This window comes from Bifidobacterium sp. ESL0764 (assembly GCF_029395515.1).
In the GTDB taxonomy this organism is placed as follows: Bacteria; Actinomycetota; Actinomycetes; order Actinomycetales; family Bifidobacteriaceae; genus Bifidobacterium.
Genome location: NZ_CP113919.1, coordinates 922,743 through 1,153,428, shown reverse-complemented (window position 1 = coordinate 1,153,428; position 230,686 = coordinate 922,743). Strand labels below are relative to the sequence as shown.

General features: G+C 57.7%; 183 protein-coding genes, 4 tRNA genes, 2 pseudogenes and 2 riboswitches (2 of these 191 only partly in view). Of the genes and pseudogenes, 48 read left to right on the top strand and 141 right to left on the bottom strand.

The genetic code is table 11. From position 1 onward, the window contains the following. Positions 1-405, bottom strand: partial view of an SDR family oxidoreductase gene (locus OZX71_RS04240; protein ID WP_277146763.1) — the 5' portion only. Its footprint begins 387 nt before the window's first position; 405 of the gene's 792 nt are visible here — the first part of the coding sequence; the start codon lies at positions 403-405; its stop codon lies beyond the left edge, outside the window. A gap of 146 nt (positions 406-551) precedes the next feature. Then, positions 552-1,835, bottom strand: a complete 1,284-nt coding sequence (locus tag OZX71_RS04235; protein ID WP_277146764.1) for an enolase C-terminal domain-like protein — start codon at positions 1,833-1,835, stop codon at positions 552-554. 191 nt (positions 1,836-2,026) lie between these two features. Here OZX71_RS04235 and OZX71_RS04230 point away from each other — a divergent pair, with 191 nt between their 5' ends. Then, the gene (locus OZX71_RS04230) at positions 2,027-3,016 is read left to right on the top strand and encodes a LacI family DNA-binding transcriptional regulator (RefSeq protein WP_277159451.1); all 990 of its coding nucleotides are present in this window, start codon (positions 2,027-2,029) and stop codon (positions 3,014-3,016) included. 33 nt (positions 3,017-3,049) lie between these two features. Here OZX71_RS04230 and OZX71_RS04225 read toward each other — a convergent pair whose 3' ends face one another. From OZX71_RS04225 to OZX71_RS04105, 25 genes are all read right to left on the bottom strand, one after another. Continuing rightward, complete coding sequence (locus OZX71_RS04225) at positions 3,050-3,463, bottom strand: hypothetical protein (protein WP_277146766.1); 414 nt, start codon at positions 3,461-3,463, stop codon at positions 3,050-3,052. A gap of 119 nt (positions 3,464-3,582) precedes the next feature. After that, entirely contained in the window at positions 3,583-4,260 is a 678-nt protein-coding gene (locus OZX71_RS04220) for a MerR family transcriptional regulator (RefSeq protein WP_277146767.1), read from the bottom strand. Positions 4,261-4,312: 52 nt separating this feature from the next. After that, positions 4,313-4,753 carry an FHA domain-containing protein gene (locus OZX71_RS04215; RefSeq protein ID WP_277146768.1) on the bottom strand — a complete coding sequence of 147 codons (441 nt, stop codon included), beginning with the start codon at positions 4,751-4,753 and terminating at the stop codon, positions 4,313-4,315. A 4-nt stretch (positions 4,754-4,757) separates the two neighbouring features. Further along, positions 4,758-5,570: a DUF881 domain-containing protein gene (locus tag OZX71_RS04210; RefSeq protein ID WP_277159450.1), complete on the bottom strand. Its 813-nt coding sequence runs from the start codon at positions 5,568-5,570 to the stop codon at positions 4,758-4,760. A gap of 6 nt (positions 5,571-5,576) precedes the next feature. Further along, on the bottom strand, positions 5,577-5,909 hold the full coding sequence (locus OZX71_RS04205; protein WP_277144945.1) for a small basic family protein: 333 nt from the start codon (positions 5,907-5,909) through the stop codon (positions 5,577-5,579). Then, positions 5,909-6,886, bottom strand: a complete 978-nt coding sequence (locus tag OZX71_RS04200; RefSeq protein WP_277160653.1) for a DUF881 domain-containing protein — start codon at positions 6,884-6,886, stop codon at positions 5,909-5,911. Before OZX71_RS04200 ends, OZX71_RS04205 begins: the two co-directional genes overlap by 1 nt. After that, complete coding sequence (locus OZX71_RS04195; protein WP_277159449.1) at positions 6,886-7,494, bottom strand: CDP-alcohol phosphatidyltransferase family protein; 609 nt, start codon at positions 7,492-7,494, stop codon at positions 6,886-6,888. The genes OZX71_RS04200 and OZX71_RS04195 overlap by 1 nt, the downstream gene beginning before the upstream one ends. 9 nt (positions 7,495-7,503) lie before the next feature. Beyond that, the gene (gene hisG / locus OZX71_RS04190; RefSeq protein WP_277159448.1) at positions 7,504-8,355 is read right to left on the bottom strand and encodes an ATP phosphoribosyltransferase; all 852 of its coding nucleotides are present in this window, start codon (positions 8,353-8,355) and stop codon (positions 7,504-7,506) included. Positions 8,356-8,419: 64 nt separating this feature from the next. Next, positions 8,420-8,683 (bottom strand): phosphoribosyl-ATP diphosphatase, encoded by a 264-nt coding sequence (locus OZX71_RS04185; protein ID WP_277159447.1) that lies wholly within the window; start codon positions 8,681-8,683, stop codon positions 8,420-8,422. Between the two features lie 47 nt (positions 8,684-8,730). Beyond that, entirely contained in the window at positions 8,731-9,396 is a 666-nt protein-coding gene (gene rpe, locus OZX71_RS04180; RefSeq protein WP_277146773.1) for a ribulose-phosphate 3-epimerase, read from the bottom strand. Between the two features lie 135 nt (positions 9,397-9,531). Beyond that, on the bottom strand, positions 9,532-10,488 hold the full coding sequence (lgt, locus tag OZX71_RS04175; RefSeq protein ID WP_277146774.1) for a prolipoprotein diacylglyceryl transferase: 957 nt from the start codon (positions 10,486-10,488) through the stop codon (positions 9,532-9,534). Positions 10,489-10,601: 113 nt separating this feature from the next. Then, on the bottom strand, positions 10,602-11,024 hold the full coding sequence (hisI, locus tag OZX71_RS04170) for a phosphoribosyl-AMP cyclohydrolase (protein WP_277146775.1): 423 nt from the start codon (positions 11,022-11,024) through the stop codon (positions 10,602-10,604). Between the two features lie 104 nt (positions 11,025-11,128). After that, positions 11,129-11,917 carry an imidazole glycerol phosphate synthase subunit HisF gene (hisF, locus tag OZX71_RS04165; RefSeq protein ID WP_277159446.1) on the bottom strand — a complete coding sequence of 263 codons (789 nt, stop codon included), beginning with the start codon at positions 11,915-11,917 and terminating at the stop codon, positions 11,129-11,131. 200 nt (positions 11,918-12,117) lie between these two features. Beyond that, positions 12,118-13,338: a 23S rRNA (adenine(2503)-C(2))-methyltransferase RlmN gene (gene rlmN / locus OZX71_RS04160; RefSeq protein ID WP_277160652.1), complete on the bottom strand. Its 1,221-nt coding sequence runs from the start codon at positions 13,336-13,338 to the stop codon at positions 12,118-12,120. 108 nt (positions 13,339-13,446) lie between these two features. Beyond that, positions 13,447-14,433: a phosphatidate cytidylyltransferase gene (locus OZX71_RS04155; RefSeq protein WP_277146781.1), complete on the bottom strand. Its 987-nt coding sequence runs from the start codon at positions 14,431-14,433 to the stop codon at positions 13,447-13,449. An 82-nt stretch (positions 14,434-14,515) separates the two neighbouring features. Continuing rightward, positions 14,516-15,070: a ribosome recycling factor gene (frr, locus tag OZX71_RS04150; protein WP_277159445.1), complete on the bottom strand. Its 555-nt coding sequence runs from the start codon at positions 15,068-15,070 to the stop codon at positions 14,516-14,518. 107 nt (positions 15,071-15,177) lie between these two features. Then, positions 15,178-15,927 (bottom strand): UMP kinase, encoded by a 750-nt coding sequence (pyrH, locus tag OZX71_RS04145; protein WP_277159444.1) that lies wholly within the window; start codon positions 15,925-15,927, stop codon positions 15,178-15,180. Between the two features lie 278 nt (positions 15,928-16,205). Beyond that, positions 16,206-17,057, bottom strand: a complete 852-nt coding sequence (tsf, locus tag OZX71_RS04140; RefSeq protein ID WP_277160606.1) for a translation elongation factor Ts — start codon at positions 17,055-17,057, stop codon at positions 16,206-16,208. Between the two features lie 102 nt (positions 17,058-17,159). Beyond that, positions 17,160-18,020 carry a 30S ribosomal protein S2 gene (gene rpsB / locus OZX71_RS04135; protein ID WP_277146789.1) on the bottom strand — a complete coding sequence of 287 codons (861 nt, stop codon included), beginning with the start codon at positions 18,018-18,020 and terminating at the stop codon, positions 17,160-17,162. A gap of 283 nt (positions 18,021-18,303) precedes the next feature. Continuing rightward, positions 18,304-20,121, bottom strand: a complete 1,818-nt coding sequence (locus tag OZX71_RS04130; RefSeq protein WP_277160605.1) for an ABC transporter ATP-binding protein — start codon at positions 20,119-20,121, stop codon at positions 18,304-18,306. Between the two features lie 13 nt (positions 20,122-20,134). Then, on the bottom strand, positions 20,135-21,994 hold the full coding sequence (locus OZX71_RS04125; protein ID WP_277146793.1) for an ABC transporter ATP-binding protein: 1,860 nt from the start codon (positions 21,992-21,994) through the stop codon (positions 20,135-20,137). A 297-nt stretch (positions 21,995-22,291) separates the two neighbouring features. Further along, on the bottom strand, positions 22,292-22,774 hold the full coding sequence (def, locus tag OZX71_RS04120; RefSeq protein ID WP_277146796.1) for a peptide deformylase: 483 nt from the start codon (positions 22,772-22,774) through the stop codon (positions 22,292-22,294). 34 nt (positions 22,775-22,808) lie between these two features. Beyond that, positions 22,809-24,854, bottom strand: coding sequence for an AMP-dependent synthetase/ligase (locus OZX71_RS04115; RefSeq protein ID WP_277146798.1), 2,046 nt, complete (start codon positions 24,852-24,854; stop codon positions 22,809-22,811). 80 nt (positions 24,855-24,934) lie between these two features. Beyond that, positions 24,935-25,405 carry an Rv3235 family protein gene (locus tag OZX71_RS04110; RefSeq protein WP_277160651.1) on the bottom strand — a complete coding sequence of 157 codons (471 nt, stop codon included), beginning with the start codon at positions 25,403-25,405 and terminating at the stop codon, positions 24,935-24,937. Positions 25,406-25,666: 261 nt separating this feature from the next. Then, positions 25,667-26,791 carry a GuaB3 family IMP dehydrogenase-related protein gene (locus OZX71_RS04105; protein WP_277146802.1) on the bottom strand — a complete coding sequence of 375 codons (1,125 nt, stop codon included), beginning with the start codon at positions 26,789-26,791 and terminating at the stop codon, positions 25,667-25,669. A gap of 149 nt (positions 26,792-26,940) precedes the next feature. Between OZX71_RS04105 and OZX71_RS04100 the strand changes: the two genes are divergently transcribed. After that, positions 26,941-28,164 carry an NADP-dependent isocitrate dehydrogenase gene (locus tag OZX71_RS04100; protein WP_277160604.1) on the top strand — a complete coding sequence of 408 codons (1,224 nt, stop codon included), beginning with the start codon at positions 26,941-26,943 and terminating at the stop codon, positions 28,162-28,164. A gap of 121 nt (positions 28,165-28,285) precedes the next feature. Continuing rightward, the gene (locus tag OZX71_RS04095; RefSeq protein WP_277160603.1) at positions 28,286-29,920 is read left to right on the top strand and encodes a hypothetical protein; all 1,635 of its coding nucleotides are present in this window, start codon (positions 28,286-28,288) and stop codon (positions 29,918-29,920) included. Here the strand turns inward: OZX71_RS04095 and OZX71_RS04090 are convergent. Then, complete coding sequence (locus OZX71_RS04090; RefSeq protein WP_277160602.1) at positions 29,915-30,658, bottom strand: M23 family metallopeptidase; 744 nt, start codon at positions 30,656-30,658, stop codon at positions 29,915-29,917. The two genes, OZX71_RS04095 and OZX71_RS04090, sit on opposite strands and share 6 nt — an antisense overlap. A 206-nt stretch (positions 30,659-30,864) precedes the next feature. Here OZX71_RS04090 and OZX71_RS04085 point away from each other — a divergent pair, with 206 nt between their 5' ends. Next, positions 30,865-31,500 (top strand): DNA-3-methyladenine glycosylase I, encoded by a 636-nt coding sequence (locus OZX71_RS04085; RefSeq protein WP_277160601.1) that lies wholly within the window; start codon positions 30,865-30,867, stop codon positions 31,498-31,500. A gap of 39 nt (positions 31,501-31,539) precedes the next feature. On the opposite strand, the gene OZX71_RS04080 is transcribed toward OZX71_RS04085, so the two are convergent. The 16 genes from OZX71_RS04080 to OZX71_RS04005 form a co-directional block, all read right to left on the bottom strand. Beyond that, complete coding sequence (locus OZX71_RS04080) at positions 31,540-33,528, bottom strand: acyltransferase family protein (RefSeq protein WP_277160600.1); 1,989 nt, start codon at positions 33,526-33,528, stop codon at positions 31,540-31,542. 244 nt (positions 33,529-33,772) lie between these two features. Next, positions 33,773-33,845, bottom strand: a tRNA-Asn gene (locus OZX71_RS04075). A gap of 124 nt (positions 33,846-33,969) precedes the next feature. Then, on the bottom strand, positions 33,970-35,013 hold the full coding sequence (gene tsaD, locus OZX71_RS04070; RefSeq protein ID WP_277160599.1) for a tRNA (adenosine(37)-N6)-threonylcarbamoyltransferase complex transferase subunit TsaD: 1,044 nt from the start codon (positions 35,011-35,013) through the stop codon (positions 33,970-33,972). Next, on the bottom strand, positions 35,010-35,609 hold the full coding sequence (locus tag OZX71_RS04065) for a GNAT family N-acetyltransferase (protein WP_277146821.1): 600 nt from the start codon (positions 35,607-35,609) through the stop codon (positions 35,010-35,012). The genes tsaD and OZX71_RS04065 overlap by 4 nt, the downstream gene beginning before the upstream one ends. Positions 35,610-35,616: 7 nt before the next feature. Then, on the bottom strand, positions 35,617-36,549 hold the full coding sequence (gene tsaB / locus OZX71_RS04060; protein ID WP_277146823.1) for a tRNA (adenosine(37)-N6)-threonylcarbamoyltransferase complex dimerization subunit type 1 TsaB: 933 nt from the start codon (positions 36,547-36,549) through the stop codon (positions 35,617-35,619). A gap of 179 nt (positions 36,550-36,728) precedes the next feature. After that, a complete protein-coding gene (tsaE, locus tag OZX71_RS04055) occupies positions 36,729-37,325 on the bottom strand; it encodes a tRNA (adenosine(37)-N6)-threonylcarbamoyltransferase complex ATPase subunit type 1 TsaE (protein WP_277146825.1) in 597 nt (198 codons plus the stop codon). Next, complete coding sequence (gene holA, locus OZX71_RS04050) at positions 37,322-38,311, bottom strand: DNA polymerase III subunit delta (protein ID WP_277146827.1); 990 nt, start codon at positions 38,309-38,311, stop codon at positions 37,322-37,324. Before holA ends, tsaE begins: the two co-directional genes overlap by 4 nt. A 115-nt stretch (positions 38,312-38,426) precedes the next feature. Further along, entirely contained in the window at positions 38,427-40,268 is a 1,842-nt protein-coding gene (locus OZX71_RS04045) for a ComEC/Rec2 family competence protein (protein ID WP_277146829.1), read from the bottom strand. Continuing rightward, on the bottom strand, positions 40,265-41,134 hold the full coding sequence (locus OZX71_RS04040) for a helix-hairpin-helix domain-containing protein (RefSeq protein WP_277160598.1): 870 nt from the start codon (positions 41,132-41,134) through the stop codon (positions 40,265-40,267). Before OZX71_RS04040 ends, OZX71_RS04045 begins: the two co-directional genes overlap by 4 nt. Positions 41,135-41,507: 373 nt before the next feature. Next, complete coding sequence (leuS, locus tag OZX71_RS04035) at positions 41,508-44,486, bottom strand: leucine--tRNA ligase (RefSeq protein ID WP_277160597.1); 2,979 nt, start codon at positions 44,484-44,486, stop codon at positions 41,508-41,510. Between the two features lie 353 nt (positions 44,487-44,839). Next, positions 44,840-45,772 carry a transporter substrate-binding domain-containing protein gene (locus tag OZX71_RS04030; protein ID WP_277160596.1) on the bottom strand — a complete coding sequence of 311 codons (933 nt, stop codon included), beginning with the start codon at positions 45,770-45,772 and terminating at the stop codon, positions 44,840-44,842. A 7-nt stretch (positions 45,773-45,779) separates the two neighbouring features. Further along, positions 45,780-46,748 carry a magnesium transporter CorA family protein gene (locus tag OZX71_RS04025; RefSeq protein ID WP_277160595.1) on the bottom strand — a complete coding sequence of 323 codons (969 nt, stop codon included), beginning with the start codon at positions 46,746-46,748 and terminating at the stop codon, positions 45,780-45,782. A 350-nt stretch (positions 46,749-47,098) separates the two neighbouring features. Next, positions 47,099-47,938: a histidine phosphatase family protein gene (locus OZX71_RS04020; protein WP_277160594.1), complete on the bottom strand. Its 840-nt coding sequence runs from the start codon at positions 47,936-47,938 to the stop codon at positions 47,099-47,101. A 219-nt stretch (positions 47,939-48,157) separates the two neighbouring features. Beyond that, positions 48,158-49,246, bottom strand: a complete 1,089-nt coding sequence (locus OZX71_RS04015) for a YdcF family protein (RefSeq protein ID WP_277160593.1) — start codon at positions 49,244-49,246, stop codon at positions 48,158-48,160. Positions 49,247-49,485: 239 nt separating this feature from the next. Next, positions 49,486-49,558: transfer RNA gene (locus OZX71_RS04010), tRNA-Ala, on the bottom strand. A 275-nt stretch (positions 49,559-49,833) separates the two neighbouring features. Next, on the bottom strand, positions 49,834-51,075 hold the full coding sequence (locus OZX71_RS04005; RefSeq protein ID WP_277160592.1) for a hypothetical protein: 1,242 nt from the start codon (positions 51,073-51,075) through the stop codon (positions 49,834-49,836). A gap of 178 nt (positions 51,076-51,253) precedes the next feature. On the opposite strand from OZX71_RS04005, the gene OZX71_RS04000 reads away from it, so the two are divergent. After that, on the top strand, positions 51,254-52,063 hold the full coding sequence (locus tag OZX71_RS04000; protein WP_277160591.1) for a DUF1287 domain-containing protein: 810 nt from the start codon (positions 51,254-51,256) through the stop codon (positions 52,061-52,063). 159 nt (positions 52,064-52,222) lie between these two features. Here OZX71_RS04000 and OZX71_RS03995 read toward each other — a convergent pair whose 3' ends face one another. Then, the gene (locus tag OZX71_RS03995) at positions 52,223-53,122 is read right to left on the bottom strand and encodes a DMT family transporter (protein WP_348519535.1); all 900 of its coding nucleotides are present in this window, start codon (positions 53,120-53,122) and stop codon (positions 52,223-52,225) included. A gap of 602 nt (positions 53,123-53,724) precedes the next feature. On the opposite strand from OZX71_RS03995, the gene OZX71_RS03990 reads away from it, so the two are divergent. Together OZX71_RS03990 and OZX71_RS03985 are read left to right on the top strand one after the other, a co-directional pair. After that, the gene (locus tag OZX71_RS03990; RefSeq protein WP_277146849.1) at positions 53,725-54,129 is read left to right on the top strand and encodes a pyridoxamine 5'-phosphate oxidase family protein; all 405 of its coding nucleotides are present in this window, start codon (positions 53,725-53,727) and stop codon (positions 54,127-54,129) included. Between the two features lie 154 nt (positions 54,130-54,283). Continuing rightward, on the top strand, positions 54,284-54,982 hold the full coding sequence (locus tag OZX71_RS03985) for an SOS response-associated peptidase (protein ID WP_277160589.1): 699 nt from the start codon (positions 54,284-54,286) through the stop codon (positions 54,980-54,982). 328 nt (positions 54,983-55,310) lie between these two features. Here OZX71_RS03985 and OZX71_RS03980 read toward each other — a convergent pair whose 3' ends face one another. The 10 genes from OZX71_RS03980 to OZX71_RS03935 all read right to left on the bottom strand — a co-directional run bounded on the left by OZX71_RS03980 (position 55,311) and on the right by OZX71_RS03935 (position 65,204). Continuing rightward, positions 55,311-56,288, bottom strand: a complete 978-nt coding sequence (locus OZX71_RS03980) for a hypothetical protein (RefSeq protein ID WP_277160588.1) — start codon at positions 56,286-56,288, stop codon at positions 55,311-55,313. Between the two features lie 343 nt (positions 56,289-56,631). After that, entirely contained in the window at positions 56,632-57,921 is a 1,290-nt protein-coding gene (locus OZX71_RS03975; protein ID WP_277160587.1) for an alpha-amylase family protein, read from the bottom strand. Between the two features lie 65 nt (positions 57,922-57,986). After that, positions 57,987-58,712 carry a histidine phosphatase family protein gene (locus tag OZX71_RS03970; RefSeq protein ID WP_277160586.1) on the bottom strand — a complete coding sequence of 242 codons (726 nt, stop codon included), beginning with the start codon at positions 58,710-58,712 and terminating at the stop codon, positions 57,987-57,989. A gap of 83 nt (positions 58,713-58,795) precedes the next feature. Then, positions 58,796-59,212, bottom strand: a complete 417-nt coding sequence (gene rsfS / locus OZX71_RS03965; RefSeq protein WP_277160585.1) for a ribosome silencing factor — start codon at positions 59,210-59,212, stop codon at positions 58,796-58,798. Positions 59,213-59,216: 4 nt separating this feature from the next. Continuing rightward, complete coding sequence (glmU, locus tag OZX71_RS03960) at positions 59,217-60,599, bottom strand: bifunctional UDP-N-acetylglucosamine diphosphorylase/glucosamine-1-phosphate N-acetyltransferase GlmU (protein WP_277160584.1); 1,383 nt, start codon at positions 60,597-60,599, stop codon at positions 59,217-59,219. Positions 60,600-60,696: 97 nt separating this feature from the next. After that, a tRNA-Gln gene (locus tag OZX71_RS03955) sits at positions 60,697-60,767 on the bottom strand. A 133-nt stretch (positions 60,768-60,900) separates the two neighbouring features. After that, positions 60,901-61,923 (bottom strand): ribose-phosphate diphosphokinase, encoded by a 1,023-nt coding sequence (locus OZX71_RS03950; protein WP_277160583.1) that lies wholly within the window; start codon positions 61,921-61,923, stop codon positions 60,901-60,903. Between the two features lie 382 nt (positions 61,924-62,305). Beyond that, positions 62,306-63,028: a nicotinate-nucleotide adenylyltransferase gene (gene nadD / locus OZX71_RS03945; RefSeq protein WP_277160650.1), complete on the bottom strand. Its 723-nt coding sequence runs from the start codon at positions 63,026-63,028 to the stop codon at positions 62,306-62,308. A gap of 77 nt (positions 63,029-63,105) precedes the next feature. Beyond that, positions 63,106-63,657 carry a phosphoribosylglycinamide synthetase gene (locus OZX71_RS03940; protein ID WP_277160649.1) on the bottom strand — a complete coding sequence of 184 codons (552 nt, stop codon included), beginning with the start codon at positions 63,655-63,657 and terminating at the stop codon, positions 63,106-63,108. Positions 63,658-63,887: 230 nt separating this feature from the next. Then, on the bottom strand, positions 63,888-65,204 hold the full coding sequence (locus tag OZX71_RS03935; protein ID WP_277160582.1) for a glutamate-5-semialdehyde dehydrogenase: 1,317 nt from the start codon (positions 65,202-65,204) through the stop codon (positions 63,888-63,890). 229 nt (positions 65,205-65,433) lie between these two features. On the opposite strand from OZX71_RS03935, the gene thrC reads away from it, so the two are divergent. Continuing rightward, entirely contained in the window at positions 65,434-66,954 is a 1,521-nt protein-coding gene (thrC, locus tag OZX71_RS03930; protein ID WP_277160581.1) for a threonine synthase, read from the top strand. Between the two features lie 85 nt (positions 66,955-67,039). On the opposite strand, the gene OZX71_RS03925 is transcribed toward thrC, so the two are convergent. The 7 genes and pseudogenes from OZX71_RS03925 to OZX71_RS03895 all read right to left on the bottom strand — a co-directional run. Beyond that, positions 67,040-67,723 (bottom strand): ABC-2 transporter permease, encoded by a 684-nt coding sequence (locus tag OZX71_RS03925; protein WP_277146869.1) that lies wholly within the window; start codon positions 67,721-67,723, stop codon positions 67,040-67,042. A gap of 2 nt (positions 67,724-67,725) precedes the next feature. Beyond that, the gene (locus OZX71_RS03920; RefSeq protein ID WP_277160579.1) at positions 67,726-68,445 is read right to left on the bottom strand and encodes an ABC-2 transporter permease; all 720 of its coding nucleotides are present in this window, start codon (positions 68,443-68,445) and stop codon (positions 67,726-67,728) included. 8 nt (positions 68,446-68,453) lie between these two features. Further along, positions 68,454-69,392: an ABC transporter ATP-binding protein gene (locus tag OZX71_RS03915; RefSeq protein ID WP_277160648.1), complete on the bottom strand. Its 939-nt coding sequence runs from the start codon at positions 69,390-69,392 to the stop codon at positions 68,454-68,456. Between the two features lie 165 nt (positions 69,393-69,557). Continuing rightward, complete coding sequence (locus tag OZX71_RS03910) at positions 69,558-69,935, bottom strand: GntR family transcriptional regulator (RefSeq protein ID WP_277160578.1); 378 nt, start codon at positions 69,933-69,935, stop codon at positions 69,558-69,560. A 110-nt stretch (positions 69,936-70,045) separates the two neighbouring features. Then, on the bottom strand, positions 70,046-70,711 hold the full coding sequence (locus OZX71_RS03905) for an HAD family phosphatase (RefSeq protein WP_277160577.1): 666 nt from the start codon (positions 70,709-70,711) through the stop codon (positions 70,046-70,048). Between the two features lie 208 nt (positions 70,712-70,919). Then, positions 70,920-72,749: a DNA repair protein RecN gene (recN, locus tag OZX71_RS03900; protein WP_277160576.1), complete on the bottom strand. Its 1,830-nt coding sequence runs from the start codon at positions 72,747-72,749 to the stop codon at positions 70,920-70,922. Positions 72,750-73,022: 273 nt separating this feature from the next. Then, positions 73,023-73,901 (bottom strand): annotated as a pseudogene (locus OZX71_RS03895) (NAD kinase); the annotation flags it as partial. 323 nt (positions 73,902-74,224) lie between these two features. Between OZX71_RS03895 and OZX71_RS03890 the strand changes: the two are divergent. Continuing rightward, on the top strand, positions 74,225-74,914 hold the full coding sequence (locus tag OZX71_RS03890) for a hypothetical protein (protein WP_277160575.1): 690 nt from the start codon (positions 74,225-74,227) through the stop codon (positions 74,912-74,914). On the opposite strand, the gene OZX71_RS03885 is transcribed toward OZX71_RS03890, so the two are convergent. The 21 genes from OZX71_RS03885 to OZX71_RS03785 all read right to left on the bottom strand — a co-directional run bounded on the left by OZX71_RS03885 (position 74,896) and on the right by OZX71_RS03785 (position 103,415). Continuing rightward, positions 74,896-75,630 (bottom strand): TlyA family RNA methyltransferase, encoded by a 735-nt coding sequence (locus OZX71_RS03885; protein ID WP_277160574.1) that lies wholly within the window; start codon positions 75,628-75,630, stop codon positions 74,896-74,898. The genes OZX71_RS03890 and OZX71_RS03885 overlap by 19 nt on opposite strands. A gap of 8 nt (positions 75,631-75,638) precedes the next feature. After that, positions 75,639-75,842 carry a hypothetical protein gene (locus OZX71_RS03880; protein ID WP_277146884.1) on the bottom strand — a complete coding sequence of 68 codons (204 nt, stop codon included), beginning with the start codon at positions 75,840-75,842 and terminating at the stop codon, positions 75,639-75,641. 8 nt (positions 75,843-75,850) lie between these two features. Next, positions 75,851-76,879, bottom strand: coding sequence for an HAD-IIA family hydrolase (locus OZX71_RS03875; protein ID WP_277160573.1), 1,029 nt, complete (start codon positions 76,877-76,879; stop codon positions 75,851-75,853). A gap of 8 nt (positions 76,880-76,887) precedes the next feature. Then, complete coding sequence (locus OZX71_RS03870; protein ID WP_277160572.1) at positions 76,888-79,068, bottom strand: helicase; 2,181 nt, start codon at positions 79,066-79,068, stop codon at positions 76,888-76,890. 107 nt (positions 79,069-79,175) lie between these two features. After that, on the bottom strand, positions 79,176-80,498 hold the full coding sequence (tyrS, locus tag OZX71_RS03865) for a tyrosine--tRNA ligase (RefSeq protein WP_277160571.1): 1,323 nt from the start codon (positions 80,496-80,498) through the stop codon (positions 79,176-79,178). A gap of 357 nt (positions 80,499-80,855) precedes the next feature. Further along, positions 80,856-81,593: a GDSL-type esterase/lipase family protein gene (locus OZX71_RS03860; RefSeq protein ID WP_277160570.1), complete on the bottom strand. Its 738-nt coding sequence runs from the start codon at positions 81,591-81,593 to the stop codon at positions 80,856-80,858. Positions 81,594-81,672: 79 nt separating this feature from the next. Then, positions 81,673-83,154 (bottom strand): argininosuccinate lyase, encoded by a 1,482-nt coding sequence (gene argH, locus OZX71_RS03855; RefSeq protein WP_277160569.1) that lies wholly within the window; start codon positions 83,152-83,154, stop codon positions 81,673-81,675. Between the two features lie 583 nt (positions 83,155-83,737). After that, the gene (locus OZX71_RS03850; RefSeq protein ID WP_277160568.1) at positions 83,738-84,976 is read right to left on the bottom strand and encodes an argininosuccinate synthase; all 1,239 of its coding nucleotides are present in this window, start codon (positions 84,974-84,976) and stop codon (positions 83,738-83,740) included. 342 nt (positions 84,977-85,318) lie between these two features. Continuing rightward, the gene (locus OZX71_RS03845; protein WP_277160567.1) at positions 85,319-85,924 is read right to left on the bottom strand and encodes an arginine repressor; all 606 of its coding nucleotides are present in this window, start codon (positions 85,922-85,924) and stop codon (positions 85,319-85,321) included. Next, positions 85,921-86,886, bottom strand: coding sequence for an ornithine carbamoyltransferase (gene argF / locus OZX71_RS03840; protein ID WP_277160566.1), 966 nt, complete (start codon positions 86,884-86,886; stop codon positions 85,921-85,923). The genes OZX71_RS03845 and argF overlap by 4 nt, the downstream gene beginning before the upstream one ends. Before the next feature lie 217 nt (positions 86,887-87,103). Next, positions 87,104-88,441, bottom strand: a complete 1,338-nt coding sequence (locus tag OZX71_RS03835) for an acetylornithine transaminase (protein ID WP_277160565.1) — start codon at positions 88,439-88,441, stop codon at positions 87,104-87,106. Positions 88,442-88,635: 194 nt separating this feature from the next. After that, the gene (argB, locus tag OZX71_RS03830; protein ID WP_277160564.1) at positions 88,636-89,628 is read right to left on the bottom strand and encodes an acetylglutamate kinase; all 993 of its coding nucleotides are present in this window, start codon (positions 89,626-89,628) and stop codon (positions 88,636-88,638) included. A 109-nt stretch (positions 89,629-89,737) separates the two neighbouring features. Further along, positions 89,738-90,919: a bifunctional glutamate N-acetyltransferase/amino-acid acetyltransferase ArgJ gene (gene argJ / locus OZX71_RS03825; RefSeq protein ID WP_277160563.1), complete on the bottom strand. Its 1,182-nt coding sequence runs from the start codon at positions 90,917-90,919 to the stop codon at positions 89,738-89,740. Continuing rightward, positions 90,916-92,043: an N-acetyl-gamma-glutamyl-phosphate reductase gene (gene argC, locus OZX71_RS03820; RefSeq protein ID WP_277160562.1), complete on the bottom strand. Its 1,128-nt coding sequence runs from the start codon at positions 92,041-92,043 to the stop codon at positions 90,916-90,918. Before argC ends, argJ begins: the two co-directional genes overlap by 4 nt. 289 nt (positions 92,044-92,332) lie before the next feature. Next, positions 92,333-93,133: a hypothetical protein gene (locus OZX71_RS03815; protein WP_277160561.1), complete on the bottom strand. Its 801-nt coding sequence runs from the start codon at positions 93,131-93,133 to the stop codon at positions 92,333-92,335. A gap of 102 nt (positions 93,134-93,235) precedes the next feature. Then, positions 93,236-95,839, bottom strand: a complete 2,604-nt coding sequence (gene pheT, locus OZX71_RS03810) for a phenylalanine--tRNA ligase subunit beta (RefSeq protein WP_277160560.1) — start codon at positions 95,837-95,839, stop codon at positions 93,236-93,238. Between the two features lie 7 nt (positions 95,840-95,846). Then, the gene (gene pheS, locus OZX71_RS03805; protein ID WP_277160559.1) at positions 95,847-96,914 is read right to left on the bottom strand and encodes a phenylalanine--tRNA ligase subunit alpha; all 1,068 of its coding nucleotides are present in this window, start codon (positions 96,912-96,914) and stop codon (positions 95,847-95,849) included. Positions 96,915-97,076: 162 nt separating this feature from the next. After that, positions 97,077-98,306, bottom strand: coding sequence for an RNA methyltransferase (locus OZX71_RS03800; RefSeq protein ID WP_277160558.1), 1,230 nt, complete (start codon positions 98,304-98,306; stop codon positions 97,077-97,079). A gap of 107 nt (positions 98,307-98,413) precedes the next feature. Continuing rightward, on the bottom strand, positions 98,414-100,987 hold the full coding sequence (locus OZX71_RS03795) for an ATP-binding cassette domain-containing protein (RefSeq protein ID WP_277160647.1): 2,574 nt from the start codon (positions 100,985-100,987) through the stop codon (positions 98,414-98,416). Between the two features lie 59 nt (positions 100,988-101,046). Then, on the bottom strand, positions 101,047-101,685 hold the full coding sequence (locus tag OZX71_RS03790; RefSeq protein WP_277160557.1) for an ECF transporter S component: 639 nt from the start codon (positions 101,683-101,685) through the stop codon (positions 101,047-101,049). Between the two features lie 48 nt (positions 101,686-101,733). After that, positions 101,734-101,843, bottom strand: a riboswitch (TPP riboswitch). 204 nt (positions 101,844-102,047) lie between these two features. Next, entirely contained in the window at positions 102,048-103,415 is a 1,368-nt protein-coding gene (locus tag OZX71_RS03785; RefSeq protein ID WP_277160556.1) for a dipeptidase, read from the bottom strand. Positions 103,416-103,555: 140 nt separating this feature from the next. Between OZX71_RS03785 and OZX71_RS03780 the strand changes: the two genes are divergently transcribed. The 5 genes from OZX71_RS03780 (at position 103,556) to OZX71_RS03760 (ending at position 109,563) form a co-directional block, all read left to right on the top strand. Next, entirely contained in the window at positions 103,556-104,176 is a 621-nt protein-coding gene (locus OZX71_RS03780) for a DUF3043 domain-containing protein (protein ID WP_277146923.1), read from the top strand. Positions 104,177-104,330: 154 nt separating this feature from the next. Next, on the top strand, positions 104,331-105,878 hold the full coding sequence (locus OZX71_RS03775; RefSeq protein ID WP_277160555.1) for an FAD-dependent oxidoreductase: 1,548 nt from the start codon (positions 104,331-104,333) through the stop codon (positions 105,876-105,878). Between the two features lie 121 nt (positions 105,879-105,999). Further along, positions 106,000-106,794 (top strand): DUF4191 family protein, encoded by a 795-nt coding sequence (locus OZX71_RS03770; RefSeq protein ID WP_277160554.1) that lies wholly within the window; start codon positions 106,000-106,002, stop codon positions 106,792-106,794. Positions 106,795-106,970: 176 nt separating this feature from the next. After that, positions 106,971-108,407, top strand: a complete 1,437-nt coding sequence (gene glnA / locus OZX71_RS03765) for a type I glutamate--ammonia ligase (protein WP_277160553.1) — start codon at positions 106,971-106,973, stop codon at positions 108,405-108,407. A gap of 223 nt (positions 108,408-108,630) precedes the next feature. Further along, positions 108,631-109,563, top strand: coding sequence for a zinc ribbon domain-containing protein (locus OZX71_RS03760; protein WP_277160552.1), 933 nt, complete (start codon positions 108,631-108,633; stop codon positions 109,561-109,563). Between the two features lie 131 nt (positions 109,564-109,694). On the opposite strand, the gene OZX71_RS03755 is transcribed toward OZX71_RS03760, so the two are convergent. The 3 genes from OZX71_RS03755 to OZX71_RS03745 all read right to left on the bottom strand — a co-directional run bounded on the left by OZX71_RS03755 (position 109,695) and on the right by OZX71_RS03745 (position 117,665). Then, a complete protein-coding gene (locus OZX71_RS03755) occupies positions 109,695-110,819 on the bottom strand; it encodes an Mrp/NBP35 family ATP-binding protein (protein WP_277160551.1) in 1,125 nt (374 codons plus the stop codon). A gap of 136 nt (positions 110,820-110,955) precedes the next feature. Further along, positions 110,956-113,802, bottom strand: coding sequence for an NAD-dependent DNA ligase LigA (gene ligA, locus OZX71_RS03750; RefSeq protein WP_277160550.1), 2,847 nt, complete (start codon positions 113,800-113,802; stop codon positions 110,956-110,958). Positions 113,803-113,924: 122 nt separating this feature from the next. Further along, positions 113,925-117,665 (bottom strand): tetratricopeptide repeat protein, encoded by a 3,741-nt coding sequence (locus OZX71_RS03745; protein WP_277160549.1) that lies wholly within the window; start codon positions 117,663-117,665, stop codon positions 113,925-113,927. Positions 117,666-117,715: 50 nt separating this feature from the next. On the opposite strand from OZX71_RS03745, the gene OZX71_RS03740 reads away from it, so the two are divergent. Next, entirely contained in the window at positions 117,716-120,103 is a 2,388-nt protein-coding gene (locus OZX71_RS03740; protein ID WP_277160548.1) for a hypothetical protein, read from the top strand. A 53-nt stretch (positions 120,104-120,156) separates the two neighbouring features. Here the strand turns inward: OZX71_RS03740 and OZX71_RS03735 are convergent, their stop codons facing one another. From OZX71_RS03735 to OZX71_RS03725, 3 genes are all read right to left on the bottom strand, one after another. Continuing rightward, positions 120,157-121,359, bottom strand: a complete 1,203-nt coding sequence (locus OZX71_RS03735) for a pyridoxal phosphate-dependent aminotransferase (RefSeq protein ID WP_277160547.1) — start codon at positions 121,357-121,359, stop codon at positions 120,157-120,159. A 182-nt stretch (positions 121,360-121,541) separates the two neighbouring features. Beyond that, positions 121,542-122,309: a polyphosphate--glucose phosphotransferase gene (gene ppgK, locus OZX71_RS03730; protein ID WP_277146947.1), complete on the bottom strand. Its 768-nt coding sequence runs from the start codon at positions 122,307-122,309 to the stop codon at positions 121,542-121,544. 122 nt (positions 122,310-122,431) lie between these two features. After that, complete coding sequence (locus OZX71_RS03725) at positions 122,432-123,499, bottom strand: glycosyltransferase family 2 protein (protein ID WP_277160646.1); 1,068 nt, start codon at positions 123,497-123,499, stop codon at positions 122,432-122,434. Positions 123,500-123,640: 141 nt separating this feature from the next. Then, a riboswitch (FMN riboswitch) is annotated at positions 123,641-123,793 on the top strand. Here OZX71_RS03725 and OZX71_RS03720 point away from each other — a divergent pair. The 3 genes from OZX71_RS03720 (at position 123,778) to OZX71_RS03710 (ending at position 128,561) form a co-directional block, all read left to right on the top strand. Then, positions 123,778-124,407 carry an ECF transporter S component gene (locus tag OZX71_RS03720; RefSeq protein ID WP_277146951.1) on the top strand — a complete coding sequence of 210 codons (630 nt, stop codon included), beginning with the start codon at positions 123,778-123,780 and terminating at the stop codon, positions 124,405-124,407. Its footprint overlaps the riboswitch before it by 16 nt. Before the next feature lie 13 nt (positions 124,408-124,420). Beyond that, a complete protein-coding gene (locus OZX71_RS03715) occupies positions 124,421-127,078 on the top strand; it encodes an energy-coupling factor transporter ATPase (RefSeq protein WP_277160546.1) in 2,658 nt (885 codons plus the stop codon). 136 nt (positions 127,079-127,214) lie between these two features. After that, positions 127,215-128,561 (top strand): amidohydrolase family protein, encoded by a 1,347-nt coding sequence (locus OZX71_RS03710; protein WP_277160545.1) that lies wholly within the window; start codon positions 127,215-127,217, stop codon positions 128,559-128,561. A 265-nt stretch (positions 128,562-128,826) separates the two neighbouring features. Here OZX71_RS03710 and OZX71_RS03705 read toward each other — a convergent pair whose 3' ends face one another. From OZX71_RS03705 to hisS, 9 genes are all read right to left on the bottom strand, one after another. After that, positions 128,827-129,819 carry a D-2-hydroxyacid dehydrogenase gene (locus OZX71_RS03705; RefSeq protein ID WP_277146956.1) on the bottom strand — a complete coding sequence of 331 codons (993 nt, stop codon included), beginning with the start codon at positions 129,817-129,819 and terminating at the stop codon, positions 128,827-128,829. A 58-nt stretch (positions 129,820-129,877) separates the two neighbouring features. Continuing rightward, the gene (locus OZX71_RS03700) at positions 129,878-131,290 is read right to left on the bottom strand and encodes a replication-associated recombination protein A (protein WP_277160544.1); all 1,413 of its coding nucleotides are present in this window, start codon (positions 131,288-131,290) and stop codon (positions 129,878-129,880) included. 229 nt (positions 131,291-131,519) lie between these two features. Continuing rightward, on the bottom strand, positions 131,520-134,087 hold the full coding sequence (locus OZX71_RS03695; protein WP_277160543.1) for a DEAD/DEAH box helicase: 2,568 nt from the start codon (positions 134,085-134,087) through the stop codon (positions 131,520-131,522). Between the two features lie 385 nt (positions 134,088-134,472). Continuing rightward, on the bottom strand, positions 134,473-135,612 hold the full coding sequence (locus OZX71_RS03690; protein ID WP_277146962.1) for an amino acid ABC transporter permease: 1,140 nt from the start codon (positions 135,610-135,612) through the stop codon (positions 134,473-134,475). A gap of 4 nt (positions 135,613-135,616) precedes the next feature. Next, positions 135,617-136,294 (bottom strand): ABC transporter permease subunit, encoded by a 678-nt coding sequence (locus OZX71_RS03685; RefSeq protein WP_277146964.1) that lies wholly within the window; start codon positions 136,292-136,294, stop codon positions 135,617-135,619. After that, positions 136,291-137,145: a glutamate ABC transporter substrate-binding protein gene (locus OZX71_RS03680; RefSeq protein WP_277146966.1), complete on the bottom strand. Its 855-nt coding sequence runs from the start codon at positions 137,143-137,145 to the stop codon at positions 136,291-136,293. The genes OZX71_RS03685 and OZX71_RS03680 overlap by 4 nt, the downstream gene beginning before the upstream one ends. A 143-nt stretch (positions 137,146-137,288) precedes the next feature. Further along, positions 137,289-138,035 (bottom strand): amino acid ABC transporter ATP-binding protein, encoded by a 747-nt coding sequence (locus tag OZX71_RS03675; protein WP_277147377.1) that lies wholly within the window; start codon positions 138,033-138,035, stop codon positions 137,289-137,291. A gap of 267 nt (positions 138,036-138,302) precedes the next feature. Further along, positions 138,303-140,102, bottom strand: coding sequence for an aspartate--tRNA ligase (gene aspS / locus OZX71_RS03670; protein ID WP_277146968.1), 1,800 nt, complete (start codon positions 140,100-140,102; stop codon positions 138,303-138,305). A 56-nt stretch (positions 140,103-140,158) separates the two neighbouring features. Continuing rightward, entirely contained in the window at positions 140,159-141,559 is a 1,401-nt protein-coding gene (gene hisS / locus OZX71_RS03665) for a histidine--tRNA ligase (protein WP_277160542.1), read from the bottom strand. A 91-nt stretch (positions 141,560-141,650) separates the two neighbouring features. Here hisS and OZX71_RS03660 point away from each other — a divergent pair, with 91 nt between their 5' ends. Further along, positions 141,651-143,228 carry a DUF349 domain-containing protein gene (locus OZX71_RS03660; RefSeq protein ID WP_277160541.1) on the top strand — a complete coding sequence of 526 codons (1,578 nt, stop codon included), beginning with the start codon at positions 141,651-141,653 and terminating at the stop codon, positions 143,226-143,228. A 218-nt stretch (positions 143,229-143,446) separates the two neighbouring features. Here OZX71_RS03660 and OZX71_RS03655 read toward each other — a convergent pair whose 3' ends face one another. The 12 genes from OZX71_RS03655 to OZX71_RS03600 form a co-directional block, all read right to left on the bottom strand. Further along, positions 143,447-143,929: a hypothetical protein gene (locus OZX71_RS03655; RefSeq protein ID WP_277160540.1), complete on the bottom strand. Its 483-nt coding sequence runs from the start codon at positions 143,927-143,929 to the stop codon at positions 143,447-143,449. A 39-nt stretch (positions 143,930-143,968) separates the two neighbouring features. Beyond that, the gene (locus OZX71_RS03650; protein ID WP_277160539.1) at positions 143,969-144,391 is read right to left on the bottom strand and encodes a hypothetical protein; all 423 of its coding nucleotides are present in this window, start codon (positions 144,389-144,391) and stop codon (positions 143,969-143,971) included. A 215-nt stretch (positions 144,392-144,606) separates the two neighbouring features. Beyond that, positions 144,607-146,034: a sucrose-6-phosphate hydrolase gene (locus OZX71_RS03645; protein WP_277160538.1), complete on the bottom strand. Its 1,428-nt coding sequence runs from the start codon at positions 146,032-146,034 to the stop codon at positions 144,607-144,609. Positions 146,035-146,350: 316 nt separating this feature from the next. Continuing rightward, entirely contained in the window at positions 146,351-149,044 is a 2,694-nt protein-coding gene (locus OZX71_RS03640) for an ATP-dependent Clp protease ATP-binding subunit (protein ID WP_277146975.1), read from the bottom strand. Between the two features lie 174 nt (positions 149,045-149,218). Continuing rightward, entirely contained in the window at positions 149,219-150,817 is a 1,599-nt protein-coding gene (locus OZX71_RS03635) for a DUF3027 domain-containing protein (RefSeq protein ID WP_277160537.1), read from the bottom strand. Positions 150,818-150,851: 34 nt separating this feature from the next. Beyond that, positions 150,852-151,241, bottom strand: a complete 390-nt coding sequence (locus OZX71_RS03630) for a cold-shock protein (RefSeq protein ID WP_277146980.1) — start codon at positions 151,239-151,241, stop codon at positions 150,852-150,854. A gap of 115 nt (positions 151,242-151,356) precedes the next feature. Beyond that, positions 151,357-153,174: a HAMP domain-containing sensor histidine kinase gene (locus OZX71_RS03625; protein ID WP_277160645.1), complete on the bottom strand. Its 1,818-nt coding sequence runs from the start codon at positions 153,172-153,174 to the stop codon at positions 151,357-151,359. 170 nt (positions 153,175-153,344) lie between these two features. Further along, entirely contained in the window at positions 153,345-154,076 is a 732-nt protein-coding gene (locus OZX71_RS03620; protein WP_277146982.1) for a response regulator transcription factor, read from the bottom strand. Between the two features lie 144 nt (positions 154,077-154,220). Next, positions 154,221-154,868: a TPM domain-containing protein gene (locus OZX71_RS03615; protein ID WP_277160536.1), complete on the bottom strand. Its 648-nt coding sequence runs from the start codon at positions 154,866-154,868 to the stop codon at positions 154,221-154,223. A gap of 455 nt (positions 154,869-155,323) precedes the next feature. Next, entirely contained in the window at positions 155,324-156,952 is a 1,629-nt protein-coding gene (gene groL, locus OZX71_RS03610) for a chaperonin GroEL (RefSeq protein WP_277160535.1), read from the bottom strand. A 234-nt stretch (positions 156,953-157,186) separates the two neighbouring features. Beyond that, positions 157,187-157,390 carry a cold-shock protein gene (locus OZX71_RS03605; protein ID WP_277146987.1) on the bottom strand — a complete coding sequence of 68 codons (204 nt, stop codon included), beginning with the start codon at positions 157,388-157,390 and terminating at the stop codon, positions 157,187-157,189. Positions 157,391-157,590: 200 nt separating this feature from the next. Further along, the gene (locus OZX71_RS03600; RefSeq protein WP_277160534.1) at positions 157,591-158,214 is read right to left on the bottom strand and encodes a LytR C-terminal domain-containing protein; all 624 of its coding nucleotides are present in this window, start codon (positions 158,212-158,214) and stop codon (positions 157,591-157,593) included. A 129-nt stretch (positions 158,215-158,343) separates the two neighbouring features. Here OZX71_RS03600 and OZX71_RS03595 point away from each other — a divergent pair, with 129 nt between their 5' ends. The 11 genes from OZX71_RS03595 to OZX71_RS03545 all read left to right on the top strand — a co-directional run bounded on the left by OZX71_RS03595 (position 158,344) and on the right by OZX71_RS03545 (position 170,010). After that, entirely contained in the window at positions 158,344-159,093 is a 750-nt protein-coding gene (locus OZX71_RS03595) for a uracil-DNA glycosylase (protein WP_277160533.1), read from the top strand. Between the two features lie 26 nt (positions 159,094-159,119). Next, positions 159,120-160,199 (top strand): MoxR family ATPase, encoded by a 1,080-nt coding sequence (locus OZX71_RS03590; protein WP_277160532.1) that lies wholly within the window; start codon positions 159,120-159,122, stop codon positions 160,197-160,199. Continuing rightward, positions 160,196-161,158 carry a DUF58 domain-containing protein gene (locus OZX71_RS03585; protein ID WP_277146995.1) on the top strand — a complete coding sequence of 321 codons (963 nt, stop codon included), beginning with the start codon at positions 160,196-160,198 and terminating at the stop codon, positions 161,156-161,158. Before OZX71_RS03590 ends, OZX71_RS03585 begins: the two co-directional genes overlap by 4 nt. A gap of 23 nt (positions 161,159-161,181) precedes the next feature. After that, the gene (locus OZX71_RS03580) at positions 161,182-161,688 is read left to right on the top strand and encodes a hypothetical protein (RefSeq protein WP_277146997.1); all 507 of its coding nucleotides are present in this window, start codon (positions 161,182-161,184) and stop codon (positions 161,686-161,688) included. Further along, positions 161,685-162,743, top strand: a complete 1,059-nt coding sequence (locus OZX71_RS03575) for a VWA domain-containing protein (RefSeq protein ID WP_277160531.1) — start codon at positions 161,685-161,687, stop codon at positions 162,741-162,743. The genes OZX71_RS03580 and OZX71_RS03575 overlap by 4 nt, the downstream gene beginning before the upstream one ends. Beyond that, on the top strand, positions 162,740-163,798 hold the full coding sequence (locus tag OZX71_RS03570; RefSeq protein WP_277160530.1) for a vWA domain-containing protein: 1,059 nt from the start codon (positions 162,740-162,742) through the stop codon (positions 163,796-163,798). Before OZX71_RS03575 ends, OZX71_RS03570 begins: the two co-directional genes overlap by 4 nt. Continuing rightward, positions 163,795-164,454, top strand: a complete 660-nt coding sequence (locus OZX71_RS03565; protein WP_277160529.1) for a DUF6466 family protein — start codon at positions 163,795-163,797, stop codon at positions 164,452-164,454. Before OZX71_RS03570 ends, OZX71_RS03565 begins: the two co-directional genes overlap by 4 nt. A 43-nt stretch (positions 164,455-164,497) precedes the next feature. After that, a complete protein-coding gene (purB, locus tag OZX71_RS03560) occupies positions 164,498-165,943 on the top strand; it encodes an adenylosuccinate lyase (RefSeq protein WP_277160528.1) in 1,446 nt (481 codons plus the stop codon). Then, positions 165,940-168,471: a lysylphosphatidylglycerol synthase transmembrane domain-containing protein gene (locus tag OZX71_RS03555; RefSeq protein WP_277160527.1), complete on the top strand. Its 2,532-nt coding sequence runs from the start codon at positions 165,940-165,942 to the stop codon at positions 168,469-168,471. The genes purB and OZX71_RS03555 overlap by 4 nt, the downstream gene beginning before the upstream one ends. A gap of 258 nt (positions 168,472-168,729) precedes the next feature. Continuing rightward, positions 168,730-169,017, top strand: coding sequence for an HU family DNA-binding protein (locus OZX71_RS03550; protein ID WP_277147010.1), 288 nt, complete (start codon positions 168,730-168,732; stop codon positions 169,015-169,017). A 135-nt stretch (positions 169,018-169,152) separates the two neighbouring features. Beyond that, a complete protein-coding gene (locus OZX71_RS03545; RefSeq protein ID WP_277160526.1) occupies positions 169,153-170,010 on the top strand; it encodes an inositol monophosphatase family protein in 858 nt (285 codons plus the stop codon). Between the two features lie 48 nt (positions 170,011-170,058). Here the strand turns inward: OZX71_RS03545 and OZX71_RS03540 are convergent, their stop codons facing one another. After that, positions 170,059-170,220 (bottom strand): hypothetical protein, encoded by a 162-nt coding sequence (locus OZX71_RS03540; protein WP_277160525.1) that lies wholly within the window; start codon positions 170,218-170,220, stop codon positions 170,059-170,061. Between the two features lie 36 nt (positions 170,221-170,256). On the opposite strand from OZX71_RS03540, the gene OZX71_RS03535 reads away from it, so the two are divergent. Both OZX71_RS03535 and OZX71_RS03530 read left to right on the top strand, forming a co-directional pair. Then, positions 170,257-170,451 (top strand): ubiquitin-like protein Pup, encoded by a 195-nt coding sequence (locus tag OZX71_RS03535; RefSeq protein ID WP_277160524.1) that lies wholly within the window; start codon positions 170,257-170,259, stop codon positions 170,449-170,451. Continuing rightward, a complete protein-coding gene (locus tag OZX71_RS03530) occupies positions 170,451-171,977 on the top strand; it encodes a proteasome accessory factor PafA2 family protein (RefSeq protein WP_277160523.1) in 1,527 nt (508 codons plus the stop codon). Before OZX71_RS03535 ends, OZX71_RS03530 begins: the two co-directional genes overlap by 1 nt. Here the strand turns inward: OZX71_RS03530 and dop are convergent. The 9 genes from dop to rpoZ all read right to left on the bottom strand — a co-directional run bounded on the left by dop (position 171,972) and on the right by rpoZ (position 184,477). Then, a complete protein-coding gene (dop, locus tag OZX71_RS03525) occupies positions 171,972-173,669 on the bottom strand; it encodes a depupylase/deamidase Dop (RefSeq protein ID WP_277160522.1) in 1,698 nt (565 codons plus the stop codon). The genes OZX71_RS03530 and dop overlap by 6 nt on opposite strands. A gap of 27 nt (positions 173,670-173,696) precedes the next feature. Continuing rightward, the gene (gene arc, locus OZX71_RS03520; RefSeq protein ID WP_277160644.1) at positions 173,697-175,259 is read right to left on the bottom strand and encodes a proteasome ATPase; all 1,563 of its coding nucleotides are present in this window, start codon (positions 175,257-175,259) and stop codon (positions 173,697-173,699) included. Between the two features lie 125 nt (positions 175,260-175,384). Further along, positions 175,385-176,236, bottom strand: a complete 852-nt coding sequence (locus OZX71_RS03515) for an aldo/keto reductase (protein WP_277160521.1) — start codon at positions 176,234-176,236, stop codon at positions 175,385-175,387. Positions 176,237-176,282: 46 nt separating this feature from the next. Next, positions 176,283-177,308: a methionyl-tRNA formyltransferase gene (fmt, locus tag OZX71_RS03510; RefSeq protein ID WP_277160520.1), complete on the bottom strand. Its 1,026-nt coding sequence runs from the start codon at positions 177,306-177,308 to the stop codon at positions 176,283-176,285. Between the two features lie 156 nt (positions 177,309-177,464). Continuing rightward, positions 177,465-178,172 carry an HAD family phosphatase gene (locus OZX71_RS03505; protein ID WP_277160519.1) on the bottom strand — a complete coding sequence of 236 codons (708 nt, stop codon included), beginning with the start codon at positions 178,170-178,172 and terminating at the stop codon, positions 177,465-177,467. Between the two features lie 86 nt (positions 178,173-178,258). Continuing rightward, positions 178,259-181,054, bottom strand: a complete 2,796-nt coding sequence (locus OZX71_RS03500) for a hypothetical protein (RefSeq protein ID WP_277160518.1) — start codon at positions 181,052-181,054, stop codon at positions 178,259-178,261. 68 nt (positions 181,055-181,122) lie between these two features. Next, on the bottom strand, positions 181,123-182,439 hold the full coding sequence (locus OZX71_RS03495; protein WP_277147030.1) for a class I SAM-dependent methyltransferase: 1,317 nt from the start codon (positions 182,437-182,439) through the stop codon (positions 181,123-181,125). A 334-nt stretch (positions 182,440-182,773) separates the two neighbouring features. Continuing rightward, positions 182,774-183,997 carry a methionine adenosyltransferase gene (metK, locus tag OZX71_RS03490; protein WP_277147385.1) on the bottom strand — a complete coding sequence of 408 codons (1,224 nt, stop codon included), beginning with the start codon at positions 183,995-183,997 and terminating at the stop codon, positions 182,774-182,776. A 186-nt stretch (positions 183,998-184,183) separates the two neighbouring features. Continuing rightward, positions 184,184-184,477: a DNA-directed RNA polymerase subunit omega gene (gene rpoZ, locus OZX71_RS03485; protein WP_277147032.1), complete on the bottom strand. Its 294-nt coding sequence runs from the start codon at positions 184,475-184,477 to the stop codon at positions 184,184-184,186. A gap of 167 nt (positions 184,478-184,644) precedes the next feature. Here rpoZ and ilvD point away from each other — a divergent pair, with 167 nt between their 5' ends. Next, a complete protein-coding gene (gene ilvD, locus OZX71_RS03480) occupies positions 184,645-186,504 on the top strand; it encodes a dihydroxy-acid dehydratase (protein WP_277147034.1) in 1,860 nt (619 codons plus the stop codon). 253 nt (positions 186,505-186,757) lie between these two features. Here the strand turns inward: ilvD and OZX71_RS03475 are convergent, their stop codons facing one another. Then, entirely contained in the window at positions 186,758-187,000 is a 243-nt protein-coding gene (locus OZX71_RS03475) for a hypothetical protein (protein ID WP_277147036.1), read from the bottom strand. 180 nt (positions 187,001-187,180) lie between these two features. After that, on the bottom strand, positions 187,181-187,801 hold the full coding sequence (gmk, locus tag OZX71_RS03470) for a guanylate kinase (protein WP_277147038.1): 621 nt from the start codon (positions 187,799-187,801) through the stop codon (positions 187,181-187,183). A 236-nt stretch (positions 187,802-188,037) separates the two neighbouring features. Here gmk and OZX71_RS03465 point away from each other — a divergent pair, with 236 nt between their 5' ends. Both OZX71_RS03465 and OZX71_RS03460 read left to right on the top strand, forming a co-directional pair. Further along, positions 188,038-188,331 (top strand): hypothetical protein, encoded by a 294-nt coding sequence (locus tag OZX71_RS03465; RefSeq protein ID WP_277147040.1) that lies wholly within the window; start codon positions 188,038-188,040, stop codon positions 188,329-188,331. Next, on the top strand, positions 188,298-188,741 hold the full coding sequence (locus tag OZX71_RS03460) for a PIN domain-containing protein (RefSeq protein ID WP_348519534.1): 444 nt from the start codon (positions 188,298-188,300) through the stop codon (positions 188,739-188,741). Before OZX71_RS03465 ends, OZX71_RS03460 begins: the two co-directional genes overlap by 34 nt. Positions 188,742-188,819: 78 nt before the next feature. On the opposite strand, the gene OZX71_RS03455 is transcribed toward OZX71_RS03460, so the two are convergent. The 11 genes and pseudogenes from OZX71_RS03455 to rpsL all read right to left on the bottom strand — a co-directional run bounded on the left by OZX71_RS03455 (position 188,820) and on the right by rpsL (position 203,411). After that, on the bottom strand, positions 188,820-189,773 hold the full coding sequence (locus OZX71_RS03455; protein ID WP_277160517.1) for a hypothetical protein: 954 nt from the start codon (positions 189,771-189,773) through the stop codon (positions 188,820-188,822). Positions 189,774-189,916: 143 nt separating this feature from the next. Continuing rightward, positions 189,917-193,288, bottom strand: coding sequence for a carbamoyl-phosphate synthase large subunit (carB, locus tag OZX71_RS03450; protein WP_277160516.1), 3,372 nt, complete (start codon positions 193,286-193,288; stop codon positions 189,917-189,919). Further along, positions 193,288-194,595, bottom strand: a complete 1,308-nt coding sequence (gene carA, locus OZX71_RS03445; RefSeq protein ID WP_277160515.1) for a glutamine-hydrolyzing carbamoyl-phosphate synthase small subunit — start codon at positions 194,593-194,595, stop codon at positions 193,288-193,290. Before carA ends, carB begins: the two co-directional genes overlap by 1 nt. Before the next feature lie 505 nt (positions 194,596-195,100). Beyond that, a pseudogene (nusB, locus tag OZX71_RS03440) lies at positions 195,101-195,592 on the bottom strand (transcription antitermination factor NusB); the annotation flags it as partial. A gap of 99 nt (positions 195,593-195,691) precedes the next feature. Next, positions 195,692-196,258: an elongation factor P gene (gene efp, locus OZX71_RS03435; protein ID WP_277160514.1), complete on the bottom strand. Its 567-nt coding sequence runs from the start codon at positions 196,256-196,258 to the stop codon at positions 195,692-195,694. Between the two features lie 97 nt (positions 196,259-196,355). After that, positions 196,356-197,195, bottom strand: coding sequence for a hypothetical protein (locus OZX71_RS03430; RefSeq protein ID WP_277160513.1), 840 nt, complete (start codon positions 197,193-197,195; stop codon positions 196,356-196,358). Between the two features lie 138 nt (positions 197,196-197,333). Beyond that, positions 197,334-198,884, bottom strand: a complete 1,551-nt coding sequence (locus OZX71_RS03425; RefSeq protein ID WP_277160512.1) for an HNH endonuclease — start codon at positions 198,882-198,884, stop codon at positions 197,334-197,336. A 149-nt stretch (positions 198,885-199,033) separates the two neighbouring features. After that, complete coding sequence (gene tuf / locus OZX71_RS03420) at positions 199,034-200,236, bottom strand: elongation factor Tu (RefSeq protein ID WP_277147052.1); 1,203 nt, start codon at positions 200,234-200,236, stop codon at positions 199,034-199,036. A gap of 167 nt (positions 200,237-200,403) precedes the next feature. Next, positions 200,404-202,533, bottom strand: coding sequence for an elongation factor G (gene fusA, locus OZX71_RS03415; protein ID WP_277147054.1), 2,130 nt, complete (start codon positions 202,531-202,533; stop codon positions 200,404-200,406). A gap of 30 nt (positions 202,534-202,563) precedes the next feature. Next, the gene (gene rpsG / locus OZX71_RS03410; protein ID WP_277147056.1) at positions 202,564-203,034 is read right to left on the bottom strand and encodes a 30S ribosomal protein S7; all 471 of its coding nucleotides are present in this window, start codon (positions 203,032-203,034) and stop codon (positions 202,564-202,566) included. Positions 203,035-203,039: 5 nt separating this feature from the next. Then, positions 203,040-203,411: a 30S ribosomal protein S12 gene (gene rpsL, locus OZX71_RS03405; RefSeq protein WP_277141808.1), complete on the bottom strand. Its 372-nt coding sequence runs from the start codon at positions 203,409-203,411 to the stop codon at positions 203,040-203,042. A gap of 376 nt (positions 203,412-203,787) precedes the next feature. Here rpsL and OZX71_RS03400 point away from each other — a divergent pair, with 376 nt between their 5' ends. Together OZX71_RS03400 and OZX71_RS03395 are read left to right on the top strand one after the other, a co-directional pair. Further along, positions 203,788-204,069 carry a hypothetical protein gene (locus tag OZX71_RS03400; RefSeq protein ID WP_277147059.1) on the top strand — a complete coding sequence of 94 codons (282 nt, stop codon included), beginning with the start codon at positions 203,788-203,790 and terminating at the stop codon, positions 204,067-204,069. Further along, on the top strand, positions 204,066-205,439 hold the full coding sequence (locus tag OZX71_RS03395; protein ID WP_277160511.1) for an aldehyde dehydrogenase family protein: 1,374 nt from the start codon (positions 204,066-204,068) through the stop codon (positions 205,437-205,439). The genes OZX71_RS03400 and OZX71_RS03395 overlap by 4 nt, the downstream gene beginning before the upstream one ends. A gap of 160 nt (positions 205,440-205,599) precedes the next feature. On the opposite strand, the gene OZX71_RS03390 is transcribed toward OZX71_RS03395, so the two are convergent. The 6 genes from OZX71_RS03390 to OZX71_RS03365 form a co-directional block, all read right to left on the bottom strand. After that, positions 205,600-205,675, bottom strand: a tRNA-His gene (locus tag OZX71_RS03390). 148 nt (positions 205,676-205,823) lie between these two features. Beyond that, on the bottom strand, positions 205,824-206,852 hold the full coding sequence (locus OZX71_RS03385; RefSeq protein WP_277160510.1) for a DUF1684 domain-containing protein: 1,029 nt from the start codon (positions 206,850-206,852) through the stop codon (positions 205,824-205,826). A 137-nt stretch (positions 206,853-206,989) separates the two neighbouring features. Beyond that, the gene (locus OZX71_RS03380) at positions 206,990-207,847 is read right to left on the bottom strand and encodes a MetQ/NlpA family ABC transporter substrate-binding protein (protein ID WP_277160509.1); all 858 of its coding nucleotides are present in this window, start codon (positions 207,845-207,847) and stop codon (positions 206,990-206,992) included. Between the two features lie 150 nt (positions 207,848-207,997). Beyond that, entirely contained in the window at positions 207,998-208,678 is a 681-nt protein-coding gene (locus tag OZX71_RS03375) for a methionine ABC transporter permease (protein ID WP_277160508.1), read from the bottom strand. Next, a complete protein-coding gene (locus OZX71_RS03370; protein WP_277160507.1) occupies positions 208,671-209,711 on the bottom strand; it encodes an ATP-binding cassette domain-containing protein in 1,041 nt (346 codons plus the stop codon). Before OZX71_RS03370 ends, OZX71_RS03375 begins: the two co-directional genes overlap by 8 nt. Before the next feature lie 56 nt (positions 209,712-209,767). Continuing rightward, positions 209,768-210,934, bottom strand: a complete 1,167-nt coding sequence (locus OZX71_RS03365; protein WP_277160506.1) for an iron-containing alcohol dehydrogenase — start codon at positions 210,932-210,934, stop codon at positions 209,768-209,770. Positions 210,935-211,376: 442 nt separating this feature from the next. Between OZX71_RS03365 and OZX71_RS03360 the strand changes: the two genes are divergently transcribed. Both OZX71_RS03360 and OZX71_RS03355 read left to right on the top strand, forming a co-directional pair. After that, positions 211,377-212,264: a formate/nitrite transporter family protein gene (locus OZX71_RS03360; protein ID WP_277160505.1), complete on the top strand. Its 888-nt coding sequence runs from the start codon at positions 211,377-211,379 to the stop codon at positions 212,262-212,264. A gap of 104 nt (positions 212,265-212,368) precedes the next feature. Beyond that, on the top strand, positions 212,369-213,394 hold the full coding sequence (locus OZX71_RS03355; protein WP_277160504.1) for an aminotransferase class I/II-fold pyridoxal phosphate-dependent enzyme: 1,026 nt from the start codon (positions 212,369-212,371) through the stop codon (positions 213,392-213,394). 199 nt (positions 213,395-213,593) lie between these two features. Here the strand turns inward: OZX71_RS03355 and OZX71_RS03350 are convergent, their stop codons facing one another. Continuing rightward, on the bottom strand, positions 213,594-214,937 hold the full coding sequence (locus tag OZX71_RS03350) for a glycosyltransferase (protein ID WP_277160503.1): 1,344 nt from the start codon (positions 214,935-214,937) through the stop codon (positions 213,594-213,596). Between the two features lie 242 nt (positions 214,938-215,179). On the opposite strand from OZX71_RS03350, the gene purT reads away from it, so the two are divergent. From purT to OZX71_RS03305, 9 genes are all read left to right on the top strand, one after another. Continuing rightward, entirely contained in the window at positions 215,180-216,454 is a 1,275-nt protein-coding gene (gene purT / locus OZX71_RS03345) for a formate-dependent phosphoribosylglycinamide formyltransferase (protein WP_277160502.1), read from the top strand. Between the two features lie 312 nt (positions 216,455-216,766). Then, positions 216,767-217,516, top strand: coding sequence for a phosphoribosylaminoimidazolesuccinocarboxamide synthase (purC, locus tag OZX71_RS03340; protein WP_277160501.1), 750 nt, complete (start codon positions 216,767-216,769; stop codon positions 217,514-217,516). Positions 217,517-217,633: 117 nt separating this feature from the next. Further along, the gene (locus tag OZX71_RS03335; RefSeq protein ID WP_277160500.1) at positions 217,634-221,494 is read left to right on the top strand and encodes a phosphoribosylformylglycinamidine synthase; all 3,861 of its coding nucleotides are present in this window, start codon (positions 217,634-217,636) and stop codon (positions 221,492-221,494) included. 1 nt (position 221,495) lies between these two features. Next, entirely contained in the window at positions 221,496-223,052 is a 1,557-nt protein-coding gene (purF, locus tag OZX71_RS03330) for an amidophosphoribosyltransferase (protein ID WP_277160499.1), read from the top strand. A 1-nt stretch (position 223,053) separates the two neighbouring features. Next, a complete protein-coding gene (purM, locus tag OZX71_RS03325) occupies positions 223,054-224,097 on the top strand; it encodes a phosphoribosylformylglycinamidine cyclo-ligase (RefSeq protein WP_277160498.1) in 1,044 nt (347 codons plus the stop codon). Between the two features lie 179 nt (positions 224,098-224,276). After that, complete coding sequence (gene purD / locus OZX71_RS03320) at positions 224,277-225,611, top strand: phosphoribosylamine--glycine ligase (RefSeq protein WP_277160497.1); 1,335 nt, start codon at positions 224,277-224,279, stop codon at positions 225,609-225,611. A 202-nt stretch (positions 225,612-225,813) separates the two neighbouring features. Beyond that, positions 225,814-226,524: an ABC transporter ATP-binding protein gene (locus OZX71_RS03315; RefSeq protein ID WP_348519533.1), complete on the top strand. Its 711-nt coding sequence runs from the start codon at positions 225,814-225,816 to the stop codon at positions 226,522-226,524. Between the two features lie 88 nt (positions 226,525-226,612). Next, positions 226,613-228,022 carry an ABC transporter permease gene (locus OZX71_RS03310; RefSeq protein ID WP_277160495.1) on the top strand — a complete coding sequence of 470 codons (1,410 nt, stop codon included), beginning with the start codon at positions 226,613-226,615 and terminating at the stop codon, positions 228,020-228,022. After that, the gene (locus OZX71_RS03305) at positions 228,019-229,485 is read left to right on the top strand and encodes an ABC transporter permease (RefSeq protein ID WP_277160494.1); all 1,467 of its coding nucleotides are present in this window, start codon (positions 228,019-228,021) and stop codon (positions 229,483-229,485) included. The genes OZX71_RS03310 and OZX71_RS03305 overlap by 4 nt, the downstream gene beginning before the upstream one ends. A gap of 172 nt (positions 229,486-229,657) precedes the next feature. On the opposite strand, the gene OZX71_RS03300 is transcribed toward OZX71_RS03305, so the two are convergent. Next, positions 229,658-230,686, bottom strand: the 3' portion of a protein-coding gene (locus OZX71_RS03300) for an LTA synthase family protein (RefSeq protein WP_277160493.1). The gene runs 1,197 nt beyond the window's last position; the window shows 1,029 of its 2,226 coding nt (coding positions 1,198-2,226); its start codon lies off the right edge, out of view; its stop codon occupies positions 229,658-229,660.

The following is a 230,686-nucleotide window of genomic DNA, read 5'->3' as shown; positions in this document are numbered from 1 at the left end:
GCCATGGCTTTCCTTAAGGTAAGCGCAGGCGGCATGGACCATCTCATAGTAATGGGTGAGGTTGCCGTGTATCGATTCCTCGAATTCGCGCCAGGATGTGGTTTCGAGCGCCTTGTTGTCGTTGACGCCGGCGTTGTTGACGATGCCGTCGATATGGCCATACTTCTTGTAGGTCTCGTCGACGATCGGGGCGATCTTGTCGGTGTCACGCAGATTGATGATATAGGTGTCGTAGTTCTTGGTGTACTGTTCCACGTCCTTGCAGAACGTCGGCTTCTCCTTCTCGTCCATATCGAGAACGACGACGGTGGCACCTTCCTGTGCGAGCTGCATAGTGATGCCCTTGCCGATGCCCTTGAAACCACCGGTGATCATAAAAACTTTGCCTTGAAGATGCAAATCCATAATAACTCCCTTGTTCTATTCCGAGTCGGGTTCGGATGCCGGCTCTGTTTTATTTTTCGATTGGCGTTTCCGAGGTTTCAGCACCGATGACGAAAACGCCAATCACAAATGTTCTCTTGAGCAACACTCAACTCAAGAATGCGAAATCAGCCGCGATACAGATACTTCTTCGCCGTTTCGACGGTCATTTCGGTTCCGTTGCCCGGAGCGGTCGGCGTGACATAATTGCCGTTCTCGATCTGGGTCGGATGGACGAAGTATTCGTGCTGGTTGTCGACATATTCGATCATGCGGCCGTCCATCGTACCGGACACGGCGCAATAGTCGAACATGGCGAAGTGGCAGACGGCCTCGCACAGGCCGACTCCCCCGGCGTGCGGGCAGACGATCTTGTTGAACTTCTTCGCCATCAGGTATTCGAGCACGATCTCCTGCGGGCCCGCCACACGGGTCGCGTCGATCTGCATGATGCCGAAGGCGTTGGCCTGCAGATACTGCTTGAACATGATGCGGTTCTGCATCTGCTCGCCGGTGGCCACCGGAATCGGGTTGATGGCACGGGCGATGGTGGCGTGGCCGATGACGTCGTCCGGGCTCGTGGGCTCTTCGACCCAGGCGAGCTTGAAGTCCTGGAACTTGTTGATCCATTCGATCGCCTGCGGAACATCCCAGACCTGATTGGCGTCGACCGCAAGCCGGACATCGGGTCCGATCGCCTCGCGGGCAAGTGCCAGACGGCGGATATCGTCGTCCACGTTGTGTCCGACCTTGAGCTTGATCTGCTTGAAGCCCTTTTCCTCGGTCTCCTCCTTGGCGATTTCGACCATCTTCTCATCGGCATAGCCGAGCCAGCCGGCGGCCGTGGAATAGCCGGGATAACCGACCTCGAGCAGATGCTGGATGCGCTCCTGCTTGCCCTTTTCGCCGTCCTTGAGGATGTCGATGGCCTCTTGCGGCGTCAGGGCATCGGTGATGTAACGGAAATCGAGTGTGGAAACCAGCTCTTCCGGTTCCATCTCGGCCAGCAACCTCCACAGCGGCTTGCCGGCGCGCTTGGCCTTGATGTCCCACAAGGCGCTCAGCACGGCGCCGATGGCCATGTGCTCGACTCCCTTTTCCGGGCCCAACCAGCGCAGCTGGGAATCATGAACGAGCAGGTCCCAGGCCAAGCGCATGTTGTCGAGCAGCTCTTCGGTGTTGCGGCCGACCAAAGTATGGGAAAGGGATTCGATGGCGCGGCAGACCACGTCATTGCCCCTGCCGATGGTGAACACGAATCCGGTGCCCTTGATGCCGTCGTCGGCGTCGGTGTGGACTTCTACATACGCCGAAGAATAATCAGGGTCGGGATTCATGGCATCCGAACCGGATAGGGTATTGGACGTAGGAAAGCGGAAATCAAATGTTTTAATGTTGGTGATACTACTCATGACCAGGCTTCCTCACCTTGGGTTTATCTGTTACATAAATCACAATAGGCAAAGATTTAGAAAATTGCAAGTTAAATTTAGAAATTTTCTAAAATACAATATGTTTGCTACACTTGATTCATTACCGATTAAAGAAATTCAGCAGCTTTACGACTGCAATCTGCTGAGGCATTGAAAAGAAGTGAATAAACATGAAAATCAATGAATTGGCGGAAATAGCAGGCGTGTCTCCATCTACTGTTTCCAAAGTCATCAACGGCAGAGAGGGAATTTCGGCCAAGACTCGGAAACACGTAGAAAAGATTCTGAAAGATAACGGCTATTTCAAGCCTTTGGCGAGTACGAAAGTTTCGCGAAGCATCGAACTGGTTCTGGACCATATTGAGTCCGATTGCACGCTTTCATTCATTCGTTCGGTCTCCTATTGGGTTCAGCAAGCGGATTATTCATTGAGCATCACTCAGCTCAACGCCGGGCTCGATATGGATCGCTGCTTCAGGGGCATCATCGACCGGAATCCGACGGGCGTCATCATCCATCAGATATCCAAGATTCCGGAAACACAGAAGAAACTGCTGGATTCCAGGAACATTCCCTATGTCGTCGTCAACCCCATCAAGCCGGTCGACGACGATGCCATGTGGATTTCCATTGATCGATGGACCGGCAGTTTTCAGGTTGTTCAATATCTCATCGAACAGGGGCACAAAAGGATCGGGCTGATCAACGGACCGGAGGATTCACAATCGGCGATTGCACTTGATGGTGGTTTTCTTGCCGCTGCTCACCATACGGATGTGGAATTCACCTCATCGCTGGAACAATATACGGATCTGACCCCCGGTGACGCGTATCGTGCGGCCTGCACATTGTTGGACCTGTCCGATCGGCCCACTGCCATATTCGTCAGCAACGAGCGTATGGCCATGAGCGTGTATCGTGCCGCCTACGAACGCGGGCTGAGCATCCCATCAGATCTTTCCGTCATCGGCTTTGAAGACGACTACCCAGCCGACGTCATGGGACCGCCATTGACCACCATCTACCAGTCATTCCACACCGAGGCCCGGAAAGCCGTGGAGATGATCATCGATGCACGACGCGACCGTGACGTAGACAAACACGTGATACTTCCCATGTTTCTCGTCAAAAGGGACAGCGTGCGAAAGCTTACGGATTAGCGTAGGAAGAATCGGAAAGATGGAAGTCTTGAATTATTGGCCGGTTGCTGTCTTCGAGGTCGAGTTCGTCGAGTTTTGGCCATGATGACGCTTTGAGAGCACTTCGTCGATGATGCTTCTCTGGGCTTGTTTGGCCTGCAGGTACATCAGCACCAGTTCGAAAGCGAAGAAGATGCCCAACACAACGGCTGATGGAATCCCCACAATGGCGTATATATGGCGGATATCGCTTCGGATCTGGGCATGCAACAGCTTGTAGACGCCGTATGGCGCGCAACACAGGAACATCGAGACGATTTGCATGATGACGACCGACCATTGCACTGTCTCGACTTTGCGATGGTCGTCTTTTTTGCGCAGTGCCCCGTTGACCAGGCAAATCGCACAAATCCCCAATGCCCACAGCAACGCGAAAACCCATAGGAACCCGGGAAGTATAGCGGCCATAGCTCTTCAACCTTTATATCGACGTATACTCATTACTATTCTACTGATTGAGTCAAGAAATCGTTACGGACACATAACAACGATGGATGAATCCGCAATTTGCCCAGACATGTTCGTTATCAATGCCGCTCGGCTCGTTCGAGACGTTGGGTTTCCAGTTTTTGACGCATGCGTTCGGCGGCGATGTCATCAACAGGCGACACGGGCAACGATGAAGCCGTCGAATCCGCCGGCGTGACATCCACGTATTTTTCCTGCTCGAGTTGCTCTTCGACCTGATGCCACAACTTCCCCACCGAAACCGCGAAAACCGCTGTGCCCTGATCGATCAGTTTCAGCACTTCGTCGCCGTTTTCGCATTCCTTGACATCCTGGCCGTCGCAGATGATGGTCATATGCTCGAGTTGCGAGGTGCGATGCCGCGAAAGGAAACCTATCGCCGCGGTGACGTTCTGCAGGTTGACGCCGGTATCCAAAAGCTTCTTGGAAACGGCCAGGATCAGGACGTCCTTGAATGAATACAGCCTCCTTGAACCGGAGCCATGCGATTGGGTGATGGAAGGCACTACAATCTGTTTGCGGGCCCAATAATCAAGTTGACGATACGTGATGCCGGCCACTTTGGAAGCCACCGTTCCTCGATAGCCCCGGGTGGCCGTCTCATCGTTGGATTCGGAGAACAACTCCCCTTGTACCAACCCTGCAGAGGTGGTATGCCCCGTTTCGGGAAACCTGCCCGGAGAGGGAAAACGAGACGATACGCCCTGAATGGATGGCGCTGTATCGTTGGCGTCCATGGCAGTCTCCTTTCCTCTTCGCAATCACTGTTCAGCGCGCGGCCTTGCCTGCTTATTGGGCAACCACCGCGGACGGCGAGAAGAACACCAGGCGGAATTTGCCTATCATGATCTCATCGCCGTTGTGCAGTATCGCGCGATCGACACGTTGACGATTGACATAGGTGCCGTTCAGACTGCCGGCGTCGGCAACCTCGAATGTGTCACCGCTGCGACGGAAAACGGCATGAGCACGGGAAACCGTGGAATCGTCCAAAAGGATATCCGCATGTGGGTCGCGTCCGACGCTCACCTCGTCCTCATCGAGAAGATAACGGGAACCCGACACCGCTCCCCTGGTGGAAATCAGCAATGCCGAACCTGGGGACAGTTTGGTGATGGTGTCCAGGTCGTCTTGGGTCAGCGGACGGTCCCCCGCCGAGGTCACAGGAATATTGACAGCAGGCAGGCCGATGATGGTCGTTTCGCCCGCACTTGGAATCGGATTAGTCATATTTTCATTCTACCGTTTTCGCGTACTGATATTGCCCGACATCGCGTGTCTCGCTGATATCTACACTTTCGCTCGGGGTCACGGTGACCTTGGCGCCGAATTTGACCTTGAACCTCGAGCCCACACCCCCGGCGATATTGACCGCGTTCTGCAGGTTCTGCGGATCCCCGATGGCTTTGAGCGTATATGGGGTCTTCAAGGTCTGCCCGTCGCATTCAAGGCTTTTTTTGGTATCGGTGATATACGTCGAGGTCACCACGCGCACGTTGTCCAATGCCATCACCTCGACGCCGGCATTGCGAAGCTCCTCGAGCAGCTGGAACATCGTGGCGGCGTCGATGCGTTCCTTGCTTCCCTGTGAGATCGTAATGATGACGCCTTTGCCCTTGGCTGGCAGGCGCCCGGAAAGGATGCCGCTGGTGTCTTCGTTTTCACGCGCGATGCGCTGCGCTTCCTGTTGTTTGTTCGCGGCGGCCTTCAAGGAATTGAGCTGGCCGGTCAGCTCGGTTTTACGTTGCTGAAGGTTCTGCACCTGTGTGCTGGTCTCGCTGATGAGTCTGGTAAGCTCCTCTTCGCTCATCGTCTCGTAGCTGGAGGTCTTGTTGTTGAGCTGGATGGCGTAGCCGAAGCCGAGCATGGCACACAAAAGCACGATCAGGAGGCTGGTCATCAGCCTGGTGACGAGTCCGCCTCCCATTTTTCGCGGCTTTTTACGAACCAGAGGAAAAGAGCCGGTATCCGTGCGGTCGTTTTCACGATCCTGGGCATGCTGGATATGCATACTGCTGAGAATATTGCGTTTCCTTTTGTCTGCCATGTTCCATCAGCCCTTGAAGATGAAGCGACGGATGGCGGAGACATTGGAGAAGATTCGTATGCCGAGCACGACGATGACTGCGGTCTGCAACTGGGACCCGACGCCGAGCTGGTTGCCGAGAAGAACGAGCAGTGTGGCTGTCAGGACATTGGAGATAAAGGATATGACGAACACTTTGTCTGAGAAGGATCGTTCGAAATACGCCCTTGCCGCACCGAGTAACGCGTCGAGGGCCGCCACCACCATGATCGGCAGGTACGGCTGGAGGACTATGGGGATGTCCGGCTTCACGAAGATGCCGATGATGACTCCGATGATCAGACCGAGCACTGCTGCCATCATTTGCTCCTTTTTGCGTGCACGACATTTGCGGTTTGCGCCGCCGCCAGCCTCAATGAGTAGGATCTTGACACCTGTGGGTTGATACCCGCGGCGTTAAGCGCGCGGTACAAGTCAGGTTGCGATTCGTTGTTCATTGCCTGCGACAGGTTTTTGTGGTTTCCTATCGCTTCTATCTTATAGGGACTGGCTACCTGATTCACCCCTATGAGAATTGTTTGTCCAGCGGTTCGCACCGAAGTGGAGACGCCAAGGCGGTAACCGTTGATGGAAATCGCTTCGGCTCCGGCTCTCCAGAGCAGATTGACGATATTCTGAAGATCCGAATCGGTGACCACCCGGATGTGATTGGTACTGTTTTCTCTTGGACCGTTGCCGTTGGCGGTTCTTGAAGCTACAGGGTCGGCGAGTGTAACAACGATGCCGGGACCTTTGACAGCCAGCGCTCCGTTTGCCATTTCATCCTGAGTAAGCGTCGAATCGGGACCGGCATTCGGCATGGAATCGGAAAGCCTGGCGACTTTGGTATGCAGGTCGGTGACTTCTGTGGTTGCTTTGTCAAGGCTGGCATTCTGCGCTTCCAGTTCCGAAATTAGGCTTGCGCGTACCTGTTTGCGGGGGTCGGTATTGAGCTGACGGACGAAAACGATGCCGAGAAAGCCCACGGCGATGCAGATGATGAAGACGATGATGCGGGTGGACCAGACAGAGAATTTCGAGCGTTGCTTTTGCTGTGTGAGCCGCGCATCGGAAAAAAGAGGGTCGAGTGGGCGATTCGTCAGATCGTCGATGAGCCGCAGACTGTCATCATCGACTTTGCGGCGTCGGCGTGAGGAAAGGGCAGTTGCCGCGTCAACGCTGACGGCATGCCATGAGCCGAGATTCTGAACGTCGCTCGAGAAGACCGCACGTCGTTTGATCGGTTGTTCGTCGACTTCCACACGAAAGGATGCGGGCGCTCGTTCCGGCTTTGTCATCATTGGTCCGCTTCGTGGCGAAGCAAGGTGACGCCTTGCCGGATGTAAATGTAACCGGCCATCCAATACAGGATGATGCCCCAGATCCCTGCGGCCAAGGCGGCCAGATGGAGGATTTGCGTGAAGGTATTGTTCCACAGATCCGCGAAAATCAGCGCGGTGATGGAAATCATCAATAATGCGGTTCCGGCTTTCCCGACGAAATGAACGGGTAAAGGTCCATAGTCGTGCTGTGCCAAGACGATGATCAATACCAACAATATGAGGTCACGCAGGCCTACCACGAAAAGCATCCACCATGGTATTATCCCTGCCCAGCCGAGTGCCAGAATACTGCAGAAAATCAGCAGTCTATCGGCCACCGGGTCAAGAATCTGGCCTATTTTGCTGACCTGATTCCATTTCCGGGCGATAATGCCGTCCAGACCATCGCTTGCCGCGGAAATAGCAAGCACGACAAGCGCCGCGATCATTTTGTGCTGTGCAGTCAACCACGAAATGACGGGTATCGAGACGATGCGCAGAACACTGATGAGGTTCGGCACGGTGATATAGATATCACGCGCGTCCGGACTGTAACGGTTGTTGGAATTGATTGGAAGTTTCATGAGCCTGATTCAGATTCTTGAAGCCTGCAAAGCGGTGACAATGATGGCTCGCGCGCCGACATCGTATAGTTGATCCATCGTCTGGTTCACCTTCTCGCGTTCTACCATGGCCCGAACCGCACACCACTGCTGGTCACGTAGCGGTGAAATGGTCGGACTCTCCAGTCCCGGTGTAAGCGCCACGGCAGCCGCGACTTTGCTGACAGGTACGTCATAGTCCATCATCACATATCGTCGGGCGGTAAGCACACCTTCGAGACGACGCTTGAAGATCAACAGGCGTTTGTCGTTATCGGCGATACGGGGGGAACGGATGAGAATGGCTTCCGAATGCAGAATCGGATCGCCGAAGATGCGCAACCCGGCATTGCGCAGGGTGGTACCGGTGGACACCACATCGGCGATGAGATCGGCGACGCCGAGCTGGACCGACGATTCCACCGCCCCGTCAAGATGGGTGATATCGGCATGCAGGCCGTGGGACGCAAGATAATCGCCGACCAGCTTGTCGAACGAGCTGGCGATTCGCTTGCCGTCGACATCCTCGAGTTGTGTGATCGGTGAATCCTTCGGGGCCGCAAAACGGAACGTCGAAGCCCCAAAGCCGAGCGGAAGGTCCTCGCTGGCTTCCGTTTCGGTGTTGCGCAGCATATCACGGCCGGTGATGCCGACATCGATCGCGCCTTGACCCACGTAAATGGCGATATCCAGAGGACGGAGATAGAAAAGCTCGACCTGGTTGTCATGGTCTTCAACCACCAATTGGCGTGGTTGGGTACGCAGTTGATATCCGGCTTCTTTCAAGAGACTCCATGCGGGCTCAGAGAGCATGCCCTTGTTGGGGACGGCTATTCTCAGCATTTTCTTCTTCCTCCTTCGCTTTTTCGTTGTATCGTTGCGTTCCGATGCTCAGAGACGTCGATTCCTAAAGGTTCTTATACAGGTCTTCCAGGCTGATGTCATGCTTGATCATCATTACCTGGATGTGGTAGATGAGCTGGCTCATTTCCTCCGCGGTGCGGTCGGCGCCTTCGTATTCTGCGGCGATCCAGGTCTCCCCCGCCTCTTCATTGATCTTCTTGCCGATGAAATGCGTGCCTTTGTCAAGCTCGTCGACAGTTTTGGAACCGATTGGTCGAGTCTGCGCCTTTTCACTCAGCTCTTTGAACAGTGATTCGAATGTCTTCATCTTATCTCTCCGTTGTTTTCGCACTTCATCTGCAACAAGCGTAAGGATCAGGCCTGATATGCGGCCTGTGCCTTGGCACGAATATCGTCGATCGCCTTCGCACGGTCATCGGCCCCATAGACCGCGGAACCGGCGACGAGCACATCGGCACCTGCCTTGGCTACGATGTCGGCCGTCTTGGGGCTGACCCCACCGTCGACCTGGATGTGGGTTTTCAGGCCGCGACGGGTGATTTCGTCACGCAGGCGACGGACTTTTGCCATTTGGTTTTGCAGGAACTTCTGGCCACCGAATCCGGGTTCGACCGTCATGATCAGAATCATGTCGAATTCCTCGAGAATGTCAAAAATCGGTTCGACCGGTTCGGCGGGACGTACGGCGAAGCAGGCCTTGCAACCCATCTCGTGCAGCTGACGGGCCAGACGCACCGGAGCATGGACGGCCCCCATATGGAAGCTCACCGAAGCGGCGCCGAGCTTGGCGTATTCGGGAGCCCAGCGATCGGGATCCTCGATCATCAGGTGCACATCAACCGGCAGATCGGTCACCTCGCAGATACGTTTGACGATGGGCTCGCCGAGCGTGAGGTTCGGCACGAAATGATGGTCCATCACATCGACGTGGACCAGATCGGCGTGGTCTATGGCCTTGAGGTCGCGTTCGAGATTGCAGAAATCCGCTGAAAGAATGCTTGGTGCGATTTGAATGGTCATAACTGTATATCCTATGCTGTGCGAACGACTTGAAAACGGCTCGTAACAAAGCCTTTGGCAATCCTAATCACTTTTTTAGACATTGATTTTTCCGATGTCGCAAAGATGTCGGGATGCTGAAGGTTCGATGTTTGGCTACTTCTTTTCCGCCGTCTCTTTTGATTGTTGGGCATCGGCTTCGGCACGTTGCTCGACCTCCGTCAAGGTGCGCAGACGCTCGGACAGGCTTATGGTAGTACTGCCAAGCCTCTGCACGACGATGAACGCCACCACGCCCAGTACGAAGACGACCATCGAAACCCATACATTGACGCGAACACCCAGGATCTCGTGTGCGAAATCGATGCGCAGTGCCTCGATCCAGGTGCGTCCTGCGGTATACCACATCACGTAAACGGTGAACAGGCTTCCGGCTTTGAGAGTGTCCATAGCCTTGTGGCCTATCCAGATGATCAGTGCCGCTCCGATGAGGTTCCAGATCATTTCGTAAAGGAATGTGGGCTGGAACAGGGTTCCGGTCGGGCAGGTCTCGCCGTCGTAGCACTGTTCGCCGTGACCTATCGCGGAGCCGGTCATATTGAGTTTCAGGCCCCACGGCAAGGTGGTGGGAGCGCCGTAAAGTTCCTGATTGAACCAGTTGCCCAATCTTCCTACCGCTTGAGCAACCAAGAGTCCCGGAGCGACCGCGTCTGCGAGCAGGGCCATCGGATAATGCTTATGTCTGCACCAGGCCCAAGCAGCCAGTGCGCCGAACAACACCCCGCCCCAAATGCCGAGGCCACCGTTCCAGATGCGCAGTATTTCCATCGGGTCGCCGTTGGGCCCGAAGAACCGTTCCGGAGTGGTCACCACATGGTACAGACGCGCGCCGATGATGCCGGCCGGTACCGCGCACAAAGCGATGTCGAGAATCTGATCGAAATTGCCGCCGAGTTTCTTCCACCGCTTTTCACAGATCCATACCGCCAGCACGATTCCGAGAAGGATGCACAACGCGTAGAAACGAATAGGGATAGGGCCGATCGACCAGTTGCCCAGCGTTATTCGCGGGATGACGATTTTCGAGATGGTCGGTGATGGAATATATGCCAAATGCCGACCTGCAAACAGATTCAATGTTAATCCTTGTGTCATGGCCCCTCAAAGCGTTGCTTACCGATATTGTCTCCGTCGGCCATCATACCCGTGGCCATAACCGCTGCTTTTCAGCGACAGATATCGTTGGCGGCGTCTTCGGGCTTACGCTCACCGACAACTACGGGAATCGGGCCGCCTTCATCGAAACAGGAGCGTGCGCCGGTGTGGCAGGCCGCCCCAACCTGGTCGACTTCGACGAGCAATGCGTCGCCGTCGCAATCGAGCGAAAGGCCTTTGACATATTGGACGTGCCCGGAGGTGTCGCCTTTGCGCCAATATTCCTTACGTGATCTCGACCAGAACGTGACCCGGCCGGTAGCCAAGGTGCGACGCAAAGCCTCGTCGTTCATGTAGCCGACCATCAGCACCTGCTTGGAGTCGTACTGCTGGATGACGGCGGCCACGAGTCCCTTGTCGTCGCGTTTCAGACGTGCCGCAATCCGCGGGTCCAGCGTTGTGCTGTTATCGTAAGTGATATCGTTCTTCTTCATGGTGTTCTTTCCCGATTTTCTCTACTTGGACAATAGGCAAGCCATCACTGGCTTTGCCGTAAACTCAAAAAAAATAGGCAACGCAATATTCGATCCGTTATGATTTATCGGCTCACTACAGGCTCGCGCACGGTAATGCCATGCTCTTTCATGGTCTCTTTGACTTGGGCGATGGTCATCTTGCCGTAATGGAACACGGAAGCCGCAAGGACTGCGTCGGCACCGGCCTCTACCGCAGGCGGAAAATCCTCGAGTTTGCCGGCACCGCCGCTGGCGATCAGAGGGATATTGACCACTTTTCGCATGGCTTTGAGCATCTCGATATCGAAACCGTCGCCGGTGCCGTCGGCATCCATCGAATTGAGCAGTATCTCGCCGACGCCAAACTCCTGGGCACGTTTCGCCCACCACAGGGCATCAATACCGGTGGAGTGACGGCCACCCATGGTGGTGACCTCAAAACCGGATTTGGTGTGCTGCTCCCCCTTTTCGCGCCGAGCGTCGACGGAAAGCACCAAGACCTGGTTGCCGAAACGCTGCGCCACTTCACTGATGAGCTCGGGATTGTTGATGGCGGCGGTGTTGACGCTGACCTTGTCCGCACCGCTGCGCAGCAATGCGTCGACGTCGCCGACAGAACGGACACCTCCCCCGACGGTCAATGGGATGAAGATCTGGCCGGCAGTACGGGTGACCACATCCATCATGGTCTGTCGATGGCTGCTTGAGGCCGTGACATCGAGGAAGGTGAGTTCGTCGGCTCCTTCCTCGTAGTAGCGTCCGGCGAGTTCGACCGGATCGCCTGCATCACGCAGATTCTCGAAATGGACGCCTTTGACCACACGTCCGTCGTCCACGTCAAGACACGGAATCACTCGTACCGCCAAAGACATAACGCAACTCCTATTTCGTCAACAGATCGATGTTCTCAGACTAGACCATAAATGCTGTGCGGATGCGATATATCTTAAGGAACGAGAAAGTCGATTCCCATCGGCATGTAACACTTCTGGTTGAGCGACAGATCTATGATTGATGTCGCTCAACCAATAAAAGGTTCACGAAGAAGAGAGACACATCAGCTGATTGCGGGTCAGGCGCGTATGTTCTTGGCCGCCAGCTGCCCGCAGGCACCGTCGATGTCGGAGCCTCTGGTATCGCGCAAGGTCGCCGTGATGCCGGCGCTGTGCAGGATGTCGAGGAAGCGTTCTTCGTCCTCCGGTTTCGAGGCCGTCCACTTGGAGCCTTCGATCGGGTTCAGGGGAATGGGGTTGACATGCACCCAGTTGTCGCCGTAGTGGTTCAGGCGATGGGCAAGTTGCCGTGCATGCTCGGCCTGGTCGTTGATGCCGCGCATCAGCGCGTATTCGATACTGACACGACGATGGCTGGCCAGGTAGTAATCGTGGGCGGCATCGAGCACCTGCTCGGAATTGAAACGCCGGTTCATCGGCACCAGCTCGTCGCGCAGCGTGTCGTTCGGTGCGTGCAGCGAGACGGCAAGACGCACAGGAATGCCTTCGGCAGTCAGCTTTTTGATGCCGGGCACCACGCCGACGGTGGAGACGGTGATGTTGCGAGCCGAAATGCCGAAACCGAGCGGCGGCATGGCGCTGATCTGACGGACGGCGGACAGCACGGACTTGTAGTTGCCCATGGGCTCGCCTTCGCCCATGAAGACGACATTGCTCAGGCGGCCGGGACCTCCGGCGACTTTTCCCGACTCCATCGCCTTGGCGGCGACGCGCACCTGCTCGAGGATTTCGGCAGTCGAAAGGTTGCGCGTCAGGCCAAGCCCACCGGTTGCGCAGAACGGGCAGCCCATGCCGCAGCCGACCTGGCTGGAGATGCACAGCGTGGCGCGGTTCGGATAGCGCATGAGCACCGATTCGATATGCGAGCCGTCGAACAGCTCCCACAACGTTTTGATGGTGGTGCCGTTGTCGGCGACCTGGTGGGTCACCTCAGTGATCAATGTCGGGAAGAACGCCTGTTGCGCCTCGTCACGTTTCGACGCGGGAAAATCGGTGAATGTGGAGACGTCGTTGTTGAAATGTTCGAAATAATGGTTGCCGAGCTGCTTGACCCGGAATTTCGGCATACCCAGCTGCTTGGCCGTCTCTATACGTTGCTCGTCGCTCATATCGGCGAAATGCAGCGGTGGCTTGCCTCTTCGTGCGTGGTTCTTGGCCAGCACATCACGAAACGCGCCCTGGTCTCCCCCGGCGGTCACTCCGGATTCGACGGATTCGGAAGCGCCAGAAACCTTTGCGTCTTCTTCGGGCTTTATTTGATCTTGTGAAACATCATTCATCATCATTCATCATCATTCATCATTCAATAGGCCGGATAGCTCAGAAGCGTCCGGCAAGGCGGAATAACCCCTTAACTGTTGTATAGAGAAAAAACAAGGACCGCTGAGTTACATGCCGGTCGCCCACAGCAGGAGGGTGAAGAAAGGCGCGCACAGAAGAATCGAATCGACGCGATCGATCACCCCGCCATGCCCTTTCAACAGATGCCCCATATCCTTCAGTCCCATATCGCGTTTGAGCATTGATGCGCACAAATCGCCGAATGTACCGACGACACCGACCATTACTCCGGTAAGTATAGGAACCCACCAGCGCGTGGACCATAGGTCGGGATACGTGATGGCGAAAATCACGAATGCTCCAACCATGGCAAAAAGAACGGAACCGCAAAGTCCCTCGACGGATTTCTTGGGTGAGATACGCGGCGAAAGCTTGTGACGCCCGAAGAACGCACCGAAGAAAAGCCCACCGGTGTCGGAGAGCGCAGGCAGGAAAATCAGCATAATGGCATGGGCCACAGGATGGCCGTTGAAAGTCTCCGGAAGGATGATGCACGAGGCCAGCACCAGAATATAAAGTACCAAAAACACGGAAACCGCAACGTTGTCGATGCTGCTTTCTTCGGTTTTCGTATTGGCCGCCGAGGATATCGAAGTCTTCTCGACATCTTTTGCCGCGCTTCGTTTGCCTTCGATGGCTCCGGCAAGACGCTTGCCGACGTTATGGCGCATGTTGGCGGCAATGGCGACCGCAACCGCCGAAACACTGATGCCTATCCCTGCCGCCAGAACGTGATTCGGCGCATAATAGACGGAAAGCAATGTGCCTGCACAACACACCCACAGCACAACCAGAGGAATATAGAGGTGAACGGTGGCGAATGAGACGTGGAGCTCGCGCAAAGCCAAGACGAGAAACACGGCGATCAGCAGGATGTACAAATCGATTTTGATCAGCAGACAGGCAACGATAAGTGCGATGAGAATCACTGCGGTGGCAACAGCCTGAGGCATGTTGCGTCCTGTCTTCTTGTTGATGTCGTTGAGCGTCGAACTCATTTCGTCGCCTGCCGCGTGCCCTTGTCTGCTGGTCATTGCCTTCTCTTTCAAGCCTGCCTGATTGGTTCTTCGCACATCCTGTTCAATCTCGGAAACGTACGGAGGTGCAAAACGCCGATCAGACCTCCATGATCTCCTTTTCCTTGGCATCAAGAAGCTGTTCGATGGTCTCGGTGGTCTCTTTGGTGACCTTGTCGAGATCCTTCTGCAAACGGTCGCCCTGGTCCTCGCCCATGTCGCCGTCTTTCACCGACTTGTCGATGCTCTCCTTGGCCTTGCGACGGATGTTGCGCACGGCGACCTTGCCGTCCTCAGCCTTGCCCTTGGCGAGCTTGACGTATTCCTTACGACGGTCCTCGGTCAGTTCCGGCATGGTCAGGTGGATGACGTTGCCGTCGCGGCGGGTGCTGCCGCCGAGGTCAGAGTCACGGATGGCCTTCTCCACGGCGTTGGCCTGCGAGCCGTCGAACGGAGTGATGGAGAGGGTGCGCGGTTCGGGCACGCCGATGGACGCGACGGCCTTGATCGGCGTCGGAGCACCGTAATAGTCGACCACGAGGCCGTTCAAAAGCGCAGGGTTGGCGCGGCCAGTGCGGATGCCGGAGAAGTTTTCTTTGGTGGCTTCCACCGACTTTTTCATCTGTTCCTTGGCTTGTTCTACAGGATTTGCCATTGTTTTCTCCTTTTCGGACCCGCGACGCGAGTCTCTGGTTTCTTACGTTTCCTATGGGTTTGACTATCTGTCAGACTGAAAACAGCGAAAGCTGATAAGTCGACGGATTATTTTACGACTTCCGATTCCAGGTTTGACACGAGGGTTCCGATCGGCTCTCCGACCAGGGCCTTGGTGACATTGCCCGGCTCTTCCAGACCGAAGACGCGGATATGCTGGTCGTTGTCACGGGCCATGGAAAGCGCCGCCGCATCCATGACCGCGAGGTTGTCGACCAAGGCGCGCTTGTAGCTCAGAGTCTTGAAACGTTTGGCGCTTGCATCCTTGCGGGGATCGGCCGTATAGATGCCATCGACGCCGTTCTTGCCCATCAGCACCGCGTCGCAATGAATCTCCAACGAACGCTGGATGGAGACGGTATCGGTGGAGAAATACGGCATGCCTGCGCCGGCACCGAAAATGACCACTCGCCCCTTTTCAAGATGGCGAATGGCCTTGAGCGGAATATAAGGCTCGGCCACTTGTCCCATGGTGATGGCGGTCTGCACGCGCGTGGCCTGGCCTTCCTGCTCGAGGAAATCCTGCAAGGCCAGGCAGTTCATGACGGTTCCGAGCATGCCCATGTAATCGCCGCGGCTGCGTTCGATGCCGGCCTGTTGGAGTTCGGCGCCGCGGAAGAAATTACCACCTCCGACAACAATTGCGACTTCAACGCCTCGTTCGACCGCCATATGGATTTCTTGGGCGATACGGCGAATAACCGCCGTATCGATGCCGATATGACCGCCGCCGAATGCTTCACCTGAAAGTTTCAGCAGCACTCTTCGCTTGGTATCGTCCTTGTCGTCTTTAGTCATCGCGGCCTCTCTATCCTTGGGTTTGGCGGCATATTACTGACTAACAGGTTATCTGTCCACAGCGACAGCAGGCCTCCAGATTGTCTCCCGTGTCACGCAACGAGGCGCCATGACAGTAGTGATTGACATGTTGAGCAGTGAAGATCGTCTTTTAGCAGAGGTCAAATGCGCAACATCGCTTTCAAGAGCACAACAGGTGTAGGGATATATAAAAGTTGGCTGATATCCGAAGATACCAGCCAACGTCAAATCAGGTCAAGACCGTGAAAAGCGACAGGTCACTTCTCGTCGCCCTTGCCGACCTCGATGCGTGCGAAAGCAATGAGCTCGCCGCCGACTTCCTTGAAGAGGTCGCCCACGCGCTTGGAGGTGTCCTTGACATACTCCTGCTCGAGCAGCACGTTCTCCTTGTAGAAGGCGTTCATGCGGCCTTCGACGATCTTGGGGATGATCTTCTCGGGCTTGCCTTCGGCCTGGGACTTCTCGGTGGCCACGCGACGCTCGGACTCGACCACATCGGCCGGCACGTCCTCGCGGGTGAGCCACTTCGCGCCCATGGCGGAAATCTGCAGCGCGGCTTCGTGGGCCACGGCTGCGCCCTTCTCGTCGGTGGCGACGATGGCGACGATGCTCGGCGGCATCTCGGCGGACTTCTTGTGCGCGTAGATCTCGACCTTCGGACCTTCGACCTTGGCCACCTGGCCGACCTTGACATGCTCGCCGAAGAGGGCTGCCGCTTCCTCGACGCTCTCCTTGACGGTGCCGTCGGCGGACTTGGCCGCGAGAACCTCGTCGGCGTTGCTGGCGCCGGCGGCGATCGCGTCGCTCAGGACCTGATCGGTGAAGGCGACGAACTTCGGGGTCTTGGCCACGAAATCGGTCTCGGAGTTGAGCTCGACGGCATAGCCTGCCTGTCCCTTGTCGGTGTCGACCACGCGGGAGGCGATGGTGCCTTCCTGAGCGGTGCGGCCCTCACGCTTGCCAGCGGCCTGGATGCCCTTGGCGCGGATGATTTCCTTGGCGCGTGCCACGTCGCCTTCGGCTTCGGTGAGCGCCTTCTTGACGTCCATCATGCCGGCGCCGGTGTCGTCGCGCACTTGCTTGATCAAAGCTGCTGTAACTGCTGCCATTGATATCTCCTTGTAAAAAATCTACTTAAATATGTATTGAATGCGCCAAAGGCGGTGCGGAGACCCGGAAGTTTCCGACACCGCCTTTGACTGCAATGTCGGTCAGGCCTTGGCCTCTTCGACCTTCGTCTCCTCGGACTTGGCTTCGGCCGGGCTGGTCTCGGCGGTGGCCGTCGCGGCTTCCGCCGGCTTTTCTTCCTTGTCCTTGAGCAAGTCCTTCTCCCAAGCGGCCATCGGCTGCTCGGACTTGTCTTCGGTCTTCTCGGCCTTGCCGCTGCGCTCGAGCAGACCATCGGCGACGGCGTCGGCCATCAGCGAAGTCAGCAGCTCGATGCCGCGGATCGCATCATCGTTGGCCGGAATCGGATAGTCCACGAGGTCGGGATCGGTGTTGGTGTCGACGATGGCGACGACCGGGATGCTCAGCTTGTGGGCTTCCTCGACGGCCAGCGCTTCCTTGTTGATGTCGACGACGAACATGGCCGAAGGCGTGCGGGTCATGTTGCGGATGCCGCCGAGCTGCTTCTCCAGCTTGTTCTTCTCGCGCTGCAGGAGCAGGAGCTCCTTCTTGGTCAGCCCGGAGCCGTGAACGTCGGTGAAGTCCATCTCTTCCAGTTCCTTCAGACGCGCGACGCGCTTGGAGACGGTCTGGAAGTTGGTGAGCATGCCGCCGAGCCAGCGCTCGGAAACGTACGGCATGTTGACGCGGGTGGCCTGGGCGGCGATGGCCTCCTGGGCCTGCTTCTTCGTGCCGACGAAGAGCACGGTGCCGTTGTGGGCCACGGTCTGCTTGATGAAGTCGTAGGCCTTGTCGATCAAGTCGAGCGACTTGAAGAGATTGATGATGTGGATGCCGTTGCGTTCCATCAGGATGTACTGCTTCATCTTGGGGTTCCAGCGACGGGTCTGATGGCCGAAGTGCAGTCCTGCCTTCAGCATTTCGCTCATAGTGATCTGAGCCATGATAATGCTACCTTTCAGTCGGTTCTTGCCTGGCCATGCGGGTCTGCGTGCAACGTCCTCGCCTTTGCAGGCGATTCGGTCGACCGACACAGTCCGTCACGTGCATGACGCGAATTTGTGTGCTTGATTAGACAATATTAAGTGGATTGCTCGGCGACGTGACTGCCTCGCGCTCCGTTGAACACACAGGTAATAAAATACCACAGCCCCGGAATAAGGGAAGAGGTTTCTTTTGACAGCGATCGTCAACGAAACCTCTTCCCGTCGAATGGAGTGAATCTGCCTAATCCGACGCTCCATCGGCGTTGCCTTCACGTACCTTGAGCATGGCGTACTGCGACTCGTAGAGGCGGTAGTAGGCGCCCTTCTTCTCCAGAAGCTCTTTGTGGGATCCGTGCTCGACGATCTGGCCGTGGTCGATGTAGTAGATCTCGTCGGAATTTTCGATGGTGGAAAGGCGGTGCGCGATCACGAAACTCGTACGGCCTTTGAGCAGATGCTGCAGACCGGCCTGCAACGCCTCCTCGGTGCGGGTGTCGATGTTGCTGGTCGCTTCGTCGAGGATGAGGATGCGCGGGTCTGCAAGGAGCACTCTGGCGAAGGAGATCAGCTGGCGCTGGCCGGCGGACATGGTCGAGCCGCGTTCCTCGACCACCGTGTCGTAGCCGTCGGGCATCTCGCGGATGAATTCGTCGGCGTGCACGGCCTTGGCGGCCTCCTCGATCTGTTCGTCGGTGGCGTCGAGCTTGCCATAGCGGATGTTCTCGCGCACGTTGCCGGAGAAGACGAACGTATCCTGCAGCATCACACCCATCTGGCGACGCAAGGATTGCAGGGTGACGTCGCGGATGTCGTAGCCGTCGATGGTGATCGAGCCTTCACTGACGTCATAGAAGCGCGACAGGAGGCTGACGATGGTGGTCTTGCCGGCGCCTGTGGGGCCGACCAGCGCAATGGTCTTGCCCGGTTCGATGTGGAAGTCGACGAGGTTGAGGATGTTGCGGCCATCGGGCTCGTAGCGGAAGACGACGTCGTTGAAATCGACCTTGCCGCGGATCTGCGGCAAGGCGGCGGCCCCCGGTTTGTTGGTGATCTCCGGGGTGATGTCGAGCGTCTCGAAGATGCGTTCCAGATAGGCCGAGCAGGTGATTAGCTGGTTGTAGAAATTGCCGAGGTCGATCACCGGGTTCCAGAAGTTGTTGGCGTAGCCGACGAAGGCGATCAGCACGCCAGTGGTGACGTTGACCCCGCCGAGGCCCATGATGCCGACATAGTAGATGAACGCCATGGTCATCGCGCTGATGGTCTGCACGCCCGGCCACATCAGGTCCTGCACGTAGATGGCCTTCATGTAGTAGTTGCGCACGGTGCCCTGTTGCTGCTGGAAGGTGTCGAACTGCTTGCGTTCGCGCGCGAAGGTCTGGGTGGTCTTGACCCCGGCGATGGACTCGTGCACGTAGGCGTTGAGGTTGCTCTGCTTGTTGGAGAGCAGCTGGTAGGCGTGCTTCTGCAGGCGTTGCAGCACCAGCACCCAGATGGTCAGCAGCGGAAAAAGAATAAGGCTCCATAGTGCAAGCCGCCAATCGACGACGAACATGACCACCAGGGTGACCACGAAGGTGAAGATGTCGGCGATCACGTTGATCAGGCCGCTGGAAAGCGTGTCGGAAAGCGTGTTGACGTAGTTGACCACGCGCACCAGGATCTTGCCGTGCGGGCGGGAGTCGAAATAGCTGAACGGCAGCGTCTGGATGTGGGTGAACAGATCGCGTCGCATATCCTTGAGCATCAACTGTCCGACGCGGGTGATCGCCACGGTCCTGTAGCGCACGCCCAGCTCGTAGAGCACGATGAGCATGGCGAACACGCCGGCGAGCAGGCCCAGCTGGCCGAAATCCTTGTGCGGGATGGCGGAGTCGATCATGATTTTGGTCAGATACGGGGCCGCCACGGTGATGCAGCTCATCGATAGCACCACGACGACGATACGCGCGACCTGGCCGAGATATGGCTTGAGATAGGCGGCGATACGGACGATGTCATGGAGGTTGATCTTTTCGTCGAGCTCTTCGTCCTCGTTATAGGTATTGCGTTTTGCCATGATTGCCTCCTTCCTACTCTTCGAATCCTTGGGAACCGCCGGATTCGACGCCCAGCTGTTTGCGGTATATCTCCCAATAACGGCCATGGGCCGCCACCAGATGCTCGTGGTCGCCCCGTTCGACGATGCGGCCGTGTTCCAGTACCAGGATCAGGTCGGCGTCCTTGACCGAGGAGATGCGATGGGCGATGGTGACCACCGTCTTTTGCGTCTCCATGTCGCGCAGATGCTGCTGGATCTGTGCTTCGGTCTCCATGTCCACCGCCGAGGTGGTGTCGTCCATGATCAGGATGGAAGGGTCATCGGCCAGCGCACGGGCCAATGAAAGACGTTGTTTCTGCCCGCCGGAGAGTCCGACTCCACGTTCGCCGACGATGGTGTCGTAGCCTTCCGGCATTGAGCGGATGAATTCGTCCGCCCCGGCTATGCCGGCCATGCGGCGTATGTAGGCAGGGTCGGAGGAACGCGCGGAACCGGCGCCGAAACCGATGTTGTCGCCGATGGTGTCGGAGAAGAGGAACGTGTCCTGCGCCACGATGCTCACCTGGTTGCGCAGGGTCTTCAATGGCCAGTCCCTGGCGTCGATGCCGTCGAGGAGGACGGTGCCGACGGTTGGATCGTAGAAGCGGGCGATGAGGTTGACCAGCGTGGATTTGCCGGCTCCGGTCTCGCCGAGGATGCCCAGTTTGGTGCCGGCGGGGACGTAGAAATTGAGGTCCTTCAACACCGGTGTCTCCGGATCGTCGGGGAAGGCGAAGCTGACGTGGTCGAAGCGGATCTCTCCGCTCATGCGGTCCGGCGTGGCGTTCTCGGGTTTGCGCACGCCCACCCGCTCCTGGATGTCGACCGCCTGTTTGACGGACTGTGCGGCGTGCGGTTTTTCGGTAATACGCGATTCGGCCGTGAGCAGGCGACGGATCTTGATGCAACTGGCGCCGAATCGCTGCCAATCGTTGATCAGCCATCCGGATTGGCGCACCGGGCCGTCGATCATCCACAGCAGGCTGTTGAAGCTGACGAGGTTGCCCAGTGTCATGTATCCCTTGATCACGAGGAATCCGCCGATGCCCAGCGTGATGAGCTGCAGCGAGAAGCCCAGTCCATCCAGCCACGGCATGAACTTGCGGTTGTTGTAGGCCGAGTCCATGTTCTTTTGCATGTAGTCGTCGTTGCGCTCGTCGAACTTGCTGGTCTCGTAATCCTCGCGGACGAAGGCCTTGACCACGCGGTTGCCCTCGATGTTCTCCTCGACCATCGAGTTGAGATCGGCCAGCGAGTTGCGGATGGCGTAGAACAGCGGCGCGGCGCGCTTGGAGAGCGCGCGGGTGAGGATGAAGATGAACGGGGTGACGCAGGTGAGCGCCAGGGCCAGCCGCCAGTCGATGGTGTACATCACGCACAGTGCGCCGAGGAACATGACCACGCAGTCGGTGGCCTGGTAGCTCACCCAGCTCAGGAAGTGGCGTATGGCCTCGGTGTCGGATGTCATACGGCTCATGATGTCGCCGTTGCGGGTGTGGTTGAAATAGGTGAAGTCCAGCTCGTGCAGCTTCTCGTATTCGTCACTCACGAGCCGGTAAATGGAGTTCTGGCCGAAACGTTCCATCAGGATCTGGTAGATATAGCGGGAAACCACGCGCACCAGCGTCACCACGATCATGGCACCGCAAATGCGGGTGAGCATGTCGAAGTGCCTGGCCCCGATGACCTGGTCGACGATCAGGCCCGCCAACAGCGGCATGGTGACCGCCATGGCGTCGTTGATAAACAGCAGCACCACCGACACCGCCACGCGTGGCAGGTCCGGTTTGCAGTACTGCAAGATCCATTTGAGATTACCTGATGTCTGGTTGCGTTCAGGATCGACGTACATTGATGAACCCTCGTATCATCTTCGATTTGTTGTTCTCTGTCTCTTACGGCTTGCCTTGCCGCCACTGCACGCGCAATCGTCTCGGTCCACAATAAACAGATCCAAATGATTGTCCGACAGATAGAACATTAGCGCGTTCCATGCCTGATGCGCTGTCTTCCGCCGCTTGTTCGGCGTGTTGCCGGATTGAGCCATCATATACGTCACCGCCTGAATCCCATACATGCTCATAGGACTCAGGCGGTGACGCTAAAAGACGTTGATTGCATTGCATCATGCGATCAACGCAATGTGTCTCTATTGTATAGAACGCATGCGGCGCATGGCTTCCCGGCGTTCTTCCTTTTCGAGACGGTCAAGATAGATGTGGCCGTCAAGGTGGTCGGTCTCATGCTGCAGCATGCGTCCCATGATGCCGGTTCCTTCGACGACGATGGTCTTGCCGTCGAGGTCGATACCGCGCACGCGTGCATAGTCGGCGCGTCTGGTCTTGTACCAGAGCTTCGGCACCGAAAGGCAGCCTTCGTCGCCGTACTGCTCTCCCCTGGTCTCTTCGATAACCGGGTTCAGGACGTAGCCGAGCTTGCCGTCGATGTTGTAGGAGAACGCACGCAAGCTGATGCCGATCTGGTTGGCGGAGAGTCCTGCACGACCAGGGTCGTCGACCGTATCCAACAGGTCCTGCACCATATTGCGCACCGCGGGTGTGATCGTTCGAATCGGCTCGCACGGGGTTCTCAACACCGGATCGGGAACCACCCTGATTTCTCGTAACGCCAATGCACTGCTCCTCTTGATATCGGTGAACGGTTATTTACTTCTGTGCCGGCGAATCGCGCTCCGGCGTTGCCGTCTTCGGCGATTGCTTCCAAGGGTCTTCACCCTCGCGTTCCATCTCGCGTTCGGCAAGGCGGGCTCCGGCTTTCTGCTTGGCCTGTTCATAGGCCTCGCGAACCTTTGGGGTCACCGCATCGGTGGCCTGCCGCACGGATTCCGCGGTCTTGTCGATGAAGCCGTTCGTGGCTGACGGCGCCGGCTTGACTCGCGCCTTCGGAGTATAGACCTTCGTATTGATGAGATCGGCGTAGTGCTTCAGGACCTCGCCGCGCACGACCTTCATGCTTGGCGTCAGCATACCGTTTTCCTGGGTGAACTGGTCCGGGACAATGGCGAACTTACGTACGGATTCCGCGCGGGAGACCGAGCTGTTGGCCTGGTCGATGTATTGCTGGATGAAGGCGCGCACCGCGTCGTTCTTGCAGATTTCAGATATCGGCATATTCTCATCCATGCCGTTGTTGGCCAGCCACGAACGAACCATCTCCATATCCAACTCGATGAGAGCGGCAATGAAGGGCCGACCGTCGCCGATGACCACGGCGTGGGAGACGATCGGGCAGGTACCGATGGTGTCTTCCATCGGAGCGGGGCTGACGTTCTTGCCGCCGGCGGTGATGATGATGTCCTTCTTGCGGCCGGTGATGTAGACGAAGCCGTCGTCGTCGATCTGGGCGATGTCGCCGGAATGGACCCAGCCGCCCGGCTCGGTGGCCTCGGCGGTGAGCTCGGGCTGCTTGTAGTAGCCGAGGAAGACGTCCTCACCGTTGATCAGCAGCTCGTCGTCGTCGGCCAGCTTGACCGCGATGCCGCAGCCGGGGCGTCCGACGGCGCCGACCTTGTTGAAGTCCTGGAAGGCGACGATGCAGGGGGCGGCGGTTTCGGTCATGCCGTAGCCCTGGATGAAGGTGATGCCGTCCATGCCGTTGAAGAAGTGCGCGAGGTCGGCGTTCATCGGCGCGCCGCCGCAGGCCAGATACTTGAGCTTCGGCCCCAGTGCGCTGCGCACCGAGGCTCCGACCGTCTTCATATAGAACTTGTGTTTGAGGCGTTCGGCCACGGTATGACCACGGCCTTCCTGACCGTCCTTCGACCACTTGACAAAATGGTCGAACGCCATGCTGAATACGCGTCCCTGAAGACCGGCTCCGGCCTTCTGCGAGGCGGCGTTGTACACCTTTTCGAACACACGCGGCACACCCAGCAAATACGTCGGTTGGAAGGTGCGCAGGTCGGTCAAGAGATGCTTGGCGCTTGAGGTATAGCCCACCACGCCGTGCGCTCCAATGGCTACATACTGGATATAACGGGCGAAGCAATGGGCCAGAGGCAGGAAGAGCAGCAGACGGCTGGGCTGGTAGAGCATGTCGTCGAGCACCGCCCAGCCGATGAAGGCCGTGGAAACGAAGTTGCGATGCGAAAGCATGACGCCCTTGGGCTTGCCGGTGGAACCGGAGGTGTAGACGATGGTCAGCATGTCGTCGGCCCGGACGCGCGAAATCGCTTCGTCAAGTGTCTCGTCGGAAACCGAAGTGCCGAAATCGGAGACCGCGTCGAGACCGCCGTCCTGAAGGTTGAACACATACTTCAGGCCGTCGCGCTCACGGCGCAGCTGCTCGAGCGTCTGGGCGTGTTCGGCGTCGCCGCCGAAAGCGACTATCGGATCGACATCCTCGACGATGCCTTGGGCCTGCTTCGGTGAGTCGGTCTCGTAGATCGGCACGCTCACCGCTCCGATGGCGGCGCAGGCGAAGTCAACTACTCCCCACTCGTAGCTGGTCGCCGCGTAAATGACGACCATGCTTCCGGCCTTGGCTCCCAGGCCGATAAGCCCTTTGGCGACCGAGCGCACGCGGCCGAGCATTTCTCCGGCCGTGACCGTATGCCACTGCTGGGTATCTTCATCCAACCATTCGGCTATATCCCCGTCGGGATCTTTCTCTGCTCGCTTGGACAGCAGGGAGTAAATGGTGTCCTTATCGGTGGTTTTGGTGACAGGATCCAAATAGAATTCTCGCAACATATGCTCAACTATACGCGCTCGTTGCCCCAAAACTACGTTAGCGTAACTTTGACTTAGCCCGAACAGCCATCAACATGCGCTCAGCCCAGGTCCGCAGTGGTGCAGATCCAGCGCGATCCGCTGCGTCTGAACACCAGCGTGACCCAGTACGTCGATTGGCCGACCGACAGGCTTACGACGGTCTCGGTGATATCTGGACTGACCAACGTCGTGTATACCAGCATGGGTATAGCCGGCAGGTAACACAACTTGGCCTTGAGCTCCGGATGGGTGCGAAGATGGTTCTCCAGCAGATACGACATTGTTTCGAGACGTTGGACACAGGCACCGCTCAGCGCTTGCTGAAGCCGTTGCGGAGGGGTTCGCCCTCTCACTACGTCCAGGCTCATGCACGCCAGTCTGCAGGATGCCAGGCTGAATTTTCTGCATTCGGCCTCGCTCAAGGTTCCGGGGTAGCAGCGTGAGATGTGAAAAGGGACGGGTCTGTTCGACAGTTCTATTCGAATCGACCCGTCGTAGGCCGGCAATACGGAACGGTGAGTGACCGTCATCTGTCGGGGTTGTGTTTGCATGGTCATCATTGAGCCTCCTTTTCGCTGTTCTCTTGTATCACCCAGAGCAACAGAAATGAAGGGCGTTGTCAAGAAAGAAGAGGATAATCCGGCAAAAATCAAGATTATTTCAAGATTTTTTCAAAACCTTGAATCGAATACGATAATATACGATATAAAATAATGGCCAATACACACACAAAGGGCTACCCGATTACTCAGGTAGCCCCCACAGCATTAAAAAGAGATTATTCCATCATTTCAGCCCAAATGCGAAAGCGTGACCGCGACGTCGCAATGCTGGAAGTTCTTCAGATCGACATAACCGGTGGAAGCCATGGCCCGGCGAAGGGCACCGATGAAGTTCACCGTTCCATCGGCGTTATGGCTGGGTCCGAAAAGAATCTGCTGCAACGGCGCGACCGTTCCGACCTTTGTCCGTTTCCCGCGGGGAAGGGACGGATGGCGAGCTTCGGCACCCCAATGTGTGCCTTTGCCCGGGGCCTCCTGCGCACGTGCCAAAGGCGCTCCGAGCATAACGGCATCCGCTCCCATCGCCAATGCCTTGACAAACGAACCGGAGGTGCCCATGCCGCCGTCGGCGATGATCTGCACATAGCGCCCGCCGGATTCATCCATATAGTCACGACGGGCCTCGGCCACATCGGCGATCGCGGTGGCCATAGGTGCATGCACCCCGATGGTTGCACGTGTGGCGGAAACGGCTCCGCCACCGAAACCGACAAGCACACCGGCGGCACCGGTACGCATGAGATGAAGGGCGGCGGTATAGCTGGCCGCACCCCCGACGATGACCGGCACATCAAGGTCATAGATGAATTTCTTCAGGTTCAAAGGCTCGTGTTTCTGCGAAACATGCTCGGCCGAAACCGCAGTGCCACGGATGACGAAGAGGTCGACCCCGGCGTCGACGACGGTCGAATAGAACTCCTGGGTGCGCTGGGGCGAAAGCGCACCGGCTACCGTCACACCGGCATCGCGAATCTCGTGGAGGCGCTTGGTGATCAGTTCCGGCTTGATCGGCTCCGCGTAGATCTCCTGCAGTCGGGCCGTTGCGCTGTCTTCGTCAAGCTGGCTGATCTCATCGAGCAACGGCTGCGGATCATCGTAACGTGTCCACAATCCCTCAAGATCAAGCACCCCGAGAGCGCCGAGCTTGCCCATGGCAATCGCCGTGGCAGGGCTGGTCACCGAATCCATCGGAGCGGAAAGCACCGGCACGTCGAACTGGTAGGCATCGATCTGCCAAGCCGTCGAAACGTCCTGCGGATCGCGGGTCCTGCGTGAGGGAACGATGGCGATATCGTCCAAGGAGTAAGCCAAACGGCCTTTTTTGCCCAAACCGATTTCAATTTCCTGAGTCATGGCTTCCAGATTACTTCCCCTACGTGACGAGCACCGACAATCGAGAATCCAACGTAAAAGAGCGTCTCGCCAGTCAGTCAAAGCAACACCTGTGACATATTTCGGCGTGATAATGGCAACATATTGCCACATTACAAGAAAGGGCGAGCATGGAAAAGATCAAGGTCGAAGGCACCATCGCCGAACTCGACGGCGACGAGATGACGAGGGTGATATGGAAGGACATCAAGAACCGCCTTATTCTACCCTATCTTGACGTCGATCTCGACTATTACGACCTCGGCATCGAAAACCGCGACGCCACCGACGATCAGGTGACCATCGATGCGGCCAACGCCATCAACAAGCACCATGTCGGCGTCAAATGCGCCACCATCACCCCCGACGAGGCACGTGTCAAGGAATTCAACCTGAAAAAGATGTGGAAGTCGCCGAACGGGACCATCCGCAACATTCTCGGCGGCACGATCTTCCGCGAGCCCATCGTCATCGCCAACATCCCGCGATTGGTCCCCGGCTGGAAGAAGCCCATCGTCGTGGCCCGCCACGCTTTCGGCGACCAATACAAGGCCACGGATTTCAAGGTCGGAAAACCGGGACGCCTGACGGTCACCTTCACGCCCGCCGACGGAAGCGAGCCGATCGAACACGTGGTCTACGACTATCCGGGTGCGGGCGTCGCCCAAGTGCAATACAATCTTGACGACTCCATCCGCGGCTTCGCGCGGGCCTGCTTCAATTACGGGCTCATGCGGCACTACCCGGTGTATCTGTCGACCAAAAACACGATTCTCAAAGCCTACGACGGCGCATTCAAGGACATTTTCGCCGCAGTCTATGAAACCGAATACAAGGACCGTTTCGAGGCTGAGGGCCTTTCTTACGAACACCGTCTGATCGACGATATGGTGGCCAGCACGATAAAATGGCACGGCGGCTATATCTGGGCCTGCAAGAACTATGACGGCGACGTGCAGTCCGATTCGGTGGCACAAGGATTCGGCTCGCTGGGATTGATGACCTCCGTGCTGATGACGCCGGACGGCAAGACCGTGGAGGCCGAGGCTGCACACGGCACCGTGACACGTCATTATCGTCGCTGGCTCAAAGGCGAAAAGACCTCAACCAACCCCATCGCCTCGATCTATGCATGGACCGGAGGGCTGAAGCAGCGTGCCAAGCTCGACGGGACACCCGAGGTGGGCCATTTCGCCGAAACCCTGGAGCAGGTCATCATCACGACCGTGGAAAGCGGGAAGATGACCAAGGACCTGGCCATGCTCATCGGCTCCGACCAGCCTTGGCTCGATACCGTCGGCTTCATGGATGCCTTGGATGAGGGGCTGAAGCGGGAACTGAGCGGGTCGCGCTGATCAACGCTCTGTTCGACGCCGTCGCATGCTTGTTTGAACAATCGGATGCGACGGCGCTTTCATATCGGCCCAAGACTACTATCGGTCTTGATTGATTCGAAGCTTTAACGAAGGATGACTCATGAGCACGCGCGGCAAGCATTCCTTGGCACGTTTCCTGGCTTTGGCCACGGCCACTGTTCTGACGATGACGTCGGCTGCCTGTGGCGAAGGGCATCAGGATGCAGGAACCACCTCGATCGACACCGACAAGGTCTCGACGAGTTCGGCTGCCGCCAAGAGCCACGTCATGATTTTCACGCCCTCCGATGGAATTTCCATATCGTCTCACACGCCGCTGAACAAATGGGCCAAATTCGTGCCCGCCATCACAAAATCGCTTACGGGTGCCGGCTTCCAATCGAAGAACATCAAAGTGAGAACGGATGGTAACCTGAGCAAGCAAAGTGACGACGTACAGGACTACGTGGTCAATCAGCTTTCCAGCGCGTCGGATGACACCAACCACCACACGATACTGATCGTTGCCCCTGCGACCTCTGCAAACAAAGGCAATGAACAGTATGGCGATTACGTCACCAATCCCACCGATGCGCCTAAGTACGATACACAAAAGCCGTCGGACGCCGCTCGTCGGACCACCGACGGTGCGCTCGACAAGCCATCTGCCTCTTCGAGCGATAAACCGACTCAGACACAGAACGAAAACGACCAGGACAATACCGACAACAATGACGAGGTCACAGCCGGAAAGCGGCTGTCCAAAACCCTGAAACTCGCAAAAAAAGCGGGAGCTCGCACCGTTGTTCTTGCCAATCCGTTGGCCGGATTCACTCCGGATATTTTTGTCAGCATGTCGACTCCACGTCAGATCGGCATGCTGCAGGCGCAGCAACTCGTCTCGAAACTTGCTCTGGAAAAAACGACCAAGATGCATCCAAAATCGATTGAGGTCATGATTCCTGTAGCTGCTGACGCCGATTCGAATCTCAATGCCACTCAGGCGTTCTCCGAAGAGGCTTTTGCGGGCATATGGGAGGTGTTGCAACCCTACTTCAAAGATGGCAGGGCCATAAGCCCGTCAAAAAAACTGAGTGCAGCCACCACGCAGGCCGATTGGGAGTCGGTTTCGTTCAAGGCCTCAAGAACAGCCGAGGTAAAGACGGAACTGAACAACAGGCTCACAGCTTCATCCAAGGACGGCAAGCCGCTGCATGTCGACGGCATTGTGTCGATGAACGATTTCGTCTCATCGGCAGCGGTAGACGAACTGACGTCACTGAAGTACACAGGCACGGCCGCCGACATCAATCCCGAGATCGAGGTCTCCGGCATAGTCGGGACTCTGACCGGCAAACACAACCTCAATAAGATCGCCCCTCCAAAGCCAAAGGACAGTAAAGAGGGCGATGCCAGCGACGAAGGGCAGGCGCAAACGGACAGTAACGGCGATATGGCCTGGCCGATCATCACGGGATACGGTGCCTACACCGATATGATGCCTGATGTGGTCAACGGCAAACAGTGGATGACAGGTATGGAGAACATCCAGAAACTCACACGCGACATCGCTGGTGCAACCGCCACAATGGAAGCCGGGAAAAAGCTGACCGAACTGCCTTACGTCAAAACGACAACCGTCGGCAATGCAACCATCAACATCATCCATGAAAAGCCGTTGGCTGTAAGCGCGAGCAATCTCAAGCATCTGCTGATCGAGCCCGGATATATCTCGTTGGCGGATGCAGGATTATAAAACAGGTTTCAGTATTATTTTCCTCTTTGCCGCAAGAAGTTGAGGATCGCGGTATTCCTTTTTGGTTTTTCGCACTCCCCAATGCACGCATATTCCCGTGCAATGGTCCGAAATTCCTTTGACGACGCCAATCGGCAATCCCTTGACAACGGGTGTGCCTATTGGCAAAAGGGTCTGCGCCGGTTCAAGGGTAAGGGTCAGGCTTTTATGACGGATGCTCACCACCGATTTTCCCGCGACAATGCCGGCAAAACTGATGAAACCGTTTGCGGGGGCCAACAGAGGAGTATCCTCTATCGCCGCGATGTCGACGCCGCGATGGCCGGGACCCCACGCCTGCTTCGGCGCCTTGAACTTTCTGATCAGCACGTGCGGCACAACGGGCCAGCTCATGTCCGCCTTGCAGCCTTTGCCGCTCGGCACCGCAGCTTCCAACGATCCGATCGGCTCGACGAACCCCAAAGGATATCGGCTTGGCGCCGAGGAATCAACGCTCTTGTCGTTTTCAGGGGAACGGCCTGATGTTGCGTCGGAAACCACATTAGTGGCGGCCATCGCTTCGTGCTGCGAGGCGCCGAAACCGATGAACAGCACGGCGAACACCACCAGTATGGTCGTCGACCCCCAAATCAGACCGATCAGCTTTTCTCTGAGCTTCTCCCTTTCCTGCTGCAGCCTCTCTCGCCTGAGCTTCCTCCTCTTCCGCTCGTCCATGATCATGGTCATGCCTCTTTTCATCGTCACTTCGTAGTCATCGTTCCTTTTCTTCCACTATGCCTCGCCTCTTTCAAATAGAGGGTCGAAAACAGGTGATGTGGTCGAATGACCCCGGTTATCCACAACGCCCGGGCGTGTCGCAAAAGTTATGCACCGGATTTGCACAACTGCCGAGGCTCAAGAGTATAAAAAGACGTAATCGACGAAAAGAAAGGGACGTTAAAGCTATGGGTGTCGAAAAGCAGGCAGCGGAAACGGGCTCCGGGGATACCAACGCCCAGACGACGATTCATCATGACGGTCTGCATCGTTGCTGGCCGGAATCCTACCTCAGTCTCAGCCATGACATGCTGGTCTATCACGACACCGAATGGGGCACGCCCTGCTATGATTCGCAGGCCCTGTTCGAACGTCTTGCGCTCGAAGCCATGCAGGCCGGGCTTTCGTGGAACACCATCATCAACAAGCGCAAAGCCATTGATGCCGCCTTCCATGATTTCGACATCAAACAGGTCGCTCAGATGGAGCCCGAGATTCCCCGACTGATGAACGACGTGGCCATCATACGCAACCGACGGAAAATAGAAGCCATCATTCATAACGCACAGGTTGCGCTGGATCTTGATATGCCGTTTTCCGAGTACATCTGGAGCTTCGCCCCTGACGGTCCGCGCGTGAACAGACCGAAGAGCCCCGAGGAGGTCCCTGCCGTAACGAAAGAATCCACTGATATGAGCAAGGCGATGAAAAAGGCCGGGTTCAAATTCGTCGGGCCGACCACCATATACGCCTACATGCAGTCGATGGGCATCGTCAACGACCATCTGCAAGGCTGCTTCAGATGCCCTGAAACAGGGAACTGATCTGGTCGCCGCCTTGCTGCACCGAAAGCTTGTGTATCATCATTGTCCGCACAGACCCTGCCGCAGCATGATGCCGTAAGCCTCGCGGCCACCGCCCTCGCCAGGTGTCAGGTGCGTGCCGTCGTCATAGAAGTACTCAGGATGGCCGTTGCTGACAGAATACCAGTCCAGCAAACCGACGTTCTTGTGTTTGGCGGCCACTGAACGCAGAATCTGGTTGTTGGAATCCTGCCAGCCGGTAGGGGCACGGACAGTGGTGAGATAGAGAGGTTCGTCACCCACCGAGGCGATCAGATTCTCCACTTGCTGCTCGTCGGCGATGCTGTCGTTGGTGCCGAGCGCCATGACAACGACGCTGCCGGCCTGGCCTTGCGCCTGATGCTGGCGGAAAAGGTCGGAGCCTGTAGAGAAATGACGGCCGACCATATTGTCCTGCACGCTCGCCGGAATGTGCTCCTGGACGAAATCATGGGCACCCATTTCCACGGAATCGCTGATAATGAGAGGGTTCGCGCTGCACAAGCCTGTCGTAACGTCATACGTCCAGCCTTTGGTATCGAGGTTTTTGGGAACTTTGGCGGCTTTTGGTACCAGACGCGGAGGAAGGTTCAGCGACGGCTTGGGCACTGCCGACCGGCGCAGCGTCAGAAGGTCGCGATTGACCGGTGTGGCAATGCCAAGGCTGCGCTCGACGGAAAGATATTCCTGATGCAAAACCGTTGAACGTTTGGCGGCAATCTGGTTGAAATCAACCGGAAGCGCCGTGCATGCCACCACCGCGACGACACCGCATGTGGCGAGAATCTTGGTGACCAGTCGCATCTCACGCAACGGCACCTTGTTCTCCGGAACCACTTTTCGAACTACTTCAGCTGCCTGATAGAAGGCCTCGCAGGCAGCCCAAAGCACCATGAACTGAATGATCCATTCCCACCAGCGCAGCGGCTGCGTACGGACGGCAGGGTTCATGAACTCCAGCAACGGGTAATGGACCAGATACATCGAAAAGGAACGTGACCCGATATAGCGCAGGACCCGCAAGCCCATGAGCGAACGGCAAAGATTGCCCGGAACCAGGACAATGGCGAGAAGCGAGGCGACGATCAGAGCCACGGCTTGGAAACCGCCGCGGTAAAGCATGGCATCGTTCCCGCTACAAACGCAATACAAGATAATCAGCGCGGCAAGGAGACAGCACCCTGCTCCGGCGAGCAGAAGATTTGCAGGAGTCGCCCAACGCGGGGCACCTGATCGTTCCGTGTCCGTTGCGTCGGCTTTTTGGCCATGCTTTGTTTGCGCTTGTTCGACCATGAACGCGAGCAAAGCTCCGATCATCAATTCCGAAAAGCGTGTGTCAAGACCGTAATAGACGCGTGACACGTCGGCACCGGGCGTATAGAGCAATACCATCTCAGCCGTAGAGGCGACGGCGAGCAGCAAGGTGATCAGGAATCGTGCGCGCAGCTTGAGATGGAGACGATGCATGAGCCAGAGCAGGGAAATCCAGACCAGATAGAACTGCATGGTGAGCGCGAGAAACCACAGGTGCGTAAGTGGCGATGGAAGTCCTGCGGCGCTGAAATAGGAAACCTTGCGGAAGATATAGACCCAATTGCTGGCGTAGAAGGCGCTGGGCAACGCGTCGATATGCAGTTTTGGTAGCATGCCCGGAGACAGCAGATAAGCGGCCGGCACGACCAGGGCAATCAGGGATAGCAACGGGAAGGTCAGACGTTTGATTTTGCGCCAAACATAGCTGGTGTAGTGAAACCCTTGTGAGCTGGACATCCGTCGTTCTACGCTGCCGGTTATCAGAAAACCTGAGATGACGAAGAAGATGGTGACACCCAGGAATCCGCCGTTGAGAAGGGAGGGACGGACATGATAGGCCACCACCCCGATAATCGCCAAAGCACGAAGGCCATCGATCGCGTTGTTGCGGGAAGGACGGGAAGCGTCCGGTACACGGGAGGAATCAGACACATTCATTTCAGCCGTTTTCGGGCCGTTCACGGTGTGTCCCAACATCAACCTCTTCTTTGTTCCCCGTCAATTTGCGACCATCACATCTCCGGTCACAAGGCAGTACAGTAACAAAAGGCATAGATGCTTTGGCAGGATTGACACGCCGTTGCCTGTGTTGGCTCGCCCGACACGTTTCGACCGGCCCAAATGGCTTCCAGACTTGTAGCGAGGTCGCCTGCATCGATGAGGCGATCGGACCATATACGAAAAATTCTCGGAACCGTTAAGATTCCGAGAATTCATTGAGCTCCCGCAGCTGGGCTTGAACCAGCGACATTCTGATTAACAGTCAGACGCTCTGCCAACTGAGCTATGCGGGAATGTCCCGTACGGAGCTTCAAGCACCGCACAAGAAATATATCTTATACAAGAATCGTCATCTCGCAACCCCGATGGCGTGTCGCTTGATTTTTGCGGGATGTCGCGATTCCGACCGACGGCACGTCACACGCTGATGACGTTCATGGGCATGGCCGAGTCGATGGGGAAATCGGGAGCGGAGGGACGCACGCCGGCCTCGACGAGGTTGACGCCCAGCATCGCGACCATCGCGCCGTTGTCGGTGCACAGTTTGATCTGCGGGATACGGACTTCGACGCCATGCTCCTTACCCACCTCGAGCAGCTTGGCACGCAGTTGGGAATTGGCGGAGAAGCCGCCTCCGACGATCAGCGTCTTGGAATCGTATTCCTCGCAGCCATGCATGGCCTTGTTGGCCAGAACTGTAGCCACGGAATCCGCCAGCGAGGCGCAGACGTCATCGACCGGAATTTGCTTGCCCGCCGCCTGCTGGGCCTCCACCCAACGAGCCACGGCCGTTTTGACGCCGGAAAAGCTGAAGTCATAGGGGTGCTCCTTGCCGGCCTTGCCCTTGGTGAGCCCCTGCGGCACCTTGATGGCGTGTGGGTCGCCCAACTGGCCGTGCCGGTCGATATGGGGGCCTCCCGGGTAGGGGAAGCCGAGCAGACGCGCAACCTTGTCGAAGCACTCCCCCGCAGCGTCGTCCAGCGTGGTGCCGACCACATCCACATGACGGGCGACGTCTTCGACGTGCAGCAACGAGGTATGGCCGCCGGAGACGATAAGCGCCAACGTGTCTTTCGGGAACGGGCCGAACTGCAGCTGGGTGACGGCGATGTGGCCGATGACGTGGTTGATGCCGTAGATCGGCTTGTTGGCGGCCCACGCCAAGGCCTTGGCCCCGGAAACGCCTACGGCAAGGCAGCCGGCCAGGCCGGGACCCGCCGAAACCGCGATGGCGTCGACATCGGAAAGCTCCATATTCGCGTCGGCCAGTGCCTTTGAGACCACGGGTACGAAGGCTTCGGCGTGCGCGCGAGAGGCGATCTCGGGAATCACGCCGCCGTATCGTGCGTGTTCCTCCATCGAGGAGGCGACGACGTTGGAGACCAGCGTGCGTCCGCGCACGATGGCCGCCGCGGTCTCGTCACAGGTCGATTCGATGCCCAGTACTGTCGGTTCGCTCATTGCATTTGCTCCATATTCTGTTTGACGCTGCCGAATCCCATGATATGCGTTTCGAGGTCCAACGCCATTTCGACGGCATCGATGTCTTCGGGCTGATAGTAATGCCGCAGCAGGCCGATATCGTTGAATCCACGGTTATGATACAGGCGTTTTGCCGGTTCGTTGTCTACCCGGACTTCCAGTTTGATTCGACGGACCTTGCAGGACCGCGCATAGTCGATCAGGCCGTCGAGCAGGTTGCCGGCTATGCCTTGTCGCTGGAAACGTTTGGCGACGCCGATGGTCATGATTTCGGCTTGGCCGTCGGCGTGCCACATGCCGGCGTACCCGCGCATAAGCGGATATGACGGAGATGGCCGTGGTGATTTTCTTCGGGCCGCGGTATCCTGCCCTGATCCTCCGGGGTCGGCGGCATCGGTGAAGTCCGTGGGATTGGCGGAATCCGTGATATCGGCAAGATAGATTCTGGAAGGGTCCGCCATCTCGCAACGCAGGGTATCCAGATTCCAAGCCTCGCTGCCGAAAAGTTCCGTCTCGAGCCTGGCCGCGGCTTCTAGCACCCGCTGCCGGTCAAGCGCACCGAATTCGACGATCATCTGCGTTTCAGGCCTTCGTGGCTCCGGCGTGGTTCAACACATGCTTCAACGGGTTGGGTACGGAGACGTCCGGACGGCGCAGATAGAGCGGTTCGACGGGCTTGATCTTGTTTACGCCATCATTGTCTGCGATGGTGTCGGCATCACGCGACCCGGCAAGATTGATGCCATTGTTCCGTGCAGCGCAATCTGCGAAAATGCGCAGGCCTGCCGCCCCGGCATCCAAAACGGAATGGTCGATGATGTGTCCAAGCAATGCACCGAATCCTTGCCATGTTTCTGCATACTTGCAGGCTCCATGGCCAACGATGTCGATACGGTATTGATCCTGAGAGCCGGCCCGTTCAACAAGATTTTCAACAGCTTGCCTGATTCGTTCGACGATATGCTGGGGGTAATCGATATCCATGTCGACAATCGGGGAAACGAACGGTTGCGGATTCCCGTTTCCCGGTTTTGCAACCGCCTTATCTGCAACAGAAGGCTCGCAACCATCACCATACAGGGCAAAGTACAGCTGCCTGCGACGGGCGTCGTTGACAGCCAAGGTCAGATGGTGAATGGCTTCAGAGCCGGTATCTTGCGTCAAATCATTGAGAAAATCGACATTGGCAAGTGCGGTATCACCTTGCCGTTTCAGCTTCGACATCCACGCCTGGGGCTCGAGGATGTCTTGACCGAGCAATGGTGCGCCGGTGGCGTATGCGATGGCCTTCGCCGCCACGACACCGGCTCGGAGCCCGGTGAACGGCGCCGGTCCAACACCGACGACTATCCGGTCAAGGTCGCTGGGCGTGAGCCCGGCCTGGCCAACTGCTTTGCCGATATTGACCTGCAGCTTTTCGACGTGGGTACGAGAATCGGTCTCCACGATGGGTTCGTGCCCCAAGACTCCGACCGTCGAACCGAATGAGGTGTCGATGACCAAGGTGTTCGCCATATTTGCCGCTCCTAGATTCCATACCATCCGGACTGCGAATGCTGACGACGGATGGCGATTCATGCCTTTGCTACTGTACAACGGCGACAAAACCGACGAAACTCGGCATGGTTATACGCTCCTCAGCCGGTGCCGATACATTTCGGTACGACCTACGAAACGGATTCGTCGGCCTTCGCCTAGTGGCGTTCATCGAGTTGCTGGTTGAAATCCTTCCAGCGTGCGCCGACGGGAACGAAGGTCACCGTACGCATGCCGTCACCGCTCAGTTCTGCATCCGTCTCATCGATGTGCGCTGCAATGGCTGAACGGTCAATCGGACGGTCGATATGCACTTCGAGACGTTCGGGCGCGAAAGCGGAGGCCATCTGCTCGCCCCACTCCATCAGAATGACTGTATGCTCGCCCGGATCTTCAAGCTCCTCGTCAAGCCCCAACGATTCCAACTCGTCAAGCAGCCTGTCAACGGTGTCTTGTCCGGGCGCGAAATCGTTGCCTCCCAGCCGGTAGGCGTCGACATGCACCAGATGGGCGTGCGTGCCGTCGACGAACCTGCCATCGAGTTCCCTGGCGATGGTGAAGGTCGGGGAAACAATGGGTTCGTCGATATTGAGCCCCGCTCCAAAGCCCTGCGCAAAAGTGGTCTTGCCGGCACCCAATGGCCCTGAAAGCAGAAGAACGTCACCTCCGTGGACGTTTGCCGCCACTTTCTCTCCGAGATCCTGCATGTCGGTTTCGGTCGGTATTTCAAGGGTATACGAAGATTCATTGCTCATACGTTCATGCGTCCTTTGTGGCTGATCAGTTCGATGGAGCGTTCCAGCGCGTACATCGGGTCTCCCCCGTTGGTCTTGTTCTGTTCGTCGGCCCAAGCGAGTGTCCGGATGCATCTGGAGAGGCCGTCCGAGGTCCATCCGCTCAGCTGCCGTGTCGCGTTGCGCAACACCCAGGGGTTGGTTTTCGCCTCGGCCTGGGAGATGGCACCGGAACGCACCGCCGAAGCCTTGGCGAGCGTGCGCAGTTTCATCGCCAGAGCGCCCACCAAGGCGATGGGATCGGTGCCTTGGGCGACGGCGGAGCGCATGTCGATGATGGCTTTGGCATTGTTGCCCGCAAGCGCGGCATCGGCCACGGCGAATCCGGTGACTTCGGCGTTGCCGGTCAGATACCGATTGACCAGATCGAGGCCGATCGGGTCATCGTCGAAATCAAAGCAAAGCTGTTCGCACATGGCCGCCAGCTCACCGGTCTTCTCCCCTAGGACGGCCACCAGCTGCTGGGCGGCTGCCGGATCGACGCGCCGTTTGCGGCGTTCGAAGCATTGGATGACGAAGTTCAGTTTGGCGTCGGCACGTTTGAGGTCGGGAATGCTTTTCTTTGCGGCCCCCGCTTTGGCGAGCCGGTCGATGACCCTTTTGCCCTTCTGGCCCCCATCATGCTGGGCGATCACCGTGGCCGTCGCTTCGGCAGGATCTTTGGCCATGGAGGCGCAATAGTCGACCATGGTGTCGGCCAGGGCGTCGTCGGCGTTCTGGATGTGACGGATGATGACGATGGAGCTTGCGCTGAGCAGGGACGGGCTCACAGCTTCGTCGAAGTCGTATTGGCCCGCCTCGCCGGCGTCGAGTTCGATGACCTCGGCTTCCGGGCCGTTCTTTGCGGCAGCGTCACGGCAATCGCGCACCTGCTGTTCGTTGAGAAACTCGTCTCCTCCGACAACCAGTACGAATCGGGTCTGTTGTGCAGTCCTTTTTCCAGCCATCACACCCTCGATTCCTTTCGGTTACCTGATATGGCCACCATCGCGGCGGAACTCCTACGACTTTCTATGATATTCGATGCGGTGTCATCGGTGGACATGCGCCGTGTCTCTCGGTTCAACTCGGCTTGCCAACCTGTTCGAACATTTGTTCGGTTTCTTTGACCCATATCGCTCCTTTGCTTTTCACTCGCATGAGCAAACCGTCATCACTGGTTACCACGCCTTTCGGATTGCGCTTTTTCGTCATAATGGACAACGCCCTGAACAGCAGTACCGTGCCGACTTCGCAGACGACTACCATCAACGCCCCTCCAACCCCACCGGCCCAAGGCATGGTGGCGGTTGGCGCACCGCCGATGGTATCCGCGCACCATTGCATCACCGAAGTTCCGCAACTCGACAGCCACACCAACACAAACGCCAAATGAGGGGCCAACGGCGAAAAGACCAAACCCGCCAGGCCCGTCAGCGTGGAGAAATCGACAAACGGAGCCACCACCAGGTTCGCGGGAACCGACAGCAACGGCAATGTCGGTGTCATCATCACCTGTATCGGCAAGGTGAACAGCTGGGCGGCTAGGGTCACCGAAATGCCGTTTGCAAGGAATTTCGGCAAGAGTGTCGAAAGATGCTCCGATATCGGGCCGGCACACAGCACAATTCCCAGCACCGACGCACACGACAAGGCGAAACCATAGCTTCTCGCCATCGCGGGATCGGCCAGCAAGGTGAAGACGACTGTCCAGCACAGCGCACTGATCGCCTGCGGCCTTCTGCCGGCAAACAAGGCCAAAGAAGCGAAGACACCCATGATCAGCGCTCGCATCACCGAGTCGGAAGGGTACATGGCGCTCGCGAGCGCCACATAGGCCATCACCGTCAGTACCGCCACCATCTGGCGTGGCAAGAGGAACCGGGCGCAACCCGAGCGTATCAGACTGCCGATCAGCGCGAAATGACCGCCGGAAACGGCCATCAGATGCATGATGCCGGAATCCTTGAAATGCATCTCAAGCAGTGTCGCGAACGTGGCGTTGACCGGTTCGCGCCCGGTAACGCCCGCACCCATGAAATCCTGGCCCAAAAGGCCTATCGTCAATCCAGGAACAAGCACCCGTCCTTGCTCGGAAAGCCCTTCGGTCACCGAGAAGAACGAACGTTGCATGGAATCGATCAGACGAGCAACCGGCGGGGCACGTTCGAGCACCCGCATCTTGGCGTCATCGTCAGCGGTCAACCAGATTGGTCGCATGCCGTATCTCGCAGCTTCCACCCTACCGGATACCGTTACGGTTTCACCATCCGACAGCCTCCCGCACAACGGTTTGTTCATGTACACAACGATACGAGAGTTGCTGGCCTGTCGAACATCATCGTGCATAAAGCCCGTCAGATGCGCGTTGGCCTGACAGTCCGCCTGCCATGAGCTTGCAGCGGTTATCGGCGAATCGAGGCGCACTCTTGCCTCGACCTCACTTTCGCCATTTCTGGCCAGGGTCATGACAGGGTCATGATATGCCTTGATATCGGCACCCATCGAGGCGATCAAAGCCGTCAAAGCCGAACAAGCGAGGACCGCCGCCCACACTCTTTTATTGCCTCGCGATTCTCGCAATATCCGCGCTATTGCGCAATGGCGTCCTAACCATCGCCGGGACAAGACAAGCAGGGCAATCAGAGCAGCCATCAACGCAAGAAGCATAACCATCGGGAGGACGATTCTCTCGTTTGATGAACCTATCAGCCAATCCGCAGCCAAGGCAAACGGCGAACCAGACGCACCTGAGCCGCCGGCAGCTTGCCCGTTGGAAGTCGAATCGCCTTGCTGCCCTGTGAGGCGGGCAAAGACCATGTGCGAAGCCAATACGACGGCCCATACGCACAACGCCACCGGAAGCATCCGCCAGTCCCTGCTGCCCTGTTCATAACCGCGAGAATCGTTCAGCCACTTGTTCATACCGTCACCTGCCCGCGTATCTTCTCCAGCGTCTTCTGCCCGATGCCCGAGACCTTGAGCAGCTGGTCGACACTGGTGAAACGGCCGATCGACGAACGGTAGTTGATGATCTTCTGGGCCATCACCGGGCCCACTCCCTTGATCTGCTGCAGCTGTGTGCTGTCGGCGGTATTGAGGTTGACGAGGTTGCTCTCATTGCCCGAGGATGCGTTCTGTCCGCTTCCGGTTTGTGCGGGCTGGCCTGCGTACGACGAGCCGGCGTCTGTACCGGAATCGCGCTCCTCTTGTTCAGAGGAAGCCGAAGAAGAACCGGAAGTCTTGCCCTTGTTCGAAGGATTTCCCCCAGGCTGGTCGGAATCTTTGGTTTTCAAACCGGCACCGGCTCGAGTGTTTACCAATGATGAAGCTTCGGCCTGTTGCTTGTTGTAATTGACGGCCTGTGTCACCAGCATCGTCAGACTGGCGCACAACGCCACCACCAACACCAATATCACCGCGACCGCTTGCATGGGTTTGAACACCAGTCTAGGGACGGTTCTGCGTGCGGCGTCCGTTTGGAAAGATGTTTGCTCTGACGGCTCCTCGACAAAAGCATCCTGATGAGAATCACGATCGCCCGTCAAATCACGGACTTCGACGTCGGTGGAAGCGGTGCCGCCCTCCTTTTGGTTTTCCTGTGCATTTCCCGGTTCGATAAGCCATTGTTCGATTGGCGGCAAAGGAGGCAGCCCGACACTCAAGAGCTCCCGGCCCTCGTGGTTGCGCCCGTTGCCAGATGATTCTTCACGGGACATCGCGACTGAGCGAAGCCGTATCGCCACGGACCGGCCTTCGTCGTGTGTACTGTCGCCGAAATGAATACCCATACCTTCAAGCATGACCGAGCGGGCATCAAAAGTCGAGTCAAAACGACCACTGTGGTCGAATGATAGCGGTTATCCACATTTGAGGCGTGTCGCACCCGAAACCGCCGAACCGTCCACATTCATCCACAACACAAGAAAGGGTGCCAAAGTGCAGAAATCACACGTACGCGAATGGAAGATTCAACGAATCATTAGCATTAATCCGTCACAAGATTCCAGAATTTCTGCATGTCGATGCATATGTGAATTCAGAAGACAATGGATGGATACGCGAAAAGGCACCGGAATTTGAATCCGATGCCCTTTCATACCGCTCACTTGATGAGGCTCGATGTCATCAGCAAGCGCTGCCGACAAAGCTAACGTTTATGCGTTATTCTGCCGGAACGATGGAGACGATCTTCGGCGCCTTGACGATGACCTTGCGCGGCTCCTTGCCGCCCAAGCGGTCAGCCACGGCCTTCAACGCCATCGCCTTGAGCTCGTCGGGGTCGATCGAGGGGCTGACCTCGAGCTTGGCGCGAACCTTGCCCTTGATCTGCACGACGGCAGTGACCGTGTCCTCTCCGACGTAACGCTCGTCGGCCTTAGGCCACGGCTCATGCGCCAAGGACTCAGTATGGCCAAGCTTCTGCCACAGTTCCTCGCAGATGTGCGGAGCAATCGGAGAAAGCATCAGAATCAGCGGTTCTATGGCGGCACGCGGCACGGCCTTGAGGCCTGTGAGCAAGTTGTTCAAGACGATGAGCTTGGCGATGGCGGTGTTGGGCCGCATGTTCTCCATCTCGACGGTCACGTCGGCGATGGTGTTGTTCAAGAGCTTCAATGTCTTGGTGTCCGGCGTCTCATCGGTGACGGTGACCTCGCCGGTGTTCTCATCGACGACGTTACGCCACAGGCGCTGCAGGAAGCGCATGCCGCCCACGACGTTGCGGTCGTTCCACGGGCGGGACTCGTCAAGCGGGCCCATGCTCATCTCATAGAGGCGGAAGGTGTCGGCGCCATAGCGCGCATACATGTCATCGGGGGTGATGATGTTCTTGAGGCTCTTGCCCATCTTGCCGAATTCGCGGTTGGCGTGCTGCCCGTGCCAGGTGAAGGTCGGTTCGCCGGACTTGTCGGCCGGCCCCTCCTCCACCTCGGCGGCGGGCACGTACTGGCCACGGTCGTCGGTGTAGGCATAGGCCTGGATCATGCCTTGGTTGAAGAGCTTGTGGAACGGTTCCGGGGAATCGACGTAGCCCAGATCGAAGAGGATCTTGTGCCAGAAACGCGAGTAGAGCAGATGCAGCACCGCGTGCTCGACTCCGCCGACGTAGAGGTCGACGCCGCCGGTCTTGCCGGATTCGACATTGTGGTTCGGGCCCATCCAGTACTCGTATTCGTCCGGATCGACCATATGCTCGGTGTCGTTCGGATCAAGGTAGCGCATGTAATACCAGCAGGAACCGGCCCAGTTGGGCATGGTGTTGGTGTCACGGTAGTAAGTCTTGGGGCCGTCGCCCAGATCGAGCGTGACCTTGACCCAGTCCTCGTTGCGGCTCAACGGCGCCTCTGGATTGCTTTCGGCATCCATCGGGTCGAAGGTCTTGGGGCTGTAGTCCGGCACGTCGGGCAGGTTGATCGGCAGCATGGAGTCCGGCAGCAGATGCGGCACGCCGTCCTCGTCGTAGACGATCGGGAACGGCTCTCCCCAGTAGCGCTGGCGGGAGAAGAGCCAGTCGCGCAGGCGGTAACTGACGGTTCCCTTACCCACGCCCGCGGATTCGAGCCATTGGTTGACCTTGTCGATGGCGTCGTTGACGCGCAGCCCGTCAAGGTTCAGCGCGTCACCCTTAGCCTTGGTGTGATCGGTCGAGGAGTTGATGACGATACCGTCGTGCGAGACGAACGGCGCTTTGCCTTCGTAGTCGCTCAGGTTCTCACCCGAATCCGGCAGCGGTTCGACGGTATAGATAACCGGCAGACCGAACTTCTGGGCGAAGTCGTAATCGCGCTGGTCGCCGCCAGGCACCGCCATGATGGCGCCGGTGCCGTAGTCCATCAGCACGTAGTCGGCGGTGAACAGCGGCAGCTTGGCCCCGGTGATGGGGTTGACGGCATAGAGCCCGGTGAACAGGCCGGTCTTCTCGCCGCCTTCGTCGACGCGGTCCTGCGCGGTCTTGGATTCGGCAGCCAGACGGTAGGCTTTGATGCCTTCCGCGGGTGTGGCATAGCCGCCTTTCCAGCTTTCCGGGGTGTCTTCCGGCCATGCCGCTGGAACGTCGGCCAGCAGATCGTGCTCGGGCGAGACCACGGCGAAGGTGGTGCCGAAGAGGGTGTCGGGGCGGGTCGTGTAGATCTCCATGTCCCGCTCGCCGTTGGAGGTGGCGACCTTGAAGTGCACGGAAGCACCGTGGGATTCCCCGATCCAGTTGCGCTGCATGAGCTTGACTTTCTGGGGCCAGTCGATGATGTCGAGGTCCTCGATCAGGCGGTGGCCATAGGCGGTGATGCGCATGGACCACTGGCGCAGCTCGCGCTGGAAGACCGGGAAGTTGCCGCGCTCGGACTTGCCCTCGGCGGTGACCTCCTCGTTGGCGAGCACTGTGCCGAGACCAGGGCACCAGTTGACCGGCGACTTGGAGATATACGCGAGACGGAAATCGTTCAGCACGTCGGCCTGTTCGGCTTCAGTGAGCTGGTCCCACGATTTTCCGGAATCCTCGAAGCCGGGAATGACACGTTCGCCGCTTTTGAACTGCTCGATCAACGTGTCGATGTGGCGGGCGGAACCCTTGCCGCCGTCGGGGCGCGTGAAGTCGGGGTCGTACCAGGCGTCGTAGATGCGCGAGAAGATCCATTGCGTCCAGCGCATGTAGCCCGGGTCGATGGTGGCGAAGGTGCGGCGGTTGTCGAAGCTCAGGCCCATGCGGTGCAGCTGGCGGCGCATGTTGGCGATGTTGGCCTCGGTGGTCACGCGCGGGTGCTGGCCGGTCTGCACGGCGTACTGCTCGGCGGGAAGGCCGAAGGCGTCGTAGCCCATGGCATGCAGCACGTTCTCGCCCTTCATGCGGTGGTAGCGGGAGACGACGTCGGTGGCCAGATAGCCCAGCGGATGGCCGACGTGCAGGCCTTTGCCGGAAGGATAGGGGAACATGTCCATCGCGAAGTACGGGGTACGTCCGTCCGCAAGTTTTCCTTTGCCGTCTCTCAGATCGCCTTTGACGTTCGCGGCCCAGAAGGTGCCCTTCTCATCCCACGTTTTCTGCCATTTTTCCTCGATGTCCTGCGCCATTTGCGCATTGTATCGATATGACGGAACACTTGCTGTATTGGCGCTCGAAGCCGCGCCCTGCTCATTGTCGCTCATAATTAGGAATTATCGCGGCTCAACTGGACACATGCCGGCAAATTTCCGAAGGATGGTCGCCGACGATGGTGAACCGGGATGAATCCGGCAGTCGGGCCAGCGATTTCACGTATCATGCTGAAGAAGGTGCAGAGATAATCACAGAAAACGACCCGATAATGTGATTACCGTCGTATTACGACCATAAATGCGGAGATAATCACAGAAAACGACCTGATTTCGTGATTATCTCTGCAAGTTGCCCCACGATACAGAGATAATCACAAAGCAGCGGGAGCCGGCTATATCGGCCGAATTCCGGCCAGCGAAACGGCAAACCGGATAAGCCTTGTTCCATTGCGATGTTGGAAAGCTCAGTGACGTGCCATTGCAGGGTTGAGAGTCGGGTCGGGTGTGTAGCCGATGTCGTGGCTCAAGGCATCGGCGGCTTTCTGCCATGAGCCGTCCTTGACCATGTCGTGCAGAATGGTGTTGATTTTTCTGGTGAGCTCGCCGTTCGAGGGACGAATCATCACGGCGTGGCGAACCGTTGCGACCCGTGCAATCGCGTTGGCCAAAGGCGCCGACGATGACGAAGCCCCCTCGTCCAAAACCGTGACATCGTGCTCGACGACGCTGGAAGCAAGCCCGTGCAGGATGGCTGAGTCTGCAGCGACGGCGTTTGCTTCGCCAGCGAGCAAAGCGGTGAGGCATTGCGGATAGGTCTCACGTTCCTGAATCTTGACCGCAGGAATAGCCGAAGCCAACTTGCCTCCGTCGGCTGTTCCTTTGACCGTACAGACATTTCGATTGCTCAATGAAGACACATCGGTGAAATCGTGCAGTAGCCTTGTCGGCACAAGCAGCCCCAGTGGATCGGTGAGATAAGGCTTTGACATCCCGAATTGCAGGCCCGAGCCGGCGGTGATAGCCGGCATCGATGAGACGATCATATCGGCCTTGGATTGATCCAGCGTCGTGACCGCAGACGAGACGTTCACCGGTTTGAAAACGATCTGCTTGTGGGCGTAACCGAGTTTCTGGGCGACGTAGTCAGCGACATCGATATCGAAACCGGAGTACTTGCCTTCGTGCTCAAGGCCCAGTCCGGGTTGGTCGTCGGAAACGGCTATGGCGATGGTCGGCCCTTCGGGAACATTGGCGGAAGGCGGTGTCTGGGTCGCCCCACAGGCGGAAGCGGAGAATAGCAGCCCGACCCCGCAAATCGTTGCAAGCGCCGCTTTGAGATGCCGGCGTAAGTCTCTTTTGCCTGATGGAGAACAGGGTTTCAATCGTGACTGTCGCATCCAGAACCTACTTGAAGAGCTTGGAGCGTGTCAGCCACCATGCCACAAGCCCGGTGATGATCAGCGAGATGGCTACAACAATGAAGAAGCCCCAACGCGAGTTCGTGAACGGCATGCCGAACATGCCGTCCTGGAAGTTCATGCCGTACATCGAGAAGATCAAGGTCGGAACCGCCAGGACAATGGAGATGATGGTGAAGATCCTCATCACGTTGTTGAGGTTGTTGGAGACGATCGAGGCGGAGGCGTCGGTCATGTTGGCCAAAACCCCGCTGTAGATGTTCGCCATCTCAATGGCCTGCTTGTTTTCGGTGATGACGTCGTCCAGGAGGTCCTCGTCCTCCGGATACTGCCTGATGTGGGTCAGGGAATTGAGCTTTTCGGTCACCCGCAGCTTCTCCATCACGATCTCGTTGGATTTGAGGCTGGTGGTGAAGTAGACCAAGGTCTTGGAAAGCTCCAAGAGCTGCAGGATCTCACGGTTCTGCATGGAATGCTGTAGCTTGAGCTCGAGGTTGTCGGAACTGCGGTCGATGATGCGCAGGTAGCGCAGGTACATTGTGGCGTTGCGGTAAAGGATTTGCAATACAAAACGTGTCTTCATATACGTGTTGAAGCCACGGATGGTGCCTTCCATGAAGGGATGGAGCACCGGCGTGTCCTGCATGCAGACGGTGATGATGGTGCGCGCGGCGACGATGATGGCCAGCGGGATGGTCTCGTAATGGTCACGCCCGTCACGCTGTTCGACGGTCGGTATGTCGACGATGATCATGGTGTAATCGTCTTCGGAATCCACACGCGAACGTTCTTCGTCATCCAGCGGGGCGCGCAGATCGGCGAGGTCGACGCCGGTATCGGAGGAAACGGTGGCGAGCTCGACGTCGGTGGGGTTCGACAGACAGATCCATGAGCCGTTTTCCAGCTTGTTGATCTGTTCGACCTGTCCGTTGATCGTATTGAACATCCTCAACATGTCTGCCACCCGCCTTTCGCGTCATTCGCTGTACGGATCTTGCAGGAGACGCTCGCTTTGTACGCCACGCGTCCTGGCCACCGGAACGCCTGTCCTGAAATCAAAGGAGTGGACACCATTCCGGATTCCTGCTATTAACCCAAAATTCAAGGATAACCCTTGACGTGGAACTTCCCCGCCATAATTTTCGCATAGCGTTATGCATCCGACAAAAAATATATGCGGCTTGTGGCTTTGCCGGATACTCCTCGTCTGATTCGGTTTGGGCTGTATTCCTACATTTACGTTCAGACGGAGACGTGCCGGCAGAAGATGTTGCGCCAAGCCAGCAACGCGCCGTTCATTAATTCTCAGACGGTATCGGTGACAGGCAGCGGTTTCATCAATTCCATACCCGGGTAGCGCAGTTCCTCGGGTCCGTTGGACCAATCGGCAATCGTAGATATCGCCGGCCCGCAATTGAATTCCGCGAGCGTCCACTTGCAGCTTCCGTCGGGTTGGATGCGAGGCTTGAGTGTCGACCAGTAGGCATTGGGGATGTTGCCGAGTTCGTCGGCCTCCGGATCCATGCCGAGCAGCGTTTCGACGGTCGCGGCGATGAACGATCCGTGGCTGACGAGCATCAGCGTGGTCGCAGCCGTGTCCTGGGCGTTCTCATTGAGCAGTTCGAGCACGGCCTTGGCTCCCCTGGCTCCGACCTCGGTGCGCGTCTCGACACCATACTTGGTCTCGCCTCCCTCGTGAGCACGCCACGAGCGGTAGGCTTCAGCGTCCATTTCTTTGATTTCGGGACGGGTTTTGCCTTCCCATTGCCCGAAACTGCGCTCCCTCAAACGCTTATCGAGCGTGACCGGCAGACCGAGGATGTCGGCAAACGCATGCGCCGTCTGAGCGGCACGGAACAGATCGCTGGAAATCACTTGCATTTTCCGCTCACCTGCGGGAACCTTTTGATATTCGCCGGTATCGCTTTGTTCGGCAGCCTGCGGCCCCGGCTGTGGCAGCAGATCCGGGTTGGCGGCTATATTGCTGACTTTCGCCCAGTAATAGCGCTTGGCAAGTTCCAGTCCGGTCTGGTCGACCTGCCACTGGCCGATGATGTCGAGCGGGACATCGATTTGGCCTTGCAAGCGGTGGACGACATTATAGGCTGTCCTTCCGTGGCGCAACAAAATGACTTCGTCGATCATATTCTCTCCGTTTCCGGGTATCCCCTATAGTATGACGTACGGTTCTGTGTCATATCACTGGTTTTATTGTGCCGCACCCCAACGATGAACGGAACGCCGAAACGTGTTGGAGCCGGATACGCCAATCCTATGGTTACGTCGGTTACGTCAGTTAACTTGGCCCTGTTGGCCGCCAACATCATAGAAAGACCGACGACGATAACCATGTCATCGCTTCCGTCACTTGGCCAGCAGCATCCACACCGCCCACAGCGCGACGATGACCACATACGGCCAGAAATGCGCCTTGCTGATGGCGATGAACTCGCGGATAAAGGCGGTCGGCCAGTAATAACCCTTGGTATGGCTGCCGATGCCGTCGGATTTGAGCCCCAGCTGCCGGGCGTATTCGCTGGCGCGGAAGACGTGATAGTCGCTGGTGACCACGGCCACGCGGTAGGGGCAGGACAGGCGGTTTTTCATACGTTCGAGGCGCTTGGACTTTGTCTCAGACGTCTGAGACACGACGGTGCCCTCGCCGGAACCGATACCGCTCACGCCATCACGCTGGTCCATGATCGCCTTGCAATTGCGCAGGTTTTCCAGGGTGGTGGTCGACCGGTCCTCCTTGAGGATCGCTGTGGCCGGCACTCCCCGCTTCTGCACAAGGTAGCGTTTCATTGCCTCGGCTTCGCTGATTTCCTCATCGGCTCCCTGACCGCCCGAAACCACAAAGAGGCCGTGCCGATTCTGTCGGTTCCACAGATCGACGGCCTTGTCGATCCGTCCGCGCAGCAATGGTGTGGGCTTCGTGCCCTGCAATCCCGCCCCGAGAATGATGATGTAATCGTATTTTCGGCGTCTCGGCAGGATCCGGTAAATCGTGGAATACAGCAGCAGCGCCGCGAACGTGAAGAAGAACCAAAGGCCTTCCAAGGCGATCAGCAGGCCGACGCCTTTGCCCCACCGAGGCGCGTTGAAATAAAAGGTCAGCGGATACACCGCGACGCACACCATCATGACGATGGCGAACAACGCAGGCAGGATGGTGGAAAGCGAAAAACCTTCATGGCCTACGACAACGATGGTGTTGACAAGGAGAAACCCGACGACGACGACCGGCGTGAAAGCGACCACCAGCACAATCGGGATCAATGCCCAATCCCGCCAGAAATCGAGCATCATTGCACTCGAAAGGCACAGCAGGAACAGGGCGAGCCAAATCGCGTTGCGGAACCGTCGAGGCTCCCTTATCACCGAGAACAGCAGCAACACGGCGAACACCACGCTGGGTCCATATAGCAGGACCGTCTGCCATGAATCGGTCATGATGACCACCTTTTCTCGTCACTTGGTTGTTGACGATTCGATTCCGCACCTAATATCACTACTCAGATATCACTACTCAGGATATGTACTCCAATGTGTACCTTAAGCATACGTTCTCTTGGCTAATTACGGGCCATACGGACAACAACCCAGAAAGAAACAAAAACAGGGAACCGCCGGATACAACGCCAAAACGATATGAAAAAGGCTTCCGAGGAAACCCTCGAAAGCCTTACCCGTGGAGCTAGGGAGATTCGAACTCCCGACCCCCTCCATGCCATGGAGATGCGCTACCAGCTGCGCCATAGCCCCGGTCTTGTTTAAGTTATTGCTCCTTGCGAAGCCTTAGATACTTTACAACAAACTCGCTCAATCGCCAAACCGGCGTGTCGTTACAAGCCAATCAACGGTATTCAAAACGAAGCGAAACAAGGCAAAGCAACGCTTTCCTCTTGATTATCTGTCTCAAACAAGACGATGAAACAAGGGCTCAAACAGAAAAGCGACGCCTGAAACAGGAAGATATCAGACAAGATAAATCCAATGCCCGTACCCGCCTCCCCACTTCAATCGCTCAGTCGAGATACTTACTTCTTTGCCCCGGAATTCGTGCCTGTTGTGCCGTTGCCCGTCTGAGAACCGGAAGTAGACCCAGAGCCATTGCCACCAGTACCGGTGCTGCCGGAAGTCGATCCGCCAGTGGAACCGGAGTCGGTAGATCCGCTGTTGTTGCCGTTGCTTGTACCGGTATTGGAAGAATCGCTGGAATTGTTGGAATCTGAATCCGCTCCGTTGCCGGAGTTACCGGAATTTCCGTTGCCTGAATTATCGCCGTTTGCGTTTCCTGAACCGCCACCTGAACCATTGGAAGTCGACCCACTTGAAGTCCCGGAATCAGGGCTGGAACCGGAATTGCTTTGATCTGTTGTGCCGTTGTTCTTTTGTGAGTTGCCGTCGGTTTTCTGGTTGCTATCGCTTTCAGTGTTGCTTGGATCGTTGCGCTGTTGACGATTCTTCGTGGCCGAGTTCGTGACGATGTTGCGAACCACATCATCGGTACCCTGCCCTTTGGTTGCCAGTGAAATGATGCCTGCGGTAATGCCTACAGCGACCAATGCGCTGACGACGGCAACGACGATCGCCAATCGCTTATAACGTTTTTGCTTCGAAGAATCGAACACACGAATATGGCCATCGTGTTGTCCGGGACCGCTTTTCAGCGTTTTGCCGGAACCGGCTCTCGACTGCTGTTGCCGGGCGACCGGCGGCATCAGCGAGGTCTTGCCGAAAGCCGATGGCGCCAAGACCTGAGTCCCTTCGACATTTCGATCGGCTTTGCCTGCAGCAGGAGTGGTTTCATCGCTTTCATGTATGCCAACTTGGGTGGTGGTCAGCGTCTCGGTCGCATCGTGCTGATCAAAGCCAGCGTCCGTCTTTCTGGTGGACGCCAAAGCCGCCAGACTCGCCGATGTTCCATCACTACGTAGCATCGGCGTGACACGTGAACCGTGAGCCGGGAGCTGCCGCAACTGACCGTGGTGCTGGACATCAGAGCCTATTACCCGTGTTTGGTCGTCGGAACCCGCACCAAGGGCGGCCTGTCTGCCGGTGTCATCGTCTTGAGGGGCGTTTTCCTGCAGTTTCCTGCTTGATTCCTTGAGCACATTCTGATAGATCTGCGAAGCCACAGCTGAAACGATGGAACCGACAGCCACACCGATCACGGAACCGGCTATGCCGATTTTCGCGGACAACAGGAACGAAGTGACCGCAGCAAGCGCACCGGCTATGATCTGCGAGACCGAAATTCCCTTGAAAAAATTCTTCATGATACCTAAGCCTATCGAACGAAATTGGAAAAAGCTGAAAATACGCAAAACCTTGCCGAACGCTTACAGGAAGCGAACGCCGGTTGCACAGCAATTTCATCGGCATTGTCAAGAAATACCAAAATATCGGCAGAGACAAGGTTTTCCTGCTAGATTAGCCTTCAACGGAAAGGTACAGATGCAACAACACGGACAGCATACCACGCAATATTCGGTGTCGGAGCTGCACAAAAGCCGCCGTCATTGGCCGGCAGCATTGGTCGCGATATTGCTCGTGGCCGCTCTGGTCACCGCAGGAAGCTTTCTCTACCTAAAGTTCCGGAAACCGAATTCGGCGGGTCTTGGCGCCAATGTCACCAGCGCGTCTAAAACTTCCCCCTCGTTGCCGGGCCGATCCGCGCAAAAACTCAAAAGTTCCGTTGATTACAACCACAACGGCATCGATGATTACAGCGACTTCGTGCAAGGCGCACGCAAGGACGCGAACGTCCATCCCACCTATGACGACAGCTACGTGCAGGGCGGCTACCCGGCGGACAATCGCGGAGCCTGCACCGATACCATCTGGCGCGCGTTCAAGAACGCCGGATACAGCCTCAAGGACATGGTTGACGCCGACATTGCCGCACATCCGGCCGATTACCGCAACGCCGCCTCCAACTTCGACACCAATATCGATTTCCGCCGAACCGCCGTGCTGGACGTGTTCTTCAAAAAATACGGACAGGCCCTCACCACCGATACAGCCCAAACCGACCAATGGCAACAGGGAGATCTCGTTTTCTTCGCCAACCAAAAGCACAATGGTCATATCGGCATGGTCTCCGACAGGCGCGATGACCAATCAATCCCCTACCTCATCCATAACATGGGGCAGAAGGATCGCGAGAACGACTACCTCAACCAGCCGAACCATATGCCCATTCTTGCACATTACCGTTTTGACGCTTCGAAAATACCGGCTGACGTGCTGAAACCCTGGCACTGAGCCTTAGTCGGCAAAGCCATTATTACGTATCGCAGATGATAGTATTACCGATTCTCGAATCAGGGGTTTTGACCGGAATCAAAATAATCGCCGCCTCGACGTTATTCGAATCGCCGATTGCAAACAGACGATGATCAAAAATCTCTTGACCCGTGACCCTTACTTTCTGCGACAATCGTGCACCCAATCCTCCACCCGTCGCAACAGATTGACGAAGACCGAGCGATGCAGGATAGACATGAGCACAGCCAGGAAGATCAGCGCGAAACCGACCAGGGTCGTCAACCTCAGCGTCGTCGACCAGAAGAATATCGAGAACAATTCGGAAAACAGGCTCTCCGTGCACATCACCACGGAGGCCGACGATGCGGAGACGTGCGCCAGGCCGATGTTCTGCATGATCTGCGCCAAGGTCGTCGCCCCGATGAACAGGTAAAGGAAACTCACGATGATTTTCGGTTCCAGCCAGGAAGCGTTCGGCGCCGGTTCGGTGAAAAGCGCGCCGATGAGGAACAGAACGCAGGCGACGGCGAATTGGACGAAGGTGACCGCGATCGCGTTGTATTTCTTGGAATAGATGCCGAGATATGTCAGATTGAACGAGAAGACGACGGCACAGGCGATGGTCATCCAATCCCCCAAGGTGAGGGCAAGCGAAAAGCCGCCCGGTTTCAGCGAGACGAAGCCGACGCCGATCAGACAGATGACTCCGGCGATGATGTTGATGTTGTGTGGCCTGTTTTTTGTGGCCAGCCAAGCGGCGAAAGGCGTCAGCACACAATAGGAAGCCGTCAGGAAAGCGCTTCTGCCGGGATCGATCGTCAGCAGTCCTTTGGTCTGCAGGACCATCGTCCCCCAGTAGGTGACCCCGACCACGAGCGCAGGAACCAGCATCGACTTGTTGAGCGCGGGAATGATATGCTTGCCGAAAATAAGCAGCATGATCAGGCACGCCCCGCCGGTGCGCATGGCCATGAGCCATTGCGGGGTAATCGCCGTCATCGCGATCTTGGAGACCAGATAGCTGCCGCCCCACAGCGCGGCGCAACACAGCAGCATGAGTCTGGCGAGATTCGGCGGGAAATTGCGGGAAAGACGGCTGCGCAGGCCTTGGAAGCCGCGGCGGTCGGTGCCCTTCGACGAAAGGTAGGTCGCAAACGTATGCGCCATGGCCTTCTCCCTCTTGTCCTTCTCCGATTTGTTCGCTTAAGACAGCAGCGAACAAATCAGGTCTTCTCTCTCAACTCTGCCGCGTCCTTCAAGGCTTCTAGCGACCCGTACGAGCTTATTGCCCTTCGTCTCCGAAATCCGCAGGTAGGGCTGTTCAAGCTGTTTCGACAGACACGCAAACCTTGTTTGCCGCTATTCAAAATAGACATATTCTTCTCGCGACACGCCTAGAAATACGGGGAAATTACGGTTATGGAAACATTTCACGCGTTGGTTACATTTTTCTGTCTCAGTTTGAGATTTCAGATATTGAAAACGGGAGTGAAGATGAGAGCCGCAACATATTTTCGCCGCATTACCGGTTTGCGACATCTGCATTTTCGGCATTGTTATGCTCGGTGAGCAATGTCACACGTTTATTCTAGTGAAAGAGTGCCTGACGACGTAGAATAAAAGCGTATGTAAAGCAGTTCGAACGAAAGGACAGCATTATGGCTACGCTTACCCCGGAAATGAAGGAATTCATCAACAACAACCTCGCGTGGATCGCGACCGTCAGCAAGGACGGACAGCTCGATCTCGGCCCGAAGATGTCGATGTACGTGCTCGACGACAACCACCTCGCCTATCACGAGCGCACCGCCGGCCAGCACTACAAGAACCTTGAGGACGGCAGCCCGCTGGTGATCTGCTTCGCCAACCTCGAAAGCAAGAAGGGCTACCGCTTCCGCGGCAACGTGACCCTGCACTCCGACGATGCGATCTACGACGAGCAGGTCAAGGTCGCCGAGGAAAAGGGCACCAAGAAGCCCGCCACCATCCCGGTGCTCGAGATCACCGAAATCCAGGATCTTTCCGCAGGCGCCAAGGCCGGCACCACCATCAGCAAGGACTGAACTTGTTGAGAACGGCTTGGGCGCTTGATTCCCGGCCGTGAACAGTGTGAGGACCTCCGTGATTCGTATGGAGGTCCTCTTTTTGTATGCCTGCCTTGCCTGGTATGCGCCAAAGGGCTAAAGCAGTCAGGGCTGAGTGGACGAAGGAGTGGGAATGTGCCGCAGATTTTCGCTTGACCTTGATTGGGCCTCCGTTGCTTCGGATTTCGGTGTCGACGATGAAGACGTCGACACTTATGCACTGCCGGCTCGAACGTTTCGCGTCGAACCGAAGCAGGCCATCGGGGTCCTCGCGGCAGGCGAGGATGGACAACGGCATCTTTCGGGCGGCTATTGGTCGCTGGTACCTTCTTACAGCGACAAGCGGGAGCTCACCTATCCGACCTATAACGCACGTATGGAAACAGCCGCGCAGAAGCCGACATTCAAAGACGCGATGCGAAGCCGCCGTGCCATCATCCCAGCTTCCGGGTATTTCGAATTCAAAGGCAGGCGTCCGTTTTATTTTCATACTCAAGGCGACGCCATGCTCGCCATGGCCGGCCTGTTTTCGTGGTGGCGTGACAACGCGGATTCCCCATGGACGCTCACCGCTACGATCCTGACCTGTGATGCCGTCGGAGAGGCGGCGAAAATCCACAACCGCATGCCGTTGCTCGTTTCGCGTGATATGACCGGACAATGGCTTAATCGCCACGTCGATGGATCTGGAATCATTGACGATATTCATACGGCGAGCCTATCTATGTCCGAAAACCTTGATTGTTATGAGGTCGCCGAACCGGCACCAGAAGAAGACGGACCTCGGTGCATCCGCCCGAAGGCAGACAGAGTGCACCTGAGTCTTTTCTGAGCCTCAACTAGGAATGCCACAACGCAAACAAACGGACTAGTTACAGAATTAATCACAGTTTTGGCCTCATTTTTGTGATTAACTCTGTAAAATCGCTCATGATGCAGAGAACATCACATTTTTAGTGCATTTTCTGTGATTAGCGTCGTACACCGAAGATGCTAATCACACTTTTACCCCATTATCATGATTATCTCTGTACGTCGAAGACACTAATCACACTTTCGATTCGAAGTTTATTCCACGATTTTCCTGAATTTATGCTGCTTTAACATCGTAAAAGTGGCCCAACAAATCAGATACCCAATGTGACCAGGTATGGCGTTGATTATCTGCTCCAAAACATCGTTCTGTCAGCGATGCGGGGAACACCAGCCTCAATCAGCTTTTTCGTCACCGTATCACGTTGCAATATATCTTTGTAATCGAAACGTACTATTTGCGAAACGCCGGAATTCAGCAAATCCTGCTCGCGTTGCTTCTCGGCATGAACAACCTGACGAATGCTCTGTCCGCCTGTCATAGTGGCGTCGGTGTATTTGTTCATACCGTCATATTCAACAACGACAGCTTTCCCTTTTGCGAGCCGGTACAATCCATCAACCCTATATCTTCGACCATCCTGCATCCGGAATTCCTGTTGCAGTTCAGGGGCCGGAAAACCTTCTTCGATGATGATTGCGCGGCACAGCGACTCTCCCCCATTTTCGCTTCTTGGGTCTGCATAGCGCAGCAGCACACCAATTCTGGCTTCAACAGCTGGCACAGCCTTCGAGGTCTGCATCAACGCTGACTTCGTTGTCAACCGTTTTCTCAATGCTGAATCGATTATCGGCAGCACCTCGTGGAATTCGAATCTTGCCGCACAATCAAGCAAAGCCTGAGTAACCGAGGTCATGGACCGGTCTTTGTCAAAGAGCGTCTCGTTCGGTGTGACGTGAACGTATCGTGTTTTGCCTGTTTTGGCAACACCAATTGCTTTTGTAGACGCCAGAAATATCGTTTGTTGCTCGTTTAGCCAGAAAGGATACTCGATTCCGTAGAGCGCAATCACGCTCAGACCTGCAAAAATCAATTCCGGACGCCAGATATGCAGTCCTCGTATTATCCATACATACTGCTGTTGCACGCTAAGATTCCGCCAAATGTCTTGCAATGCGTACAAACCACGCCTTGCCCTGATCACCTGTCCCGATCGGGTAAGCCTGTAAAGAATTTCCTGGTCAGCATGGCTTGCAACGTACAGACATCGTCCATGGCTCGCTGCCTCATGCAGTTGGTCTTCGATACGTTTGTTGATCTTCATATCACAACTCTAAAGAATTTGCTCCGATTTGCGGGGCAAAAACAGGTACTGTGGTCGAATGATAGCCAGTGCGGAAAATCTCGGGCGTTTCGTGCATAACTTTTCGGTTATACACATCGCTATCCACACGTCGATTACGAATTCCGAGATAATCTCCGCGCTTTTTGATGAGATACAAAAATAATCACAGAAAAAGGCCCAATTATGTGATTATCTCTGCAGACCAAAACAAATGCATTGACAATCACAGAAATAGAACGGATTTCGTGATTATCTCCGCAAGCCCTACTGAGATAATCACAGGATACAAGCCACATCGCCATCCGAGTCTATCGATCACGCATCATATGTGGTGTTCGACGTGCATCAATGGCGCGCCACCGCCCTCGTAGATATCCGCATGTGGGGTGGCGTCGAGATTCAAATCGACGTGAAGTTTGGCGCTGCCATCCCTGGCCGTGACATCGTAGGCGTAATGCCTGTTTTCAAGCAACGTCGGCTCTGTAGCGGCGTCGATCAGCCAGGGCCGGGCGCTTCTGATCGAGGTAAGCCGGCCAATGAGCGTATACATCCACTTGCCGTCGTCAGACAGGTCTTCCGGAGTCTCGGGGTATTCGGGACGAACCTTGTCGTCGCCGCCGACACCATCGGTTTTCTCTGCCAGCATCGCCCGTTCGTCACCGTAATAGATAGAGGGAGTGCCGCCCACGGTAAATAGAATCACAGCCGCCAAGGCAAGTTTCCTCTCGTCCTGAATCTGGCTGGCGATCCTGGTGACGTCATGGTTGCCGATGAAGGTCTGCGGTATGAAGGTCTCAAGGAAGCCGTCGTGACGTTTCAGACACCAGTCGAGCTCGAAGAAATTACCGTCTTTGAGGCTGCTCCATATCGCTTTCCACAGTTCGTACTGGGTGACGGTGTCGATGGTGGAATCACGCACGAACTGCGGGTAATCGCCTTGTATGGCCTCGCCCATGAACCAGGCGTCGGGAATCTCACGGCGCACGCGCGGCAGGACTTTCGCCCAGAACCGCGTCGGCACGGTCATGGCCGCGTCAAGACGCCAGGCGTCGACGCCGCGTCGCATCCAGTAGGTCATCACGTCGGTCACCAGATCGGCGACGCGGGGCGCATCGTGGTTGAACGCCGGCAAGATGGCATGACCTTCGAATTTTGCATAATCAAGCGTCCCGTCTTGCGTCACGGAGAAGCTGAACATGTCATCGCTGTCGTGTCCGACGGGTTTGCCTGCTTCCATCTCGTCTTGCGCTTCTTTGAGCTCGCGTTGGAACTCCGGGAAATCCCTGCCGACGTGGTTGAAAACACCGTCGAGCATCAGCGCGATACCGCGTTCGTGACAGGCGGTGACCAGCCGATCGAAAGCCGTGTCATCGCCGAGCCGAGGGTCGATCCGGTAAAAATCGATGGTGTCGTAACCATGCGTGTCGGAGTCGAAAATCGGCCCGAGCAAAAACCCGTTGCAGCCCATGCCTTTCATGTAATCAAGCCAGTTGACCAGACGGTCGAGCCTAGGCGTTATTTCACGTTCGGCATCGGACTGCGGACGCACCGGAGCACCGCAGAAGCCCAAAGGATAAACCTGCCACCAGATGCGTTTGCTGCAATCATTCATACTGGCACCTCGAATCATTACTGCGATATGAATTGTTCTTTTCTATCATACGCAATACTATCGGTTTAGAGCTGAGGATTCTCCCATTGCTCGGTATCGGCGATGGCCGGGCCGTGGTTGTAATCGGAAAGCGCCCAGCGCAGCGGCTGACCGGCGATGGCGATGGGGATGAGCCTGGCCCAGTGCGCGTTGCGCATCGAGAAGACCGCCGAATTGGCATCCGTGTCATTGTCTGCGTTTAACAAGGTACGCACCGTGTCGGCGATGCAGGCGCCATGCGAAAAGACGTAGAGATCCGTATCCGGCTCGGCCTTGCCCGCCCATTCGGCGATGGCCTGCGAGGCTCGAAGACCCACATGCTTGTCCGGTTCGACATGATGCTTGAGCTCGCCACCCTCGCCGTGAAGCCACGAGACGAAATCATCCGGATACTTTTCCATGATCTCGCGGGTCGCGTGGCCTTCCCAATCGCCATAATGGCGTTCGCGCACACGCGGGTCCGGGTGAACCTCCTCGCCGATGAGATCGGCGAAAGCGTGTGCGGTGGCCATGGCCCGGCCCAAGTCGGAGGCGACGATCAAGCGGTGACGCGCCTGATTTTCCTCGCCGTCGACATAGAGTTCCTTCAGTGCCTTTCCGGTCTGATGGACCTGCCAATCGCCTACTTCGTCAAGAGGGATGTCAATGGTGCCCTGAACGCGTCCGGTAGCATTGTAGGAGGTACGTCCGTGCCGTACCAAGGTCAATGAACGGACGTGGACATTGGGATCGAATAAAGTGCTGAAATCCATCGTTGAACTCCTAACAGGCGGACGGAGTGGTTGAAATCTTAATCCGGATCGGCAAACAAACGGCTGAAGTATTGGCCGACGTCTCAGCCGCGTTCATCGCCGGTTCGGCCGTCGGCAGTCTCGTCATCGCCTGCTTTTGGCAGCTTGAGGTCGATGGCCGGGCAGTCCTGCCAGAGCCGTTCGAGGTCGTAGTATTGACGCTCTTCCTCATGCATGATGTGAATGACGAAATCACCGTAGTCGAGCAGCACCCAGCGGGCCTCGTCAAGACCTTCGCGGTTTCGAGGCTCGAGTTTTCCGCCTTTGGTGTACAGTTCTTTTTCAACCTCTTCGGCCACGGCCAGAACCTGGCGTTCGCTGGAGGCCGTGGCGATGAGCATCGCGTCGGTGATCGCGATGGGGCCGGTGACGTCGAAGGCGACGATATCGGTGGCCTTCACCCTGTCGGCCGCCGCGGCGCCCAGACGCAGGGCATCAATCGAACTTTGCAGTGCTGCCATTAAATTAACGCTCCCATTCGGGCTTCCAGCCCTCTACTACGTGTTGTGTGTTTTCCGAATATACCATTGAATCGTCCGGCACCGCGTGGCGGATGACCGAACCTGCCCCGGTGGTGACATTGTCGCCGACCTCGACGGGTGCGACGAAAAGATTGCCTGCACCGACGTGGACGTTCGAGCCGATGTGAGTGCGGTTCTTGTGCACGCCGTCGTAATTGGCGGTGATGGAGCCGCCGCCGACGTTGGAGTTCTCCCCCAGCTCGGCGTCGCCCATGTAGCTTAAGTGCGGCACCTTGGTGCCTTTGCCGATATGCGCCTTCTTCATCTCGACGAACGCACCGGCTTTCGTGCCTTCTTCAAGCACGTTGCCCGGCCGCAGGTAGGTCCACGGGCCGATGTTGGCGTTGGCGCCGATATGCGTTTCCTGCACGCGACTGCGCTCGACGGTCGCACCCGTGTCGATCTGTGCGTCGATAAGCGTGGTGTAAGGTCCGACGACGGCATCTTCGGCGACGGTGGTGTGCCCTTTCAGGAAGGATCCCGGCAGCACGGTGACGTCACGCGCCAGCTGGACGTCATCTTCGATCCATGTGGTTTCCGGGTCGAGAATCGTGACGCCTTCGCGCATCCAAGCCTCGCAGATGCGCAGGTTGTGCTTACGGGAAAGGTGGGCCAGCTGTACGCGGTCGTTGACCCCTTCGACGCTCAGGGAGTCCGCCGCCGCGAGAGCGCCGACCTTGCCGTTCTTGCGGGCGCTTTCGAGGGCGTCGGTCAGGTAGAATTCGCCTTGCGCGTTCTTCGAGTCGAGACCCTGCACCGCTCTTGCAAGCACAGCCGCGTCGAAGACATAGACGGAGGTGTTGATCTCGTGGACCGCCAGCTCGCTGCTGTTGGCGTCCTTCTGCTCGACGATACGCAGCACGCTGCCATCGCTGTCGCGAATGATGCGGCCGTATCCCGTAGGGTCGTCAAGCTTGGCGGTGAGCACGGTGGCATCATTGCCGCTGGCCTTGTGGAACGCGAGCAGGGCATCGAGCGTTGCAGAGTCAAGCAAGGGCATATCACTGGCGGCGATGAGCACGGGGCCGGCGAGCTCGCCGTCGGCATCAAGCTGGTTCATGGCGCATTGCACGGCGCGTCCGGTGCCGGGGATGTCGTCCTGCCTGACGATTTCGACGTGCTCGTTGTAACCTTGAGCGGCCTTGGCCACGCGATCGGCCTGATAGTGCACGACCACGGCGAGCGTGGCGGGATCGAGCGCGGAAACCGAGGCCATCACCCGTTCAAGGAAGGTCTTGCCGGCGAGTTCATGCAGCACTTTCGGCTTGGTCGAACGCATGCGCGTGCCTTCACCGGCCGCGAGAATAATTGCCGCACTCAATGCCATATCCACTCCAATTCCGGTGCTTCGAAAACGAAACACTCACCTAAATATGCAAAACGGCTGGCATCCGATACACGGAAATCCAGCCGACTTGAACAAGTTCCTCCACCTGGATTCGAACCAAGACTAAGGGTTCCAAAGACCCGTGTGCTGCCTTTACACCATGGAGGAATGGAACGGCCCTAAGACCGAACCGACTTTCTATTATGCTGGTTGCCGCTGACAACCCGACACGCTCGACAGACAAGACACCGAAAACGGTCGTCGGCGACCAATCGAACTCACGGGTTCCGACGATGCCGGATCAGGCGAAGAGGAAGCCCTGGCCGTGATGCTCGGGATAGGTGTCGAAGAGCTTGGCGACCGAACCGTCCTCGAAGACGGCCTTGATGGCGCTGGCGAGCAACGGGGCGATGGAAAGGACCGTCAGCCCGTCCCAACGCTTGGATTCGTCGATCGGCACGGTGTCGGTCAGCACGACCTCACGCGCACCGCAGTTCTTCAGGCGCTCGACGGCCGGGTCGGAGAGCACGCCGTGCGTGGCCACTACGGTCACCGACTTGGCGCCGGCCTGCTTGAGGACGTCGCAGGCGCCGACGATGGTGCCGCCGGTATCGATCAGATCGTCGACCAGCACACAATCCTTGCCGACCACGTCGCCGACCACCCGGTTGGAAGTGGCGTGGTTCGGACGGTTGATATCGCGGGTTTTGTGCACAAAGGCGAGCGGGCCGCCGCCCAAGCGCTGCGCCCACTGCTCGGCCACACGGATACGGCCGGCATCCGGGGAAACGACGGCGACATTGTCGAGATTGCCTTCAAAACGGTCACGGATGTAATCGACGAGCACCGGCATGGCAATGAGATGATCGACCGGACCGTCAAAGAAGCCCTGGGACTGTGCGGCGTGCAGGTCCACGCTCATCACACGGTCGGCGCCAGCGGTACGCAGCAGATCGAAAACGAGACGGCATGAGATGGGCTCGCGGCCGAGGTGTTTCTTGTCCTGACGGGAATAGCCCAAAAGCGGGCACACGGCGGTGATGGAACGGGCCGAGGCGCGCTTCAACGCGTCGATCATGATGAGCTGTTCCATGATGGCCTTGTTGACGTCACCCGCATGACTCTGCAATACAAATACATCCGCGCCACGCACCGATTCGGTGTAACGCACATACATCTCGCCGTTGGCGAAATCGTACGCCGTGGTCTCCAAAACGTCGATGCCAAGCTGGTCGGCGACGTCCGCCGCCAGCTGGGGATGAGCCCTGCCGGTGACGAGAATGAGATTTTTACTGGGCTTTCCTTCTAGGATTGCGCTCACCATGTCTCCAAACGTTATCGTCTGTATGAACCAAAGCTATATTAGCCGCTCAACGAGACGGGGACACACTCGGTTTGTCCGCGTCTCTTCGACCGCAACCATGTGGCTGCTGAGCGGATTTGGAAACCGTCCGAAACTCATTAAGCACGACCATGACGCACAAAACGTTCAATGCGAAAAACACCGAATCGACATACCAATAACGCTGCAGCCATCCCCCGCCGAAAGACGATACCGCTTGCAGCAAGACGATTGCGGACAGACACACCTGGACGATACGAAGCCGGGTCTTTTTCATCGTTATGCCTCCATTGGCAGTGTTAGTTAAATCTCACTTATCAATACAAACGTACCATGCCAAGGCGCTAATCGACAAACAGCGCAATCAGTCCTTGGCATACAACCCATGTTTGGCAATGTATTGCACCACGCCATCAGGAACGAGATACCACACCGGTTCTCCCAGCGAGGCCCGGTGACGGACGTCGGTCGAGGAGATCGCCAGCGCCGGGATTTCCAAGGTGTCGACCTCGACCTGCGAGCGCATGTGCTCTGGGCTCTGGTAGCCGGGACGGGTGACCGCGACGAAGCGTGCCAGACCGAACATGTTCCGCGCTTCCTTCCATTTGAGGATTTCGGCGACGGCGTCGGCGCCGGTGATGAAGAAGAGTTCGGCGTCGGGGTTCAACTCGTGAATGTCGCGTAGCGTATCGATGGTGTAGGTGACACCAGGGCGGTCGATGTCGACGCGGGAGACGGTGAATTTGGGGTTGGAGGCCGTGGCGATGACGGTCATCAGATAGCGGTCTTCGGCGTTGGTCACGTCCTTGTCGAGCTTGAACGCGGGTCGGCCCGTCGGCACGAAAATCACCTCATCGAGGTCATAGACCCATGCCACCTCGCTTGCCGCCACCAAATGGCCGTTGTGGATCGGGTCGAAGGTGCCGCCCATGATGCCGATGCGTCGATGCCCGTTGCCGTGGCGATGTCCCTGTTGTCCGGTTGTTGCGGCATCGATGGAGTCGGGACCGGTTTGCTGGGAAAGACCGGACATCTTGCGTGCCGGTTCGTGATGCTGTGAAATCTTGGCGTTGGACGCTGACGGCATGGCACCCACGTGCGCAGACTTGGAAGATTCGCCGCTGCCGGCGGCTGTATACTGGCCAATCGAGGTCTCGGCGTCGCTCATGCCTTGCCGTTGCCCTTGTTCTTGGCGTTTTTCTCGTTCTGGGATTGCTCCGTTACGGTCTCTTCGCGTTTCTCGTCGGCCTGTTCCGTCTGTTCCTCGATCTTTTCGGCGGTGGCATGTTGGCTGGTGTCGATTTTGCCCATGTCCTCGTCGTATTCGTCCTGCACCACACGACGGATCTCGGCGAACGTCGGAATCGGGAAATCGGGCTGGTACAGGCGGCGCACGGAGGCGACGCACTCGCTGGCACGGATCAGCAGGTCGGTCATGGCGTCGATGCCGCCTTGCGCCTCCTGCCTGCTGAACTCGGCAATGTAGCGTTCCATGGCGGCAAGGCGTTCGGCTACGGTCTTTTGGCCGTCTTCATCAAGGTCGACGACGTCGTCCGCATCCATTTCAGGCCACCCGACAAGCGCCGCATCCGCATATTCCAAAGAGGCTCGTTGGTCGGCGGTTGCGATGCCGTCCTCCACCTGCACCAGAAAAACGTAACGCACGTTGGCAAGCCGTTCCGAAGCGATCTTCAGGCCGATACGGGGATTGCTCATATCGATTCCGCGATCTTTGGCCAACTGGTAGTCGGCCTGCCCCTTTTCCTGCGCACCTTGCTCGCCTTCCGGTATTTTCTGCCCGTCCGTTGTGGCGGTAGCGGTCGCCGGCTGGTTGTCGGGATTCTGGCTGGCGGAAATATTGCCTTCCAGATTATTGTCAGCGCCCTTGATACCGGCGTCGTCGTTGCTCTGTTCAGCGTCGTTCATATCATGTCCTTCGCTTGTCATCAGGCCCGCACCTGGCCGGTGCCGTAGCCGATCCATTTGGTCGTGGTCATTTCCGCAAGCCCCATCGGTCCGCGGGCGTGCAGCTTCTGCGTCGAAATACCCAATTCAGCTCCAAAACCGAACATACCGCCATCCGTGAACCTTGAGGAGGCGTTGGCCATGACCACCGCCGAATCGATACGCTTGGTGAAGCGTTCGATGGCGCTGTAGTCCTCGGAGATGATGCACTCGGTGTGGCCGGTGGAATGCACGTTGATATGCTCGATGGCCTCGTCAAGCGTCCCCACGACCTTGACCCCCATTTTCAACGCCAGATATTCCGTATCCCAGTCCTCGCCCGTGGCATGAAGCAGGTTCACGTTTCCGATGCCGCCTTGTTCGATGATCTCATATGCCTCATCATCTGCGTGAAGTTCCACTCCGGCATCCGCGAGCGCGCGTGCCGCCAATGGCAAAAACTCCTTGGCCACGTCACGGTGGACGATAAGCTTTTCCGCGGCGTTGCAGACGCCGACCCGCTGCGTCTTGGCGTTGAGGATGACGGGGATGGCCTTGGCAAAGTCCGCGGCTTTGTCGACATAGATGTGGACGTTGCCGGCCCCGGTTTCGATGACCGGCACCTTGGAATTGCGCACGACGGCCTGGATGAGCCCCGCTCCCCCGCGTGGCACCAGCACGTCGATATGGCCGCGCGCCTCCATCATCGCCGTGGCGCCCATACGCCCGAACCGGTCGACCGAGGCCACCAGCGCCGGATCAAAGCCTTGCTCCTGCAAGACCTTGCAGATGATGGCAAGTGTGGCTTCGTTGGTATGCCGCGCCTCATGGCCGCCGCGCAACAGGACGGCGTTGCCGGATTTGAGACACAGCGAGGCCACGTCGACGGTGACGTTGGGCCGGGCCTCGTAGATCATGCCGAACACGCCGATCGGTACACGCACCTCGTTCAGGCGCAAGCCGTTGGGCAGCGTCGAGCCGCGCACGACCTGACCAATCGGGTCGGGAAGGGTGGCCACATGGCGGACGCCGTCGGCCGCCGCCTTCACACGAGTTTCGTCGAAGTGCAGACGGTCAAGCTTTCCGGCACTCATACCTTCCTGCCTGGCGGCACGCATATCGACATCATTGGCTTGAGCGATAGTCTTGCTCGCCGCTTCAAGTTCGTCCGCCATCGCGTCCAGCAAAGCGTTCTTCATTTCGCTGTTGGCTTCGGCGAGCACCCGCTGCGCCTGCGTTGCGGCGTCGGCCATGGCGCAGACCTGACGGAACACCTCCGGATCCAAAACCGTCGAATCCTGACGACCGCTTGCAAGCATGTTGCTCTCCCTCAAATTCAAAACGTGTTTCACTGCGATCGGGCATCCGCCGTGACTTTGAAAAGCCGGCACGCGCCTTCTCTGTTGCCAACGATTGTAAGCCTTGCCGCGTCCAAAACGGAGCTGCCATGGCCGATTCGGACACCTTCGGTATTCGGGGTTGCGTTCAGTTAGACTGATGGACACAGCGAAATTACGTGACCGCCCAAAGCAAACGAGGCAAGTTGTGATGAATACCACTTTCCATAGCACCAGAAGCGCTTCCGAACACCTGACCAGCCGTCAGGCCATCCGTCAGGGTCTCGCCGGCGACGGCGGTCTGTTTGTCAGCGATGACCTCGGTAGTCGGCAAATCGACGTAGCGACGTTGGTCGGTAAGCCATACCAGGACATGGCCCGCACTGTGCTGGGGGTACTGCTGCCCGATTTCTCGGCCTCCGAACTTGACGAATGCGTGCAGGCGGCTTACGGCCCGCAATGGCTCGATGGTGCCATCACTCCGCTCAAACCGTTGGGCGACGATTACATCCTCGAACTGTTCAACGGGCCGACCAGCGCTTTCAAGGACGTGGCTCTGCAGATCCTGCCGCAGTTTATGGCACGCACCGCCTCGGGCGTATCCGACGGACACGGGGAACCCTCCGATCAGCATACCGCGGCAGAGAAGGTCATGGTGCTCACCGCCACTTCCGGCGACACCGGCAAGGCGGCGCTCGCCGGCTTTGCCGATACCCCCGGCACGGGCATCACGGTCTTCTACCCTTCAGGCAAGGTCAGCGAGATCCAGCGTTTGCAGATGACCACCCAGAGCGGTTCGAACGTCAACGTCTGCGCCGTGCGCGGCAATTTCGACGATGCGCAGACCGCGGTCAAACGCATTTTCGGCGACGAGGATCTGGCCGCAACACTGCGGAATGACAATAACGTCTCGCTCTCCTCCGCCAACTCCATCAACGTCGGCCGGCTCGTGCCGCAGGTGGTCTATTATTTCTCCGCCTACGCGCAGCTGGTCGAACGCGGGGCTATCAAGGTCGGCGACAAAGTCGAGTTCGTGGTGCCGACCGGCAATTTCGGCGACATCCTCGCCGGCTATTACGCCAAGATGCTGGGGCTTCCGGTCGGACGCCTCACCGTCGCCAGCGACCGCAACAACGTGCTCTTCGATTTCCTCACGACCGGTACCTACAACCGCGAGCGCCCGTTCTACCAAACCACTTCGCCGTCCATGGATATTCTCGTCTCCTCGAACCTCGAACGGATGCTCTACTACATGTCCGACGGCGACATGCGGCTGATTCAGTCGTGCATGACCGACTTGAGGGATTGGGGCGCCTTCGAAATCCCCACGCCGCTGCTGCGTCGCATCCGCAAGCTCTTCGCCTGCGGGTGGGCCGACGAGACGCAGGTGAGCCAGGCCATCGCCGACTGCTGGAAGCGCAACCGCTACGTCATCGACCCGCACACGGCCTGCGGCTACTACCTGCTTGAGCAGATGCCTCGCGAAAAGGACATGCCGCGCGTGCTGCTGAGCACCGCCAGCCCCTACAAGTTCCCGCGAGTGGTCGGCCGTGCGCTCGGCCTCGACACCACGGGCACCGATTTCGCGTGCATGGATCGCCTCGCGCAGGCAAGCGGTACCACGGCGCCTAGGAATCTGCGTGATCTGGAACACGCCGCCGAACGCTTTACCGACGTCATCGACATCGACGCGATGCCCGGCTACGTCCGCGACGTCTCGATGCGCCTTTAACTACCGCCGCCTCGACACCGGCGATCGAACGTTTCCGACATACGCCATCCGTGTGGATCGACCGGGTCTCGGCCGCACGCCACACTCACGGTTTCCGATGTGCGACCATCAGTTGGGAGAACCAGCAGGAAAGCGCGAACACGGCCATGGCCACCACCATGCCGATGATGGCCGGCCATGGCATCGGCAACCCCGGCAAGCTCCATCTGAAATTGACAAAGGTCTCCCACACGGATTCCGGTATGCCTATCGAAAGAGACATCGACACGGCAAACACGATGAGCAACGGCACCAACGCGACAATCTTTGCGTTGGCCGGGAAATAGTAGCACAATGGCAGCACCACGGCGTTGAAGCACAGGGAGAACATCAACAGGGCCAGACTCAGAGAAATCACACTGCCGGGGTAATCCGGCAGATACATGATGGCGCCGCAGACCGATTGGACGACGAACGTCAGGAGCATCACCGCGAGCACAAGGACGTAGCGACCGACCACTTGGCCTCCGTGTACGTGGCGCGACGTCGTCTCCGCCGCTTTGCCACGCAAACGTCGCTCATGACCGAAGACCACCACACCGGTCATCGACGAGCTGAAGAATACGAGAACGAACACGAACAGGGGCAGCAGATAGTTGCCGATCACCCGCGCAAGCGTCGCGAGCACCACCGCCAACGTCAAGAATACCGGGCATGAGACGGCTTTCTTGATTTGCGTCAGGCGCCACCAATCGAGACGAAACGCCTTGACTACCTGTCCCAGATCCATGTTCACAACTCCTTACGCTCGTAGATGTGCATCGACAACCGGCAGGACAGAATGTACATTACCACGGCCACGATCAGGCCGATGATGGCCACCCACGGGATCGGTCCAAGTTTGGCGCCGGTGACGAAGGTTATCACCTGGCTCAACACCGCATCCGGCACGGTGAGTGCGACGACCGCCATCAGCGCTCCGATGACGAACAGCAGGATGAGCGCATAGCCCATCGCCTTCGTCGCGGGGAAGCGATAGCCGATCGGCAGGTACAGACTGGCAAGGATGGGGGCCACAATCAGCACCAGCAGCGTCAGGCCAACGGCGACATTCATCCTTTGCGGCGTATACATGATCAATCCGCAGACAGCCTGCAGCACAACGGCGATGGCAACGGCAATCAGCGTTAGAACGTATCGTCCGACCACCTGATTGGCCCGCGTGGCAGGCAAAAGCCCATTGAGTTTCCCGCTTCCCGTCTGGTCCTCATAGCTGAAGACTATCATGCCGGTCATGGCCGATACAAAGACGAGCATCCCGGTGACGGCCCCGCTCATGGGATCCATCACCTCTTCGTTGCCCGTTATTCTGGCTATGATCGCGAATATCAGCGGCAAAGACACCAACAGCCACACGCTGCCGCCAACGCCGTTGACGCTTTTCCTGCTGCCCCACGCCAGGACCTTGTATATGTCGATGCGGAAGGCTTTGCCGATTTGTTTGGAATCCATGATTTCGTTCACTCCCCGTTCATGCTCGCTGACGTTGGTGCCTTGGCCGTATTGGTCAGGCGGATGATGTCGTCGATGGACACCGGTTCGCTGATGAATGCAGAGGTTTGACCGACGATGCTGTCGGCGACCCGACGATGGACCAGTGCCTCGAAACCGGTGCCGAAGCGACGCAGTCCTACGGCATTCGGCTCGATGTCTGCAATCTGGTCGAGACCGCCCTTGACGATGCGGAAGGAATCCTCGAACTCGTCCTTCGGACCGGTGTAATAGAACTGCCCCTGCGTGATATAGGTGATGAAGTCGGCGGCTCGTTCGAGGTCGGAGGTGATGTGGGTGCTGAACAACACGCTGTGTTGCCCGTCCTCCACATACCCTTGCAGGATGTCCATCAGCTCGTCCCGTGCCAGTACGTCGAGACCGCTGGTCGGCTCGTCCAGAATCAGCAGTTTCGCGTCGTGACTGAGAGCGGCCGCGATCATCAGCTTCATCTGCATGCCGCGCGAGAGATCCTTGACGATCTTCTCCATTCCGAGTCCGAAGCGATCGGCATAATAGTCGAACCTTGTCTGATCCCAGTTGTCATACATTATCGCCATGACCCGTCCGGCCATCTTCACACTCCAGTAGGCTGAGAAATAGCTGGAATCGAACACCACACCAAGCCGCTCTTTGACCTTGACCTCGTCGGCGATGCCGTCAAGCCCCAGCACGCTGATCGAGCCGGCATCGCGGCCGATCATGTTGAGGATGAGCTTGATCAGCGTGGACTTGCCGGCGCCGTTCGGTCCGATCAACCCCATGATGTAGCCCATGGGCAGATCGAAGGTCACCGGGCCGAGGGTGAAGTTGGAGCCGTAACGTTTCGTCACGTCAGTGACGCTCAGTGCCATTGACTCGGCACTGCTGACAGCGGAGACACTGCGTGTATCCGGTTTGGCCGTCATAGGTGATGACTGTGTCATCATCGTATTCCTTTCCTGTTCACCGATGAACCGATAAGAATCGTATAAGAAGTGGCGCAAATCCGTGTCATCAGATGAACGAAAAGCAGTCAACGAGCACTGCCCGAGGCTCCTGAATATCGTACGTTCACCGGTTTGACAGAAGATTCACTTGGCTTTCTTATACTCAGTCTCGAGCATATCCATCAGGTCAATGAGCGGGATATCAGCCGCTTTGGCGGCCGCTCCCACCTGACGCAAGGCGTTGCGCACCTGGCCGATGAGCTTCTTCTTCATCCGTTCATCACCCTTGTCGGCGACAAACGAACCCTTGCCCTGTACATTGACCACGATGCCCTCATCCGCCAGCTCGTTATAGGCGCGGGTGACGGTGAGCACGGAGATTCGCAGTTCACGGGCCAGCTTGCGCAGGCTCGGCAGCGCCTCTCCGCCTTTGAGCTCACCGTTCAGCACGGCCTCGCGTATCTGACGTTTGATTTGCTCGTAGATCGGTTCTCCGGACACGGATGAGATGATCAGTTTCATCTATGCCCCTTTCTGTTTGTGTTCATTAAACAGCATGCATATCTTTTAATAAGACTGTTATACTGTTCAACTACACTATATAACAGTTATGCTAACTGTGCAAGTCGTGACTATAACAGTTGTCGAGGGGCGTCATCGAAGTCATTGATGACGCCATCGGCAATCCTGGCGATCTCATCTCTGTCAATGGCTGAATACGAGTCCTCCATGGCCCAGACACCCATGCCAGCTTTCTTCGCCGTACGCACTGCCGTGAGCAGATCCTCGAAAACGGTGCAATGTTCCGGCCGCACGCCAAGACGCGACGCGGCCAGCAGATAGACCTCCGGGCTGCTCTTGCTGGCGGCTTTCGTATCCTCAACGCTGACGACCGTCTCAAAATACGAATCGATGCCGACGTGGCGCATCGCAATCTCACGGACCTTGGGCGACAGCGACGTCGCCACCGCAAGCCTGGCTCCGCTGGCTTTGAGATCATCCAGATACTCGACGGCATGAGGCTTGGCCTGCACCGTCGTGCCGTATGCCTCGAGCACCATCTCGTCCCAATGCTGGGACAACGCCTTTGGCGTATCGTGCAAACCGTATCTTACGATGGTGTAACGTGCCACCTCGTCCGGCTTCATCGCGCAGACGTCGGTCATGTAATCATCGGTCAACGTCAACCCGCGTTCTGCGAAGAAATCGACATCGACCTGATGCCACACGTCCATGGAATCGAGCAGGGTGCCGTCCAAATCAAAGATGGCCGCTTTGCCTTCGTTCGTTTTTATCATCCATCCTCTTCTTTTGACGTAAGTCGCTGGGTGTCGGGATATACAATGTTCGGGCGTAAAGACTTGGCCTGTGCAAAATCGTAGATTTTGCCTTCGCGCTCGATACATCGCGCTCACTATGCCTACAATGAGTCCACTGGACTCATTGCTTAACGGCATAGCCCAAGCATTGTATATCCCGCCACAACAACGACTGCCCTTGAACAGTTTATAATCTGCTTTCGTCCAGGAGCTCTTTGGCGTGGTCTAGAGACGTGGCGGATTCGCTGCCGGAGAGCATTCTCGCGATCTCGTGGATGCGGGCGTCGCCGGTGACCTCGTTGACGGTCGTCTCGACAGTCGCCTTCGAACCGGCATTTCTGGCTTTGACTCCGGACTTGCCCTTGCTCACTACGAATTGGGCATCGGCCCATGAGGCGACCTGCGCCAAGTGCGTGACGACGATGACCTGCGAGGTCTTGGAGAGCTTTGCCAAGCGTTTGCCCAATTCGACCGCTGCTTTGCCTCCTACTCCGGCGTCGACCTCGTCAAAGATGAAAGTCATGTCGGATTGGTCGCCGCCACGTTTTTCAGCCACGGACAGTTCCAACGCGAGCATGAGTCGGCTCAGTTCGCCTCCGGACGCGCTTTTCCCCATCGGCAGTTGCGGCGAGCCCGGGAACGGCGTGAACAGAAATTCGATGTCATCGATGCCGTTCACTTCCAATGGCCAAGTCGAGACACAGGAAGAAGCATCGTCTTTTGCGTTTTTCTTCGACGCAGAGTTGCCTTTTCCCGCTGAATCACGCCGCGTCACTCGTATCTCGAGCCCGGAACCGGCCATTGCCAAAGCGGAAAGCTCCTTGGTAACAGTACCGGCCAAAGCCGCTGCCGCGAGCTTTCTCTTTTTGCTCAAGGCCTCGGCTGCTTTCATAGCCTTTTCGAAGGCCTGTTGGCGCTCTGCCTTGAGCTCATCGACCTTTTCGGGCGACGCGTCCAGATCCTCGACTTCGAACGCAGCCTTGTCTCGCCAAGCGATGACATCCTCGAGCGTCGGCCCCCAGCGACGGGTCAGCTCGTCGAGCTCGTGAATGCGTGAATTGATGAAGTCCAATCCTTCCGCGTCCTCGTCACTGTCCACTTCGTTGGAAAGCGAGAACACGATATCGGAAAGATCGTTGTTCAGTGACTCCAGGCGGTCGGCAGCCTCACCAAACGACCCGCCGACATGGATGGTGCGCAACGCCTGAATGGCATGGGTGATGGCATCGGAAGCGCCCTGTTCGTCGCTGTCCGAATCCACTTGTGAAGCGTCCAACGCGGAAAGCGCCGATCCCACACCTTGGGCGATTTCCGCTGCATTCTCGACTCGCGAGCGCTTTTCCTTGAGTTCCTCGTCCTCACCAGGCTTGGGATCGACCTTGTTGATCTGTTCGATGGATTCTTGCAGATAATCCGCCCGTGCGCGAGCCGATGCCTCCTGATCGGTGACATTATGCAGGCGTTGATCGATGGTCTGCAGCTGTTCCCATGCTTGCCGATAGGCATCGAGCTCCGCTTTGTCGTCGGCGGCCATATCAAGAAATTCCCGTTGCCGCGCTGGCGCCGCCAGACGCATCTGATCGGCCTGCCCATGAATGGTGACCAGCTGCGCGGCGATGTTGCCAAGCACGTTTCTGGGAACACTGTGCCCGCACAATACGGCTCTGGAACGCCCGGAGGCAGGAACCGTACGCGAAAGGAAAAGCTCTTGCCGGCCGATTTCGTCGGGATCCGGATCCGTCTTCTCACTGTCTGTATCCAGCACTCCGGCGTCCTGCGCAAGACGTGTTGCTTCGCCGTTCTCGTCGACATCGAAAATTCCTTGGGCCCAAGCCGAATCCGCACCGGCGGATACGCGTGCCACGCTGGCCGTCGCCCCAGAGATGAGGCGAATCGCGCTTAACAGCATGGATTTACCCGCACCGGTTTCGCCGGTAATGGCAGTCATGCCCTTGCTCGGAGTTAGCAAGGCAGAACGAATGGGCCCGAGATTGCTCACTTCCAGTTCTTCAAGCATCGCTTTTTACCTTTCAGACACATCATTTTTCCCCGGCAGGCCTCGACCGCTGCCATCGGCGGTCACATCCCGTTTATTTCCCTCAGCGGTTTCATCGGTTTCTTCGCCGCCACGTTCGGAATGCGAAAAGCCGGTAGAAAGAGCCCCGATCTCATCATCCGTTTGTCCCGTCCGGACTCCGTTCCACTCCCCTTGTTGCCCAGCCGCCAAAGGATGACCTACCTTCGCCCTGTTTTCGCTGGCGATGATGCCCTCCCGCTTGCGCTCCTCGAGCCGCGAACGTTGGCGAAGGCTTACGCTGGGAAGATTGAACTTGGTGACGAGACGATTGGTGAACGGCACGCCTGAAAGGCTGGCGAGTCTGACGGTAAGCGCGGAAAGATGCACTGTGGTCCGTGTCCCGTATCCGAGTCTCATTTTCCTTCGTCCGTCGCAGCAGATCCAGCCCTCGGTCAGGGAATCATCGATCAGATCGACGCTGAAACGCGAATGCTCCCCGATCACCATAGGGCGCGTGAACAGCGCGTGTGCGGCCAACGGTATCAGCTGCAAGGCTTTGACGTCCGGCCAGATTATCGGCCCGCCCGCAGAGAACGCATAGGCCGTCGAACCGGTCGGCGTCGAGATGATCACGCCATCGCAGCTGAACGAGCTGGCTTCCACCCCGTCGACGCCGACGGAGAGCTCGATCATATGGTCACGATCGGCCTGTTGGATGGTGATGTCATTCAACGCCCAGTCGTTCAGGGTTTTCCTGCCATCCGGAGAAACCACGGAAACACTCGCCAGATTGCGTTCGTCAATCGAATAGTCCCGGTCGGCCACCCGGGCGATCGCCTCGCTTAATTGGAAGCTCTCGAATTCGGCAAGGAATCCGACGTGCCCCAAATTGATGCCGAGGATGGGGACCTCGGTATTATGGACCAGCTCTGCAGCCCCCAGAATCGTGCCATCCCCGCCGAGCACGACGACGATCTCCGTATCGCTGCCAACGATGGGAGACGACTCACCGAATTTCGGCGGATCGAGGCTGTCGACGATACGAACACAGAATCCGGCACGTTCCAGCTGATCAACCGCCTCACGCACGACAAGACTGGTCTCGCGAAGACGGGCATGTGTGACCACGACCGCATGTCGTTTACCGACCATCGTCCTGCCTCTTTCACACTTGAGAGTCCGGAAACGAAATCTGTTTCCACTCACATCCTAACCGAACCGTATCTACAAAAGAGCTTACTCCAAGGCAAACCGACAAGAAGCGACTTCGCCTAACCTCATGCCCGGAAACGTCGATCTGGCGTGGTTATTCGACAGAAAAATCAGCATTCCAAACAGAAATCATCAATTTGTAATATCAAGAAATCTTGAATATTGCTTGATTTCCTGTTATTGGTTTTATTTTTCCCTAAAGTTCCGGTAATACGGAGAAATAGTATCCAAACAGTATTCGAGAAGAGCCGAAAGGGACAACCATGAACCTCAATACCTTCGGCGGAACCATTCAGGACGGCGACTACGATGTCCTCATCACCCACGGCAACACCATAATGCGCGAAAACGTGACGTTCGATACGCTTGTTGTGAGAGGGATTCTGCACACATCACTGTGCCGAGGGCGCAGAATCATGATGGATGGCGGCATATTGAACTGTTCAGGCAAGATCGTTTCGGACCGCCTTTCCGGACACGGCAGTATACGCGCCAAACAGCATATCTCTTCACGCCGCATTGGTTTTATCGGCGAGATAAGCACCGATGCGAGCATCGTCGTCAAAGAAACCCTTCAAATCGACGGTTCCATCGATGCCAGATCGTTTAAAGCCACGAACGCAAGGATAGCGGGGCATACAACCATCAAGGATTTCGCCGAAACGAACAGGCTCGAGATACGACCGATACAGTCGACGATGTTCGAACGATTCGGAATGGGCAAGTATCTCGAACCCAACAGCATTCAACGTATTGTCGCCACTAGCGTGGCGCTAAGCAATACGATCTGCCGGAATATCGATGCCGGATACGTGGCATTGTCGAGCCATTCTCAGGTTGAGAAAGTCATCTATGACAACGATCTAAGGCTCGACAGGACTTCCAGAGCAACTCTCATCGAACATCGGTGGAATGAAAATGACCATGACGAGCTTCAGCGCAAGGTGGCATAAAGCAGGTATTCCCGATTGCCGTGCGTCCCCTGTATCGGCGAGGGGCAGGTGGCCACCACATCGAGCCCGTTGGCTTTGGCGCAATCACAAACGGTTTTCAGAGCCGCACGACGCAGCTCCTCGTCTTCCACCACGCCATTCTTTCCAAGATGCCCTTTGCCCACCTCGAACTGCGGCTTGACCAGGAGCACGATATCGGCTTGTCTCGCAGCGATTTTGGCAATCACCGGGATCACATAGGTCAGTGAGATGAAGGATACGTCGGAAACGATGAACGCCGGAGGGTACGGCAAGTCTTCCGGCTCGACGTCCCTGATGTTGACACCGCTCATTTCGATGATGCGCGGATCGCCGGAAATACGCGGGACCAACTGGCCATGGCCTACGTCAAGTGCAATGACCGAGGAGGCGCCATGCCGAAGCAGGACGTCACAGAACCCGCCTGTGGACGCGCCGATATCCAGGCAACGCAAGCCTGCTGGCGAAGGCAAGCCCAAATCGCCGAAGCGTTCAAAGGCTCCAAGCAATTTGTACGCCCCTCGAGAGGCGTAGTCGTCTCCGGAATCGACCGAAACCTGGGCTCCATTTTTTACCTGCACAGACGGTTTGTCGGCAAGCCGACCGTCGACTGTTACTTTTCCAGAACGGATGAGACGCTGGGCCTGGGTACGGCTATGAACCAGACCCTCAGAGGCCATATACGCGTCCAATCGCATGTTTGCCGTCATCCTTGCTGTTGGCTATTCAATTTCGTGTTCAGCGTCGCCAATACGCCACGGAATGCCTCGATTTTCTGCTCGTCATCCATCTGGGCCAAGCCGTCAAGCTCGTCGTAACGTTCACGCAAATCCTCGAAAGAGGTCTCGGACTGGAATTGTGCTTGCCCACCGTTGCCGAACGGCGAACCGTCTTCGTTTCGAACAGCCATGAATGCTCCTACAACCTGAAATCAGGAAGCCGCAATGTTGCAGCATCAATGTTTTCGTCGTCGGCCAGATTCCAAAGCAGGCTGCACGTGGCGCGCAACGCATTGATATCGTTGCAATCGCTGACTTGAACTTCATTGCCGTCAAGACTTACCGAAGCGGCTTCGCACTTCCATTCGTGCTTCGAGACCTGAACCGGCTCCGGCATGGCCTCATGCAACTCGCGCAAGTCACGGCAAATGAAGGTCGGGCGCAAATGGGGCTCGGCCAACATCAGCTGCACAGGATCGGCGACACCAGTCAATACGACCAATGAATCATATCCGCCTCGGTTGCCGGCTTCGATATCCGTATCGAGTCGGTCACCGATGGCCAGGCATTGGTTTTTGGGCACCAATGTAGCACCGTCGTGCGAAGCCAGAAGCCTCGCCTCGTCATACATTGCTGATTCGGGTTTGCCGGCCGAAGCCACGGGCTCGACACCCGTGGCGGTGATGACGGCCCTGACCATCGACCCGGAACCGGGAGCGATCCCCAGTTCGCGTGGAATCGTCAGATCACGATTGGTGACGAAATATTTCGCACCGCGTTCGACGGCGAAAGCCGCATTGGCCAGCTCGTTCCATGTAACCTCGGGATACCAACCCTGGATCACGGCGACCGGGTTGTCCTCGACACGATCGACGACAGTGAGGCCCTGCTTCTCCAATTCCTCACGCAAATGGCCGGCACCGACCATGAACACTTTGGCCCCAGCCGGCACGGCACGCGCCACCATTCTGGCAGCGACAACCGAGGAGGTGATAATCTGCCAACCCTCGACCTCGAGCCCGAAACCGCGGAGCTGCTGCGCAACGGTCTGCTGATAACGCGAGGAATTGTTGGTGGTGTACTCCACCGTCATACCTGCCTGCTGCGCTTTTGTGATCGACTCGCTGGCGTAATCCACCGGGTTCTTGCCACGGTAGACCACGCCGTCAAGATCCAGCAATGCCAGCTTATAGGCTTGTTCGATCGGTTGTTCGGTTGCTTTGAGCACGCTCGGTGTTACTCCTCTTCGTCCGATTCGTCTTTTTCGTCCGCGACTTCCTGCTCCACGGCCGGATCGTCGGAACTGTCGGCACCTTCGGTGATTTCCTCGGCGGGCAACTCGTTTTCGTCGTCGTCTGCTTCGCCTTGGGTTTCAGGATCGTCGTCCTCTCCGTCCTCACCTTGCGTCTCTTGACCGACCTCGACATCGACAGAATCGACGGGCTCGCCGGATTCGTCGACGATTTGCGTGCTGTCGGCGTTCTCCTTGGCCGTAGCCTCCGCGCTGACCTTGGCTTCCGGGGTTTCCGGATCCAGCGCGGACTGGGACTGATCGTCGAGTGCGGCATCCGTATCAAGCTGTGCACCAACGGCTTCTTCGGATTCGGAATCCTCTTCGTCTAAATCTTCATTCGAATGATCTTCATCCGAATCACCAGAATCCTCGGAATCGCGACGGTAATCCTCGTCATCCTCATACGGATCGACGGGCGCGAACTGTGCATCGTCTTCCGTGATGCCGAGTTCTTCCATCATGTCGTCCGGCAGACGCTCGAGGTCGTAATCGATGACGACTTCCTCGGCATCGATATCATCCTCGTCCATGTCGGCATACTTGTTTTCAAGCTGCTCGATGGTGGTGTCGAGATCAGCCGCCTCATCTCCACGGCCGGCTTCCTCGAGGAAGTACTGCTGAGCCTGCAGCGCACGCATACGGTAGGCACCGGGGAGTCCCTTGGTGCCGGCCAGCTTGCTGACCACGTCGACGGCCTTGTCCCACAGTCCCAAATCGCCCAACGCTCCGGCGTAGACCAAAAACATCTCGGCCTTTGACTCGCCGGTAAGCGCTTTGGCGTCATCGGACATGGCCATTTCGATGGCACGCTTCGGGTTGCCCAAGCCGCGTTCGCAATCGGCGATGAACGGCAGATAGTCGTTGTAGCCGTTCATACGATGGGCCGTGCGGAATTCCTTCAGCGCGGTCTTGTAATCGCCTTGACGATAGGCGATGAACGCCAGTGTCTCACGCGAAAAATCGATACGGGAGGCCTGATGCGCCACCCATTCGGCATGGTCGCGCGCGGCCTTCGGATCGCTCTCTTCAAGCGAGTAGGCGGCGAGGATATGCAGGCCGATGTTCTCGGCGTGCTCCTTGGAAAGCCCCCTCAGACGTTCCTTCTCATCCTTGGAGAGCATCGACCATTCCATGCCCTTGGGCATGCGCGGCTCGCCCGGACGACGGTCGGTATACGGGTTCTGCGAGGGGAACGAGGTGGTGCCGTCGGAATTGCGGCGCATGCCCTTGTGCATGTAGTCGTCGCGTCCGTCGTTATGGAACCCGCCACGCCGGTCATCGCGACGGTTGTCGTAGCCCCGATATCCATTGCGGTCGCCGCCACGCCGGTCGTCACGGTGGAAATCACGACGATCATTGCCACGGGAGTTGTAGCCACCCCTGCTCTCGTCATTGCGATGGAAGTCGCGCCGTTCGCCGTCACGATGGTCGTTGCCGCGGTATCCGCCGCGCCTATCGTCATCATGGCCACGGTAGCCGCCGCGACGGTCGTCGTTGCGGCGGAAGTCCCTGCGATCGTCTCCGCCACGATATCCTCCACGACGGTCGTCATGCCGGAATCCACCCTTGTGGAAGTCCCTGTGGTCGCCGTCTTTATGGAAATCTCGCCTGTCGTCGCGATGGAAGTCACGACGGTCGTTGCCGCCGCGGTACCCTCCATGTTCACCGTCACGATGGAAGTCGCGGTGTCCGCCGCCATTGCCGCGGTATCCGCCGCGCCTATCATCGTCGTGGCCGCGATAACCGCCGGAACGATAGCCTCCACGGTGATCGTCGTTGCGATGGAAGTCCCTGCGGTCGTCTCCACCGCGGTACCCGCCACGCCTGTCATCGTCGCGACGGAAGTCACGGCGATCTGAATCACCGTGCCCGCGGTATCCGCCGCTGCGACCGCCATCACGACGGTCGTCACGATGGAAGTCGCGGTGTCCGCCGCCATTGCCGCGGTATCCGCCGCGCCTATCGTCATCGTGACCACGGTAACCGCCGTGACCACCCTTGTGGAAGCCTCCGCCGTGGTTGTTGCCACGGAATCCGCCGTGGCCCCGATAGCCACCACCTGAACGGGACGAACCGTGACCGTATGAATTGCCGTCGCGGTTGCCGCGCTGTTCTTCTGCCATATGCTTGTACCTTTTGTTTGGGTTTAGCTTTCCCGTGTTCGTGAATGAACGAGAAATCCTAAATATTTTTTCTAATAGATTCTAATCGGCTTGATTAAAGCTTGCTGTCAGCCAAGTTCCACGGCGCCGACAGCCTTTTTGCCGCGACGAATCAGCGCAAAGTGATCGGCAAGGAAATCATTGCCGGTCAGTTCCTGATTCTGGTCTTCGACACGCACGTTGTTGATGTAGACACCACCGGATTTGATGGTCTTTCTTGCCTCGGAAATGGACTTGAACAGACCTGCGGAAACGGCGGCCTGAGCCACACGTTCACCGATGACGGCCTTGGCGAAGACCTTCTCGCCTTCCTCGTTTTCGATCTTGAGCCCGTCGATGGAGGATTCAAGCATGTCGGAGCTGATAGTCCTCAAGTCGCCGCCGCGCCCGAAAAGCGCGGAAGCAGCGTCGATCGCCTCTTGCGTGGTCTTCTCGCCATGCACGAAACTGGTGACTTCCCATGCCAATGCCTTTTGCGCCTCGCGGGCACCGGGGTTGACCTCGGCCTCGTGGGCGAGCCGCTCGATTTCGGCCTTGGGCAGGAAAGTGAACGCTTTCAGCAGCTTCTCCATCTCACCGTCGGGCTGGTTGAACCAGAACTGGTAGAACTTGTAGGGGCTCAACATCGTGGGGTCAAGCCAGACGGCGTTGCCTTCGGACTTGCCGAACTTCTTGCCCTGGCTGTCGGTGATGATGGGGCTGGTGAACACGTTGACGTTCTCGCCGCGCACCTTGCGGATCAGATCGAGACCGCTGGTGAGGTTGCCCCACTGGTCGGAGCCGCCGAGCTGCAGCGTGCAGTGGTATTCGTCGAAAAGATGCAGGAAATCGTTGCCCTGCAGAACCTGGTAACTGAACTCCGTGAACGAGATGCCCTCGTCGGACTTGAGGCGACGTGCCACCGTGTCTTTGGCGAGCATCGTGCCCATACGGAAGTTCTTGCCGACATCGCGCAGGAAATCGATAACCGACATGTTGGCGGTCCAGTCGTAGTTGGAGACGAAACGCACAGGATTGTCACCTTCGGTTACCAGAATCGTGCCGATCTGCTTCTTGAGCCTGCGGGCCCAGCCTTCGACGACGTCTTTGGGGTTGAGCGTACGTTCGCCGCTTTGACGCGGATCGCCGATCAGACCGGTGGCGCCACCGACCACCGCGATGGGATGATGGCCGGCTTCCTGGAGGTGCCGCATATTGATCAGCTGTACCAGATTGCCGATATGCAGCGAGGCCGCGGTGGGGTCGAAACCGCAATAATAGGTAATCGGCCCGCCGTTCAACGCTTTGGCGAGCTGATCGCGGTCCGTGGACTGTGAAATCAGCCCGCGCCAGTTCAATTCATCGAAGAGAGAGTCAAATCCCGCTTCCTTGAAATTGGTGACGTGAGCCATAACCGTATTCCCCTATTCTTTTGTGTCAAAACAACCAGAGCCGAACGACTCCTGAACCAATCTATTTTCGCAGGTGATGGCGACAGTATCGTTTACTGCGACGATTATTGCGCCACGCGCCTTTTCGATAACGAATCACACCATGAGGCCGTGGAACCATTTGCGCGTCATTGCCGCCCTGACCTTGCACAACATCGTGAATTACGATACGGGGAAGCATGCATCCACGGAACCGACAATCGACCAACGCGCACAAACGGTTGAGCGTGTCTTAAAGGCACAAGCCAAAACATTGTCTTCCGACCTCGATTCATCAGCATTGGAGTCGGTCGCATCATCGATTCGTCGTCTGCCGGTTCAACAATCCTTGAGAACGGTGCTGAGCTTGGCAACCACGCCTTCGGTCATGTAACGGTAGCCTTGGGCGCTTGGGTGAAAATGATCGGGTGAGAAAAAGTCGGGCGCGTCGGCGTGTACGTTCTCATGGATCATGTCGACGTAGGTGGCGTGGTGCGCGGCACAGACTTGTTTGCTTACCGCGGCCTGTTCGTCCATCTCGCGCAGAATCGCCCGGCGCAGGGCACGCCCCAGCGAAGGCTCGTGCTGCATCTGACCCGGGCTCAGCACGACGATGTGTTCGCTCAACGGTTTGGCTTCGTCTAACACGGCACCGAGATCGTCACGCCATTCGTCGAGCGTACGATTGGCCATGATGTCGTTGGAACCGGCGCAGATCAGCAGGATGTCGAACTTCTTGCCTGCCTTGAGAACTTCAGCAAGCTGTCGGTAACGGACGCGTCGCATGGTGGCACCAAGCTTGCCGTGCGCTTCCCACGCCACGTCACGCTGAAGCTCGTCGGCGAATCCTTGCGCGATATCGGGCGTGAGGCCCTCCTGCTGGTCCTGCGTGCCGCAGCCTGCGATCATCGAATCGCCTATCGCGCATATGGTCAGCGGTGTGGCATCGCCGGAAGCCTTTCGGTCCACCGTTTTGACACCGAACGGTTCGCCGCCGGGAGCCTCGGCCAGATGAATCGTATGCTTCGCCCACAATGCCTCGAGGGTCGCTATCGGAGTCCCGATACCCAATGTCATGCTGTCGGTACCTTTCTTGTATTAGGCTTTCAGCTTGTCATCGTACTCGAGGCAATGTCAAAAATACCAACGTCTATCACTATGCGCACGGTGTTACGTACGCAGGTCCGTCGCTGACAGAATCGGCGAATGTCTGGGCTTTTGCGGCGATTCGCTTGGCTTCGGCAATCTGTTCGCGCACGCGCACGGGAGCGGTGCCGCCCTTGCCGTTGCGCTGGTCGACGGAACCTTCGACCGAGAGGACGCTACGGACTTGCGGGGCAAGGCTTGCCGGCAGGAAATCCTTGAATACAGTGACGAAATCATCGTCGCTCAAATCCCACAGCTCCACGCCCCGGCCTTCGGCCAACTGGACGCAGGCTCCGGAAAGCTCATGGGCATGGCGGAACGGCACACCCTGTTTGACCAGCCATTCGGCGATGTCGGTGGCCAGGGCGAAACCGGTGGGCGCCTGGGCTTTGAGCCGCTCGAGGTCGAAGACCATCGTGCGCACCATGCCGGCGAAAGCGGGCAGCAGGGTTTCGAGCGTGTCGACCTGGTCGAACACGGCTTCCTTGTCTTCCTGCAGATCGCGGGCATAGGCCGTCGGCAGACCTTTGAGCGTGGTCATCAGGCCGGTCATATCGCCGATGAGCCGGCCGGACTTGCCGCGGGTGAGCTCGGCGATGTCCGGGTTCTTCTTCTGCGGCATGATCGAGGATCCGGTGGAATAGGCGTCATCCAGACGAACGAAAGCGAACTCCTGGGTGTTCCAGATGATGATTTCCTCGCTGAGCCTGCTCAGGTCCACCCCGATCATCGCAGCGATAAACGAGAACTCCGCCACCAGATCGCGGCTTGCGGTGCCGTCGATGGAGTTGGCGGTCACCCGCGAGAAGCCCAGCTCGTGGGCCACGGCCTCTGGGTCAAGACCAAGTGTATTACCGGCCAACGCGCCTGAACCGTACGGGCTGGCGTCCATGCGCTTGTCCCAATCGGCGAGCCTGTCGACGTCGCGCAGCAGCGGCCAGACGTGGGCCATCAGCTGATGCGCCAGCAGCACCGGCTGTGCATGCTGCATATGCGTGCGGCCCGGCATCACCGCGTCCCCGGCCTTCTCGGCCTGGCCAATCAACGCATCGACCACGCCGAGTGCCAAGCCCGCCACCGAACGTGCGTGCCGACGCAGCCACATACGGATAAGACAGGCAATCTGGTCGTTGCGCGACCGTCCGGCGCGCAGCTTGCCGCCGAGTTCGTCCCCCGCGATCTCGAGCAGCCCGCGTTCCAGCGCCGTGGCCTCATCCTCGTCGTCCTCGACAGGTGTGAACTCCCCCGAATCCACCAGCTTCTGCAACTTGTTGAGCGCATCCTCCATCTGCTTCAACTCATCGTCGCTTAAAAGTCCTGCCTTACCAAGCGCCCGTGCATGAGCCCGCGACCCGGCGATATCGTCATCGGCCAGCCGCCAATCGAACTGCGTCGACTTGGAAAGTCGAGCCAGCTCCGGCGAAGGCCCGGACTTAAACCGTCCGCCCCACAGCGCCAGATGCCCGTCCCCTTTTTTCTTCTGCTCCGTCATCCTTTGATTCCCTTCATTGTGCAACCAACAACTTTTAAATTAATTCGGACTGTGGCGGAAGGTCTGGGATATGCAATGTTCGACACGCTCCGGGCTGTGCCGCTAAATGGTAAGTCCAGTGGACTCACCATATGCACAGTGAGCGCGACATCCGAGCGCGAAGGCAAAATCTGTGATTTTGCAGGCCAAGTCTTTACGGTCGAACATTGCATATCCCATACCCTCATTTGTTCCATGCAAAACAATTAAACATAAGTCAACAGAGGCTCGGAGATATGCGATGTTCGGGCGTAACCTTGCCTGAGCAAAATCAAAGATTTTGCCTTCGCGCTCGATACATCGCGCTTACTTCGCCTAAACAGAGCCCACAGGGCTTCGTTCTTAACGGCTCAGCCCGGAGCTTCAACTCAGACCCAAGTTATATAACATAAGTCAACAGAGGTCTGGGGATATGCGATGTTCGGGCGTAAGACACGGCCGAGCGGCCAAGGAGCGTCCCGAACATTGTATATCCCCAGACCTCCCCACAGTTAGAAACCTTTAAATAAGGATTCTCCAACAGTAATTAATAGTCCATTCAATCCTATTCGACGGAGTTGTCCGGGACTTCGATGCCGTTGCCGAATTTGACGTCGCGGGCGGCGGCCACCTTGTCGGGCAGGCCGTAAATCGAGATGAATCCGTTGGAGGCGTTCTGGTCGTAAGTGTCACCGGAATCGTAGGTGGCGAGCTTGTAGTCGTAGAGCGAGGAGTCGCTGCGACGGCCCGTGACCACGGCGCGTCCGCCGTGCATGACCATGCGGATCTCGCCGGAGACGTAGCGCTGCGTATCCTCGATGAAGGCGTTGAGAGAACGCACGGCAGGCGAGAACCATTGGGCGTCGTAAACCAGTTCGGCCCAGCGCTTGTCGATGTCGCGCTTGATGCGGTGCTGCTCGCGCTCCAGGCAGCAGTTCTCGAGTTCCTCGTGCGCGGCGATGAGCGCGACGGCCCCAGGTGCCTCGTAGAGCTCACGGGACTTGATGCCGACAAGGCGGTCCTCGATCAGGTCGATGCGGCCGATGCCCTGGGCACCGGCACGGCTGTTCATCTGCTCGATGGCCTCAAGCGGGGTGACATCCTTGCCGTCGATGGCGACGGGCACGCCCTGTTCGAACTTGATGACGACCTCGTCCTCGACCGGCGGGAAGGCCGGATCGTCGGTGTAGGTATAACAGTCCTTGGTCGGGCCGTTCCACGGATCTTCAAGGAAGCCGGTCTCGATGGCGCGGCCCCAGACGTTCTGGTCGATGGAATACGGGCTCTTCTCGGTCTGCGTGATCGGCAGCTTGTGGTCCTTGGCGAATTGAATCTCGACGTCGCGGGTCAGCGAGAGGTCGCGGATCGGGCTGATGGCCTTGAGGTCCGGGTCGATCGAGGCGATGGAGACCTCGAAACGTACCTGATCGTTGCCTTTGCCGGTGCAGCCGTGCGAGATGGTGTCGGCGCCGAACTGGTGGGCGGCGCGCACGAGATGCTTGGAGATCAGCGGGCGCGAAATAGCGGAAACCAGCGGGTAGACGCCTTCATACTTGGCGTTGGCCTTCAGCGCCAGCATGCAGTATTCCTTGGCGAATTCCTCGCGGGCATCGACTACATACGCTTCTACGGCGCCGCAGGCCAGCGCGCGTTGGCGAATGGTCTCCAGGCTTTCTCCGCCCTGACCGACATCGAGGGAAACGGCGACGACATCCTTGCCGGTGCGTTCCTTCAGGTACGGAATGGCCACGGAAGTGTCAAGCCCTCCGGAGTATGCGAGTACGATGCGGTTTTTATCGCTCATGACAGCCCTTTCTTCGAAGCGTTATACGTCAATATATACACTACTTCGTATAAATATGCAATCTTGCTAATGGAATGTCCATAATTTGGACTGCCGTCATCGAACCTCCCACATAACGACGAGCATCCGGCACCCAATTTTCGTGATTAACTCTGCATTGGGCATCTTCCTGCGGAGATAATCACACTTTCCCATCAATTATCGTGATTAACTCCGCAGCCGACAGCCTCGCACAGAGATAATCACACTTTTCAGCGCTTTTCTGTGATTTACTCTGCACTCACCAGCCTCATACAGAGATAATCACAATCTTATGCAGTCCAGTCAACGCACGAAACTGAATCAGTCACGCGGACGTTGCCCGTGCGAAACGATGTCGAGAATCCATTGCTTCCGCGCCACGGCCGCATCGTCGTCACTGCAGACCAACAGCACCGTATCGTCTCCGGCAACCGTACCCAGAATCCCATCGATTGGCTGCTTGTCGATGACACTAGCCATGTATTGCGCAGCTCCCGAAGGAGTGTGAACGATGACAAGATTGCGGGCAGCAGCGGCCGAGGTGATCAATCCGGAAAGGCCGCGTGAAAGTTGCTGGTCGATTTTTTCGGCGGTGGCGTCATCGAACTCAGGCTCGACGCCCAGCGTATACGCCATTTCGCCGCTTTTGAGACGGGTTTTCACCGCCTTCATTTCATCGAGGTCACGACTCAACGTGGCTTGGGTGACGTCGATGCCCCGATCGGCGAGCAGACCCAGCAGCTGGCCTTGCGAAGAGACCACCGAATTGGAAAGAATCTCCTGGATAACACTCAGCCGGGCTGTCCTGTTTGTAGGGTGTTGGAGCCTGTTTTCCGGGTTCCGTCCATCGTATGATGCGGTTTCGACCGAACCAGCCGATTCGTCATCGACTTCGCCGGTAATATCGCTCTCTTCAGTATCGTTCATTTGAGCAGTTCCTTGTCATCTCGAAGTGTTCCGATGAGCCAAGTCAATAAGGCTTTTTGCGCATGCAGCCTGTTTTCGGCCTCGTCCCACACCACCGACTGTGGCCCGTCGATGACCGAGGCGGTGACCTCCTTGCCGCGGTAGGCGGGCAGGCAGTGCTGGAACAGTGCATCAGGCTTGGCGAGCTTCATCAATTCGTCGTTGACCTGATAGTCCCAAAACGGCTTGGAACGCACGGCGTATTCGCTTTCCTCGCCCATCGACACCCACGTGTCGGTGAAGAGGCAATCAGCGTCGGCCGCAGCCTCACGCGGATCGGTGGTCACCAATATCGAGCCACCGGTTTGCGCTGCGATACGCTGCGCATCCGCAACAATCGACGGTGCGGGAAGAAAGCCTTGCGGACCTGCCACACGCACATTCATCCCGGCGGTCGCCCCACCAAGCAGGTAGGAGTTGGCCATGTTGTTGGCCGCGTCGCCCAGGTAGGCAATGGTCTGGCCGGCAAGGGCGTCGACTCCCCCGCGATGCTGGGCGATGGTGAGGAAATCGGCGAGGATCTGGCAGGGATGGAACTGGTCGGTCAGGGCATTGACCACAGGAACGGTGGCGTACTTGGCCATCGTCTCCACACGATCCTGGCCGAACGTGCGCCAGACAATGGCACTGGTCATGCGTGTAAGCACACGTGCCGTATCGGCCACCGGCTCGCCGCGGCCCAGCTGGGAACCTGACTTGTCGATGACCAACGGATAGCCGCCAAGCTCGGCGACACCCACCGAAAAACTGGATCGCGTGCGGGTGCTGGGCTTGTCGAAAATGACCGCAACTCCCTGCGGGCCGGCGAGGGGACGGTGGTAATAGCGGTCTTTCCAGAACTTCATACCCAGTTGAAGAATTTGCTTCTGCTCGTCATGATTGACATCATCATCACGGAGCATGTGTCGAAGCTGACCTGCCATAACCATCTCCTTTTATTGATTTGACTATATAAATATACTGCATAAAACTGAAATATGACGTTTCTATCCGCATATTGGTATATATACCACAAAAATGCTGATACCCAGGAATGATTTTCGCTCAACAGGGCTCTGAGGTTGCCGTGCCACAAAATCATGAACATCCAACGCAAAAACGCAATGATGCGGCTTTCTCTCCATCAATTCCCTCGGCAAATCAGTCGTCAGGCAAATCGAATGGAATCTGGGCAAGAATCGATACGGCTTCGTTGACGTCATCGCTACTGACAATAAGAGGCGGGGCAAGACGTAACGCATCCGGAGCAACTGCGTTGACGATGAGACCGTGATCAAGCGCCCAGTTCATGGCCGCGTGCGAGCAAGGATGAACGAGTTGAATGGCATTGAGCAGCCCACGGCCACGCAGCGAAGCGAACAGCGGATTGCCGCAAGCCATGATAGCCTCGCGCAACTGCTCACCACGAGCGTCGGCATTCGCTATCAAACCGTCTTCCTCGATGATCTGCAATGTCGTCAGCCCCGCCGTTGTCGCCAACGGACCTCCGGCAAAAGTGGAACCGTGAAGCCCCGGCAAGAAAAGGGACGCCAAGGACTCGCCGAACGCAATCATGCCGCCCATCGGAAAGCCTCCCGCCACGCCTTTGGCGAAGGTGATGATATCGGGAGTAATCCCTCCGGACAGGTCTTCGCGCTGGAAGGCGAACCATTTTCCTGTTCTGCCGATGCCGGTCTGCACTTCGTCGATAATTATCAGAGCCTGGTTCTTATCGCAAAGTTCACGTACACCTTTGACATATTCCGGGTCAAGCGGACGCACGCCGGCCTCGCCTTGAATGAGTTCGAGCATCACGCCGGCCACCGGGCCGACACCGTTCTTGCCTGTTTCATCGAATGCGGCCCGCATGGCGTCAAGGTCACCTGCTTCGACGAACTGAACCGCAGGAAGCAGCGGATTATACGGTTCACGGATGGAGAGTTTCCAGGTGGCGCTCAAAGCTCCCATCGTGCGACCGTGGAACCCTTTGGTCAGCGCAAGGATCCGTGCGGGCGCACCGCCATGTTCCGGGTCCCCGCCTGGCAGCGTCTTGCCATAAAGCTTGGCCATTTTCATCGCGGCTTCGTTGCCCTCTGCTCCGGAGTTGCCGAAATAGACACGGGAACCCTCCGGAGCACCGGAGATTTCGAGTAGTTTTTCCGCAAGTTGGATTTGGGGAACGGAAGCGAAATAATTGCTGATATGCGCGACCTTGCCGGCCTGGGCACTGAGTGCACGTACCCATTTCGGATGAGCGTAGCCAAGTGAATTGACGGCGATTCCGGCAAGGAAATCAAGGTATTCATTGCCATCCACATCCCATACATGCATGCCCTCGCCGTGGTCCATCACACGCAGAGGAGTGCCGAAAGCGTGGGTATGTACTTTTCCGTATTTGCGGATCCATTGTTCGCTTTTTGTTCCGATCTTGGTCGTTTCGGCTCTGTAGTTGTTATTGGAATCTTTCGATGGCACCGTATGCTGATAATCGTTGTTCATTTTTACTACTTTCAAATTCGCGTGTTGCCAGTTTCCTTGAAGATCTTTATTTTCCTATATGGTTATCATGTGTAGACAGTCGAATCGAATGGCCGGAAGCCATATCAGGCCAGTCTCGTTTGATAGCGTCACTGCATTCGCCTTCAAACAACCGTTGGACATCCATGCTTTTGCCGCCGTTGTGAGTTCATCACTCAGCTTCGTCGCAGTTTCATGGCCTCTCCTGGCAGGACCATCGTGCCGATACCGGCACTGGTGAACACCTCGTTCAAAATCGAATGAGGCTGACGGCCGTCGATGATGTGAGCTTGCGGCACCCCTCCATCCAATGCGCGCACACAGGCACGCATTTTGGGTACCATTCCGCTTTGCAGGCCAGGCAACATCTCGCGCAGCCTGTCGACACCGATGGAGCTGATCAGCGATTTTTTATCCGGCCAATCGGCATAGAGACCATCTACATCGGTGAGGATGACAAGTTTTCGGGCGTGAAGAGCCACTGCAAGTGCTGCCGCCGCCGCGTCCGCGTTGACATTGAACACCTGGGTGGGATCGTCCGTATCCGGAGCTATCGAGGAGACCACGGGAATCCGGTTCTGAGCGATGAGGTTCTCGACGGCTGACGGATTGACTTCGGTGACTTCGCCGACCAATCCGATGTCGGTTTCCACCCCGTTGATCACCGGACGATACCGCTTCGCGCCGAAGAGCGACCCGTCCTCTCCTGAAAGCCCGACCGCGTGTGGACCGTGAGCGTTGATCAGCCCGATCAACTCACGAGAAACGGAACCGGTGAGAATCATCCGTACCACCCGCATGATTTCAGGCGTGGTGACTCGCAGACCGGCTTTGAATTGTGAATGGATACCGAGATCGTTGAGCATGCTGGAGATCTGTGGACCACCGCCGTGTACGACGATCGGGTGCATACCTACCTGGCGCAGAAAAACCATATCCTGTGCAAAGCAACGTTTCAGATGTTCGTCGACCATGGCGTTGCCGCCGTATTTGACGACGATACGTTGACCGGCGAATTGTTCAAGCCATGGCAACGCTTCGATCAGCACCTCAGCTTTCTGTTCGTCTTTCAGGTCGTTGTGGACATCGAACGTGTCCTCATCGGCTTTCGTCTCACCATCAACCTGATTGACCGACCGATATAATTGTCCGTCTTCATTTGTCGACATGTTGCCCTTCATTCACATGTTTCCCTGTATCCGATTACCGTATATTCCACTTCTGCGACCGCCGCCGTATCGATAAACGGGTCGAACGATTGCTTGCTTTTCCAAAATCTCAGGATTCATAATCGGCATTGATGTGCACATATTCGCCGGTGAGGTCATCGGTCCAAACGGTTGCGGTCTGCCGGCCTTGGTTGAGATCGATGTCGATATTCACTTCTCTGTCATCCATCTTCACTTCAGAACGATCAGCGCCTGCCCCGCCGTGTTCGCAAACCCGTACTCCGTTGATATCCACGGTGACTTCCCGCGCATCATAAGCGGCAATATCCACAGGAACCGTACCCAGAGAACTGACGATACGTCCCCAGTTCGGGTCATTGCCATAGATTGCGCATTTAAGGAGATTGGAACCGGCGACCGCACGGGCGCAGGCCAGCGCCGCGCCCTCGGTTTCGGCCCCGCTAACACTCACCTTGATGTCATGACTGGAACCCTCCCCGTCACCGATGATCTGACGGGCGAGACTGGCGCAGGCCTGATGGACCAACGCTGAGAATTCCTGAGGTTTCGGCGTGACACCAGAAGCTCCGGATGCCAGCAGCAACACCGTATCATTGGTAGACATGCACCCGTCAACATCGATGCGATCGAACGATTGCTCTGTGGCTGCGGCCAAAACTGTCTGCAATTGAGCCGCATCGACCACCGCATCGGTGGTGATGACACAGAGCATCGTGGCCAACTGCGGCGCAATCATCCCTGAGCCTTTGACCATACCGCCGATCCGATATCCGCTCCCTTCCAACTTCACGGTTTTGGGCTTGGTATCTGTGGTCATAATGGCCGTTGCCGCTTCCATTCCGGCATCCACATCATCGCTTAAGGCTTCGCATGCCTTGTCAATACCGGAAAGCACGTTATCCAATGGCAGTAATTCGCCGATCAGACCCGTCGAACACACCGCTATATCGCTGGCTTCAAGGCAATCCCCAATGCTGAGAACCTCTGCAGCGTGTACAGCAGTGGCTTCGCTCTGCTTCAGTCCCGGCTCACCGGTGCAGGCATTGGCTCCGCCGGAATTGAGGACAACAGCTTTGATGTGTCCATCGGCGACGGCTTCGCGCGACCATTGCACCGGAGCGGCACAGAAACGGTTTGAAGTAAATACTCCGGCAGCAGCGTCAAGCGGCCCCTCGTTAACGACCAGCGCCAAGTCACTTTTCGATGTGTTGGATGAGATTCCGGCATTGACGCCGGCGGCTGAAAAGCCTTCTGCAAATGTCACGCTCATGGCGCCACTCCAATCGTTGTCAATCCTTGATCTTCGGGAAGTCCAAGCGCAATGTTCAGGGATTGCACCGCCTGCCCTGCTGTGCCGCGGTTGAGATTATCAATGGCGGCAAATCCATATAGACGTTTCGCGTTCCGATCGACGGCGACCTGGACTTGTGCCTCGTTGGACCCCAGCACATTCGCCGTAGCCGGCATGTCACCGCTGTCGAGCAACTCAATGAACTTCTGGCCTTGATAGGCATCAGCGAAAGCCTCTCGAATGTTTTCGTCGTCCATCGCCTCACCCTTGCTACTCAGTTTGGCCGAAACGACCGCAAGAATGCCACGGGACATCGGTACCAGTATCGGCGTGAAACCGACGTTGATATCTCCCAAAGGCGCTTTCACGGAAGTCGGATTTGAATGAGTGCCACCGGAACAGGCGACCGCCGCATGTCGCAGGTTCTGTACGATCTCGGGAATATGACGGTGAACGCCACCAACCGAATACGGCGTCGCCGACCCGATTGCCTCCGCCGCCAGCAGATTCGCTCGCTTGAGATTTTTGCCGGCCCCGGAATATCCGACAGCGAGATCGGCCACGATGTCGTCTGCTTCGACGAGACCTGCAGCAAGAGCGGGTTGGAAGGCCAGAGTGACCGCAGTGACGTTGCAGCCGGGTCCGGCGATCAAGGATGCACCGTGTAATTGCTCACGTTGCCGTTGATATCCGCCGCTGGTCTCCTTGCCTACGATGAGTTCCGGCATTCCGTAGATCCAAGGCTGATGAAAATCACCGCCATAATACCGGCCCCATGCCTCACCGGATTCAAGCCTGTGGTCGGCACCCAGATCAACCATCACACGGTTTGCATCCAACTTTTCGGACAATGCTCCCGATACCCCATGCGGCAGAGCAAGCACGATGACGTCATGACCATTGAGCCTCTGCGGAGTCGTGGGCTCGATGACCATATCCTTCAGCGACGGGATATGCGGCATATGCTGCCCCAATTTGTCTCCGGCCGAAGAGTCGCCGGTCACCGTGGTCACCTCGAACGCCGGATGTGCCGCAAGAATACGCAACATCTCTCCTCCGGCATATCCGCTGGCGCCAGCCACGGCCACTGTGTATGTGCTCATGCGCATCACCTTTCTTGAATGATGATGTCAAGAATACATATATTCACTACTATGTATAGTTATACATCCAAATAGTGGACACTAAAGGAAACAATCCATCATGTCCTGACAACGACAGTCTGACGGATACCCATACAACCTTGTAACCAGAAGAACATACAACCTTGTAACCAGAAGAAACAGAGCAAGCTCATCACTGTGAATATCAGAAAGTCCCCGCCCATTTGCATGGACAAGGACTTTCTGATAATGCATATTGTTAACGCTGTCAGCACACTGGAGGCTGGATCTAAGCGCTGACCGAACCGCCACCGCCGGAGCCTCCGGAACCTGAACCTCCCGAACCGGAACCATACTGATTCAGCATCTGCTGGGAGAAATCGTTGAGATTGAGGCCTTTGGAAAACAGCCAAATTTCGAAAATCGTCGCGATGACACCAAGCACCATGCACACTGTGGCCACCCAGAAGCCTTTCATATGGTATTTCTTGGTGCGCCACATGGAAATCGCGCCGGTGATGGCCGGCAGGAACGTAATCGGCATGAACAACAGAATGATCGAGACAATCGCGAGCGGATCCCAGTGCCCCAGATAAGGGTTTTGGACCGGATCGTTCATATCGACGCCATTGTGCATGTCAGGCTGGTATCCAGGGGTTCCGGGACCGCCGGGCTGAACCGGGGCGTTGCTGTAAGGTTGGCCGTTGCTGTATGGCTGCCCGTATAGATTATTCGGATTGTTGGGGTAGTTCCCGGGCATCTGGCCGGACCTGTCATAAGGCGCATTGCCCTGATTGCCGGGATTGCCCTGATAGATTCCGAAACCATTGCCGTATCCCGCTCCTGCTTGACGGTTGAAGGGGCCGTCAGGAGGATTCATCTGCCCGTTTTGGTTTTTCGGTTTCTCTTCAGGCATGCCATAGACGTACGGGTTGTATTGCGCAGGGAACTGGCTGGCCATCGCACCGTATTCCGGAACTTTCATCTGACCGTATTGCGGTTGAGCCTGGCGACCGGAGGGAGCGGCATTGGTCGACGGACCGGCGCTGCCCTCGCTGTTCGCATCGAACGGATTCTGAGATTCATTCATCGTGCCACTCCAAAATCAAGTAGATAATCGCGGAGCCTGCGAACCTCATCGGCGCGCAGACTCCGTATCGCTATATTTCCCAAGATGTCTTAGGACTGAGCTTCAGGCACGCAGTTGCGCGCCGATGGTTGCTGCCTTATTGACAATAGCCTTGCGGATGGCCTCCGTGTCCTCGCTCTTGAGCGTCTTATCCGGAGAGCGGAAAGTGACGGCGTAGGCGAGCGACTTCTGATGCTCGCCCAGCTGGTCGCCAGCGAACACGTCGAAGAGCTCGATGGACTCGAGGTTGTCGCCGGCTGCCTCGACGATGGCCTGCCGCAATTGCGCGGCGGTGACCGTGTCGGGGACGGTGAAGGCGAGATCCTGCTTGACGGGCGGGAAGGTGGAGATCGGCTTGGCCTGCACCGGTTTGCCGCTCAACGTGGCGAAAAGCGCGGTGAGGTTGAGCTCGAAGGCCGCGGAATGCTCGGGGAAACCGAGGGCCGTGTTGACGTGCGGGTGCAGTTCGCCGACCATGCCGACGAACGTTTCGCCCGCCATCACTTTGGCGGCACGACCCGGATGCCATTGCATCGGCACGTCCTGCGGTTCGGGCTGGACCAAGGTGACCTTGGCGCCGAGACGTCCGGCCACGCGGTTCATCGCTTCCACCGCATCGCTGTAGTCGACATCGCGGTGTTCGCCGAGCCAGCCGGTTTCCACGGCCTTACCGGTCAGGATCGCAGCGACGTGCAGAGGCTGAACGGGCAGGCCGGCATCAAGCGCCTTCAGCTGCTCATCGGTCGGGCGCTGACCGCCGGGCAGAGCCGGAATAGCGGGGGCGTTCGGATCCCAGAGATAGACGTGGCCGATCTCGTAAAGTGCAATGTCTTCGAGACCGCGGCGGATGTTGCGCTGCACGGTCTGGGCCAGCGTCGGCAGCACGTCACGGCGCAGGTACGGGCGGTCCCCTGCCAGCGGGTTGGCGACCTCGACGCTCACCGGCTTGATTTCGTCGGCATCATAACCGAACGCCTTGAAGTCGGCGTCGCCGACGAACGGGTAACTCAGCGTTTCCACCAAGCCGTATTCGGCCAGTTCGCAGGCCACGTCGCGTTGACGCTGCTGGTCGGGGGTCAGCCCTACGGCGCCTTCGACCGGCGCCGGCGGCATCGTAACGGGAATCTCGTCGTAGCCCACCAAGCGTGCAATCTCCTCGACCAAGTCGCACGGCATGGTCAGATCCGGCCTCCAGGTCGGCGGCACTACGGAAATATGGCCTTCGGCTGAGCCCGCGCTGACCTTGCAGCCGATGTCTTCGAGAATCTCACGGATGCGCTTATCCGAGGTGTCAAGTCCGGTGAGGCGCTTGGTTTCGGTGAACTTGAAATCGATGGCCTCGCGCGGTTGCGTGCGGTCGACGTCGATCGGGGTGTCGCTGGGCGTGCCCTTGCCGTACTTGGCCATCAGCTCGGCGGCCATCTCGGCAGCGGCGGGTTGCAACGCATAGTCCACACCGCGCTCGTAGCGCTTGGAAGCCTCCGACGGGGTCTTGTGACGACGTGCGGAACGGGCGATGGTCACCTGGTCGAAGTGCGCGGATTCCAGAAGGATGTTCTTGGTCTCAGCGGTGACTTCGCCGTAAAGGCCACCCATCACGCCGGCCAGTCCGAGGATTCTCGAGCTGCGCTTGCCTTCGGGCGAATCGGTGATCAGCAGATCCTCAACGCTCAAATCGTGCTTCTTGCCGTCGAGCGTGGTCAGGGTCTCCCCCGCCTTCGCGCGGCGGACGACGATCGGGCCGCTGATCTTGTCGAGGTCGTAGGCATGCATCGGCTGGCCCAGATCCATCATCACGTAATTGGTGACGTCGACGGCCAGCGAAATGGAACGCATGCCGGCGCGAATCAGGCGACGACGCATCCAGTTCGGCGTCGGGCTCGCCGGGTCGAAGCCGCGCACCGTGCGCGCATAGTAACGGTCACAGCCGAGCACGCCGTGAATCGGGTTGTTGTCTTCGATCTCGACCTCAATATCGGCCTTGCTGGCCTCGACACCCTTGGGCGCCTTCTCATTGAGTTCGATGGCCGGGTCGGTATAAGCCGCGCCGGTGGAATGATGGTATTCACGGGCCACGCCACGGTAGGACAGCGTGTAGCCGCGATCCGGGGTGATGTTGATCTCGAGCACCGGCTGGTCCAGGTGCAGCACGTGCATCAGATCGTCACCGGGCTTCAACGCTTCGGCTTCGTCCTTGCTGAAGCCGTAGTCGTTCAGAAGGATGATGCCGCTGTGGTCGCTGCCGAGCCCCAGCTCACGCTCGGAGGCGCACATGCCGTTGGAAATATGGCCGTAGGTCTTGCGCGGTTCGATCTTGAAGTCGCCGGGAAGCACGGCACCCGGAAGCGTGACGACGACCTTCTCGCCGGCGGCCATGTTCGGCGCGCCGCAGACGATACCGCGCGGCACCTTGTTGCCGTTCTCGTCGGTGTCGTTGTACTTGTCTCCGACGTCGACATGGCACCAGTTGATGGTCTTGCCGTTCTTCTGCGGTTCCGGCGTGGCATCGATCACGTAGCCGACCACGATCGGGCCGGTGACGTTCGAGGAGTGAATCTCCTCCTCCTCGAGGCCGACATGAACCAAATCCTTGGCGAGCTGTTCATACGTCAGACCGGCCGGAACCTCGACGTGCTCCTTGAGCCAGTCAATATCTACCATTGGCATTGTTGGTTCACTCCCCCATCACAAACTGTTTGCTGAAACGCACGTCGCCTTCCACGAGGTCGTGCATGTCGTTGATATCGTGGCGCAGCAGCAGCGTGCGCTCCATGCCCACGCCGAACGCGAAGCCAGTGTAGACGTCGGGGTCGAGGCCTGCGGAACGCAACACATTCGGGTTGACCATGCCGCAGCCGCCCCATTCGATCCAGCCGGGGCCGCCCTTCTTGTCGGGGAACCAGAGGTCCAGCTCGGCGCTGGGCTCGGTGAACGGGAAGTAGCTCGGACGCAGGCGGCTCTTGGCCTCCGGGCCGAACATCGCGACGGCGAGCTTGTCGAGCACGCCCTTGAGGTCGCCCATCGTCAGGCCCTTGTCGACGGCCAGCGCCTCGCACTGGTGGAAAACTGGGGTGTGCGTGGCGTCGAGCTCATCGGTGCGGAACACGCGACCGGGAGAGGCGATGTAGAGCGGCACACCGCGTGTGAGCAGCGCGCGCACCTGATCGGAGGAGGTCTGCGTGCGCAGCACCATGTTGGAGCCTACGAATCCTGCGGCGTCCTTGGCCTGGTTGCCCTTGACATAGAAGGTGTCCTGCATCTGTCGGGCAGGATGGTCGGGGCCGAAGTTCAGCGCGTCGAAGTCGTACCATTCGGTCTCCACCTCGGGACCGGCGGAGATCTGCCAGCCCATGGAGATGAAGAGGTCCTCGACGTCCTCCATCAGTTTGGGCAGCGGATGACGGGCGCCCAACGGCTTGCGGTTGATCGGAAGGGTCATATCGACGGTTTCGGCGGCGAGCTGACGGGTCTCCTCGGCGGCCTTGACCTGCGCGGTCTTGATGCCGAACGTGCGCTCGAACTCGCTGCGCAGCTTGCCCATCAACTGGCCGGCACCCTTCTTTTCTTCCTTCGGCAGGGAGCCGATCGACCGGTTCGCCAGCATCATCGCCGATTCTGGCCCGGCATATTCCGTTCTGATGGCTTTGAGCTCCTCCATGGTGGAGGCACCCTTGATTTTCGAGATGCCCTCGGCGACCGCATCGGTCACCGCTCCTGCATCGAATGACGCACTCTGTGCCACGAGTACCCTTTCCTTCAATTTTCTGCAAACCTTGAAACGCCTGAGGATACATGCGCAAAAGTCATGAATCCCAAGCATTTACAGCCTTTTCATTGTTTCAATATGACTCGACATAGAGCACACTGCGATTGTGTCTCCCGTCACACGATAAAGAAACCTTTCCTACTGACGTTTCGCAGCGTCTCGTGCCATCGCCAACGTGAAGAGCATCACCGACGTACTGGTCGCGAGATTGAGCGATTCGGCCTTGCCGTATAGCGGAATCGAGACGATACGCTGCACGCGTTGAAGCACGTCGGCCGGCAGACCGCGGGCTTCGTTGCCGAAGAGGATCGTGTGTGAGCCTTGACCGGTTTGGTTGGAAGCATTATTCTCGCCCGAATCGTTGCGTACGTCGTTGTCTTGGTCACCATCTGAAACCAATGTTGCCTCCGCAGCACGACCTCCACCACCATTGAGGTCACCGTTGCAACGCTGCCCGAGCCCGGCCATCACGTCAATCAGCGATTCCGGCTTGACCTTTTTAGTGCCATAGACATCCGCGGCCATCACCTCGCTGCCTTGGCTCTGAGCCCACGCAAAGAACTCTTCGGTGCTCATCGTGACCACCGGCAGGTGGAACAACGATCCGGCCGTGGAGCGGATGACCTTGGGATTGAAGCGATCAACACAATCGTCCACGAAAATCACCGCACGGCATCCGGCGGCATCGGCCGAGCGAATCACCGTCCCCGCGTTACCCGGATCACGGATCTGCCAGAACGCGGCCACCGTGTCGCCAAGCGGATCCATATTTCCAGCGTGCTCAATGTCATGTGATGCGGCCACGCTATCACCGAGCGAATCCTGATTCCGACCGCTTGTGACATCGGAATGCGTATCTCTTTGTGCAGCCGTTTCCGCATTCCCGTTGACAGTACCTTTGCCGGTTTCGTCATTATCACTGACGCTGTTTCGTACCTCGGTGCGCCGGGTGGCGACGTTGTGGACCACTTCGGCGTTCGTCAAATCACCGGCTTCACCACCCGCAAAACCCTCAGCCATTCGTTTGCGAATGACGTCAAGATCGCCGACGGCGACGATACCCTGCGCGTCCGTGCTCATCCGATGCATCACATCGCCAGTCACCTGATGGAGATACAGCCCCTGTTCATCGGCTTCGCGCGCGATGTCTTCGACCACCGACGAGACCAACCCAGACTGCCGCTCGTCCATCTGCACATAGCAGTCCTCGACCACTTCCGGCATCCAACGCACGATTTCGCGCACCGATTGCGGCCCCTCGATAAGGAACTTCCCGGACTTCTTTCGTCCCCTGGTCTTCTCGAGCTCCGTCACGCGCCGCACGCGTTCGGCCTTGGGATTGTCGATGATGTGCTGATTAAAAGGCATAGCTCTACTCTACGCGACGTCGACACCATTCCTGGAATAGATCACGGCCAAATCCGGAATTGACAAGAAGGATTCCATGATCCAGTCGAGATCTTATACGATATTGCTCAGCCGCCAAAGAAGGCAAAGGTGCCGCAGAGGCCCGAAACAACCAAGGAGACGACGGGAATCAACAGGCAGACCGCCAAAAATGCCCAATCACGGGGGTGGACGCGGCTCACCCTGGCGTGTGTCCTTGGCAGGTCGCCACCGAAACCGCGCGCCTCCATCGCCGTGGCCAGCATGGTGGAACGACGGATGGAAAGCACCAGAAGCGCAAATGTCTGCGGGAAGAAGGCCTTGAACTTGTTTTCATCACCCAGCCCACGCGAACGGCGTGAGGCGGTGAGCGCCGCCCAATCGTCGCGCAGCACCGAGAACAGGCGCATGCCGGCAAGCCCGCCATAGACGAAGCGGTCGGGAAGGTGGAGAATCTGGCTGAAGGAATCGGCCAGATCGGTGGCATCGATGCCGATGACGGCGATGATGGCGGGCACGCCGATGGCCAGTACACGCAATGCCGTCGCCAGCGCAAGCATCAACGAACGGTCCGTAATCGTCATCAATCCCCAGTGCCACCAGAGGGTACCGCCCTCCTTGCCGTAGAGCACCACGGCCAGAGCCGATCCGGGAGCTCCGATGAACACGGGCCACGTGGACTTGACCACGCGCCAAGGCGATATGCCCAGGATGGCCAGCAAAAGGAATTCCACGGCCAGAGCCACACCGGCGGACACCCAATCGAGGCTGAGCAACATCGGCAGGGCCACCAGCAGACCGCCGATGAAACGGAACGAGGGGTTGAGGGTAGCCAGGAACGGCGAGGCGCTGGACTGATGCTCCAGTTCCTGTCGGTCGTTGATGGCGCTGACTTCGACGGTTTCAGGCTTGCTTTGTTGCCTGCCTTCCGATGTTTCCGCAATCTTGCTGGCAAATCGCCTGCTTTGGCTACTGGAATCTTCGCCATCGTCGCCGACAACGGATCCAAGAATTACCTCATCGCTTTTCCTGTCATTGCCATCGGCTCGGAACTCGATAACCCGGGCATCCAAAGCACGCACGAGGTCACGATCATGAGTGACAACGATGATGCAGATGCCTTGGTCACGCAATTGCGCGATAAGATCGACCATTTCAAGCCATGTAGTGCGGTCCTGACCGAAAGTGGGTTCGTCGAGGATCAGCACCTGCGGGGCCGAGGCTAACGCCGACGCGACGGTCAAGCGCCGTTTTTCCCCGCCGGAAAGCGTATAGGGATTGACCTCGGCATACCGGTCCAGCCCGAAGTGTTTGAGCAGCTCGATTGCGGCGGTTTTGGCCTCTTGCTCAGATGTGCCGGCCTGGATCGGGCCGAGCATCACCTCTTCGAGCACCGTGCCGCAGGCGAACTGGTGTTCCGGATTCTGGAACACGTAGGATATTCGGCTGGACAGCTGAGAGGATTTCCAAGCGATCGGCGCGGTTGTCTTGACACCTTTTGCCAAAGGCCCTCGGGCCACCACCTCGCCGGAAACCGGCTCAAGCAGCCCCGCCAGCGAAAGCGAAAGCGTCGATTTGCCCGCCCCGTTGCGTCCGACCAATGCCGTCACTTCGCAGCTGCTGAAATCGAGATTGATGTTTTCGGCTATGGCCTTGCCCGCTCGTCCGATAGCCAGATGTCTGGTGGAAAGAACAGGGATTTTCTTGGTATTGCGGCCATTGTGCGATGGACTGATTCCCGAATGGAAACGACTCCCCAATTCACGTTGACGGTATTTTCGGGGAATCCAAATGCCAAGTTCGTCGAAATTGATGGATTTATCGCCAAAAACCTCATCCGGAGTCCCATCCGCCTCAACCTTGGCAGCCGTGGTACCACCGCTTTTGCCGAGCAACACCACACGGTCGATCAGATCGACCCATTCGTCGACCCGGTGCTCGACCAGCACCATCGTGGAATGGTTGCTGTCAAGTACATTTTTGACTGCACCCACAATCTGGCAAACGCCTTCCGGGTCAAGATTCGCCGTAGGCTCGTCGAGCAGCAACACGCCGGGATTCATGGCGAGCGCACCCGCGAGCGCCAACCTCTGCAGCTGTCCGCCGCTCAGATGCGTGACCATACGATGCAACTGCAGTCCGCCAAGGCCGACCGCATCCAACGCGCGGCGAACGCACGGCCAGATCAGCTCCGGGGCCATGGCCATGTTCTCCGGGCCGAAAGCGACGTTATCGCCCAACCGTTCGAAGACGGCTTGGGCATCCGGATCCTGCAACACGAGCCCGACCTTGCCCCTTGCCTGGGTGACGGGGGTGCCACCGATCAGGATACGCCCGGCGCTCACGCCCCCGTCTTCGTCCTCATAGGCCGTATGGTTCTGAGCCGTATGGTTCTCATTCGGCTGAGATTGGGTTCCGTCGCTGACACCTACGCCACCGATCAGACCGGCTGTCGCCTCAAGCAAGGTCGACTTGCCGATGCCGGAAGCGCCCAGCAACAGCACACGTTGGCCGGCCTTGATATCAAGGTTCAAATCGGTAATGGTGAACTCGGCCCGGGATGCGTGACGATACCCCCAATGCTCGAAGCGTATGGACTGCGGCACGCTGTCGCCGACCTGTCCGGCTTTCACCGTGCACGGTTTGCAATCCGTGGATATCATCGTCTGCATCCGACTCCCTGCATCGCCATTACCGATAAAAAGTTCAACGTCTATACAGACTACGCCTTCCTCGTATGCCCGGAAGCGAATTTATCAAGCGCACCCGTCTTGGCAAGTGCCAGATACAGCAGCCACATCAACACGCCGGCGATAACGACGCCAGAGACCACGGTGGTGGCGAAATAGACCGGGCCATAGGCGGCGGTGGACTTCATGGCGATGAGTTTCTTGACGAAGCTATACGCCCAGCAACCCACGCCGGAAAGCGCACCGGAAAGCATGGTCACGCCGATGTTCCATTTGCGATAACGGAACGCGGCGAACACCAGCTCGGCGAGCACTCCCTGGATGAGGGCGATGAGCACGGTTTCGACGCCGCCCCATTGGTTGCCGAGCAACGCTTCGAGGATGGCCGCCACGAGTTCGGCGAACACCGCGGCACCGGGCTTGCGTACGATGATGGAGGCCAGCGGGCCGGCGAAGAGCCACAGGCCGTTGAGGATGCCTGCAAGGCCGGGGATGATGGCGTCGATCAGCGACCACGGAGCCGCGGTGAGCACGGCCGCGAGCCAATAGATCAACGAGCTGGCGACGCCGATCGCCGCCGCTACGACGATATCGACGACACGCCATTTGAGGCTGTAAGACGGAGTAACCACATTGTCGAACGACGGTGTAGGTGATGATGATGTTGACATAATTTGTGCCTTTCTGTGGTGCACACCGCCTGTCGGTGTGCATACAAGGCACGGGAAAGAGAGACGTCCGTGCGCCGGCATTGTCCGGACTCACGTTCATTCGGTCGAGGAAATCCTCATCTCAGCCAGCTTGCAGGCCAGCCCCCGTGTCAATTCGCCATCCTAGAGCAATCCCCTGTCAACTGCCAACGGGTAGTCGTGTGTGGGCGGGATATGCCATGCTTCGGAACCCTTACTGGCTGAGCCGTTAGAAACGAAGCCCGGTGGGCTCCGTTCTTAACGGCTCAGCCCGGAGCGTCCCGAACATTGTATATCCCGCTCCGCCACGACTAACCGTTGTAATGAAGCGAGCGAGCTAGCAGCTACTTGCCGAGCTTGTCTAGGATCAGGGCCTCGGTGAGGACGTTGTTTTTGAGGCTCGTCAGATCGACGGACTCGTTGGGGCTGTGGGCGTTGCCCTTGGGGTCTTCGGGGCCGGTGACCAGAACCTGGGCGTCGGGGAAGATGCGCTGCAGTTCGGGGATGAACGGAATCGAACCGCCTTCGCCCTTGTTGATCGGCTCGACGCCGAACGCCTCGCGCATCGATTCCAGTGCATCCTGGGTGGCCTCGGCGTCTGGATCCATGCTCCAGCCCATTCCGGTATCAAGAGTGGAGACGGAAACTTCGGCGCCAAACGGGGCATGGCCGGTCAGGAAATCCGTGACAGCCTTGGCCGCGTCCTCGGGACGCTGGTCAGGCGCGGTGCGGATGGAAAGGCGGAAACGGGTCTCGTTGGCGATGACGTTGAACGAGCCCTCGACCGGGTGCGCATCGAATCCGATAACCGAGATACTGGGCTTGGTCCACAGTCTCGAGGCCAACGAACCGGAGCCTGCGAGGCGATAGGAGGAGACCACCGAGGAATCGGCTCGGAAGCCGGCCTCGTCGAGGTCGCGCTGCAACCCTCCTACTGGGTCTCCGCCGGTGAGTCCGGGAATGTTCAGTGATCCGTCCTCGGCATACATCGAGGCAATGAGCATGGCCGACAAGGTATTCGTGTCGAGAATCGGACCGCCGAACTGTCCGGAATGCACCGGATGCTCCAGGGCACGCACGGTGACGTCCAGGTCGGTGTTGCCGCGCAGGCTGGTGGTGAGGCTCGGGATTTCGGCGCTCCAGTTGCCGGAGTCGGCCACGATGATGACATCCGAATCGAACGCGTCGCGGTGGGATTCGATGAAGGGGATGAAGCTCTCGGAGCCCATCTCCTCCTCCCCTTCGATGAAGACCTTGATATTGACCTTGAGATCATCGCCCAACGCGTGCAACGCGCCGGAATGGATGGCGATGCCACCGCCGTCGTCGGTCGCGCCGCGTCCGTAAAGGCGTCCGTCGATTTCGGTCGCCTTGAACGGGTCGGTGTCCCATGCCGAAGCGTCCGGGACCGGTTGGACGTCATGGTGCGCATACAGCAATATGGTCGGAGCCTTGGGGTCGACGATCTTGGAACCGACCACCTCGAAAGCACCCGGGGTGCCGTCGGGATTCTTGGACTGCACTACTTTGGCGTCCACCCCACGCGCTTTCAGCTCGTCGGCCACGAATTGCGCCGAACGCCGCATGTGTTCCCCAGTGATGCCCTGCGCCGAAACGGATTTCAGCGCGACCTTCCTGCTCAACAGATCGACTACACGCTCAAAATCGTCATCGACCCGCGAACGCAGTTCTTCCTTGCTCAATGCAGACATGTGATGCTCCTTGTCAAATTTGTTCGTTACCTCGATAATCACACAGACCCGGGAAAACGCGAGAAAATCACTGAAAATACCTTTATTCTCCGCTCTTTGCCTCGATTCGAGAGTCGAGGCTTGCCCGTAATCTCGAGAGAATGACATGGAATCCCTTCAGCAAGGACAAAGACAAGGAAACGGCACAGAAATCCGTCGATTCCGCAGTGAACGAACCTGAGGAACAGGAAAGCAAAGGTCATCCCACACCAAAGCGCAAGGTCGCCGAGAAACGCAACCTCCACCCTCTCGTTCCCAAGAACCGCAAGGCCGACCGTAAGGCCGCCAAAGAGCGTATCAGAAAAAGGGAAGACGAACAGTACGATGCGATGCGCAACGGCGATGTGGCCCATATGCCACGTCTGGAACGCGACCCGGCGCATATCTACGTGCGCGATTACGTCGATGCCCGGTTCAATCTCGCCGAATACTTCATTCCGGTGATTTTCGGCGTCATGATTTTCGGCATCATCATCGCCGTCAAGTGGCCGGAGCTTTACATGCCGATACTGATGCTGTCCTACGTCTATCTGATTGTCTCGGTCATCGACATCTTCCTGATGTGGCACAAGCTCAAGCAGAAGCTGATCGAGAAGTTCGGCGAAAAATCCGTGGCCAAAGGCACGCGCATGGGTTCCTACGCCTGGGGCCGCGCCCTTCAGCTCCGCCGTTGGCGCATCCCCAAGCCGACGTCCAAAAAACGCGGCAATTGGCCGAAGTAAGCCGGACACACTGAATCGTTGACCCAAGAAAAATGCCTTTGTACGCTTTCATAGGATTGCGTGCGAAGGCATTTTGTGTCTCTGGGCACAATCAGTACCTGCGTTTTCCTTAACTGCCGGTTAGTATTGGCGTTGATAAGATTTTGGAGCGAACATGCAGAATACACATATCGACATCGCCGTCATCGGCGGCGGCCCCGGCGGATACGCCACGGCACTGCGAGCCAGCGAACTGGGGCTTTCGGTCATCCTGATCAATCGCGAAGAACGGCTCGGCGGCACCTGTCTCAATCGCGGGTGTATCCCCTCCAAAGCACTGATCACCGCGACGCGGGCGATTCACAATGTCAGTGACGCGAAGCGTATGGGGATCGACGCGAGTATCGACAGCATCGATTTCGCGAAACTCGCAGCCTTCAAGGACAATGCCGTGAAGACGATGACCGACGGACTCGCCTCACTGCTTGCCGCCAGAAAAGTGAACGTCGTCAAAGGCGAGGCCTCAATCGTCGAGAATCATCGTGTCAGAGTAACCACTGATGTAGCGAATACCGACAATCGCAGCGCCGACGATGCTACAGTGCCGGAACGCACTTCGAAAAACGACGCTCAATCCGTCAACAACTCGAACAACCCGGATAGTCCAGACAGCTCTTCTTCCTTCGAGATCAACGCTGACAACATCGTGATAGCCACCGGCTCACGTCCAAGGCCGTTGCCGGACCATCCTTTTGCAGGCCGGATAATCGACTCGACCCAGGCGCTCGATCTGCCTCGATTCCCCAAGTCCGCTGTCATAGTCGGCGCCGGGGCCGTAGCGGTGGAATTCGCTTCGATGTGGAACGCGGCGGGTGTCGACGTGACCATGCTGATTCGTCACGAACGCGTGCTCTCCCATATGCACCGCCGCACGTCGATAGCACTGACGCGGGCACTGGCCCGAAACGGAGTGCACATCGTCACCTACAGCCACCTCACCGATGTCAAAAACGCGCCGAACGCGCCGGACGCAACGGTGAGCTACGCCTGCGACAAGGACGAAAACGGAACCGAGCACGAGGTTCAGGCCGAAGTCGTGTTGGCGGCCATCGGACGCGATCCGAATACGAATGCCGATTGGTTCAAGGACGCCGGTATCGAACTGGACGAGCATGATCTGGTGAACACCGATGCCAATGGCGCCACCAGCCAACCCGGAATCTGGGCGTTGGGAGACATCACGCAAGGCCCGGCCCTCGCCTACCGCGCCTTCGAACAGGGCATCGTCATCGCCGAATCCATCGCCGGCCTCAATCCCAAGCCCGTCGACAACGCCACGGTTCCCGTTGTCGTCTTCTCGACCCCGGAATTCGCCAGCGTGGGGCTGACGCTCGAAAAGGCAAAGGCCAACCCTGATATCCATGACCCCAAAGAGACCGTCTACCCGATGATGGGCAACGCACGCATCCTCATGAGCGGCGAGCCCGGCTCGATGTCTGTGGTCACCGGGTCGCATGACGACAGACCCGATACACCGGTAATCCTGGGAGTTCACATGCTCGCCCCGGACGCGGGCGACCTGATCGCCGAGGCCGAACAGCTCGTCGGCAACCGCGTGCCGCTCGGCGACGCCGCACGTCTCATCCACCCGCATCCCACTTTCAGCGAGGCGTTCGGCGAGGTCCTGCTCAAAGCGGATGGACGACCCTTGCACACCAGATAAATCCCCACGAATTCGCAACAGGTTTTCGCATAGATGACCTGACCGCATGTTTTGCGTCGCAACCACTCCCTAAAATCGTGATTTAGTTTGTTCGTGCCTGATAATACAAGTGAGGAAGTCGATGGCCAAAGAGAAAAAGGCGAAAAAAGACAAGAAAAAGGGCCCAAAGGTCATCAATCAGATTCGCCAGATCTATAAGTACACGCACGCGGAAGACAAGGCGCTCCCCTGGCTGCTTACCGGCGCATTCCTGCTGCCGGTGGTCGTCGGGGTCATCGTCGGTCTTTTGATGCACTGGAGCTGGCTCACCTGGATATTCATGGTCATCTTGCTGGTGATGGTAGGTGTGCTGCTCTTCACCATGACACTGACCAACCGCGCGGACAAGGTCGGCTATGCCAAGCTGGAAGGTCAGCCGGGAGCAGCCGTCAGCGTGCTCGGCAACATCAACAAGGCCGGCTATAACTTCCCTCAGACCCCGGTCTGGATCGATCCGAAGACCAAAGAGGCGATTTGGCGCGGAACGGGATACAACGGCATCTACCTGTTGGCCGAAGGCAGCGAAAGCCGCACGAAACGTCCGCTGGAACGCCAGAAGCAGTCCATCAAAGGCGTGACCGCCGGAAGCGATATCCCGGTCTTCACCATTTCGGTGGGTACCGGGGAAGGCCAGGTCCGGCTCAAGGACCTGCGTAAAACCGTCTTGAAGTGCAAGAGCTATGAGCCCGTCGAACACAAATTCGCTTTTATGAACAAGATTCATCCACGCCGTCGCTTCGTGCTTACCAAGGACGAGCTCGAAACCCTCAACGGACGCTTGCGCACCCTACAGGAAAAGCGCGGACTCGGCATTCCCAAGGGCATGGACCCCACACGCCCGCAGCATATCAGTCGTCGGGCCATGCGCGGCCGGTGACCCCATCCTCTCGTGACCAAATTGCGAGAGGATTTTTTATATTTGATTTCCCTGAAATTCAAACGAATATCAATTGAAAAACGCCTTACGAAACATATTCGTAACCGAACGCGCGACGTGACGAAACTCATTACTCTACACTTGAAACTTGTTAGTACAACGAAAGGAGCGGTCCATTGACTGCACTTGAAACGAAGGAAGACCTCGAAGCCCTCATCAATACGGAAGGTGTCGAATACATCTCCGTGCGCTTCACCGACCTCTTGGGAAGCCAGCAGCACTTCACCGTGCCGGCCAGCGAATTCCTCAAGGACGCCTTCACCGACGGCGAGCCGTTCGACGGATCGTCCATCCGCGGCTTCCAGGCCATCGAAAACTCCGATATGAAGCTCGTGCCCGACGTCTCAACGGCGTTCCTCGACCCGTTCCGCAAGCATAAGACGCTCGTTGTCTCGCACTCCGTGGTCGACCCGATCACCATGGAGCCCTATTCGCGCGATCCGCGTCAGGTCGCCGCCAAGGCCGAAGCCTACATCAAGTCCACCGGCGTGGCCGACACCGCCTGCTTCGCCCCTGAGGCCGAATTCTTCCTCTTCGATTCCGTACGCTATGAGAACACGATGCAGCGTTCCTTCTACGAAGTCGATTCCGTCGAGGCGCCGTGGAACACCGGTGCCGAAGTCGAGGCCGATGGCTCGGCGAACATCGGCTTCAAGAACCGCGTCAAGGGCGGCTACTTCCCGCCCGCTCCGCAGGACCACAACCAGGACCTGCGCGACGATATGGTCGCCAATCTGCAGAAGGTCGGCCTGATCCTCGAGCGCAGCCACCACGAGGTCGGCGGCGCCGGCCAGCAGGAGATCAACTACCGCTTCAACACGCTGCAGCACGCCGGCGATGACCTGCAGAAGTACAAGTATGTCGTGCACGAGACCGCGTTCGAGGCGGGCAAGGCCGTGACCTTCATGCCCAAGCCGATCGCCGGCGACAACGGCACCGGCATGCACTGCCACCAGTCGCTCTGGAAGGACGGCAAGCCGCTCTTCTACGATGAGAACGGCTACGGCGGCCTTTCCGACATCGCCCGCTGGTATATCGGAGGACTCATCAAGCACGCCTCTTCGGTGCTCGCGTTCACCAACCCGTCGCTCAACTCCTACAAGCGTCTGGTGCCCGGCTACGAAGCCCCGACGAACCTTGTCTACTCGGCCCGTAACCGTTCGGCGGCCATCCGCATCCCGTTCGCCGGCACCGCCCCCGCGGCCAAGCGCATCGAGTTCCGCGTCCCCGACCCCTCCTGCAACCCGTTCCTCGCCTTCTCGGCCCAGCTGATGGCCGGCATGGACGGCGTCCTGAACCACATCGAGCCCCCGGCCCCTGTCGACAAGGACATCTACGAGCTGCCGCCAGAGGAGCTGGACAACATGAAGCATGTTCCGGCCTCGCTGGGCGAAGCGATGGATGCGCTCGAGCAGGACAACGACTTCCTGACCGCGGGCGACGTCTTCACCTCCGACTTGATCGAGACCTGGATCAAGCTCAAGCGCGACGAGATCGACCAGCAGCGCCTGGCCCCGACCCCGCTCGAGTACGAGCTCTACTTCAACTGCTGAACATTCATCAAGTAGCATCACCAATCATTTGGTGATTGAGCGATTAGGTTGCCGCACCGGCCGATGTTGGTGCGGCAACCTTTTTTTACTCTTGGATTTGTTTTTTAATAAGCGATCGTATGAATAACACGGCAGATTACCGCATTACCTGTTATTTCGCCTAATTCCAGACTTACCGATATCCTTGTAATATCAACGCACCGATGCAACGAAGAAGGAAACCTTGAAATTCTGCAGCCATTGTGGAGCACCATTACCCGAAGGCGTGAAGTTCTGTTCCAATTGCGGGACCCCGACGACGCCTCAACAGCAGTTCCAACCTCAGAACCAGCCGCAACCACAGCAGTTCCAGCCTCAAGGGCAACCTCAGACGCAGCAGTTCTTCAACCCTTCCGTGCCCAATAACGCGGCTCCGCAATTCAACCAGACTCCCGGAGTGCCACCCGTACCCACACCGTACGGCAATGCGATGCCGCAGGCGGCACCTGTTGCAACATCCAACAAGAACCGCAACACCATCATCGCGATTCTCGCAGCTGTGTTGGCCGTTCTTGTGGTCATTGGTGTCGTCGTGCTCACTCGGCCTTCATCATCTTCAGGCGGTTCAGGCGTAGGAGGTTTCGGCAAGCCGGGAGCGCCTGTCGGCACTTGGTCATTCGGCGTCGAGACTCCGGGTGCGAAAATCACTGTCATCAGCATCGACGTGGACAAAGACAGCGAAGCGACGTTGTCTATGATGGGCAAGAAATCAGCCAAGGCCAAACTCGAACTCGGCGATTACGACAAAGAAAGTATCACTTACAATATCGAGAATATGAAAGTGTTGATTGACGATGATGACGGAGATGACGACTTCAGCAGCATCACCATGCCACGCACCGGAGTAGTCGGAGATTGGAGCGTGAAAATGAAAATCGACGACGAAAACTGGAAAGTGGGAATGAACGTGAAGGCCGACCACAGCATCTCATTCAGGTGGGACAGCCGTTATGCCGACGATTCCATCGATGCCACATGGAAAAAAGGTAAAAGCACCAGCAATGGAAATACCTACGAAATCGATGATTCCTGGAAACTGGCAAGGCCTTTCCTGAATGGTAACGGCAGCGACGCCGATAACGTGAAAATGGTGTTCACCGTCCCTTCCGATAGGTGAGTAAAGGCCCGCTCATTAATCAAAATCAGCAGAAGCGTGTTCTGGCAAATCCCAGTCAGAACACGCTTCTATATGTAGGACGACATGGTCAAGCGAATAAAAATATAGGCTATCAAAGTCTCACGTAACATCTACCCCATCAATTTGGTTGCCAGATTTTTAAACGCCTCCGCAACCGGAGTGGAGGCCAGTGAACCATCGGGATTGAGGACCGCGGGACGGCCGGAATCGTCGATTTCACGGATCGCGGGTTGGAAGGGCAGCTGGGTCAAGAGAGGGACGTCGTAGCCCAGCGCGTCGGTCAGTTGGTCGGAGACACGTTGGCCACCACCTTCGCCGAAGATACGCAGGCGTTCGCCTTTGTGGTCGAAATAGCTCATGTTCTCCACCACGCCACGCACTTTCATCGGCACCTGAAGGGCGACCAAACCGGAACGGACCGCGACATCCGAGGCGCTGGGCTGCGGAGTGGTGACGACAATCAGCTCGGCGTTGGGCAATGCCTGCGCCACGGAGATGGCCATGTCGCCGGTGCCGGGCGCCAGATCGAGCAACAGCACGTCAGGACTGCCCCACCACACGTCGGCGAGGAACTGCTCGAGCGAACGCTGCAGCCGCGGGCCACGCCAGAGGATCGCACGGTCGGCTCCGGCGAACATGCCGATCGAGATCATCTTGACACCCCAGGCAACCACCGGCATCAACATGCCGTTCAGGTCCGTGGGACGCGTATGCACGCCGAATAGAGCCGGCAGGGAGAACCCGTAAATATCCGCGTCGATGGCGGCAGTATCATAACCAAGCGCCGAGAAGGTGGCCGCGAGGTTGGCGGTAACCGACGACTTGCCCACACCGCCTTTGCCGGAGGCGACAGCGAAAATACGCGTCTTCGTGCCAGGCTTGTTGAACGGGTTCTGGCGGCGCTCGGCCTTGAGCTCGCCCACCAGTTTTTCTAGTTTCTCGCGACTCATCGCACCGATTTCGATATGCGGCGTCAGCGTTGCATCGGGATAGGACCGCACCGCCTGCATGATGCGTTCGCTGATGGTCTTGGAAAGCGGGCAGCCCGGCACGGTGAGCTCGACGTGGACTGTCAGGTCGTAGCAGTTTTCGCCGTCTTCGCTTTTTTCGGCCTCAAGCGCGGGGATCATACCCAAATCGGTGACGGAACGGCCCAGTTCAGGATCGATGACATGGCCGAGACGCTCATACATCCGCTGTTCGATTTGCCGTTCAATCGTGCCGCTATCCGTCATTGCGCCTTCCTTTTTCGTTCGTTTTCCACTGTATCGTTTCCGCAGACGGCTCGCCAGAGTTAATACGTATTACGTAATATCAATAGCGCGAACTCTCTGCGGCCATTGGATTACCGACGATGACGGCAGTCACTGCTCAGCTCTTGTCTCCGGGCTCTCCGGTTTCAAGCAGGGATTTGAACTGTGCCTCGTCGAGCATGGGAACACCTAGTTCCTCGGCTTTGGCTTCCTTGGAGCCGGCATTCGCGCCGACGACCACATAGTCGGTTTTCTTGCTCACCGAGCCGGCAGCCTTCCCACCACGCTCTACGATGGCTTCCTTGGCGGATTCGCGACTGTAGCCTTCCAGCGAGCCGGTGACGACGACGGTCTTGCCGGCGAGCGTCTGCTCCAACGTGTTCTCCTCGACGCTTTGACCGACACCGGCGGCCTTCCACGCTTCGAGAATCCTGCCACGCCAGTCCCCCGGTTTGCGGGCGTTGGAGAACCATGTGACCACCGATTCCGCGATCTCCTCGCCGATGCCGTCAATGGCCACCAGATCCTCCACGCTCGCGTCGGCTATGGCCTCCAGCGAGCCGAAACGGTTGGCGATCAGACGCGCGGTCGGCGGGCCTAGACGGCGGATGGAAAGCGCCACCAACACGCGCCAGAGATCGGCCTGCTTCGCCTTGCCGATTTCCTCAAGCATTTTCTTGGTGTTTTCGCCGGGACGAACATAGACCGGCTGCACACTCGTGCCGCTTCTGGTCTTGCGACGCTTCGAACCGACAACCACAGCATCAGCGGGAACGTCATAGCCCGGATATTCACGTGAAGACGACTGAGATCCTGCCAGAGTTTGTTGCGAAACTTGGCCTTCCGGCTGTGCGGCAGCGTTGTGAACATCACCAGTACGCGTCGAAGACTCCATCTGCATGGCAGCCGCTTCGGCACCTTCAGCGGAAGCCCGGCTCCCATCGGTTGCTTTTACAGATGAGGACTTCGCCTTCTTGGCGTCGATCGGCGCCGTCCAGAACGCGGGAACCCGATGCCACAACCCAGAGCCGCCACGGTTCTTGCGCCGCCTGTGCTTGCGACCTTGTTCGTCGATATGCTCGCTGACCTCGATGATGGCGGATTCACGCCAGACCTGGACATTTCTCAAATCATTGGCAGTAAGAGTAAACACCCCCGCTTCGCTGGTGAGCACCGGCTGCTGCTTGGCCGGCAACCGCAGTCCGGCAGCAGGCTCATACGGCTCCGGCTCCTCACCCGGCCCGACCTCGATATCGCGCAGATCCGGCGCGTAGGTCGCCACGCTCTCCGGCCTGTTCTCCTCGGGATTGGTCAGAGCGATGGCGCTTTGCTCGCCCAGATGTTCGATGTCCAGCGCCTTGCGGCTGGCCAGGTTCATCACCCGCTGGGTGAACTGCGCCGGGCAGCTTTCGACATTCGGGCAGCGGATGTCTTTGTCGCCCTCCTTGGCCGGGGCCAGTTTGGCTCCGCAGGACGGGCAGTATTCCGGCATGACGAACTCATGCAGTTCGTCCTCATGCCCCTTTCGCCGCTCGAGCACGGGGCCGACGATCTCGGGAATGACGTCGCCCGCCTTGCGCACCACGACGGTGTCGCCGATCATCACGTTCTTGTGATGCACCTCGGAAGGGTTGTGCAGCGTCGCTGCGGCCACGGTCGAACCGGCGACATACACCGGTTGCAGCACCGCCACTGGCGTCACGCGCCCGGTGCGCCCGACCTGAACGACGATGTCGAGCAGCTTGGTGTTGACCTCCTCGGGCGGGTATTTGTAGGCGATGGCCCAACGCGGGGCGCGCGAGGTGGCGCCAAGCCTGCGCTGCAACGCCAGATCGTCGACCTTCACCACGATGCCGTCGAGCGCATGTTCGATGTCGCCGCGATGTTCGCCGTAATAATCGATCATGTCAAGAATCTGATCGAAACTCGTGATCTCACGATTGTGCGGAGAGACCGGAATCCCCCATTTCTGATAGAGATCGTAGGCCTCTGATTGATCGTTGACGGCGTCGTGCCCAACATTGACACTACCGGGTGCCCACTGCAGCAGTCCAAGACCATGCGCGTAGAAGCTCAGGTGCCGGCTCGCGGTGATTCTCGGGTCCTTCTGGCGCAACGAGCCGGCAGCCGCGTTGCGAGGGTTCGCAAACGGCGCCTTGCCTTCGTCTTCGTTCAATTTGTTCAGATCACGAAAATCGTCCCATCGCATAAACACCTCGCCACGAATCTCCACGAAACGAGGAATATCCTGGGCGCTGCCTTTGAGGTTCTGTGGAATCGAGGCGATGGTACGCACGTTGGTGGTGATGTCTTCGCCGGTGGTGCCGTCGCCACGGGTCAGCCCCTGCTCGAGCACGCCGTCACGGTAGAGCAGGTCGAGCGCGAGACCGTCGATCTTGACCTCGCAGGTCATCGGCAGCGGCTTGCCTTCCGGCCATTCGAGGGCCTTCAGCACGCCCTCATACCATTCCTTAAGCTCGGCGATGGAGAAGACATCGTCCAGGCTGAGCATCTTCGAGGGAAGCTCGACATCAGGAAATTCGTTCGAGAAGGTGCCCCCAACGCGATGCGTCGGCGATTGCGGATTGTCCAACGCCGGAAAATCGGCTTCGAGCGCCTGCAGGCAGCGCAGAAAAGTATCGTAGGCTGCATCGGAGGAAACAGGATCGGAATCGATGTAATAGGCTATCTGGTCGCTTTCGACCCATGCGGCCACCCGCGCCCAAAGCCGTGAGGCGGCCTCGCTGGTGAGTTTGGAAACATCAAGCCTCTCAAGTCTGGCGGCATCGGCATCGGTATGCTGCAACGCGGCGATCCATGGCAACGAACCCGGTGCGTATTGCGCGGCACCGGCATTCTCGGTGACTTTGGGCTCTCCGCTTCCGAAATCCCAGGCCAGCTGGTCACCCTGCGGCGTTGCCTTCGTGTTGCCTTGTCCCGTTTCGGGTTTCGTCGACCTGGCCATCTCACCTATCCAATCCGCATACGGCAACGAAAAACATGACGATATCTGCCGCAAGCACTCACTGTCCGATTGTACGGGGAAGTCGGGAAAGGCGGGCGAAAAACACGAGGACTTGGATCGGACTATGCATTAAGCGAACGCAGGAACTGCGCCTGGGCCATGTCCATGCCGTCGTCGGCGCTGTCGTCCATCCTCGCCGCAGCCACCGAGAGGGTGCGGGCGGGTACGAACAACGCCTTGTCGACGCAGACGCGAGCCGCATCGCGGACGATGCCGCCGACTTCGGTATGCGGCCACACCGGCAGGTCGTGGGAGGCAAGCACCTGTTGCGCGGCTTCGAAGGAAACCGGCACCAGAATGCACTGCGATTGCGCGCGTGCCAGCAATTCCTGAAGCTCACCGTCGAGCGAGGCGATTTTGCCGGGTGAGATATGCTCCGACATGATGTAGCAGGCGGCGGCCACGTCGAAATCGCCGAGCATCCATTCCGCATAGGCCAGACGATAGTATGCGTACGCCGCATCGTCACGGTCGAGCGAAACGCGCAACGCGTTGAGGCAGGCGGCCCGGGCGGAATTCCAATCCTCTTCGCGCGCCAGCTGCACCGCAAGGCGCATGTGTGAAAGCGGATAGGCCGGGGCGTAGGAGACCATGGCGTTCAAGTGCGGCAGTGCGGCTTTTGCACCCTGCAGTTGGGCCAGGACGTCGGCCAGTTCCATATGGGCATAAAAAAGGTTGTCGGGAATGAGCACGGTGGTTTCATCGCTGGTGGCGAAAAGACGGTTATAGACCACGCGTTCTGCGTAGGAGTTGAAATAACGGGGGGCACCGGTTGGCGCATACAGCGCATCCACGTTCTCGACGGCCTCTTCAAGGCTTGCGACGGCCTGTTCGACCTGACCGGAGAACAGCAGATCACGTGCCTTCACGCGTTCGGCATCCAGATCTTTGGCCACACGGAAATCAAGATCCGGTGTGTCCACCCCGTCGATCAGGGCGCTGCTCACGCTTGGTGCGAGCTTTCCAAGTTCCGGGTCACCATTGGCTTGTACCACGGCCATCGCCTGTTGTGCCTTGGCAACACTGGGAAGGCCGGCATCTTCGGCGATCCTATGGAAATCGCTCACCGCACGCTGCAGCAGGTCGGCGCGTTGGATGGAAAGCCCGGTGATGTTGTCTGTGCCGAGCACACGGCTGGCCTCCCCGTCGATCTTCACATCGGCGAGTTCCGGCTCCTCCTGGCTTCCCAAAGGAGAGAACCGCTTGTCTCGCAAAGTGAATTGCGGATTGGCGTTGCGCGGGATGGCACCGTCAATATTGAGCGAGGCACCGAACCGGCGGAAAGTCTCGATAGGATGCTCTAGCCCGTCGGAAGCGATCGCACGCATGAATTCCTCACGTGTGAAGGTCACGGTTGCCATATTGTGCACGGTCGGGCCGCTGCGCAATACCGCCAACGGATCATTGCCACCGTCTCCCTCAGCACTATCGGTGTCATCTGCTATGTCATCGGCGTGCTGATCACCTTGCGGCACCGACATCGCAATGCTGTCAAGGTCGATTCCTTTCATCAGATCGGCAAATTCGGCATCAATCTGTTCGTCGCCATGTGATTCGTCGCCATGAGCTTCATCATCGTTGGCGTTACCGTCGACATGTCGAGGAGTGGAGGAATCGGAGTCCTTGGACTTGTCCCTGTCCTGTCCGGCGATATCGTGGCTCGTGCTGTCGTTCTCACTCGTCTCATTGTTGTTTCCCGGATTGTGAGCAAAATCAGAAAACTCTGTGGACTTGCTCGCGCTATCCGGGTTCGTTTCCCGACTATCGCCGTTCGAATTCGGACGTTCTTGTCCTTCGGAATCACGTTGAGAATCTGAAGACTTGTTCATACTATCGTCGTCTGTGGCTTGGGAGGATGCGGAGGCGAAGGGCATGGACTCGTGACCGGCCGCAACCGCACCGGCCTGGGACGGATCGCCGTGGATATCGCCGTCCTTGGGATCGGCCTTCGAACCACCACGTCTCACATCCCCGCTTGGCATACGTTCGAATGCACCCAAAGCCTGAGCCATGAGTTTGGAAATCGCCGAGTCCTGCTGTTCGACCGCCTCTTGCAATCCCATCGAATCGATGCGGATGGAGACATTCCGGATGCGCTCATCAACGCCGAAGCAAAGGGCGGCGATCAGCAGACCGACCCGCAGATTGTAGCGTTCGCTCATCGCTGTACGCTCGTTGTCGCTCAACGCCACCCAGGCATGACGTTGCGTGTCATACCTGCTGGCCGGCATCATGGTGCGTCCGGCCGTGGTGAAAGAAACGGCCACATTGCCGAGTTCCAGATTTGAACGGAATTCGGTGTCGAAACGATACGGCACCCTGATCTCACGCAGCAACGTGGAAAGCGCCTGGCGATAGACCCATTCGCCACGGCCGGCAGAAGCGGAAGTCCTTGCGGAGGAAACGCCGTGGCCGGCAGCGTCGGTGCTTGCGATATCGGCTGCAATACGGTCTGCGGTCTGACCTGCTATCCCGATCATTCGGGTCAACGAGGCTGAACTCGGCTCGCGCAGTTCGACACCCTGACTAGGCAAAGGCTTCAACGCCATCAGAGCGGGATTAGCGAGTAACGCATGGTCGATCTGAGCAGCCTGCGCGCGCGTGACCGTATCTTCGATGGGCGATGCCCCGGTATGCGCATTGTGTTCAAGCCAAACGCTGACCGCGGAAAAACGGTTGAGATTGCCTTCGATGTTCAGCGCCTCAAGAGCCGGCGCCAAGTTGAGCGAATCATCCCATGTAAAGAAGTAGGCGCCGGAATAGCTGGAAGTATAAAGATGCAACGGTTCGGCACCATGTACGGCCTCAAGCCCCGCAGACGGCTTCAAGGCCCCGGATTCACGCATCAGATCGGCGAAATAGTCCTCGAGGCCGGAGACGCGCAACCCATGCGTCCTGGCCTCCAGACTGTCACGCACGCTGCGGCGAATCGCGCCGAGCGGCGCTTCCCGGTTGAGCCTGCGGAAGATGTTGCCGGCGCCGAAACCGATAAGCCGGCCGTCCAACTGCGGAAGCATGTACGTGGCAAAAAAGGCAACGGCCATCGCGTCCCTGTATTCCAGATCGAGGCGCAGGCTTTCCGGAAGACGATACCGCATCTGTTCCAACGTATAGCGGTTGCCTCGCTTAAGCCAGGAGGCGAGCCAGGCCATCTGGCCGAACATATCACGGCCGACGATACCGCCCTGCACCACGTCGATGCCGTGGGCTTTGGCAGTCCGATCTACATCATTCGCCGACATCGTCTCAAAACCGGTATGGCGGACGGCTGCTCGCCTCGAGGATGGTTTGCCGCTCTGGCCGCCTCGCATCCTGCTGTCATTGGAAAGCGAAAAATCACCTTCCTTGCCGAAAACGAGCGCAGGCTCGACATCGTGGGTGTCCATTTGCGGGTCTCCACCCAAAAACACCCGGCCTTTGCCGTCGACCAAAGCGACCTGACAGAATTCATTCGAGGCAAGAAAGACTCCCAGAGCGAAAAAACGCCCGTCAAGCTGCGGCAATTGCGCCCAACCCAGCGAGAGTCCGTCAGGCACATCCGGGAAATCCTCGAAAACATGCCGCTTCACCATCGGTCCCAACGCAACGGCACGGTCGAAAAGTCCCTGCATCATGGCGTTGGTCGTGTTGCCGGCTTTCGAATGAAATGAAGAAGCCGGTGAAGCCCCGCCGACATCGTGGCGCGAAACACCGCTGCCAACCACCGTATTCACACGATGCGCAATATCTCTGGCTCCTTCTACGAGCCTACCGAAACGCGAAGAAGAGGCGAAATCATGCAAATGCTGTGTGAAATTGGACATATCGTCAATTCTTTCAATTCAGCCAGACATAAAGCTTATAGAATAAACGTGTGAACACTTCTTCGAACAGCTTTGCCAGCCACCACAAGACCGCCATATTCGCGCTTCTCGCGGCCGCGATCATACTTCTGCTCGAGTGTTTCGCATTCAACTTGCAGTTCTGGAGCACGCTGGGCGCAAGCCGCGATTCCGTTTCGGCGCTCAATGCGCTCGGCCCTGGCCTGTCCCGGCAGAAAGACGGCACGCTCCTGGTCACCGACCCGACCACGGCGTTCCTAACAACCCAGAGCGATGGAAGTTCACCGTATATCCGCGTCGATCCTGCCGAATCGACATTCCGTTTCACCACGCCATCTGAGGTTCTGGGATTTGCGGACGCCAGCCAAAACACGGAAAACGCGACGAAGGCAACATCGAAGGCTCCGTCGACGGCTTTCCGTCTTCGAGTGGACGCCGCCGGACATTCCTCCCGTGTCCGTTCCGTTTCCACACTCATCTCCAACTCTCGCTATCTTCGCGTCCCTGACTTCAAAGCCTCATCCCGAGCCACGGATATCAAGGTGTGGGTCGACGAACCTGCTGGGACCCGGGTCGATATCGCCGCCGTTCATGCCAACGTGCGCGTTCCGTTCCACGCCAGTTGGGGGCGCGTCGCGGCCATGGCCGGCATCGTCGCGCTGATTGCGTTGTGGATGCCCTCTTCGACCCTGTGGCGATGGCGTCTGGACACCTCAAGCGTGCGGCAACGACTTGCCTTCGCCGGTTTCATGTCGGTCATCGCAGCGCTTGCCGTATTTTCGATTGTGCGATCGATCTGGACGGCAAACTCAGCGAACTTCCAAGAGCCCGGCAATTACACCTATGATTTCAACCAGTATGGCCACATGGCGGATGCCTTGCTTCACGGCCGCGCATCATTGGACCTCAACGTGCCGCAAGCCTTGAAAGACATGGCAAATCCTTATGATCCACAAGCCCGTGAGGCCGTACTGCAAAAAGGAGTCTCGCCGATTTACTGGGATTACTCGTTTTATCAGGGCCGTTGGTATTCGTATTTCGGCGTGTTGCCGGCTCTGTTGATTTTTGCCCCCTACCGTCTGGCGACCTCACTCTTCGTTCCGGGCGGTTCCATGCTCCCTTCGGGCGCGGCTGTGGCGTTTCTGCTCTTTGTCTTCGTGCTCTTCGGCTCCCTGCTGGTTATCCGGCTGCTCAAATTGCTGAATCCCCGGACTTCAGTGGCCACGGTCTCGATGGCCATCACCCTTTTCCTGCTTGGTTCACAGGTCGGTTATCTGGCATTTCGCATGAATTTCTATTCGGTTCCGTTTGCCGCTTCCCTCGCCCTGAGCACGATGGGATTATGGTTCTGGTACGGTTCGACACTGCCTCACTGTCATACATTGACCATTGAGCGGGCGTCGGCCCTGTCGTGGCCACACCTGGCCGCAGGATCATTGTGCATGGCGGCCAATTTTGGCTGCCGTCCTACGTTTGCCTTGGTCGCGCTGTTGGCCTTCCCCATATTCTGGCCACAGATTCGTGCGATATGCACCAGGTCTGCGACCGCAGGAAAAGCGCGGAAACACAAAACGACGATCGGCGTACTGGTTTCGATATTGCTTCCGGCATTGGTCGTGGTGGTGCCATTGTGCATGTACAATGCGATCCGATTCGGTTCTCCCTTCAATTTCGGGGAACGTTACCAGATCACCGTCGCCGACATGACCCATTACCGCAACTCCCCCGCCAACCTGCTGCCTACGCTCGGCTATTACCTGTTCCTGCCGCTGCGTTTTACGCATGACTTCCCGTTCATTGCCGTCAACCCCACACCGGTGACGTCATGGAGCTACGCGGAACCAGTGGTGGGCGGACTTTTCACACTGTGCCCGGCACTTGCAATCATCGTCTTGCCGCTGGTGCCCAGAGTGAGGAAACGTATCCGCCACAGCGGCCTGCTCCGCCTGGTTGTTGCCGCCTTGCCGCTGGCTTTGCTGCTGCTGTTCGTCGACATCGTCAAAGGCGGTATCGGCTGGCGTTACATGGTCGATTTCGGCTGGCTGGTGGCGATGTCCGCAATCGTGGTGGTCGGAGCCATTCTCGGCGATGCAAGACCTTGCCGGAACAAGGAAAAGACCATGCCGCAGCCACATTCCAATCCAAGAGATGACGAAAAGGCCGCACCGTTACCACAACAGAATTCATATCATCGGTTGGTAAGATCAGGTCTCCGATTCCGGCAACTGACTATGTCCGAGACCCTCAGGCCGGGAATCGATTGGGGCTTAGTAGCCCTGCGCCTTGTCATGCTTCTGCTTACTCTGGCAAGCATTGCGATAGCGTTGCTCACCGTCTTCGTCCCCGGTCGTGAGGACGCCCTGACCCGTACGAATCCTGCGCTCTTCCAAGCCGTGGCTTCGTGGTTCATCGTCGCGTAAGCAACGGACTCAGAGGATTCCGCTTTCCGGAAACGTCCTGGCTTACCACAATCTCAAACGACGTCGAGCTCGAGCAGGACCGCTTGCAGAACAGCCTTGATATTGCGTTCGAAGACCTCCGGCTCAGGCAGCAGAGATACGGCCAGATAACCGTTTTCGGTCATATCGAAGTAATAGCCGGGTTGACCGGTCAGGTGAAAATCACGGATCAGACGCAGCACCAGCGCGTTCTCGTCGATGACCGAGGGGAAGCGCAGCAATACGTTCCAGCCGCCTTCCGCGCGCAGGACGGAGACCAAGCCGGATTCGTCCTCGTCCAGCATGGTGTGCAGACGCGTGAGATTGTCCCGAGTGCGCTTTTGCACACGATCAAGTTGTCCGGGAACCGCAGCAAGCAGTTCCGGCATTCGATCTGAAATGATGTCGCTGAACGGCAGGTAATCGTCGGCGATGATATCGAGCCTGCGTTGCGCCTCGGCAACCAGATCCTTTGGACCGCTGACTTGAATCCATCCGACTTTGGCGTGCGGGGCAGCCAAAAGTTTCGAAAAGCCATCCAGAGCGAACGTGAGCGCACCCTGCTCCCCCGCCAGCCGCCGGTTGCCTTCAAACGGTTCCATGTCATAGTCGAAGAACACCTCGTCGGCGATGATGGCGACATCGTGCTCGCTGCAGAGCCGGAGAAGTGCTTCACGTTCGTCCGGCTTGACGTAGGAGCCGGTCGGGTTGTTCGGATTGATCAGGACGATGGCCTGTACGTTTTTGCCTTTCGGACTTTCCAGAAGCTCGCGCAGCCAAGCCACGTCAATGAACCACGACCCGTCGAATTGCAGCTGGTATTCCAGCGTATCCACGTTTTCCAGCCCGCCGATGGATTCGATCAGCGGATAGCCCGGTTTGGGGCCGAGCACGATATCTCCCGGATCGCACATCAGCTTGAACAGCCACGTATAGGCCTCGGATGTGGAGCTCAAAAGATAGAGATCATCAGGGCTGACAGATTCGGATGAATCTTGTTCTTCTGGAGCTTCCTCGAGATTTCTCTTGGTAAGGAATTGAGCGAGTTCCTTCCGCGCCGCCAACGGCCCGCGGGACTCGGCGGTATAAACGCCTGGCACTTCCGCGGGGGCAAGACCATGCTTCGTCGGATTGGAATCGTTAACGGTATCGAGTGTGATTCCTCGGCTTCTTGCCTCGGCTTCAGCTTTGGCGATGGGATTGAGCTTGGTCGAACCGACCCTTGACGAAAAACGCATGATCTCCATTCACATCCAATAATTTCAATGTCGCAATTCCGCATCAATCCTCGACCACATCTTTGCCTGTCAATGATCGAAAGATCTGGCTGCAGCCACCAGAGACGATTCTACTTCAGGATATTCAGCCAAAACAAAAGTTCCGCCCGGCAACCACCGAACGGAACTTCCAAAACCAACGATCAGACAAGCTTGGTCGTCGCATAATACGCGGCGCCCACAATGCCCGCCTCGTTGCGCAGCTTGGCCTGCACAATCGGGGTCTTGATGTCGATATAGGGCAGGAACTTGTCGGCCATTCGGCTCACCCCGCCGCCGACCACGAAGAGGTCGGGGCTGAAGTATTTCTCAAGCAGACCGTAATACTTGGTCAGGCGCTTGGCCCACTTCTTGTAGCCGAGGCTCTTCTTGTCGCGCACAGAGGATGCCGCGTACTTCTCGGCGTCGCCCTTGCCCTTCTCCAGCTGGATATGTCCAAGCTCCGTGTTCGGCAGCAGCACGCCATTATAGATGAGCGCGGTTCCGATACCGGTGCCGAGAGTGGTGGCGATGACCAACCCGTCTTCACCCTTGGCCGCACCGTACTGCTGTTCGGCGAGTCCGGCGGCATCCGCATCGTTGACCACGGTGACCGGACGCCCACAAGCCTTGGAGAAGACTTCGGTGACGTCCAGGCCGATCCATGACTTGTCGAGATTGGCCATGAAATCAAGCGGCTTGCCGGGCTTGATCGGTGCGGGGAATGCGATGCCGACCGGAGCCCCTGCCGGAACTTCAAAATGCTCGAGTTCCTGACGAACGATGGCGGCGACAGCATCCGGGGTGGAAACCTCAGGGGTGAGGATCTTCAGGCGTGGCAGAGCGAACTCACCCTTTTCCAAATCCACCGGGGCCGCCTTGATACCAGAACCACCGATATCAACGCCAAAGGCCTGTGCTGTCTCAATCATCGCTAACCCCTCTTGTAACAGGTTGGAAAAAATAATCGTTGACATTGTACCGCACTCGATGGCCAATACGCTTGTATCAGCACCTAAATTGAATATGCAGACGCATAACCTTCCCCGTATCGTTATTTCAGCGGCGGCATCGGCTGCCAATTGGGGTCATGCAAAAGCTTGCGCGAATCGACCCAACCTTTGGCAATGGCTTTGAGGCCGGTCCTGATATGCTCGCGGTCGACGGCCACAAGACGGATGACCTCTTTGAGTGCGGTCAGCAGCGTACCCAGAGCGAACAATGCCGGTCGATAGTCGCCATGAGCCATGAAGTAGCGGGCCATGTAGCCGCGGTTGCGCATGATGTGGTAGCGGTTCATGTCGGAGGTCGAGTTGAGCTGGCGGACGCCGGCGATGTCCCAGTTGCCGATATCGCGCGTACGCTGGATGATCTTGTCGTTGACCACGATCGGATCGGTCACCTTGCTGGCCAGATAGCCGTAGATCGTGTCGTCCCAGTAGATGAAGAAGCGCGGGTCCGGCAGGCCGATCTTTTCCACGATATTGCGACGGAACAGGCCGCCTTCGAAGCACATCGTATCCATCGTGCGATAGCCGGAAGGGCCGAACGCAGCGGGCGCGATGGGATTGGGGATGCCGAGCGGGACGATGAAATCGTACTGCCAATAGAAATCGCCGCCGTCGTAATCCAGACGCGAACCCTGAATCACGTCGTGGCGAGGCGTCCACTTGGCCAGTTGCCCGATGGCGTTCGGGAGCACGGCCACGTCGTCGTCCATCACCCAGAACCATTCGGCTCCCAGCTCGTAAGCCTTTTTCACACCGTTGGAAAAGCCGCCGGACCCCCCGATATTGCCTTTCTGCGGCGCATAGACCACACGTTGGGTGTTGCCGCTTTCATCCGGCTCGGTCTTGCCCCACTGGGCATTGACCGCATCGGAAAACCGCTGCACCATCACTTTGGTATCGTCGCTGTGTTCGTTGTCGACGACGACCACACGCCAAGGGGCGGCGTTCAGCGCCTTGATGGAATCGAACAGCCGCGCCAAAAGCTTCTGCCTCTTGTATGTCACCACGACGATGGCCAGTTTCTCAATCGGAGATTGCTCTGAAGAGGCGCCTTCCCTGCCTTCGGCACCATCAATATCCACAGTGTTGTTGTTTTCAGTCATATCCCCTATTCTTGCACCCCCACACGATGGCGGCAACAAGACCGGAAAGAACCCCGGGCATTGTCACGATGCATACAGCACGCGTGTGTAATTCATCAATGTGCGCAAAAACGTTTGACTTTTGGGTATGCATACGGGTATAGATAGAAATGCAAGTTTCAGGGAAGGTGAAATTCCTTATTGGCGGTAACGGCACTGTCGATTTCAAAACGACAGCATTGCCGAAGCCCGCGAGCCGCGAAAGCGGTCGATCCGGTGAGAATCCGAGGCCAACGGTGACAGTCCGGATGAAAGAAACGAGGCTCATCATGAGCAATATTTCTGGTACCCAAAATCCGTCCGATCCTTATCAGCGGGACAAGACGCAATCATCTCATTCCACCGGTGTGGCCGACAAGGGCCGCTGGTCGACGCAACGCATCGCGATCTACGCGCTGTTCGTGGCTCTGGCGATGGCGGCCTCCTTCATCGAATTCCCCATCATGCCCGGCGTGCCGTGGCTGAAATACGACCTTTCCGGCATCATCTGCCTGGTCGCGGGCTTCGCGTTCGGTCCGATGGCGGCGTTCATCGTCAGCGTCCTGAGCTGGATCCCCCACCTGTTCATGAACCCGTGGGGCGCCATCATGTCCATCGCGGTCTCCGTGTTCCTGAGCGTTCCGGCGGCCATGGTCTACAAGCGCATGCGCACCCGTGTCGGTGCGTTGGTCGGCATCCTGGTCGGCGTGGTCTTCGGTCTGATCGCGGCCATCGGCGGCAATATCATCATCACGCCGATCTACGCACATATGACCACCGCGCAGGTGCTGGCGATGGTCGTGCCGATTCTGCTGCCGTTCAACCTGATCAAGTTCGCCATCCACGGCGTGGTCACCTTCGCCATATACAAGCCGATTTCCAACCTGTTGAACCGTTAGGGATTTCGCAGAAATGACTACGGTCGACAATACTGACGCTGATACCGAGCCCTATGTGTCTTCTGAGCGCGAGGGCTCGGTTTCGGCGTATTCTACAGCCCACGATATCGATAATAAAACCGGCAACAAGAATCAGCCTGCGAATCGCGTTCAAAGGACCGGGAAAACGAAAGCGACCCAAGCAAACGACACCAATGGCTTTGCAGCCCGGCTGAACGGCATCCGTTTCAGCTACGACGGCGGCAAGTCGTGGGCGCTGAACGGCATCGACCTTGATATCCGCACCGGCGAACGCATCTGTCTGGTCGGCCCGAACGGATCGGGCAAATCCACGCTCTCCCGCCTGATTGCAGGGCTTGCCGCGCCCGATGACGGCTGCGTGACCTTGCTCGGCTACGACGTGTTTTCTTCCGGTACCCCGCACAGCGATCTCTATCGCAAGGCACGCAAAGACATCGGCGCGGTCTTCCAGAATCCGGCCGATCAGATCATCACCACCGTCGTGGGCGACGATGTGGCGTTCGGACCGGAAAACCTGGCTCTTGAACCCGACGAGATCACGGCAAGGGTCACCGAGTCCCTCAACGCGGTCGACATGCACGATTCCCTGCTCGACGATCCCTCGCGCATGAGCGGCGGCCAGCAGCAACGCATCGCCATTGCGGGGATACTGGCAATGAACCCTAAGATGATCGTACTTGACGAACCGACGGCGATGCTTGACCTGGAAGCCCAACAGGATGTGCTGCGCGTGCTCGACAATCTCCAGAAAACCGGGACCACCATCGTCCATGTCACGCACCGACCCGAAGAGCTGAAGGCGGCGGATCGGATCCTCAGTCTCGAAAACGGGAGGCTGGTCAGGCTCTCGCAGATAGAGGCCACATTGAAGCTTTCGGTGACCAATGCAGACGACACGGGAATGCTGAAACCCGACGGTCTGATCATCGCAGCAAATTCGGAAAACCCGATCGACGCCAAAACCGGGAAAAACGAAAATGACGGAAGCGCTTCGGCCAACGCTGGCACAGACACAACCGAGGAACTCGAACACGTACGGACCGGCAACGCCGCAAACCAAAACAGAAAAAACGAAACTTCTGCGGCATTCGACGTCGAATCCAGTGCCGATGGACCCGCCATCTGCTTCGAACACGTGTCGTTCCGCTATCCGAAGGCCAGCAGCGACACGTTGCATGACTTTTCGATGTGTATCAGGCAGGGCGAGGTCGTGGCCATCATGGGCCGCAACGGCACCGGCAAAAGCACGCTGACAAGACTGATGACAGCATTATCAAAACCCGATAGCGGCTCTATCAACGTGGCGGGAATCGATTTGCGTTCGATGTCACGAAGTGATAAGAAAGCGCTGCGTTCCAGCGTGGGGCTGGTGATGCAGCAACCCGAGCACCAGCTCTTCGCCGAAACCGTAAAGCAGGATGTCGCATACGGACCCAACAATCAGGGTCTGCCGACGCAGATCGTCAATCAACGCGTGGAACGTGCCTTGGATCTGCTGGGGATCAGTGAACTGGCCGAACGATCCCCCTTCTCGCTTTCCGGCGGTCAGCAACGCCTTGCCGCCATCGCCGGCATCATCGCCTGCGGCCCGCGTATTCTGATTCTTGACGAACCGACGGCGGGACTTGACGCCACGGCCAGCGAGCGCATCTACGCGCTGGTACGCACGCTCAACGCGCATGGCGTCACAATAGTCCTGATCACCCACTCACCGCGTCAGGCGCGTCAGCTCGCCGACCGTGTCATCACTCTGGGCGAAACTGCACAAGACGGTACCGCTCAGAGCGGAACAGGCGAGGAAACCGCCCAATTGGCGAGTGCCGGCAAACCGACAACCGACAATACGCCTTCAGAAACCAGCCAACGTCCAAGTCTCATCGCGCGCCTTGACCCACGGGTCAAACTGGTCGTGTTCCTCGTGCTGATGTTCACCTCGTTCATGGTCAGCTCCCTGCCGCAGCTTGGGCTGACCGCGCTGATGGTCATCGTCCTCGCGGCGGCGGCGAAGCTCGGGCCGAAACGCCTGTTCCGTGCCATGCGCGGATTCCTGATATTGCTTCTGGTCATGGGCATCATCAATATGCTCTTCGTGCGAACGGGCAGGCCTTTGGTAACTCTCTTCAATTTCCCGATCACCGACGAGGGCGTGATGGCGGCGATACTCTACACCTGCCGTTTCGGGCTGGTCATTTTGCTGGGAATCATCCTCTTGCAGACCACGACGCCTACGGCGCTGACCGACGGATTCGGCTCTCTGCTTTCCCCATTGCGACGCCTCGGCCTGCATACCCAGGAACTGGCGTTGGTGATGAGCCTGGCATTGCGCTTCCTGCCGACGCTGGCCGACGAGGCACGCAACATCATGGACGCTCAGACGGCACGCGGCGGCAGTATCGAAACAGGAACGCCTGCCAAACGAATCAAGGCGATAGTGGCCATCATCGTCCCAATTTTCGCCGGAGCCCTGCGGCATTCCGACAACCTCTCGCTAGCGCTTGATGCGCGCAGCTACGAGGAAGGCATCCACCGCACCCACTGGCACGCCATGCGCGTAACCGGAAAAGACATGATCTTCATTATTCTGTGCGCAATGTATCTTGCCGTATTGCTGAGTCTTAAAATCGGAATTCTTTCGGTGGTGCGGTTATAGCGGGGCGCATCGCAATCTGTTTGTGATGTCTACGAAATGAAGTCATAAATTCTTTTCTTTCGCAATGTTATGTGATAAATCCTGATAGAGTGGAACAGAGCCTCAATCAAACTGTTTTGCTTATCAAGGAGACGATATGCACGCACCACGCAATACCGCTATAGAACCATTCGCCATCGAACATGCCACCATAGCCACCGGCGACGTTGACGGCCGCACGTTAAGCGACACGACCATCGTCGTGGACGGTCTCGGCAAGATCCGGGAAATCGGCCCCTCGTCGACCGTTGTGGTGCCTCCGGGCTATCACAAGCTGGACGGAAGCGGCAAGGTCGTCTCCCCCGGCATGATCAATGGCCATACCCATACCTTCTCTCAAGGGCGACCGCTCGACCCTAAGGACAGCACGCCCGAAGGCCAGCGCAAGACCGCGAAGCTTGTGCATTCGGCCCCGGGCAGACTCTTCATGTATGAGACCAGCAAGTCGAACATCATGACGTTGCTCAACTCCGGGGTCACCACCATCCGCACCGTCGGCGATGTCGGGTACGAGGTCGTCGCCATCCGCGACCGTATCAACGCCGGAAAGATGGTCGGACCGCGCATTTTGGCCGCCGGCCCGATGCTCGCGATTCCCGACGGCCATGGCGCTCCGCTGGTGGCCATGGAGAGCACCACCCCGGAAGAAGCGCGTAGCGAAGCCGAATACAGCATCGACCATGGCGTCAATGCGTTGAAGATCGCGGCCACCGGCGGCGTCACCGATTCGCAGGTGCTCGGCGAGGCCGGAGCCCCGCAGATGAGCGAAGAGCAGATGCGGGCCATCTGCGAGGCGGCCCACGCCAACGACATCATCGTCGCGGCGCACGCCCAGAGCGAGGAAGGCGTTCGCAGGGCCTTGAAGGCCGGCGTCGACACCATCGAGCACGGTTGCACGCTGGACGACGAGCTCACGGAGCTCTTCCTGAACAACCCGAACTCGCTGCGGGGCTGGAGCGCCTTGGAGCCGACGCTTTCCGCCGGTCTGCCGATGAAGTATCTCTCTCAGGAGACACTCAACATGACCGACATCCAGATGGAGAACTCCGTGCCGGTGGTCGAAGGCATGGTCAACGGTGCGAAGCAGGCGCACGAAGCCGGCATCAAGGTCGGCGTCGGCACCGACACCGCCATGCCGTTCGTGCCGCAGTACGGTACGTGGCGCGAGATGGATCTGCTCAACCGTTATGCCGGATTCAGCAAGGCCGAAGCCTTCCACGCCGGCACGCAGGTCACCGCCGAAATCCTGGGCCTGAGCGACGAGACCGGCTCGCTGGAAGTCGGCAAGTCCGCCGATCTGCTGGTGTTGGACGAGAATCCTGTCGACAATCTGCGCACACTCGAGAAGCCGCTGCTCGTGGTCGCCGCCGGACATCCGATCTTCCACCCGCAGGTCGATCGCTTCGACGACATGGAAGCCCAGCTGGACGAGGCGTATAAGTAAAGCCCATCCATTCCCGTGATCGGCTTCTGCTGAATTTGTTTTGGTTGGCATCAACCAAGAATCCGTTATTCCGAATCGTCGGAATGACGGATTCTTGTATATTTCAATACATGTTGCATCGATGGAACGGCCGGAAAATCCTCAGGGCAAACTGACCAATTCTCCTTCCCGATAGCAATTGTGGTTCGACTCCAATGGAGTCGAACCACAGCTATCAGCATGCAAACCGGTAGATAGCCACACGGCCATCCGGTATTCCTTGTATCTAGCGATGCGCGTTGTCCTGCAACGGCTCGCCGTTGACATATCGGCGCACGTTGGCGACGGCGATGTCGACGATACGGGCGTCGTTGCTGGCCAGATGGCTGCCGCCGGCGACGTGCGGGGTCATGAGGCACCGCGGTTCATCCCAAAGCGGATGGTCGCTCGGCAGCGGTTCCGTCTCGAAGACATCCAGACCGGCACCACGGATGGCACCACGACTCAAAGCCTCGGCCAAGGCATCGTCGTCGAGAGCATCTCCGCGCCCGCCGTTGATGACAATGGCATCCTTTTTCAGCAGGCCAATCCTACGTGCATCAAGCAGATGATGGGTATCGGCCGCCCTCGGCAGAGACAACGCCACAACATCGGCCTGCGGCAACAACGTATCGAGTTCATCGAAACCATGCATCTCATCGATGCCTTCAACAGGTTTGTCGGCACTGCGCCGCACACCGACCGTACGCATGCCGGCACCTTTGGCGAGACGTGCAAAATGCGAGCCGATATCGCCGGTGCCGATGACCAGAGCCGTCGCGCCGTTCGGTGTGAGTACGGTACCTTCGTCCTTCCATTGATGTTTCGTCTGATCGCACACATACCGGGTGAAGTTCTTCATCAACGCCCACATCATGGCGATCATATGTTCGCCCACAGATTGGCCATAGGCACCCGTAGCGCTGGTGATCGTCACACTTTCAGGCAGCACACCTGGCTTGATATAGGCATCGACGCCCGCACTCCATGTCTGCAACCATTCGAGGTTCGTGAATTGCTCGGCAATGGACGGGTCGAAATTACCGAGCACCGCCGTCGCTTTTCCGCGAAGCCCCTCCGGTATCTGCGCCTTCACTTTCATATCGCCATAATGCTTATAATCACCGCAGAATTCGATGGGTACGTCACCCGCTGCCTCGATGAACCGCTGCCTGTCCTTTTCACGAACCGGTATGCAGTTGACGATCAATTTCTCATTCTTGTTGGTTTCGTCTGCCATAGACACTCCTTTGATGATGGCTGTTGCCTTATCCTTTAATAATTCTAATCGTTTCCAGCTATTTGTCTCGACCGTCTGAAGCACCGCCTGATTCTTTTTGGTCGTTGGCAGCCCCGCCATGCAGAATCTGACGTATCTTTTCCAACCTCGGCCCCACCTCGCGCTCGTAGCCACGGTTGTTGGGATGATAGTATTCACGTCCCACCAGTTCATCGGGCATGTATTGCTGCGTGGCGACGGCCCCAGGGGCATCGTGCGCGTATATGTAGCCTTCCTTGTTGCCCCAGTCCTTCATCAGCTTGGTCGGGGCGTTGCGCAGCCAGAGCGGCACTTGTCCGATCATGCCGGCGTCGACGTCGGCGAGCGCCTGATTGATGGCGTTGTAGCTGGCATTGGACTTGGGAGCCGTGGCTACGGCGATGACCGCCTCAGAGAGGATGATCCGTGCCTCGGGCATGCCGACCATGGCGACGGCCTGCGCTGCGGCGACGGTGACCTGCAGGATCTGGGGCGCGGCCATGCCGACTTCTTCGGCCGAGGCGATCATGATACGACGCGCGATGAAGCGCGGGTCCTCCCCCGCACGCAGCATACGGGCCAGATAATGCAATGCAGCATCCGGGTCGCTGCCCCGCATCGATTTGATGAACGCGGAGGCGACGTCGTAATGGTCGTCGCCGTCCTTGTCGTAACGTACCGTCGCCGAATCCATGACCGAGGAAACGACGTCAGGGGTGATGATCGGCTTGCGAGCGCCTTTCTTGCGTTCCTTGTCGCCGGTGACCGCACCCGCGGCCGCTTCGAGGATCGTGAGCGTCTTGCGTCCGTCTCCTCCGGCCATACGAATGATCTCGTTTACCGCCTCATCGCTGGCCTTGACCTTGCCTTTAAGCCCATGCTCACTTTCCAGCGCACGCGTAATCAGGGTTTTCAAGTCGTCGGGTTCCAGCGACTCAAGCTTGACCACCACCGAACGACTGAGCAACGGCTTGTTGATGGAAAAACTCGGGTTCTCAGTAGTCGCTCCGATGAACGTGACATCGCGGTTTTCGACGCTGGGAAGCAGCGCGTCCTGCTGGGATTTGGAGAAACGGTGCACCTCGTCGATGAACAGCACCGTCTCACGCCCTTGCGTCACCAACCGTTCGTGTGCACGCTCCAAGACCGCGCGCACATCCTTGACTCCGGAAGTGACAGCGGAAAGCTCCTCGAAATCGCGTCCGGACTGCTGGGCCACAATATAGGCCAACGTGGTCTTGCCGACTCCCGGAGGCCCGAAGAGGATGATTGAGCTCGGCGCGGTCAAGGAACCTTTGGATGCCGGGCTGGCAAGCCGACGCAACGGCGAACCGTCGCCTAAGACCTGCTGCTGACCCACCACTTCATCAAGCGACACAGGCCGCATCCGCACGGCAAGCGGACGGGTCACGTCTTCAGGCGCATCGGCGGCACTGAACAAATCCTCGGTCATATTCTTATCCTATACCTTGCATTCGAACATTTGTTCGTTTTCTGCTATCTTGGCGTAACCAAGACATCAAAAAAACGCAAAAAGAACCCGAATTCTTCAATTGTTATGTCTCTTGGTGCACCAAGAGGCCCTAAAAACAAAGAATGCTCGCTCAATCCGCATATTTTCGGCAACTTGCTTGCACCAAGAACGTCAATAAGATGAATTTTCACACTTTTACCATACGGGCTTACATCACCAGTTCGTCGCTGACGCGATAATCGAGAAAGACCACCTCGCCGCTTTCCTGCGTGGCATCAAGGTCGACGGTACCGGTGATGGCCCAGTCGTGCTCGCCGTCGGAATCGTCGATGATCTGGCGCACCTTCCAAGTGTGTTCCTTGGCCTCGTTGCGATCGTCCAGGATGAACAGATCGCCGCTGCGTGCCTTCTGGTCGATGCCGACGTATTCGTGCTCGTCGTAATAGCGTCCGAGGGCATCGTCCCATTCGTGCACGCCGTAGCCCCAATCCTTGTCGAGTGCGCCGAGCTCCTCCGGCCGGTCCTGGTCCATCAGCTGGATACGACGGAACATGGCGTTGCGGATGAGGACGATAAGCCCTCGCCGGTCTTCCACCACGGCGGGCTTGCCACCCGGTGCGGCTGCTGAGAGCGCCACGCTTTCAGCATCGGCGGCCGAATCGCCTCCAGCGTTCTCCCATTCGTCGACGAGGCTGGAATCCACGGAACGCACGACCACGCGCAGCCAGGAGATGATGTCCTCCAGCTCGTCGTTGCGCTTCTCCACCGGCACCGTGCGCGCCAGCGATCGGTAGGCGTCGGAAAGGTAACGCAGCAGCGTACCTTCGCTTCGGGCGATGTTGTAGCGCGAGATGTAGCCGGTGAAATCGCTGGCCGTCTCCACCATGTCGCGCACCACGGATTTGGGGCTGAGCTCGTAGTCGTTGGCCCACGGCACGTCGTGGCGGTATTCGTCGAAGGCGGCGTCAAGCATTTCCTCGAGCGGCTTGGGCCAAGTAACCTCCTGCAGCTTATCGATGCGCTCGTCGTAATCGAGACCGTCGGCCTTCATCTCGGCCATCGCCTTGTCACGCGCCTGCCGTTGCTGGGCTTTCAAGACCTGTTTGGGATCCTCCAGCGTCGCCTCGACCATCGAAATGACATCAAGTGCGTAGGTGTCGGATTCAGGATCGAGCAGTTCCAGCGCCGCCAGAAGGAAGGGCGAAAGCGGCTGGTCGAGTGCGAAATTGTCCGGCACATCAACGGCCAGAAAGTAATCCTTACCACCACGGCCGTTGTCCTCGGCCTCAATGAAGGACGAATCGAACATGGTCTGGAAAATCTCGTCGGCACGCTGGTGCAGATGTTCCTTCTGCTCCGGGGTCTGCGAGGAATCGTCGATGAGCCTGTCGATACGCTCGCGTGCGTCACCGCCCTGCGCCACCTCGTTCAGGACCATGGAATGGCTGATCTTCATATGCGGCACAAGTGTTTCCGGAGCCGCCTCGATAAGCTTGTCGAACGTCCCCTCGTTCCAGGTGACGAAACCCTCTTGGGGCTTCTTGCGCTTGATCTTCTTGAGTTTCTTCGGGTCGCCGTTGGCCTTGGCGATGGCCCTGGCGTTCTCGATCTCGAACTCCGGGGCCTCCGCCACCACCAAGCCCTCCGTGTCGAATCCCATACGTCCGGCACGTCCGGCGATCTGATGGAATTCGCGGGCACGCAGTTTGCGCATCTTGAACCCGTCGAATTTGGTCAATTGCGTCAGCACGACCGAGTGAATCGGCACGTTGATGCCGACGCCGAGCGTATCGGTGCCGCAGATCACCGGCAGCAGTCCCTGCTGGGCGAGCTGCTCGACCAGGCGTCGATAGCGCGGCAGCATGCCCGCGTGGTGGATGCCGACGCCGGTGCGCAGCAGGCGCTGCAGGATCTTGCCGAACGCCGTGGTGAACCGCGTGCCCTTGATGGCCTCGCTGATCTCCTTGCGCTGCTCCTTGCTGGAGACTCCCGTGCTGGCAAGCGCCTGAGCGGTTTCCAATGCAGCGTCCTGCGAAAAATGGACCACATAAATGGGGGTATCGCCGCGGTTGAACAGCAATTCGACCGTGCCGGCCAACTGTTTGTCGGTGTATTCGTAGCTCAGTGGCACCGGACGCGGCGCGTCGTCGATCACGTCCACATCGCTGCGGGTCATGTCCTCGAGCTTGTCGGCAATGGCATCGACGTTGCCAAGCGTCGCGCTCATCAGCAGGAACTGGGTCTTGGGAAGTGTCAGCAGCGGTACCTGCCAGGCCCATCCACGCTCGGCGTCGCCGTAATAGTGAAACTCGTCCATCGCCACACAGCCGATGTCGGCGTTCACGCCCTCCCGCAACGCCTGATTGGCCAGAATCTCGGCGGTGCAGCAGATAATCGGCGCCTCGGAATTGATACTGGTGTCACCGGTGATCATGCCGACGTTGTCACGGCCGAATGCCTCGACCAGGTCGAAGAACTTTTCACTGACCAGCGCCTTGATCGGCGCGGTATAGTAGGAACGCCTTCCGGTGCACAACGCCGCGAAATGCATGCCCAGCGCCACCAACGATTTGCCGGAACCGGTCGGCGTGCTCAGGATGACATGGTCGCCGGCCAGAAGGTCCATGACGGCCTCCTCCTGGTGCGGCCACGGGTCGATGCCCTTGTTCTCGCGCACCCATTCGAAAAACCTGTCATAGATTTCGTCGGCATCGATGTTGCGTTTCTCGCCGCCGCCGTCCCAGCTCGGTGCCAGCTGCCCTAAACTCTGTGTCATAGCCCCAAGTCTATAGGTCACCGGCTACGCAGCAAATTTACCTTGAGCCGTTTTGAATGACTTTTCAAGACCGATTACAGTACGGAGAATAGAATGCCATGACATTATGTCTGTCATATTGAACGCTGCATAAGTGGGATGGAAGGATATGCGATGTTCGACCGTAAAGACTTGGCCGAACAAAATCAAAGATTTTGTCTTCACGCTCGATATATCGCGTCCACTTCGTCTAAACGCAGTCCACAGGACTACGTTTTTACGGCTCAGCCCGGAGCGTGTCGAACATCGCATATCCTCCCATCCCACGACCAACCAGCAAACGTATAATCGACAAAAATGGTGACCACCCGCAAAGTGATGGTCACCATGGCAAAAACGCTATAACCTACTCGTTCTTACCTTCGCCAGGCTTGGCCCCATGCGGACCGTGCTTCAGTCCGGGAATCGGGATGTCAGGGAACTCGATATGTTCGGGATCCTTCTCGCTCTCCGGGTGCGTGGCATCGTAGCCCTGCATATAGCGGGTCTTACGCCACTCGCGCACCGAAGCGTTGGAACCGCGGTGATGGACGTGATAGCGACGCGGAACCCCGCCGTAACGATCCTCATCCACTTCCTTGGCCACCGCGATCTGGTTGACGTTCGAGGCGTCCATGATGGCGATCGGCGCGACGGGTTCCGGCTCGGTCGGTGCGGCGGTGCGTTCCTGCATACGGCTCGGAAGCCATTCCGCGAGCTTGGAAAGCAGCGCGCAGACGATGAAATAGACCACGCCGGCGACCACCAACGTCTGCAGGATGTTGAAGTACATCGAACCGAGACGACGGGATTCCTGCAAAAGGTCCGTGTACATGATGATCGAGCCGAGCGCGGTATCCTTCAATACCACCACCAGCTGGGTCACCGCGGCCGGCAGCATGGCGTAGACGGCCTGTGGCACCTCGATCTGCATAAGCGATTGCGTGGTGGTGAGCCCTAGGGCCAACGAAGCCTCCCGCTGTCCGCCAGGCAGGTTGCCTACGCCGCTGCGCACCAGTTCGGCGACCACGGAGCCGTTATAGAGGATCAGACCGAGCACGACGGCCCAATAGGAAGCACTTTGGATGCCCATGAAGGAGAAGAGCCTCCAGAAGAAGATCATGAACATCAGCACCGGCACCGCGCGGCAGAACTCGACGATGACGCCGGAAACGGCCCTCACGATCTTGCTTGGCAGCAATCGGCCGATGCCGAAGAGCAGGCCGAAGACGACCGAACCGATGACCGCGAGCGTGGCGGCCTTGATGGTCATCCACAGCCCGGGCAGGTAGAAGTCCGTCCAGGCCTCGCCGTCAAGCGCCGGCTTCCAAAGCTCCCAGTCCAGCTGGTTTTCGCCGTCCGGCGGGTTATGCAGGCGCATGAGGATGAGGACCACGAGGATGGCGACGAGGATGCCGCCGATCCAGTTGGCGATGCGGATACGACGTTTGCCTTTGGGCCCCGGCTCGTCGAAGAGTACGGACGATTCGTTGTTGTTCTTGCTCATGCGTTCACCTCCGTACCGCGAGCTTGTTCGAAAGCACCGTTGTCAGCGCCCCGATGGGAATGATCAGAATGACGTAGCCGAACGCGAAGATCAGGAAGATCGCGACGATGGAATTCGCATGGAACTCGATCATCTCGCTCATCAGGCTCGACGTTTCGGTGGCCACCGACGCGGCCGCGGCCACCGTCGAGTTCTTCAGCAACGCGATCAATGTGTTGCCCAGAGGTGCGACGGAACCGCGGAAGGCCTGCGGCAGAATGACCTGGGTGGCGGACTGCATGAAATTCAAGCCCAGCGCACGAGCCGCCTCGGCCTGCCCCAGCGGGACGGTGTTGATGCCGGAACGCAGGGATTCACAGACGAATGCCGCCGTGTAGAGCGACAGTCCCGTGACCGCAAGCCAGAAGAAGTTGACGGCGAACGTATTGGAGAACGTCAGCTTGAGCTGGGCGAAGGCGCCAAGCACCATGAACACCATGATGATGGTCAACGGCATGTTCTTGAAGAACTCGACGTAGGCGCTCGCCACGGTTCGCAAAGAAGAGATCGGCGAGATGCGCATCATCAGGAGGATGACTCCGAGCACCAGCGAGAACAGCGCCGAGAAAAGGGTCAGCTCGATATTGACCAGAAATGCGCCGGGAACATTATATTGGCTGAACAATTGCAGGAATTCACTCATTTCGCGACTCCCGTCTGCCCGAGATCCGGCTTCGGCGGATTATATTTCATATTCGGCTTGTACTTGACCCCACGCGTATTGTCGGTGATGGCGCGTTTCCAGAAACCGTCCTTTTCCATCTGCGCGATGGCCTTGTCGATTTTCCTGGCGAATTTGAGGTTGCCCTTTTTGACGCCGACACCATAGTATTCCTGCGTGAACGGCTTGCCGATGAGTCTCAGCTTGCCGTGGGCGTTGGAGGCGAGGCCTGCCAGAATGATGTCATCGGTGGTCACCGCGTCGACGATGCCGCTGAACAACGCGGTCGCGCATTCCGCGTAACCGGGCTGCTCCATCAGCTGTACTTTCGACGAGAACTTCTGTTTGATCACTTCGGCCGATGTGGAACCGGTCACCGAGCACAGACGCTTGCCGTTGAGACTGTCGGGGCCGGTGATTTCGTGGTCGTCCTTGCGAACCATCAGGTCCTGCCCGGCCACAAAATACGGACCGGCGAACGTGACGGCTTTCTTGCGTTCATCGGTGATGGAATAACTGGCGATGACCATATCGACATCGCCGTTCTGCAACATGGCCTCACGCTGCTTGCTCGGCGCTTCCTTGAAGACGATTTCGTCATCGGAATAGCCGAGGGTGCGGGCGATGTAGCGGGCCACGTCCACATCGAATCCGACGTAGGTGCCGGATTTCTTGAAGCCGACCCCAGGTTGGTCGAATTTGATGCCGATGCGGATCTTGCCCGCCTCGTTGTCCGTGCCGCACGCGGCTACGGTAAACACGCAAGCCAGTGCGCAGAAGGCCGCGAGGACCCTGCGCCAGGTGCGCGAAAAATGGTTGAATGATGGTTTCATAGATTGTTGCTTTCCCGATACTTCCCCATTCGCTGTTTAGCGGATTAATGATCTGTTGCCTTGTTGATGTCAAGACGTGTGTCACAGCTGACGGCAATCGCGATTGACAAAACCTCCGATATCACCGACGCACGTCAAAAAGGTCAGTGCGTAAGAATCTTGGAGAGGAAGTCCTTGGCACGATCTGTCTTCGGATGGTCGAAGAACTCGTCAGGCGTTCCTTTTTCCAGAATCTTTCCGTCGGCCATGAATACGATGTGGTCGGCCGCCTTGCGAGCGAAGCCCATCTCGTGGGTCACGCAGATCATCGTCATGCCCTCGCTGGCGAGCTTGATCATGACATCAAGCACCTCATTGACCATTTCCGGATCGAGTGCGCTAGTGGGCTCGTCGAACAGCATGATCTTGGGCTGCATGGCAAGCGCACGGGCGATGGCGACGCGCTGCTGCTGGCCACCTGAAAGCTGGGACGGCATCTTGTTGGCCTGGTTTTCGACTCCTACGCGTGCCAGCAGATCCATGCCAAGGTCGTCGGCGTCCTTCTTGTCCATGTGACGGACCTTGACCGGCGCAAGCGTGACGTTCTGCAGAATCGTCTTGTTGGCGAAGAGATTGAATTGCTGGAAGACCATGCCGACTTCGGCACGTAGGTTGGCGAGGTCCTTGCCTTCCTGAGGCAACGGCTGGCCGTCAATGCGGATCGTGCCGGAATCGATGGTCTCGAGCCGGTTGATGGTACGGCACATCGTGGATTTGCCGGAACCGGAAGGTCCTACGACGACAAGCACCTCGCCCTTGTTGACCTTGAGATTGATATCCTTCAGAACATGGAGTTTGCCGAAATGCTTCTCCACATGGGACAGCTCAACCAGTGGATGGTTTTCGTCCATCAATGGTTTCGACGCGTCATTTTCGCGCGTTTCTATAGTGGTTTCTTTTGTTTCAGACATGAAAGCAGTATACCTGCACAGTGTTACCACATAGTTACCAGCGAAATTATTGAGACATATCAGCAATTATTGTTACTTGTTTATTGTTGCCTATCATTTTGAGAATATCAATGGTTTCAGCTGCCCGTGCATACAAATGTGTCCAGCTCAAAATGAACTGGACACATTCATACGTTGGTGATTTGTAATGAATATTACAAAATCAAATCAGTCTTCGTCCTCTTCCGGATCGTAATCGACGCCGGTCTCGGCACGCTGGGCGTCCGAAATCGGGGCCGGTGCGCCGGTGAGCGGATCGCGGCCGCCGCCGGCCTTCGGGAAGGCGATGACGTCGCGGATGGTGTCGCATCCGGCGAGAATCGAAACCGTTCGGTCCCAACCCAGCGCGATGCCTGCGTGAGGCGGGGCACCGTATTTGAAGGCTTCGAGCAGGAAGCCGAACTTCTCCTGCGCTTCCTCTTGCCCGATACCGAGCACGTCGAGCACGCGCTCCTGGATGTCGTTGCGGTGGATACGCACCGAACCGCCGCCCATCTCCTCGCCGTTGCAGACGATGTCGTAGGAGTCGCTCATCGCGTGCTCCGGGTCCTTGTCGAATTTGTCGATCCAGTCGGCGCTCGGCATGGTGAACGGATGATGCATGGAGGTCCACTTGGAGTTGCCCACGGCCACGTCATCGTCATCCGGGTCATCGGCGCGCTTGAACAACGGGAAGTCGACCACCCAGGTGAACGCGAACTTCTTCGGGTCGAGCAAGCCGGCACGACGCGCGATCTCGACACGAGCGGCGCCGAGCAGCAGCTGGGAGGATTCACGCGGGCCCGCGGCGAAGAACACTGCGTCGCCGTCCTTGGCGCCCACGGCTTCTTTAAGTCCATTGCGCTCTTCATCGGAAAGGTTCTTGGCCACGGGACCCTTCAAGGTGCCGTCACCGGTGAACTGCACGTAGGCGAGACCCTTGGCGCCACGCTGGCGCGCCCATTCCTGCCATGCGTCGAACTGACGGCGCGGGGTGTCCGCACCATCCGGGAAGACCACAGCGCCGACGTACGGTGCCTGGAAGACGCGGAACGGCGTGTTCTTGAAGTAATCGGTGAGCTCGACGATCGGGTTGCCGAAGCGCAGGTCGGGCTTGTCGGAACCGTACTTGTCCATGGCGTCCTGCCAGGTGATGCGATCGATCGGCAGCTTGATGTCGTAGCCCTGCGTCTTCCAGATGGCGGCGATGACCTTCTCGGCCATGGCCATCACGTCTTCCTGGTCGACGTAGCTCATCTCCATGTCGAGCTGGGTAAACTCAGGCTGACGATCGGCACGGAAGTCCTCGTCGCGATAGCAGCGGGCCAGCTGGAAGTAGCGCTCGACGCCGCCCACCATCAACAGCTGCTTTAAGAGCTGCGGGGACTGCGGCAGCGCGTACCAGGAACCGGGCACCAGACGCGCCGGCACCACGAAGTCGCGTGCGCCTTCAGGAGTGGACTTGATGAAGGTCGGGGTCTCCACCTCAGTGAAGTCCATATCCTCCAGCGCATGGCGTGCGGCACGGGTCATATCGCTGCGCAGCTTCAGGTTGCGCTGCATGGAGGGACGACGAAGATCGAGGTAACGGTACTTAAGCCTGATGTCCTCGCCGGGCAGCTTGTTCTCCGCCTCGTTTTCGAGGGCCGTGGAAACCTGGAACGGCAGGGCGTCGGACTTGGCCAACACCTTGAGGGACTCGACGACGACCTCCACTTTGCCGGTGGAAAGATGCTCGTTCTCATTGCCGTCCGGACGCTCGCGTACCTCGCCGACCACCTGGATGACGAACTCGCTGCGCAGCGGGCGGGCAATCTCCTCGTCGTAGATGACGATCTGCACCAAGCCGGTGCTGTCGCGCAGATCGATGAAGGCGACGCCGCCGTGGTCGCGCCTGCGGTCGACCCAGCCCGCAAGGGTTACTTTCTGACCGATCAAGGCCTCGGTGACTTCAGTGGCATGGTGTGTTCTATAAGCCGTCTGGCTCATGCTCCCTCTATTCCTTATCTACTAACCGCTCGAAAACCGCGAGAATCCGCGCTCTTTTATTTGTCCAAAGAGACGGTTTGCTGAGCATACAGCGTATCGGGTTGCCATGACTTGACATCGGCGGGAACCTGCTCGCCGGTGATGATGTTCTTCACCTCGTCATGGTCGCTGCCCTCACCGTCGCCGGATGCGTCCGCCGGGAACCAGACATACGGAATGCCCAGTTTGTCGGCGTACTTGATCTGCTTGCCGAGTTTCGCTGCCTTCGGGGCGACGTCGGCGGCGATGCCTCGATCGCGCAAGGCAGTGGCGATATGGTTGCAATCCAGACGGTCGTCTTCGTTCCACACGGCCACCATGACGGCTGCCGGAGACACGCGTGAAGCGTGCGCGCCCGCGGTGTGCAGCATATACGAGACCAGACGCGACAATCCAATGGAAAGGCCCACACCCGGGTATTTCCTGTTGCCTTGCGAGGCGAGATTGTCGTAACGACCACCGGAGCAGATGGAACCGAGCTGGTCGGCGCCGTCAAGGAACGTCTCGTAGACCGATCCGGTGTAGTAATCGAGGCCGCGCGCGATCTTCAGATCGGCAATGACGGAACCGGGACGGGTGATGGCCGCTTCGTCGACGATCATCGCCAACGTGTCGAGGCCTTCGCGAGCGAGCTTGTAGGCATCGGTATCCTGCGAAATATTATGACCAGCGCACAATTCATCGAACTTCTCGAGCAGTTCCTTGCCGTCCTTGGCGGTCAGTTCTGCCAGCTCAAGGCAGGCCCGTGCCTGCGCCTCGTTCGCACCGCATTCACTGACCAGAAGCTTGACCACTTCGTCGGCACCGATCTTGTCGAGCTTGTCAATCTCACGCAGCACGCCTTCGATATCGCTCAGGCCCAGACCGCGGTAGAAACCTTCGGAAAGCTTGCGGTTGTTGGCGTGCACCGTGGCCTTGGGCAGGCCGAACTGACGCAGCTGCTCAAGCGCCTGAACCATGACCAACGGCAGCTCGACCTCATAGTGGTCTTCCAGCTCGCCGTTGCCAATCACATCGATGTCGGCCTGGACGAACTCACGGAAACGGCCTTCCTGCGGACGCTCACCACGCCAGACCTTCTGAATCTGCCAGCGTTTGAACGGGAAGGTGAGCTGACCGGAATGCTCGACCACATAACGGCTGAGCGGAACGGTCAAATCGAAATGAAGCCCGAGACGATGCTCGATCGGGGTGTCGGATTCGTGTCCGACCTCTTGCAGCCGGGACAGCAGATAAATCTCCTTGCTGGTCTCGCCCTTTTTCAGCAGACTCGAGCCTTCCTCGACCGCTCTGGTCTCGATGCCGATGAATCCGTTGAGTTCGAAAACCCTGCGGACCGTGTCGATGACACGCTGTTCGACCACCCGTTCTTCGGGCAGCCATTCCGGAAATCCTGATATTGATGCGCCTTTTGCCATAACTCCCTATAATAAATGGTGTTGTGGAAAAATGAGGCATCCGTCTCGAACCCGCAACACCTGTTACACGAAGACTCTCAAGGAGCTGGCCATGGCCGACGAACAAGTCACTGAAACCGAAAACACCAATGAATCCAACGCACAGGCAGGGCAGCCTGCCGCGGACGCACAGGCCAGCGCCACGTCCCAACCAGTAGAAACGACGGCAGCGCAGACTCAGGCCGAGCCTCAGGCGCCGAAGGCTGCGGACGCAGCAGCACCGACTGCGCCGGCCGCACCGAAGCCTGACGACACGCCGAGCGCGCCTGCTCCTACGACGCCGGCAGAGCCCACCAAGCCCGCACCGAAACCGCACGTTCCCTCTCCCCTGGCCTTTGCCAAGAAACCTGCAAAGCACCCGGTCACAGCCCCTGCTCACACCTACTCCGAGGCCGACGTCAAGGCTGCCGAAGCGTTTGGACGCGTGGACGAGAAGGGCACGGTTTACGTACGTGAAGGCGAAAGCGAACGCGAAGTCGGCGAATTCCCCGGTGCCACCAATGAAGAGGCTCTGACGCTCTATGCCCGCCGTTATCTCGATCTCAAGGCCAAGCTCGATCTCTTTGCCACGCGTCTCAAGGCCGCAAACATCAAGCCCCACGAGATCGACGAATCGGTCAAGAACCTGGGCGAGGAAACCACCAATCCGGCCATCGTCGGCGATATCGCCGCGCTCAAGGCACAGTACGAGGAGCTGAAGAAGGCTGGAGAAGCCAAGAAGGCCGAGCTGGCCGAGGCGCGCAAGGCCGCTCTCGAGAAGGCGATCAAGGAGCGCACAGCCATCGTGGAGAAGGCCGAAGACCTCGCAAATTCGCTTTCAGAGAACACGAACTGGCGTTCCACCGCCGACAAGTTCCGTTCGCTTTTCGAGGCTTGGCAGCAGCATCAGCGCACTACCATCCGCATCGACAAGCCGACCGCCGATGCGCTCTGGAAGCGTTTCTCCGCCGCCCGCACCACCTTCAACCAGCACCGTCGCAAGTGGGCTCAGGCCCGCGACGCCTCCCGCGAGGAGACCAAGCGTGTCAAGGAAGAGATCATCAAGGAAGCCAATGAAATCAAGGACTCCACCGACTGGGGCGCCACCTCGCACCAATTCAACGAGCTGATGGACCGCTGGAAGGCTGCCGGACGTGCCGGGCGCAAGGAAGACGACGAGCTGTGGGCACGCTTCCGCGAGGCATGCGACGTCTTCTTCAACGCGCGTCAGGCCGACCGCGACCAGATGAGCTCCAACGAGAAGGACAACCTTGCCAAGAAGGAAGAGCTCTTGAAGAAGGCCGAGGCTCTGGTACCGGTCGCCGACGAGAAGGCCGCCAAGAAGGCTCGTCAGGCGCTGGCCGACATCCAGGACGAGTGGGATCAGATCGGCTACGTGCCTCGTGAGGACATGCACCGCATCGAAAGCCGGCTGGACGCCGTCGACAACAAGATCAAGGCCGTCGAACAGGCCGCCTGGCAGAAGAGCGACCCCGAGGCCGACGCCCGAGTCTCCAGCTTCGAGACCCAGCTCAAGGCCCAGCTCGACGAGCTCGATGCCAAGATCGCCGCCGAGTCCGACCCGGCCAAGAAGTCCAAGCTCGAGAGTGAAAAGGCCACCAAGGAACAGTGGCTCAACGCCGTGAAGTAAGCGCTAGATTTTCATAGCCTAACAAAAAGTGGTTTGCACCATCGATTTGGTGCAAACCACTTTTCATATTAAGCTTGAACCGAGCCCGCCCCGCTGGGGAAAGGGATGTGAAAGCCGGAGTGCCTGTGTCTCTCATAGGGGCCGGCTTTCGCGTTGCTCAAGGACAATGCCATTACACCTGTGTCGTTCTGCCTACTGGTTCCGCAAGGAAAACGTAATTAATCATCCTTGATGAATCCGCCTTGGACGACCGATTTACAGGTCTGATAGTCGACTTTCCACTGCCCATCTTCCTTGGCAAAACCTAAATCGACCACTGCATCGCTTGTGAGGATAGCCGAGGAATCGGAATCTCCCTTTACCACCTTGCCTTTATCAATACCTTGAGTAATGTGTTGGAGATTCTTATGCCAATTTTTATCAAGTCTCAACGAGCCGGTTAAATCGTATTTCTTGGCTAGAGATGTATCATCTGAGCAACGATTACTTGCATAACTCATAATTGATTTCGAATCGCCTTGATACATTTCTTTGAAAAAGTTTTTGCCCGTATCCTTGACCTTCGATGATTCCGAGGAAGAAACACTTTCATTACCATGTGGCAGCGAGCCGTCATTCCCACACGCTCCCAGAGATAACGGCAAAGCAAGGCAGACAACTATGCATACACACACGCGAAAAATACGTTTTTGACTGTTCATCTTTCTTCTCCTCAGTTGTATTGAAGATCCGATAATTTTCTATTTTGTAGCTTCAAACAACGCTTTTAAATTAGCAGTCCCAGACTGATTGCAGCTGAGCTTGTGGTCACCGGATTGTCCTATCTTTGCCTGCGCAAATGTGAAGAGGTTCTTGCCCTTGGAATCCGGGTAGTTGAGATCTTCGGTACTTGTTTTCATGGGATTGCCGTCAACCGTGCAGCTTTCGGCTTTCATCTTTTCCAAATCATCACGATAGGCCAGAACATAAAACGTGCCGCTTTTGGAAGTAGTAACCGTTGTTATATTTCCGTTGGGCTTGACATCATACTTTTTCATCGCAGAGAATCTGTCGGCTACTTCGCCGGCACTCGGTTCAGTGCTCTTTGCCCCGCAACCGGACAAACTGCCGACGCAAAGCAACGCCGCCACTATGCCGATAATTCCCCTTGCGTTCTTTCGCATTGCCGGTATCCTTCTTTGGACGTACAACTCTAATATGTTTATTTCCTTTAATGACAGAATATTAGCCCCCCCCCGACTCGCATGAGTCATAAGGCAGAATACCTGCGTCTTTCGTGCAGGTCGGCTTCCAATTACTTTTGGTTTAGAATATTAGGCCCAACGTATATATTACGTTGGGCCTAATCCTTAAATGTGTAGTTTGATTTCACGCCAACTCAGCCGAGAGCATATGCAGTCAAATGCAAGGGCAGCTCAGCATCGGCCTTGAGCTCGATGGTCGGCTTCTGCTCGGTGAAGTAGCGCTCGGTGAACACCGTTTCGCCGTCGTTGACGAAGAACTCGACGGAGCTGGTATCGATGAAAATCTGCAGCTTCAGCGTATCGCTCCGCTTTACGGTGCCGAAACGCTTGGCGTCATCGCCTTTGTCGGGACGATTCAGAACCAACTCCCCCGAGTCTTTGTCGTACGAAAGTGAAATCAGCAGGCCCGATTCGGTTTTCAGCATGACTTCGAAACGATGTCCCTGCCAATTTGCGAGTTCACCCTCAACCAGCAACTCGACATGCTGAGGATCAGGCAGGTTCAACCGCTCAAGACGTACTTCCGTGCTTTCGTCGAGAACGGTCGCCTGCCGAAGTTCCTTGAGCTCCCTTGCCGGATTCATATAGACATGCCCATCGCGCAACGTCAGCTCGCGAGGTATCGTCAACGCCCCGGCCCAACCGTCTTCCTGTTCAGGCATAGCCGATTCCCACATGTCCATCCAACCGATCAGGATTCTTCGGCCATCAGGCGACTGTGTTGTCTGCGTGGCGTAGAAATCATGCCCGTGGTCGATTTCGCTGAAATCGCCGTGCGTGAACCGGTTTGCTTCATAATCCATATCACCCACGAAATACCCGGTCTGGTGGAGATTGAGGTATTGCTTCTCGGTGGCTTCAATGCCTTGTGGCGAGAACAGCAGAACATCTTTGCCGTCCAGCTCAAAGAAGTCAGGGCATTCCCACATATGGCCCTGCGTCTTCTCCCCGTCGGACTTGGCGATAGGCCCACGGTATTCCCAGTGCAACAAATCGTCCGAACGATAGACCAGCACGCGACCAAGCCCGTCCTTACCACGGGAACCAAGGATGACATAATAATGGCCGTCATGTTGCCAAATCTTTGGGTCACGGAAGTCCTGCGTATTGTCTTCCGGCGGCATAGCGATAACCGGGTTGTCTTCGTATTTCGTGAAATGGACGCCATCATCGCTATAAGCGATGTTCTGCACCTCACGGTAATGGTACGGATCATCAGGCCGTAACAGATTATGCCCGGTATACATCAGGTAAAGACGTCCATCTTTGCCAATCGAACAACCGGAATAGCAGCCATTCGCATCTTCCGGGTCACCTGGCACCAAGGCGATGGGCAACTGCTCCCAATGCACCAGATCACGACTGCGGTAATGACCCCAGTGCATCGGCCCCCATTCGGCGCTGTACGGATTGTACTGATAGAAGAGATGGTAATAACCATTAAAATACGAGAAACCATTGGGATCGTTCATCCACCCAAACGGCGTCATCACATGGTATTTCAGTCGGTATCGATCATTGGTCACAGAAATCGTCTTTGATTCATCTACGGTTTTCATCATTACATCCTCCTTATTTGATAGAAATAACTCTTATATATCTAAGGATACTTTCTTTCATTTACAAGCAAAACTCAAAATACGTTTTATTTCAATTTCAAGCCGTTCACCGGAACCTTGAACTGAATCAGTGGAAAAAGCACAAAATCAGGTCAGAACAACACTTTCCTTACCGTTTTGAGCCCAGTAAGGAGAAAAACACCTGTTACGGTTTGACACGAGCGCTTTTAAAAGCGAATACGCAAAGGCCCGGCTCCTCGTTGAGGAAACCGGACCCTCGCACAGCGGACGCGTTGAATCTGCGTTCGCTTAACTACAATCACTCACTTGGAGCATCTGAGGTATCGCTACCTTGGGCATCCGAACCGGAGCCGGCCGGGAAAGCACTCGAAGCGTTTGATGGCGCATCGGAGGAATCGTCCGAATCGGTGGACGCAGCTGATTCGGCAGCAGCCGTATCAACCGGCGCACCGGCACCTACCAGTTCAGGTTGCTTGCCTTCAGCGTCAGTATCCGCTGGCTTGGCGTTCGGGTCCTCGAAAGGCACACCCTTGAAAGTGAACTCACCCAGGATGCCTTCGCCTTCGGCGTCGACCTCTACCTTTTCGCCGTTCTTGAGCTTGCCCATGAGAATCTGCTCGGAGACGGCGTCCTCGATGTCGCGCGTGATGACACGACGCAGCGGACGGGCGCCGAGCAGCGGGTCGAAGCCCTTCTGCGCCAGCAGATCCTTGGCCGCGTCCGTCAGCTCGAGCGACATGTGGCGCTCGAAGAGACGGTCGTTGAGCTGGGTCAAGTCGAGATCGACAATTTGACGCACCTGGGGCTCGGTCAGCTGACGGAAGACGATGATATCGTCCAAGCGGTTGAGGAACTCAGGACGGAACTGCTGCTTGAGCTCGCTGGTGACCTGACCCTTCATCCGCTCGTAGCTCGACTCGGTGTCGTTGCCGGAGCTGAAACCGGTATTGGCGGCCTTGGCGATATCTTTGGTGCCGAGATTGGTGGTGAGGATGATGATGGTGTTCTTGAAGTCCACCTTGCGGCCCTGACCGTCGGTCAGGTGGCCATCGTCCAGCACCTGCAAGAGCGTGTTGAAGATGTCGGGGTGAGCCTTCTCGATCTCGTCGAAGAGCACGACGGAGAACGGCTTGCGACGCACCTTCTCGGTGAGCTCGCCGCCCTCTTCGTACCCTACATATCCCGGAGGCGCACCGAAGAGGCGCGACGCGGCGTACTTCTCGGAGAACTCGGACATATCGACGCGGATCAGCGCGTCCTCGTCGTCGAAGAGGAACTGCGCCAACGCCTTGGCCAGCTCGGTCTTGCCGACGCCGGTGGGGCCTGCGAAGATGAACGAGCCTGCAGGGCGCTTCGGATCCTTCAGGCCGACACGCGTACGGCGAATCGAACGGGACAGTGCGGAAACCGCCTCGTCCTGGCCGATGATGCGCTTGTGCAGCTCGGACTCCATGTTCAGAAGCTTCTTGGATTCGGCCTGTGTGAGCTTGAAGACGGGGATGCCGGTGGTCGAGGAAACGACCTCGGCGATCACTTCTTCGTCGACGACCATCTTGACATCACTGCCGCCCTCGCGCCAGGTCTTTTCCTTCTCCTTGCGCTCGGTCTGCAGCTTGTCTTCCTGGTCGCGCAATTCCGCGGCCTTCTCGAAGTCCTGGTCCTTGATGGCCTTGTCCTTCTCGTCGGAGATCTTGGCTATCTTGCCGTCAAGCTCCTTCAACTCCGGCGGCGCGGTGAGACGCTTGATGCGCAGGCGCGCGCCCGCCTCGTCGATAAGGTCGATGGCCTTGTCGGGCAGGTTGCGATCCTGGATGTAACGCGAGGAAAGCTCGGCCGCGGCCTGGAGCGCACCGTCGGTGATGGTCACCTTGTGGTGGTTCTCGTAGCGGCTGCGCAGCCCCTTCAAAATCTCGATGGTATCCGCGATGGACGGCTCATCGACCTGAATGGGCTGGAAACGACGCTCAAGCGCCGCATCCTTCTCAATGTACTTGCGGTATTCGTCGGTGGTGGTGGCGCCGATGGTCTGGAGCTCGCCACGGGCCAACATCGGCTTAAGGATGTCGGAAGCGCCCAAAGCGCCGTCCGCCGACCCTGCGCCGACGATGGTATGAATCTCGTCGATGAAGAGCACGATGTCGCCACGGGTCTTGATTTCCTTCAGAACCTTCTTCAAGCGTTCCTCGAAATCGCCGCGATAGCGCGAACCTGCCACCATGGAGGCCAAGTCAAGCGAATAGACCTGCTTGCCTTTCAGGGTCTCAGGCACATCACCGGCGTGAATCTTCTGCGCCAGGCCTTCGACGACGGCCGTCTTGCCGACGCCGGGCTCACCGATCAGCACCGGATTGTTCTTGGTGCGACGGGAAAGCACGACCATGACGCGCTCAATCTCCTTGGCGCGTCCGATCACCGGGTCGAGTTTGCCTTCAGCGGCTTCCGCGGTAAGGTTGCGGCCGAACTGGTCGAGAATGGCGGAACCGGTCTGACGACCCTTGTTCTCCACGCCGCCTGCGTTGGCAAGATCGCCCTTGCCGTTGCCTTCCGCTCCGCCGGAGTTGCCACGAATCAAATCGATGGTGGAGCTGCGAAGCTCGCCCAGATCGACGTCCATCTTGATGAGCACCTGGGTGCCCACGCCTTCGCCCTCGCGGATAAGGCCGAGCAGGATGTGCTCGGTTCCGATATAGCTATGCCCCAGCTGCAGCGCCTCACGCAGACTCAGCTCCAACACCTGCTTGGCGTGCGGAGTGAACGGAATATGACCATTCGGCGCGGCATTGCCCTTGCCGATCATTTCCTCCACCTGCTTGCGGGTATCTTCCAAGGTGACGCCCTTGGCGGCGAGCGCCTTGGCCGCGATTCCTTCGCCTTCACGAATCAGGCCGAGCAGCAGATGTTCGGTACCGATGTAGTTGTGCTGGAGGGCCTTGGCTTCTTCCTGCGCCAGTACGATCACACGTCTGGCACGGTCAGTAAACCGTTCGAACATACTTGTCCTTCCACTTCTTGATAGTCCATTTAACTCTACCGATTTACGATGACGTTTATTTCGTGCCGCGCGATGATTGCGCTGAGAACGCAACAAATGCAATGGAAACGGCTAAAATCCACCCGTATATAGCAATTTCAGCTTACGAATACGTGCTTTCGCCACCACCGATCATCACTCGTCATCCGAACCTGGTTGTGTTTGTGCAGAAGGCATAGCGCTGCTCGCCGACTCTTGCGCTGCCAAGCCCGCTTCCGCCTCCCCTGTTTCAGACGGTTCCTCAGTATCGTTGTCGTCTGCGTCGTTCACACGCTCGCCTTGAGGCGTCTCGGTTTCAGCTTCATCGGAAGCATTGGCTTTCGAGGTTGAATCCAAGGTCTCTGCGTCCTCAACATCGTCTGCGATATACGAATCGCTGATATTGGTATCGGGCTCGTCCTCATCCGAATCGTCGTCTTCAGCGTCGCTGCCGACCGAATCACCGTCGGCATCGTCGGCATCATCAGAATCATCCGAACCGTCACCATCGTCACTCAGGTCGATGGTGGATTCAACGGCAACCTCGGCGGTCACTGCACTGCCCACCGTGCCTTTGCCGACCACGGTCGTTTCGTCCGCATCATCGTCACTCTCGTCATCATCGTCCAGCGATCCGGGAACGGCGTGCTCGGCGATGTCCGTCTCAGAAGCGACGTCGGTCTCGGTCTCATCGTCGGCCTCATCGGATTGGGCGTCGACATTGTCGTCATCCTCGTCGATCGATTCGATGAGTTCGACCTGACCGCGCTCCTCACGCGGCGCCTGGGCAATGATGTCGATATGCAAATCGTCAAATGCAGGCTTGGACTGTACCCAAAGATGCGATGGCTCTGGCTGTGCGATTTCGGAATGCTCTCCACAACCGTGGTCGAGGGACACCACCCGTCCATCATCGGGACTCCAACGATTCGCGCACACGCCGAACATGGTGTCGAGGTCACCCTTGAGCCCGATGAAAAAGGCACACGTCGAGCACAGATTGCCCTCGGCCGTCTTGGTGGAAAGCGACTTCGGACCGTGCTGCCCGTCATACCAACGTTTCGCGGTCTGCGAGCGCCCCAATTGGCTCATCACATGCCGGCGTGAAAGCCCGAATTGCTCGACAGTGTCTTCAAGTTCACGGCTCAATCCCGTTTCGGGGTCGATATTCAAGTCCGTTTGCGCGGCTTCGGCGGTTTTCGCCTCGCCATCAGCCTCGCCGTCGGCTGTTGTTTCCTCGTCGCTTTGGGCAACACCCGATACGTCCGTCACGACTTCCCCGGTTGCGTGTTCCCCGCTTCCTTCGGCCCGGCCAGTTCCCGCATCTTCAGCCGAATCCTGTTGCACGGCCTTCGTCTTGCGGAACCCGTCTTCCATACGAGGGTCGTCCGGATCGGTGCCCAAGGAATCCGTCACCGAAAGATCGGCCGCCTCAAGCCTGTCCTTCCAGGGAACCCAAGCCGGTGCCAACAGCGAATCCTCGGTGGGAACCAGCGTTGATTCGTTGACGCTCCACGAATCGAGCTCCGTATCGTGGTAGAGCGTCACCGCCCATTGCCAGCCCTCATAGCCCTTGCGTAGGCACACAAAACGAAAATCGGCGACATTGTCGCCCAAATCGATGCCCTGGACGAACTCCCCCACCTCATCGGGTTCATCGGCGACCGCCAGCACCACCGATTTAGCCAAAGCACGTGGGTCGAGCTTGGCTTCTTCATCAGAACGCTCGTCCGTATCCGCCGTTGTTTCCGCCATACTGTCTTCCGTCATTTCGCTTTCCGTTTTCTTCTCAATCCTCGACATCGAAATCATCGGCAACGGCACGCAGCAGCGTGGCCAATTTACGGCTTTCGCCGGCGTTCGGGTAACGATGGCGTCGCAAGGAATTGCCTGCGGAATCGAGCAATTTGATCAGATCCTCGACAATGGCTGCCATATCGTCAGGCTTGGGCCTGGTGGCGCGCACCACCGATGGTGCGGGCCCCAAAACATGAAGATCCATGGCCTGAGGGCCTTTGCGACCATCGACCAGCGAGAACTCGACTTTGGCCCCCTTACGCAAGGTCGAGGTCCCCGCAGGCAATGCCGCCGCAGGCAAGAACACATCGTTGCCGTCATCTGCGGTTATAAAGCCATAACCTCTCTTAGCATCGAACCAACGCACTTTCCCGCTGGGCATAACACACCTCGTTCATCCTGTAATTTCTTGACGGAATAGCGTTTTCACGTTCCGTTTTCTTGGATCTCCTACCAGTCTAGCGTAACGACTACGCAAACCGCGAAAGATCGGTTCCCTAGCTCTTATCGTGCCGGGACCATTTGCCTTGGTGGATTCCCGTCGCGTTCTGTCTTTCCTGCTTATCCTGCTTTGCCTCTTTGCCGATTTTGCCGTTTTTCCTGTTCCTCGATTTCATGGCACCGGCAGGCACCTGAGGTTCAAGAGGACCGATGGGAAGAATGACAGTAAGAGTAAGGCCGCCGCCATTGGCGGTCGTAGTCGCATCGATGAACCCATGGTGGGCTCGCACCACAGATTGAGCAATGGACATGCCCAATCCCGTACCGCCTTTTTGACGGGCGCGCGAGGGGTCGGCTGTATAGAAGCGTTCGAAAATCTGGGATTGGCGGTCCGAGGGGACGCCGGGACCGTGGTCCATGAAGCTGAACACGGCATAGTTCATCCCCATCTGCATGGATTGCCCGACTTCGACGGCCTCAAGGAAGTAGCGCAACGATTCAGGGCTTGGAGGCATGCGTTGCAACGATTCAGGACTGATGGATGCGGGAAGGACGGCCAGCCCGACCTCTACAGACGAATCCGATGGCGTGTAACGATGAATATTGCCGACGATATTGGTGATGACCTGACGCAGCCTCGAGGCATCTCCTGTCAGCGTCAGAGCGGGGAATTCGCCCTCACGGAACACCAGATGCGAGGGCTTGTTGCCGTCCTTGGCATTGAGTTCAAGGCTTCCTTTTCTGATCAGCCGATTGTTGTCCAGCGCATGCAAATCGTCGACGGCGTCCTTCAGCTGCTGGCTCAGGTCGACCTGCTGGGTCATGTCGATGCCACGTCCCTCGTCGAGGCGGGCCAGCGAAAGCAGATCCTCCACAAGCACGGTCATCCGTTGGCTTGAAGCCTCGATATGGTCTATGGATTCATCAGCACGCTCAAGAGCACCCGGCAGATCGCGCTGCATGTGATACAGCTCGGAATAGCCGTGGATCGTGGCCAAGGGGGTTCGCAATTCATGGCTCGCGTCGGAGACGAATTGCTTCATCTTGTCCGTGGTTTCCTGCTGCTCGCGGAAGCTTGATTCGATGCGTGCCAACATGGCGTTGAGCGACGCTGCAAGCGAGCCGACCTCTGTGTTTTCCGGCGCTGCCGGAACACGCTGGGTCAAGTCACCCGCGGCGATTTTGGCAGCGGTCTTCTCGATGCGTTTCAGCGGAAGCAAGGTGCGCTGAATAATCAACGTGGCCACTACCGCGCCGAGCAGAACGATGATGATACTGACGAAAATCGAATATTGGGTCAACGTGCTGATGATATCGATCTGGTCGGCCATCGAAATGCCGATATATACCGTCATTTTCACCGTGCTCGTGCCATCGGGTCCACGTTCCCTGCCCTCCAGGGCGAGCACGCGCCATGGGGCCTGGGCCACCTGCATGGTACGTTTGTCCGTTTTGACCGACGAATTCAATTCACGAACGTTGGCGGCGGCGGTGAAAGGCTTGTCATATTCGACATCGCCCATGGAGCCGTTGGGTGGCAACTCGGGCTCCGAAACGACACTATTGCGCAATACAGGAACCAACGGCGTTCTGATGATGACGTTGCTTTTGTAGTCCCGCCACTGCATGAAATATTCATTCGGCCCGACGTTCTCGTTCTCGTCTTTACGACTCAGCAGGTCAACGTTGCTATAGACCAATTGGGCCTGATCACGCAGTTGGGTATCGGTCTTCGCCACCAGATAGCTGCTGACCAATTGACGTATGGTCAACGAAATACCAAAGGTGCCGACCATCAGCAGGACAAGCGTGCAGGCTACCAGCTTGGTGGAAAGAGGTACGGCGTCCAAACGGCCGAGCCAACGTCTACGCATCCGGGCAAGAGCCGGGAATCTGCTCGGTTTGTTGCCTTTTTGGGATGTGCCGTTTTTGCCGTGTATCGCCTCCGGCTGCGACGAACCATCATTCGTTGCAGTCCCATCCGTTTCCGCGTCTCCACGCTCCTGCGGATCGCCCGATGCCTGTGCTTTCATCATCAGCGCTGCTATTCCTTCGGTTCACGAATCATATAACCGATACCACGCTTGGTCTCGATAAGCGGAACCACCTTGTGTTTGGTGCCGTCCGTATCGGTGACGACAACGCCGTCGACCTTCTTGCGCAAATAGGAAATATAGGATTCGACGATCGCCGCGTCCCCACCCCAGTCATATTGCCATACATGATCGAGGATCTGGGCTTTGGAGAGCACACGTCCGACGTTGTCCATCAGATAGCGAAGCAGCTTGTACTCGGTGGGGCTCAGATCGATGGTCTGTCCGGCCCGCGTCACGTCGTGGGAGTCCTCGTTGATTTCCAGGTCTCCGACACGCAGGATGGGATCGTCCTCCGTCTGTTCGTGGGTGCGGCGCAGAATGGCGCGAATACGGGCGACCACTTCCTCCAGGCTGAACGGTTTGGTGACGTAATCGTCTCCCCCGACCGTAAGCCCCATGACCTTGTCCTGGGTATCGTCGCGCGCGGTCAGGAACAGCACCGGCGCGTCGATGCCTTCCTGGCGAATCCGGCGTGTCACCGTAAATCCATCGATGTCAGGCAGCATCACGTCGAGGACGATCAGATCGGGCTGGGTCTTCTCGATCACTTCGATGGCTTCGGTGCCGCTTGCGGCCGTAGTCACCTCGAAGCCGGAAAAATGCAGGGATGCAACCAGCAGATCCCGAATTGACGGTTCGTCATCCACAACCACGATCGACGCTTCTATTTGTTTGCTCATAATGATAAGGATTGCTCAACTGTCTGTATGTTTCCTGAATACTTCCTGCACAAAGTGCATTATTCATCACTCAGCAAAACGGCGGGGACCGGATTCAGCGGCGGGAAATCAGCCAAACGATCACGGCATTCGGCGGATTATTCCTCACTTTTTCTTGCGATGACGCGGCCCCTTGGCCTTGGGCTTCACGAGTTTCGCTGCATCTGAACTATCCGTTTGCCCGGTCTTCGGGCCTTCGTCACTTGGATAGTCCTTGTCGCTAGGTGATTCGCCGGTTTTCTTCTTCTTTCCTCTACGCCTGAGCAACATGACAACAGCGCCGATGACGATAATGACAAGAATAACCGCGATAGACCCCGCGATGATGATTTTCGGTTTTCTCGAAGTCTCCTGCTTATGCAGAACCTTGATCTCATCCATCATGGCGCAAGCTGCGCCGGACCAATCAGGATCGTCGCCCTTCTGTATCGGGCCGAGTGCAGCCTGAGACAGTCGGGAGACATGGTCTTTGTCTTTCAGCCAGTCATCGGAATTGTGCGAGACGGCGACCACCAGTCTGCCGTCGTTGGAAGCGAGCGCGAGAAGGACAGTGTTGGCGGGAGGCTTGGTCGATTCAAGACTCTCCCCCGCCCATGTATCGGGATCTTTGGAACCAGCGAAATTGGCCAGGTACAAAAGCCTCACCGTCACACCGGTTTCCTGTTTGATGGAAGCGATTTCGTCATTGACGTGGGAGACGTTGCCACCGAGAAGATTTTGCGGGTCGGTCACCTCGGCGTTGATTTCACCCATTGACGAGCTTGCCGCCCGAGCCGGTTGCGCAAAGCCGAAAAGCAACACAACCCCTAGCAACGAAGCGGCGAAGGCGACCATCAATCCCAAAATTCGCTGATGATGACCTTTCGATGACGGTTCAGATCGGACTTCGCCGTACAAACAATCCCTTGAGCTTTCCTCGATATCCGGAAAAGACAAAATACTGGCTGACATATCAACCACTGTAGCGAATAGGTTCACCAACGAGCTTCAAGTCCGCTACGGACTCAACAATGACAGAACAACAAACAGTTGAAAAACACAGCCACAAGACAAGACTCGCTGAGCGGTCTGCTCTCGGCCTGAATCAGGTGTGGCGGCAGACCGCCAAACCGGGCAACGCGAAAGCGCCGGTACCTTGTAAAAGATACCAGCGCTTTCTCAATCCTCATGACCCTCTATCACTGCGTATTCCGAGAGTCAGCCACGGATCAGTAGCCCATGTCGGCGCCCTGGCCGGCGGCCGGAGCGGCCTTCGGCTCGGGCTTGTTGGCCACCACGGCCTCGGTGGTCAGGAACAGGCCGGCAATGGAAGCCGCGTTCTGCAGGGCGGAACGGGTGACCTTCAGCGGGTCGGCCACACCGGCCTCGAGGAGGTCCTCGTAGGTGTTGGTCGCGGCATTGAAGCCCTGGCCTTCAGGCAGTTCACGCACCTTGTTCAGCACGACATCACCGGAGACACCGGAGTTCTCGGCGATCTGCTTGATCGGGGCTTCGATGGCGCGGAAGACGATGGCGGCACCGGTGGCCTCTTCGTCGGTCAAAGCCTTGACGTCAGCGGAGTCCTCGGCCTTCTTGGCAGCCTGGACGAGCGCGACACCACCGCCGGGCAGCAGGCCCTCTTCAATGGCGGCCTTGGCGTTGCGCACAGCGTCCTCGATGCGGTGCTTGCGTTCCTTGGCCTCGACCTCGGTGGCAGCACCGACCTTGATGACGGCCACACCACCGGCGAGCTTGGCAAGACGCTCCTGCAGCTTTTCGCGATCATAATCGGAATCGGTGTTGTCGATCTCGGCGCGAATCTGGGAGACGCGAGCCTCGACGTCGTCCTTGGAGCCTGCACCGGAAACGATGGTGGTCTCGTCCTTGGAGACGATGACCTTCTTGGCCTGACCCAACACGGACATATCAATGGAGTTGAGCTTCAGCCCCAGATCATCGGAGACGACCTGAGCACCGGTCAAGATGGCGATATCCTGCAGCATGGCCTTGCGGCGGTCACCGAAGCCAGGAGCCTTGACGGCGCAGGAATTGAAGGTACCACGGATCTTGTTGAGGATCAGGGTGGGCAGCGCCTCGCCGTCGACATCCTCGGCGATAATCAGCAGCGGCTTGCCGCTCTTCATCACAAGTTCGGCAATGTGGACGACGTCCTCCTGGCTGGAGAGCTTGCCACTGGTCAGCAGAATGTACGGGTCGTCGAGCACGGCGGTCTGCTCGTCGTTGTTGGTGACGAAGTACGGGGAGATATAGCCCTTGTCGAAACGCATGCCCTCGGTGAAGTCGAGATCCAGACCGAAGCGGTTGTTGTCCTCGACGGTCACCACGCCATCCTGGCCGACCTTGTCGAGCGCTTCGGCGATCTTCTCGCCGATCTCGGGGTCGCCGGCGGAAATCGTTGCGGTGGCGGCAATCTGATCCTTGGTCTCCACGTCCTTGGCCACGGAGACGAGTTCCTTCACCACGGCGTCAGAGGCCTTTTCGATGCCACGGCGCAGAGCCACCGGGTTGGATCCGGCAACGACGTTCTTCAGGCCCTCGTGCACGAGAGACTGCGCGAGCACGGTCGCGGTGGTGGTGCCGTCGCCTGCGACGTCATCGGTTTTCTTGGCGACTTCCTTGACCAGCTCGGCACCGATACGTGCGTAAGGATCCTCAAGGTCGATTTCCTTGGCGATCGAAACGCCATCGTTGGTGATGGTCGGAGCGCCATAGCTCTTGTCGAGCACCACGTTACGACCCTTCGGGCCCAGCGTGACCTTGACGGTATTGGCGAGTTCATCAAGACCCGCAAGCATTCCTTGGCGAGCTTCCTCGTCGTATGCAATCATCTTTGCCATTGTTTCCTCCACAAGTGGCTACACAGCTTATATTGACTCACCCGAAATCCCAGGAGCCGGATAACCAACCGTCAGCTGCCGATTATCACTCTCGAGCCCCGAGTGCTAATTTCAAGATTAGCACTCCCATCGGTCGAGTGCCAACATTGATGAAATTGCGCTGTTGGCATGAAAAACGTTGGGCCCGATTCTTGCAAACCGGACCCAACGTTAAATATAGCGATGCGCTAGCAATCAGATCTTGGTGACAGTCGTCGCCTGCAGGCCCTTCGGGCCTTGCTCGAATTCATATTCCACCTTATCGCCGTCGTCGAGCTTCTTGAAGCCCTCGCTTTGAATAGCGGAATAGTGAACGAAAACATCTTCGCTCCCATCATCGGGGCTGATGAATCCGTAACCCTTGCCAGCATTGAAGAACTTCACGGTACCTTGTGCCATAATAACCATTCTCTCATCCGAGTGTCACGCGAAAACAATATGAGGTACCCGGCTGATTCCGGATACTACATCACGTAACAGTTTTTACTATAGACAGAACCCCAGTCAAAAACACGAAACACGCCGAAACTGCATCATAAACAAGGAAAAATAAGCAAATAAAGCGGTAAGCCTGTTCAATCGACAGCTAACAATACCAATCAGTTCTGCAGCAAGACGACAATCGGCTGGCCGGCGTCGCTCTTCTGCTCTACTGAAGAGATTCCCAAGGTGTTGGCCACGTCCTGCGCTGTCGCCTTATCGGCGTCATTGGCATACCAGACGACAGTCGAAGCCGGTACATCGCCGGTCGGGTTTCCGGCCGTAACGTTGGAGTACCCAGCCTGATCGAGCACCGCCTTCTTCTGCGCGGCGTAGCCGGTCGTGCCAGTGGCGTTGAGAACCTGGACCGCCGTCTGCTTATTCACCTGCTGAGCAGGCTGAGGAGCAGCTTGCTGCTGGTTGGTGGAAGCGTCGGCGTCGGACTTGGTATTCGACTTCGTGTCCGTTTTGCTTTTGGCGGGCTTCTTCTTCTCGGTCTTTTCACTGGTCGTGGTCTGGGACTGGCTTTGGTTGTGCCCGGCAAAGGTTTTTTGCAGTTCACCCGAGTAGAAGCCCCATACCAACAGTCCGGCCAGAACGGCCACTACGACCACGATAAAATAAGGAATCGAGCGGGAGAGCAATGAGGTGTTGCCACGATGCACACCTATGGGCCCCTTGGGGGGGTTGTCGAACGCGTCCTTTTGATAAGACTCATAGTTGCTACGGTCGTCACGCGCCATAAGTTCTCCTCCAATATGTTCCGCTACGCATAATCATTATCAACTATAGCGTCCTCCGCCGTCAAATCTTTTTTTGTGATAAAACCTCAGGAAAAGCAAACATACTGACCCGAACCTAGAGTAGGTGCCATGAGCGAAACCCACATCAAACCACTTTCAGAGCTCGTCGAGGCCGGCTGGGCGCGAGCTTTGGCCGACGTGGAACCGGATATTCACCGCATGGGCGACTTCCTGCGTGCCGAGCACAGGGCCGGACGCCGTTACCTGCCAGCGAGTCACAATATCCTGCGCGCCTTCACCATACCGTTCGATTCCATCAAGGTTCTGATCGTCGGGCAAGACCCCTACCCTACCCCGGGTCATCCTGTTGGATTGAGCTTCTGCGTGGCCCCCGATGTGCGCCCGGTGCCTAAAAGCCTGCAGAACATCTATAAGGAGATGCACGAGGACCTCGGGGTACCGATTGCACCAAACGGGGATCTCACGCCTTGGTGCGCCCAGGGGGTCATGCTGCTGAACCGGTGCCTGACGGTAGGCGTCGGCCGTCCCAACAGCCATCAGGGGAAAGGCTGGGAGAACATCACGGACGCCGCCATCAAGGCTTTAAACGCGCGTAAAGACGAGAACGGCAACCCGAAGCCATTGGTCGCCATTCTCTGGGGGCGCAACGCCCAAAGTCTCGAACCGCTGCTGACCAACGCCTTCATCATCAAGTCCCCTCATCCGAGCCCCCTCTCGGCTTCAAGGGGATTCTTCGGCTCGCGTCCGTTTTCGCGAGCCAACGCCGCACTGCAGCAAATGGGAACCACACCGATCAATTGGGACCTTACGGCCCACTCGGCTCTACCCTCGGCTACAATGCCTGACACAGAGCAATAAACATCCGAATCAAGAATTGAAGCGTTATGGCAATTTTCCCCCCACATCCGCGTTCTTCACAACCTGCCGAGCAGCAACGGCCCGCAGCATCCATTCCGGCCCCCGCCACCTCCAACGCGGCAGCAAGTGAAGGCATCCGCGCCAAACAGTTGGCCGATCGTATTCGCATGCGTTTCGCGCAAACGCTTGTCGGACAGGTCAACCTCCGTGAAGCCCTGATCACGACGATGATCGCCGGCGGCCATATCCTCATCGAATCCGTTCCCGGCCTGGCGAAAACCACTGCCGCGCAGACTTTGGCGACTTCGGTTTCCGGTTCCTTCCGTCGCGTGCAGTGCACGCCTGACCTGATGCCGTCCGACCTCGTCGGCACACAGATCTTCGACTTCTCCAAGCAGCGGTTCTCCACGCAGATCGGCCCGATACACGCCAATTTTGTGTTGCTTGACGAGATCAACCGTTCCAATGCAAAAACGCAGTCGGCCATGCTCGAGGCGATGGCCGAAGGCGCCACGACCATCGGCGGCAAGCGCATCGCCCTGCCCAAGCCGTTCATGGTGATCGCCACACAGAACCCGATCGAGGAAGAGGGCACCTTCACCCTTCCCGAGGCGCAAATGGACCGTTTCATGATGAAAGCCGTCATGACCTACCCAAGCGCCGCCGACGAAACGCGCATGCTTTCGATGCTTGCCAGCCGCGGGACGGACGTGGTGGACACCACAACCCCTGCACAGAACGCCTTGAGCATCGCCGACGTCGATTTTCTCCGCTCCGCCGCCCGGCGTGTCCACGTTTCCGAGGCCATCATGAATTACGTGGTCGATCTGGTCGCCACTTCACGCGGCGCCGGCAGCCACCCGATCAAGAACCTGGCAGCCAAAGTGCGTTTGGGTGCAAGCCCCCGAGCCTCGATCTCGCTGGTTCGCGTCGGACAGGCACAGGCCATCCTGAACGGGCGCGACTATGTGATTCCCGAGGACATCAAGAAGTTCCTGCATGAAATCATGCGGCATCGAATCCTTTTGACCTTTGAAGCCCAGGCCGAAGGCACAAGCCCCGACCAGATCATCGATTCCATCGTCGAAACGGTGCCTGTTCCATGAGCCACGACCTACGTCACGTCTCACCGGCATCAAGAAAAGTACGTAGGCAGATCGAAACGCTTTCCTCGACACTTACCCTGCCTACCGTACGTCGCGCCTTGGGAGTGCTCGAAGGCGAGCATTCTTCATCACGGCTCGGCGGAAACAATGACCCGATGTCGACCAGAGACTACACTTTCGAGGACGAGGCGAGGCTCATCGATTGGAAGGCGAGCGCGAAACTTGGCCATCCCATGGTCATCGACCGCGAACGCCTGGTGACCTCGCGCGTGCATCTGCTTGTCGATAACGGTCTGGAAATGGAAGGCCGAACAATCTCGGGAGAGACCGCAACGGAAGTGGCGGGCAACGCCATGTGCATGTTCGCGGCCCTGAGCGCCCGCCGCCATGACAAAATCTCGTTGGTGTTCGCGGACAGCCTGAACATCATACGCAAGCCGTTCAAGGGAGGTCTGGCCCAATTCGAAAAGGCCATCGATGACGCAGTGAGGGGCCAAAGTCGGCCTCCTCGCAATTTCGAAGCCCTGCTTTCGTACGCCCGTACGCTGAACGACAAGGGTTCGCTGGTGGTCATCGCGACCGATGGCCATGCTCTCAACGACAATCACCTGCATTCCCTACGGCTTATCGCCGCGATGCACCCGCTCATGCTCATCGATATCGAGACGCTGAATCCTTTCAGAAAAGTCCCATTCGGGCAGGTCACAGACGGAGCGGACGGGCGGCGCATTCCTGCATTCATGATAGGCGAACAGACGGCGAAGTCCGTCGACACGCATCGACGATATCTGACGGCCCAATTGCAGGAACGGCTCAAAGCCAGCGGCGCGACACTGATATGTGTCACGTCGAGCGAAGACATGTTCTCCCAATTCATTCATCTGGTCAGTGTGACGTTGAAACAGACTTCCTTCACCTCTCCTGAAGCCCTCCCCCTCGTGGCGGGAGAAATGGCATGATCCTTACCGCGAATACTATCGGCATGGCCGATTACAAACCCGAAGGCCTGATTACGATGCCGACCGGACTCATCGTTGCCTTCATCTGCTCTTTTGGTGTCGCAGTCATCCTTGTCATCGCGATATTGGTGCTTTCAAGACCCAGGAAAGAGACCCCTGCCAAGGTTCATGGCGCCCATAGCCCCCAAAACGACAAAACGGCATGGCGCAAACGAATCAACGGCATCGTCGAGCAACATGCGCAAGGCGAAAAGACAAGGGACGAAGCCTTGCAGGCCCTGGCACAGGTGGCCCGGGATTTTGCGGGTGTAAAAACCAACAAAGACATCAGTTCCTATACGCTTGCGGACCTCAACCACATTCCGGTTTCCGCTTCATCCGACCCGGGAATGAAGCTGTTGCGCCAGACCATCAGCGCGCTCTATCCCCCGGAATTCGCTGATGTCGAACGCCATGCGCAAGCCCGTGACATCAGCGTGGAACAGGCTGCCGAGTGGGTTTCCAATCTGATCGAGAGGTGGCGGAAATGAACCTCGAATGGCATTGGCCCTGGGCCTGCGTGATCGGGCTCGTGGTCGCAATCGTCCTCATCGCGGCTTGGCAACTGGTCGGCATGCGCCGGCCGGGCAAGTCGCCCCAGATTCCGGTCTTCGACCTCGATGAGGATCTCAATGCCGAACACGTAGGAGAGCTGTTCCGGCAGTGGCGGGTTTTGAATCGTGTCGCGGTGGTCGTTTTGGCGCTGGCCCTTCTGGTTTCCCTGGCCACGGTTTCCAGACCTTCTACGGTCGATGAGGCCGACGAACGGGCAAGCAATCGCGATATCGTTCTGTGTCTGGATGTCTCGCCTTCCATGTTGTCATACGACCATGAGGTCCTTGCATCCTACCAACGGCTGGTCTCGAATTTCAAGGGCGAACGCATCGGCCTGAGCCTCTTCAATTCGACTTCCCGCACCCTTTTCCCGTTGACCGACGATTATCAGTTGGTTTCAGGACAACTCAAAAACGCAAGCGACATCCTGGCAAGCATCTCCTCCCAAGACAAAATCGACAACACCGATCCACGCACCCTGCAGAAGTTCTCCGACCTCATCGAAGGCACCCAGAACCGCAAGGACAAGACCAGCCTGATAGGCGACGGTCTCGTCAGCTGCGCGGCGATGCTGCCCGGTTTCACTTTTGGTTCGACGAATCGGTCCAAAGACGATGCGGGTAAAGCCTCGATCGTGCTCGCCACCGACAATTTCTCCGGCAAATCGACCTATACGTTGGGCTCGGCCCTGGATCTGACGCACAAGGCCGGAATCGTTGTCGACGGCCTGTATGCGGGGCCGGAGAGCAGCGAAAATGACCGCACGACCATTGAGATGAAACGCGACATCACTTCGCACGGCGGTTCGTATTTCTCCGTGCATTCCGGCAAACCGATAGAAAACCTTGTACAGACGATCGAAAAACGAAAGAACAGGGACGAAAACAGAATCCGCAAGGCGGCCCTGGTCGACGCCCCGGGTTGGTGGACATTGGCATTGGCGCTGTTGGCGGCGGTTTGGATAAGCCTGGCTTGGAGGCTCAAACGATGAACCTCGAAAACCTTATGACATTGCGTTTCAATCCCGCTCTGGGGTGGCCTGCCGGCATCGCCATCGCGCTGATCATGATCGGTTTTGCGATCGCCGTGGTCGCTACTCACCGACGCAGGAAAGGCGAAAGCGACGAGACCCTGTGGGCATGCATACGCCGTTGTGCCATCTGCATCATCATCGCGCTCTTGGCATTGACCCCTTCGACCGTCGCCAGTACGACGAGCAGGGCGGTGAACACCACCGACGTGGTCATCGCCACCGACGTGACCGGTTCGATGGCCGTTGCCGATGCCCAATACGGCTCCTCCAAAACATTGACGCGGCTGGATGCTGCCAAGAAAGCCATCAATGACCTGACCGGCATCTACGACGATTCGAGCTTTGCCGCCGTGCACTTCGGCGCCAACGCCACGTTGGATGTGCCGCTCACCCCCGATATCGGAGCCATTCGCAACTGGGCAACAGGGTTGCGCACGGAGCCGACCGCCGTCTCTGCCGGATCGAATCTGGACGCTCCGATCGACCCTCTGCTGGTCACGCTCAAGCAAATGCGCGCCGCTCATCCGCACGACAAAATCGTACTCTATTACATTTCTGACGGCGAACAGACATCCGCCGGTTCACGTCGAACCTTCTCCTCGCTTCGAGCGTATCTTGACGACGCCTTTACCCTCGCCGTCGGCAGCACCCAAGGCGGGCGGATTCCGGAAGTCAAGGCAGGCCTCACCGACTCGTCAAGCGACCAGCCGGGCACCGGCGATCAGGATTGGGTGAAGGATCCCGCCACCGGCCAGCCGGGAATCTCGAAAATGGATAAGAAAAACCTGAGCGCAATAGCCGACGAAATGAGCGGGAAATGCATAGTGCTCGATCGCAGCCACAGACTTGACAAGTCTTCTGTGGCCTCGGTTTCCAAGCATTTCAGGGATGTGAACACACCCAAACGGCGTAAACGTGTGATGCCCTTGGTCTGGCCGTTGTCTATAGTCTTGGCTCTTGCGCTGACGATGGAAATGGGCAGCTGGCTGACGAATTCAAGGAGACTGCTGTGAAGAAACATAAAACCCTTTCTCCTTTGCCCCCCGCAGCACCTGCCAAAACGCCCAAGGCACACAAGAAACAAGGCAAGGCAACACTTTCAGCTCCTTTGAAAGCCAACAGCAAGAACCGGGCGGCAATGGCATCATTGCCGGTACGCATCATCATGGGGATACTCGCCGTGATGTTCCTTGCCATCGCAGGAGTGCTTTTGGCAAACATGGCGGCCATAGACACTTACAATCAGGCCACGGCCTCCCTCAATGCCAGCCTTGAATACGCCAAAAAGCCGAATGCCGATCCGCAACGGCTCAAAGCCCAACTCGACCAGGCCAACGCCCAATTCGACAGTGCCCGCCGTCTGGGTCGTATGCTTGCCCCGAACACGAAGAACCTCATCAGCGTCAACAGCGACATCTCCGGCAAGCTCACCGCTACCGTCAAGCACAAGATAGCCAGTACCAACGGCAACGGAAAGAGCGGTGGACGCGCAGCCCAAGGCAAAGGCTCGTCTTCCGATTCGGCAAAAGCCGGCAACCAAGGATTGACCGACGAGCAAAAAAAGCAGGTCGAGGAGACGCTCAAGGCCAATCAGCCCAACGGTCCGGTAAACGGCGACAAGAAAACACCGACCAAAAGCGAGGAAGGCGCCGACGTCAAGCCCTGGTGAGGATAGCCGGTTCAGACAACGGGTCGCGCTAAGGTAAGGGCTTATGCAGCTGACTCAAATTTCACCGGCAATCGCACTGACCTCACTGGACGGACGCTATCACCAGCAGACCGCCCCACTCGTTGAATATCTGAGCGAACCCGCATTGAACCGCGAACGGATAACCGTCGAGATCGAATGGATGATTCTTCTGGCCAACGGATTCGACGGTAACGGCAATGTGCCGGTTCTGGACGGCGTCAAGCCTCTCACGAACGCTGAAGTCACCTATCTGCGTGACATACCCGAAAACTTCGGGGCCGAGGGCATCGCACGCCACGCGGCTTATGAGGCCAAGACGCATCACGACGTCAAGGCCGTCGAATACTACATCGACGACGAGCTTGAAGCCGCGTCAAGCGTGCTCGGAGCCGAGACGCAACTGCCGAACCTCAAGACGCTGGTGCATTTCGCCTGCACTTCCGAGGACATCAACAATCTGGCCATCGCCCGTTGCATCAAGAAGGCCGTCACGTTGGTCTGGCTGCCCCGAGCCCGTGAGCTCAATGATTTTCTCGCGCAGAAAGCCGAGGAATTCAAGGATCTTCCGCTTCTGGCGCTGACGCATGGCCAGCCGGCCACCCCAACGACGTTGGGCAAGGAGCTTGCGGTCTTCGTCCATCGTCTGAACCGCCAGCTGAACCACGTTCAACAACAGGAATATCTCGGCAAGCTCAACGGCGCCACCGGCACGTTCGGTGCGCATACCATCGCCTGCCCGCAGGCCGATTGGCTGGCCATCTCGCGCGAATTCGTCACCAACCGCATGTCTCTTACATGGAACCCGCTGACCACCCAGATCGAAAGCCACGACTGGCAGGCGGAACTCTACGGCACCGTCAGCCATACCAACCGAATCCTTCACAATCTCGCGGTGGACATCTGGATGTACATCTCCCGTGGCGTCTTCGCCCAGGTACCCGTCAAAGGCGCGACCGGCTCGTCGACCATGCCCCACAAGGTCAATCCGATTCGTTTCGAAAACGCCGAGGCCAACCTCGAACTCTCCTGCTCGTTCCTCGATACTCTCTCGAGCACGTTGGTCGAAAGCCGCTGGCAGCGCGATCTGACCGATTCCACCACGCAGCGCAACGTCGGCGCGGCGCTCGGCTATTCCCTGCTGGCGCTCGATAACCTGCTTGGAGGCCTCAAGTCCATCCATCCCGCGTTCGAGGTCATCGCCCGTGAACTCGATGAAAACTGGGAGGTTCTGGGCGAGCCCATCCAGACGGCCATGCGCGCCCAGGAATTCGCCGGGCGAAAAGGCATGGAACGCCCATACGAAAAAGTCAAGGAGCTCATGCGAGGCAAGAGCATATCGAAGGCCGACATCGAATCATTCATCGATTCCATGGACTTCGATGAGGCCACCGCCACGCGTCTCAAGGCACTGACCCCGCAGACCTATATTGGCCTGGCGGCGCAACTGGTGGGTTTTGACGGGCAATGAGCGACAAAACCCCCTCTTCATCGGTTTCGGAGAGGCCACCGGCGGCCACGACGGATCCAGCGCCAAACCCGACGCAGAATCCCATAAAGCCGGTCGATTCAGCTCCGCCAAAGCAATCAGCGCGACATTATGAGGTCGATATCGACGATGTCGCTCCCCAGCGTGCCCACAATGCCAATGATCTGATTCACGCCGTAGGGGCGCTGATACTGGCCGTTGTCGTCATCGTTTTCGCCACGTACCTGCATGGCATCACCACCGGCGTCGAACATGACGCCAAAACCGCCGGACAGGCCTTCACCTGGCTTATGGATCTGCCGGTGTCCGTCCTTCAGCAATTCCTCAGTTTTGTCGTCATCATCAGCGTGCTGATCCATCTGCTCATCAACAGGGAATGGTTCCAGTCAGCGGTTTCGGTAGTGGCGTTGTTTTGCGGATATGCCGTCATTCTCGGGTTTTCCTTCCTTCTGGCACATATAGGCGTACCGGCGTTGATCAATGCCGTGCAATCCAGTGAAGGCGCGGGGCCGGCGATGCTCCCCGATTTCTATGCGGGCATCGGCGCGTTTCTGACCGTAGCCGGTCCGAAACGTTCTCGCTCCTCGGTCAAATGGGGCTGGAACACGCTGTTTATCGCGGCTGCGGTTTTCGTTATCGTCTCATGGCATTCGGTCGCCGGAACCATCGTCTCCTTCGCGGTCGGCCGCATCATCGGCCTGGTATTGCGCTTTGCTATGGGAACCAGGACCCAGGGGCTGTGGGGTTCAGGAATCGTTCAGGCTGTGGGCAACATCGGTCTGAGCCTCACCGAACTGCATCGACGCGAAGAAGAAACCGAAACGGGAGCCCTCAAATCAAGGCTCGACGACGATCTGATTGAAAACTCGCGTATCTATGACGCCAAAGACGAACAAGGCGAACGCTATATCATCTCCGTGCTGGACTCCCTGCCCCACGCCGCGGGGTATCTGAACCAGCTGTGGCAGGGGTTTCGGTTTACCGGCGTCGCCATACGACGGGACCGCTCGGCAAGCGATGCCGTCCATCACCATTTTTCGATGCTTCTGGGGCTTCAATCCTGCGGATTGACCACACCCAGCCCGTACGGCGTGATGGACAGCGAAGAATCCTCGGTACTGGTGCTGAACGTGGCCGACACCCCGAGCCCCACCGATCTCGGCAATATGACCAAAGAAGCCATGACCGATTATATGGGTTATCTCGCCCGCGCGAATCGCCGGGGCTATACCCACAGACGCATCACCCCCGACACCCTCGCCCAGATCCATGGCGAGCATGTCATCGTCGGCTGGCAGAACGGCGATTACGCAAGCGGCAGTACCAATATCGCCATGGACAAGGTACAGCTTTTGGTATTGCTCGCCACGCTGAGCACCCCACAACTCGCGATTGAAGCAGCACTGAAGGTCTGGGACCGGCAGACGTTGATTTCCTTGGCCCCTTTCATACAGAAAGTAGCCATCCCCTCGGCCACGCGCAATCTCCCTGGTTGGAACAAAGCGCTGCTCGGCGAAATGCGCGACGGTCTGAATGCGCTCGACCCTCACGATGAGACCGATTCGCCGGAACCGGTGACACTGGCCCGTTTCAATGTCAAATCATTCGTTTCGATCACTCTGCTTATCATCGCCGTCGCCGTCATCTTCACCCAGCTTCGCCCCAACGAGGTCATTGCAGCGGTCCGTCACGCCAATATCGTCTGGGCTCTGATCTGTCTGCTGCTCTCCATGCTCGCCTGGGTCGGGTCTGCCGTCACGCTCGGCTCGTTCATGGATCACGGCAAGCGTCACTGGTTCGATCTTTTCTGTTCCCAAGCCGCATCCGGATTCACTGCGGTCTCCATGCCCGCGGGCGTTGGTCCTGCGTTCGTCAATCTCCAATTCCTGCGCAAGAACGGATACAAGAACACCGCCGCCACCGCCATCATGTCGGTGACATGGGCAGTACAGGGCTTGACTACTATTGTATTACTTCTGGTCATGGGGCTGTTCACCGGCCGTAACATGTTTTCCGGCATGGTGCCGACCAATACACTGGTGGTGGTCATCGGCGCCATCGTACTACTGCTGTGCCTGTGCATGGCCATCACTCCGATCAGACGCATGATCGTCGACAAATACCTTCCGCTTCTGCGTTCCTACGCCCATCAATTGGTCGAGGTGCTGGCGCAGCCCCAGAAACTCGCCATCGGTATTTTCGGCGCATTGATCCTGAATATCGCGACCGGCCTTGGATTCTGGGCGGCGCTGATGGCTTTCGGCAACTCCTCGAATGCCCTGGAGACCATCTTCGTCTTCCTTCTGGCCAACACACTCGGCAGCGCGGCCCCCACGCCGGGCGGTCTGGGGGCGGTCGAGGCTGCGCTGACCTTCGCATTCACCTCCATCGGCGTGCCTCCTGCCGTCGCGTTGAGCGCCACACTGCTCTATCGCGTCGGTTTCTATTGGCTGCGTATTCCGATCGGTGCAATGGCGATGAAACGGCTCGATCACCATAATCTCTTGTGAAGATTCGCAAGGATTATTATCCGGTTTTGTAAATAACGGCCCGCCGATCCGAATTCTGCTTGGAATCCGGCCTCAGCCCTTTCAGACAGCTATTTTCATCCCAATACGGCTAAAAACACCCTTGGAAGGCCGAAATCTTTACAAATCAAGGAAAAAAGTACCGTAATCGGCGGTATTTGGCGAGACTTTGGACTAGACTATACTACTGAAACGTGGCTTTCAACAAACTAGAAAGCCCCTAATCAAGAAGGATTCTTCATGGCATACAACAAGTCTGATCTCGTTTCGAAGATTGCACAGAAGTCCAACCTGACCAAGGCTCAGGCCGAAGCGGCCGTCAACGCCTTCCAGGATGTGTTCGTCGAGGCAATGCAGTCCGGCGAAGGCCTGAAGCTCACCGGTCTCTTCTCCGCCGAGCGCGTTCGCCGCGCCGCACGTACCGGCCGCAACCCGCGCACCGGCGAAACGATCAAGATCCCGGCATCCTACGGTGTCCGCATCTCCGCCGGCAGCCTGCTCAAGAAGGCAGTCTCCGACAAGAAGTGATGTGACGATCACGATCATCTGATCTGCGAAACCTCCGATTGATCTATTCGACCGGAGGTTTTTTCATGCGTGCGCGAAGCTTATAAAGCCTACAGGATAGTATATAGACAGCAAGCAGAAAACAGGCAGGTAGATATGACGACTAATCCAAGAGCATTGGCGCTCAAAGTGGCTCAGGTGGCCCAGGACGCAGGCAAACACGCGCTTCATGATCAGATCAATCCCCAGGATTTTGCCGAACTGGAAATTCCTTCAACCACCAGACAGCTTGGCAGCACCATCGACAAGAAACTCGTCGCCTTCATCGAAAACCGTCTCAACTATCTTGAGCCGTTTGACGGCATGTGGCGCGACAGGCCCGAAAACGCAAAACCCGGGGACCGTTTCTGGTGCGTCGGCCCGATCGACGGGGCCATTAATTTCCGACGGAATATGAGCGAATGGACCATCACCGTCTCTCTTTTCGAATTCAACGAGGAAAACTCGGCACAACCGGTACTGGGTGTCGTGCATGCTCCTGCCCTGGGCCTGACCTATCTGGCCGCCAGCGGACAGGGAGCCATCCGCATTCGTCGTACGCCTATCGGGGAGAAAAGAGGCAAGGTATTTCCCTCGACCATCAGCTCGCTGAACGGTTCCGTAGTGAGTTTCGGTATGTCACATGTTCCCGCGGAATCAGAACGCGCGTTCCACGTCCTGAGCCATATAGCCGGCAAACCGGCCGACGTCAAGCGTATCGGACCGGTATCGCTCGATCTGTGCAAGGTGGCGGACGGCACTTACGACGCCTATTTCGAACCGCACCTGCACCAGTGGGATATTCCTGCCGTCTCGGCCGGCACCGTCGTCGTTCGCCAGGCACAAGGCCGGGTGAGCCGCTGGAACGGCAATCCGATACACTGGCGCGGCGAGAACGACATCGTGGCCACCAACGGCCCGATTACCGAAGACCTGAAGCCATATCTTGTCGACTTGGCGTATCCGTTCCAATGAGGAACCTTTACGATTAGGTTTTAACGCTTCCCATATCGGGATTTTCTTTCATTCATCGGGAACCGGCGCATCCGCAAAAGCGTGGAGCCGCAGGCCCTGAGTATCGATAGGCGCAGGTTTGATATCAGTCAATGAACAAGAAGCGATGCTCAATATCGCTTGAGCTAAAGTAAATACAGAAACATGCATATTGACGGCAACGTCGAGCAATGGGGTTTGCTCTGGTTGCCTGATGTAAGGAGTGACATGGCACAGCAGTTCGCCCAGCAGCAACATCGTAGCGTCGAACCTCAATCCCAGATTCAGGAAGACACGCAGAAAGCCGCCCGATCCCAAGAGCAGGAGGATGCCCTGGACGCCGTGCTTGACGACATCTCGTCGACCTTGGAAACCGATGCGGAAACCTACGTCTCCAGCTTCGTCCAAAAAGGCGGCGAGTGATGCCGCAGCTGCGTGACAGCAGCAATCAGGGGCCGGGCAACACTACGTCCCGCTCCCCCGATTACGATTCGTTCCACCGCATTTTCGGCGTCGAAACCGAATACGGCGTATCAGTGACAGGAACCGATAAACCCTGCGATCCCGGCCAGGTCGCCATGATGATGTTTGCACCGATACTTTCACGAACTCGCTCCACCAACACCTACCTGGAAAACGGCTCGCGGCTCTATCTCGACGTAGGCTCGCACCCGGAATACGCCACAGCCGAGGCACGCGATCCTGCAACAGCGCTCACACAGGACTTGGCAGGCGAATCCATCATGCGTCGCCTTGCCCTCGGAGCGCAACAGCGTCTGCGCAAAACCCACGGCGAGCATGCAGCCATTCATCTGTTCAAAGACAATGTCGATTCCGCCGGTCACGCGTTCGGATGCCACGAGAACTATCTTGTTCGGCGTTATGTCTCTTTGCCGATCATCAAGGCGCAGCTGTTGCCGTTTTTGGTGACCCGTCAGCTCTTGACCGGTGCCGGAAGAGTCACACAAAACGGCTTCGAAATCACGCAGCGCGCGGCGTTCCTCGATGAGGGGGTCTCCTCCTCCACCACACGTTTCCGGCCGATGGTCAACACGCGCGACGAGCCGCACGCCGACCCGGACGAATTCCGCAGGCTGCACGTCATCATCGGCGATTCCAACCGTTCGCAGTGGGCGACGAAGATGAAACTCGCCACCACGCATCTGGTGCTCTGTGCCATCGAGAGCGCCGCGAAACAAGGCGTTGTTGCCTCGAGTTTTGAATGCTGCGCCCTGACTGACCCAAGCCGGTCCAACAAGGCGATGAGCGCCGACCTGAGCTGCAGCAAACCGGTGATACAGCTCGAAGATATCGACGCCTTCCGCACAATGCAGCAAAAACTCGGGCTGCGGCCCACCGTTTTCGCCGATGGACAGCATTCCGACGCTGTGACGGCCTTGGAAATTCAGTACCTGTATCTCGATATCGTTTCACGGTTTATCGAATCGCATCGTGTGCAAATCGAGCAATCCTTGCCGAACACCGATTGCTCGGATATTTTGTGTGAATGGCGAACCGCTCTTGACGCATTGGACGCCAAGGATTTCAGCACGTTGTCCGACCGTGTCGACTGGGTTGCGAAATACCAGCTGCTCAGTGAAATGGCGAAGCGCAATCCTGCGCTCTCGGAGGTACAGGCGCGGCAAATCGATATGGACTACCACGACATCGTCAACGGATCCATTTATTCGTCATTGGTGGCGCATGGCCTGATGAAGACACTTGTGACTGACGACGCTGCGGAACATGCCGTTGAAAACCCACCGGAAGACACGCGGGCCGCCTTGCGGGGAACGTTCGTCCGTCAGGCGCTCGACGCTGGAGCCACGTTCACCTGCGATTGGACACATCTGAAGACAACGGCCCCGACCCGCCACACTGCTGAATTGATTGATCCGTTCGCCTTTACACCCGATTCGGAGTATCAGCAGTTGATGGAGAGCCTATAGCCTTTCCATGTTTGCGAGCCGTTGCAGAGTTTGCGCGGCGGACTCATGGTGAGTTTGCGAGTAGGCTAGCGACTGTTCGCAGGTTGTCTTGGACCAGCGGGCGGAGTCGGAGATGTCGAGCGAGAAAAGATGGGCGGACGTCCGAGCCATGCGGTTGCCTTCGGCATCCGTTGTATAGGTGACGGATTGATCGCAACCTTCGTTTGCGTCTTGCGTGACGGTGACGTGCGACCAGGATGCGGCGACGACTTGCTGCGGGAAATGTTTGATGATTTCCGCACGTAGCCAAGCGCGGGTGTTTTCAGGAGGATTTGAGGCGGCACGTTGGACTTGGGCGTCGGCCTGATCGGGATCGTCATTTTGATTCAACGTCACCCGTTGCGTCTGGGATTGCAGGCGGGCGAAAACCGAACGAGCCGGGTCAAGCGCGGCCCAACTCAGGTCGAGAGCAGCCAGTTTCGGATTGGACCAGTCGGCACCGATTTTACGGCGCAAACGCTCCAGCAACTGCCATTTGAGCAGCCATTCCAAACGCGAGGCCTCGTCAGCCATCTTCAGACGTTGGTCTTCATTGGCGTGGCGTACGGCGGCGACATCCATCAACGCCTGCCGCCACATCGCCATGATCCGTTTCGTCTCCTCGTCAGGCCATAGCGGCTCTCCCCTGTTATCACTTCCGTACGTCGACGCACCCTGGGCGCAGACGGCCGAAAACAGACGCACCTGAATCTGCCAGGCGGTCGTGCTACCTCCCTGCTCGAGCGGCAACTGGTCGGCAAGGCCCAAATCATGGGAGACGGTGTGCATTGCCTCAACCGGGTCGACCAGCTGCAAATCGACGAGCAGAGCATCCAAGTCAAGCTCCGAATTCGAATCAGCGGCGTCACTTTGCTCGAGCAGCCACAGCAGCATGCTTGTCGTGCCGAGCTTCAGCGCCTGCGGGCCGTCCATACGGTTGGCGTCGCCGACAATGACGTGCAGGCGGCGGTAGTCACCGGTGACATGGGATTCGTCGCGGGCGTTGACAATCGGCCGGTCGAAGGTGGTCTGCAAACCAACGATGGAATGAACGTAATCGGCCCGCTGACTCAGCTGATAGCCGGCTTCCTCGCTTTTCTCGCCGATGCCGACACGGCCGGAGCCTGTGTAAATCTGACGGGAGATGAAATGCAAAGTCATCAAGGCCGCGACTTCGTCGAACGGGACACGACGCAGCATCATATAGTTCTCGTGCGTACCCCAGCTGGCGCCTTTGCCGTCCACGTTGTTGCGGTGCAGAACGATATGGGAACCGTTGCGTTCATTGACCCTCCGTGCCGCTTCGAGCATGATCCGGTCACCGGCGTGGTCGTAGCAGACGGCTTCAAAAGGATCCATAGTTTCCGGAGCCGAATATTCGGGATGGGCATGGTCGACGTAGACACGGCCGCCGTTAGAGGCGATGACGTTGACGATCTGCCTTTGCGGCTCGTCGGTAAGCATGTCGGGACGCGCGGCGGCACGGGGCAGACGAGTGCCGCGAGCATCGTTCAACGGGTCTTCCTGCCGGTAATCCCAGCGGATATGCTGTGTTTGCGGATTCGCGGCACCGCTGACCACATCGAACGAGAGTCGGACCGGGTTGGCATGGTCGCTCTCAATATCCGAAACCGCATATTCCGTTTCGGTTCCCATCATCCTGCGTACGCTCATTCGCTTACATCCCCTTGCCTGCAAGAATCACTGCGCAGGACGAATACGCACCGCATGGCCTCCCGCGATGCCGTTGATTTTCGACCATTGCACGGGATCCGAGTCCATCACCGAATCACCGGTCTCCTCGAATTCGTCGTCGACCGCGCGAAGCACCGCATCAACGCCAATTTCCATCGGACGGCCCAGTGTAATCGAATCCTTGACGGCGTGGGTCTTGACGCGGTCGACGATGTTTTTGAGGCTCGCCCCGCTCATCACATCGGCAAGGGTCACCCGACTCCAGCGTCCCTGATCGTCGCATACGTCGCAGATATGGCGCTGCGGGCCTTCGGCATAGACACTATCGACCAGAACCTTGCTCAGCGTTGCCGCGCTTTGACCTGTCTCATATGGCAGGTTGCCGGTAAGATAATGCGATACGATTTGCGCCGCGGCCTTTCTGCCGGGCCGGTCGATGCGAATCTTCACGTCGAGGCGGCCAGGACGCAGCACGGCGGGATCGATCATGTCCACACGGTTCGAGGCACCGATGACCATGACATTGTCAAGGCTTTCCACCCCGTCGAGCTCAGACAGGAACTGCGGAACAATGGTGGTCTCCACGTCGCTGGACACCCCGGAGCCACGGGTGCGCAGCAGCGAATCCATCTCGTCGATGAAGACGATGACCGGTTTGCCTTCGGCCGCACGGGCGCGCGCACGCTTGAAAATCAGACGGATGAGACGCTCGGACTCCCCCACGTACTTGTTGAGCAGTTCCGGCCCCTTGACGGAAAGAAACACGCCGTTTTCGGCATCTCCACCGGAAAGCGCGTTGGCCACGGCCTTGGCAATCAGCGTTTTGCCGTTGCCGGGAGGACCATAGAGCAGCACGCCCTTGGGCGGACGCAGATCGTAGCGCTCGAACAGCTGGCGGTGCAGGAACGGCAGCTCGACGGCGTCCTTGATACGTTCGATTTGCGAGTCCAGGCCGCCGATGTCATCGAAGGTGGCGTCCGGGGTCTGCTCAAGCACCAGATCGGTGGCGTTCTCCACGGGCAGCACTTCCAACGCCATACGTGTCAAGCCATCGACCAGAACACGGGCCGACGGTTCGATGGCGACATCCGCGAGCGCACTCGCCCGTTCGATCAACGTGACGTTGCCGGACTCGTCGGCGACCATCAGCCGTCCGTCATCCAGAACCTGCTTGACAGTACGCACGGCGCCGGAAATCTCAAGTCCTCGTTGTTCGACCAAGACCATGTTCTCGTTGAGGAGCACCGTTGCACCGCCGACCAGACGCGCGGCCGACACGTTCGAGGCCACCGGTACGATAAGCCGACGGCCGCCCGAGAGCACCTCGGCCTTGGCACGCTGCACTCCCTGTTCGTCGGTGCTGCACGAGTCCACGCACACCATCGTGGCGAAGTTCAGCGGCGGCGCGGCCATCAGCGAAAGCTGCGACTTCGCTTTCTGCACTTCCTTGCCGGCGCGTGTCAGGGCGACGGCGAGCGCATGGTTCTTGGCCCGCAGGTTGTCGTTTTCGCGGGCGAGATCGTCGAAGGTTTCGTTGTTCCCGGTCTGCGAATCATGACGTTTGTTCATACCTGCGCCGTCCTCATTACCTGCGTTGGGCAAATCGCCTGCCCCGGCTTTACCGGACACTTGGCTATTGCCGCCTTGTTCGCCGTCATTCATCACCAATCCGCTTCCCTTGATGCCTCTCCGACTCAGTCCACATCGAGCGGGATACGGTGGGTCGGTGCCGGATAACGACCGTCAAGCTCGGCCAGATCCTCTTGTGTCAGCTCGATGCCGGCCGCGGCGATATTGGCCCGCATATGCTCAGCGTTCGAGGTCTGCGGGATGGCCAGGGTGTTGCCGTCGCGAACGGTCCATGCAATCAGCAGTTCGTAAGTGGAGACGCCGTGCCGTTCGGCCACCTTGCAGACCGCGGGGTCGGTCAGCATGCTGGTTTTCAGGTTGTTGGAAAGACCACCTACAGGGCTATAGGCGATCAGCGGGATATGGCGTTCGCGCTGCCAAGGAAGCAGATCGTATTCGATGCCACGTGACTCGATATGGTAAAGGTCCTCATTGGCGGCGACGTTGCCACCAGCCGGGAGCGCCACCAGCTCCTGCATATCGGGAATGTCGAAGTTCGAAACGCCCCAGGCACCGATCTTGCCGGTCTCACGCAAACGATCGAGCTCCGCGACCGTCTCCTCGAGCGGGATCGAGCCGCGCCAATGGTAGAGATACAGGTCAAGATGGTCGGTCTGCAGACGTTTCAGGCTGGCGTCGAGGTGCTCTTCCATCACCGCCTTGGACGCGTTGTCCGGCTTGATCTTCGAAATGAGGAAGATGTCGTCGCGGTTGAACGGCTGCAACGCCTCACCCACCAGTGTTTCGGATTTGCCGGTTCCGTAGACTTCTGCGGTGTCGACCGCCCTCGCCCCGGCCTCGACGCCGGCTCTGATGGCGGCGATCTCCTCGTCATGGCGTTCCGGCTCGTTGCCCATATGCCAAGTGCCGATACCGACCGCAGGCACCGATTGCCCCGCAATATTGATTTTCCTCATCCTATGCCTCCTTGCGCATACTGCTGAAATGTTGTTTCCCGTTGAACTAGTCGGCATAAGCGTCGGCAGACAAGCGGGCTCCCCGGGCCCAATCGGCGGCACGCATGGCCTTCTTGCCCTGCGCCTTGACTTCTTCAAGTTCGAGCGGAGTGGTGGCGGTGCCCACCCATACGTGCTTTTTGGTGCTGGCCAGCCTGCCCGGTCCGAGGTCATTCGGCACCTGAGGGTCGTTCATATCCGCCGGACGCGCCTTCAAGACGTGGAAGGGCTCGGCGTCGCCCATATCACGTTCAGCGTTTGAAGAAGCCTCGACTGCCTCAGGCTGGCTCGCACTGTCACCTACACCTTGCGGGTGCAGCATACACCAAGCGCCCGGCTCGGGAGTGCAGGCACGAATCTGCCGGTCGGCGGCGAACACCGGCACATCGAAGCGAATGCGCGCATCCTCATGCGTGATTTTCCTGGCCACCTCGTAGGCGCCTTGGGGTTGTTCCTGAAGCACGATCCGGCCTTCGGCCATGGCTGTCAATGCCGAGGCCAGCAGATGCGAGCCGTCTTCGGCCAGTCGTTCGAGGATATCTCCGGAAGTGTCGTGTGCACCGATCTCGCAGGTCGACTGCGCAAGAATGGGGCCGGTATCCATGCCGCGGGTGAGTTTGAAGACGGTGGCTCCAGTGATGCTGTCTCCGCTCCAGACCGAGCGCTGTACGGGAGCCGCGCCACGCCATTGCGGCAGGAGCGAAAAATGCAGGTTGTACCACCCCATCGGCAACGCGCCCAGCACGTCTTCCTTGAGAATCTTGCCATAGGCGACCACGGCCCCGGCTTCGGCTCCGGTGGCTTTGAGCTCGGCGATGAAGGTCGGCTCTTTCGGGTCGCATTCCAGAACAGGAATATCGAGGCCCAACGCCGCCTCTTTGACGGGGCTCGGCGTAAGCTTCCGACCCCGGCCTTGAGGCGCATCGGGCCTGGTGAGCACGGCGACGACCTCGAAATGCTCCCTGTCTTCGGCCAGCTGGCGTAACGCGGGAACCGCCACATCCGGTGTTCCGGCGAACAATACTTTCAACATAACGGTTCCTTTATTCCAATCCTCAAATCGTCAATCAACCTCAACCAATGATAACCGTGAAAAGTCCTCGGACAGCGAAACCGATGGACCTCTCATATCCGTCAGATGACCAGGATTACGACCGATTGAACCCGGAAAGACGAATCAGTACGCTTCTCAGCTCTGAATTCCCTGGATATCGACGCCGCTGCGCCTCAACAGCGCCCTCAATTTGCCGGAATCATTGAATCTCACGCCTCGGATACCTGCCGAGTTCGCGCCGACGATGTTCATGGCTTTGTCGTCGATGAACACTGCGGTGTCGGCGGGAATGTCAAAACGTTTCAGCGCGAATTCGAAGATATCGCGATGCGGCTTGCGCAACTTGACATAGCCGGAGACCACGGCATCGTCCAGGTCGCTTAGGATCGGATAGAATTTCTTTGCCGGCGGGAACAGTTCGGTCGCCCAATTCGACAGACCCCACACCCCGATGCCGGCAGATTTCAAGTCATTGATCAGAACGCGCATGCCCTCGACCGGTCCGACCAGCGAGTCCTCGAAATTCTTGAAGTAATAGTCAAGCATCCCGGCCCACGGCTCGCCGTACTTCTGTCGCACGGCAGCCACGGCTTCAACCGCCCTTCCCCCGACATCCATCTCGTCGCTGGCATCGTAGAAGCCGGAAACGTCATTGTCGAGGAATCTGTCGGTCAGCTCCTGGGAGTACCGGGGCAACATGACTGCCTGCGGATCCCAACGCACGAGCACATTGCCGAAATCGAAGATCACGTTCTCGATCGGTTTGCCGGCAGCGCCCTGCGCCGCATCCCCCGACTTGATCACGTTGTATTCCATTTCCGGTTCGCCCGGCCAGCCTTTCATGGCTCCTCCTTACAAAACATTCGATATCCGTTCTTTTTCCATGCTTTCATGGCACGACGACGAAACGAAAAACATGGCGCTGCCGGCTAAATAAGGTCCTTGGGGTCAAGCTGGAACCGCAATTCCCCCGGTGTACGCGTGGCCACGTGCCGAGCGACCTCGACATGCAAGCGTTTGGCCAGCTGGGCACGCCGGCGTTGCGGGACGCGGACCACGGCTTTGACGCGGTCCTGGGTAGCCTCCAGCTCGCGGGCATCCACGGTTCTGGGCTGGGCGATGGGCACGGGGCCAAGCACTGCGGGAAGTGCGCCGACCTCGGTGCTGATCCGGCTACAATCTGAAGTCAATGCCCCTATATTGTTCAGCGTTTCCATCACCGCATCCCGTCGGCCCCAGACGCAAGCCACCGCGAAAACCGGGGAGAGACCGGTCTCGGCACGTTCGTCGAGCTCTGCGGCGGCAAGGATACGACTATCCCATCGCACCAACGATTCGGCGATGACAGGGTCGGTCTCGCCAATCAGGAAGACCTGCCCACCCTCTTTACGGCAGGCACACATCGAGGCGGCCCTCATCCAGGCGGTGAGCGCATCGATACGGGCGTCAACCCCCGGGGCGTAAAGGCTCGTCCATGCGTCGAGAATGGCCACCGCCTGATAATGCCCGATACCGCCGTTCTCGGTCTTCACCCTCGGTTCAGCCTCAGGTGTCGCAATCACGATCAGCGGCCGGTTCGGCACCCAATCGACGATGCCATGGGGCTGGCTCGGGCTGGAAAGCACCATAGGAATGTCACGGAACAGATGCTGCAGCTGCGCGGCGGTGCCGGCAGCGCCGACACGCACGACGCCCATGCGCGCACTCTTGCAATTGGGACATGTCCAATCACCGGCGGGTGCCCCGCACCAGCGGCATCTCGGCGCGGCACCGCGAATCCGCTGCAACGGCCCCGTGCAACGCAGGCACCGTGCCTGACGATGGCAGCGTGCGCAGCTCAATACCTCGGCGATGCCGTCGTGCGGGATGGAGAAGAGAATCGGCCCGTTCTCCAAGGCTTGCGAGAGAGCCCGGACAGCGGTATGCGGCACGCGAGCGCCGATGGACGGGTCGGCCAGGCGGGCAAGCTCGTCGCGGTTGAGCCAGCGGACCCACGGCGCGACGTCATCGACGACAGCCGGCAACGGGTGCACCGGCGTGCTGAACCCGCTGACCGGCGTCTCGCAGACCTCGACGTGGCAGACAGGCTCTACAGAAAAGGCAGCATCATCCGCTTCTACTCGTCTGCCGGCATCGGCGTCTCCGACCGGTTGCGAGTCGTTGCTCGCGGCCAACGGGTAGGTTTCGCCGGTTTCCAATATCGGCCCATCGTCAGGAATCTTCATATCTGCCAGCGAATTCGATGCCGCAGACTCTACTTCCGCCGTACCGTTTGCATCCGTGCTTACACGTTGTATAGAATCGATTCCGGTTGCGGATTCAATGTTATTCCGCGCCATTTCAACCGTATTGGCAACCACATTACTCACCCCGTCAGCTACGGAGGATGCTGCATTCATGCCAGAACTCACTGCAGCCGCAATCTCACCTTTTACGGCATCGGCAGCATTTGCGAATGCATTGCGCGTGGCAGAAGCCGCAGAGACCACCTCTTGGGCAGATGACTGAGTAATGGTATCAATCATTGCACCAACTGAGTGAATACTGCCAGAAATCGGTGACACGGAATCATCGATGCCGTTCTTTGCGTTTGAGTCTGATGTCGGATTGATGTCAAGCGAAACTTCACCGGCTGTACCAGACCTTCCGCTCACCTCCCACTCGCTGGTTGCGCTGCGGGCGTTGGCCATGGCCACGAAGGCGCCGCCATGGAGTTTGGCGCGCAGACGCAACACCCCCCGTGCGGCGGCATAGGGCATCATCCCATCGGCGTACTGGTAGGCCGAATCTTCCAGAACGACGAACAGCCCCGGCCCTTCCACCGGCGCATACATCGCCGCCCTGGTGCCGATGACGCAGCGAACCTGCCCACTGGCCGCCGCAAGGTAGGAACGATAGCGTTCGGAGGGGGCCATCGACGCCGACAACAACGCGAAATCGCCGTCAAAGCCGCCATTGGAAGCGTTGGCCTTTCGAAATGGTTTCAATCCGAATCGGCGCAACGCCGTTGCGAGGTCATTGACCTCACGCATGGTCGGCAGCACCAGTACGGCACTTCGGCCGGACGCGAGCGATAGACTGGCCAGATAAGCCAGGTCGCCGGCCCATCGACCGGCTCCGGGCAAGGCGTCGAGCACGAACGAAGAGAATCCTCCTGCGCCGATTGCAGCTTGCAGGGAAACGGCGTTGTCATAGCTCCCCCGCAGACGTTGAGAACCCCAATCGAGCGCATCTTCATCGAGTTTCACCCGACCGCGGCTGCCGACCCATGTTCCGGCCATCGCCAGATGCTGTTCCTTGTCGACTCTGGCGACTCTCGGCGGCACGGCAAGACGCAGGATATTGGCGGGAGTGCCGCCATAGGCCTCGGCGATGGCGGTGATGTCGCGCCGCATCGAGGCGGACACCAGCACGTCCGGGGTCATGACCCGTTCGATATAGCGCAACGCAGAAGCGGCCGTATGGCTTTTTTCGACACGGTTCCAGATGATGCCGTTGACGCGCCTGCCGCCGAAACGCACGCGTATCATCACGCCCGGCTGCGCGGATTCGGAGAATTTCTCGTCGATAAGATAGTCGAAGGTCTGGCCCAGGTGTGTGGCCTGCACGTCCAGAACGACCTGTGCGATGGGGTTTTTCGCGGCCGGGGTATGGGTGACCGTCTTGCGGCGCTTGCGCGGGGCCAGCCCGGCGAGCGCCGGCTGCTCGGCCTGCGGTTCACTCATGCTTCAATGATAACGTGGACTCATAATAAAAAAGCGCCACGGCTTAACCGTGACGCTTTGTATTGTTCTCAGGCCTTGGAAGGCGTCGGCAGAACGTCGGCGTTCTCGACCCACCACGGACGCAGCGGGTAGGTGTCGGTACCGGTCTCTGAATCGGGACGTACACAGAGGAACTGGTGGATCTGGATGTTGTTGAGCTCGAAGTTCAAGGCGCAACCGGCCATATAGAGGCCCCACAGGCGTGCCTTGGGCTCGCCCATCAGCTCGACGGCGCGGTCCCAGCCTGCGACCAGGTTCTTGTTCCAGTTATGCAGCGTCAGCGCATAGTGCTGGCGCAGGTTCTCCTGATTGACGACCTCGAAGCCCGTGTCCTGGATGACGGTTTCGATCTCGCCCGGGGAAGCCAGCTGGCCGTCGGGGAAGATGTAGCGATCGATGAACTCGCCGGCAGACTTGCCCGTCATGGAGTTGACTCGCGTGATCTGGTGGTTCAGCAAGCGGCCGTTGGGCTTGAGCTTGTCGAAGATCTCCTTAAAGTAGGAGGGATAGTGCTTGAAGCCGACGTGCTCCATCATGCCGATCGAGCAGATGCCATCGAAGTCGCCTTCGGGCACGTCGCGGTAGTCCATCTGACGCACCTCGGCGAGGTCTTCGAGGCCTTCGCGCTTGATCCATTCCTGCGCCCACTTGACCTGTTCGCCTGCCAGAGTGACACCGAGGACCTTGATGCCGCGCTGCGCGGCGCGGATTTCCATCGAGCCCCAGCCGCAGCCGATGTCGAGCAGACGATCGCCAGGCTTCAGGTTGAGCTTGTCAAGCACAAGGTCAAGCTTGCGCCATTCCGCGTCTTCAAGCGAATCCTCCGGGGTGTTGAACACGCCGCAGGTGTAAGTCATCGACGAGCCGAGGAAGAGACGATAGAACTCGTTGGACTGGTCATAGTGATAGCTCACCGTGGCGGAATCGCCGGCCTTGGAGTGCGGCAGCAGGCCTTCGGTGCGGCGACGCCAACGGCTCGGCCCTTCGATGGACGGCGCTTCGGGATGACGGATACCATGCGAATAGACGGCGGCGACGATACGCGCCAAGTCAGCAGGGTTCGGCTTCTTCATATCCGGCTTGAGAGCCATAAGCTCCTTGAACACTTCGTACGGATTGCCGGGGATGAGCTCCGGGGAGGCGATGTCGCCTTGCAGATAGGCGCGCGCAAGGCCGAGATCGTTGGGATGGTCGACCATATAATATACGGCACGCGAATTGTTCACGGTGATGTGCAAAGGGGCGTCCTGAGGTCCAAACGATGAACCGTCGAATGCGGTGATGTTGATTTTCCCATTGTCCTTAAGGAACATGGAAACCATATCGGCTACGGTCATAACGGCCATGCGCAACCTCCAAAATAAGTGCATTTCGTTGCATCTCTTCATGCAAAATCATATTCAGCCTATTGCTCAGTTACGACACCGTAACGATTTTGCTGGTTGTGAAATCCGATAATCGTTGTGCTTGAGCCAGGGTTTGATGTCCATTCATGCGTATTCCGGATTCAAGCGTAAAATGTGCGTTTTATTGACGCCAGAACGCACATTTTTCACACCGATGTGAAAAATATGCATTCTAATGAGGTCAAAAGGCACTTTTCGCACACAAAAGGCCGTGCCACGCACCAACGATGCATGACACGGCCTACGAATTCCTGACGAGAATATACTGATGAACTCAGAGCTCGGCGATGGCCGCCTTGAGCTCGTCGACCTTGTCGGTGGCCTCCCAAGTGAAGTCCGGGTCGGTGCGGCCGAAGTGGCCATATGCCGCAGTCTTCAGATAGATCGGGCGAAGCAGGTCGAGCTCGTCGATGATCGCGGCCGGACGCAGGTCGAAGACCTTGCGCACCGCGGCCTGGATCTGCTCGCGGGTGACTCCCCCGATCTCGGTGCCGAAGGTGTTGACGTTGACGCTCACCGGGTCGGCGACGCCGATGGCGTAGGCCACCTGCACCTCGACCTTGTGCGCAAGCCCTGCGGCGACGATGTTCTTGGCCACCCATCGCGTGGCGTAGGCCGCGGAACGGTCGACCTTGCTCGGGTCCTTGCCGGAGAAGGCGCCGCCACCGTGATGGGCCGCTCCGCCGTAGGTGTCGACGATGATCTTGCGACCGGTCAGCCCAGCATCCGCCGCAGGACCGCCCAAGATGAACGAACCGGTCGGGTTGACCAGGATGCGATAATCATCATGCTTGATCTTGTCACCGCAGACTTCGGCGAGTACCGGTTCGATGACATGCTCGCGCAGTTGCGGCAGCAGCCAATCGTGGTCGACATCGGGGTCGTGTTGCGTGGAAATCAGTACGGTATCGACGCGAACCGGGCGGTCGTCATCGTCGTATTCGATGGTGACCTGGGTCTTGCCGTCCGGGCGCAGGTGCGGGACGATGCTCTCCTTGCGCACCTGGGCCAGACGATAGGCCAAGCGGTGGGAAAGATAGATCGGCAACGGCATCAGCACGTCGGTCTCGTCGCAGGCGTAACCGAACATGATGCCTTGGTCGCCGGCGCCCTGGGCCTCATAGCGTTCCTCTCGCGAGACCTCGGTCTCTTGCTCGGGGTTGAGGCGATCGACACCCTGGTTGATTTCCGCGCTCTGCTCGGTCAGCGAGACCAGCACGCCGCACGAATCGGCGTCAAGACCGACCTCGGAGGAGGTGTAGCCGATATTTTTGACGACATTGCGCACGATGCGCTGGATGTCGGAATACCCGGAACTGGTCACCTCGCCAAAAATAAGGAATTGTCCGATGGCGGCCGATGTTTCCACGGCCACATGGGAATGGGGATCCTGACGAAGCATATCGTCGAGGATGGCGTCGGAAATCTGATCGCAGACCTTATCGGGATGCCCTTCGGTAACCGATTCCGCGGAAATCAGGCGACGTTCTTTTGTCACTTCTGTAGACACAGTGAACTTCTTTCTTCCATGCCAGAGCCGTTTGAGGCGGCTGACGTGTATACATACGGAAAGCAAGCCTACCCTTATGTCTCTATTTCAACGCACCGATTGACACGCATAGCATAGAGAAAAACAAAGCCCGACTCCATAGCGGAATCGGGCTTTAAAAAATGAAGAACGAGACTAGTCGAGGCTGCCTTCACTCAGGTCGTCCTCGCCGAGCGTCTCTTCCAGCAGACCTTCGTTGATTTCGCGGAAGGCGATGGAAAGCGGCTTCTCGTTGTTCTGGTACTCCACCAGCGGGCCGACATTCTGCAACAGACCCTCGTTGAGCTGGGTGAAGTAGGAGTTGATCTGACGGGCGCGCTTCGCCGCGAAAATCGACAGCGAGTACTTGTTGTGCTCGCTCTTCTCCATCAGCTGGTCAATCGTCGGATCGGCAAGACCGCTCGGTGTGGGCTCGGTGCCAAATGCCATATTGTTTGCTCCCTAAAAAAGAATAAAGCTATCCAAAATCTCTAGTATACGCCTATACCATGATTTCGGTACCTGCGTATCCCACATACCGTGCAATTTCTAAAAAACCGTTCATTATGCGGTCGAAACGCAACAGACGGCATGGCAGCCAACGTATAAATTGAACCATGCAAATGCGCTCACATAATATCATGACCGGCCGCATGTTCGCCGGTGCCCGAGCACTCTATCGCGCCGCAGGCGTGGCCGGAGACGACTTGGGCAAGAAACCCATCGTCGCCATCGCAAACTCGTTCTCCGAGTTCGTGCCCGGCCATGTCCACCTCAACAAGGTCGGACGCCTCGTCTCCAAGGCCGTACGCGAAGCTGGCGGCATCCCCCGCGAGTTCAATACCATCGCCGTCGACGACGGCATCGCCATGGGCCACACCGGCATGCTCTACTCGCTGCCGAGCCGCGACATCATCGCCGACGCCATTGAATACTCCGTCAACGCGCACTGCGCCGACGCCCTGATCTGCATCTCCAACTGCGACAAGATCACACCCGGCATGCTCATGGCCGCGCTGAGGCTCAACATCCCCACCATCTTCGTCTCAGGCGGACCGATGGAGGCCGGTTCGACAACCCTGTCCAACGGCAATACCGAGACCACCGACCTGATCGACGTGATGTATGCCTCCGCCGACGACAACGTTTCCGACGAGGACCTGCTGGCCTACGAGAAGACCGTCTGCCCCACCTGCGGCTCCTGCGCCGGCATGTTCACCGCCAATTCGATGAACTGCCTGACCGAGGCACTCGGCCTGGCCCTGCCTGGCAATGGTACCACGCTCGCCTCGCACGGCTATCGCAAGCAGCTCTTCGAGCGCGCGGGCAAGATGATCGTCGAGCTGGCGAACCGCTATTACAACGAGGACGACGAGAGCGTGCTGCCGCGCGCCATCGCCACCAAGCACGCCTTCGAGAACGCCATGACCATGGACGTGGCCATGGGCGGCTCGACCAACACCGTGCTGCACATCCTCGCCGCCGCGCAGAGCGCCGACGTCGACTTCACGCTCGATGACATCGAACGCATCAGTCACACCGTGCCCTGCATCTGCAAGGCCAGCCCCTCCGGCGACTGGGAGATCTCCGACGTGCATCGCGCCGGTGGCATCTGTGGCATCCTCGGCGAGCTCGACCGTGCCGGCAAGCTCAACCAGGACGTGCATTCGGTCGATTATCCGACGCTTCAGGCCAAGCTCAACGATTGGGACATCATGCGCCCGACCTGCCTCGACAAGGCCAAGGAACTCTACCGCGCAGCCCCGGGCCACATCAAGTCCCCCGAGCCGTTCACGCACGAGACGCTCTCCGATTCGCTTGACACCGACCGCGTCAATGGCGCCATCCACGACATCGACCATCCGGCCGTGAAGGAAGGCGGCCTCGCGATTCTGCGCGGCAACCTCGCCCCCGACGGCTGCGTGGTCAAGACCGCGGGCGTGCCCGAGAACATCTGGAAGTTCCGCGGGCCGGCCCACATCGTCGAGTCCCAGGAACAGGCCGTCGAGGTCATCCTGGGCGACAAGCTCAAAAAGGGCGAAGCGCTGGTCATCCGCTACGAAGGTCCCAAGGGAGGCCCGGGCATGCAGGAAATGCTCTACCCCACCTCGTTCGTCAAGGGCAAGGGTATCGGGCGTGACGTCGCGCTGATCACCGACGGCCGCTATTCCGGCGGTTCGTCAGGTCTGGCCATCGGCCACGTCGCCCCCGAGGCGGCCAACAAGGGCCCGATCGCCCTGATCAAGGACGGCGACATGATCGACATCGACATCCCCAACCGCACCATCAACGTGGAACTCACCGACGAGCAGTTCGATGAACGTCGCAAGGAGCTCGAAGCCGGAGACGGCTACGTCGCCCACCGCGACCGCAAGGTCAGCCTCGCGCTCAAGGCCTACGCCGCCTTCGCCCGTTCTGCTGACAAGGGGGCTACTAGAGACCCCGAGCTGATAAATCAGCTCTCAGGGCTCAAGTAGCCTTCACGGCCTTAGCGGCCGCTCACCTCGCCTACGGGGAGTCCACAGGACTCCCCGCTTTACGGCTCGGCCCGCGATCCTGAATTAATCAACAAGCTCAGCGGTCTTGCGTGATGTACTAGTGGTTTATTTATTAATCACAAGTGGCCCTGCATATGACTTCATTCATATGCAGGGCCACTGTTATGGAAATGCCGATACGGAATCATACACATCAATCATCAAGCACAACCATGACTAATAAAAAACAGAGCTATTGTTTGCTCGCGCTCGATGAGTGTTCTGCCTCACGCTTCTTTTTCGCCTTGTGCATGTCTTCGACAACATGCACGACCACCAAGACCGCGGAGAGACCTATAGCTTGAGACCAAAGCTTCGGATCAGTCAATGCCGCCAAAAAATGCCCATGGTCAAACCAGAAAATCCCCAGCACAAAATAAGTGACAAGGGTGATGACGAAAACTATCGCGTTCTCTTTCCAATCGATATCTTTCATAAGAGTATCCTTCAACCGTCGATGTCGAATCCAATCATTGCAACAGTGCTAAAACCGAATACAACAAGTGTAAACGGCAAATCAGAAAAGACCAATTCGTCTGACACTGATATCCAAGGAAAGAATACAGTCAAGATTTTTGAATAACTCCCTCTACGAGAAATGCCAATGAGTCCTCACTCAATTATTGATGCCGTATTCCTTGGCGATGACGTCCCAGAGCTCGTCGGCGGCGCGATCGACGGTGTCGTTGACGATCTTGACGTCGAATTCCGGCTCGGCGGCCAGCTCGACCTTCGCGGTCTCCAGACGCTTTTTACGTTGTTCCTCATTCTCCGTGCCACGGCCGATCAAGCGCTTGACCAGCTCGTCGTAACTCGGCGGGGCGATGAATACCGAGACGATCTCAAGATTGAGTTCGGCGGCACGCTGCTTGACGCGGCGGGCACCTTGCAGGTCGATCTCAAGAATCGTAGGAATATTTTTGGCCAAGTGATCGAGCACCGGCTGCAGAGGTGTGCCGTAATGGGCCATGCCATGTACGACCGCGGTTTCGAGGAACCAGTTCTGTTTTTCCTTGGCTACGAATTCTGCCTCATCCATGAACCAGTAGTTCTTGCCGTTGACCTCCCCCGGCCTCGGATCGCGTGTGGTGGCGGAAACCGAAACCCAGACTTCAGGATGTTTGCTGAGTAGATTCGCCTCGACGGTTCCCTTGCCCACGGCCGTCGGCCCGGTCAAGACAATCAAACGGCCCTTGTGCGACTGCCCAGCGACATGCTCTTCATTACCAACGCTCATAATCTCCGCTCCTGAAATAGATGGTTCCAGTGTAGCGAAACGCCCGAATCGGAGTAGTGCGATTCTTTTCCCATACTCTTCTCAGGCTTTCCTCCCATGCGTTTCACATATACCACAACATGACACAAAGCGCTGTGCATCCCGGCTTTACGCAAGATGAGCCAATCGCGATGTCTGACAGATAGCTGATATGCTTTTGCCATTAGACGTTGCACCAACCAGCGAAGGAGACCGGCATGGCCACCGCAACAGTGTCTGCGACTATTGACAAGCGGACCGAGGAATTGGCGGATTCCTATATCCGCAAGTCCGGTTTGACTGCCGACAAACTGATCAACCAACTGTGGTCGACTATCGCACAAACCGGCGTGGTGCCACGATTCACCAGGATGAACGGCACACAACGCGGCGCACGCAAGGAAGCATTCGCCAATGCGCAAGGAATCGTATCAAAAGTTCCCAGAGGGACAAGACTCGCCACCATGAGTGATGACGAATTGCGTGCAGAACTGGAGAACCGCGATGTCTAAAGCTGCTGGTCGACACCAACATCCTTGTCGATTACATAGTGCCTGATCGGCCTGAACATGTGTATGACGAGCAGCTGTTGGCACACTTGGTCGACGGTAAGGATACCGGTTACGTCACCTCCGGTTCTTTGAAGGACTGTTATTATATCTGCCGCAAATACATCGGTGAGCCAGCATGCAGGGCATTGATTCGGGCATTTCTAATCATTTTCGATGTACCACCGACAGGTATGGCAGAATGCCGGGAATCGGCCTATTCCACTGAACCAGATTTTGAAGACGGTCTCATCCGTGCGGTCGCGGAACATAATAATGCTGATGTCATCATCACCAGAGACTCCGCAGCTTTCCAATCCTCGAATGTCAATAGCATGTCTGCACGAGAATATCTACAAAATCTCAATCGATAACAGCAGAAGCCAAGCTCACCAGAACAACTAAATCAGATATCACAAATGTTGACACCGCATCAACCGCGTCGCGCGAGCTTACTGGCGTTTGACTTGGATGGTGAACGCCTGGAGACCGTCTGATTGAGTGAGAGCTTGCAGAGTCAGCGACCATTCCACATTATCGACATCCGAGCTGCCGGTGCTGGTGTGATAGGTCTTTGTCTCGCCAAGTCTTAAACGCGTATATTTGTTAGGCATACAACGCTGATATGAACCTCTGGACGCATAATCCTGTACGCAAAAAATCGCGGAATATCCTTGCTTGTCATGATCAAGCGTGTATGGCGCAAAAACATTCAACTTGTCGATATGGGTAATGCTGCCGACTTTCACCGTTCGCGTCGTACCTTTGCCGGAATCGTCCTCTGGCTCCTGTGCACTCTTCTTGACCACAGGCCCGTTCTGATACGGCGTTACCAACACCGTAGCGTAGCCATCGTTGTTTCCTCCAACCATATTCCCCGGTTGTGGCACAGGCGCGTAACCCTTCAACCCGATCAACGTAAGCGAACAGCCGTCATCAGGAAAATCCTTGGTCTCACCAATTGCCAAACCGTCGTTGTCTTTGTCATCCGCACTCTTGCTCATCGCGACATGTGCTTTGGCATCGTCTTGGCCATCGTTCCAGGACTCTTGTTTTACCGTACCGTTCCTATCGCGTTCATTGAGCGGAACCGCTTCCGCAATCCCGATATCCACCACATATTTGAAGCCCTTCATGTACCAACCACCCGCATCCAAAGCAAAATTGCCCCTCTCAACAGGTGGCAGGCTGGAACGCATCGCAAGAGTGACGACTTTGCCCTTATCCAACTGAGATTGAGGGAGGTGGACCTTCTGGTCGACCACCGGCCAGATTCTTGAAAGACTATACTCAACCTCCGCAAGGGGGCTGTCCCGCAACAACAAGCCTCCACATACCAATGCAATGATGGCAATCTGGCAAGCCAAAATGAAGGCCATGACCTTTTTGTTCTTTTTACGATTCATGCGTTTCATCTTTGAAGTCATTTGTCAGTACAGAACAGCGTTATACGGGGATTCCAGACGGCAAAACCATTCTTGGCTCAGGCAAAGCGGGGACGTTTTCTCGCATGATCGCAGAGCTACACGCGAGAAAACGTCCGTTTCGGCTACTCCATTTCGGAAGCGAAGAGCTGCTTGGCGTGCTCCTGGATGCTCATCACCTGATAGTCGTCGGCCTTGACCGCCTCGATGGCGAGCAGGACTGCGGAGAACTCGGTGATGGTGGTGAACTGCGGGATATCGGCAATCACGGCGGCGGCGCGGATGGCGTAGCCGTCGGAACGGGAGCTGCGGGTGCTCGGGGTGTTCAGAACCATGTTGATCTCCCGGGACTCGATCATCTCCACAGGATTCTTGTCGATGTAATCGTCACCGTATTCGGCCTTCAGCTCCTGCCTGCGTTCAGAGGTCTCGGAGATCTTGCCGACGACCTTGCACTCGATGCCATAGCGACGCAGTACGGAAGCGGTGCCTTCGGTGGCGCAGACGGTGAAGCCGAGCTCCTGAAGTCTGGTGGCGATCAGCGGCAGCTGGCGCTTGTCGGTGTCGGAGACCGAGAGGAACACATTGCCTTGTGTCGGCAGTCCGCCGGCATAGGCGGCGAGCTGGGACTTGGCGAAGGCGTGAGGGAAGTCGCGGTCGAAGCCCATGACCTCGCCGGTCGAGTGCATCTCGGGGCCGAGCAGGGTATCGACGGATTTGCCGGCGACCGTGCGGAAACGCTTGAACGGCAAGACGGATTCCTTGACGGCGACCTGCTGACCCGGACGGATGGTGCCGCCGTCGCCCTTGGGCAGGAGCAATCCACGCCTGCGCTGGTCGGCGACGCTCTCCCCCACCATGATGCGGGCGGCGGCCTTGGCCAGTGCCACACCGGTGGCCTTGGAAGCGAACGGGATGGTGCGGGAGGCACGCGGGTTGGCCTCGATGACGTAGAGCGTGTTGGCCATGTAAGCGAACTGGACGTTCATCACGCCTCGTACACCACAGCCTTCGGCAATGGCCAATGTCGCCTTGCGCAGACGCTGGATCTGATCGTCCGAAAGAGTCGAGGGAGGCAGGGTGCAGGCCGCGTCGCCGGAGTGGACACCGGCCTCCTCAACGTGCTCCATGATGCCGCCGATGTAGAGCTCCTTGCCGTCGTAAAGCGCATCGACATCGATTTCGATGGCGTCCTGCAGGAATTTGTCGATCAGCAGCGGCGAGGGCAGACGTCCGGAAACCACGGTATCGGCCTTGGCTTCGTCGAGCGCACGGTTGACGTATTTCTCCAGTTGCTCGTCGTCGTAGACGATTTCCATGCCACGTCCGCCGAGCACGTAGCTGGGGCGCACCAGCACCGGGTAGCCGATGGAATGGGCGGCTTCGCGCGCCTCATCCATGTTCAGGGCTGTGCCGTAGCGCGGGGCGTTCAGGTGTTCACGACGCAGCACCTCGCCGAAGAGCTCGCGGTTTTCGGCCAGGTCGATGGATTCCGGCGACGTTCCGAGAATCGGGACACCGGCGGCTTTGAGACGCGCGGCCAGCGAAAGCGGGGTCTGGCCGCCGAGCTGGACGATGACGCCCTTGATCGGGCCCAGCTTCTTCTCGGCGTCGTAGATCTCCATGACGTCTTCGAAGGTGAGCGGCTCGAAGTAGAGCCGGTCGGACATGTCGTAGTCGGTGGAGACGGTCTCGGGGTTGCAATTGACCATGATCGTGTCATAGTCCTTGCCCAATTCCTGCACCGCATGCACGCAGGTGTAGTCGAACTCGATGCCCTGGCCGATGCGGTTGGGGCCGGATCCCAAAATGATGACGGCCTCGCGGTCGCGCGGTTTGAGTTCGGATTCGTCCGCGTAGCAGGAATAGTAATACGGGGTTACCGCGTCGAATTCGGCAGCGCAGGTGTCGACGGTCTTGTAGACCGGGCGCAGGCCGTAGCTATGGCGCAGCTCGCGGATCGTGTTCTCGCCCTCGTCGCCCAAGTGGCGCAGATGCGCGATCTGCAGGTCGGAAAGCCCGGCCAGCTTGGCCTTCTTCAGGAGCCTGGCCGACAGGATTTCAGTGAACCGCACTTCCATCGCGGTCTGGTTGATCAGCTCGAATTGACGCAGGAACCACGGGTCGATCTTGGTGGCGTCGTAAAGCTGTTCAAGCGTGGCCCCGCCCCAAAGCGCGCGTTGCACCTGCAGGTAGCGGTTCTCGGTGGGGGTGCGCATGTCTTCGAGCAGCTGGTCGACCTCGGCCTGATCCGGCTTGGTTCCGTCCCAGCTGAAGCCCATGTGGCGCTTGTCGATGGAACGCATGGCCTTGCCCAGCGACTCCTGGAAGTTGCCTCCCAAGGCCATCGCCTCGCCCACCGACTTCATCGAGGTAGTGAGCGTCGGGTCGGCGCCCGGGAACTTCTCGAAGGTGAAGCGCGGCACCTTGGTGACCACGTAGTCGATGGTCGGCTCGAAGCATGCCGGCGTGGATTGCGTGATATCGTTTTGGATCTCGTCAAGCGTATAGCCCAGCGCGAGTTTCGTGGCGATCTTGGCGATCGGGAAGCCGGTGGCTTTCGAGGCCAGCGCCGAGGAACGGGAGACGCGCGGATTCATCTCGATGATGATGATGCGGCCGTTCTTGGGATTGACCGCGAACTGGATGTTGCAGCCGCCGGTGTCGACGCCGACGCCGCGGATGATGGCGATGCCGAGGTCGCGCATCTTCTGGTATTCGCGGTCGGTGAGCGTGAAGGTCGGGGCGACGGTGATGGAATCACCGGTGTGCACGCCGACAGGATCCACGTTCTCGATCGGGCAGACGACCACAACGTTGTCGTTACGGTCGCGCATCAGCTCGAGCTCGTATTCCTTCCAGCCTTCGATGCCTTCTTCGACCAGAACCTCGTTGGTCGGCGAGTCGTGGAGGCCGGCGCCGGCGATACGATGCAGTTCCTCCTCGTTGTGGGCGATGCCGGAACCCAAGCCGCCCATGGTGAAGCTCGGGCGCACGACCACCGGAAAGCCGAGTTTGGCCACGATGGCGTCGACTTCCTTGAGACTATGGGCCACATCGCTTTTTGCGGACTCTCCCCCGACGGAATCCACGACCTTCTTGAACTGTTCGCGATCCTCGCCGCGATCGATGGCCTCGAGCGAAGCACCGATGAGTTCGACGTGGTATTTGTCAAGCACACCGGCCTTGCCCAGAGCCTCGGCGGCGTTCAGAGCGGTTTGCCCGCCGAGCGTTGGCAGCAGCGCGTCCGGGCGTTCACGCGCGATGATCCGCTCGAGAATCGGCACGTCGATGGGTTCGATGTAGGTGGCGTCGGCCATTTCCGGGTCGGTCATGATGGTGGCCGGGTTGGAGTTGACGAGGATGACGCGAATGCCCTCCTCGCGCAGCACTCGGCACGCCTGGGTGCCCGAATAGTCGAATTCCGCGGCCTGGCCGATGACGATGGGGCCGGATCCGATGACCATGACGGATTTGATATCCTGACGTTTCGGCATTACTTGTTCTCCTTGTCAGCGCTATCGGCGGATTGGCTATTGACGGTTGTGTTCGATGAAGATGAAAATGTCGGTGCCGTAAGCACGGACGAAACCGGCTCCCCCGCCTTGCGGGCACGCATCAGCGAGACGAAACGGTCGAACAGATAGGCGGCGTCGTGGGGTCCAGCGGCGGCCTCGGGGTGGTATTGCACCGAGAAGGCAGGGATATCGACACATTGCAGGCCTTCGACCACATCGTCGTTCAGGTCGATGTGCGAGACGAACACACGACCGTATTTGCCGTTTTCATACGGCGATTCAACGATTTTGCCGATTGGCGCGTCGACCGCGAACCCGTGGTTGTGGGCGGTGATCTCGACCTTGCCGGTGGTCATGTCACGCACCGGCTGATTGACGCCGTGATGGCCGAACTTGAGCTTGTAGGTATCGAAGCCGAGCGCACGTCCGAAGAGCTGGTTGCCGAAGCAGATGCCAAAGAAGGGGTATCCGGCGTCGAGCACCTGACGTAGCAAGTCGACCTCGGGAGCAGCCTCTTCCGGATCCCCCGGACCGTTCGAGAAGAAGACGCCATCGGGGTTCAAGGCCTTGATTTGTTCGAATGTAACAGTAGAAGGTACGACGTGCACCCGGCAACCGCGTTCGGACAAGCGATGAGGCGTCATGCCTTTGATACCGAGATCGACGGCGGCGACGGTGAACAGGGGCTCCTTGCCCGCGAAGTCGCCGCATGGCTCGACCGTGTAGGTCTCCTTGGTGCTGACATGGTCGTAGAGCCTGGCGCCCTGCATCTTCGGCGAGGCCAGCACTTCGTCCAACAGCACGTCCACGGACTTCAGCTCGCCGCTGGTCTCATCGACCAAAGCGTTTCCCGAGAAAATGCCGGCGCGCATCACGCCGCTCTGGCGCAGGTGGCGGACCAGCTTGCGCGTATCGATGCCGCTGATGCCGACGACGGAATCGCCTTTGAGCTCATCGTCAAGGCTGTCGTTGGCACGCCAGTTGCTGACATTCGGGCTGGGCTGACGCACGACGTAGCCGGCCACCCAGACCCGCTTGGATTCTGGATCCTCGTCGTTGACTCCGGTATCGCCGATATGCGGGAATGTCTGCACGACGATCTGCCGATCATAGCTCGGGTCGGTAATCGTCTCCTGATAGCCGGTCATGGCCGTTGCGAAGACAATCTCACCGAACGTTGAGCCGGACGCTCCATAAGGCTCACCGATGTAAAGCTGGCCATCTTCCAACAACAGCACAGCATCGTCTTTCGAATACTGTGCTGTTGTCGCTGCTTGCTGACTCACCACGAGTCCCCCTTTGCCGGGCCCGTGCGCGGACTCGGAATAACTGGACCGGAAAAACACATTCGCGGCCCGGCCACCGTACCGCGGTCAGAACGAACTACACAATTGTTGAGTCATCGTCACCATCCGGTGGCAACGACTGTTCCTCTCCAGCCGTATCAGGCTGAATCGGCACATCTGCGGGCGACGACGAGCCCACGGCGTCATCGTCATCCGAAACCTTGGATGTCTCGGCTTCGGCTGCTGCAGGACCATCGAGCGTTCCGGAAGAATCGTCGGAAGTCTCCTTTTCGCTGTCTGCCGGTTTCGCTGCCTCACCCGAAATGTCGCCATTCTCGTCAGACGAGTCGGCACCCTGATCAGCGCCGGCAGTCTGAGATGAATCCGTATCTTCTTCATCACCGGATTGCACGTTCTCCGTCTCCGGCTCGTCCTCGGATTCCGTCTCAAAGGGCACACCATCGCCCTGGCCGGAGATGCCACGGGACTGGAGGAACCCGGGAGCGGTCGGCGAATTGGAACGACGCTCGGCCGCTTCACGTTCCGCTTTCTCCTTGGCCTGCGCTTCATGCGCCGCCTTGATGTCGGCAAGGACCGTATCCTTGTCATCGCACAGCGCGCTCAGCAGACCATGAATGAAAGCCGGCGAGTCGTCATCGGAAAGGGTTTTCGCCAATCCCAACGCCTCGTCGATGGCCACGCGGCCGGGGACCTCGTCATTGAAGAGAATCTCCCAGGCGGCGATCCGCAGGATGTTCCTGTCGACAACGGCCATGCGTTTCAGCGGCCATTTGGTGGAGTGGGAGTCGAGCGCGTGATCGATGCCGTCCTGCTCGTCGGCCACACCTCGCACAATCTCGATCGCGTAATCCGGCAACGGGGTCTGGGCTCCCGGTTCGGCAATGCGTTCGGCGAGCAGCGACGGGATGTCCTGCCCCTTTTCATCCGCTTCGTAGAGCGTATTGAGCGCCCGCTTGCGAGCTGTCGAACGTGCCATATAGTCAGTAGCCTCTCAGTAAAAAATATGCGAATTACCGTTTGCGAATACGGCTTTCCGACTTGGCAGGCCGTAACGTACCAAGTCGGAAAGAGAAAATCAGTTGTTTTCGCGGCCGAGGTAGGAACCGTCGCGGGTGTCCACCTTGACCATTTCGCCTTCGCCCACGAAGAGCGGCACCTGGATCTCGGCACCGGTCTCGACAGTGGCGGGCTTCGTACCGGCGTTCGAACGGTTGCCCTGCACGCCCGGCTCGGTCTGCGTGACCTTGAGCACGACGGATGCCGGCAACTCAACGCTCAACGGGGTGCCGTCGTGGAAGCTGATGATGCAGTCGGTGCCTTCGAGCAGGTATTTTGCCTGATCGCCAACGAGCTCCTTGGGGATGTTGACCTGATCATAGGTGGTCATATCCATGAAGACGAAGCTGTCACCCTCTTCATAGGAATACTGCAGCGTACGGTTGTCGACGGTTTCGAACTCCATCTTCATGCCGGCGTTGAAGGTCCTGTCGACGATCTTGCCCGAAAGCACGTTCTTGATGGTGGTACGCACGAAAGCCGGCCCCTTGCCAGGCTTGACGTGCTGGAATTTCGTGACGGTCCAGAGCTGTCCGTCCAGGTTCAATACCGACCCGTTTTTGATGTCATTGCTAGTTTGTGCCACGTCTCGTCACCTTAGTCATTTACTTTTCAAACGATTTGCATTCCATAAAATGCCTCAGCAATTATGCCACGGCGTCTGTACAGCCTACGATAAGTCATCAGTTAAAAAGTCCTATTAAGGGAATTAAAATACCTGATACAGTATCCTTCAATGGTCCAACCAACGTTTTCGCAATTTCAAGTGCCTTCTTTAATTTTCCTTTCGCGTTAGGACTTTCGTTATCGCTTTCTACTTTTGCTTTCTGTATTGCAGTTTTTAGTTCTTCCTCATGATCTATTTTTTCAGAGTTGAGAATTTCTTCTAGGCTTTCTGAAATTTTAGAGTACACATCAGGATTAATTGTATTGTTATTACCAACAGTTGTATTGCAATTACCGATTACACCATTGTTGGTAACAACATTATTCCCGTTTTGATTTATTGTAATGCCACCCATTGAATTATCTTTCTTCTTAATAAAAAATCTTAATCTTTTTGATAAAGAATCGTATTCTGCAAATTCTCCAACACGATCCTGAGTATAAGAATAAATCTGCTCCAAATTCTCAAACCAATATTCACCATGAATCTGCCATTTTGGGTGAAATCGATAATCGTTATGCCAATCACAAGGTAAATTCCTCTGATACTCACCAGACTGATGAGCAACGTCTTCTAAACGTATACAGTCAGTATCAGTGACTGTATCATTTTGAATATGATGTTGAATTTGGTCAAATTCCTCGCTGGCCGAATCAAAGAACTCATCGATATTTTGTAACTCTGAAAGCACCTCAATAGGCGCATCAGAATTGGGAATGATATAAAAGGCGTGGAGTTCAGATTTTAAATGTTCAAACCATTCTTTCGATTCTTTTGAAGCTGCATTAAGCTCCTCAACACTCCTTCGTCTACTAAAATTCTCATAACAATGTATAGTCGGATCGATAAACCCCATATTTTGTTACCTCTCCTGTAATCAGCTGTATCTGACTATAGCAATTATGTAAGAATAATCTAAAGCTATGCTAGATAATAATCTTATTTATACGGCATTACGATAAAGAAGTCTCCTAGAATAAAATCTGTCTTTTTTTCAACTCTTTCTCTGTATTTTTTTTAAATGACGGCAAACACCGTAAGATATCAAAACGAAACTCACGCAAACGGACAGAACTAAACATGACACTACATATACAGGGGAACCGGACAACTTCCCATTCCAAGACTCTATAAAGCTTTCATATACATTCTTTCTTTCTCTGCTACCTACTAGCGATAAATCTGAACTATACCCAGCCTTCTCATTTACTAGTCTGATTATGGATACGAATTGATGATCCAACCAGTTTTCGAAGGAATGTTTCTCTTTTTCACTCAGATTTTTGGGCAAATATTGACATAGATCCCTTGGCGACTGTATCGAAGCAAATACTTCTTCTACCTTACAATCAGTGTCACCAGACAATCCCGATTCTATGGTTTTGCGAATCAACGTCAAAATCTCGACGATTTGTGGCTGCATGGCTGCTATCAGGCACGCCTCTACTGTAGATTTTGATAAACAATCAATCGAATGGCCCAAAGAAGACTGGCGATTCAAAAAACCGGCTACCTTTTCCAACTCAGAAAGAGACCAAACTGGCTCCAGAACTTCAGTCGAAAAAATAAAGAGCCGTTGCCCTGCCTTGGGCAGGCTTTTGTCCTGCTTATATTCGGCTTTATAACCTTCCTGCAGACGGAGGCGAAAGGCCTTTGCAAGCTTCCGGGCCAGTCCAGAGTAAGCTCCATACGTTGGTTTAATCGGTTTTTTATTTCGATTTCCTATAACTGCTTCCTGCAGAAATCCACCGATTTTCAATGTGGGCACAATCTCATCATCTTTTACTTCCCGCTTGCGCGGTGCAATGTCGCCGGTACACAGCAAATAGCTTTTTACTGCGGATACATACTGTTTCCACAGTTCATCACTCATCCAACTATCTTGACGCCAATCCTCATCAATCCGTCTCATTACCTCTTTGATATCAACTTGTGGATTATTGCGTTGCCACACCAGAAAAAGCTCATCCGATTTACTTCCGTTACAATCCGCACAAGCGGCAACAAGATTGTCAAAATGAGAGTTTGACCCTACTCTGCTTTTGGCGAGCACGTGATCCATCTGCGCATGTCTTCCAATTCGTTCACCACAATAGAGACAACGCCCTTGTTGCCGTTCCAAAGCCTGAAACTTCCTGACATGAAGGCGTGAATGAACATGATACTTCTTTTTTATTCGTTTCACATCTGCACTGCGCCCTATACCTTCTTGCGGTGTCAACGGTCCAATTATTGTCTTGTTTACAGACGAAGTCTTCTTTGGAGGAGTGTAAGCAATCGTCATCATTTCTTCAATGCCATAGCGTTCCCGTAAGTCATCTATCCAACGTCCGATGCCAGATGATACCGCGTCGACTGACTTGGAATTATAAACAGCAGATTGTTTACCAATACCCAAACCTGCATAATCCAAAATATCAATGTCAAGAATGGTTATAGGGCACGCGACCCACCGTTTATCATTTGAAGACATTTGTAATGCCCCCATTGCCACATCTTCAGGACCAAACTTGATACCTATACGATAACGTAGCGTCTTTGCCATCGTTATGCTCCCCTTTTAGTTTCCCAATTCACAAAATCAGCTGTAATGACTTCCATTCATTCCAGATAAATCCTCAATATACAGTTGTGCCCCACACCTTTCGATGCGGGGCACAACCAGTAAGTAAATCTACAACTTACGTTCTAGAACTACTCGATCACCTTGGTGACACGGCCTGAGCCGACGGTGTGGCCGCCTTCACGAACTGCGAAGGTCAGGCCCTCTTCCATCGCGACGGGCTGAATCAGCTCGACGGAGAAGGTGGCGTGATCGCCAGGCTGAACCATCTCGACGCCTTCCGGCAGCGTGATGACGCCGGTGACGTCGGTGGTGCGGAAGTAGAACTGCGGACGGTAGTTGGAGAAGAACGGCGAGTGACGGCCGCCCTCATCCTTCGTCAAGACGTAGACTTCGCCCTCGAACTTGTGGTGCGGGGTCACGGTGCCGGGCTTGGCCACGACCTGGCCGCGCTCGACGTCGTCACGGTTGATGCCGCGGAGCAGCAGACCGGTGTTGTCGCCAGCCTCGGCCTCGTCCATCTGCTTGTGGAAGGTCTCGATGGAGGTGACGGTGGTGGTCTGGGTCGGACGAATACCGACGATCTCCGCCGGGGCGTTGACCGGGATGCGGCCACGCTCGACACGGCCGGTCACCACGGTGCCACGGCCGGAGATGGTGAAGACGTCCTCGATAGGCATCAAGAACGGCTTGTCGAGATCGTGGACAGGGGTCGGGATGTAATCGTCGACTGCGTCCATGAGGTCCTTGACCGTCTGAACCCACTTGTCGTGATCCGGAGCGTCATCGTGCAGAGCGCCGTAGGCGGAGGTGCGGATGACCGGGCAGTCACGATCGAAGCCGTTTTCTTCGAGGAGGTCGCGGACCTCTTCTTCGACGAGCTCGATGAGCTCTTCGTCGTCAACCATATCGCACTTGTTGAGCGCGACGAGAATCTTCGGCACGCCTACCTGACGAGCGAGCAGAACGTGCTCGCGGGTCTGAGCCATCGGGCCATCAGTGGCGGCGACGACGAGGATCGCGCCATCCATCTGAGCGGCGCCGGTGATCATGTTCTTCACGAAATCGGCGTGGCCGGGGCAATCCACGTGAGCATAGTGGCGCTTGGCCGTCTGATACTCGATGTGGGCGATGTTGATGGTGATACCACGCTGCTTCTCTTCAGGAGCCGCGTCGATCTGATCGAAGTCATACTCCGGGTTGAGATCGGGGTACTCTTCGTGCAGCACCTTCGAGATGGCCGCGGTCAGGGTCGTCTTACCGTGATCAACGTGGCCAATGGTGCCAATGTTAACGTGCGGCTTGGTCCGCTCGTACTTTTCCTTTTCTGCCATTACTTGTCCTCCTGGACGTTTCGTAGTTAATCCCGAGCTTTTCGGCATCGAGATACTCGCTACAGTTTACTGGGTTTCTGGGTTACCTGCCACAAAGTGCCCGAACCCAGTCAGCGCTAGAAAATTTTAGCGCCGACTGGAGACAGACACGCCTTGGGCGAAGTATTTTATTCGCCGCGCTGGGCCTTGATGATCTCCTCGGAGACCGCCTTCGGCACCTCTGCATACGAATCCATCTGCATGGTGAACATCGCACGGCCCTGCGTCTTGGAACGCAAATCGCCGATGTAGCCGAACATCTCACTTAAGGGGACCTTCGCCTCGATGACCTTGACGCCGGTGGCGTCCTTCATCTCCTGGATGTTGCCACGACGGGAGTTGATGTCGCCCATCACGTCGCCCATGTACTCCTCAGGCGTACGCACCTCGACGGCCATGATCGGCTCGAGGATGACGGGCTTGGCCTTCGGGGCCGCGGTCTTGAACGCCATGGAACCGGCGATCTTGAAGGCGAGCTCGGAGGAATCGACATCGTGGATCTGGCCGTCGGTGACGGTCGCCTTGACGCCGACCACCGGGAACCCGGCGAGCACGCCGGACTCCATGGCTTCCTGCACACCAGCATCGATCGAAGGAATGAATTCCTTGGTGATGTGGCCGCCGGTGACCTCGTTGACGAACTCGTAATCCTTGCCCTCGGCGGGGTCGATCGGCTCGAAGTTCATCAAGACCTTTGCGAACTGGCCGGAACCACCCGTCTGCTTCTTGTGGGTGTATTCCTGGTTCATGACGGCCTTGCGGATGGTCTCGCGGTAGGCGACCTGCGGGTTGCCCACGTTGCACTCCACCTTAAACTCGCGACGCATACGGTCGACGATGATGTCGAGCTGGAGTTCGCCCATGCCGGAAATCAGCGTCTGGCCGCTTTCCTCATCGGTCTTGACCTGGAAGGTCGGATCCTCGTCGGCGAGCTTCGCCAGCGCGATCGACATCTTCTCCTGGTCGGCCTTGGTCTTCGGCTCCACGGCGACCTCGATCACCGGGTCCGGGAAGGTCATGGACTCGAGGGAAATAGGAGCGTTGTCGGCGCACAGCGTGTCGCCGGTGGAGACGTTCTTGAGACCTACGAGCGTGTAGATGTTGCCGGCTTCTGCGGCGTCGACGGGGTTCTCCTTGTCGGCGTGCATCTGGAAGATCTTGCCGACGCGTTCCTTCTTGTCCTTCGTGGAATCGAGCACGGTGTCGCCGGGCTTGATGGAGCCGGAGTAGACGCGCACGAACACGAGCTTGCCATAGAAGGGGTGGGTCGAGATCTTGAAGACCAGTGCGGCGAACGGATCGTCCATCGTGGGCTTGCGGTCGATCTCCTGGGACTCGTCACCGGGCTTGAAGCCGACGATGGCGGGGACGTCCTCAGGGCTCGGCAGGTAGTCGACCACTGCGTCGAGCAGCGGCTGAATGCCCTTGTCCTTGAAGGCGGAACCACAGAGGACCGGGTAGGCCTTGCGCTCGATGGTGAGCTTGCGGATGCCTGCACGGATCTCCTCGTCGCTCATCTCGCCGGACTCGAGGTACTTCTCCATCAGGTCGTCATCGGACTCGGCCACCTGGTCGAGAAGTTCCGAACGATACTGCTCGGCCTTGTCCTTGAGGTCATCGGGGATGTCGACGGTGTCGTAGTGGGCACCCAGATCGGTGGTGACGTCCTTCCAGACGTACGCCTTCATACGGATCAGGTCGACCATGCCGACGAAGTCGTTCTCGGCGCCGATCGGCAATTGGACGACCAGCGGGGTGGCTCCGAGCTTCTTCTTGATGGTGTCGACGGAGTAGTAGAAATCGGCTCCGAGCTTATCCATCTTGTTGATGAAGCAGATGCGCGGCACGCCGTACTTGTCGGCCTGACGCCACACGGTCTCGCTCTGGGGCTCTACGCCTTCCTTGCCATCGAAGACGGCGACGGCGCCATCAAGCACGCGAAGCGAACGCTCCACCTCGGCCGTGAAGTCCACGTGGCCGGGGGTGTCGATGATGTTGATCTGGAACTTCTTGTCGGCGTCATGGGTCTGACGGTTCCAGAAGCAGGTGGTCGCAGCAGACTGAATGGTGATGCCGCGTTCCTTTTCCTGGGCCATGAAGTCCATGGTCGAGGCGCCTTCGTGCGTCTCGCCGATCTTGTAGTTCTTACCGGTGTAATACAGAATACGTTCTGTACATGTTGTCTTACCGGCATCGATGTGAGCCATGATGCCGATGTTGCGGACCTCATTGAGGTCGCTGAGCACATCAAGTGCCATAGATTTTCCTTACCTAACTCGTCTCTTCGATTACCAGCGATAGTGGGCGAAGGCCTTGTTGGCCTCGGCCATCTTGTGCGTATCCTCGCGGCGCTTCACGGAAGCACCGAGACCGTTGGAGGCGTCGAGGATCTCGTTGGCGAGACGCTCGGCCATGGTCTTCTCGCGGCGCTTGCGGGAGAAGTCCGTGAGCCAGCGAAGCGAAAGGGCGTTCGCGCGGTTGGGCTTGACCTCGACCGGGACCTGATAGGTCGCGCCGCCGACACGGCGGGAACGAACCTCGAGGGACGGACGGATGTTGTCGAGCGCGCGCTTCAGCACGGCGACGGGTTCCTGTTCGGTCTTCTCCTTGACCATGTCAAGTGCGGAATAGACGATGTCCTCGGCGATCGACTTCTTGCCGTCGAGCAGGATCTTGTTGATGAGCTGAGCGACCACGGTCGAACCGTAGATCGGATCAGGGAGCAGCTGATGCTTCTTGGATGGTCCTTTACGTGACATATCTCTTACTTCGCCTTCTTTGCGCCGTACAGGGAGCGTCCCTGCTTGCGGTCCTTGACACCCTGGGTATCGAGCGCGCCGCGCACGATGTGGTAACGCACACCAGGAAGATCCTTCACACGGCCACCGCGGACGAGCACGATGGAGTGCTCCTGCAGGTTGTGCCCTTCGCCCGGAATGTAGGCGGTTACTTCGATGCCGGAGCTCAGGCGCACACGGGCGACCTTACGCAACGCGGAATTCGGCTTCTTCGGTGTAGTGGTATACACACGGGTGCACACGCCGCGACGCAGCGGGCTGCCCTTCAAGGCCAAAGTCTTGGATTTCTTTGACTTTGCCTTACGTCCTTTACGGACAAGTTGTTCTATAGTAGGCAACTTCAGTTCTCCGATTCGTTAATCATTGTTTCTTGCGGAGCCGCCTCGCTGCAGCCCCAACCGACGAATCGAATGAGACAGCCACAGTCCACCGGCCCGATGGCCCTTCGCTCTCCTGCCGCCGCATTGCTGCGCGCATTCCAACAAGCTCCAGGATATCCCAATGCCCACGCCTGTTACATAAGGCATGCCATTGGCACACACAGAGAGTAACTATAACACACTACTTCCGACATTCATAGACAACGGGCACGCTGCATTCCCAAGATGCCGGCGGCAGACAACAGTTTCGCCAAACGCCGACCTTGCGATACCATGAATACCCAAGTACCGGGTCGACAAGCCCGATGCCCCGTCTTCTACGAAAGGAACAGGTATGGCCACAGTGCTGGTTCATGTCATTCATACTTCCTGCGAGACATGGTCGGTCGACGTCGATGACGAACAACTCGCCATCGCCCAGGAGCAGGGCGAGGAAGGCCAATGCCTGTTGGAGCAGGACAATAGAGAGGTCGTCGATGTCGATGACGAAAATTTCGAAATCGATTACGTCGACACCATCAATTGGGATAAGTCATATACCGACATCAACGACGATATCGACAACGAGGACCCCGCCGACGACGAGGATATCGACGAAAACGGCGACAAAGGATGACAGACACTTGCGAGCAGACCGTCATAGGATTGCACCGCTCGTTTGACGCGGGGATAATGCGTCCCCTCGCTTGGCGTCGGGAACAACTCGAGCGCATGAAACGCATGATGACAGCGCATAGGAAGGACATCGAACTGGCGGTGTACCTCGATCTGGGCAAGCCAGCAGCCGAGACCGCACTGATGGAAATCAAACTGGTGCTTGACGAAATAAGGTTTGTCGAGCCTCGTATCGAACGCTGGAGCAGACGTCATCACGTGGCCATGCCGTGGCTCATGCAGCCGGCGAGAAGCTGGACGATAGCCGAACCCAAAGGCGTGGTCCTGGTGATTTCGCCATGGAACTACCCGCTGATGCTGAGCCTGGAGCCGATGGTCGACGCCATCGCGGCCGGCAACTGCGTATGTCTCAAACCATCCGAACTGTCCCCCAATACCAGCGCATTGCTTGGGCGGCTGATCGGCGAATACCTTGACCCGCGGGCCTTTGCGGTCGTTCAAGGCGCGGTGCCTGAAACCACCGAATTGCTCAAGCAATCGTTCGACCATATTTTCTATACCGGAGGCGGCAAGGTCGGCTCGATCGTCATGGAGGCCGCGGCCAAGCACCTTACGCCGGTAACGCTGGAGTTGGGCGGAAAATCCCCCGTATTCGTGGATGCAAACGCCGATCTCGACGTCGCGGCCGGGCGCATTGCCTGGGGACGTTTCACCAATGCCGGGCAGACCTGCGTGGCACCGGATTACGTTTTGACCACGCCGGAACTTGTCGAGCCATTGGCGCGAAAAATCGAGGAGTTCACCAGAAAATTCTTCGGCGACGACCCTGCCCAATCCCAATGTTTCGGACGTATCGTCAATACCAAACAATTCGACAGGCTCGCCAAACTGCTGCCGGCCGATGGCAAGACATTCAGCGGCGGCGAGACCGATCGTGAACACTTGTACATCGCACCGACCGTACTCACCGACGTTCGGCCGGACGACCCGGTGATGCAAGAGGAGATCTTCGGTCCGATTCTGCCGATTCTTCCTGTACAAGACGCCCAGGAAGCCGTGGCCTTCATCAACAGGCGTCCGAAACCGCTTGCCTTGTATGTATTTTCCCGCTCCAAGACCACCCGTCTGCTCTTCGAACGCCATACCAGTTCCGGGGCGCTCGGCTTCAACCTCCCGCTCGGTCATCTGCTCTCCAGCCGTCTGCCCTTCGGCGGCGTCGGCGCCTCCGGCATGGGTTCTTACCATGGCAAAGCCGGCTTCCTGGAATTCAGCCACGTCAAGAGTGTGACCAGCAAACCTGCGTTTCCTGATACGCTGCGCCTCGCCTATCCGCCATATGGAACGGTGATCCGTAGACTGACCCGGCTGTGAACGGGTAAGCACATCGACTCAACCTCTTAGCAACCATGATTCCCAAGCCGCACGTCGTCGGCACAGTACGGGTTGCGTGTGCAATCGTTACTGATCGTTGCTGGAACGAATGAAGCCCTGAAACTGAAAATCCCCGGAACCTTGCAATTCCGGGGATTGATGGGGTGGCCAACGCGGTTCGAACGCGCGACCTTCTGAACCACAATCAGATGCTCTACCTGCTGAGCTATGGCCACCATCGAAGTGTGAAACCGACCGATTCAACGAACCGAATCAACATCCGCACAACAGATAAGAACTATACATGATTCTCAAGACCTTGCGCAACCGGCGCGTCGCGAAATCCCGTCAGACCTCGTCAAACCTTCAGTTCTGCAGGTCTCGTCACCAACCAATATCCACATTCGGGGCCTTCTCCCCTGCCCTCACGGCGAACGGGAGCGTATTGCGCTTCGAGGGAATCGGGCAGGTGCAGTAGGCGGAGAACGCGCAGGGATAGTTGTAGGCATAGTTGAAATCGAGCACGTCCAGCTCGTCGAGGCCGAGCTCGTCGAGCCGCAGCACACGGCCGATTCCATAGGTCTCTCTGCCGTTGGTCGGATCTTTGAAGAAGATGCTCGCATGGCCGAAAACATTCGAGACGACCAGCGAGTAGTCCTCACCTTCGTGCCGGAATTCAACGAAACCAAGCAACGGGTAGGACTGCAGCACCGTCTTGACCACCGAATCGTGGATATCGAACTCGTCGGGTTCGGCGCGGCGGAAAACGGCCGGAATCCGCCATTCCGGGTCGAGAGGGAACGTGTCGATGTCGTCGAAATGCTGTCGGGCCAAAGTATGCGGGTCTTTGACACGAATCCAGAAACGGTGCGTGGATTGGTCGACCAGATCGGTCTGGGAGTTGACTTCGATGCGCTTGTCGCCGTAGTTGAGATACGCGAGCGCCTGTTCGCCGAATGCGCTCGGGGCAAACGAAATCGGGGCTTCGAGCACCGTTCGTCCATTGGTTACCGCACGTGGCTCTTCCCTGTCTTTTCCAACGACCGCCTGCGACCGTGCTTCCTTGTACTGCGGATAATAGGTCAGCACATCGTTTTCGGCACGCCATACACCCGGGATACCGTCAATCGCCTGCGTGGAACCGTTGGCGACCCATGTGATGGACGCAGGCGCGAGATAGCCGTGCGGTGCCTTGAGCTCCTCCAACCGCTGTTCGTGCCACATCTGCCATTGCTGTGCGTACGGGTCGGCCGCTACCGCCGGAAGCGTGGAAATGTCTTCGGCAAGCTCGTCCGAGGCCGACGTCAGGTTGAGACGTTGAGAAGCCGAGGCGAAAAGCCGGTTCATCGAACCTACGGCATTCGCTTTTGCGCCGGTATGGTCATTCGTCTCTGTTGTATTCGATTCGCTCATTTCATTGCCTCCATTGCAAATTTCTTGTTGAACTGGTTGATTGCTCATAGCGGTCAGCCGCAAGACCTCCCGTCATCATGCATTGACGTCATTCGACGAGCCTTCTGCGTGAAACCGTATGCCCCGTATGTGAACCCTCAGTATTTGAACATCGGAATGTTGTGGTCTTTGACAAGCTGCTTGGCGACGGCCCGCGTATGGTAGGCCTCCACAATCTTGCGGAATGTCTTATTATCCTTGTCGCTCGTATTGGCCACGATGATGTTGACGTAGGGCTTGAAGCTGGCGTCACCGGGCTTGAGTTTGGGCGCATAGATGGCATCCTCGGGCTTCTTGCCGGCGTCGACGATGAAGTTCGTATTGGTGATGCCGCCGGCGTAATCGGGCAGCAGGTTGATGATCGAGGCGGCGTCGTTCAGCTCGATGTCGATGCCGCTGGGATTGGAAGCGATATCGTCGGTCGTCGGGTCGGCCTTGGTGTTGTCTTTGAGCTTGATCAGACCTGCGGAGTCGAGGACTTTGAGCGCACGGCCGAGGTTGGTGGTGTTGTTGGGAATGGCCACTTTGTCGCCGGATTTGAAGTCCTTGACGCTTTTGTATTTCTGCGAATAGAGGTTGAGCGGGGATATGTAGGTCTCACCGATCGGGGTGAATTTGTAGCCTTTTTCCTTTTCCTCCTGATGCAGGAACGCGTAATGCTGGAACGCCGTGATATCCAGTTCATGGTTGGCGAGCGCCTGGTTGGCATAGATGCCGTCCTGGAAGGTCTTGTATTTGAGTTTGATGTTGGCGTGCTCTTCGTCAAGCCGCGCTTGCACGTCCTTCCATTCGGCGTCGTCGGAATTGCCGACAAGCCCGACGGTGACGGTCTGCTCCTTGCCGGCCTTGGCGTTGCGGTAGATGTTGATACCGACGATAACCAGCACCACTACGAGGATAACCGCCAGCAGCGCGAAAAGCTGATGCTTGGCTCTGGTTTGTTTTTTGGTAGCCATAAAAGCCTCTTTCAGAATGTGTTCATGCTGACAGGCCGCGCTTTGCATGGCGGTATCGCTATCAGACGTTTACTGAGTTTTGGAAATGATATTGAAATTGATAGAGGAGTTGACGTTCTAAGAGTTGTTTGAGATGTGTCTGGCCCAAGATCAATGTTCGGTGATTTCGACGAGCAACCGGCCGATGAGCTCGACCAGTCCGACCAGAAGCACCAGGACGATGATGGTGGCGATGGTGACATCCATCATGTAGCGCTGATAGCCGTAGCGGATGGCGAAATCGCCGAGTCCCCCACCTCCGACCACTCCGACCACCGCGGTCATATCGATCAGGCTGACCAAGGTGATCACGCTGACACGGATGATCGAGGGTATCGCCTCGCGCAGGTAGACGCGCCAGACGATCTCAGGCAACCCCATGCCCATCGCCTGCGCCGCCTCGATCAGACCCGAATCGATGCCGGCCAAAGCCGACTGGATCTGGCGGGCGAAGAACGGGGTGATGCCAACGACAAGCGGGAACAGCGCTCCTTTCGTACCGATGGCCGTGCCCATGATAAAACGCGTGACCGGCACCAGCGAGGCCGCAAGGATGATGAACGGAATCGAGCGAAAGAGGTTGATCAGTTTGTCGATGACGTTGAAGACACCTCGGTTGGGATGAAGGCCACCAGGTTTCGTCACGGTGACGACGACGCCAAGCAAGATAGCCAGGACGAAGGAGATCAGGCCCGCCACCGCGACCATGATGATCGTCTGCACAAACGAATCGAAGAACTCGGGCAGGCGGCTCATCACGTTCGGGAACCAAAGATTCAGAATGTCAGGCACGGTCGATCACCTCGATGCCGATATTGCGTTCGTTGAGATAGGCGAGCGCGGCTGTTATCTTGTCGGCGTCCCCTTTGAGCATGACCACCAACCCGCCTAACGGGGCGTTCTCGACAAAGTCGATATCGGCGAAAATGATGTTGACATCGATTGCGAATTCACGCGAGATGTGGGAGACCAAGGCCTCGGATACTTCTTTGGCGATGTAGTTCATGCGTAGAAGCACCTGTCCGGGCTGCGGTTCGACGAGCGGCGAATGGTCGTCAATCAGTTCGTGGACCTTGTCCAGGTTCGAGGTGGTGGCTACGAACGCTTTGGTCAGTGCGGCTTTGGGGGCTGCGAAGATGTCGAAGACATCGCCTTTCTCGACGATGGTGCCATGATCGATGACGGCGACCTTGTTGCAGATCTGCTTGATCACGGACATCTGGTGGGTGATGACGACGACGGTCAGGCCGAGCGTATCGTGCAGGGCACGCAGCAGGGCAAGAATCGATTTGGTCGTCGTCGGATCGAGTGCGCTCGTTGCCTCGTCGCTCAACAATATGCCGGGCTTATTGGCCAAAGCACGCGCGATGGCGACGCGCTGCTGCTGGCCGCCGGAAAGCTCGTTCGGATAAGCCTCGGCCTTTTCACCCAGACCGACCAGATCCAAAAGTTCGGAAACACGGGCCTTGCGGGCTTCTCTATCGACCTTGCCACGGAACGCGAGCCCGACATTGGCGGCCACAGTTCGCGACGGCATCAGATTGAACGACTGGAAGATCATGCCGACGTCACTTCTCAAGACACGAAGATCCTTGGATTTCAATTTGGCGACTTCCTGGCCGTTGACGGCGAGAGCGCCATCGTCGTAATGCTCGAGCCCATTGACGCATCGCACGAGCGTTGATTTGCCGGCACCGGACAAGCCGATGATGCCGTAGATGTCGCCTTTCTCGACATCCAGGTCGATGCCGCGCAGCGCGATCTTTTCGCCGTCGTCGGCGGGATATTTTTTCGTCAGATTGCGCATCGTGATGACGGATGACATAAGACCCCTTTTCCGTTCATTCGGCGACATGCCGAAGATATGCATTACAAGTATGTTCAGTACGCCAGTTCGAGCACGGCGCGCACATCGGGCTGGCTCAAAGGGACGTAATTGCCGACCGGCTTGGTGTCGGACTTCGTCAGACGCTCGGCTATCGTTTCGACGGCTTGACGCGGGATGCCAAGTTCATGCAGGCTGGTTTTCAGGCCCAACATCTTGAAGTGGCGTTCAAGCGTATCCGCCAGAATGCCAGCGCACTCCTGTTCCGTGTTGTCATAGGGGTCGGCGTCAAGTGCCCGAACCGCCATCTGTGCATAACGCTGCGGGCTGCGGCCCGCGACGTAACGGATGATCGAAGGCAGGATCGCGGCGATCCCCTCGCCGTGTATCACGTCGAATTCCCCGCCGATCTCATGCTCGATGCGGTGGGTCGTCCAATCGTTTTCCGAGCCGGTGGCCAGGTAGCAATGGTTGAACATCAGCGTCGAAAGCCAGTGCAGCTCGGTTCGCGTCGTGAGGTCATCGGGATCGGCAGCAAAACGCCTGCCCTGCACCAGAGCGGCACGGAACCCGCCTTCCAGAATCCGATCGGCCGATTCGAGATGGTCGCGCAGCGTGAAATACGGCTCCAGGAATCCTACGGCAAGGTCGGCCACGGCCGCCGCTTGATAACGATAAGGCGCCGTACGCGAATACTCGGGGTTCACGATGGAGAACTTAGGAATGATAAGTCTGGTCTCCAACGCCTCCTTGTCCTCGCCTTGCTGGAGGACGGCGCAATCGGAGACTTCCGAACCACTGCCGGGAATCGTCGAAATCACGCCAACCGGCAACGTTTCCTTCGGTTCGGCGGTTCCATCGAACAGATCCCATACATCACCGCCGTAAGGCACGCCGACGCCAACCGCCTTGGCCGTGTCCATTGAGCTTGCACCGCCCGCCGCGAGGACGAAATCGACCTTCTCCTTGCGGGCCAGGCCGATCAGGTCACGCACGAGTCCGATACGAGGATTCGGCACGACGTCACCGTTTTCGACCAGCCGCGCGCCAATCGCCTGCGCGGCATCGACAACTCGGTCGTGGATACCGAGGTCGAAGACGTAATCACCGCTGTAAACCAGCATGACCGAAGTCGCATGGTATTGGCCCAAAAGACGTTGGAGCTGCTGCTCGGCCCCCACACCGAACACGAGCTCATTGGGAGTGCAATAAGTGAAAACCATGATTGCCCACCTCGCTTTCCTTTTCCGCGCGTATCCGGTCTCAAGACCTGTGCCCCGACCCACACGCCGAACAACCTCATGAATCCGCCGCATGCATGGAATCCAGCGACGTTAGCAACCGAGTGTAACGACCTACGTTCAGCGCTCGCAAGCCGAACGATATACGCAGAATCGATAGTCGTTTATCAATCGACGCGGCCGCAGGTAAGAAAGCGTTCATTGGGGATTATTGTTTTTTTCTGTTATATGAATATTTATCACTATATGGACATACGAGGCTTTGAGTCTTTTGCCTGGACTGTGTGATTCATCACAAAAACATTGTGTTCTTCGTTACAAAACGCCGAATTCCGGTAAACCGCGAAACAGGAGCGGGCCATAATGAAACCACGAACTTTCATCCTGGGATCAAACAGACAGACAAAGAACACAAGAGGGAACCATGGGCAAATTATCCGAACTGAAAACAACCATTTCCGAAGTCGAAGAGACCGCCGACGAGACCAAGCCGCTCTTCCCCGGCCGCGCGTTCATCTCGACGGTGCTCGACGCGCTCGACAGCAAGGAGACGATGACCGGCAAGATGATCGGCCGCTACATCCAGCGCGCCGCCATGGCCGGCATCCTCGTGGGCGTGTTCTTCGCGGCCTTCTGGGTGATCATGGGCGCGACCTCCAAAGCCGATCCGGGACTGGCCGTGGCCGGCAAGGTGATCGCGGGCATCACCTTCGGCTGGGCCCTCGTGCTCATCTACTACACCAACTCCGAGCTGCTGACCTCGAACATGATGGTCGTCAGCATCGGCGCCTATCACAAGCGCATCGGCTGGGGCGAATCGTTGAAGTTGCTGGGCCTGTGCCTGCTGGGCAACCTGCTGGGCGCGCTGATCGTGGCCATCATCCTGCGCTTCTCCACCATCATCTCCGGCCCGTCGTTCGACGCGATGCTCGCCGCCGCGACCACCAAGCTCAACTATCTGAACTCCGGGTTCGGCGTGGCCGACCTCTTCGTGCGCGCGATCTTCTGCAACTTCTGCATCAACATCGCCATGCTCATGGTCTACAACGGCAAACTCACCAATGACTTCACCAAGTGCACCATCATGGTGGTGGCGGTCTTCGTCTTCACCTTCTGCGGCTTCGAGCACTCCGTGGCCGACTCCGCGATGTTCCTCATCTTGGGAATGCACGGCGTGATCAACGCGGGCAAGGCGATTCTGGTAATCATCGTGGCCATCCTCGGCAACATCGTGGGCGGCGGCATCCTCATCGGCCTAAACTTCGCGACGATGAACGACGAGCGCGGCATCACCGCCGAAAGCGGCAAGTAAGCTACAGGCCGTTGCATTGTCGCCTTGTCCACAATACAACGGAGGCATAGTCACAGGTCGGATTATGGTTAAACCATATTCACTGACTGCAACATTGGAGCGACATGCTGAATTTTGTCAACGATTACTGCGAAGGCGCCCATCCCGCGATTTTGAAGCGGATGGAAGAGACCAACATGGAGCAGCTGCCCGGCTATGGCTCGGACAAGTACTGCGACTCCGCCAAGCAGAAGATTCGCGAGGCCTGTGGCTGCCCGGACGCCGATGTGTGGCTCTTGGTCGGCGGCACGCAGACCAACCAGACCGTCATCGACACCATCACCCCCGCCTACGCCGGCGTCGTCGCCGCAAGCAACGGGCACGTCAACGTCCACGAGGCCGGGGCCATCGAGTCCACCGGCCACAAAGTGCTGACCCTCCCGAGCCATGAGGGCAAGATCGACGCGGCTGACCTCGAGCAGTATTGCAAGGACTTCTACGCCGACGGCAACTACACCCACATGGTCTTCCCCGGCTGCGTCTACGTCTCGCACCCCAGCGAATACGGCACGATGTACACCAAGGCCGAGCTTACGGCCATCGCCGAGGTCGCGCACCGCTACGACATGCCGCTCTTTCTCGACGGCGCGCGCCTGGGCTACGGGCTGACGGCGGAAGGCACCGACCTGACGCTCGAGGACATCGCGCGCATCACCGACGTCTTCTACATCGGCGGCACCAAGGTCGGCGCCCTCTTCGGCGAGGCGGTCGTCTTCACCAAGCACAACACGCCCAGGCACTTCCTCACGTTGATCAAACAGCACGGGGCTCTGCTGGCCAAGGGCTGGCTGCTCGGTCTGCAGTTCGACACGCTGTTCACCGACGGGCTTTACACGAAGATCGCTCGCAACGCCAACGAGAAGGCCGACCAGATCCGCGAGGCGCTGAAGGCCAAGGGCTATCAGCTCGCCTACGAGAACCCGACCAACCAGGTCTTCGTGGTGATGGACCAGCCGACGATCGAGCGGCTGGGCGCCGAGGTCAACATGGACTTCCTCGAGAAATATGACGACACGCATTCGGTGATGCGTTTCTGCACCAGTTGGGCGACCACGCAGGAGCACACTGATCAGCTCATCGCACTGCTGTAGCGCCGCCGTTCCTATGGCTCGTGATTTCCATTGCGTCTTTGCCCGGATTGCAGAGATAATCACACTTATGCCTCTACTTTCGTGATTATCTCTGTAGCCCGACCTCATGTGCAGAGATAATCACACTTTCTGGGCCATTTTCGTGATTATCTCTGTAATCCAGCTACGAATGCAGAGATAATCACATTCTGCGGCAGCATTACGATTGCAGCAGCGACAATAACCGTCGTCCCGGCACTGCAGACTGCCGCGTCTTCTGCGCATCGGCGATGGCCTCGCGCTCCATGGCGACAAACCGGTGGACGCTCTGCGGCAACGCATATTTCTCGCGTGCTTCCTGCGCGTATTTCGGCCCCCACTCGGCCAGCTCCTGCGGATGTTCGATCCACCAGTCGATGCGGCGGGCGAGCGCTTTGGCATTGCGAGCGGGAAACACCGAGGAGTCCGTCAGCGCGAACTGGCTGGCCGCCGAAAGCGGCGAATCAGCGATGACCGGCACCAGGCCAGAGGCGATGCCCTCGAGCACACTCAACGATTCGATGTCGACGATCGAGGGATGGACGAGCAGATCGGCTTCACGCAGCAGATTCGGCATATCATCGTTAGGATGGAAGCCGATATGCGCTTTTCGTGGCAACAAACGTTTGGCAAGCCGGCGAAGATGGCGCTGCAACGGACCGGTGCCACAGATGGTCAGGTCGATCTGCGAGGCGTGCCGGCTCAACGCCACGGCACGAATCAGCGTCTCGTGATCTTTTTCGTGGGTGAGTCTGCCGGAAGCGACAATACGAAACGCACACTGCAAACTGCGAGCATTTTGAACCGATGTTCCGACTCCATCGCGTTCGTTGGTTTCATCTAGCGTGCCATCGCCGCCTTTGATCAAGCAATCATTCAAAGTTTCAGCGAAACCCCCTGATCCCTTTCCCTGATTATCGGACTTGGTATCTGCTGCGTGAAAACGGCTTGAATACCCGTTGGAGATGACATGGAGCCGCGCCCGATAGCCATGGGCCCGCAACTGCCGGGCGATCATGTCGCTGGGCGTGTGGATATGGCCGATATGACGGTAGAGCCAGAAGTCGAACAACCAGTAAATCAGCGACGGAACACCGGGGATATAGCGCAATGGACCGGCGGAATACGTGACGTTTTCAGGCTGTAAGTGAAAGCCGGCGGTTACGGGAATTTCCATGGATTGGGCGACAGCCAGCGCATGCCTTCCAAACTTGAACGGCATATAGATATGTACTACATCAGCGTCTTCGAAAGCCTTTCGAAAAACCGCGTCATCCGGCTCCGCGAACTGCATCTGCTGTTTGGCCGCAAGCCACGAGACGAACGGCAAGTGGTGGACTTCGACAGGATAATCCGGCGCGCCGACGCCAACTAAACGAACGTGATGACCTTGATTCTCAAGTTCCCGAGCATACTGCAACGCCGAATTCGAGGTGCCGTTGCCGCGATTGCCCACAGAGTCAACGACCAATGCGATGGTCAGTGGTTTGTCGACATCGGTAGCGGAGTTTTGGGAATCGGGCATAGTTCAATCCTAACGCTGTTGAGTGGTTCACAACTCTAGAACCACCTCAAATGGACGTTGTCAAAGATATATCGCATCCTTCGTTTTCGACTTATGGGCAGTTCAGCCAAACACCGGCAGATAAGCGGCATACTTTCAGAATCATTGACACGCGCAATATCAACCAATATCAGCTCCATCCATTCACTGATGGTTCGCGGACAATGAGCTCGTTCGGGGCCATCCCGTGCGACAATGAAATCATGAGCACTGAAACTGCATCATCATCCGTCGATTATCCGCTTGGCAACCTCACCACCAACAGCCAAACCCGTGTGCTGCTGCTTGGTTCCGGAGAGTTGGGACGCGAAATCGCCATCGAATTGACGAGGCTTGGGGCGTTTGTCATCGCCGCAGACAGTTACGAGCACGCGCCGGCCATGCAGATCGCACAGGAAACCCACGTCCTGGATATGACCGACGCGGCGGCGTTGGATGCATTGATCGCTTCCGCCCATCCTTCGATCATCATCCCCGAAATCGAGGCCATTGCAACCTCGGAATTGGCAAAAGCCGCAACAGACAACATCCAGGTCGTCCCCAGCTCGCGAATCGCGGCGATCTGCATGGACCGCGAAGCCTTGCGAAGACTGGCACATGAGACGCTCAGTCTGCCGACCACTCCGTATCGTTTCGCGAGCTCGTTCGATGAACTGAAAACCGGGGTCAAGGCCGTCGGCTATCCGTGTGTGGTCAAACCGGTAATGAGTTCTTCTGGTCACGGCCAATCCGTGATCCATTCCAGCGAAGATATCGAGATGGCTTGGCAGAAAGCTCAAAGCGAACGGAGAGACGCGAAAGACGGCGGTATTTCGCGCGTCATCGTCGAGGCGTTCGCGCCGCTGGATTACGAACTAACGATGCTCACCGTCTCCTCGTCCGCAGGAATCGTGGTCTGCTCCCCCATCGGCCAACGTCAGCAGGACGGCGATTACCGCGAATCGTGGCAACCGGCGCAGGTCAATCCGGCAATTCTCGAAAAGGCACAGGCCATCGCCCGCAAAGCCGTGGACGGACTGGTCGACATCGCGCACGAAAACCACGAGCACGGCTGGGGTGTGTTCGGCGTGGAACTGTTCGTGCTGAAGAACGGCGAAGTCCTGTTCAACGAGGTCTCCCCCCGCCCGCACGACACCGGCATGGTGACGATGGTCTCGCAGCATTTGAGCGAATTCGCACTGCACGCCCGCGCCGTTCTGGGCATCCCCGTCACCGAGGACAGCGTTGCACCCGCTCTCAAAGACGGCGAGGTCGCCGCCAGCCATGCGGTGGTCGTCTCCGGAAACGGATCTGTGACTTTCTCCAATATTCCACAAGCTCTGTCGCAACCCGATACCGACCTGCGCATCTTCGGCAAGCCGACCGTCAACGGTCACCGTCGCATGGCCGTCGCCCTCGCCACCGGATGCAATGAAGCCGAGGCACGGCAGAAAGCCGCACAAATCGAAACAGCCCTGCACATCACGATCGGCCGGTAGTCCAACCGACCGGCAGGCAACCGATCAATAAGCCGACAATCGACAGAGCGATTCCACCCGTCAGAATCATCTGTCTATGTCCGTCGCAACCATCACCTTTCGAATAATTCAAGCGGGATGTAACAAAAAATTTACAAAACACTTTTTCACCGCAAAAAACCGGAATTTCGAAATCCGTTCGTATCAATAAGGCACCGTACATCGCATTTTCGAATGAGACAAACGGCATATTTGTTGGCTGCGCTTGTTATATTGCATGTGTAAGTTCACCTCATTCAATCAATCTCGTTACTCTACGGGAAGGTCGATTTAATGGAGAAACTGGATATGCTCTACAAGGGCAAAGCCAAAAAACTCTATTCAACTAATGACCCAGATGTGCTGTGGGTCGAATATATGAATCAGGCCACTGCCGGCGACGGCGCGAAAAAGGCCCAGATTCAAGGCAAGGGAAGCCTCAACAATCGCATCACAACGGTGCTGTTCCGGCTTCTTGAGGCCGAGGGCGTCAAGACGCATTTCGTGCGTCGTCTCTCGGACACTGAACAGCTCAATGAGAAAATCACGATGTTCCCGCTTGAGATCATCATGCGCAACACCGCTGCCGGTTCGTTCTCCAAGCGTTACGGCGTCAAGGAAGGCACCGAGCTCAAGCGCCCGATTCTCGAGTTCTGCTACAAGTCCGACGAACTGCACGATCCGTTCATCGGCATCGACGGCATCGTGGCGCTGGGTCTGGCCACGGACGAGCAGATGGCCGAAGTCTCCCGCCAGGCCCGTGACATCAACGAGAAGCTGACCAAGATCTTCCGTGACATCGACGTGCAACTCGTCGATTCCAAGATCGAAGAGGGCATCAATCCCGACGGCGAGATCGTGCTGGCCGACGAGATCACCCCCGACACTTGCAGGCTCTGGGATTTGAAGGACGGGTCCGGGCAAGTCGAGCATCTCGACAAGGACCTCTTCCGCAGAGACCTGGGTGACATCATCCCCGCCTATGAGGAGATATACGGACGTCTGATGAAACTCGCGGACCGCCGTGGAGTCAAAGTCGAATGACCTATCGCTCGTGCACCATAATCATTGGTGTACGAGCGTTTTTGGTTGTTCCGCGTTTCCTTGCTTTTTATCCATTTTTCACTTTCCCCTTCTTACCAGCAGTGCTAAGGACCATCAGTGCTTTCAACAGTTTTTCGCGTATATGTAGAAAAGAAATCCGGTTTCGACGTCGAAGCAGCCAACCTCGCCCGTGAGTTACGGGACGTTCTGGGGCTCACCGGGCTCGAGCGCGTTCGCATCATCAACCGCTACGATGCCCAGAGCTTGGATTCCGAGCTTTTCGAAGCCGCTATTCCCACGGTGTTCAGCGAACCTCCTGTGGATACGGCGACGCGGGAGTTGCCGGATTTGGCCGACGCACAGGTCTTCGCCGTGGAGTATCTGCCCGGTCAGTTCGACCAGCGGGCGGAATCCGCCAGCCAATGCATCCAGCTGTTGAGCCAAGGGACAAGGCCGGAGGTACGGACGGCGAAAATCTATGCGCTCTATGGCGAGCTTAGCGACGACGATGTCGAAGCCATCAAACGCTACGTGATCAATCCGGTCGACGCGCACGAAACCGGGCTGGGCACGCGCGAGACGTTGGAAACCGCGGTCAAGGTTCCGGCCGACGTCGAAATCATCGACGGGTTCAACGAGCTTGACGACGCCGGATTGCAACGTTTCATCGCCGAACGCGGGCTGGCGATGGACCTGGGTGACGCGAAGTGCTGCCAGACCTACTTCCGCGGCGAACACCGCGAGCCGACCATCACCGAAATCAAGGTGATCGACACCTATTGGTCCGACCATTGCCGCCACACCACTTTCGGCACCGAGCTGACGAAAGTCGATATCGACGACACCGTAGTCAAAGCCGCCTTCGAGCGTTATCTCAAGGTACGTGAGGATTTGGGACGTAGCGACAGGCCCGTGACATTGATGGACATGGGAACCATCGGTGCCAAGGAACTCGAGAGTAAAGGCGAGCTCAACGGGCTCGACAAGTCCGAGGAGATCAATGCCTGCACCGTCAAGATCAAGGTCGACGTCGACGGCGAACCGGAAGACTGGCTCTTCCTCTTCAAAAACGAGACGCACAACCATCCCACCGAAATCGAACCATTCGGCGGGGCCGCCACCTGCATCGGCGGTTGCATCCGCGATCCTCTGAGCGGGCGCGCCTACGTCTACCAGGCCATGCGCGTCACCGGTGCCGGAGACCCGCGAATCCCCGTTTCGCAAACGTTGGAAGGCAAACTGCCGCAACGCAAACTCGTCACCACCGCAGCGCAGGGCTATTCCTCATATGGCAACCAGATCGGGCTGGCGACCGGAGAAGTCCACGAAATCTACCATCCCGGCTATGTCGCCAAGCGCATGGAGGTCGGGGCCGTCGTCGGCGCCGCGCCGGCGGCCAACGTGCGACGTGAAACACCGACACCCGGCGACAAGATCATCCTTTTGGGCGGACGCACCGGACGCGACGGCATCGGCGGGGCCACCGGCGCTTCCAAGGCGCAGGACACCGAAAGCCTCACCGAATCGGGAGCCGAGGTGCAGAAGGGCAACGCGACCATCGAACGCAAGCTGCAACGCCTCTTCCGCCGTCACGATGCCAGCGTGCTCATCAAGCGCTGCAACGATTTCGGCGCGGGCGGCGTGTCCGTGGCAACCGGCGAAATAGCCGACGGTCTCAAAATCGACCTTGACAAGGTGCCCAAGAAATACGAGGGCTTGGACGGCACCGAACTGGCGATTTCCGAGTCGCAGGAACGCATGGCCGTCGATGTGGCCGCCGAGGACGTGGACGAATTCCTGGGTTACGCACGTGAGGAGAACCTCGAGGCCACGGTCATCGCTACCGTCACGGCCGAACCACGGATGACCATGGATTGGCGCGGCAAGCGCATCGTCGATCTTTCGCGCGAATTCCTGGCTTCCAACGGTGCAGCGAAACATCAGAATGTGCATGTGCTGCCGGCTGAGAATTATATGGTTCCCGAAGACTGGAAATCCGGAGACCTCAGGCAACGGCTGACCTCGCTAATCAGTGACATCAACGTCGCCGGCAACAAGGGCCTTGCCGAACGTTTCGACTCCACCATCGGCGCCGGCACCGTGCTCATGCCGTTCGGCGGTCGCAAGCAGCTGACGCCCAGCCTTGCCATGGTCGCCAAACTTCCGGTTCCAGGCGGCAAAACCACCACCGCCAGCGCGATGGCCTGGGGCTTCAACCCGTATATCACGCAGCGCAACCAGTTCGCCGGGGCCTATCTAGCCGTGGTGGAATCGGTCTGCAAGCTCGTCGCGACCGGCTTTACCCGCGAGAACGCTTATCTGAGTTTCCAGGAATATTTCGGAAAGCTCCATGAAGACCCGAATCGTTGGGGCAAGCCCGCTGCGGCATTGCTCGGCGCGCTGAGCGCCCAACTCGACCTCAAAGTCGGGGCCATCGGAGGCAAAGACTCGATGAGCGGCAGCTTCGAGCAGGACGGCAAGGAGATGGACGTGCCGCCGACCTTGATCTCCTTCGCCGTGTCGACCGGGAACATGAACGGTGCCGTCTCGCCTGAATTTAAAGGTTCAGGACATCGTATCGTACGTATCGCGCCGAAATGGTACGGATATGGCAAGGCTTGCGAGAACACGAGCGAAAGCGAAAACGCTTACCGTCTTATCCCCAACCCAGACAATCTGCTCGAGACGATGGCATTGGTCGAGCGTCTGAACGCCACCAATCAGGCGCTGGCAATTTCGACGCCCGGCTATGGTGCGAGCGCCGAGGCCTTGTTCAAGATGACGTTGGGCAACCGCATTGGTGTCAAGCTGAACAATGACACCGACCTTGATGCCTTGTTCGAGCCTGAATACGGCTCGTTTATCGTAGAGCTCGCAGAAGACGCCAAGGTGTCGGAAAGCAACGACCGAGTGGCTGTCACAGCCATCGGAGTGACGACGGATGCCTATGAATTCACAGCTGCCGGCGAAACCGTCGACCTCGATAATTTGCAGGACGTCTGGGAATCCGCAATGGAGGAAATCTTCCCTTATCGCAGCAAGACGAACGACGACGCAAGCAAAGCCACAACAGAGCCCGAAACGCAAACCATCAGTTACCGCAAAGGTCGTCAGGCTTTTTATGTCGGAAATCCGTTGAAGGCCAAGCCTCGCGTGCTCATCCCCGTATTCCCCGGCAACAATTGCGAGTACGATGCCGCGGCTGCATTCGAGGCGGCGGGAGCCGACCCGCATACGCTGATCGTCAACAACCTCTCCCCCGAAGCCGTCGCCGTTTCATCTCGTCAGCTGGCCGACGAAATCAAGGCCAGCCAGATCGTCATGATTCCCGGAGGCTTCTCCGGCGGCGACGAACCAGACGGATCGGCGAAATTCATCACCGCGTTCTTCCGTGCCCCCGCTGTGACCGACGCCGTACGCGACCTGCTGGGCAACAGAGACGGTCTGATGCTCGGCATCTGCAACGGGTTCCAGGCGCTGATCAAGCTTGGTCTCGTGCCTTACGGCGATATCGTCGAGCCAAGCGAAAACCAGCCGACATTGACCTTCAACACCATCGGCCGCCATCAAAGCCGCCTGGTACGCACTCGCGTCTCCAGCAATCTGTCACCGTGGATGTCCGGCAGCAAGGTCGGCGATATCTTTACCATCCCGATTTCACACGGCGAGGGACGATTCGTCGCTTCACCGGAGCAAATTCGACAACTCGCCGACGCCGGGCAGATCGCCACACAATATGTGGACGAGAACGGCAACGCAAGTATGGATCTGGCCGACAATCCCAATGGTTCCATGGCCGCACTCGAGGCGCTGACCAGCCCCGACGGACGGGTGCTCGGCAAGATGGGCCATTCCGAACGTCGCGGCGACGGGCTTTACCTCAACGTTCCCGGCCATGAGTTCCAGCCGATTTTCGAAGCCGGCGTGCGCTATTTCACCGGCAAGGATACCAACAGAGCGAACGAAGGAAAGGCCTGAGATGTCATTTGAACTCGAAGACGTTCACGAGGAATGCGGCCTGTTCGGCGTCTGGGGCCACCCCGATGCGGCTCGATTGACCTACTTCGGCCTCCATGCGTTGCAGCACCGTGGGCAGGAAGGCGCCGGCATGGTCTCCAATGACCACGGCAAGCTTATCGGCCACCGCGGGCTGGGATTGTTGACCGAAGTGTTCCACGACGAGCACGAGATCGAACGACTTACCGGCGACCGAGCCATCGGCCACGTTCGCTATGCCACCAGCGGAACGGGCGGCATCGACAACATCCAGCCGTTCATCTTCTCATTCCATGACGGCGACATCGCGCTGGCCCACAACGGCAACCTCACCAACTGCATCGCACTGCGTGCCAAGCTCGAAGACGAAGGCGCCATATTCCACTCCAATTCGGACACCGAAGTGCTGATGCACCTGATCCGCCGCTCGAACAAGCCAACGTTCATCGAGCAGTTGAAGGAAGCACTCAACATCGTTCACGGCGGATTCGCCTATCTGCTGATGACCACAAACGCGATGATCGGAGCACTCGACCCGAACGGTTTCCGCCCGCTTTCGCTGGGACGGATGAGCAACGGGGCCTATGTGCTGGCCAGCGAGACCTGCGCACTGGACACTGTGGGCGCCGAGTTGGTCCGCGACATCAGGCCCGGCGAAATCGTTGTGGTGGATGACAACGGTTATCGCATCATGTCATACACCGACAAGACCCAGCTGGCGATCTGCTCGATGGAGTTCATCTATTTCGCCCGTCCGGATTCCAACATCTACGGCGTCAACGTGCATTCCGCCCGCAAGCGCATGGGTGCGCGTCTTGCCCGTGAAGCGCCGGTCGACGCCGATATGGTCATCGGTGTGCCGAACTCCTCGCTTTCCGCCGCCTCCGGCTATTCCGAAGCCAGCGGACTGCCCAACGAGATGGGGCTGATCAAGAACCAATATATCGCCCGCACCTTCATCCAGCCGACGCAGGAACTGCGCGAACAAGGCGTGCGCATGAAACTTTCGGCAGTTCGTGGCGTCGTGAAAGGCAAACGAATCATCGTCATCGACGATTCCATCGTTCGCGGCACGACCTCCAAGCGCATCGTACAACTGCTGCGCGAAGCCGGAGCGGCGGAAGTGCACATGCGCATCAGCTCGCCACCGTTGAAATACCCCTGCTTCTACGGCATCGACATCTCGACGACCCGTGAACTGATCGCCGCACGGATGAGCGTCGAGGAAATTCGCAAGCATATCGGCGCTGATTCCTTGCAATTCCTGAGTCTCGACGGTCTCATCGAATCCATTGGCCTCAACGCCGACGCACCCTACGGGGGCCTTTGTGTCGCCTATTTCAACGGCGACTACCCCACCGCTCTGGACGATTACGAAGACGAGTTCCTGGCATCGCTCAAGCCTGAGGAGCGCGAGCGCCTGCCGCATTTCGCCAAATACGAAAGCCAATACCGGGGCAACGAATACCGCAACGCGGAATCGTCAAAGCAGAACGGCCAAATTATCAGCACCACCACAGCCACCACAAGGAGGGCATAGCATGCCGAAAGCATACGAACAAGCGGGAGTCAGCGTCGAGGCCGGTTACGAGGTCGTCCGGCGCATCAAGTCGCACGTCGCACGCACCAACCGTCCTGGCGTGGTCGGCGGCATCGGCGGATTCGGCGGGCTTTTCGACTTGGCGAGCCTCGGCTACAAGGAACCGATGCTGGTCAGCGGCACCGACGGCGTGGGCACCAAGCTCATGGTCGCCAAGATGGCCGGCAAGCACGACACCATCGGCATCGACTGCGTGGCGATGTGCGTCAACGACATCGCCGCCCAGGGCGCGCAACCGCTCTTCTTCCTCGACTACATCGCCTGCGGCAAGAACGATCCCGCGCTTTTGGAACAGGTCGTCTCAGGCGTGGCTGACGGCTGCGTCGAAGCGGATTCCGCGCTGATCGGCGGGGAGACCGCGGAAATGCCCGGCATGTACGCTGCTGACGAATACGATCTGGCCGGATTCGCTGTGGGTGTCGCCGAAAAATCCGCTATTGTAGACGGCTCCGAAATCCGAGAAGGCGACACACTGATCGGCTTGGAATCCTCGGGAGTCCATTCCAACGGATTCTCGCTGGTGCGTGAGGCCCTGTTCGGAGAGGCCGGCTACAGCGTCGATACGAAACTCGACGAACTCGGCGACGCGAGTTTGGGCGACGTCCTGCTCACCCCGACGAAGATCTACGTCCATGCGTTGAAGCCGCTGTTCGCCGCAGGGCTGATCAAAGGTGTCGCGCACATCACCGGCGGCGGGTTCATCGAAAATATCCCCCGTATGATTCCTGACGGCCTCGCCGCCTCGATCAAGGTCGGCACATGGAATATTCCGCCGATTTTCGACGTCATCGAACGCGCCGGCGGCATCGAGCACGCCGAAATGTTCAACGTCTTCAACATGGGCATCGGCATGGTCCTGGCCGTCGACTCGCAAAACGCGCAGAAAACGCTCGAGACGCTCGAAACCGTCGACGAGACCGGTCATATCATCGGCTCGATCGTTCCGGAGGCGCGCAACGGACATGGACGGGTGCAGTTCCAGTAGCGTATGCCGTAAACCGTTCATCTGTCATCTATTTATGATCGCTTTTCGGCATACGCGGTCGATTACGCAGAATTCCGTTCGTCTATACTTGACAGTGAATTCATGAAAACGTCCACGAGCCAATCAATAACGAATCGGCAATACAATTTCCACTGGCGGAATCTTAAAAAGGAGACGAAATGGGTATGAAGGTTTTGGTCATCGGATCGGGAGCGCGCGAACACGCCATCGCGGCCACGCTGCTCAAAGGTGCAAGCGTGGACGAAGTCACCGTCGCCCCCGGTAATCCCGGCATGGAGCTCGACGGCATCCGCACCACCCGCATCGACCCTTCCAACCATGCGGCCCTGATCGAGTTCATGCGCTCCAGCAACTACGACTGGGCACTGGTCGGCCCCGAAGTCCCGCTGATGCACGGCATTGTTGACGATTTCCGCGAAGTCGGTCTCAAAGCATTCGGCCCCACCCGTGCCGCGGCCCAGGTCGAAGGCTCCAAAGATTTCGCCAAGCAGCTTATGGCCCGCCACGCCATTCCGACCGCAGCCTACCGCACTTTCACCGACTACGAAGCCGCGGCCGCGTATGTTATGGAGCACGGGGCGCCCATCGTCGTCAAGGCCGACGGACTGGCAGCCGGCAAAGGCGTGACCGTGGCGCTCGACACCCAGACGGCGCTTGACGCCCTCGAAGACATCTTCGTCGAGCACCGTTTCGGCAACGCCGATCTCAAAGTCGTGCTCGAAGACTTCCTCGAGGGCCAGGAGTTCTCGCTGATGAGCTTCGTCAACGGCACCGCGTTCTGGCCGATGCCGATTTCGCAGGACCACAAGCGTGCCTACGACGGCGACAAAGGCCCGAACACCGGTGGTATGGGAGCCTATAGCCCCGTCCCCCAAATCAGCGACGAGACCGTCACAACCGCCATTGACACCATTGTGCGTCCCACCGTCAAGGCGTTGGCTGAAGAGGGCACGCCGTTCACCGGCATCCTCTACGCCGGGCTCATCGCCACCGACGACGGTCCGAAAGTCATCGAGTTCAATGCCCGCTTCGGCGACCCCGAGACGGAAGCGGTGTTGCCGCTTTTGACCAGTGATCTCGGTGAGGGCATCAACGCGATCCTGAACGATGAACAGCCCACCTTCACCTGGCGCACGGACACCACGGCGCTTGGCGTGGTTCTGGCCGCCGACGGCTACCCCGGCAATCCCAAGAAAGGCACCCCGGTTCCGGCCATTGAAACCGACGCAGATTCCCACATCTATTACGCCGGCGTGAAAGCGTCCAAACATCACGAAACCGTCGAATCCGCCGATTCAGCCTCGCCGACAACCAGTTTGGTCTCCTCATCCGGCCGTGTTCTGGTCTACGAAACGCTCGCGCCGACCCTCAAGGCCGCCCAAGCCAAGATCTACGACACGTTGGACGCCTTGGATACCACTGGTTTCTTCTACCGCCACGACATCGGCGCCAAGGCTTTGCAGGCCGTCGTTGAAGATGACAAAGAACAATAAAAAGGCCACGCAGTCATCCTTAGGTATGATTGCGTAATTAGTGGAATTCCAATATATTATTGAAATATCCGATGTTGGAAAACGGCAATCATTGAAGATGGGCGTGGCAATGCAGAGAGATATCAAGAGTTCAGACAGCGACGACGGGCACGCCGTCTCCAACCATGCGCCGTCGTCACACCGGCCGCGCGAGTTCGTCAGTATCCATAACCTGCGCAAGGTCTATGCAGTCGACGACGACAAGGTGGTCGCCTTGGCACGTATCAATCTGGAAATCCCTCGCGGGCAGATCTGCTGCATCTTCGGGGAATCCGGTTCAGGCAAATCGACGTTGCTCAACCAGATGGCCGGCATGGAGAAACCGACGAAAGGGTCGGTGCGTATCGGCAGGGACAACATTTCGACGATGAGCGAACGCGAACTGGCCGTGTTCCGCCAACGACACATCGGTTTCGTCTTCCAGTCCTATAATCTGCTCCCCCACCTGACAGCAGTGGAGAACGTGGCGATGCCGCTGATGTTCTCCGGGGTCGGCAAGGCCGAACGCGAAGCCAAGGCGAGCAAGATGCTCAAACGCGTGGGGCTGGGCAAGCGCCTCAAGCATTTCCCCTCGCAGATGTCGGGAGGCCAGCAGCAGCGCGTGGGCATCGCCCGTGCCTTCATCGCGCATCCCGAGGTCGTTTTCGCCGACGAACCGACCGGCAACCTCGATTCCAAAACCAAGGTCGAGGTGATGACCATGATGCGCACCTTCGCCCGACATTACCGCCAGACGCTGGTGCTGGTGACGCACGACGAACATATGGCGGCATACGCGGACCGTGTCGTCACCCTGCTTGACGGCCATATCGTCAGTGACACCTCCAACCGTTCCTCCGATTTCGTTACTGCAGACTCCGGACATCCGCAGTAGCGATAGCAGTGACACATCAGACGCAACGAAGCAGACAACCACACCACCATAGGGGCAGACGAAAACGCAACCAGACAAAGGAGTCATCATGAACAACCGCAACATTCCATCGTTTGAGCAGACAGCAGCAGAAGCCCAAGGCATAGCCGCCGACGCCACGGCACATCAATCACTGCGCAATATCCACGCCGTCAATACCATCCATGCCATTCACTCCATCGTTCATCCCCTATCGGCGCATCACCCTACTCGCCTCGTTTCCGCCTTACTCGCCATCGCCACCGCGCTCTGTCTGGTCTGGGGCCCAGCCCTGCTGATGCCGCAACACCACGCATATGCCGACGAGACGGAAGCGAGCGCAACCAAATCCGGCAGCGACAACAGTGGCGCCACCGTCAACGAGCCGATGGCCGGACCCGTGCCGAACATCATCATCACCAACTTCACCTACGGCGACGGATCGATACCGGTCGGCGGCAATTTCAATCTCGGCTTCACCTTCCAGAACAAGGGCCAGGTGGCCGTGCAGAACATGGTCGTCACCGTCGACGGAGGCGACATGCTGACCATCGCGGGAGGTACCAACACCTTCTACGTCGACTTCCTTGCGGCCGGCTATTCCCTGACCGAAACCGTGCCGATGCAGGCGCTGGCCGACGCCAAGACCGGTGCTCAGGGCGTCTCGATCCACTTCAACTATGAATATGTCGAGAACAACCAGCGTTCCTCGGCCTCCGCCGACATCAAAGTATCGGTACCGCTCAGCCAGCCCGACCGCATGCAGTTGAACGCCCCGACCATCCCGGAGACCACGCGCCGCGGCGAGGAGACCACCATCACCCTGGCCTATGTGAATAAAGGCAAAGGCGACGTCTCGAACCTCGAAGCCACCTTGGAGGGCGAGGGCTTCAAGGCCGCCACGCCCACGCAGTACCTCGGCAACGTGGCCAGCGGAGCCAACGGCAGCATCGGCTACCTTTTCACCCCGGAGCGCACGGGCAAGCTCGACGCCAAGCTCAAGGTCTCCTACGAGGATTCCAACGGCAAACCGCAGAGCAAGGAGTTTCCGGTCAGCCTGCAGGTAGAGGCCCCGGCTCCGCCGCCAGAGGCCATGGCCTCCCAGGAAGCGCATGCACCCAATCCGCTGCCCTTCATCATCATCGGCGTCGTCGTACTGGTGCTCATCATCGCGCTGATCGTCATATTGGTGCGCCGCCATCACAAGAAAAAAGCCAGGCTCGCCGCCCTCGCCGATGACGATGATGACGACGACGATTGGGACGGTGAATCCGCCGATACCACCTTCGCCGCTCTGCCACCGGCAAATACGCAAGGGACCAACGGCACACCGACACAGGTGATACAGCCTGTCGCCGGGAACGGTACGTCTCCGGCATCGTTCAATGCAGATAGCGGTATCTTACAACCCGCGGATACGCAGGAGCCACAGGCTTCAACATCCGCACAAAGCCTTTCAAGCCGCGATGAGGACCAATGATGAAAGCCAGCGACATCGTACGACTCGCGGGCCAGAATCTCAAACGCCGCAAATCACGAACCGTACTCACCGTGCTCGGTGTGATCGTAGGGTCATGCTCCATCCTCATCATGATTTCGCTGGGGCAGGGGATGAGTGCCCAGAGCGAGCAGATGCTCAAAGCCATGGGCGATATGACCCTCATCTCGGTATCCAGCGAATCCCAAGGCGATTCGAGTTCCGGCCAAGGATCTTCGTCGCCCAACGGATTTGGCAGTGCGCCGAAAATCACCAAAAGCACCGTCCGTAATTTCCGCGATATCGACCATGTCGTGGCGGCGACCCAACAGGTGCAGCTGGAGCCACTCGTCAATGTCTCTACTGGCTCGGGCCGCTACACCACCGATGAATACAGCAACGTCGTCTTCGAGGGCATCGACATGGCGCAGCTCAAGGCCATGGGTTTTCAACTGACCGCGGGGCGGGAACCATTGAGAAGCGGCGAGGTGCTGGCGGGCAAATACACGGCGTATGCGTTCAAAGACAAGTTCCGCACTGCGGGCGAGGAAAGGCGCATGTCCCCGGAGATGGGCTGCGAATACAACGAGGCCACCGGCAAATGCGAACCCTCCGACGACCAGCCGTTCTTCGATCCGCTGAAAATGAGCTATGAGGCATCAAAATCATCGGGTGACGACTCCGGCGCAGACGCGAAAACAACCGGCATGGACTCTGCCCCGACGTCGAGCTCCAACGCCAGCGCACCGACAAACCGCATCTACAAATTCAACGCGGTAGGCTCTTTGAAACGCAACGTCGCCGCCGGCAACTCCACCGACATCGGCTTCCTGATGGATCTGCAGGACCTGGAGAAACTCCGCAAGACACTGGACGCAACCGGCGAGGCCATACCCGCCTCTTCGAGCGCGTTGGTCAAGGTCGACAGCATCGAAAACGTCAAGCAAGTGCAGGATGAGCTGAACGCCGAGGGCTTCGGCACCAGCTCCAGTGAGGACTCACGCAAAGCGGCGCAGAAGGAATCGAATCTGATGCAACTGGCCCTAGGCAGCATCGGCGCAGTGGCGTTCCTCGTGGCGGCCATCGGCATCGCCAACACCATGATCATGTCGGTGACCGAACGCACGAAAGAAATCGGCATTATGAAGGCGCTGGGCTGCTCCGTGCGCGACATACGCCTGATGTTCCTTGCAGAGGCGGCGTCGCTGGGCATACTCGGCGGGCTGGTCGGCTGCGTGCTGAGCGGCCTGGCCTCGCTGGGAATCAATATCATCGCCAAAAACGCCGCCGGTCCAATGATGATCGGCGACGGACAGGAAGCGTCCACGAACCTTTCCATCATCCCCTGGTGGCTTTACGTGGCGGCCGTCGTCTTCTGCGCCGTCATCGGCCTGATCTTCGGGTTCGGTCCGGCGAACAAGGCCGTGCGCATCCCCGCCCTCGACGCCATCAAGAATCAGGAATGATCGATGAAAAATATGCCGATGCCATGTTGTAAAGACGTTTCATGAGTTGGAGGTTGGAATAAACTTTCTCGGGCGTAGACTTGGCCGGGCATAATCCTAGATTTTGCCTTCGCGCGGATAATTCGCGCTCACTTCGCCTACGGATAGTCCACAGGACTATCCGCTTAACGGCTCAGCCCATAAACCCGACGTCTTTAAGATACCCCTTGCCGGCGGTGACGTCGTATTGAATCAGCTTGTAGTCGTGCATCAGCTGCTTGGTCGCTTGGTCGAAGTCGCTCGCGGCCATCGGGTGCCCCTTGGCATCGAGGTAGATCGGCTGGCCTTCGGGGATGCGCGACCAACCCTGGATCTGGTTGACCACGGGCGGCTCCATCGCGGAGACCTTGCCATGCAGACGGGTGAGGAAGGCGAGGAACGGGGTGACCTTGGCGTTGGTCTGCTCGGCGGCCTGCGCCATGAAGAAGTTCGGAGAGGAATAGTTCCCGTCCGGGCTCTTGTAGCCCTGACGCCCGCTCGCCTTGTTCGACCAGATGAAGTAATCGGTGGTATGCAGGGCCAGCGAGTTCTTCTCATCGGCCGAAGCGGTCTTGTAGATGCCCGGCAGGTGGTCGCCGTAGAAGACGACGGTGACCGGCTTCTTGAGCGAATCCATCTGACGAAGGAACTTGGCAGTGGCCTTGTCGGTGATGTTCGCGCCCTTGGCGTAGGTGTTGATGGACTTGTTCTCGTCGGCTCCGAGCGGCTGCGAGGAATCGGTGGACTTCGCCTTGAACGTATTGCCCTTGTACCAGTTGTGATACGGCATGTGGTTCTGCATCGTCGCGAGCTGGACGAATTCATTCGAAGAGTTCTTTTTCATCGCTTCATAGACGCTCTGGTAGGCCGAGGCGTCGGAGACGTAAGGCGAGGAGTCGATCTTGGCGCGGTGGGCGATGACCTCGGGCGGCTCCAACGAATAGAAGTGCGAGAAACCGAACTTCTTGTAGTTGTTGGCACGCAGATACATCGACGGCTCATAGGGGTGGAAGGCCACGGAGTGCTCCTTGCTCCCCCACAGCTGGTTGACGGTCGGCGTCCACTTCTCACCGGGGACGAGCTGCTGGTACGGGCTGGTCAGCGAGGCGTCGAAATTGGCCATCGACATCCCCGTCAGGCTCATGTATTCGAGGTTCGCGGTGCCGCCGCCGTAACCGGAAGA

Bases quoted from the DNA above. Each gene is read 5' to 3' on its own strand.
- OZX71_RS04235 (WP_277146764.1), bottom strand. From the start codon at position 1,835: ATGAGTAGTATCACCAACATTAAAACATTTGATTTCCGCTTTCCTACG.
- OZX71_RS04230 (WP_277159451.1), top strand. From the start codon at position 2,027: ATGAAAATCAATGAATTGGCGGAAATAGCAGGCGTGTCTCCATCTACT.
- OZX71_RS04225 (WP_277146766.1), bottom strand. From the start codon at position 3,463: ATGGCCGCTATACTTCCCGGGTTCCTATGGGTTTTCGCGTTGCTGTGG.
- OZX71_RS04220 (WP_277146767.1), bottom strand. From the start codon at position 4,260: ATGGACGCCAACGATACAGCGCCATCCATTCAGGGCGTATCGTCTCGT.
- OZX71_RS04215 (WP_277146768.1), bottom strand. From the start codon at position 4,753: ATGACTAATCCGATTCCAAGTGCGGGCGAAACGACCATCATCGGCCTG.
- OZX71_RS04210 (WP_277159450.1), bottom strand. From the start codon at position 5,570: ATGGCAGACAAAAGGAAACGCAATATTCTCAGCAGTATGCATATCCAG.
- OZX71_RS04205 (WP_277144945.1), bottom strand. From the start codon at position 5,909: ATGGCAGCAGTGCTCGGTCTGATCATCGGAGTCATCATCGGCATCTTC.
- OZX71_RS04200 (WP_277160653.1), bottom strand. From the start codon at position 6,886: ATGACAAAGCCGGAACGAGCGCCCGCATCCTTTCGTGTGGAAGTCGAC.
- OZX71_RS04195 (WP_277159449.1), bottom strand. From the start codon at position 7,494: ATGAAACTTCCAATCAATTCCAACAACCGTTACAGTCCGGACGCGCGT.
- hisG (WP_277159448.1), bottom strand. From the start codon at position 8,355: ATGCTGAGAATAGCCGTCCCCAACAAGGGCATGCTCTCTGAGCCCGCA.
- OZX71_RS04185 (WP_277159447.1), bottom strand. From the start codon at position 8,683: ATGAAGACATTCGAATCACTGTTCAAAGAGCTGAGTGAAAAGGCGCAG.
- rpe (WP_277146773.1), bottom strand. From the start codon at position 9,396: ATGACCATTCAAATCGCACCAAGCATTCTTTCAGCGGATTTCTGCAAT.
- hisI (WP_277146775.1), bottom strand. From the start codon at position 11,024: ATGAAGAAGAACGATATCACTTACGATAACAGCACAACGCTGGACCCG.
- hisF (WP_277159446.1), bottom strand. From the start codon at position 11,917: ATGTCTTTGGCGGTACGAGTGATTCCGTGTCTTGACGTGGACGACGGA.
- rlmN (WP_277160652.1), bottom strand. From the start codon at position 13,338: ATGAATGATGTTTCACAAGATCAAATAAAGCCCGAAGAAGACGCAAAG.
- OZX71_RS04155 (WP_277146781.1), bottom strand. From the start codon at position 14,433: ATGACCAGCAGACAAGGGCACGCGGCAGGCGACGAAATGAGTTCGACG.
- frr (WP_277159445.1), bottom strand. From the start codon at position 15,070: ATGGCAAATCCTGTAGAACAAGCCAAGGAACAGATGAAAAAGTCGGTG.
- pyrH (WP_277159444.1), bottom strand. From the start codon at position 15,927: ATGACTAAAGACGACAAGGACGATACCAAGCGAAGAGTGCTGCTGAAA.
- tsf (WP_277160606.1), bottom strand. From the start codon at position 17,057: ATGGCAGCAGTTACAGCAGCTTTGATCAAGCAAGTGCGCGACGACACC.
- rpsB (WP_277146789.1), bottom strand. From the start codon at position 18,020: ATGGCTCAGATCACTATGAGCGAAATGCTGAAGGCAGGACTGCACTTC.
- OZX71_RS04130 (WP_277160605.1), bottom strand. From the start codon at position 20,121: ATGGCAAAACGCAATACCTATAACGAGGACGAAGAGCTCGACGAAAAG.
- OZX71_RS04125 (WP_277146793.1), bottom strand. From the start codon at position 21,994: ATGTACGTCGATCCTGAACGCAACCAGACATCAGGTAATCTCAAATGG.
- OZX71_RS04115 (WP_277146798.1), bottom strand. From the start codon at position 24,854: ATGTTGCGAGAATTCTATTTGGATCCTGTCACCAAAACCACCGATAAG.
- OZX71_RS04110 (WP_277160651.1), bottom strand. From the start codon at position 25,405: ATGACGGTCACTCACCGTTCCGTATTGCCGGCCTACGACGGGTCGATT.
- OZX71_RS04105 (WP_277146802.1), bottom strand. From the start codon at position 26,791: ATGACTCAGGAAATTGAAATCGGTTTGGGCAAAAAAGGCCGTTTGGCT.
- OZX71_RS04100 (WP_277160604.1), top strand. From the start codon at position 26,941: ATGGAAAAGATCAAGGTCGAAGGCACCATCGCCGAACTCGACGGCGAC.
- OZX71_RS04095 (WP_277160603.1), top strand. From the start codon at position 28,286: ATGAGCACGCGCGGCAAGCATTCCTTGGCACGTTTCCTGGCTTTGGCC.
- OZX71_RS04090 (WP_277160602.1), bottom strand. From the start codon at position 30,658: ATGAAAAGAGGCATGACCATGATCATGGACGAGCGGAAGAGGAGGAAG.
- OZX71_RS04085 (WP_277160601.1), top strand. From the start codon at position 30,865: ATGGGTGTCGAAAAGCAGGCAGCGGAAACGGGCTCCGGGGATACCAAC.
- OZX71_RS04080 (WP_277160600.1), bottom strand. From the start codon at position 33,528: ATGTTGGGACACACCGTGAACGGCCCGAAAACGGCTGAAATGAATGTG.
- tsaD (WP_277160599.1), bottom strand. From the start codon at position 35,013: ATGAGCGAACCGACAGTACTGGGCATCGAATCGACCTGTGACGAGACC.
- OZX71_RS04065 (WP_277146821.1), bottom strand. From the start codon at position 35,609: ATGATCGTCGAATTCGGTGCGCTTGACCGGCAGCGGGTGCTAGAAGCC.
- tsaB (WP_277146823.1), bottom strand. From the start codon at position 36,549: ATGGCGAACACCTTGGTCATCGACACCTCATTCGGTTCGACGGTCGGA.
- tsaE (WP_277146825.1), bottom strand. From the start codon at position 37,325: ATGAGCAATGAATCTTCGTATACCCTTGAAATACCGACCGAAACCGAC.
- holA (WP_277146827.1), bottom strand. From the start codon at position 38,311: ATGGCTGGAAAAAGGACTGCACAACAGACCCGATTCGTACTGGTTGTC.
- OZX71_RS04045 (WP_277146829.1), bottom strand. From the start codon at position 40,268: ATGAACAAGTGGCTGAACGATTCTCGCGGTTATGAACAGGGCAGCAGG.
- OZX71_RS04040 (WP_277160598.1), bottom strand. From the start codon at position 41,134: ATGGGTATTCATTTCGGCGACAGTACACACGACGAAGGCCGGTCCGTG.
- leuS (WP_277160597.1), bottom strand. From the start codon at position 44,486: ATGAGCGACAATGAGCAGGGCGCGGCTTCGAGCGCCAATACAGCAAGT.
- OZX71_RS04030 (WP_277160596.1), bottom strand. From the start codon at position 45,772: ATGCGACAGTCACGATTGAAACCCTGTTCTCCATCAGGCAAAAGAGAC.
- OZX71_RS04025 (WP_277160595.1), bottom strand. From the start codon at position 46,748: ATGTTGAGGATGTTCAATACGATCAACGGACAGGTCGAACAGATCAAC.
- OZX71_RS04020 (WP_277160594.1), bottom strand. From the start codon at position 47,938: ATGATCGACGAAGTCATTTTGTTGCGCCACGGAAGGACAGCCTATAAT.
- OZX71_RS04015 (WP_277160593.1), bottom strand. From the start codon at position 49,246: ATGACCGATTCATGGCAGACGGTCCTGCTATATGGACCCAGCGTGGTG.
- OZX71_RS04005 (WP_277160592.1), bottom strand. From the start codon at position 51,075: ATGAAGAATTTTTTCAAGGGAATTTCGGTCTCGCAGATCATAGCCGGT.
- OZX71_RS04000 (WP_277160591.1), top strand. From the start codon at position 51,254: ATGCAACAACACGGACAGCATACCACGCAATATTCGGTGTCGGAGCTG.
- OZX71_RS03995 (WP_348519535.1), bottom strand. From the start codon at position 53,122: ATGCTGCTGTGTTGCGCCGCGCTGTGGGGCGGCAGCTATCTGGTCTCC.
- OZX71_RS03990 (WP_277146849.1), top strand. From the start codon at position 53,725: ATGGCTACGCTTACCCCGGAAATGAAGGAATTCATCAACAACAACCTC.
- OZX71_RS03985 (WP_277160589.1), top strand. From the start codon at position 54,284: ATGTGCCGCAGATTTTCGCTTGACCTTGATTGGGCCTCCGTTGCTTCG.
- OZX71_RS03980 (WP_277160588.1), bottom strand. From the start codon at position 56,288: ATGAAGATCAACAAACGTATCGAAGACCAACTGCATGAGGCAGCGAGC.
- OZX71_RS03975 (WP_277160587.1), bottom strand. From the start codon at position 57,921: ATGAATGATTGCAGCAAACGCATCTGGTGGCAGGTTTATCCTTTGGGC.
- OZX71_RS03970 (WP_277160586.1), bottom strand. From the start codon at position 58,712: ATGGATTTCAGCACTTTATTCGATCCCAATGTCCACGTCCGTTCATTG.
- rsfS (WP_277160585.1), bottom strand. From the start codon at position 59,212: ATGGCAGCACTGCAAAGTTCGATTGATGCCCTGCGTCTGGGCGCCGCG.
- glmU (WP_277160584.1), bottom strand. From the start codon at position 60,599: ATGGCATTGAGTGCGGCAATTATTCTCGCGGCCGGTGAAGGCACGCGC.
- OZX71_RS03950 (WP_277160583.1), bottom strand. From the start codon at position 61,923: ATGGTGAGCGCAATCCTAGAAGGAAAGCCCAGTAAAAATCTCATTCTC.
- nadD (WP_277160650.1), bottom strand. From the start codon at position 63,028: ATGCCGTCAGCGTCCAACGCCAAGATTTCACAGCATCACGAACCGGCA.
- OZX71_RS03940 (WP_277160649.1), bottom strand. From the start codon at position 63,657: ATGAGCAATCCCCGTATCGGCCTGAAGATCGCTTCGGAACGGCTTGCC.
- OZX71_RS03935 (WP_277160582.1), bottom strand. From the start codon at position 65,204: ATGCTTGCAAGCGGTCGTCAGGATTCGACGGTTTTGGATCCGGAGGTG.
- thrC (WP_277160581.1), top strand. From the start codon at position 65,434: ATGAATACCACTTTCCATAGCACCAGAAGCGCTTCCGAACACCTGACC.
- OZX71_RS03925 (WP_277146869.1), bottom strand. From the start codon at position 67,723: ATGGATCTGGGACAGGTAGTCAAGGCGTTTCGTCTCGATTGGTGGCGC.
- OZX71_RS03920 (WP_277160579.1), bottom strand. From the start codon at position 68,445: ATGGATTCCAAACAAATCGGCAAAGCCTTCCGCATCGACATATACAAG.
- OZX71_RS03915 (WP_277160648.1), bottom strand. From the start codon at position 69,392: ATGACGGCCAAACCGGATACACGCAGTGTCTCCGCTGTCAGCAGTGCC.
- OZX71_RS03910 (WP_277160578.1), bottom strand. From the start codon at position 69,935: ATGAAACTGATCATCTCATCCGTGTCCGGAGAACCGATCTACGAGCAA.
- OZX71_RS03905 (WP_277160577.1), bottom strand. From the start codon at position 70,711: ATGATAAAAACGAACGAAGGCAAAGCGGCCATCTTTGATTTGGACGGC.
- recN (WP_277160576.1), bottom strand. From the start codon at position 72,749: ATGCTTGAAGAACTGGAAGTGAGCAATCTCGGGCCCATTCGTTCTGCC.
- OZX71_RS03890 (WP_277160575.1), top strand. From the start codon at position 74,225: ATGAACCTCAATACCTTCGGCGGAACCATTCAGGACGGCGACTACGAT.
- OZX71_RS03885 (WP_277160574.1), bottom strand. From the start codon at position 75,630: ATGCGATTGGACGCGTATATGGCCTCTGAGGGTCTGGTTCATAGCCGT.
- OZX71_RS03880 (WP_277146884.1), bottom strand. From the start codon at position 75,842: ATGGCTGTTCGAAACGAAGACGGTTCGCCGTTCGGCAACGGTGGGCAA.
- OZX71_RS03870 (WP_277160572.1), bottom strand. From the start codon at position 79,068: ATGGCAGAAGAACAGCGCGGCAACCGCGACGGCAATTCATACGGTCAC.
- tyrS (WP_277160571.1), bottom strand. From the start codon at position 80,498: ATGGCTCACGTCACCAATTTCAAGGAAGCGGGATTTGACTCTCTCTTC.
- OZX71_RS03860 (WP_277160570.1), bottom strand. From the start codon at position 81,593: ATGACATTGGGTATCGGGACTCCGATAGCGACCCTCGAGGCATTGTGG.
- argH (WP_277160569.1), bottom strand. From the start codon at position 83,154: ATGACGGAGCAGAAGAAAAAAGGGGACGGGCATCTGGCGCTGTGGGGC.
- OZX71_RS03850 (WP_277160568.1), bottom strand. From the start codon at position 84,976: ATGAGCGATAAAAACCGCATCGTACTCGCATACTCCGGAGGGCTTGAC.
- OZX71_RS03845 (WP_277160567.1), bottom strand. From the start codon at position 85,924: ATGAACGATACTGAAGAGAGCGATATTACCGGCGAAGTCGATGACGAA.
- argF (WP_277160566.1), bottom strand. From the start codon at position 86,886: ATGGCAGGTCAGCTTCGACACATGCTCCGTGATGATGATGTCAATCAT.
- OZX71_RS03835 (WP_277160565.1), bottom strand. From the start codon at position 88,441: ATGAACAACGATTATCAGCATACGGTGCCATCGAAAGATTCCAATAAC.
- argB (WP_277160564.1), bottom strand. From the start codon at position 89,628: ATGTCGACAAATGAAGACGGACAATTATATCGGTCGGTCAATCAGGTT.
- argJ (WP_277160563.1), bottom strand. From the start codon at position 90,919: ATGAGCGTGACATTTGCAGAAGGCTTTTCAGCCGCCGGCGTCAATGCC.
- argC (WP_277160562.1), bottom strand. From the start codon at position 92,043: ATGAGCACATACACAGTGGCCGTGGCTGGCGCCAGCGGATATGCCGGA.
- OZX71_RS03815 (WP_277160561.1), bottom strand. From the start codon at position 93,133: ATGAATGAATCTCAGAATCCGTTCGATGCGAACAGCGAGGGCAGCGCC.
- pheT (WP_277160560.1), bottom strand. From the start codon at position 95,839: ATGCCAATGGTAGATATTGACTGGCTCAAGGAGCACGTCGAGGTTCCG.
- OZX71_RS03800 (WP_277160558.1), bottom strand. From the start codon at position 98,306: ATGCCTTTTAATCAGCACATCATCGACAATCCCAAGGCCGAACGCGTG.
- OZX71_RS03795 (WP_277160647.1), bottom strand. From the start codon at position 100,987: ATGATATCCACGGATTGCAAACCGTGCACGGTGAAAGCCGGACAGGTC.
- OZX71_RS03790 (WP_277160557.1), bottom strand. From the start codon at position 101,685: ATGTCAACATCATCATCACCTACACCGTCGTTCGACAATGTGGTTACT.
- OZX71_RS03785 (WP_277160556.1), bottom strand. From the start codon at position 103,415: ATGTCTGCATTGAGCAAGGAAGAACTGCGTTCGCGGGTCGATGACGAT.
- OZX71_RS03780 (WP_277146923.1), top strand. From the start codon at position 103,556: ATGACATGGAATCCCTTCAGCAAGGACAAAGACAAGGAAACGGCACAG.
- OZX71_RS03775 (WP_277160555.1), top strand. From the start codon at position 104,331: ATGCAGAATACACATATCGACATCGCCGTCATCGGCGGCGGCCCCGGC.
- OZX71_RS03770 (WP_277160554.1), top strand. From the start codon at position 106,000: ATGGCCAAAGAGAAAAAGGCGAAAAAAGACAAGAAAAAGGGCCCAAAG.
- OZX71_RS03755 (WP_277160551.1), bottom strand. From the start codon at position 110,819: ATGACGGATAGCGGCACGATTGAACGGCAAATCGAACAGCGGATGTAT.
- ligA (WP_277160550.1), bottom strand. From the start codon at position 113,802: ATGGCCAGGTCGACGAAACCCGAAACGGGACAAGGCAACACGAAGGCA.
- OZX71_RS03745 (WP_277160549.1), bottom strand. From the start codon at position 117,665: ATGTCCAATTTCACACAGCATTTGCATGATTTCGCCTCTTCTTCGCGT.
- OZX71_RS03735 (WP_277160547.1), bottom strand. From the start codon at position 121,359: ATGCGTTTTTCGTCAAGGGTCGGTTCGACCAAGCTCAATCCCATCGCC.
- ppgK (WP_277146947.1), bottom strand. From the start codon at position 122,309: ATGATTGAGACAGCACAGGCCTTTGGCGTTGATATCGGTGGTTCTGGT.
- OZX71_RS03720 (WP_277146951.1), top strand. From the start codon at position 123,778: ATGAAAGAAACGAGGCTCATCATGAGCAATATTTCTGGTACCCAAAAT.
- OZX71_RS03715 (WP_277160546.1), top strand. From the start codon at position 124,421: ATGACTACGGTCGACAATACTGACGCTGATACCGAGCCCTATGTGTCT.
- OZX71_RS03710 (WP_277160545.1), top strand. From the start codon at position 127,215: ATGCACGCACCACGCAATACCGCTATAGAACCATTCGCCATCGAACAT.
- OZX71_RS03705 (WP_277146956.1), bottom strand. From the start codon at position 129,819: ATGGCAGACGAAACCAACAAGAATGAGAAATTGATCGTCAACTGCATA.
- OZX71_RS03700 (WP_277160544.1), bottom strand. From the start codon at position 131,290: ATGACCGAGGATTTGTTCAGTGCCGCCGATGCGCCTGAAGACGTGACC.
- OZX71_RS03695 (WP_277160543.1), bottom strand. From the start codon at position 134,087: ATGACACAGAGTTTAGGGCAGCTGGCACCGAGCTGGGACGGCGGCGGC.
- OZX71_RS03690 (WP_277146962.1), bottom strand. From the start codon at position 135,612: ATGAGCAAGAACAACAACGAATCGTCCGTACTCTTCGACGAGCCGGGG.
- OZX71_RS03685 (WP_277146964.1), bottom strand. From the start codon at position 136,294: ATGAGTGAATTCCTGCAATTGTTCAGCCAATATAATGTTCCCGGCGCA.
- OZX71_RS03680 (WP_277146966.1), bottom strand. From the start codon at position 137,145: ATGAAACCATCATTCAACCATTTTTCGCGCACCTGGCGCAGGGTCCTC.
- OZX71_RS03675 (WP_277147377.1), bottom strand. From the start codon at position 138,035: ATGGACGAAAACCATCCACTGGTTGAGCTGTCCCATGTGGAGAAGCAT.
- aspS (WP_277146968.1), bottom strand. From the start codon at position 140,102: ATGAGCCAGACGGCTTATAGAACACACCATGCCACTGAAGTCACCGAG.
- hisS (WP_277160542.1), bottom strand. From the start codon at position 141,559: ATGGCAAAAGGCGCATCAATATCAGGATTTCCGGAATGGCTGCCCGAA.
- OZX71_RS03660 (WP_277160541.1), top strand. From the start codon at position 141,651: ATGGCCGACGAACAAGTCACTGAAACCGAAAACACCAATGAATCCAAC.
- OZX71_RS03655 (WP_277160540.1), bottom strand. From the start codon at position 143,929: ATGAACAGTCAAAAACGTATTTTTCGCGTGTGTGTATGCATAGTTGTC.
- OZX71_RS03650 (WP_277160539.1), bottom strand. From the start codon at position 144,391: ATGCGAAAGAACGCAAGGGGAATTATCGGCATAGTGGCGGCGTTGCTT.
- OZX71_RS03645 (WP_277160538.1), bottom strand. From the start codon at position 146,034: ATGATGAAAACCGTAGATGAATCAAAGACGATTTCTGTGACCAATGAT.
- OZX71_RS03640 (WP_277146975.1), bottom strand. From the start codon at position 149,044: ATGTTCGAACGGTTTACTGACCGTGCCAGACGTGTGATCGTACTGGCG.
- OZX71_RS03635 (WP_277160537.1), bottom strand. From the start codon at position 150,817: ATGGCGGAAACAACGGCGGATACGGACGAGCGTTCTGATGAAGAAGCC.
- OZX71_RS03630 (WP_277146980.1), bottom strand. From the start codon at position 151,241: ATGCCCAGCGGGAAAGTGCGTTGGTTCGATGCTAAGAGAGGTTATGGC.
- OZX71_RS03625 (WP_277160645.1), bottom strand. From the start codon at position 153,174: ATGCGTAGACGTTGGCTCGGCCGTTTGGACGCCGTACCTCTTTCCACC.
- OZX71_RS03620 (WP_277146982.1), bottom strand. From the start codon at position 154,076: ATGAGCAAACAAATAGAAGCGTCGATCGTGGTTGTGGATGACGAACCG.
- OZX71_RS03615 (WP_277160536.1), bottom strand. From the start codon at position 154,868: ATGGGTGAAATCAACGCCGAGGTGACCGACCCGCAAAATCTTCTCGGT.
- groL (WP_277160535.1), bottom strand. From the start codon at position 156,952: ATGGCAAAGATGATTGCATACGACGAGGAAGCTCGCCAAGGAATGCTT.
- OZX71_RS03605 (WP_277146987.1), bottom strand. From the start codon at position 157,390: ATGGCACAAGGTACCGTGAAGTTCTTCAATGCTGGCAAGGGTTACGGA.
- OZX71_RS03600 (WP_277160534.1), bottom strand. From the start codon at position 158,214: ATGGCGCGTGACGACCGTAGCAACTATGAGTCTTATCAAAAGGACGCG.
- OZX71_RS03595 (WP_277160533.1), top strand. From the start codon at position 158,344: ATGAGCGAAACCCACATCAAACCACTTTCAGAGCTCGTCGAGGCCGGC.
- OZX71_RS03590 (WP_277160532.1), top strand. From the start codon at position 159,120: ATGGCAATTTTCCCCCCACATCCGCGTTCTTCACAACCTGCCGAGCAG.
- OZX71_RS03585 (WP_277146995.1), top strand. From the start codon at position 160,196: ATGAGCCACGACCTACGTCACGTCTCACCGGCATCAAGAAAAGTACGT.
- OZX71_RS03580 (WP_277146997.1), top strand. From the start codon at position 161,182: ATGGCCGATTACAAACCCGAAGGCCTGATTACGATGCCGACCGGACTC.
- OZX71_RS03575 (WP_277160531.1), top strand. From the start codon at position 161,685: ATGAACCTCGAATGGCATTGGCCCTGGGCCTGCGTGATCGGGCTCGTG.
- OZX71_RS03570 (WP_277160530.1), top strand. From the start codon at position 162,740: ATGAACCTCGAAAACCTTATGACATTGCGTTTCAATCCCGCTCTGGGG.
- purB (WP_277160528.1), top strand. From the start codon at position 164,498: ATGCAGCTGACTCAAATTTCACCGGCAATCGCACTGACCTCACTGGAC.
- OZX71_RS03555 (WP_277160527.1), top strand. From the start codon at position 165,940: ATGAGCGACAAAACCCCCTCTTCATCGGTTTCGGAGAGGCCACCGGCG.
- OZX71_RS03550 (WP_277147010.1), top strand. From the start codon at position 168,730: ATGGCATACAACAAGTCTGATCTCGTTTCGAAGATTGCACAGAAGTCC.
- OZX71_RS03545 (WP_277160526.1), top strand. From the start codon at position 169,153: ATGACGACTAATCCAAGAGCATTGGCGCTCAAAGTGGCTCAGGTGGCC.
- OZX71_RS03535 (WP_277160524.1), top strand. From the start codon at position 170,257: ATGGCACAGCAGTTCGCCCAGCAGCAACATCGTAGCGTCGAACCTCAA.
- OZX71_RS03530 (WP_277160523.1), top strand. From the start codon at position 170,451: ATGCCGCAGCTGCGTGACAGCAGCAATCAGGGGCCGGGCAACACTACG.
- dop (WP_277160522.1), bottom strand. From the start codon at position 173,669: ATGAGCGTACGCAGGATGATGGGAACCGAAACGGAATATGCGGTTTCG.
- arc (WP_277160644.1), bottom strand. From the start codon at position 175,259: ATGAACAAACGTCATGATTCGCAGACCGGGAACAACGAAACCTTCGAC.
- OZX71_RS03515 (WP_277160521.1), bottom strand. From the start codon at position 176,236: ATGAGGAAAATCAATATTGCGGGGCAATCGGTGCCTGCGGTCGGTATC.
- fmt (WP_277160520.1), bottom strand. From the start codon at position 177,308: ATGTTGAAAGTATTGTTCGCCGGAACACCGGATGTGGCGGTTCCCGCG.
- OZX71_RS03505 (WP_277160519.1), bottom strand. From the start codon at position 178,172: ATGAAAGGCTGGCCGGGCGAACCGGAAATGGAATACAACGTGATCAAG.
- OZX71_RS03500 (WP_277160518.1), bottom strand. From the start codon at position 181,054: ATGAGTGAACCGCAGGCCGAGCAGCCGGCGCTCGCCGGGCTGGCCCCG.
- OZX71_RS03495 (WP_277147030.1), bottom strand. From the start codon at position 182,439: ATGGCCGTTATGACCGTAGCCGATATGGTTTCCATGTTCCTTAAGGAC.
- rpoZ (WP_277147032.1), bottom strand. From the start codon at position 184,477: ATGGCATTTGGCACCGAGCCCACACCGAGCGGTCTTGCCGATCCGACG.
- ilvD (WP_277147034.1), top strand. From the start codon at position 184,645: ATGCAAATGCGCTCACATAATATCATGACCGGCCGCATGTTCGCCGGT.
- OZX71_RS03475 (WP_277147036.1), bottom strand. From the start codon at position 187,000: ATGAAAGATATCGATTGGAAAGAGAACGCGATAGTTTTCGTCATCACC.
- gmk (WP_277147038.1), bottom strand. From the start codon at position 187,801: ATGAGCGTTGGTAATGAAGAGCATGTCGCTGGGCAGTCGCACAAGGGC.
- OZX71_RS03465 (WP_277147040.1), top strand. From the start codon at position 188,038: ATGGCCACCGCAACAGTGTCTGCGACTATTGACAAGCGGACCGAGGAA.
- OZX71_RS03455 (WP_277160517.1), bottom strand. From the start codon at position 189,773: ATGAATCGTAAAAAGAACAAAAAGGTCATGGCCTTCATTTTGGCTTGC.
- carB (WP_277160516.1), bottom strand. From the start codon at position 193,288: ATGCCGAAACGTCAGGATATCAAATCCGTCATGGTCATCGGATCCGGC.
- OZX71_RS03430 (WP_277160513.1), bottom strand. From the start codon at position 197,195: ATGGGGTTTATCGATCCGACTATACATTGTTATGAGAATTTTAGTAGA.
- OZX71_RS03425 (WP_277160512.1), bottom strand. From the start codon at position 198,884: ATGGCAAAGACGCTACGTTATCGTATAGGTATCAAGTTTGGTCCTGAA.
- tuf (WP_277147052.1), bottom strand. From the start codon at position 200,236: ATGGCAGAAAAGGAAAAGTACGAGCGGACCAAGCCGCACGTTAACATT.
- fusA (WP_277147054.1), bottom strand. From the start codon at position 202,533: ATGGCACTTGATGTGCTCAGCGACCTCAATGAGGTCCGCAACATCGGC.
- rpsG (WP_277147056.1), bottom strand. From the start codon at position 203,034: ATGTCACGTAAAGGACCATCCAAGAAGCATCAGCTGCTCCCTGATCCG.
- OZX71_RS03400 (WP_277147059.1), top strand. From the start codon at position 203,788: ATGGCCACAGTGCTGGTTCATGTCATTCATACTTCCTGCGAGACATGG.
- OZX71_RS03395 (WP_277160511.1), top strand. From the start codon at position 204,066: ATGACAGACACTTGCGAGCAGACCGTCATAGGATTGCACCGCTCGTTT.
- OZX71_RS03385 (WP_277160510.1), bottom strand. From the start codon at position 206,852: ATGAGCGAATCGAATACAACAGAGACGAATGACCATACCGGCGCAAAA.
- OZX71_RS03380 (WP_277160509.1), bottom strand. From the start codon at position 207,847: ATGGCTACCAAAAAACAAACCAGAGCCAAGCATCAGCTTTTCGCGCTG.
- OZX71_RS03370 (WP_277160507.1), bottom strand. From the start codon at position 209,711: ATGTCATCCGTCATCACGATGCGCAATCTGACGAAAAAATATCCCGCC.
- OZX71_RS03365 (WP_277160506.1), bottom strand. From the start codon at position 210,934: ATGGTTTTCACTTATTGCACTCCCAATGAGCTCGTGTTCGGTGTGGGG.
- OZX71_RS03360 (WP_277160505.1), top strand. From the start codon at position 211,377: ATGGGCAAATTATCCGAACTGAAAACAACCATTTCCGAAGTCGAAGAG.
- OZX71_RS03355 (WP_277160504.1), top strand. From the start codon at position 212,369: ATGCTGAATTTTGTCAACGATTACTGCGAAGGCGCCCATCCCGCGATT.
- OZX71_RS03350 (WP_277160503.1), bottom strand. From the start codon at position 214,937: ATGCCCGATTCCCAAAACTCCGCTACCGATGTCGACAAACCACTGACC.
- purT (WP_277160502.1), top strand. From the start codon at position 215,180: ATGAGCACTGAAACTGCATCATCATCCGTCGATTATCCGCTTGGCAAC.
- purC (WP_277160501.1), top strand. From the start codon at position 216,767: ATGGAGAAACTGGATATGCTCTACAAGGGCAAAGCCAAAAAACTCTAT.
- purF (WP_277160499.1), top strand. From the start codon at position 221,496: ATGTCATTTGAACTCGAAGACGTTCACGAGGAATGCGGCCTGTTCGGC.
- purM (WP_277160498.1), top strand. From the start codon at position 223,054: ATGCCGAAAGCATACGAACAAGCGGGAGTCAGCGTCGAGGCCGGTTAC.
- purD (WP_277160497.1), top strand. From the start codon at position 224,277: ATGGGTATGAAGGTTTTGGTCATCGGATCGGGAGCGCGCGAACACGCC.
- OZX71_RS03310 (WP_277160495.1), top strand. From the start codon at position 226,613: ATGAACAACCGCAACATTCCATCGTTTGAGCAGACAGCAGCAGAAGCC.
- OZX71_RS03305 (WP_277160494.1), top strand. From the start codon at position 228,019: ATGATGAAAGCCAGCGACATCGTACGACTCGCGGGCCAGAATCTCAAA.